This is a genomic window from bacterium (assembly GCA_026414725.1).
Lineage (GTDB): Bacteria > Ratteibacteria > UBA8468 > B48-G9 > JAFGKM01 > JAAYXZ01.
On record JAOAIL010000001.1, the window covers coordinates 57,672 to 230,656 of the forward strand.

The 172,985-nt window shown below is 36.0% G+C and carries 168 protein-coding genes, 6 tRNA genes, 1 rRNA gene and 1 pseudogene (1 of these 176 only partly in view); 96 read left to right on the forward strand and 80 right to left on the reverse strand.

The genetic code is table 11. The features are described 5' to 3' along the window. The 4 genes in view from fmt to N3D17_00320 are tightly spaced (at most 2 nt apart) and all read left to right on the forward strand, a layout consistent with a single transcriptional unit that may run on beyond the window. Nucleotides 1-805, forward strand: the 3' portion of a protein-coding gene (gene fmt, locus N3D17_00305; protein ID MCX8081836.1) for a methionyl-tRNA formyltransferase. It extends 125 nt beyond the left edge of the window; only the last 805 of its 930 coding nucleotides appear in the window; its start codon lies off the left edge, out of view; it ends in the stop codon at nucleotides 803-805. A gap of 2 nt (nucleotides 806-807) precedes the next feature. Next, nucleotides 808-1,917: a glycosyltransferase family 9 protein gene (locus N3D17_00310; protein ID MCX8081837.1), complete on the forward strand. Its 1,110-nt coding sequence runs from the start codon at nucleotides 808-810 to the stop codon at nucleotides 1,915-1,917. Beyond that, the gene (locus N3D17_00315) at nucleotides 1,910-2,629 is read left to right on the forward strand and encodes a polyprenol monophosphomannose synthase (protein ID MCX8081838.1); all 720 of its coding nucleotides are present in this window, start codon (nucleotides 1,910-1,912) and stop codon (nucleotides 2,627-2,629) included. The genes N3D17_00310 and N3D17_00315 overlap by 8 nt, the downstream gene beginning before the upstream one ends. Then, nucleotides 2,610-6,080 carry a glycosyltransferase family 39 protein gene (locus N3D17_00320; GenBank protein MCX8081839.1) on the forward strand — a complete coding sequence of 1,157 codons (3,471 nt, stop codon included), beginning with the start codon at nucleotides 2,610-2,612 and terminating at the stop codon, nucleotides 6,078-6,080. The genes N3D17_00315 and N3D17_00320 overlap by 20 nt, the downstream gene beginning before the upstream one ends. 47 nt (nucleotides 6,081-6,127) lie before the next feature. Here N3D17_00320 and argS read toward each other — a convergent pair whose 3' ends face one another. Then, nucleotides 6,128-7,741: an arginine--tRNA ligase gene (gene argS / locus N3D17_00325; GenBank protein MCX8081840.1), complete on the reverse strand. Its 1,614-nt coding sequence runs from the start codon at nucleotides 7,739-7,741 to the stop codon at nucleotides 6,128-6,130. Continuing rightward, complete coding sequence (gene rbfA / locus N3D17_00330; protein ID MCX8081841.1) at nucleotides 7,713-8,081, reverse strand: 30S ribosome-binding factor RbfA; 369 nt, start codon at nucleotides 8,079-8,081, stop codon at nucleotides 7,713-7,715. The genes argS and rbfA overlap by 29 nt, the downstream gene beginning before the upstream one ends. Nucleotides 8,082-8,392: 311 nt before the next feature. Here rbfA and N3D17_00335 point away from each other — a divergent pair, with 311 nt between their 5' ends. From N3D17_00335 to rimO, 3 genes are read left to right on the forward strand one after another with little or no spacing between them, the layout of a single operon-like run. Beyond that, nucleotides 8,393-10,564 (forward strand): DNA translocase FtsK, encoded by a 2,172-nt coding sequence (locus N3D17_00335; protein ID MCX8081842.1) that lies wholly within the window; start codon nucleotides 8,393-8,395, stop codon nucleotides 10,562-10,564. After that, nucleotides 10,539-10,946, forward strand: coding sequence for a helix-turn-helix domain-containing protein (locus tag N3D17_00340; GenBank protein ID MCX8081843.1), 408 nt, complete (start codon nucleotides 10,539-10,541; stop codon nucleotides 10,944-10,946). Before N3D17_00335 ends, N3D17_00340 begins: the two co-directional genes overlap by 26 nt. After that, nucleotides 10,943-12,241, forward strand: a complete 1,299-nt coding sequence (rimO, locus tag N3D17_00345; protein ID MCX8081844.1) for a 30S ribosomal protein S12 methylthiotransferase RimO — start codon at nucleotides 10,943-10,945, stop codon at nucleotides 12,239-12,241. The genes N3D17_00340 and rimO overlap by 4 nt, the downstream gene beginning before the upstream one ends. 185 nt (nucleotides 12,242-12,426) lie before the next feature. On the opposite strand, the gene N3D17_00350 is transcribed toward rimO, so the two are convergent. Further along, nucleotides 12,427-13,383 (reverse strand): AEC family transporter, encoded by a 957-nt coding sequence (locus N3D17_00350; GenBank protein ID MCX8081845.1) that lies wholly within the window; start codon nucleotides 13,381-13,383, stop codon nucleotides 12,427-12,429. Nucleotides 13,384-13,447: 64 nt separating this feature from the next. Here N3D17_00350 and N3D17_00355 point away from each other — a divergent pair, with 64 nt between their 5' ends. From N3D17_00355 to N3D17_00425, 15 genes are all read left to right on the forward strand, one after another. Then, nucleotides 13,448-13,825 carry a response regulator gene (locus N3D17_00355; protein MCX8081846.1) on the forward strand — a complete coding sequence of 126 codons (378 nt, stop codon included), beginning with the start codon at nucleotides 13,448-13,450 and terminating at the stop codon, nucleotides 13,823-13,825. Nucleotides 13,826-13,827: 2 nt separating this feature from the next. Then, complete coding sequence (locus N3D17_00360) at nucleotides 13,828-14,799, forward strand: 50S ribosome-binding GTPase (protein ID MCX8081847.1); 972 nt, start codon at nucleotides 13,828-13,830, stop codon at nucleotides 14,797-14,799. Nucleotides 14,800-14,890: 91 nt separating this feature from the next. Next, nucleotides 14,891-15,238: a 30S ribosomal protein S6 gene (gene rpsF, locus N3D17_00365; protein ID MCX8081848.1), complete on the forward strand. Its 348-nt coding sequence runs from the start codon at nucleotides 14,891-14,893 to the stop codon at nucleotides 15,236-15,238. Then, the gene (locus tag N3D17_00370; GenBank protein ID MCX8081849.1) at nucleotides 15,219-15,632 is read left to right on the forward strand and encodes a single-stranded DNA-binding protein; all 414 of its coding nucleotides are present in this window, start codon (nucleotides 15,219-15,221) and stop codon (nucleotides 15,630-15,632) included. Before rpsF ends, N3D17_00370 begins: the two co-directional genes overlap by 20 nt. Further along, nucleotides 15,610-15,828 (forward strand): 30S ribosomal protein S18, encoded by a 219-nt coding sequence (gene rpsR / locus N3D17_00375; GenBank protein ID MCX8081850.1) that lies wholly within the window; start codon nucleotides 15,610-15,612, stop codon nucleotides 15,826-15,828. The genes N3D17_00370 and rpsR overlap by 23 nt, the downstream gene beginning before the upstream one ends. Nucleotides 15,829-15,837: 9 nt before the next feature. Then, nucleotides 15,838-16,287, forward strand: a complete 450-nt coding sequence (rplI, locus tag N3D17_00380) for a 50S ribosomal protein L9 (GenBank protein ID MCX8081851.1) — start codon at nucleotides 15,838-15,840, stop codon at nucleotides 16,285-16,287. 1 nt (nucleotide 16,288) lies between these two features. After that, entirely contained in the window at nucleotides 16,289-17,641 is a 1,353-nt protein-coding gene (gene dnaB / locus N3D17_00385; GenBank protein MCX8081852.1) for a replicative DNA helicase, read from the forward strand. A gap of 2 nt (nucleotides 17,642-17,643) precedes the next feature. Continuing rightward, entirely contained in the window at nucleotides 17,644-18,417 is a 774-nt protein-coding gene (locus N3D17_00390) for an ABC transporter permease (protein MCX8081853.1), read from the forward strand. Between the two features lie 18 nt (nucleotides 18,418-18,435). Then, entirely contained in the window at nucleotides 18,436-19,188 is a 753-nt protein-coding gene (locus tag N3D17_00395; protein ID MCX8081854.1) for an ATP-binding cassette domain-containing protein, read from the forward strand. Then, entirely contained in the window at nucleotides 19,175-20,260 is a 1,086-nt protein-coding gene (locus tag N3D17_00400) for an MlaD family protein (GenBank protein MCX8081855.1), read from the forward strand. Before N3D17_00395 ends, N3D17_00400 begins: the two co-directional genes overlap by 14 nt. Then, nucleotides 20,260-21,615, forward strand: a complete 1,356-nt coding sequence (radA, locus tag N3D17_00405) for a DNA repair protein RadA (protein MCX8081856.1) — start codon at nucleotides 20,260-20,262, stop codon at nucleotides 21,613-21,615. Before N3D17_00400 ends, radA begins: the two co-directional genes overlap by 1 nt. 106 nt (nucleotides 21,616-21,721) lie before the next feature. Next, complete coding sequence (locus N3D17_00410) at nucleotides 21,722-22,690, forward strand: PIN domain-containing protein (protein MCX8081857.1); 969 nt, start codon at nucleotides 21,722-21,724, stop codon at nucleotides 22,688-22,690. After that, nucleotides 22,687-23,370, forward strand: a complete 684-nt coding sequence (ispD, locus tag N3D17_00415) for a 2-C-methyl-D-erythritol 4-phosphate cytidylyltransferase (protein ID MCX8081858.1) — start codon at nucleotides 22,687-22,689, stop codon at nucleotides 23,368-23,370. Before N3D17_00410 ends, ispD begins: the two co-directional genes overlap by 4 nt. Next, nucleotides 23,342-24,532: a bifunctional glutamate N-acetyltransferase/amino-acid acetyltransferase ArgJ gene (argJ, locus tag N3D17_00420; protein MCX8081859.1), complete on the forward strand. Its 1,191-nt coding sequence runs from the start codon at nucleotides 23,342-23,344 to the stop codon at nucleotides 24,530-24,532. The genes ispD and argJ overlap by 29 nt, the downstream gene beginning before the upstream one ends. Nucleotides 24,533-24,536: 4 nt before the next feature. Further along, entirely contained in the window at nucleotides 24,537-26,474 is a 1,938-nt protein-coding gene (locus tag N3D17_00425) for a hypothetical protein (protein MCX8081860.1), read from the forward strand. Nucleotides 26,475-26,516: 42 nt separating this feature from the next. Here the strand turns inward: N3D17_00425 and N3D17_00430 are convergent, their stop codons facing one another. Then, the gene (locus N3D17_00430; GenBank protein MCX8081861.1) at nucleotides 26,517-28,838 is read right to left on the reverse strand and encodes a family 78 glycoside hydrolase catalytic domain; all 2,322 of its coding nucleotides are present in this window, start codon (nucleotides 28,836-28,838) and stop codon (nucleotides 26,517-26,519) included. Between the two features lie 97 nt (nucleotides 28,839-28,935). Here N3D17_00430 and tyrS point away from each other — a divergent pair, with 97 nt between their 5' ends. Genes tyrS through ruvX form a run of 4 tightly spaced genes read left to right on the forward strand, consistent with a single transcriptional unit; the run spans nucleotide 28,936 to nucleotide 32,055 of the window. Continuing rightward, nucleotides 28,936-30,129 (forward strand): tyrosine--tRNA ligase, encoded by a 1,194-nt coding sequence (gene tyrS / locus N3D17_00435; GenBank protein MCX8081862.1) that lies wholly within the window; start codon nucleotides 28,936-28,938, stop codon nucleotides 30,127-30,129. A 3-nt stretch (nucleotides 30,130-30,132) separates the two neighbouring features. Then, nucleotides 30,133-30,789 carry a class II aldolase/adducin family protein gene (locus N3D17_00440; protein MCX8081863.1) on the forward strand — a complete coding sequence of 219 codons (657 nt, stop codon included), beginning with the start codon at nucleotides 30,133-30,135 and terminating at the stop codon, nucleotides 30,787-30,789. Further along, nucleotides 30,786-31,625, forward strand: coding sequence for a dihydropteroate synthase (gene folP, locus N3D17_00445; GenBank protein ID MCX8081864.1), 840 nt, complete (start codon nucleotides 30,786-30,788; stop codon nucleotides 31,623-31,625). Before N3D17_00440 ends, folP begins: the two co-directional genes overlap by 4 nt. Nucleotides 31,626-31,629: 4 nt before the next feature. After that, entirely contained in the window at nucleotides 31,630-32,055 is a 426-nt protein-coding gene (gene ruvX / locus N3D17_00450; protein MCX8081865.1) for a Holliday junction resolvase RuvX, read from the forward strand. A gap of 3 nt (nucleotides 32,056-32,058) precedes the next feature. Here the strand turns inward: ruvX and N3D17_00455 are convergent, their stop codons facing one another. From N3D17_00455 to N3D17_00470, 4 genes are all read right to left on the reverse strand, one after another. Continuing rightward, nucleotides 32,059-33,222, reverse strand: a complete 1,164-nt coding sequence (locus N3D17_00455) for an NADP-dependent malic enzyme (GenBank protein MCX8081866.1) — start codon at nucleotides 33,220-33,222, stop codon at nucleotides 32,059-32,061. 67 nt (nucleotides 33,223-33,289) lie between these two features. Continuing rightward, complete coding sequence (locus N3D17_00460) at nucleotides 33,290-35,365, reverse strand: sodium-translocating pyrophosphatase (protein MCX8081867.1); 2,076 nt, start codon at nucleotides 35,363-35,365, stop codon at nucleotides 33,290-33,292. 15 nt (nucleotides 35,366-35,380) lie between these two features. Beyond that, nucleotides 35,381-35,944, reverse strand: a complete 564-nt coding sequence (gene pth, locus N3D17_00465; GenBank protein ID MCX8081868.1) for an aminoacyl-tRNA hydrolase — start codon at nucleotides 35,942-35,944, stop codon at nucleotides 35,381-35,383. Beyond that, nucleotides 35,941-36,642 (reverse strand): 50S ribosomal protein L25/general stress protein Ctc, encoded by a 702-nt coding sequence (locus N3D17_00470; GenBank protein ID MCX8081869.1) that lies wholly within the window; start codon nucleotides 36,640-36,642, stop codon nucleotides 35,941-35,943. Before N3D17_00470 ends, pth begins: the two co-directional genes overlap by 4 nt. 344 nt (nucleotides 36,643-36,986) lie before the next feature. Between N3D17_00470 and N3D17_00475 the strand changes: the two genes are divergently transcribed. Together N3D17_00475 and rsfS are read left to right on the forward strand one after the other, a co-directional pair. After that, nucleotides 36,987-38,468 (forward strand): hypothetical protein, encoded by a 1,482-nt coding sequence (locus tag N3D17_00475; protein ID MCX8081870.1) that lies wholly within the window; start codon nucleotides 36,987-36,989, stop codon nucleotides 38,466-38,468. Nucleotides 38,469-38,488: 20 nt separating this feature from the next. Continuing rightward, the gene (gene rsfS / locus N3D17_00480; protein ID MCX8081871.1) at nucleotides 38,489-38,809 is read left to right on the forward strand and encodes a ribosome silencing factor; all 321 of its coding nucleotides are present in this window, start codon (nucleotides 38,489-38,491) and stop codon (nucleotides 38,807-38,809) included. A 5-nt stretch (nucleotides 38,810-38,814) separates the two neighbouring features. Here the strand turns inward: rsfS and N3D17_00485 are convergent, their stop codons facing one another. Next, nucleotides 38,815-39,246 (reverse strand): methyl-accepting chemotaxis protein, encoded by a 432-nt coding sequence (locus tag N3D17_00485; protein ID MCX8081872.1) that lies wholly within the window; start codon nucleotides 39,244-39,246, stop codon nucleotides 38,815-38,817. Between the two features lie 8 nt (nucleotides 39,247-39,254). Beyond that, complete coding sequence (locus N3D17_00490; protein ID MCX8081873.1) at nucleotides 39,255-39,980, reverse strand: type II secretion system protein GspG; 726 nt, start codon at nucleotides 39,978-39,980, stop codon at nucleotides 39,255-39,257. Between the two features lie 76 nt (nucleotides 39,981-40,056). Here N3D17_00490 and N3D17_00495 point away from each other — a divergent pair, with 76 nt between their 5' ends. The 5 genes from N3D17_00495 (at nucleotide 40,057) to N3D17_00515 (ending at nucleotide 44,717) form a co-directional block, all read left to right on the forward strand. Next, on the forward strand, nucleotides 40,057-41,412 hold the full coding sequence (locus tag N3D17_00495) for a phosphomannomutase/phosphoglucomutase (GenBank protein MCX8081874.1): 1,356 nt from the start codon (nucleotides 40,057-40,059) through the stop codon (nucleotides 41,410-41,412). 37 nt (nucleotides 41,413-41,449) lie between these two features. After that, nucleotides 41,450-41,653, forward strand: a complete 204-nt coding sequence (locus N3D17_00500) for a hypothetical protein (GenBank protein ID MCX8081875.1) — start codon at nucleotides 41,450-41,452, stop codon at nucleotides 41,651-41,653. A gap of 14 nt (nucleotides 41,654-41,667) precedes the next feature. Further along, nucleotides 41,668-42,138, forward strand: coding sequence for a TlpA family protein disulfide reductase (locus N3D17_00505; GenBank protein ID MCX8081876.1), 471 nt, complete (start codon nucleotides 41,668-41,670; stop codon nucleotides 42,136-42,138). Then, complete coding sequence (locus tag N3D17_00510; GenBank protein MCX8081877.1) at nucleotides 42,135-43,799, forward strand: GspE/PulE family protein; 1,665 nt, start codon at nucleotides 42,135-42,137, stop codon at nucleotides 43,797-43,799. Before N3D17_00505 ends, N3D17_00510 begins: the two co-directional genes overlap by 4 nt. 72 nt (nucleotides 43,800-43,871) lie before the next feature. Next, nucleotides 43,872-44,717: a CehA/McbA family metallohydrolase gene (locus N3D17_00515; GenBank protein MCX8081878.1), complete on the forward strand. Its 846-nt coding sequence runs from the start codon at nucleotides 43,872-43,874 to the stop codon at nucleotides 44,715-44,717. On the opposite strand, the gene N3D17_00520 is transcribed toward N3D17_00515, so the two are convergent. Then, complete coding sequence (locus N3D17_00520) at nucleotides 44,695-45,510, reverse strand: sugar phosphate isomerase/epimerase (GenBank protein MCX8081879.1); 816 nt, start codon at nucleotides 45,508-45,510, stop codon at nucleotides 44,695-44,697. The genes N3D17_00515 and N3D17_00520 overlap by 23 nt on opposite strands. Before the next feature lie 82 nt (nucleotides 45,511-45,592). Here N3D17_00520 and N3D17_00525 point away from each other — a divergent pair, with 82 nt between their 5' ends. From N3D17_00525 to speB, 3 genes are read left to right on the forward strand one after another with little or no spacing between them, the layout of a single operon-like run. Continuing rightward, nucleotides 45,593-46,627 (forward strand): radical SAM protein, encoded by a 1,035-nt coding sequence (locus N3D17_00525; GenBank protein ID MCX8081880.1) that lies wholly within the window; start codon nucleotides 45,593-45,595, stop codon nucleotides 46,625-46,627. After that, a complete protein-coding gene (locus tag N3D17_00530) occupies nucleotides 46,617-47,162 on the forward strand; it encodes an arginine decarboxylase, pyruvoyl-dependent (protein ID MCX8081881.1) in 546 nt (181 codons plus the stop codon). The genes N3D17_00525 and N3D17_00530 overlap by 11 nt, the downstream gene beginning before the upstream one ends. Nucleotides 47,163-47,177: 15 nt before the next feature. Beyond that, nucleotides 47,178-48,053 carry an agmatinase gene (gene speB, locus N3D17_00535; GenBank protein MCX8081882.1) on the forward strand — a complete coding sequence of 292 codons (876 nt, stop codon included), beginning with the start codon at nucleotides 47,178-47,180 and terminating at the stop codon, nucleotides 48,051-48,053. Here speB and N3D17_00540 read toward each other — a convergent pair. From N3D17_00540 to N3D17_00580, 9 genes and pseudogenes are all read right to left on the reverse strand, one after another. Next, the gene (locus N3D17_00540; GenBank protein ID MCX8081883.1) at nucleotides 48,050-48,370 is read right to left on the reverse strand and encodes a hypothetical protein; all 321 of its coding nucleotides are present in this window, start codon (nucleotides 48,368-48,370) and stop codon (nucleotides 48,050-48,052) included. The genes speB and N3D17_00540 overlap by 4 nt on opposite strands. A 1-nt stretch (nucleotide 48,371) precedes the next feature. Then, nucleotides 48,372-49,718, reverse strand: coding sequence for an ATP-binding protein (locus N3D17_00545; protein MCX8081884.1), 1,347 nt, complete (start codon nucleotides 49,716-49,718; stop codon nucleotides 48,372-48,374). Further along, complete coding sequence (locus tag N3D17_00550) at nucleotides 49,712-50,449, reverse strand: inositol monophosphatase (protein MCX8081885.1); 738 nt, start codon at nucleotides 50,447-50,449, stop codon at nucleotides 49,712-49,714. The genes N3D17_00545 and N3D17_00550 overlap by 7 nt, the downstream gene beginning before the upstream one ends. Nucleotides 50,450-50,554: 105 nt before the next feature. Further along, nucleotides 50,555-51,922, reverse strand: a complete 1,368-nt coding sequence (locus tag N3D17_00555; protein MCX8081886.1) for a trimethylamine methyltransferase family protein — start codon at nucleotides 51,920-51,922, stop codon at nucleotides 50,555-50,557. A gap of 74 nt (nucleotides 51,923-51,996) precedes the next feature. Next, on the reverse strand, nucleotides 51,997-52,818 hold the full coding sequence (locus tag N3D17_00560) for a DUF1559 domain-containing protein (GenBank protein MCX8081887.1): 822 nt from the start codon (nucleotides 52,816-52,818) through the stop codon (nucleotides 51,997-51,999). Between the two features lie 12 nt (nucleotides 52,819-52,830). After that, nucleotides 52,831-55,782, reverse strand: a complete 2,952-nt coding sequence (locus N3D17_00565; protein MCX8081888.1) for a hypothetical protein — start codon at nucleotides 55,780-55,782, stop codon at nucleotides 52,831-52,833. A gap of 29 nt (nucleotides 55,783-55,811) precedes the next feature. Then, a complete protein-coding gene (locus tag N3D17_00570; GenBank protein ID MCX8081889.1) occupies nucleotides 55,812-56,525 on the reverse strand; it encodes a DUF1559 domain-containing protein in 714 nt (237 codons plus the stop codon). Continuing rightward, a pseudogene (locus N3D17_00575) lies at nucleotides 56,499-56,585 on the reverse strand (prepilin-type N-terminal cleavage/methylation domain-containing protein). The gene N3D17_00570 and the pseudogene N3D17_00575 overlap by 27 nt, the downstream one beginning before the upstream one ends. Before the next feature lie 24 nt (nucleotides 56,586-56,609). After that, nucleotides 56,610-57,617 (reverse strand): LacI family transcriptional regulator, encoded by a 1,008-nt coding sequence (locus tag N3D17_00580; protein ID MCX8081890.1) that lies wholly within the window; start codon nucleotides 57,615-57,617, stop codon nucleotides 56,610-56,612. A gap of 236 nt (nucleotides 57,618-57,853) precedes the next feature. On the opposite strand from N3D17_00580, the gene N3D17_00585 reads away from it, so the two are divergent. The 3 genes from N3D17_00585 to N3D17_00595 all read left to right on the forward strand — a co-directional run bounded on the left by N3D17_00585 (nucleotide 57,854) and on the right by N3D17_00595 (nucleotide 62,905). Next, on the forward strand, nucleotides 57,854-59,011 hold the full coding sequence (locus N3D17_00585; protein MCX8081891.1) for a DUF1343 domain-containing protein: 1,158 nt from the start codon (nucleotides 57,854-57,856) through the stop codon (nucleotides 59,009-59,011). Then, complete coding sequence (locus tag N3D17_00590) at nucleotides 58,977-61,493, forward strand: non-lysosomal glucosylceramidase (GenBank protein MCX8081892.1); 2,517 nt, start codon at nucleotides 58,977-58,979, stop codon at nucleotides 61,491-61,493. The genes N3D17_00585 and N3D17_00590 overlap by 35 nt, the downstream gene beginning before the upstream one ends. Continuing rightward, nucleotides 61,490-62,905, forward strand: a complete 1,416-nt coding sequence (locus N3D17_00595; GenBank protein ID MCX8081893.1) for a DUF4139 domain-containing protein — start codon at nucleotides 61,490-61,492, stop codon at nucleotides 62,903-62,905. Before N3D17_00590 ends, N3D17_00595 begins: the two co-directional genes overlap by 4 nt. Before the next feature lie 18 nt (nucleotides 62,906-62,923). Here N3D17_00595 and N3D17_00600 read toward each other — a convergent pair whose 3' ends face one another. The 15 genes from N3D17_00600 to dapF all read right to left on the reverse strand — a co-directional run bounded on the left by N3D17_00600 (nucleotide 62,924) and on the right by dapF (nucleotide 77,353). Continuing rightward, nucleotides 62,924-63,835, reverse strand: coding sequence for a Gfo/Idh/MocA family oxidoreductase (locus N3D17_00600; GenBank protein MCX8081894.1), 912 nt, complete (start codon nucleotides 63,833-63,835; stop codon nucleotides 62,924-62,926). Beyond that, on the reverse strand, nucleotides 63,823-64,902 hold the full coding sequence (gene ispG, locus N3D17_00605; GenBank protein MCX8081895.1) for a flavodoxin-dependent (E)-4-hydroxy-3-methylbut-2-enyl-diphosphate synthase: 1,080 nt from the start codon (nucleotides 64,900-64,902) through the stop codon (nucleotides 63,823-63,825). Before ispG ends, N3D17_00600 begins: the two co-directional genes overlap by 13 nt. Before the next feature lie 33 nt (nucleotides 64,903-64,935). Continuing rightward, nucleotides 64,936-66,030: an RIP metalloprotease RseP gene (gene rseP, locus N3D17_00610; protein MCX8081896.1), complete on the reverse strand. Its 1,095-nt coding sequence runs from the start codon at nucleotides 66,028-66,030 to the stop codon at nucleotides 64,936-64,938. After that, nucleotides 66,027-67,163, reverse strand: a complete 1,137-nt coding sequence (dxr, locus tag N3D17_00615) for a 1-deoxy-D-xylulose-5-phosphate reductoisomerase (GenBank protein ID MCX8081897.1) — start codon at nucleotides 67,161-67,163, stop codon at nucleotides 66,027-66,029. Before dxr ends, rseP begins: the two co-directional genes overlap by 4 nt. Next, complete coding sequence (locus N3D17_00620; protein ID MCX8081898.1) at nucleotides 67,160-67,861, reverse strand: isoprenyl transferase; 702 nt, start codon at nucleotides 67,859-67,861, stop codon at nucleotides 67,160-67,162. Before N3D17_00620 ends, dxr begins: the two co-directional genes overlap by 4 nt. Further along, a complete protein-coding gene (gene lptB / locus N3D17_00625; protein MCX8081899.1) occupies nucleotides 67,858-68,574 on the reverse strand; it encodes an LPS export ABC transporter ATP-binding protein in 717 nt (238 codons plus the stop codon). The genes N3D17_00620 and lptB overlap by 4 nt, the downstream gene beginning before the upstream one ends. A 13-nt stretch (nucleotides 68,575-68,587) precedes the next feature. After that, complete coding sequence (gene ruvB / locus N3D17_00630) at nucleotides 68,588-69,610, reverse strand: Holliday junction branch migration DNA helicase RuvB (GenBank protein ID MCX8081900.1); 1,023 nt, start codon at nucleotides 69,608-69,610, stop codon at nucleotides 68,588-68,590. A gap of 14 nt (nucleotides 69,611-69,624) precedes the next feature. After that, complete coding sequence (gene ruvA, locus N3D17_00635) at nucleotides 69,625-70,212, reverse strand: Holliday junction branch migration protein RuvA (GenBank protein ID MCX8081901.1); 588 nt, start codon at nucleotides 70,210-70,212, stop codon at nucleotides 69,625-69,627. Beyond that, a complete protein-coding gene (gene ruvC / locus N3D17_00640; protein ID MCX8081902.1) occupies nucleotides 70,190-70,714 on the reverse strand; it encodes a crossover junction endodeoxyribonuclease RuvC in 525 nt (174 codons plus the stop codon). The genes ruvA and ruvC overlap by 23 nt, the downstream gene beginning before the upstream one ends. Then, complete coding sequence (locus N3D17_00645; GenBank protein MCX8081903.1) at nucleotides 70,698-71,447, reverse strand: YebC/PmpR family DNA-binding transcriptional regulator; 750 nt, start codon at nucleotides 71,445-71,447, stop codon at nucleotides 70,698-70,700. Before N3D17_00645 ends, ruvC begins: the two co-directional genes overlap by 17 nt. A gap of 10 nt (nucleotides 71,448-71,457) precedes the next feature. Then, the gene (locus tag N3D17_00650; protein ID MCX8081904.1) at nucleotides 71,458-71,985 is read right to left on the reverse strand and encodes a bifunctional nuclease family protein; all 528 of its coding nucleotides are present in this window, start codon (nucleotides 71,983-71,985) and stop codon (nucleotides 71,458-71,460) included. Next, on the reverse strand, nucleotides 71,985-74,000 hold the full coding sequence (gene fusA, locus N3D17_00655) for an elongation factor G (protein MCX8081905.1): 2,016 nt from the start codon (nucleotides 73,998-74,000) through the stop codon (nucleotides 71,985-71,987). The genes N3D17_00650 and fusA overlap by 1 nt, the downstream gene beginning before the upstream one ends. An 84-nt stretch (nucleotides 74,001-74,084) precedes the next feature. Next, nucleotides 74,085-74,200: ribosomal RNA gene (gene rrf / locus N3D17_00660) — 5S ribosomal RNA — on the reverse strand. Nucleotides 74,201-74,344: 144 nt separating this feature from the next. Then, nucleotides 74,345-76,534 carry a ComEC family competence protein gene (locus N3D17_00665; protein ID MCX8081906.1) on the reverse strand — a complete coding sequence of 730 codons (2,190 nt, stop codon included), beginning with the start codon at nucleotides 76,532-76,534 and terminating at the stop codon, nucleotides 74,345-74,347. 24 nt (nucleotides 76,535-76,558) lie between these two features. Next, entirely contained in the window at nucleotides 76,559-77,353 is a 795-nt protein-coding gene (dapF, locus tag N3D17_00670) for a diaminopimelate epimerase (GenBank protein ID MCX8081907.1), read from the reverse strand. Nucleotides 77,354-77,449: 96 nt separating this feature from the next. Here dapF and N3D17_00675 point away from each other — a divergent pair, with 96 nt between their 5' ends. From N3D17_00675 to N3D17_00775, 21 genes are all read left to right on the forward strand, one after another. Next, nucleotides 77,450-77,725, forward strand: coding sequence for a hypothetical protein (locus N3D17_00675; GenBank protein ID MCX8081908.1), 276 nt, complete (start codon nucleotides 77,450-77,452; stop codon nucleotides 77,723-77,725). Nucleotides 77,726-77,737: 12 nt separating this feature from the next. Beyond that, the gene (locus N3D17_00680; protein ID MCX8081909.1) at nucleotides 77,738-77,923 is read left to right on the forward strand and encodes a hypothetical protein; all 186 of its coding nucleotides are present in this window, start codon (nucleotides 77,738-77,740) and stop codon (nucleotides 77,921-77,923) included. Between the two features lie 3 nt (nucleotides 77,924-77,926). Continuing rightward, entirely contained in the window at nucleotides 77,927-78,523 is a 597-nt protein-coding gene (locus tag N3D17_00685) for a 1-acyl-sn-glycerol-3-phosphate acyltransferase (protein MCX8081910.1), read from the forward strand. Further along, a complete protein-coding gene (gene ispH, locus N3D17_00690) occupies nucleotides 78,520-79,365 on the forward strand; it encodes a 4-hydroxy-3-methylbut-2-enyl diphosphate reductase (protein MCX8081911.1) in 846 nt (281 codons plus the stop codon). The genes N3D17_00685 and ispH overlap by 4 nt, the downstream gene beginning before the upstream one ends. Nucleotides 79,366-79,369: 4 nt before the next feature. Continuing rightward, on the forward strand, nucleotides 79,370-80,737 hold the full coding sequence (locus tag N3D17_00695; GenBank protein MCX8081912.1) for a 30S ribosomal protein S1: 1,368 nt from the start codon (nucleotides 79,370-79,372) through the stop codon (nucleotides 80,735-80,737). After that, nucleotides 80,715-81,509: a glucosamine-6-phosphate deaminase gene (nagB, locus tag N3D17_00700; GenBank protein ID MCX8081913.1), complete on the forward strand. Its 795-nt coding sequence runs from the start codon at nucleotides 80,715-80,717 to the stop codon at nucleotides 81,507-81,509. Before N3D17_00695 ends, nagB begins: the two co-directional genes overlap by 23 nt. A gap of 2 nt (nucleotides 81,510-81,511) precedes the next feature. Then, a complete protein-coding gene (gene pta, locus N3D17_00705) occupies nucleotides 81,512-82,483 on the forward strand; it encodes a phosphate acetyltransferase (protein ID MCX8081914.1) in 972 nt (323 codons plus the stop codon). Nucleotides 82,484-82,591: 108 nt separating this feature from the next. Continuing rightward, nucleotides 82,592-83,131 carry a phosphopantothenoylcysteine decarboxylase gene (locus tag N3D17_00710; GenBank protein MCX8081915.1) on the forward strand — a complete coding sequence of 180 codons (540 nt, stop codon included), beginning with the start codon at nucleotides 82,592-82,594 and terminating at the stop codon, nucleotides 83,129-83,131. A gap of 1 nt (nucleotide 83,132) precedes the next feature. Then, nucleotides 83,133-84,488: an aspartate aminotransferase family protein gene (locus N3D17_00715; GenBank protein MCX8081916.1), complete on the forward strand. Its 1,356-nt coding sequence runs from the start codon at nucleotides 83,133-83,135 to the stop codon at nucleotides 84,486-84,488. Then, a complete protein-coding gene (locus tag N3D17_00720; protein MCX8081917.1) occupies nucleotides 84,485-85,717 on the forward strand; it encodes an ArgE/DapE family deacylase in 1,233 nt (410 codons plus the stop codon). Before N3D17_00715 ends, N3D17_00720 begins: the two co-directional genes overlap by 4 nt. 187 nt (nucleotides 85,718-85,904) lie before the next feature. Beyond that, nucleotides 85,905-86,066 carry a YHS domain-containing protein gene (locus N3D17_00725; GenBank protein MCX8081918.1) on the forward strand — a complete coding sequence of 54 codons (162 nt, stop codon included), beginning with the start codon at nucleotides 85,905-85,907 and terminating at the stop codon, nucleotides 86,064-86,066. After that, entirely contained in the window at nucleotides 86,066-86,611 is a 546-nt protein-coding gene (locus tag N3D17_00730; protein ID MCX8081919.1) for a 3'-5' exonuclease, read from the forward strand. Before N3D17_00725 ends, N3D17_00730 begins: the two co-directional genes overlap by 1 nt. A gap of 223 nt (nucleotides 86,612-86,834) precedes the next feature. Then, nucleotides 86,835-87,044, forward strand: a complete 210-nt coding sequence (locus N3D17_00735) for a cold shock domain-containing protein (GenBank protein ID MCX8081920.1) — start codon at nucleotides 86,835-86,837, stop codon at nucleotides 87,042-87,044. Nucleotides 87,045-87,188: 144 nt separating this feature from the next. Next, the gene (locus N3D17_00740) at nucleotides 87,189-88,865 is read left to right on the forward strand and encodes a tetratricopeptide repeat protein (protein MCX8081921.1); all 1,677 of its coding nucleotides are present in this window, start codon (nucleotides 87,189-87,191) and stop codon (nucleotides 88,863-88,865) included. Beyond that, on the forward strand, nucleotides 88,862-90,271 hold the full coding sequence (locus N3D17_00745) for a hypothetical protein (protein MCX8081922.1): 1,410 nt from the start codon (nucleotides 88,862-88,864) through the stop codon (nucleotides 90,269-90,271). The genes N3D17_00740 and N3D17_00745 overlap by 4 nt, the downstream gene beginning before the upstream one ends. Before the next feature lie 16 nt (nucleotides 90,272-90,287). Further along, nucleotides 90,288-90,920 carry a MotA/TolQ/ExbB proton channel family protein gene (locus N3D17_00750; GenBank protein MCX8081923.1) on the forward strand — a complete coding sequence of 211 codons (633 nt, stop codon included), beginning with the start codon at nucleotides 90,288-90,290 and terminating at the stop codon, nucleotides 90,918-90,920. A 1-nt stretch (nucleotide 90,921) separates the two neighbouring features. Next, nucleotides 90,922-91,326 (forward strand): biopolymer transporter ExbD, encoded by a 405-nt coding sequence (locus N3D17_00755; GenBank protein MCX8081924.1) that lies wholly within the window; start codon nucleotides 90,922-90,924, stop codon nucleotides 91,324-91,326. Between the two features lie 2 nt (nucleotides 91,327-91,328). Beyond that, on the forward strand, nucleotides 91,329-92,021 hold the full coding sequence (locus tag N3D17_00760) for a TonB family protein (protein MCX8081925.1): 693 nt from the start codon (nucleotides 91,329-91,331) through the stop codon (nucleotides 92,019-92,021). Beyond that, a complete protein-coding gene (locus N3D17_00765) occupies nucleotides 92,018-92,269 on the forward strand; it encodes a hypothetical protein (GenBank protein ID MCX8081926.1) in 252 nt (83 codons plus the stop codon). The genes N3D17_00760 and N3D17_00765 overlap by 4 nt, the downstream gene beginning before the upstream one ends. 22 nt (nucleotides 92,270-92,291) lie before the next feature. Beyond that, nucleotides 92,292-92,498, forward strand: a complete 207-nt coding sequence (locus N3D17_00770) for a winged helix-turn-helix domain-containing protein (protein ID MCX8081927.1) — start codon at nucleotides 92,292-92,294, stop codon at nucleotides 92,496-92,498. Nucleotides 92,499-92,559: 61 nt separating this feature from the next. Continuing rightward, nucleotides 92,560-92,633, forward strand: a tRNA-Gln gene (locus tag N3D17_00775). A gap of 18 nt (nucleotides 92,634-92,651) precedes the next feature. Here the strand turns inward: N3D17_00775 and N3D17_00780 are convergent. Genes N3D17_00780 through N3D17_00790 form a run of 3 tightly spaced genes read right to left on the reverse strand, consistent with a single transcriptional unit; the run spans nucleotide 92,652 to nucleotide 93,722 of the window. Continuing rightward, a complete protein-coding gene (locus N3D17_00780; GenBank protein MCX8081928.1) occupies nucleotides 92,652-92,816 on the reverse strand; it encodes a hypothetical protein in 165 nt (54 codons plus the stop codon). Nucleotides 92,817-92,838: 22 nt separating this feature from the next. Then, nucleotides 92,839-93,603 (reverse strand): M55 family metallopeptidase, encoded by a 765-nt coding sequence (locus N3D17_00785; GenBank protein MCX8081929.1) that lies wholly within the window; start codon nucleotides 93,601-93,603, stop codon nucleotides 92,839-92,841. Next, nucleotides 93,600-93,722: a hypothetical protein gene (locus N3D17_00790; protein MCX8081930.1), complete on the reverse strand. Its 123-nt coding sequence runs from the start codon at nucleotides 93,720-93,722 to the stop codon at nucleotides 93,600-93,602. Before N3D17_00790 ends, N3D17_00785 begins: the two co-directional genes overlap by 4 nt. Before the next feature lie 132 nt (nucleotides 93,723-93,854). On the opposite strand from N3D17_00790, the gene N3D17_00795 reads away from it, so the two are divergent. After that, nucleotides 93,855-95,822 (forward strand): acetylxylan esterase, encoded by a 1,968-nt coding sequence (locus N3D17_00795; protein ID MCX8081931.1) that lies wholly within the window; start codon nucleotides 93,855-93,857, stop codon nucleotides 95,820-95,822. After that, nucleotides 95,804-96,319, forward strand: coding sequence for an SIS domain-containing protein (locus N3D17_00800; GenBank protein ID MCX8081932.1), 516 nt, complete (start codon nucleotides 95,804-95,806; stop codon nucleotides 96,317-96,319). The genes N3D17_00795 and N3D17_00800 overlap by 19 nt, the downstream gene beginning before the upstream one ends. Nucleotides 96,320-96,321: 2 nt before the next feature. Here the strand turns inward: N3D17_00800 and N3D17_00805 are convergent, their stop codons facing one another. Both N3D17_00805 and N3D17_00810 read right to left on the reverse strand, forming a co-directional pair. Then, nucleotides 96,322-96,993, reverse strand: coding sequence for a class II aldolase/adducin family protein (locus tag N3D17_00805; protein MCX8081933.1), 672 nt, complete (start codon nucleotides 96,991-96,993; stop codon nucleotides 96,322-96,324). Next, nucleotides 96,990-98,663, reverse strand: coding sequence for a ribulokinase (locus tag N3D17_00810; protein MCX8081934.1), 1,674 nt, complete (start codon nucleotides 98,661-98,663; stop codon nucleotides 96,990-96,992). Before N3D17_00810 ends, N3D17_00805 begins: the two co-directional genes overlap by 4 nt. A 59-nt stretch (nucleotides 98,664-98,722) precedes the next feature. Between N3D17_00810 and N3D17_00815 the strand changes: the two genes are divergently transcribed. The 11 genes from N3D17_00815 to mgtA all read left to right on the forward strand — a co-directional run bounded on the left by N3D17_00815 (nucleotide 98,723) and on the right by mgtA (nucleotide 108,356). Further along, nucleotides 98,723-99,388, forward strand: a complete 666-nt coding sequence (locus tag N3D17_00815) for a YggS family pyridoxal phosphate-dependent enzyme (protein ID MCX8081935.1) — start codon at nucleotides 98,723-98,725, stop codon at nucleotides 99,386-99,388. Beyond that, entirely contained in the window at nucleotides 99,385-100,179 is a 795-nt protein-coding gene (locus N3D17_00820; protein MCX8081936.1) for a sugar phosphate isomerase/epimerase, read from the forward strand. The genes N3D17_00815 and N3D17_00820 overlap by 4 nt, the downstream gene beginning before the upstream one ends. A 2-nt stretch (nucleotides 100,180-100,181) precedes the next feature. After that, nucleotides 100,182-100,375: transfer RNA gene (locus tag N3D17_00825), tRNA-Ser, on the forward strand. A gap of 60 nt (nucleotides 100,376-100,435) precedes the next feature. Next, nucleotides 100,436-100,521: transfer RNA gene (locus N3D17_00830), tRNA-Ser, on the forward strand. 36 nt (nucleotides 100,522-100,557) lie between these two features. Continuing rightward, on the forward strand, nucleotides 100,558-101,541 hold the full coding sequence (locus N3D17_00835) for a deoxyhypusine synthase family protein (protein MCX8081937.1): 984 nt from the start codon (nucleotides 100,558-100,560) through the stop codon (nucleotides 101,539-101,541). Between the two features lie 178 nt (nucleotides 101,542-101,719). Further along, nucleotides 101,720-101,793, forward strand: a tRNA-Arg gene (locus N3D17_00840). Between the two features lie 247 nt (nucleotides 101,794-102,040). Continuing rightward, nucleotides 102,041-102,808 (forward strand): lipoate--protein ligase family protein, encoded by a 768-nt coding sequence (locus tag N3D17_00845; GenBank protein MCX8081938.1) that lies wholly within the window; start codon nucleotides 102,041-102,043, stop codon nucleotides 102,806-102,808. Nucleotides 102,809-102,938: 130 nt separating this feature from the next. After that, nucleotides 102,939-104,201, forward strand: a complete 1,263-nt coding sequence (locus N3D17_00850) for a putative sugar nucleotidyl transferase (protein MCX8081939.1) — start codon at nucleotides 102,939-102,941, stop codon at nucleotides 104,199-104,201. A 10-nt stretch (nucleotides 104,202-104,211) separates the two neighbouring features. Beyond that, nucleotides 104,212-104,466: an acyl carrier protein gene (gene acpP / locus N3D17_00855; protein MCX8081940.1), complete on the forward strand. Its 255-nt coding sequence runs from the start codon at nucleotides 104,212-104,214 to the stop codon at nucleotides 104,464-104,466. Further along, complete coding sequence (locus N3D17_00860; protein MCX8081941.1) at nucleotides 104,463-105,662, forward strand: acetate kinase; 1,200 nt, start codon at nucleotides 104,463-104,465, stop codon at nucleotides 105,660-105,662. The genes acpP and N3D17_00860 overlap by 4 nt, the downstream gene beginning before the upstream one ends. Before the next feature lie 123 nt (nucleotides 105,663-105,785). After that, nucleotides 105,786-108,356 (forward strand): magnesium-translocating P-type ATPase, encoded by a 2,571-nt coding sequence (gene mgtA, locus N3D17_00865; protein ID MCX8081942.1) that lies wholly within the window; start codon nucleotides 105,786-105,788, stop codon nucleotides 108,354-108,356. Nucleotides 108,357-108,442: 86 nt separating this feature from the next. Here the strand turns inward: mgtA and acpS are convergent, their stop codons facing one another. After that, a complete protein-coding gene (gene acpS, locus N3D17_00870; GenBank protein MCX8081943.1) occupies nucleotides 108,443-108,796 on the reverse strand; it encodes a holo-ACP synthase in 354 nt (117 codons plus the stop codon). Between the two features lie 271 nt (nucleotides 108,797-109,067). Here acpS and N3D17_00875 point away from each other — a divergent pair, with 271 nt between their 5' ends. The 4 genes from N3D17_00875 to N3D17_00890 all read left to right on the forward strand — a co-directional run bounded on the left by N3D17_00875 (nucleotide 109,068) and on the right by N3D17_00890 (nucleotide 113,221). Then, entirely contained in the window at nucleotides 109,068-109,970 is a 903-nt protein-coding gene (locus N3D17_00875) for a glycosidase (protein MCX8081944.1), read from the forward strand. A gap of 177 nt (nucleotides 109,971-110,147) precedes the next feature. Continuing rightward, a complete protein-coding gene (locus N3D17_00880; protein ID MCX8081945.1) occupies nucleotides 110,148-111,152 on the forward strand; it encodes a GDSL-type esterase/lipase family protein in 1,005 nt (334 codons plus the stop codon). Next, nucleotides 111,149-111,451 carry a hypothetical protein gene (locus tag N3D17_00885; GenBank protein MCX8081946.1) on the forward strand — a complete coding sequence of 101 codons (303 nt, stop codon included), beginning with the start codon at nucleotides 111,149-111,151 and terminating at the stop codon, nucleotides 111,449-111,451. Before N3D17_00880 ends, N3D17_00885 begins: the two co-directional genes overlap by 4 nt. A gap of 3 nt (nucleotides 111,452-111,454) precedes the next feature. Continuing rightward, the gene (locus tag N3D17_00890; protein MCX8081947.1) at nucleotides 111,455-113,221 is read left to right on the forward strand and encodes a V-type ATP synthase subunit A; all 1,767 of its coding nucleotides are present in this window, start codon (nucleotides 111,455-111,457) and stop codon (nucleotides 113,219-113,221) included. Here N3D17_00890 and hypF read toward each other — a convergent pair. The 23 genes from hypF to N3D17_01005 form a co-directional block, all read right to left on the reverse strand. Next, nucleotides 113,190-115,496: a carbamoyltransferase HypF gene (gene hypF / locus N3D17_00895; GenBank protein MCX8081948.1), complete on the reverse strand. Its 2,307-nt coding sequence runs from the start codon at nucleotides 115,494-115,496 to the stop codon at nucleotides 113,190-113,192. The two genes, N3D17_00890 and hypF, sit on opposite strands and share 32 nt — an antisense overlap. A gap of 34 nt (nucleotides 115,497-115,530) precedes the next feature. Next, nucleotides 115,531-115,902, reverse strand: a complete 372-nt coding sequence (locus N3D17_00900) for a cyclophilin-like fold protein (GenBank protein ID MCX8081949.1) — start codon at nucleotides 115,900-115,902, stop codon at nucleotides 115,531-115,533. A gap of 4 nt (nucleotides 115,903-115,906) precedes the next feature. Further along, on the reverse strand, nucleotides 115,907-117,160 hold the full coding sequence (locus N3D17_00905; protein MCX8081950.1) for an ATP-binding protein: 1,254 nt from the start codon (nucleotides 117,158-117,160) through the stop codon (nucleotides 115,907-115,909). 136 nt (nucleotides 117,161-117,296) lie between these two features. Beyond that, complete coding sequence (hypB, locus tag N3D17_00910; protein MCX8081951.1) at nucleotides 117,297-118,433, reverse strand: hydrogenase nickel incorporation protein HypB; 1,137 nt, start codon at nucleotides 118,431-118,433, stop codon at nucleotides 117,297-117,299. Nucleotides 118,434-118,494: 61 nt separating this feature from the next. Next, entirely contained in the window at nucleotides 118,495-118,758 is a 264-nt protein-coding gene (locus N3D17_00915; protein MCX8081952.1) for a hydrogenase maturation nickel metallochaperone HypA, read from the reverse strand. 55 nt (nucleotides 118,759-118,813) lie between these two features. Next, nucleotides 118,814-119,167, reverse strand: coding sequence for a monovalent cation/H(+) antiporter subunit G (gene mnhG / locus N3D17_00920; protein ID MCX8081953.1), 354 nt, complete (start codon nucleotides 119,165-119,167; stop codon nucleotides 118,814-118,816). Further along, nucleotides 119,160-119,414: a monovalent cation/H+ antiporter complex subunit F gene (locus tag N3D17_00925; GenBank protein ID MCX8081954.1), complete on the reverse strand. Its 255-nt coding sequence runs from the start codon at nucleotides 119,412-119,414 to the stop codon at nucleotides 119,160-119,162. Before N3D17_00925 ends, mnhG begins: the two co-directional genes overlap by 8 nt. Next, nucleotides 119,411-119,896 (reverse strand): Na+/H+ antiporter subunit E, encoded by a 486-nt coding sequence (locus tag N3D17_00930; GenBank protein ID MCX8081955.1) that lies wholly within the window; start codon nucleotides 119,894-119,896, stop codon nucleotides 119,411-119,413. Before N3D17_00930 ends, N3D17_00925 begins: the two co-directional genes overlap by 4 nt. Beyond that, complete coding sequence (locus N3D17_00935) at nucleotides 119,893-120,513, reverse strand: proton-conducting transporter membrane subunit (GenBank protein ID MCX8081956.1); 621 nt, start codon at nucleotides 120,511-120,513, stop codon at nucleotides 119,893-119,895. Before N3D17_00935 ends, N3D17_00930 begins: the two co-directional genes overlap by 4 nt. Further along, entirely contained in the window at nucleotides 120,489-121,379 is an 891-nt protein-coding gene (locus N3D17_00940; protein MCX8081957.1) for a proton-conducting transporter membrane subunit, read from the reverse strand. Before N3D17_00940 ends, N3D17_00935 begins: the two co-directional genes overlap by 25 nt. Next, nucleotides 121,376-121,726 (reverse strand): NADH-quinone oxidoreductase subunit K, encoded by a 351-nt coding sequence (locus tag N3D17_00945; GenBank protein ID MCX8081958.1) that lies wholly within the window; start codon nucleotides 121,724-121,726, stop codon nucleotides 121,376-121,378. The genes N3D17_00940 and N3D17_00945 overlap by 4 nt, the downstream gene beginning before the upstream one ends. After that, complete coding sequence (locus N3D17_00950) at nucleotides 121,723-122,199, reverse strand: cation:proton antiporter (protein MCX8081959.1); 477 nt, start codon at nucleotides 122,197-122,199, stop codon at nucleotides 121,723-121,725. Before N3D17_00950 ends, N3D17_00945 begins: the two co-directional genes overlap by 4 nt. Next, nucleotides 122,189-122,722 carry a DUF4040 domain-containing protein gene (locus N3D17_00955; GenBank protein MCX8081960.1) on the reverse strand — a complete coding sequence of 178 codons (534 nt, stop codon included), beginning with the start codon at nucleotides 122,720-122,722 and terminating at the stop codon, nucleotides 122,189-122,191. Before N3D17_00955 ends, N3D17_00950 begins: the two co-directional genes overlap by 11 nt. Further along, nucleotides 122,719-124,545 carry a proton-conducting transporter membrane subunit gene (locus N3D17_00960; GenBank protein MCX8081961.1) on the reverse strand — a complete coding sequence of 609 codons (1,827 nt, stop codon included), beginning with the start codon at nucleotides 124,543-124,545 and terminating at the stop codon, nucleotides 122,719-122,721. Before N3D17_00960 ends, N3D17_00955 begins: the two co-directional genes overlap by 4 nt. Before the next feature lie 10 nt (nucleotides 124,546-124,555). Continuing rightward, the gene (locus N3D17_00965) at nucleotides 124,556-125,923 is read right to left on the reverse strand and encodes a proton-conducting transporter membrane subunit (GenBank protein ID MCX8081962.1); all 1,368 of its coding nucleotides are present in this window, start codon (nucleotides 125,921-125,923) and stop codon (nucleotides 124,556-124,558) included. A gap of 5 nt (nucleotides 125,924-125,928) precedes the next feature. Then, nucleotides 125,929-126,546 carry a 4Fe-4S dicluster domain-containing protein gene (locus N3D17_00970; protein MCX8081963.1) on the reverse strand — a complete coding sequence of 206 codons (618 nt, stop codon included), beginning with the start codon at nucleotides 126,544-126,546 and terminating at the stop codon, nucleotides 125,929-125,931. 2 nt (nucleotides 126,547-126,548) lie between these two features. Next, entirely contained in the window at nucleotides 126,549-127,742 is a 1,194-nt protein-coding gene (locus N3D17_00975; protein MCX8081964.1) for a nickel-dependent hydrogenase large subunit, read from the reverse strand. Next, nucleotides 127,732-128,169: an NADH-quinone oxidoreductase subunit C gene (locus tag N3D17_00980; GenBank protein ID MCX8081965.1), complete on the reverse strand. Its 438-nt coding sequence runs from the start codon at nucleotides 128,167-128,169 to the stop codon at nucleotides 127,732-127,734. Before N3D17_00980 ends, N3D17_00975 begins: the two co-directional genes overlap by 11 nt. After that, the gene (locus N3D17_00985) at nucleotides 128,166-128,582 is read right to left on the reverse strand and encodes an NADH-quinone oxidoreductase subunit B family protein (GenBank protein ID MCX8081966.1); all 417 of its coding nucleotides are present in this window, start codon (nucleotides 128,580-128,582) and stop codon (nucleotides 128,166-128,168) included. Before N3D17_00985 ends, N3D17_00980 begins: the two co-directional genes overlap by 4 nt. 68 nt (nucleotides 128,583-128,650) lie before the next feature. Then, nucleotides 128,651-129,580: an NADH-quinone oxidoreductase subunit H gene (locus N3D17_00990; protein ID MCX8081967.1), complete on the reverse strand. Its 930-nt coding sequence runs from the start codon at nucleotides 129,578-129,580 to the stop codon at nucleotides 128,651-128,653. Further along, the gene (locus N3D17_00995) at nucleotides 129,577-130,068 is read right to left on the reverse strand and encodes a hypothetical protein (GenBank protein ID MCX8081968.1); all 492 of its coding nucleotides are present in this window, start codon (nucleotides 130,066-130,068) and stop codon (nucleotides 129,577-129,579) included. The genes N3D17_00990 and N3D17_00995 overlap by 4 nt, the downstream gene beginning before the upstream one ends. 10 nt (nucleotides 130,069-130,078) lie before the next feature. After that, on the reverse strand, nucleotides 130,079-130,909 hold the full coding sequence (locus tag N3D17_01000) for an FAD/NAD(P)-binding protein (GenBank protein MCX8081969.1): 831 nt from the start codon (nucleotides 130,907-130,909) through the stop codon (nucleotides 130,079-130,081). A 7-nt stretch (nucleotides 130,910-130,916) separates the two neighbouring features. After that, on the reverse strand, nucleotides 130,917-131,924 hold the full coding sequence (locus tag N3D17_01005; GenBank protein ID MCX8081970.1) for a 4Fe-4S dicluster domain-containing protein: 1,008 nt from the start codon (nucleotides 131,922-131,924) through the stop codon (nucleotides 130,917-130,919). A 169-nt stretch (nucleotides 131,925-132,093) separates the two neighbouring features. On the opposite strand from N3D17_01005, the gene N3D17_01010 reads away from it, so the two are divergent. Together N3D17_01010 and N3D17_01015 are read left to right on the forward strand one after the other, a co-directional pair. Next, on the forward strand, nucleotides 132,094-133,278 hold the full coding sequence (locus N3D17_01010; protein MCX8081971.1) for an aminotransferase class I/II-fold pyridoxal phosphate-dependent enzyme: 1,185 nt from the start codon (nucleotides 132,094-132,096) through the stop codon (nucleotides 133,276-133,278). Between the two features lie 209 nt (nucleotides 133,279-133,487). After that, on the forward strand, nucleotides 133,488-133,706 hold the full coding sequence (locus N3D17_01015; protein MCX8081972.1) for a hypothetical protein: 219 nt from the start codon (nucleotides 133,488-133,490) through the stop codon (nucleotides 133,704-133,706). Here the strand turns inward: N3D17_01015 and N3D17_01020 are convergent. The 8 genes from N3D17_01020 to N3D17_01055 form a co-directional block, all read right to left on the reverse strand. Further along, the gene (locus tag N3D17_01020) at nucleotides 133,688-134,584 is read right to left on the reverse strand and encodes a lysophospholipid acyltransferase family protein (GenBank protein MCX8081973.1); all 897 of its coding nucleotides are present in this window, start codon (nucleotides 134,582-134,584) and stop codon (nucleotides 133,688-133,690) included. The two genes, N3D17_01015 and N3D17_01020, sit on opposite strands and share 19 nt — an antisense overlap. Before the next feature lie 14 nt (nucleotides 134,585-134,598). Next, nucleotides 134,599-135,192: a recombination mediator RecR gene (gene recR / locus N3D17_01025; GenBank protein ID MCX8081974.1), complete on the reverse strand. Its 594-nt coding sequence runs from the start codon at nucleotides 135,190-135,192 to the stop codon at nucleotides 134,599-134,601. Nucleotides 135,193-135,197: 5 nt separating this feature from the next. After that, nucleotides 135,198-135,488 (reverse strand): YbaB/EbfC family nucleoid-associated protein, encoded by a 291-nt coding sequence (locus tag N3D17_01030; GenBank protein MCX8081975.1) that lies wholly within the window; start codon nucleotides 135,486-135,488, stop codon nucleotides 135,198-135,200. Next, nucleotides 135,488-137,062 carry a DNA polymerase III subunit gamma/tau gene (dnaX, locus tag N3D17_01035; GenBank protein MCX8081976.1) on the reverse strand — a complete coding sequence of 525 codons (1,575 nt, stop codon included), beginning with the start codon at nucleotides 137,060-137,062 and terminating at the stop codon, nucleotides 135,488-135,490. The genes N3D17_01030 and dnaX overlap by 1 nt, the downstream gene beginning before the upstream one ends. A gap of 39 nt (nucleotides 137,063-137,101) precedes the next feature. Next, nucleotides 137,102-138,136: a hypothetical protein gene (locus N3D17_01040; GenBank protein MCX8081977.1), complete on the reverse strand. Its 1,035-nt coding sequence runs from the start codon at nucleotides 138,134-138,136 to the stop codon at nucleotides 137,102-137,104. Nucleotides 138,137-138,164: 28 nt separating this feature from the next. Next, complete coding sequence (locus N3D17_01045) at nucleotides 138,165-140,015, reverse strand: SLBB domain-containing protein (GenBank protein MCX8081978.1); 1,851 nt, start codon at nucleotides 140,013-140,015, stop codon at nucleotides 138,165-138,167. 108 nt (nucleotides 140,016-140,123) lie between these two features. Beyond that, nucleotides 140,124-140,195 (reverse strand) — tRNA-Ile (locus N3D17_01050). 63 nt (nucleotides 140,196-140,258) lie between these two features. After that, a complete protein-coding gene (locus tag N3D17_01055; protein MCX8081979.1) occupies nucleotides 140,259-140,936 on the reverse strand; it encodes a hypothetical protein in 678 nt (225 codons plus the stop codon). Nucleotides 140,937-141,252: 316 nt separating this feature from the next. Between N3D17_01055 and N3D17_01060 the strand changes: the two genes are divergently transcribed. Both N3D17_01060 and N3D17_01065 read left to right on the forward strand, forming a co-directional pair. Continuing rightward, the gene (locus N3D17_01060; protein ID MCX8081980.1) at nucleotides 141,253-141,732 is read left to right on the forward strand and encodes a tryptophan-rich sensory protein; all 480 of its coding nucleotides are present in this window, start codon (nucleotides 141,253-141,255) and stop codon (nucleotides 141,730-141,732) included. 10 nt (nucleotides 141,733-141,742) lie between these two features. Further along, on the forward strand, nucleotides 141,743-142,360 hold the full coding sequence (locus tag N3D17_01065; protein MCX8081981.1) for a M15 family metallopeptidase: 618 nt from the start codon (nucleotides 141,743-141,745) through the stop codon (nucleotides 142,358-142,360). A gap of 7 nt (nucleotides 142,361-142,367) precedes the next feature. Here N3D17_01065 and N3D17_01070 read toward each other — a convergent pair whose 3' ends face one another. Both N3D17_01070 and N3D17_01075 read right to left on the reverse strand, forming a co-directional pair. Then, nucleotides 142,368-142,790, reverse strand: coding sequence for a hypothetical protein (locus N3D17_01070; protein MCX8081982.1), 423 nt, complete (start codon nucleotides 142,788-142,790; stop codon nucleotides 142,368-142,370). Nucleotide 142,791: 1 nt separating this feature from the next. Continuing rightward, nucleotides 142,792-143,943, reverse strand: coding sequence for an iron-containing alcohol dehydrogenase (locus N3D17_01075; protein MCX8081983.1), 1,152 nt, complete (start codon nucleotides 143,941-143,943; stop codon nucleotides 142,792-142,794). Between the two features lie 41 nt (nucleotides 143,944-143,984). Between N3D17_01075 and N3D17_01080 the strand changes: the two genes are divergently transcribed. After that, nucleotides 143,985-144,905 carry a hypothetical protein gene (locus N3D17_01080; protein MCX8081984.1) on the forward strand — a complete coding sequence of 307 codons (921 nt, stop codon included), beginning with the start codon at nucleotides 143,985-143,987 and terminating at the stop codon, nucleotides 144,903-144,905. Here the strand turns inward: N3D17_01080 and N3D17_01085 are convergent. Then, nucleotides 144,891-145,712, reverse strand: coding sequence for an AraC family transcriptional regulator (locus tag N3D17_01085; GenBank protein MCX8081985.1), 822 nt, complete (start codon nucleotides 145,710-145,712; stop codon nucleotides 144,891-144,893). The two genes, N3D17_01080 and N3D17_01085, sit on opposite strands and share 15 nt — an antisense overlap. 126 nt (nucleotides 145,713-145,838) lie before the next feature. Between N3D17_01085 and N3D17_01090 the strand changes: the two genes are divergently transcribed. Genes N3D17_01090 through N3D17_01105 form a run of 4 tightly spaced genes read left to right on the forward strand, consistent with a single transcriptional unit; the run spans nucleotide 145,839 to nucleotide 150,513 of the window. After that, on the forward strand, nucleotides 145,839-147,173 hold the full coding sequence (locus tag N3D17_01090; GenBank protein ID MCX8081986.1) for a DegT/DnrJ/EryC1/StrS family aminotransferase: 1,335 nt from the start codon (nucleotides 145,839-145,841) through the stop codon (nucleotides 147,171-147,173). A 12-nt stretch (nucleotides 147,174-147,185) separates the two neighbouring features. Then, nucleotides 147,186-148,436: a DegT/DnrJ/EryC1/StrS family aminotransferase gene (locus N3D17_01095; GenBank protein MCX8081987.1), complete on the forward strand. Its 1,251-nt coding sequence runs from the start codon at nucleotides 147,186-147,188 to the stop codon at nucleotides 148,434-148,436. Beyond that, nucleotides 148,433-149,290, forward strand: a complete 858-nt coding sequence (locus tag N3D17_01100; GenBank protein ID MCX8081988.1) for an amidohydrolase family protein — start codon at nucleotides 148,433-148,435, stop codon at nucleotides 149,288-149,290. Before N3D17_01095 ends, N3D17_01100 begins: the two co-directional genes overlap by 4 nt. Before the next feature lie 14 nt (nucleotides 149,291-149,304). After that, nucleotides 149,305-150,513, forward strand: coding sequence for a Glu/Leu/Phe/Val dehydrogenase (locus N3D17_01105; protein MCX8081989.1), 1,209 nt, complete (start codon nucleotides 149,305-149,307; stop codon nucleotides 150,511-150,513). Between the two features lie 56 nt (nucleotides 150,514-150,569). Here N3D17_01105 and N3D17_01110 read toward each other — a convergent pair whose 3' ends face one another. Further along, nucleotides 150,570-151,967 (reverse strand): insulinase family protein, encoded by a 1,398-nt coding sequence (locus N3D17_01110; protein MCX8081990.1) that lies wholly within the window; start codon nucleotides 151,965-151,967, stop codon nucleotides 150,570-150,572. Further along, nucleotides 151,964-153,529 (reverse strand): insulinase family protein, encoded by a 1,566-nt coding sequence (locus N3D17_01115; GenBank protein ID MCX8081991.1) that lies wholly within the window; start codon nucleotides 153,527-153,529, stop codon nucleotides 151,964-151,966. The genes N3D17_01110 and N3D17_01115 overlap by 4 nt, the downstream gene beginning before the upstream one ends. 254 nt (nucleotides 153,530-153,783) lie before the next feature. Here N3D17_01115 and N3D17_01120 point away from each other — a divergent pair, with 254 nt between their 5' ends. The 4 genes from N3D17_01120 to N3D17_01135 all read left to right on the forward strand — a co-directional run bounded on the left by N3D17_01120 (nucleotide 153,784) and on the right by N3D17_01135 (nucleotide 159,664). Continuing rightward, complete coding sequence (locus tag N3D17_01120; GenBank protein MCX8081992.1) at nucleotides 153,784-154,677, forward strand: hydrolase; 894 nt, start codon at nucleotides 153,784-153,786, stop codon at nucleotides 154,675-154,677. 70 nt (nucleotides 154,678-154,747) lie between these two features. Continuing rightward, entirely contained in the window at nucleotides 154,748-157,855 is a 3,108-nt protein-coding gene (locus N3D17_01125; protein MCX8081993.1) for a sialate O-acetylesterase, read from the forward strand. Between the two features lies 1 nt (nucleotide 157,856). Then, the gene (wecB, locus tag N3D17_01130; protein MCX8081994.1) at nucleotides 157,857-158,945 is read left to right on the forward strand and encodes a UDP-N-acetylglucosamine 2-epimerase (non-hydrolyzing); all 1,089 of its coding nucleotides are present in this window, start codon (nucleotides 157,857-157,859) and stop codon (nucleotides 158,943-158,945) included. Further along, on the forward strand, nucleotides 158,942-159,664 hold the full coding sequence (locus N3D17_01135; protein MCX8081995.1) for a hypothetical protein: 723 nt from the start codon (nucleotides 158,942-158,944) through the stop codon (nucleotides 159,662-159,664). Before wecB ends, N3D17_01135 begins: the two co-directional genes overlap by 4 nt. A gap of 5 nt (nucleotides 159,665-159,669) precedes the next feature. Here the strand turns inward: N3D17_01135 and N3D17_01140 are convergent, their stop codons facing one another. Continuing rightward, nucleotides 159,670-161,658 carry a glycosyltransferase gene (locus N3D17_01140; protein ID MCX8081996.1) on the reverse strand — a complete coding sequence of 663 codons (1,989 nt, stop codon included), beginning with the start codon at nucleotides 161,656-161,658 and terminating at the stop codon, nucleotides 159,670-159,672. A 15-nt stretch (nucleotides 161,659-161,673) separates the two neighbouring features. After that, entirely contained in the window at nucleotides 161,674-164,157 is a 2,484-nt protein-coding gene (locus tag N3D17_01145) for a cellulose biosynthesis cyclic di-GMP-binding regulatory protein BcsB (protein MCX8081997.1), read from the reverse strand. A gap of 180 nt (nucleotides 164,158-164,337) precedes the next feature. Between N3D17_01145 and N3D17_01150 the strand changes: the two genes are divergently transcribed. The 6 genes from N3D17_01150 to N3D17_01175 all read left to right on the forward strand — a co-directional run bounded on the left by N3D17_01150 (nucleotide 164,338) and on the right by N3D17_01175 (nucleotide 172,586). Continuing rightward, nucleotides 164,338-165,186, forward strand: a complete 849-nt coding sequence (locus N3D17_01150; GenBank protein MCX8081998.1) for a glycine--tRNA ligase subunit alpha — start codon at nucleotides 164,338-164,340, stop codon at nucleotides 165,184-165,186. 36 nt (nucleotides 165,187-165,222) lie between these two features. Continuing rightward, nucleotides 165,223-165,304, forward strand: a tRNA-Leu gene (locus N3D17_01155). A gap of 188 nt (nucleotides 165,305-165,492) precedes the next feature. Beyond that, complete coding sequence (locus N3D17_01160; protein MCX8081999.1) at nucleotides 165,493-165,669, forward strand: hypothetical protein; 177 nt, start codon at nucleotides 165,493-165,495, stop codon at nucleotides 165,667-165,669. Next, nucleotides 165,666-166,199, forward strand: a complete 534-nt coding sequence (locus tag N3D17_01165) for a hypothetical protein (protein ID MCX8082000.1) — start codon at nucleotides 165,666-165,668, stop codon at nucleotides 166,197-166,199. The genes N3D17_01160 and N3D17_01165 overlap by 4 nt, the downstream gene beginning before the upstream one ends. Beyond that, nucleotides 166,192-170,574: a M28 family peptidase gene (locus tag N3D17_01170; GenBank protein MCX8082001.1), complete on the forward strand. Its 4,383-nt coding sequence runs from the start codon at nucleotides 166,192-166,194 to the stop codon at nucleotides 170,572-170,574. Before N3D17_01165 ends, N3D17_01170 begins: the two co-directional genes overlap by 8 nt. A gap of 14 nt (nucleotides 170,575-170,588) precedes the next feature. Next, nucleotides 170,589-172,586: an OPT/YSL family transporter gene (locus N3D17_01175; GenBank protein ID MCX8082002.1), complete on the forward strand. Its 1,998-nt coding sequence runs from the start codon at nucleotides 170,589-170,591 to the stop codon at nucleotides 172,584-172,586. A gap of 23 nt (nucleotides 172,587-172,609) precedes the next feature. On the opposite strand, the gene N3D17_01180 is transcribed toward N3D17_01175, so the two are convergent. Then, on the reverse strand, nucleotides 172,610-172,985 hold a 376-nt coding region (locus tag N3D17_01180), incomplete at its 5' end, for an MBL fold metallo-hydrolase (GenBank protein MCX8082003.1).

A 172,985-nucleotide genomic window follows, 5' to 3' on the forward strand; every position in this document is an offset into this window, starting at 1 on the left:
TTCTTCTACACCGATAAAAGTATGGGCTTTAAATAACAATATACCTGTATATCAACCAGAGAACATATCAGACACAACATTTATAAAGACCCTAAAAGATATTTCTCCTGACTTTATTGTCCTCATCTCTTATGGCAAAATACTCCCTGAAGAAATTATAAAGATACCTTCCGCTGGAGCAATTAATGTCCATCCTTCACTATTACCTAAATATAGAGGTGCTGCCCCTATGGAATGGGCACTCATAAATGGAGAAAAAGAAACAGGTATAACTGTCATAACAATAAAAGACCGTGTGGATACAGGGGAAATTATAAAACAGGAAAGGACTTCTATTTATGAAACAGATGACATATTTTCATTAAGAAGACGGCTTTCAGAGATTGCACCTTCACTTCTGCTTGAAAGTATTACAGATATAAAAAATGGGATAAAACCATTACCACAGCAAGGTATCTCTACATACGCAAGACGGCTTAAAAAAGAAGATGGGCTTATCCAATGGAAGAAATCTGCTACAGAGGTGTATAATCTCATAAGAGGTGTAAAAGAATGGCCTGGTGCCTATACATATCTGAATGGTAAATATATTAAAATATACGGAGCATTACCTGTATCAGAAAAAAAAGATGGACAGCCAGGGGAGATAGTAGATATTAACCATTCAAATATATACGTTGCCTGTGGTAAAGGTATACTCAAGATTAACGAATTACAGATGGAAGGGAAAAAAAAGATGTCTGCTACAGAATTTATAAATGGATATAGGTTAAAAACAGGTATGACTTTTTCAAAAAATAGATAAGTATGAAGATAAATATAAGACAGTACTGTGGATTTTTTAAACCGGATACACCGTGTATATATCATAAAAATGATAGATGTATATGTTCAGAATGCTTGAATTTTAGAAAAATTAAAGGAACTATACTTATTATAAAGAAGGATGCAGCAGGAGATGTTTTAAGAACCACTTCATTGCTTGAGCCACTTAAGGAAAAATTTTCTGGATATAAAATTATATGGCTGGTGGCAAATAAAAACAGAGAAGTACTGGAAGGGAATCCTTATATTGATGAGATATGGACAGATACTACAGAATTTCTTCAGGCAATATCTTTCTTCCATTTTGATATGGTTATAAACCTTGACCTTTCTCCAGATAGTTTAATCACTGCTGGTAGTGCCAATACAGAGTTATTCTGTGGATTTAGATATAGAAAAAACTGGGATATTGAATGTTCAAACCAAACAGCAGAAGAGTGGTTTCTTTTAAGTCATAATGATGATATGAAGAAAAAGAACAGGAAAACATATCAGCAGTTTATTACAGAAATAACAGAACTTGATAATTATGGTGAGATTATTGTTCCACTTGAAAAGTCATCCATTAAAAAGGCAGAAGCATTCGTAAAAAAGCACAAACTGACAGGAAAAAAGATTGTAGGTATAAATACTGGTAGTGGTTCCAGATGGATTACAAAAAGATGGCCTGAAAAACATCTTATAAAACTTATTGGACTACTTACAGGAGAAAAATACACTGTACTTTTATTTGGTGGTACTGAAGAAAAAGATATTATTGAAAAACTTATGAAGAAAAGTAATCCATATCTTATAAACACTGGTTATAATAATACCATTCCTGACTTTTTTGCACTCCTTAATCTTTGTGATGTGGTAGTAAGTGCAGATACCCTTGCCATGCATGCAGCAACAGGACTGAAGAAAAAAGTTGTAGCACTTTTTGGTCCCACATCCCCATATGAGATAGCAGATTATGGTAGAATAAAAAAAATTATTACACCTCTGGATTGTTTCTGTTGTTATAGAAAGAAATGTGATATAAGTCCATCCTGTATGGATATGATAAAACCAGAAGAAGTGCTTTCTGTAATAGAACAACACTATGGATAAAAAATCTATAGCAATAGTACTCCCTACCTATAATGAGAAGGACAATATTGTTTCTCTGATAGAAGAGATATTGAAATTACAACTTAATATACAGGTCATACTTGTAGACGATAATTCTCCTGATGGAACAGCAGATACTGTAAGAAAGGTATTTATAGATAACCCTCGTGTTTCTGTATATGTAAGAACAGAGAAAAAAGGTAGAGGACTTGCTGGAATATATGGTTTTAAAGAAGCACTGAAGACAAATGCAGAGATTATAGGTGAGATGGATGCTGATTTTTCACATCATCCTTCATTTATCCCATCTATGGTAGAGAAGATAGAGTACTGTGATGTGGTAATTGGTTCAAGATATATAAAAGGTGGAAAAGATACACAAAGGGGTAGTTTAAGAAAGATTATAAGTAAAATAAGCCATCTCTATATAAAAACTATTCTTGGAATTAAACTATCAGACCCAACCTCCGGATTCAGATTTTTTAAAAGAGATATCCTTGAAAAAATCATTGGTAAACTTTCAGCAGATGACCCTTTTATAATAACTGAGGTTTTGTTTTATCTTAAAAAATATAATGCCCGCATATGTGAAGTACCAATAGTATTCCATCAGCGAAAGGCAGGGAAATCAAAACTAAAACCATATATACTTTTTAAATATCTCTTAAAGGTATTACTTTTAAGAATGGGGTATGGAAGAAAAAAAATATAGCAGGTATACATTTATACTTATAGGACTTACAACACTGATACGGTTGTATCTTGCATACACTATAGGACTTGGTGTTGATGAAGCACACTATATTCAGTATGCACTTCAACCTGCCCTTTCCTATTATGACCACCCTCCAATGGTAGGTTATCTGATAAGGTTCTTTATAATCACTATAGGGAAATCACTTATTACTGTCAGAATGCCTGCAATCATTGCAGGAACTGGAACTGCACTCATGCTATTTTACACAGGGAAACTACTTTATGGAACAAAAGCGGGGTTCTGGACAGTGGTTATATTCAACTGTATTCCTTTATTTTCCTCTATTGGAGGGATTGCCATTGTCCCTGAAACAATACTTTCTCTCTTCTGGCTTATTATACTATTTCTGATGTGGCAGATATATCTTACAGGGAAACACTATCTATGGTATCTTACAGGAATTATTGCAGGACTCTCTCTCCTGACAAAATACACTGCATTTGTAATCTATCCTTCTATCCTCCTTTTCATCTTAACCGTTCCTTCAATGAGAAGATGGATGAGAAAGAAAGAACCGTATATTGGATTTTTAATAAGTACAATAATGTTCATACCTGTTATTATATGGAACTATGAAAACTACTGGGCGTCATTTATATTTCAATTCAGCCATGGACTCGGTGAGAAAAGATTTTTCAATATAGAGATGTTTTTGAAAAACATCGGTGCACAGGCAGGGGTGTTTTCTCCTTTCATCTTCTTCTTTCTCGTTTATGTCATCATTATTACAGTCAGACAGGCAGTAAAAAAAGATGTTAAAGCACTACTTCTTACTTCATTCTCATTACCTGTTATTCTTCTCTTTACATATTCTGGTATGTCCAATGAAGTCCTTCCCCACTGGCTTGCTGTTGGTTATCTCACAATTCTACCTGCAGCAGGAGAAATCGGCAAAACACTTTTTTCCAGTCCCTCAAAGAAAATAGCAAGATATTTCTTAATTGTTTCCCTTGTTACAGGAGGAATACTGACAATTCTCATACCAGTTCAGATAATATCTCGTCCTTTTAACCTTTCACAGGATATAGACATATCACAGGATATTACCGGGTGGAAAGACCTTGCCAGAAGAATAAAAGAGATAAAGATAGAAGAAAAGGGAAAGGACTTTTTTGTATTTACACATAAATTCTATATAGCAAGCCAGCTTGCATACTATCTGGAACCAGAAGTTCCGGTATACTGTTTGAGTAAAAGGATAGACCAGTATGACTTCTGGCAATATTCAGAAAACCTGAAGGTATCTCTGTTTAAAAGAAATGGGATTTTTTTCTGCGATGACCATTTTAAAACAGAACCAGGAAAGTTTTATGTATTCCAGAAAATTGAAGGTCCGGAAGTACTCCCTGTTTATCAACACAAAAGATTTGTAAAAAACTTCTATATATACAGGTGCTATAATTTTGACACAGAAAAAACAAACCCATCTTTCCTTCAATCCATAAATTTTATTCAAAGAAATTTTAAAGAAAATGTAAAACGATGGAATGAAAGATATTTTTTCTTTATCAATCATTATGCCTGTAAAAATAAATTTGTTGATACATTTTTCTTATCTTTAACCTATATAGGATCAGGTTTTATCCTTATACCTCTTATTGTGTTGATTGCCATTTTGAAAAAAAAGAAACAATCAGTAAGATATATCTTTATCTTTCTAATTTCACTTATTATTGGTGGTATTATAGTTCACATACTGAAAGAGATATTTAATATACCGCGCCCACTCGGATATTTCGGTAAAGAGTTTGTAAATGTACTGGGGCCACCTCTAAAAAAGGGCTCATTCCCATCAGGACACAGTCAGACCGCATTTACAGGAGTTCTTCTACTTTCATACCTTATGCCTGAATGGAGTATCCTTTTCCTGATATTAGGAATATTTATAAGTATATCACGATGTTTTGTAGGTGCACACTTTCCTCTTGATATTATAGGTGGCTTTGTTGTAGCAGTCATTTCATTTTTTACAGCGATGACTCTATTTGAAAAAAGATTTATACTGAAAGAATTATATATTAAACACAGAATAGCAATAAAAACCGCGATATATCTTATGTTGTTCCTTTATTTTCTCTTTTTTATCATCCCTTACCAGAAATATCCTGTATATACGGACACACAGAATATTGCAAAAGATATAAGAATTATAAAACCACTTGCTGTAAGGATATTTACTCCTTTTACTGATTTCCCCTTATACTTTATAAACATCCCTTATCCAAAAGGGCAAATTCTTTCATGGTTCATATGGCTTTCTTTTATATGGATAATATATACAGTACTGTTTTTGAGAGAAACACTTAAAATAAAAATACTTAAAATTCTAAGAGGAATGTTTATAATCCTCCTTTCACTATGTCTATTAACTATTTATGGAATATTCCTACCTGTTCAAAGATATAAACTTATTCCCAAGAGTTCTGATACTATTCTCTTAGACCTGCACTCTCATACAATATATTCCCATGATGGTATTGTCACACCTGCTTATAACCTTCAATGGCACAATAATTATGGATTTAACTGCTGGGCAATCACAGAACATAAAGATGGAAGTATCTCATCAATTTTACAGGAAGAAATAATAAGAAGAAATAATCTACCCAATAGTGTTATTCCAGCACAGGAGATAAGTTTCAAAGGGGTCTATCTCAATCTCTTAGGGATTGAGAATGATATTAACCCTAAAGAGTTTAATAACCTGAAAGAATTGATAGATAAAGTTCACAGTTATGGTGGTGTAGTTATAGTTCCACATATATGGGCAGATAAGAAAATGAAATTTTCTCTTAAGGAAATAGCAGATGCAGGTGTGGATGGATTTGAGGTAGCAGGAATTTCTTCTGTCCCGTTAACATATAAGAAACAGAAAGAGATTATAGAACTGTGCAGAAATAGAGGTCTTGTGATGGTAGGTGGAACAAACTGGCATGGGTGGAATAATATCTGCACTGTATGGACATCACTAAAGACAGAGAACTGGAACCAGTTAAGTACTCAGGAAAGAAGAAAGGCCGTAATAGCAGCAATAAGAAAAAGGGAAGGAGAAAGGTTCAGAGTAATGACATATTATTACAGTTATATACCTGAAGATATTATCTTTACACCTTTCAGATGGACTTTTTCTTACATCTCTTCCCTTGATAAAAACCAGAGGGGCTCATGGATATTCTGGACTGTTTTACTCTATCTTTCTTTTGCATTTGTAAAAAATAGAAGACGAGTAATCACAATAATCTGGTTTCTAATTACCATCCTCCTTTTCTTAAAATCTCTTTACTTTTTTGAATTATGGAATGAAGTAAAAATTTTTAATGACATACTTCCTGATTTAAGTAAAGGGTTAATTCTAATATCTCTAATTACATTACTGTTAGGCATTACAAATATCAAACGAAGATAGGATAATCCCGATGGATATTATAATTACATCGTAAAAAATCATCTTTACTACATCCGTTCAGGAAGAGATATATTAAGTAGATTTAACGAAAGTGAAAAAACAGAGAGCAGTGCCCGTATAAGAATAATCCGTGCAGAAGAGATGTTTTTATCTTCTCCTACAACCCTGTGTTTGTGATAATAAGAGTGAAACAATTTTGCAATATCAAGAAGATATTCAGCAAGAAGATGTACACCATAACTGTTAACAACCGCTTCTATTGTATCAGGGAATTTAGCAATATATTTCATAAGAGATATCTCTTCTATTTCTTTCAAAAGAGATAGGTCTGTACTATAAACATCAATCCCTTTTTCTTTTGCAAACTCCAGTATGTGTTTCATCCGGACATATGCATACTGGAGATAATAAACAGGGTTTTCTGTGGACTGTTTTTTTGCAAGTTCTAAGTCAAAGTCCAGATGGCTCTCTGCCTTTCTGAAGATAAAGAAAAACTTGGAAGCATCAGGACCCACTTCATCCATCAGTTGTTTAAGAGATATAAACTGCCCTTTTCTTGTAGACATAGAAAGTTTTTCTCTACCTCTGTAGAGTGTTGTCAGTTGAACAATAATACACCTCAGATTTTCAGGATTAAAACCCAGTGTTTCAACCACTGCCTTCAAACGGGGGATATATCCATGATGGTCAGGACCCACAATATTTATCAAGGTATCATAACCTCTGTCTATTTTATTCTTATGGTAGGCAATATCAGATGCAAGATAAGTATAAGAACCATCACTCTTCACCACTACCCTATCCTTTTCATCTCCGTACATACTGCTTTTGAACCACTTCGAACCTTCTGCAGGATATATAAACCCTTTAGATTCAAAGTCCTTAAGTAGTTTGTCCACATTACCATTTTTGAAAAAATCAACCTCACTTATCCAGTTATCAAAACTCACTCCAAATCTTCTTAAATCATTTTTTATATCTTCAAGGATATAATCAGCAGCAAATCTGTCAAACTCAATGTTTTCATCCGGGACTTTTTTTGCAATATCTATAAGGTAATCACCTTCATATCCTCCTTCAGGTATAGAACAATCAATCCCTTTTAGTTGTAGATACCTTGCTTTAAGGGACTCCCCGAGCAGTCTAATCTGTCTGCCTGCATTGTTGATATAATATTCTTTTGTAACTTCATAGCCCGCATATTTAAGAACCCTTGAGAGTGCTTCACCAAAAGCCGCCTGCCTTCCGTGTGCAATGGTAAGAGGCCCTGTAGGATTGGCACTTACAAACTCAATAAGAACCTTTTTGTTTAAAGGGGCTGGTTTTAGAGACGAAGTGTCTCCACTGGATATTTCAGAGATAAGGCCGAGATAAAAATCCTCACTCAAAAAAAAATTCAAAAAACCATTCCTGACATCTATCCTTTTTATAAATGGGAGATTAAGTGTAAGTATCTTTTCTTTTATATATTCTGCTGCATCCTTTGGAGAGGGAAATCTATCTTTTACCCTGAATGCAATATTTGTATAAAATTCTCCAAATTCTTCTTTAAGTGTCGGCAATACAACAACATCTTTTCCTTCTATTCCTATAAGTTTCGGGTCATCCTTAAACACTTCCTCTATAAGTTCTTTAATCCGTTCCTTCGCTGTCTTTTTCATCCTGTTCCCTTCTTATCTCTGCCAGTAATTCTTCAATCCTGAACTCTTTTCTCTCATCATATACAAACTCTATCTTTGGAGCACGTTTTATTACAAGTTGAGTTGCAAGTTTATGCTGGATATAAGGGGTGGAATGGATAAGCCCGTTTAATGAACGGTTCTTCTCCTCATCACTGCCCATTATACTCACCCCTATCTTTGCATACTTTAAATCAGATGTAATATCAACATATGTAATGGTGAAAAATCCAATATCAGGGTCTGATATGTGCCGCCTTATAATTTCCTCCACCTCTTTCCTTACAAGGTGTTCCAGTTTCTTCTGTCTTCTCTCTTTAATTTTCCCCTCCTTTTACAGAACTTTATGTGGATTTTTTCAGTACTTATAATTCTCATTCAATACCTTGTTATATCCTTTCTTAAGTTGCTTTCTACATATTTTGTCTATCTCTTCTATTTCAGATTTTTTGAATTTAGATTTTAGAAGATTGAAAAAACAAATTCATTTATATAACCTTCTCTTAAGAGATTACTGATAATCTGACATTTTGTTCTTTTTCTCATTTTATAGAATTTATTATACCATAAAGGGGAGAGAAAAAGGATAGTAAAAACTTGCGTTTAAGTGGTATTGGTGGTAAATTAAAATCAATGGAACAGATAGAAAAAAAGACACTTGAGCGGTGGATAGAAGGATTTATTATCTTTGCGGTATCTATATACCTTTTCTTCTGCTTGATTTCTTTTTCTCCCTTTGACCCTACATTTGGTTTTGCCAGAACTGGTTCTCCTGTAAATACATCTGTGGAGAACTTTGGAGGTAAATTTGGTTCATATCTTACAGGACTGCTCTTTTATCTCTTCGGGCAGGTATCCTACCTCTTTGTCATATTACTGCTTCTTCTCGGATATAATATCGTATGGGGAGAAAAACTCGGACTGTGGAGAAAAATTATAAGCAGTTTAGGTTTAATCCTAACCCTTTCTATCTTTCTGTCTGTCCGTAATGGATACAGTGCATCTGGAGGGATATTAGGGCTTTTAATTGGACCTCCTTTACAGGACTATTTCGGTAAAAATGGTATATATATGATACTCATCCTTACCGGATTGGGTTCTTTATATGCCGGGTATAAGATATTTATTGCTCCCTTCAAAGAGATATTTGACTATTACCGTGAAGTCCGCAGAGAAAGGATACCTATACCAGAACCATTACCTGAAGAAAAAGAAGAAAGAAAACCGAGAGAGAGAAAGACGAGGAAACCGGTTGTGGTTGAAAAAGTAGTTGAAGAAGTAGAAAATAAGAAGGTAGATGTTGCAGTTAAAGAGGAAAAAGAGAAATCCCCTCCCCCTGCAAAAACACCATCCAGACCTGTCAGGATAGGTGATTACAAACTTCCACCACTTGACCTTCTAAAATCAGCGACACCTGCTCAGCAGGAAACAGAAGAAGACCTTGAAAGATATGCCCAGGTAATAGAGGAGACATTACTGGAGTTTGGTATAGAAGGAGAGGTAGTGGAAATCAATCAGGGTCCGAGGGTTACTATGTATGAGGTACAGTTAGCACCTGGTATTCCCATACAGAAGGTTCATAGTATACAGGATAATATCGCTATGAACCTTAAAACCACCACAATAAGGGTTGTGGCACCTTTGCCCAATAAGTCCACCGTAGGAATAGAGGTCCCTAATAGAGAGATTTCTATTGTCGCACTGAGAGAGATACTGTCAAGTAAGGAATTCCAGAAAAGTTCATCCAAACTTACAATTGCTATAGGAAAGAACATTATGGGGAAGCCCGTTATTACCGATATGAAACTTCTTCCTCATATACTTATAGCAGGAGCGACTGGTTCTGGAAAAACTGTATGTATAAACTCTTTTATAACATCTATACTCTTTAAGGCAGGTCCGGATGAAGTAAAATTTATAATGATAGACCCGAAGATGGTAGAACTTATCTGTTATAACGGACTTCCTCATCTTCTCTGTCCTGTCATTGTAGATATTAAAGATGCGGTTAATACACTTAAGTGGCTTATCGGAGAGATGACCAGAAGGTATAAACTTTTTTCAGATGTCAGAGTCCGTAATATAGAGATATATAACAGTTTGAAAGATGTAGACCAACTTCCATATATAGTGGTTGTGATAGATGAACTCGCTGACCTTATGATGATAGCGAGAAATGAAATAGAAAACAGTATTATACGACTGGCACAATTATCAAGAGCTGCAGGTATTCATCTTATACTGGCAACACAGAGACCTTCTGTAAATGTTATTACAGGTGTTATTAAAGCAAATCTTCCCTCCAGAATCTCTTTCCAGGTTACTTCAAAATTTGATTCACGGACAATTCTTGACAGGATAGGTGCAGAGAAACTTCTCGGTAGAGGAGACCTGCTCTTTATTCCACCCGGTAGTTCATCCCTTATGAGAATCCAAGGATGTCTGGTAAGTGATGAGGAGATTGAGCGAGTATGTAATTTTATAAAGGCACAGAAGACCCCTGAATACCAGATGGAAATTGTGGAAGGGAAACATGGAGAGGAACAGACAGAAATTCCATCCCTTTCAATTTCAGGAGAAAGCGATGAAGAATCCCTATATCAGGAAGCAAAAAGGATTGTCCTTACAACAAAAATTGCTTCTATCTCAATGTTACAGAGAAGGTTGAAAATCGGTTTTAACAAAGCAGCGAGGTTTATTGAGAGGATGGAAGAGGAAGGTATCGTCGGTCCTTACAGGGAAGGTAAACCGAGAAGGGTAATTGTCCCTGGAGAACTTGATGAGGGAGAATATACCGATAAATGAAGTCATTAGAGAAAAACGGATAAAAGAAGGGATTAAACTGGAAGAGGTTTTTGATGAAACACACATCCCTATAAAATTTCTCCGTATGATAGAGGATGGCAACTGGGAAAAATTCCCAAGTCAGTTACATATGAAAGGGTTTATACGACTGTACGGTAAATATATGGATATTCCGGCAGCAGTAATTGAAGAAGGTATAAATAAAATAACTGAAACAAAAAGAGATAATGAACAGCAAAAAGATAACCAAGATAAAGAAGAAATCAGTGAAGAAAAGAGGGAACTTGCAGAAATTCCTGCCAGATATCTTTGTCTATTGTTTTTCCTTATCATCCTCTTTGTATTCATATATTTTTTAACACTCTATTTTCTACCAGAATGAAACAGAAAATATGTCTAATAACCCTCGGCTGTCCCAAAAATCTTGTTGATTCTGAAACTATCCTTGCCTTACTCGGACAGGAAAACTATATCCTAACTGATATGGATGAGGCAGATATCATTATAGTTAACACCTGCGGCTTTATAAAAGATGCGATAGATGAGTCCTTAACAGTTATCAAAGACCTGTGCAGAAGAAAAAAGAGAGGACAGAAGGTTGTTGTTTATGGATGTCTTGTTAATAGATATGGGAATAATTTCCCACATATAAAGGGTATAAATATGCTGGTTGAAGGTGTCAACCCCATCTATCTGGTAAGAGCAATAAAGGAAGAGACAAAAAAGAAATTTATTATTGGTGATTGTTCCAGTATTGGAAATCACCCTCGTTTTATATCTACCTTTCCCTATGCATATATTAAAATCTCTGATGGTTGTGATAACCTGTGCAGTTATTGTATTATCCCTGAAATCAGGGGGCATCTGAGAAGTAGAAAGATAGGAGATATTATAAAAGAAGCAGAAAATCTGGAAGCGATGGGGATAAAAGAGGTTATCATTGTATCTCAAGATACAGGGAATTATGGCAGAGACATTGAGGGAAGATGCATTCTTGATAAACTTCTGTTACAACTATGTAGATATAATTTTCACTGGATAAGGGTTATGTATATCCATCCTGCCCATATCAATGAGAAGATCATTGAAGTAATGGCAACTAACAGAAATATCTGTAGGTATCTTGACATTCCGCTACAGCATATCCACCCTGATATATTGAAAAAGATGAATAGACCCATTATTGACTATAACAGAGTTATTGATTTTATAAGAAAAGCCATTCCAGAAATTAAAATCAGAACAACATTTATTGTGGGGTTCCCTGGAGAGAAAGAAGAGCATTTTAAAATGCTTGTTGACTTTGTTAGAGAAAAAGAATTTGACCGACTTGGTGTATTCAGATATTCAAGGGAAGGGGGGACACCTGCATATAATTTAAAATATCAGGTTGATGATGAGATAAAAAAGGAAAGGGAAAGGATTATTATGGAAATCCAGAGGAAGATATCCCGCAGAAAACTTGAGAAATTCCTCGGGAAAACAATAGATGTGCTTATTGAAAGTAAGGAAGGAGATTACTTTATAGGTAGAACAGAATTTGATGCTCCTGATATAGACGGAACAGTATATATAAGGTCAAAAGATATAGTTAAAAGTGGTGATATATGTAAGATTAAAATAATATCTTCTGATGATTATGACCTGTATGGAAAATTACTGAAAAAGAATAATTAAAAATAATTCTACATACGTAATTGAGTTTCTCCTGCAATAGTGAGGAACTCCTATCCATATGAGGGGAGAATATATAGGTGGGGTGAAAAGTACAGAAAAGGTCTCATAATTCCCCTCTCCTTTCAATGTAGAGGCATCTTAAGTATTACCTTTTATAATTTCTTATGCTCTTCTTTTCTAAATTTTTATTTTAGAAGAATCGTCAGCCACAGAGGAATTGTGATAAGAGAGAAAAGGTGTGTGGTAAAAACAGAAGAAGCAGCGAACTCAGTATCTGAGTTGTATACCTCACTCAATACAACACTCGCTATAGCAGAAGGCATTACAGCAACAATAAAAAGTATATTTTTTGCTTCCTGAGTAAAAGGTAAAAGATAAAGTATAATAGAAGATATTGCAGGAATAATTAAAAGACGGAGGGATATAATATAACCTTGAATGGTTGTAATAAGATGATGGGATTTTAGGTCTGCCATTCTACTACCTGCGATAAACATAGCAACAGGAATGGCTCCTTTACCAAAAATATCAACAGCAGAAAAGAAAGATACTCCTATTTCTTTTATAATTAATGGACAGGCATAAAGAAAATTACACATATCCCTTAATACTATTGCTATTACTGATAAAATAATTGCTATAACGGGAACACTCAAAAATTTTTTTATGCTATCTTTACGAAACTTATTACCTGTAAGGCCAAAAATCCCTATTGTCCAGACAGAAAGTTCTGAACCGAGTGTGGAGAATATAAGGTATGCGACTCCTGTATTTCCATACAGCATAAGGGCTATAGGAAGAGGAAGAAAGGAATAATTGTTTATGGTACACTGGAAGAGAAACTGTCCTTTCTCCTTCTCGTCTTTGAAAGTAATAATCCTTGAAAATATATTCCCTGTAATATAACCTGTTGTCATTATTATAAGTGTTCCCAATGGTAATACCCAGTTCTCGGCCAGTCCATTAAGGGAAAAATTGTTTACCAGATATGAAAAGATAAGTGCAGGATAGAAGAAGTTTGTAGTAATACGTGACATCTGACTGGCTGTCTCTTTTGCAAGCATATTTAATCTTCTTGCCAGAACCCCTACTCCTATCATTCCGAATATCGCCAGTATCCGTATAAAAAGTTTTAGAAACATAGCATTTATTATACTCTAAATTTGCTTGTTTTACATATTAAAACAAATAGTGTAAAATAATAATATGGAAGAGAAACTTAAAAAAATATTGATTATTGAAGATGAGCCAGATAATCTCAAAGTTCTTTCTATGGCACTTAAATCATCAGGTTATATTGTATTTGGGGCAACTAACGGAGAAGATGGACTTGAGATATTCAGGGAAGAGAAACCGGACCTCGTTATATTAGATGTAGTAATGCCTGTTATGGATGGATGGGAGGTTTTAAGAAGGATAAAGTCCGGATTAAGAAGCAGGCGTGTTCCTGTAATAATGCTTACAGCAAAAAATGCTGACCAGGATAAAATAAAGGGCTATGAGTTTGGTGCTGATTTCTATGTAACTAAACCGTATAATATAAAAAAACTTCTCCCTGTCATTAGGGATATGTTAAGCAAGTAAAAATGCCTGTAAATCTACCCCCACAATACCATCAGAAAGAAGCAGAGTTGAAAACCGCTAAGACATTAGAGGAAAAGATCTCTATCCTTGAGGAACTTCTTGCCATAATGCCCAAGCATAAGTCATCAGAAAAACTTCAGGCACTCCTACGGACAAAAATAGCAAAATATAGGAAAGAACTTGAAAAAAAACCGCAGACAGCAAAAAAACAGACAGTACCTGTTATTATAAAAGAAGGAGCAGGACAGATTGTTCTCTGTGGACCACCAAATTCAGGTAAATCCACACTTCTTTCAGTATTAACAAAAGCAAAACCAGAGATAGCGGACTATCCTTTTACTACTAAAATACCTACCCCCGGGATGATGAAGTATGAGGATATAAATATACAACTGGTAGACACACCATCCCTTTCCTCACAACTTTCAGAGAACTGGCTCGGAGACATCTTAAGAAAAGCGGATGGACTTATATTCCTTTTTGACCTTTCCTCTGACTCTCTGATTGAAGATATGGATGACTCTTTGAAGACACTTGAAAGGTTTCGTATCAAAGAGGAAGGTAGTTTCATTTTTAACAAGAATATTATATGGATAGGTAATAAGGTAGATGTCCCAGCATCTAAAGATATAAGAGAGATATTCAAAGAACTTTATGGAGAAAAAATAAAGAACAACTTTATTGAAATATCTGCAAAGGAAGGTACAAATATTGAGATATTACCAGAACTGACTTTCAAACTTTTAAATATCATACGGGTATATACAAAAATACCTGGAAAACCACCAGATACAGAAAATCCTTATACTTTGAAAAATGGCTCACTTGTAATAGAACTTGCGGAACTTATCCACAAAGACATTGCTAAAAATTTTAAGTATGCACGGCTATGGAGAAAAGGAGAAGATAAGGTTATTATTGCAGGCAGGGACTTTAAACTTGAAGACAGGGATATTATAGAGGTGCATATATAAAAGGTTATATAGCGTTGACTTTTTTTAGATAAGATATATAATAATAAGGCAAAATAAAAACTGGATTTAAAAACTATTATAAGAGGTGGATATGGAAAGGAAATATGAAGGGTGTTTTCTTTTAAGGGCTAATTTAGAGGATGATGTAAGGGAGAAAGAAATATCTTTTATAGAAGGACAGATATCATCTAACGGAGGGGAGATAGTTAAAAAAGAACTCTGGGGCAAAAAATATCTTGCCTATCCTATCAAAAAGGAGACAGAGGCATTTTATTACATCGTATATTTTAAAACATCTCCAGGTTCCATTTCTTCAATATCAGAAGGGCTTAGAAGAAGAGAAAATATCATCCGTTATCTATTCCTTCAGAGGAAGAGATTCCCTGATATGGAAAAAGAACAAAAAGGGGAATATATAAATGCCAGGACCAACACTTAATAAGGTTTTTCTTATTGGACGGTTAACGAGAGACCCTGAATTGAGATATACTACATCAGGACAGGCAGTTGCATCTGTAAGGATGGCTGTAAATCGTGAATATGTATCAAAAGAAGAGGGAAAGAAAGAAGATACATGTTTTATAAATCTTGTTATATGGGGCAAAAGGGCTGAGGTATGGGCTGAATATCTAAAAAAAGGAAGTTTGATATTTGTTGAAGGACGTCTCCAGTACAGACAGTGGGAGACCCAGGAAAGTGAGAAAAGGTCTACAGTTGAGGTGATAGTGGAAGATTTCCAGTTTTTAGATAAACCACCTGCCGGGATAACAGAAGCAAAAGAAGAAGGTACTGAAAAGGAGGAAATAGAAGATGGCAGTGAAGAAAAAATCTAAGGTATGCCAGTTCTGCAAAACAGGGACTAATGAGATTGACTATAAAGATACAGGTACTGTCAGAAGATATACCAGCCCGAGAGGGAAAATTTTACCTCCCAAGATTACAGGAGTATGTGCTAAACATCAGAGGGCTCTTGCGAGAGCAATAAAAAGGGCACGTTATGTAGGACTTTTACCTTTTGTAAAAGTTTGAGATTTTGTTATGAAAGTTATATTTATAAAAGACCTGCCTGATATAGGGAAGAAAGGTGAGATAAAAGATGTAAAGCCCGGATATGCAAGGAACTTCCTTATACCGAAAGGGATTGCCATAGAAGCAACTCCTGAAAATATCAGCCAGTTAGAAAAACAGGAACAACAACTTGTTTCAAAAAAGAATAAAGCACTTTCAAGAGCAAAAGAGATAAAAAAGGTGTTACAGGAAGGTTCAATAACAATTGCAGCAAAAGCAGGACAGGATGAGAAACTTTTCGGTGCTATCACCCCAGAAGATATAGCAGAATCTATTCTTAAGCAGAAAAATATTGAAATTGATAAACATCATATCTTGCTTGAACAACCCATTAAAAAATTAGGGATATACAAAGTATCTGTAAGAACAGGAGAGAATATAACTGCAGAAGTTAAAGTATGGGTTGTCAGAGAGAAGTAATATGCCTAAAAAGAATAACCAGCAGATAATTCTCAACGGTAAAGTACCTCCTCAAAGTATTGAGTCAGAAAGGGCAGCACTGGGTTGTATGCTGCTCAGTGAAGCAGCGAGAATGGAAGCATTTGAGGTACTTAAAGAGGAGTTTTTTTATAGTGAAGCACACCGGAAGATATTTTCTGCAATCCGTACACTCTTTGAGAAGAATGAAAAATGCGACCTCATCACTGTAACAAACCAGTTAACACAACAGGGAGTTATTGACGACATTGGTGGAGTTGAGTATCTCAGTGAAATAGTTGAACTTGTTCCAACAGCAGCCAATATTGATGAATATATAAATATAATACGAGATAAATATCTATTGAGAACTATTATTGAGAATGCAACTTCTATTATATCTGAAGCATTCTCTGAACCAGAAGAAGTAGATTCTTTTCTTGATAAGGTAGAAGCAACGATATTTGATATCGGGGAGAAAAAAACAAGAAGGACTGTCTTTTCGCTTAAGGAACTGGTCAAGGAGAACATTGACCTTATAGAAAAAATACACGGAAGACAGGGATTTGTTACAGGTATTCCTACTGGATTTACAGACCTTGATAAGTTAACGACTGGCTTTCATCCTTCTGAATTTATCATCATTGCTTCAAGACCTTCTATAGGGAAGACCGCTTTTGCCTGTAATATAGCACTAAATCTTAATGCAGGTACCACAAGATTTCCCATAATTATTTTTAGTTTAGAGATGAGTAATGAACAGATTGTTCAGAGGATGTTATGTTGTGAAGCAAAGATTGACCAGCAAAAATTAAGACATGGGATGCTTTCTGATGAAGATATAGGAAGATTACTTCAGGCAGGAGGTCATTTAGAACAAACCCCTATATTTATAGATGACACCCCTTCTCTAACCACTTTTGAATTAAGAGCACGTGCGAGGCGGATGAAAGCAAGAGAGAATATTCAGTTAATCATAGTGGACTACCTACAACTTATGAGAGGTAATAAAAGAGCGGAGAACAGACAACAGGAAATAAGTGAAATATCTGCTTCACTGAAGGCACTTGCAAAGGAATTGAATGTACCTGTGGTTGCTTTATCTCAGCTAAATAGGTCACCGGAACAAAGAGGGGATAAACGACCTGAACTTTCAGACCTCAGAGAAAGTGGATCTCTTGAACAGGATGCAGACCTTGTTCTACTTCTACACAGAGAAAGAGATAAGGAAAATAGAACCCTATCAAACCTTACAGAGGTAATAATAGCAAAGCAGAGGAATGGTCCTACTGCTACAATTTCTTTGACCTTCAGGGAAGGATTTACCAGATTTGAGAATTACAGTCCGAGAGAATAACAATGTTAACACTGGTAAAGAAGGCAGGATATGCTGTTTTAGGTTATATCTCCTATTTCGGTTCTCTTACAATACTAACTTTTGATGCTATAAGAAAAATGTTTTCTGCAAAGAAGAGTGAAAACATATTCAAGCATATAGACAGCATAGGTATCAATTCCTTACCCCTCGTTGCCATTATATCTATTTTTACAGGTATGGTACTTGTAATGGAGACCGCATATACACTTAAAAGATTTGGAGCAGAGATTTACTCAGGGGGAATTGTTTCTATATCAATGATAAGAGAACTTGGTCCTGTATTTGTTGCAATTATTATGGCAGGCAGGGTTGGTGGAGCCATAGCAGCAGAGATAGGGACGATGAAAATTACAGAACAGATAGATGCTATGGAAATTCTTGCAATAGACCCTGTATCTTACCTTGTCAGTCCACGACTTCTCGCTGGGATTATTTCACTCCCTTCTCTTTTCCTTATAAGTTTCTTTCTTGCAATAGCAGGAGCAGCAATTATAGGGATATTAATTGTTAATATCCCTTCTGGAATGTTTTTTTATCAGACATTCAGATTTATTGGAATAAGAGACCTTATGGTCGGACTTATAAAGTCCATTGTATTTGCTTTTGTTGTAATAGGAGTGGCTTCTCATGAGGGTTTAAGGGCAGGTGGAGGAGCAGTAGGGGTTGGAAAAGCAGCAACCATATCTGTGGTTATCTCTTTTTTCCTTATCATACTCTGGAATCTGATATTAACTGGATTCTTCTATTTCATATGATATCTGGATGAACTTTTTATGGAAAATATTATAAGTTTAAAGAATGTAAGGGTAAGATTGAACAGTTCAGATGTTCTTAAAGGACTTAATCTTGATGTAAAACAGGGGGAGTCCCTCGTAATAGTAGGTAGTTCTGGATGTGGAAAGACAGTCCTCTTAAAAACCATACTCGGACTTATCCCTGTAATAGAAGGAGACATATACCTTTTCGGCGAAAAATTAAATGGAGCAACAAAAAGCAAAATAATGGATTTGAGAAGGAGGGTAGGTATGGTCTTTCAAAGTTCTGCTCTCTTTGATTCTCTTACAGTATGGGAAAATGTCGGATTTTATTATCTCAATCATACCGATATGAAAGAACAGGATGTACGGACACTTGCAGTAGATATTTTAAAAGAGGTAGAGATGGATGACTTCAGTGACTTTTTACCAGAGCAATTAAGCGGTGGGATGAAAAAAAGGGTATCTATTGCACGAGCACTTATCTCAAAACCAGAGATAGTTTTTTATGATGAGCCCACAACAGGGCTTGACCCTATCATGGCAGAAAGTATAACAAAACTTATAATGGATATGCATAAAAAGTTTAAGACAACAAATATAACAGTCACCCATGATATAAAACTTGCATATCTAATATCCGACAGGATTGCTCTGATTAATAACGGCACCATAGAGGAGATAGGGACATTTGAAGAGTTAAAATATAAAAGTAAGAATCCACTTATAAGGAGTTTTTTAGTTATGGAGGTTAATAATGAAAAGAGATAAACTTTCTCTTGAACTACGTGTAGGGATATTTGTTGTTATTACAATACTTTTAGCAGGTATATTTATTGTAACACAGGCAACCACAGCAAAATACAGGGGATATGAAATAGGAATAATGTTTGACTATGTTGGAGGTCTTGAAAGTGGTTCTCCTGTCAGGGTAAGTGGTGTGAGGGTAGGAGAAGTAAAACAGATAGAAATCCTTTATGAAGCACAGCCAAAGGTTCTAGCGAAAGTAAAAATCAGGTCGGATATAAAAATCAGTACCGGTAGTAAAATTACCATCCAGACGCTCGGGCTTATTGGAGAAAAATATATTGAAATAACCCCTTCCGCTGAGAAGAAATATATCCAGCCGGGTGAAATAGTAGAAGGGGAAAATCCTCTTACTATGGAAAAACTTATAGAGGCAGGACAGAATATGATTATAGGACTCAACGGTATTCTTACAGATATAGATAGTATAACCGGAGATGAAACATTCAGAAATAATATAAAATCAGTTGTTGCTGACGCATCATCTACGATTAAAAAAGTGGATATCCTTATGACAAACCTTACTGAGACAAGTGAGAAAGTAAACAGAATTGTAACTGCCAATGCTTCTAAAATAGAAGAGTTAATAAACAATACAAACGAGTTTATGGCTTCAGGTAAGACAACAATGGATGAAATTAAAAAATTCGCATCAGCAGGACAACAGGCAGCAGAATCATTTGAAGATATACAAAAAGCCGCTACTTCATTTGACAAACTATCCAGAGATTTACAGGAATTCTTGTGGAAAATCCAAAATGAAGGAGCATTTGCCCGTCTGATGAAAGAAGAAGAGATTGTTGACCAGTTAAAGTATGAACTACAACTTTTATCCGATGCGACATTGAGGTTTACAGAAGCATCTGGCAGAATAAGTGAAGCAACTATTAGTCTTAATAATATCATCTCAGATGTAGAAAAAGGTAAAGGGACAGCAGGAAAATTATTACGGGATGAAGAATTGTATAATAATCTGAATGATTTTGTAAAGGACATAAAGGCACATCCCTGGAAACTCTTTATAAGAAGAAAATAATGAAAAAAGAAACAAAAGTTATCTTTTCATGTTCAGAATGTGGATACCAGTCAGTAAGATGGCTGGGGAGATGTCCTGATTGTGGCGGATGGAATACATTTATAGAAGAAACCCTGAGGAAGAAAAAAACAGGTATTATTTCCACAACTTCTTCTCCTGAGAAAATAACAGAGATAAAGTCCGAATATTTTTCAAGAACACAAACAGGCATAAAAGAGTTTGACAGAGTAACAGGAGGCGGTATTGTATCTGGTAGTTTAATCCTTTTAGCAGGAGAGCCCGGTGTCGGCAAGTCCACTCTGCTTCTGAGTATTGCAGGCAGAATTGCATCCACAGGGAAAAAAGTTCTATATATAAGTGCAGAAGAGTCCAAAAACCAGGTAAAGATGCGGGCAGAACGACTGGGAACATTATCGGAAAATCTATATCTCCTTTCTACAACAGAGATGCCATCAATAAAACACAGTATAGACCTTTTAAACCCTGATTTCATTATAGTGGACTCCGTACAGACCGTCTTTGACCCGGAAATTCCTGCAATCCCCGGTTCTGTAAGTCAGGTTAGAGAAATTACATCATTTTTCCTCAGCCGTGCGAAAGAAAGTAGTTGTTCCATTTTTCTTGTGGGACATATTACAAAGGAAGGAATAATAGCAGGGCCAAAGGTCCTTGAACATATAGTAGATGTTGTCTTAAGTTTTGAAGGAGAGATAAAATCAAACTTAAGGATTTTAAGAGCAACAAAAAACAGGTTCGGTTCCACTATGGAAATAGGTGTCTTTTCTATGGAAGAAACAGGACTTACAGAGATACCTGAAGCATCTGCTATCTTTCTTCCTGATTCTAAAAAAACACTTCCTGGTGCTGTTATCTTTCCCTCACAGGAAGGCTCCAGAACAATACTTGTTGAGATACAGTGTCTGGTTACACCCTCTTATTATGGAGTTCCAAAAAGGTCTGTTACAGGGCTGGACTATAACAGGATATCTATGATTACAGCAGTTATTGAGAAAAAGTTGAAGTTCAATCTCGGTACCTATGATGTATTTTTTAACACAGGTGGCGGACTTAAAGTTACAGAACCAGCGGTTGACCTTGCTGTTGCATTATCCTGTATATCGTCTATAAAAGATACGCCCCCAATGGAAAAGTGTGTGGTGATAGGAGAAATTGCACTTACAGGAGAGATAAGACCTGTAGGGCAGATATATAACAGGTTAAGAGAAGCATTACGTTTAGGATACAGCAAAGCAATAATACCAGAAGGGAATTTAAAAGATACAAAGGATATATCCCTCCAGATATATTCTGTAATGTGGCTGAAAGATGCAGTTCAGATATTCCTTTCTCTATAAAATTTAAATTATGTAAAAAGTATTTACCTTTTTCTCCTTCTGATATAAAATAATAGAGATAACTTAACCTGTAGTTTTTACTTTATGACTTTGAAAGGAGAAAAAAATGGGTGTATATATTATCCGTGGATTTTTCATACTATTGAGTACACTGACAGGATATTACATTATTCCTAATGCAAGACTTGTAGGATCCCTTACAGGATTTTTAGGTTCTCTTTTTATTGTAGTTATTGAGATATTTATTGAGAAGATCCCTCTAAAAAAACTTTTACTTGCAATAGGTGGTTTAGTTTTTGGTCTTATAACAGCCATACTACTGGCAGGTTTTTTTCTCCTTATCCCTGTTGAAGACCCAAAAACAATCATATATATAAGATTTGCTCTCTATTTTGCTTTTACTTATCTCGGTATAATGATAGGACTTAAAGGAGTTGAAGAATTAGGTTTTATTTTCCCTTTTTTGAGAGGGGTTAAAGAACAGGAACGTCTTTTAGTGGTTGATACAAGCGTTCTTATTGATGGCCGTATATACGAACTTGCCAAGGGTGGATTCCTTGACTATATCATAATAATTCCTAAGTTTGTAGTAGAAGAACTTCAGGGACTTGCAGATAGTTCAAGTGATATGAAGAGACAACGTGGAAAGAGAGGACTTGAGGTACTACAAAAACTCAGAAAGGATGAACAGTTAGATGTGAAGATATATGATGCTGAATACTCGGATATTGAAGCGGTTGATGCAAAGATTGTGAAACTTGCAACAGATGTAGGCGCTAAAATACTTACCAATGATTCTAATCTTGCAAAGATAGCAGAGGTTCAAAATATAGAAGTACTCAATCTTAATATGCTTGCAACACTTATGAGGCCTAAACTTATGAGTGGTGAAGAGATACCCCTTAAAATAATAAAAGAAGGAAAAGAAGCCGGACAGGGTGTTGGATACTTAGAAGATGGAACAATGGTAGTTGTTGAAGATGGAGTAAGGTTTTTAGGCAGAACTATAGATGTAATTATTGACAGTGCTATACAGACATCTACAGGAAGGATTATCTTTGCCAAATTAAAATGATATCCGTTATAATCGCTGGAGGAGGAAAAGGTAATCGGCTTGGAGGTATCCCGAAGGCATTTTTGAAAATTGGGCAGAAACAACTTCTTTATTATTCCATTGAAAAATTTTATGAAAAAGTATGTGAAATTGTATTAGTCCTTCCTTATGGATATGTTGAAAAGTGGAACAGAAAATTAAAAAATATCTATAAAAATATAGAAGTTATCTCCGGGGGGGAACACAGGCAGGACTCTGTTAATGAAGGAATAAAAGCACTTAAAAAAAAAGATGGGATTATAATAATACATGATGTGGCCAGGCCATTTTTCTCTGATAATCTTCTTAACCGATTGATAAAAAGCGCTAAAAAATATGGCGCAGCAGTACCTTATATAGAGACACAGGATACCTTAAAGGAAAGGGATGGAACTTTTGTTAAACACACCCTTGACAGAGAAAACATCGTATCCATTCAGACACCTCAGGTATTTAAAGCAGAAATTATCATAAATGCCTATAAAGAAGCATATAAAGAGCATTTTTATGCAACTGATGATGCAACACTTGTTGAGCGATCAGGAGTGAAGGTATATCTTGTAAAAGGGGAGAGAGAAAACATAAAGATAACTTATCCAATAGATATTAATATAGCAAAGGAGATACTGAAAAATGGGAAAAGGAGGAATAGCATACCCTGATGGTTTTTCTGCATCTGCTGTCTATTGTGGAATAAAAGATGAGAGGAAAGAAGACCTATCCCTTATATTCTCAGAATCCCCCTGTATAGCAGCAGGTACATTCACTACAAATCAGTTCAAATCATACAGTTTGCTCTGGACACTAAAACATATAAAAAATCCAGTCCATGCTGTGCTTGTAAACAGTGGTAATGCCAATACCTGTAATGGAGAGGAAAATTATAAACATACAGAACTTATAGTACATAAAATAGCAGACCTTCTAAAAATAAAACCACATTCAGTTCTTACAGGTTCAACAGGTACCATCGGAAAACCCCTGCCCTATGAAAAAATTATCTCTGCGCTTCCAGAACTTGTAAAGACCTTAAGTCCTGAAAACCATACACTTGCTGCAAGAGGAATAATGACTACAGATAAGATTACAAAGGAATTTCAGATTGACACAGGGATTAAAGGAAAGTATAAAAATGTCTATATAGGAGGTATGGCTAAAGGTGCAGGAATGATAAACCCATGTATGGCAACAATGCTCTCTTTTATTACTACAGATGCTGTAATTGAAAGAAATGTATTACAAAATGTTATAAAAGAAGCAGTTGAAGAATCATTCAATATGGTTAATGTGGATAATGATACAAGTACCAATGATATGGTTATATGTCTTGCCAATGGAAAGGCAAAAAATAAAAGAATTGAAAGTGGTTCAGATGAGTATAAGAAATTTTTATCATCGCTTAAAATACTATGTACAGAACTTGCAAAGATGATTGCTTCTGATGGAGAAGGGGCAACGAAACTTATAGAAGTGGTAGTTAAAGGTGGCTGGTGTCTAAAAGATGCAAGAAGGGTAGCGAAAAGGATTGCAGGTTCAAATCTGTTTAAATCCGCTGTTTATGGTGCTTATCCAAACTGGGGAAGGATTCTCGCTGCTGCTGGTTCTGTAAATGCAAAGATGGATATAAAAAAGGCAGAGGTATCTATATGTGGAGTTAAGGTCTACAACGGAAATCCTGTGAAATATGATGAAGAGAATCTTCATAGATTAATGGAACATTCAGATAAGATAAATGTTGAGGTAGATATTAAAAAAGGGCTGTTTTCTGCTACTGCGTGGGGATGTGACCTTACAGAGGACTATGTAAAGATAAATAAGGAGTAAACAAGTGATAGCAAGAATGAAAAAGTTCTACCTTTTTTTCACAGAAGACCCATCCACTTTTTTGAAAGAACTTCAAAAGGAAGGATGCGCTGAGATAAATAAATTACCGGATATATTTGGTTTTGAAAATATCGTCTTATATAAAGATATAGAAGAAACCTTACGTAAAGTTGAATTTCTTAAAGATACCTTAAAGAAGGTTGAAGGGAAGGCATTTTCAGGAAAAATCGTCATAAACAAAAAAGAAGAAGAAAATATAATTAGAGAAATGGCTCTGGATGACATATATACAAAATTCTTACAGATATCAAAAGAGATTGAGAGAAGGAAGAAAACAGGAGAAAAAATATCAACTATAAAGAAAGAGTTAATGTTGATAAAAGATATTACTGTTGTCCCCTACTCTCTTTTTTCAATGAAACATTTTTCTTTTTGCTTGTTCCATCTCCCGCGGAAAAAACAAAAATTTCCTGAGAGTATAGATGGTTTTAAGGTTGAAAAGATATCAGAAGATAAAGAAAAAGCACTTTTTCTGATAGTTTTTCCTATAGAAAAACATTCTGAAATAGTAAAGCATATAGAAGAAATAAAAGGTGTTATCCTGAAAATAAAACGATGGAGCCGACTCCCTTCAGAAATCTTGAAAAAGATGGAGACAATAGAAGAGAAGAACAGAAGGTTAATAGTAAATCTGGAAAATCAGTTAAAAGAAATATCCTCTTTAAAATATAAAATCATTGTATTTTATGATTATGTGTATTCATTTTCTCATTACATAAAAGTATCACGGAATACAGGAATATCCAAATTTGTAAAGGGAGTATGGGGATGGGTAAAAGAAAATGATATTCCACTTATAGAAGGATTAATACATAAATACCTTCCTGATGGATATCTTTATATATCAGACCCTGATAAAGAAGATGAAGTACCCATAGCATTTGAAAATGCACCTGTGATAGAACCATTTGAAGTAGTAACAGACCTTTACGGTAAGCCGATTTATAAAAATATAGACCCCACACCACATCTTTCTATATTTTTTCTTCTATCATTTGCTTTTTGTATAACAGATGCTGCTTATGGTATTATTCTTCTTTTATTATCTATTATATTCATAAAAAAGTTCAGATATACACCAGCAATTATAAAATTCTTTCGGCTTATCCTTTATAGCAGTATAGCCACGATATTTATGGGGGCTATTACAGGCAGTTGGTTTGGAGATATACTGTCACGATTACCTCATAATTTTTTCCTTGTGAAAACTCTTAACAAAATGGTTATTCTGAATCCCCTTGAAGGTGGAAACAAAACATTCCTTTTTCTCGGATGGGCACTTATATTAGGATATATACAGATATTATGGGGACTTTATCTCAACCTTTTGAATTCTATAAGACAGTTTGGGATTAAGAAATCAGGAGAACCATTTATACTTCTTACAATACAGATACTTGTTGCTCTGTTAATAATCTCTTTTGTCATATCAATGAAAGAACTTATACTTCCTCTCTCATTACTTCTTACAATCTCTTTTATATTTCTGATGATACTGAAAGGTATTACACAGAAGGGCTTTATGCGGATATTCTGGGCTTTTTATGGTGCTTACAATGTAATAGCAAGCAATTTACTCGGAGATGTTTTAAGTTACAGCCGTCTTTTCGGACTCGGTCTTACCACAGCGGTATTAGGACTTGTGGTAAATGAAATGGTTTTTATGTCAAAAGGGATTCCCTTTATCGGTTATCTCATTGCTTTTATCCTATTCATATTCGGACATTTAGCAAATTTAGGAATTAATCTTTTAGGTGGATATGTACATACAAGCCGCCTGCAATATCTAGAATTTTTTACAAAATTTTTTGAAGGTGGGGGAAGACCTTTTTCTCCTTTAAAAGAAATCAGACAGTACACCTATATTAAGAAGGATTCATAACAACACAGTAATAAAAAAGAGTTCTGGTGTGTTTTAGTAAGTTCATAAAATTTTTATATCAGGCCTTGTTTCAATCTTTCTCTTGTCTTTTTCTATCTCTACTATGATATCCCCTGACAGAGTAGGAATATACAATTTTGCAAAGTTAATATATGTTAAGAATGAATACTTTTTCATTACATTCCAGTTATAACTTACAGGTCTTACTCCTCCTATAATTTCAATAAAGTGAACTATCGGATGGGCACTCCATGCATGACAGAGAGATGTCACACCGGGGTCAGGATTCCACATCTCCCAGCAGGTCGTTGCACCACTGTCTAACATTTTTCCCCATCTACTTTTTATAAAGTCCATTATCTGTTTTTCATATCCACCTACTTTTTTAAGCGCCTCTATCACATAATAATAAAAGAAAGGAGATGCCTCAATAATGTTAGGATGTGTAAGTGGTTTTTGCCTCATTGGAGGAAGTAAAATTTCTTCCGCCCATAACCTGTGATATTTTCTATTAATATCTAAAAGTATTGCCAAGCTATGTGTATGCTGACTTATCTTTTTTATTGGTATATTTTGGATAGTATCATATCCATCCCAGAAACATTTTTTATTATTATTCCAGAAGACCTTTTTAACTCTTTTTTCTATTTTTTCTGCCATTATCAGATATCTGTTTGCTTTTTCAGGTTTTTTCAGAATATTTGATATGGTAGCCATAGTCCTTAAAGTAGAAAGATACATAAGATTAAACAGACAGGAAAACCCATCTTTATACAAAGGAGCCCAGTCAAGAAAAACCCAGTATTCAGGCATCTTCCCCAGTAGATAATTCTTTTCTATATAACTGTTAAAAAATCCCATTGCTTTTTCTATCCTGTCATACTGTTCTTTCATCAACGACTTATCTCCGGTATATCTGTAATAATCAAAATGTGTCTGTATCCAGGTCATTGTAAAATCAGGTAAAATACATCCTACTGCTATTGTAGGAAAATGTCCATAGGTAAGCCCATTTGATATCTGAGATTGTCCTGCCTGTCTTATACCTCTTCTGAAAAGACGCATATCACCACCCAATCCATAGTATGTATTTACTGCCTGAACCCTCGCATCTCCCCACCATTGCGCCTGTTCTCTCCATGGACAATCAATATATGCATCTAAACTACAGCATATCTGTGTTCTTATACACATATCCCATATCTGGTTTAACCACTCATCTGATGTTTTAAATATTGCTTTCTTCTCAAATGGATAAGAAACCTCTCTAATATATACTCTTTTAATCTTCAATGGCTTATTTACATTTCTTACAGTCAGAGAAAGATATCTGAAACCATGGATATAGAATGTCTCAAATATCTGCTTCCCTTTCCTTAAAATATATCTATCTGAAATGGAAACTTTAGAGCCGGTTTGAGTATCTTTTATACACAGATGTCCCTCTTCATTAAGTAATTCCGCAGTTGTAAAATCTATTACTTCTCCACCTATACCCTCCACCTCTACTCCTAAAAAACCTACTACTTCAACACCTGCATCAAATATTATGTTTATATGTTTATCTGAAGGGAATGGTAAAATCATCGTATAGGTATCATCTTCTCTTAACATATTTGCAATGTTTTTTATTTTTGAACAATCCCTGCACTCTGTTTTTATTTCTTCAAGATAGACAGAAGTAATATTTCGCATGTTTTCCCAGTATTTATAATTTCTACCATAGAAAAAATTAAGAACTTCTCTAAATCCCATTTTTTCTTCTTTCAAAAGAGGTATCCCTCTTTCTTCAAAATTTAACCATGGTAAACATCCTGCCATTCTATATTTTGGGCTATTCCATCCATCTTTTCCCTCATTTATATTTGCAGACGACTTCCAATCACTTTCAGTCATTCTGGCATCAAAACATTCCTGATAACCCATCTGGGTTGACCTTCTTATCATATCCTGTTTATGCCCGAATGACTTCTTAACCAACCATCCATTATCTGGACAGGTACTTATATCAACTTCTCCTATCTTTCCTTCAACAATTAATCCTCCTGCACCACCGTATATTGACTGAAAAGTCCCATGTCCGCATTGATGAACAATTATTGCAATAAAATTCTTACCCTTCTTAAGATATTTTGAAATCTCTACTATATCAACAGGATAATTTTCAGGATAACCCCTCGCTGGACCATAACAGACATATTCCTCGTTAATATAAAGCTTATACCTTGTATCTGCTGTTATTTTTATCTCTACAGGATGTTCAGGAATATCATTAAGAATAAATTCCTTTCTGGCAAGCATATATACATTCACATCATCATATCCATAGTGATCATACCATATCCATCTTGCATTTTGAAACATCTTCCTCCTCCATTTTATAACGTTATAATTATACAACTTCCAGAATTTATATGATAGATGATTTCTGGTATAATAAAAAGACCTATGAAAGGATACTATGAAAGAGATAGAAAAACAACTACAGATTATAAAAAGGAATGCGGTGGAAGTAATTGAGGAGGATGAATTAAGAAACAAACTGAAAAACTCCCTTGTTAAAAATATTCCTTTAAGGATAAAATACGGAATTGACCCCACTGCTCCTGAAATACATATTGGACATACCGTCCCTATCAGTAAATTGAAGGATTTTCAGGATTTAGGGCATAAGATATTATTTTTAATAGGTGACTTCACTGCAAGAATAGGAGACCCTACAGGAAGAAAAGAAACCAGGCCTATACTTTCAGAAGAACAGATTAAAAATAATCTTTCAAGATACAAAGAACAGGTAGGAAAAATATTAGACCTTTCAAAGACAGAGTTCGTATATAACTCCCACTGGCTCGCTAAACTTACACTGGAAGAAATTGTTAAACTTACTTCTATCTTCACTATTGCCCAGATACTTGAAAGGGAAGACTTTTCTCAGAGATATAAATCAAATAAACCCATATTTTTCCACGAATTTTTATATCCTCTCCTTCAGGGATATGACTCTTATGTACTAAAAGCAGATGTGGAAATAGGTGCTACGGAACAGAAGTTTAACCTGCTTGCAGGAAGGACAATACAGGAAGCACTGGGACAGGAAAAACAGATTATAATTACAATGCCTATATTACGTGGAACAGATGGTAAACTAAAAATGAGCAAAACATACAACAACCATATACCAATAGAAACATCACCGGATGATATGTTTGGGAAGGTAATGTCTATTCCTGATGACTTAATGGAAGAGTATTTTTATCTATTAACCTCTATTGACGTTGATGTATTCAAGGAACTCATAAAAGATAATCCCAGACAGGCAAAGGGATTACTTGCAAAAGAAATTGTAAAAAGATTTTTTGATGAAAAAACTGCTAAGGAGGCAGAAGCAGAGTTTGATAGGATATTTAAAGAAAAACAGACACCTGATGAGATACCTGAATTTTTTATAGATAAAGAAGAGATATCTATTTTAGACCTTCTTTTTAACTCAGGGCTCCTACCTTCAAAAACAGAGGCAAGAAGGATGATAACACAGAAAGCAGTGAAACTTGACAATGATGTAATAGATGACCCTTATGCAAAAATTTCTGTAAAGGATGGACAGGTATTAAAGGTAGGTAAAAGAAGATTTCTACGTATTAAGGTAAAGGAGTAAAGTATGGAAGAGATACGAAAACTTCTTACTATTTATGGCAAAAAAATTGTAGAAAAAGGACTTGTAGCAGGACCTGGTGGAAATATCAGTGCAAGAGAAGGTAATTATGTCTTCCTTTCTCCGAGTGGTTTTTTTCTTGATGAAATAGATGAAAAAGAATGGGTAAAGGTGGATATACAAACCGGCAAAATTTTTGGGAATTTAAGACCGACCTGTGAGATATCAATGCATCTCGGAATATATATGGAAAGGGAAGATGTAAAGGCAGTGTTCCATACACACCCACCCATTACCACAGGACTTATATCTGCAGATGTAAAGTTTAAACCTGTATTTCCTGACTATGTAGCCTTATTTGGAAGATATGTACCTGTTATTGAGTATGTTGTTCCTGGTGGAGAAGCAATAAGGAAGGCAGTGGTAAGTAAAATAAAGGCTTGTAATGTGGTACTCCTTAAAAATCATGGTGCTGTATGTATTGGTACTACACTGAAAGAAGCATTTGCAAGAAGCTGGCTACTTGAAGATACAGCAAAAACAATACTTGCAGGTAAAATTGCTGGTTCCCTCAGATATCTTAACCTTAAAGAAATTGAAGGTATAGAAAATTTAGAGGCAGAGGATTATAGAAAAGCATTGTTAAAAAAAGATATGAGATGAAGCACATCTGGAAGATAAAAAATAAAACATTAGAGATAAAGAATTTCCTTATAATGGGGATATTGAATACATCGCCTGATTCATTTTATAGTGATTCAAGTTATCCTGATGTTATGTCTGCTTTAAAAAGAGCGAAGGAAATGATAGAAGAAGGTGCGGATATTATAGATATAGGTGGACAGTCAACGAGACCTGGAAGTAAAGAGATACCTGTAGAAGAAGAGATAACCAGAACAGTCCCTGTGATAAGAGAACTTTCTAAAGAAACAGATATACTTATATCCTGTGACACATATAAAGCAAAAGTTGCAGAGATGGCACTTGAAGCAGGTGCATCTATTATAAATGATATTTCTGCCTTTTCAATAGACACTAAACTTTTTAATATAATAAAAGATACTGATTGTGGTTATGTAGTTATGCATATGAAAGGTACCCCTGAGGATATGCAGGTTAATCCATTTTATGAGGATGTGTTCTCCGAAGTATTTCAATTCTTGAAAGAAAAACTAAAGTTAATAGAAAAAGAAGGGATTGATATTGAAAGGATTGTGATTGACCCCGGGATTGGATTCGGTAAAAGGTTTGAAGACAATCTCACACTCCTGAAAAATATAGAGAAATTTAATGAACTTGGTAGACCTGTTCTTTTAGGAACTTCAAGAAAGTCATTTATAGGTAAGATATTAAATAATATCTCCCCAGAGTACCGACTTGAGGGCTCTCTTGCCTCTGCAGTAGTAGGATATATTAAAGGTGTAAAGATATTCAGGGTCCATGATGTAAAAGAAACCAGACGAGCCCTTGAAGTTGTTGATGCTATAGAAAGAGGATAAAAAGATGAGGATATTGTGCCTGGATGTAGGTGAGAAACGGGTAGGAGTTGCGATAAGTGATGAGACAAAAACACTTGCGAGAGGGCTTGGTAGAATTGAACGTGGTGAAAAAGAAGTGGAAAGGATAAAGGAACTTATAATAAAGTATGAAATTGAAAGTATTGTATATGGACTTCCACTAAGGATGGATGGTTCTATAAGCAGTCAAACAGAAAGAACCATTGCCTTTATAGAAAAACTTAAAAAAGAAATTGAAATCCCTTTCATTCCCTTTGATGAGAGATTAAGCACACAGCAGGCAGAAACAATTCTCATTGAGGCGGACTTAAGCAGGAGGAAAAGAAAAAAATTCATAGATAAACTATCCGCACAGATAATACTTCAGAATTACCTTGATTCGTTGAAAAAAGATGTAATGGAAGAGATGTAGTAATTACTTATCTTCTGTCCATGTAGAAGCAACATTTTCGGCTACTTTTTTTGCTACATTCTTATCCAGTGCAGAAGGGATTATATATTCAGGAGAGAGTTTATTCTCAGGGATATAGTTAGCAATGGCATGACTTGCTGATATTTTCATCTTCTCCGTAATCTTTTTTGCTCTTACATCAAATACACCTCTAAAAATACCAGGAAAAGCGAGAAGATTGTTTATCTGGTTTTCCATATCACTTCTTCCTGTTCCCACAATAAATGCTCCTGCCTTTTTTGCTTTTTCAGGCATAATCTCAGGAACAGGGTTAGACATAGCAAAAACAATAGCCCCTTTATTCATTATTCTTATCATATCCTCACTTACTGTATCAGGTCCTGAAACACCAATAAAAACATCTGCATCTTTCATCGCATCAGCGAGTGTTCCTAACTTTGATGGTAGAAGATATCTTATTATCTCTTCCTTTGCAAAGTTCATATTTTCTTTTCTATCCTTACATATGATACCGCTTCTATCACACAACAACATCTTTCTCGCGCCAGCATAATAAAGGAATTTCACTATAGCTATTCCTGCTGCACCGGCACCGTTTATCACAATTTTTATATCTTCCATCTTTTTATTGACAAGTTTAAGGGCATTGATAAGAGCAGCAAGTACAACTACAGCGGTACCATGCTGGTCATCGTGAAAAACAGGAATAGGAAGTGTTTCTATAAGCCGTTTTTCTATTTCAAAACATCGGGGGGCAGAAATGTCCTCAAGATTTATACCTCCAAAGGTAGGAGATATTAATGTAACTGTATTTACTATCTCATCTGTATCCTGACTGGATATACATACAGGAATAGCATCAACCTCACCAAACTCCTTAAAAAGTATTGCCTTACCTTCCATGACAGGTAGCGCTGCCTCTGCACCTATATTACCAAGTCCCAATACCGCACTACCGTCAGTAACCACAGCGACAGTATTCCATTTTGAGGTATATTCATAAACGAGTGACTTGTCTTTATTTATCTCCCTGCATGGCTCTGCAACTCCCGGAGTATATGCAAGGGAAAGGTCTTTCTTGTCTTTCAATGGGACTTTTGATTTTATCTCTATCTTCCCTTTTGCTCTTTTATGTAGTTTGAGTGAATCAGAATATACATCTGTCATTTTACTCGTCCTTTTATTCTACACCGTTCCCCTCTCCCCAAAAAGGAGAGAGGGGAAAGTATATCCGTTACTTAAAAATTGTTGTATGCAGAATAAACGAAGCAAATACAATTGCCACTATGGACATAAGTTTTATAAGGATATTCAGTGAAGGACCTGCTGTATCCTTGAATGGGTCACCTACTGTATCACCTGTAACAGCTGCCTTATGTGCATCTGTTCCTTTACCTCCAAAATTTCCTTTCTCTATATATTTCTTTGCATTATCCCATGATGCTCCTGCATTTGCCATCATAACCGCGAGGACAAATCCACCTGCCATTGCTCCCACCAGTAAACCCATCAATGCTTCAGTACCCAGTAAAAGACCCACTACTACTGGAAGTATTATAGTAATAATTGCTGGCTTAAGCATCTCCTTCTGTGCTGATTTTGTACAGATATCTACTGCCCTCGCATAGTCAGGTTTCACCTTACCATCCATAAGTCCTGCTATCTCTCTGAATTGTCTCCTTACCTCCTCTACGATATCCTGTGCTGTCCTGCCCACTGCCTTTAATGCCATAGAAGAGAAAGACATAGGATACATTACCCCAATGAAAATACCAGAAAGAAGACGAACATTCATTACAGAAAGGTCCATATTACCACCGAGCATAACAATCTGTTCCTTAAAAGCAGCAATAAGCGCAAGTGTGGTAAGCGCAGCAGAACCGATAGCAAAACCCTTACCTGTTGCTGCAGTAGTATTTCCGAGTGCATCAAGTTCATCTGTCCTCTGTCTAACAAAAGGTGGCTGGTGAGACATCTCTGCATTACCTCCTGCATTATCTGCTACTGGACCGTATGAATCAGTTGCAAGCGTTATACCCAGTGTACTTAAAAGTCCTACTCCCGCAAGTCCTATTCCATAAAGTCCCATTGTAGGTTGATAAAGTCCGCCAGCGAACATATAGGCACCTATAGTAGCAAGAACAATTACTAATATCGGAACAGAAGTTGAATACATACCATTAGCAATTCCCTCTATCATAACAGTAGCATGCCCTGTAAGTGATGCCTTTGCTACATCTCTCGTTGGTTGATAACTATCTGATGTATAGTACTCAGAGAAAAAACCAATAAGCAGTCCTGCTATAACACCACATATAACAGAACCATATATTCCTTTATATTCAGGGCCAAGTATCATAGTAATTGCAAAATAAGAAGTAATTATTACAATTCCTGCCGCAATGTATATCCCCTTCCTTAATGCCATCAACAGACCTGCCTGTGTTGCATCCTCTTTAACACTAACAAAGAAAGAGCCAATAATGGAAGCAAATATACCGAGTGCTGCTATAGCGAGAGGAAGAGAGATTCCATAATATCCTAATCCAGCAGAGACCGAAAGTGCCATTGTAGCAAGTATTGAACCCACATATGACTCATAAAGGTCTGCTCCCATTCCTGCTATATCTCCAACATTATCTCCAACATTATCAGCAATAACGGCAGGATTTCTCGGGTCATCTTCTGGAATTCCAACTTCAACCTTACCTATTAAATCAGCACCAACATCCGCTCCTTTCGTATATATACCCCCTCCTACCCTGGCAAAAAGTGCTTGTGCACTTGCACCCATTCCAAAACATACCATTGTAGCGGCAATATAGTTAAGGTCTGGATGTAACCATCTTACAATACTATATCCCACACTGATAAAAAACAGGGCAAGCCCTACTACAATCAAACCCATAACAAGCCCTGAGGAAAACGCTAATCTTAGTGCTTCATTAAGTGAATTTTTTGCTGCATTAGTTGTTCTGGCTGATGAATTTGTTGCAATAGTCATTCCTATATAACCACTTAAAGCAGAGAAAAAACCACCTGCCAGAAAAGCAAATGGGACAAAGATATTAGTGTATCCAAATCCTGTAAGAACAAGAAGGATTACAAAAACGATACTAAAAAATATCCCTACCCCTTTATACTGCCTTATAAGATATGCCCTCGCTCCTATTCTTATTGCCTGGGCAATCTCTATCATTTCAGGTGTTCCCTCTGACTTCTTCATAATGCTTTTTACAAGAATACCTGTGAAAGCAATCGCTACGAGTGAACTAATCAAAGCAAAAACCTGCATTCCTATTCCTTCCATTTCCTTTTCCTCCTTTCAAGAAACATTATATAGAGACATTGCCTTTTCAATTCCACTTCTAACAATCTCCTCTATTGCTAATACTGCTTTTTCAAGTGATTGCTCAATCAATGGTTTCTCTTCCTGTAGAAAAGGAGATAGCACATAATCAACATACGACACATCTAAATTCTCCTTCCCTATTCCTATTCTAACACGGATAAAATCCCTGCTTCCTAACTCATTTACAACGGAAAGTACGCCTTTATGACCGCCAGGTCCCTTTCCAGTGGTTATCTTTATCTTCCCTAACTGAACATCAAGTTCATCATGTATTATTATATAGTCCTTCATTTCTCCATTAAATCTTTCAAAGACCTTTTTCACTGCTATCCCACTTTCATTCATAAATGTCTTTGGTTTTATAAGGATAACAGGAACTGATATTATACTGCTTTCCCATCCTCTATAATAATGTGTTTTAATAACTTTTGAAGGATAATACTTTTTTCTCAATAAGTCAATAACTTTAAATCCAATGTTATGTCTTGTATTCCCGTATCCAATTTTTGCATTACCAAGTCCAATTATTATCTTCACTCTTTCTCTGCTTTTTCTCTCGCTTCTTTCTCTCTTCTTCTCTCTTCTGCTTCCTTCTGTGTAATTACTTCTGGCTCTGTAGGCACTTCAGAGACAACTGCTTCAGCACCTTCTTCCACCTCTATCTTTTCTGCTTTTGGTGCAAGAACTGTAACCACAACCTTTTCAGGGTCATCAACTAAAGAAACACCTTCAGGTAAAACAATATCTTTAACTAAAATAGCATGCCCTATATCAAGGTTTGATACATCAACCTCTATTAATGCAGGAATCCTATCAGGTAGTGCCTGAACCTGCAATTCTCTCAATTCCTGTTCAAGAATACCTCCTTTTTCTATCCCCGGAGATTCTCCAACAAGATGCACAGGAATTCCCATTCTTACTGAATGGTCCATACTAATCCTGTAAAAATCAAGATGCAGAATATCTCCACGTATCGGGTCTGTCTGGATATCCTTAAGTATGGTCTTCACTGTCTCCTTTTTCTTCCCTTTCTTAATCACGATATCAGCCATTACATTATGTGACTCCAGTTTCCTTATAATATCCTCTGCACTCTTTTTTTCAACTTTAAGGGGTATCGGTTCATAACCAGGTCCATAAAGAACCGCTGGTATAAAACCACCTGCTCTAAGTTTTCTCGCAACTCCCTTTCCTATTCCCTCTCTCTCTTCTGCTGTAAATTGTATCTTGTCCATAAAAAGTCCTCCCTCTTTTTTATGCTTATTCTATTGATTTTAAGATTTTATAATTTTATCATATCAGAAAAAAATATCAAAAAAGTAGATAGGGGATTCTATAAAGGTAAAAAATCTTATAGTTTTACTTCAAGTCCTGTAATAGCAATAAGGACTGGTGAAAATGTGTAGGTGTTTTCTGAACAGAATTCTATACTCTTTATTATTTATAGGGTCCCATATTTGTCCCATTTTAGGAAAGTTAGATTTATATTACTCAGATGGAAAAAATCTCATAGTTCTGTGATATATAACTTTTCTTTTTTACACACTTTCTAAATGAATGTGGTATAATATATACCCAAATGAGAAAAGTTATACCCCATATAAAAAAAACTTATATTGTTTTCAGAATTAAACCTGTAGAGATCGGGTTTACACCAGAAAAAATATGGTGTCCCAGTCCATCCAACGACCATCGGACAGAACCGTATGATATACCCTGTAAGATAGTAATTGGAAATAGAATAACCTCACAAACAGGTGCTAAATTTACTCCATTACCTTTTTCAGTAGCACTAATAGGTAAGGATAAAAAAGTACTTTTATATATTAAAGCGAAAAAAGGTTGGCACCTCTGGAACTTTGTAGAATTTAAAGCAACCTCTTCATCAATAGAAGTATCTGTAGACCTTGAAGGACATACCAATCCAGCAAAAGCATTAAAAAATATCTCTCTCTTTATCTCTCCAGAATGTAATGGAGAAAACCCAATGCAGATGTTGTCAAAAGCAACAGAAATTTTATATCCACAGGTGGTAAAAAATAAAAGAAATATCCCTGATTGGTGGTTAATGCCTATCTACTGTGGCTGGGGAGACCAGGTAGCAACCTCTCTGTTTATGGAAGGACCCGGACCAGAAACACGGGCACTGGCTTATTGTACACAAGGACTTTATGAAAAATGGATATCAAAACTTGAAGAAGCAGGGATTCCCATCGGAATTGTTATTATTGATGCGGGATGGTCACCTGCAGGGACACTGGAGCCCTATAAAAATCAATGGCCTGACCTGAGGGGTTTTATAGAAAGGCAACATAAAAAAAACAGAAAAGTACTTTTATGGTTTGCTACCTTTCTCTATGAAGGACTTCCGGATAAATGGTGTATATTTGCAGGGAAGACAAAATTGGTTGCAGACCCTACAAATCAGGAATACAGACACTTTCTTAAAAAACAGATATTCCGGCTTATATCTTCTGATAAAGGGTGTTTTGATGCAGACGGTTTTAAAATAGACCAGCTTTCTTATGTGCCTTCTGAAAGAAGTTTAAGGAGTGGTGAACAATGTGGTAGGACTTATCTACTTAAAAAATTTAAAGGAGACCTTAAAATAAAAGGAAAGGGATGGGGATGTGAACTTTTATATCAACTTCAGAAAGATATATATACTACTGCTAAAAAAGCAAAACCAGATGCTTTAATTAACAGCAGTACAGTACACCCTTATTTTTATGACACTTTTGATATGGTCCGACTTCATGATACAGGAACCCTTCCTGAAGGAACTGTTTTAGAAGCAATGAAAGCGCGTGCAGACCTCGCAAGAGCAGTATTACCTTATCATCCTGTTGATACTGATAATTGGGTTTATGGGAACTATGAAAAGTGGCTGGAGTATACAATGAACAGTTATAAGATAGGTATCCCCTGTATATTCTATTCAGAAAGATTTGTTTTATCCTTCACAAAAAATCCTACTACCTGTGAAATACCTGAAATAGACCTGAAGAAAATAGTATCTATATGGGAAAGATATATAGATAATCTTAAAAAAATGAAGTAAAATTATAACAGGAGAAAAATGTGAAAACATCTATTGAGAATAAGCTGAAAAAGATTGTATCTATACTGGAAGACAAAAAAGCAGAAGATATAAAAGTCCTTTTTGTAGGGAAGCAGACCTGGATTACTGACTATTTTGTAATTGCATCTGGAAACTCTCCTGTACACACGAAAACACTTGCAGAGGCACTCCTGTATGGAATAGAAGAACACCCTATCTCTATAGACGGACTAAAAAGAGGCAGGTGGGTGCTCATTGACTATGGTGAGGTAATTATCCATATATTTCTACCTGAAGCAAGGTTATATTACAAACTTGAGAGGTTATGGGCAGAAGTTTAATAGCATTAATTTATATTCTGTTTTTCTATCAGTTTATTGAGTGCATCAGCGAGTGATTTGAAAAAATCCTTTTTCCTCAATCTTATGGGCTCAACCTTTTTACCTTCAGCTATCTCTCTAATAGTTCTTTCAATCCTGAAGATAGGACCTGCTATCCTGTGGAGATAAAAGATACCAAAAACAAAGGCAAATAAGAGAATCACAACCAGCATTAAACCAACACGACTAAGTATTAAAAAATTGATACTCTTTACCAGTTCATATGCATTAGCCATCCCACCCTGTGCATCAAGTTCATTCAGTATAGTATTGAAAGTAAGATAGTATGTCCCCACTCCAGCAATAATAATACCTATAAGTAGAAGATATATTATAATACCGGAATATATAAACTGAAGTGGCTTATTTATCAAGTATTTCCTTCTTCTAATTTTCATTTTTCACCTCACTGAAAGTTAGGATACTTTTCAGAATGCCAGACAATATCCTCGTCTACTCCTTTCCCCCCTTCTTTTCTATCTCTTCCATAACTACCTAATAAAAAATACTCTTTGGTTGGAAAATATCCATAAATATATACGAGGAAATAACTCGTTGGTTGACTTGCAAGCCATGCCTCCATATAGTTAGTTCCATCTTTAATATTAACCTGTCTTTCATATATCTGAGGATGGGGAGGTTTGGCACAAAAATCTTTATGAGAAAAAATTGTAGTGCCATTGACACAGACATATGCTGAAGCAACACCATAATTTTCAATTTTCATAGTTGCTGTCTGTGATGTTGCTTCAAAATTAAAATAATATGAAAATGGTTTACCTGTTCCCCTAATAAAAGGTGGAGAACCAAAAACATTTGTCAAAGGTATTTTATAAAAATATGGTGTCTTCCATGGATCAATCGGTATGGACACGCTATAAGGTCCATGCCAGCCCTTTTCCATCCCTGAAGGTGGAGATTTAGATAGTATATCAGAAAGAACTACAGGATATAAACCAGTATCATCTTTTATTGTCTGAAGTATCTGAGCAAGTTGTGCAATCTGTGTCTTTGCACTTACAACCCTTGCTTTATGGAGAATTAGTGAAACCATCTTTAACGATATTGCAGCTACTATTATAACTATGGTAACCGCTATAATCAGTTCGGTAAGAGTAAATCCTTTCTTCATTACTTTTCCTCTATTTATTTTACCTTTTATAATGTAGTATTGTCAATTTAAACAAATATGATGTATAATTTTTCCTATGGGAAAAATAAATAGAAATATATTCAGAGAATATGACATAAGAGGAATTTATGAGAAAGACCTAAAAGGAGATATTCCATATCTTTTAGGAAGAGGATTTGGAACCATTGTAATGAAAAATGGTAAAAGAAATATATGTGTTGCAGGTGATAATAGAATTACTACGCCTGGACTAAAAGAAAGGTTGGTTTCAGGACTGCTTGACTCTGGATGTGATGTAACAGATACAGGAATAGTACCTACCCCTGTTTTATACTTTGCTGTTCATAATTATCAATTTGACGCAGGAGTTATGGTTACTGCAAGTCATAATCCACCTGAATTTAATGGCTTCAAGATGGTTATAGGAAATAAAAGTTTATATGGTCAGGAAATACAGGAAGTCGCAGATATTATTGAAAAAAATGATTTCACAGGTGGTAAGGGACAATATAACCTGAAGGATGCGACAGATGATTATATAAAATTTATGGTAAAAAATTTCCATTTCAACAGGAAGTTAAAAATAGCAGTTGATACTGGTAATGGAACAGCAGGTCCTCTAATCGTCAAACTCTTTAAGAAATTAGATATTGATATACTACCACTTTATACTGATAGCGACCCTACTTTCCCACACCATCTTCCTGACCCTTTAGTTCCTGAAAATCTACAGGACCTGATAAAAACAGTAAAAGAGAATAATATTGATGCTGGTTTTGGATATGATGGAGATGGAGACCGTCTCGGTGTTGTAGATGAGAAAGGCAATATACTCTGGGGAGACCAGTTGCTAATCATATATGCAAGAGATATATTAAAACGTTTACCAGGTTCTAAAATTATATTTGATGTAAAATGCAGTAAAACGCTGGAAGAAGAAATAATAAAAGCAGGTGGTATCCCCTTGATGTGGAAAACAGGACATTCTCTCATAGAGAACAAGATGCATATAGAAAAAGCACCTCTTGCAGGAGAACTTTCAGGACATTTATATTTTGCAGATGAGTATTTTGGATATGATGATGCTATATATTCTTCGCTACGATTACTTAAAATAATGGATGAGACAGGCAAAAATCCCTCTGAATTACTTGCAGGAATTAAAAAATACCATTCAACACCTGAGATACGAATTACAGTCCCTGATGAGAAAAAATTTGCTGTTGTTGAAAAACTTAAGACATTCTTCTCCTCTCAGGGATATAAAATTTCCGATATAGATGGTGTAAAGGTCTTCCTTTCTGATGGATGGGCACTTGTAAGGGCTTCAAATACACAGCCAGCACTTGTTATCCGTGTGGAAGCGGAAACATATGAAGCGCTGGAAAATATTAAAGAGAACTTTCTGAAAGTTATCAGAAGTTCTATATAAAAAATAAAAACGTGATAAAAAAAGGAGGTGAGCCCTTATGAAGTGTCCTTTACGTCTCAGACCTCAAAAAAGACCATTAGGAGAAGCAACCTTTGGTGTTCCTGAATTCATTGAGGACTTTGATTTATGCCTTGAGGAAAATTGTGCGTGGTGGGACATGGATAAAAAGTGCTGTGCTGTTATACATCTATGTGCTATAAAAGAGAACCTGACTGTTTTGGCTGAAGATAAAAAACAATAAATCTGGAGGTAATTATGAAAAATATACTTATATCTGTCCTTATGGTATTTTTACTTCTATCCTGTTCAAAAGCAGAAATAATAAAAGCACCGGATTTTACACTGAAGGATATTAATGGAAAATCAGTAAAACTCTCTGATTATAAAAACAAGGTTATAATACTTAACTTCTGGGCAACGTGGTGTCCACCATGTATAGGAGAAATACCTGACTTTGTTAAATTTTACAGTGTCTATAAAAGCAAAGGAGTTGAGATAATCGGAATTGCAGTATCTTCAACTGTAGATGATGTAAAAAGTATGATAAAAGAGAAAAATATAAATTACACAGTATGTCTATCTGATAGAGATATTGAAACACTCTACGGAGGAATAAGGGCTGTTCCTACAACCTTTATTATAAATAAACAGGGTAATATCTATAAGAAAAAAATTGGTGCTATATCAGAAAAAGAACTGGAAGAAATAGTAAAAAACCTTCTATGAAAAGAGATGAAATTATAAAGATTCTAATTGATAAAGAAGGGTTGAAGAGTGACCAGATTGAAATGGTTGTCAATGAAAAAGAAAAAACAGGATCTCCCTTTGGCTATCTTCTTGTGAAGTTTGGACTCATAACAGCAGACCAGTGGTATAACTTCGTCCTGAAAGAACTCAAAATAGTCCCTCTTAATATATCAGGGATGGAGATTGACAAAGAGGTGCTTACATCCCTTCCGGAATTTACCTGTAAGAAATATAGAACCATCCCTGTTTATAAAGGAGGAAGAAAACTTATATGCGGTATGGTTGACCCTTCAGATGAAGATGTAATAGAAGAATTAAAAAAGATCTCTTCTATGGAGGTAGAACCACGTCTGGTCAGAGATGCAGATGTGAAAGTTGCCCTTGAAAAATATCTAACACAGGGAAGTTTAAAGGTAATATCCCCTGTTGAAAAGATTGAGTCAGCGGGGAAGGTCTTCAAACCATCAGGTATTACGGAAATCAGTGAAGCATCTGCAGTAGAAGCAGTAGAGGATATGATAAAAAAAGCAACTGAATTGAAGGCAACCGATATTCATATAGAGATTGAGGAAGAGGGAGTAAAGCTTAGGTATAGAATCAATGGGTTACTTTATGAGTTTCCTCCACCACCACTTGAACTTTATCCTGCTATTGTCTCTCATATAAAAGTACTTTCATCTCTTGATATAGCAGAGAAAAGAATTCCTCAGGATGGTTACTTCAAAATGAAACTTTCAGGGATAGATGTAGACCTGAGGATATCAACCTTTCCTACAATCTTTGGAGAAATGGTTGCTATGAGGGTATTGAACAAAAAGAATATTGTTTCAGGACTTGAACAACTTGGTTTTCTACCGCAGACACTACATAGCTGGAGAACACTTCTTGAGGAGCCATATGGACTTTTACTTGTTACAGGACCTACAGGAAGTGGAAAAACAACAACATTATATTCTTCTCTGAATGAACTGGACAGTATCCATAAAAAAATAATTACTGTGGAAGACCCTGTTGAGTATCACATCCAGAATGTTGACCAGACACAGATTAATCCAAAGGCAGGACTTACATTTGCTACTGCATTGCGCTCTATTTTGAGACAGGACCCTGATATAGTGATGATAGGAGAAATAAGAGACAGAGAAACAGCAGAAATTGCTCTGCGTGCTGCACAAACAGGACAACTTGTATTCTCAACACTTCACACAAACACTGCTCCTGCTGCCCCTGTACGGCTGATAGATATGGGTATTGAACCATATCTTATTTCATCTTCACTTATAGGAGTACTAAACCAACGTCTGGTAAGGAGTATATGCCACAACTGTAAAGAGAGATATAAACCATTAAAAGAGGAATTGATACAGATAGGAATTCCTCAGGAGAATGCAGAATACCTTTTCAGGGGAAAAGGATGTCATCTATGTAATGGAACCGGATTTGGAGGGAGAACAGGTATATTTGAACTTATGGTTATGAATGAGGAACTAAGAAGAGAAATAATGATAAACCCAGAGGTATCAAGAATAACTGAAATTGCAAGAAAGTCAGGTATGAAATCACTCCGTGAAGATGGAATAATAAAAGTACTTGATGGGGTAACCACTATCTCAGAGGTCCTTTATTCCACTAAGAAATAAATGTATAAATAAAGTATTTGCAGAAAAGTAAAGTTGATAGTAAATTACAAAATACGTGAAAGGAGTTTTGCTATGGAGATTATTAATCCTTTTGAAGGTAAAGGGAATTGGTATAAAGGTAACCTGCATACACATACAAATATCTCTGACGGGAAATATACAGCAGAAGAAATATGTGAACTTTACAGTAAAAAGGGTTATCAATTCATTGCAATTACAGACCACAACATAATAAGCAAAGAAATACAACATAAAAATATGCTTGTAATGAGAGGGGTAGAATTACATCCCGAAGGATTTCATATCGTAGGCATAGAAGTGAAAAATGGATTCGCTTCGGAAGAAACCACAATACAGAAGGTTATAGATATGTTGAAAGAAAATTCATCATTGGTAATTATTGCACATCCCTACTGGAGTGGAAAGACATCTTCAGACCTTTTACAACTGAATGGATATACAGGGATTGAGGTATATAACAATGTCTGTCACCATCTTATAGGGAAAGGATATTCCAGTATACATCTTGATGAAGTTTTACAGACAGGAAAAAAGATATTCGGTTTTGCTGTTGATGATAGTCATTCGGAGGAACATATCGGTAGCGGTTTTATAATGGTACGGAGTAGCAGATGTGATAAAGAAGATATCGCTCTTTCCATCAAAAAAGGGCATTTTTATTCTTCCACAGGTGTTTCGATAAAGAATATCTCATTGGAAGATAACATTATCTCTGTAGAATGTGACCCTGCTGAATATATTGACTTTATAGGATATAACTCACTTGGAAAGAGATTCTCTGGAAAAGATATTAGATATGCAGAGTATCAAATTAAAGGGAATGAAATATATATCAGAATAGAAATAACTGATAGATATGGAAAAAAAGCATGGACTAATCCTGTTGTTTTTCTGTAAATGCCTTTTTCCATACTTTAAGCAACGATCCCCCAAGTAATCTTACCACTATCTCTGACGGGATTGTTAATAACTCCCTGTCAGGTATCTCCGGAGAGACAGGTCCATCATAACCAACATCTGCAAGTGTATTAAGAAATACAGGAATATTAATAATACCTGTTTCCCCTGGCATATATCTTCCTTTCTTTTCAGATGATATGTCCCCAACCAACACATATACTATATCTTCTTTTGAGACCTTTTTTAATTCTCCAATCTCACCACCTGAAAGATACCATTGTCTCGCAGAGAGAACAAATCCAGCATTACCTGTTTTTATCTTATTACACAGTCGCGTAATCTCCACCGGTAAAAAATGTTTATGGTGTTCAAAATATATACCTATTTTACATCCATAATCATTGAGAATCTTTGCTACAGAATAAAGACGTTCAATATAGAAACTGATATTGTCTTTCAATAGTTTACTACTACCTAATTCTATATAAGTTACTGCTCTGAATGCTTCCAGATAGGAAGCGTTTCTTGCATAATTTTCAAGTTTTTCAATACCTTTATCGTAAATTCTCTGTTCACTATCTAAAGAAAATGGAAGTTTCCATATACCTGCTTTTAGATTAAAAGAGTCAAACATTCCTTTAACATATGCAGGAGAATGTTCTTTTATAAGAATGGATATTTCCTCTATATTAATTTCAACCCCTTGAAAACTACCAATTGTAGCAAGTCGTAATTTCTCTCGTATCCCTGTATCCTTATCAAAAACATCTGCTGGAAGAGTTCTAAACATACGTTTCTCCTTATGTTTCTTAAACTTTCCGTTTTGACTTATTATTTTTAACTTTTTACTTATTATAATATAATCTATCAAAATGGAAAACACTTTTCATATACAATGGCACATAACAGACAGATGTAACTTACGATGTCTTCATTGCTATCAGGATAGTTTTTCTTCAAAGAGTGAGTTACCTCTATCTTCTCTTGAAAAAATTTTTTCAAATATGGTGGATTTTGTAGAAAAGAGAAGACAGAAACTTGTAATTGATATAACGGGTGGTGAACCATTTCTCTATAATGATTGGGCCACTTTAGTTTCACTAATATATAAACATCCTCAAGTGAAAAAAACAGGGATAATAACTAATGGATTTTTTCTCAATGAAAGAAATATAAAGTTACTTGAAAACTTTAAGAACCTTACACTAAAAATATCAGCAGAAGGAATGAATAAACAAATATTTGAATTGTTTAGAGGGAAAGGTACATACGACGAGTTTTTATATATATGCGAACATCTAAAAAATGCTCTGCCTAAAGAAAAGATATTGATGTTTACATTGACAAAAGAAAATGTAAAAAATGTTCCATATCTGTTTGATTTTATTAAGGATTATAATTTCAGTGCCTTTGTTCTTGAAAGATTCATTCCATGGGGGAGAGGAAGAAAAATTTTAGAGTCAATTATTTCATTGCCTGATTGGCTTTATATAATCAATGTTCTATGTGAGATATGTAAGGTAGAAAAAGATATGGATTCTCTTTTACCCTACAGGGGCTTTATGGTCAAATTGGATAATAAGGGTAAATATAATCTTTTTGGAGCACCCTGTATTATAGGAATTGACGGGATAGCTGTGATGCCTGATGGCAGTGTTTATCCCTGTAGAAGATTTCCTGTCAATATAGGCAATTTATTACAGAATAAACTTGAAGATATATGGGAAAAATCTGACGTTCTTGAAAAATTGAGAATTTATCCCTTGAAAGGTAAATGTAAAAATTGTAAAATTACACACTGCCGTGGTTGTAGGGCGCTGGCTTATAGTATAACAGGAGACTTTATGGAAGAAGACATAATGTGTCCATTAACAAAAGGGGGATGGGAAAATGGATATGATGCCTAAAAAGGTCTTTCTGACCAAAGGAGTGGGGAAGCATAAGGAAAAGTTAACAAGTTTTGAGCTTGCATTAAGGGATGCAGGGATAGCACAGTTTAATCTTGTTTCTATCTCAAGTATATTCCCGCCACACTGTAAACTTATATCAAAGCAAGCAGGACTGGCACAACTTAAAGCAGGACAGGTTGTATATACGGTCTTGAGCAGAAATGCCACCAATGAACCACACCGTCTTATCACTGCATCGGTAGGTATTGCTATACCGAAAGAAAGGTCACATTATGGTTATCTCTCTGAACATGAGGGTTTTGGAGAGACAGAAGATAAAGCTGGTGATTATGCAGAAGACCTCGCTGCAACAATGCTTGCTACAATACTCGGAATTGAGTTTGACCCTGACTCTTCTTATGATAAGAAAAAAGAAATCTGGAGAATGTCCAACAGAATAGTTAAAACAACAAATATTACACAGTCAGCAGTGGGAGATAAAAATGGACTGTGGACAACTGTTATAGCAGCTGCTGTGTTTATTATGGAATGACTTTTTATTAAGACAATGATTGAGATAAAGCACAACTTTTTAGGGGTTCCTGATATCCCATTAAAAAAAACAAAATTTGTAATACTTCCTGTTCCTTTTGAAGCAACAACTTCCTGTCAGACAGGGACAAAAGAAGGTCCATCCAGTATCATTTATTCATCCAATTATGTAGAACTTTATGACGAAGAATTAGATTGTGAACCATATACAGCGGGAGTAAAAACGCTTCTACCTATTGAACCATTCTATAAAAGTTTGAAAACAATGGTATCAAGAATTGAAAAGAAAACATCCTTTTATATCAATAAAAGAAAATTTGTCATAGGGCTTGGTGGAGAACATACAATCTCACTCGGATTTGTAAATGCATATCTGAAACATTTCTCTGATATAAAAGTCCTTTCTCTTGATGCACATGCAGACCTTAGAGAGGAATATCAGGGCACAGAACTCAGTCATGCCTGTGTGATGAGAAGAATTTCAGAACTGGGAGTTCCTGTTTTTTCTGCTGGTGTAAGAAGTATCAGTATAGAAGAAAAGAACTTCCTGAATAAGAATGGAAATGTAAAGGTATTATTTGCTCATCAGATGCATAGGAAAAAATGGAGTGATATTTTAAATAAAATGCTTCCTTCTGGAAATTATTATCTTACCTTTGATGTGGACTTTTTTGACCCATCAATTATCCCAGACACAGGAACACCTGAACCGGGTGGATTTTTATGGTATGAAACAATGGAGTTTTTAAGAACTTTCATCCAGAGGGAAGACATTAACCTCGTCGGATTTGATACAGTTGAACTTTCTCCTTCAAAACACTTTACTCCCTCATCCTTTCTTGTGGCAAAACTGATATATAGAATAATTGGATTTATTACATGTAAAGATTAAGACACCTTACTGCCTGGAGAAACATCCCTGTCTGTTGTAAGTATAGAGAATTTATCATTATTCAGTGTAGCAAGCAACATCCCTTTACTTTCAATACCCTTTATTACCTTTGGCTCAAGGTTAACAAGAACAACTACATTTTTACCGAGCAGTTGCTCTTTTGCATACCAGAGTTTTATCCCTGCAATTAGTTTCCTTGTTTCATCTCCCAAATCTACTGTAAGAAGATACAGTTTATCCGCACCTGCTACATCCTCAACATCTAAAACCTTCCCTATTCTTATATCCATCTCCTTAAACTGCTCAAATTTTATCATTTCATCCTCCTTTTCTCTTCACCGGTATCCTTATTGTAAATACTGTACCTTTACCCACTTTTGACTTTACGTTAATATCACCATTATGCTCTTTTACTACTTTCTGTACAACTGCTAATCCAAATCCAGTACCTCTGTTTCCTTTTGTAGAATAGAAGATATCAAATATTCTGTCTAAATTTTCTTCAGGTATACCACATCCATTATCTTCAACAACAACTTCTACAATATTCCTATCCGGAAGAAAAGATGTCTTTATTTTTATTATTCCTGTTAATTCTTTTACTGCATCAACAGCATTATCTATAAGATTTATAAGCATCCTTTCTATCCTTGAAGGGTCAATATATATCTCAGGGATATTCTTATCCAGATGTTCTATAACTCTTACTTTTTTTTCTTTCAATCTATCGCCCATAAGATAGATAGTATCTTTTATAATTTTATTTATATCTGCTGGAACAAGTTCTATTTCCCTCTCTCTTGAATAGTCCACCATAGAAAGCATAAGATTTTTCATTCTCTCATAACTGCTTTTGAGAACATTCCTTCCTTCTTTCAACATATCTGTATTACTGCTTTCTATCGCTATATCTATAAGTTCAACTCCGTTTTCAAGATTTGTAAGGATATTTTTTATATCATGTGAAAGACCACCTATGGTCTCTCCTATAGTTACAAGACGCTGGTTTTTAATAATATTATTAACCAGTTTCATATTACTAATAGCAAAACTTATCACCACAGTTCCTGAAATAACCAGTGTGCTTTCTTTTGAGTTAAATGTATCTTTCCCCTTCCTCCCAACTACTACAGCACCAAATCTTTCTCTCGTTGTTCTTAAAGGTGCTGCTATTATTGAAAAATATCTTCCATCCAATTTTGTTTTTTCTTTTAATATGCTCTCTCCTTTTCTAAAACACTCATATCCTATATCCTTAACAAGTCCCGGATTGAACTCCTTTTCAGAAGGATAGTGGTATGCCAGATGAAATGACTTTTTATCTGCGCCACAGAGAAAAACTTCTACAAAATATGGAGATATAAAATCTCTTATCTTATTACCTAACATCTGGACAAGTGTTACTTCATTCTCAACCTGTGCCATTTTCTCAGAAAGATGTTGCATAAACATCATCTCTGTAAAAAATGCTAAAGCCCCCTGTTCAACATCCTTCATTTCATCAAGAAGTATATTGACAAAGTCATCTATCTCCGGATTCTCTTTTTTATCCACTGCTATCTCTTCTATCTTTCTCATTAGAAAGTTAAATCCATCTATAAGTCCTGTCACTGGTTTAACAAGAACTTCAACAGTTCCTTTTATTGTTTTTAACGGCTTTACCATATACACTCCATTTTTATAAGACCATTTGATACAAAAAAGAAGTTTTTGTTGTCTCTGGTATATTCTTTATATTCTCCTCCTGCTTCCTGCAGGATAATTTTACCTGCTGATACATCCCATATGTTAAGTCCTACCTCAAAAAATAAGTCCGTCCTGCCTGATGCAACATAACATATATCCAGGGCTGCAGAACCCATCATCCTTACCTTCTTCACCTTATCAGCAATGTTGCAGAAAATTTTCAGTCCTGCTTCTATCTCTTCTCTCCCTTTCATTAAACCAAAACTTAATATAACATCTTTCATCCCTTCCGTTTTACTTACCTCAATTTTCCTCCCATTCAAAAAAGAACCTTTGTCTTTATACCCTGTAAACAACTCATCCCTGCAAAAATCATAGACAACACCAAAACCATCATCTTCCTTGATACAGGCAATAGAAACACAGCAGTGTGGAATTCCTCTATAATAATTAACTGTCCCATCTAAAGGGTCAATAATCCATATATATCCAGACCTGCCCCTTTCCTCTCCTTTTTCTTCTGATATATACCCATCCTCTGGAAAACTTTTTTCAATCCTATCAAGAATTATCCTTTCACTTTCCACATCCTGCTTTAGTTTTACATCATATTGAGTTATACTGGAGAGTTCTCCTCTGCCAAATTCTTTTCTTAATAAATATCCTGCCTCTTTAGCCATCTTTTTTGCTAATTCAAATCTTTCCTCCATTTATCCTCCATTAAATAAATAATTATACCCGAAATTACTATAATTACATAGAAATTCTATAGATTGGTCAGTTTTGAAAATACTAAAGGCAGGATTATTATCTACCTATCTTTTATGGATTATTTTCAAAAGTTGTCGTTCTTCATCTTCTGTAAGTTCGTTTATATCCTGTGCATTTTCCATTATAGTATGGTATATCTCTTTTGCCTTATCTATATCTACCCTTTTTCCTGCTTCAGCCCAGTTATTAAACATCTCCCTGCTCCATAAGGACGGTTCCCACATCTCTTTCCTGAAATATTGAGCGGTATGGAGATGATTAATAAACAGACCTCCTGGTCCAACCTCTTTTATAACCTCAAACCCTATCGTCTCTCCACTCACTTCACTTCCTTTTATAATTCTTTTAAGTGCTCCTACAAGTTCATTATCCAATATCATCTGTATGGGAGAATATACCTGGTCAAGAGAAAGTAATCCTGCATCAAGTAGTGTATCCGCACCTGAAAGTATTGCAGATAAGGTGGTCATCGTCTTCTGGCAACCTGCTTCCCAGCAGGGCACTTTCGCGTCCGCTAATCCTGTCTGGACATTACATCCCACACCATAATACCTCGCCATAGAAGATATCAATAAATTTCCTAGTACTATCTCAGGTCTACTATAAGGTCTTATCATCGTGCGCATATCAACAACAGATATCATCGCTCCGAGATATAAACGTTCTACTCCGTAACATGCTTTTATAATAAGTCCTATTGCTATCTCTTCTGCAATATTAATTGCAACTAAACCTGGTACGGTTACAGGAGCAGATAGACCTGCCGTTGTCATATGTGTAATATAAAGTGGATATCCTTTCTGCCACCACCAGGCAAATTGTTCTGCTTCCTCTTTGCTTATCTTTAAAGGAGACATCATAAATATTCCTCCATTAAAGACCTCATGAGGTTTCTTTCCTTTCATCTCCGCATATGCGCAATATAACTCTTCTAAGTGTTCTGCTGATTCAAAGGGATAAAGAATACCTGAAGGAGAAAGACCATATTTCCAGCAATAAAAACGTTCATATAACGGTGCCAGATCAGGGGAAGGCGACCAGGGATATCCAGTAAGAAAACATTCTGTTATCTCTGGAAGATGTTTTGCAAGTTTAAAGTAGGGCTCAAGATGAGAACTATCCAGTGGAACAAATTCATTATTATCAGGATTAATATACCAGCCAGGACCAAAAACTCCACATCTTCCCCAAAAATTAGATCTGCGGGTATCCCAGTTTTCTTTTGGAACATGGGAAAGAAACTCTTCTACCATTTTTTCAGGGAAATAAACACGCATATTCTTTTTATCTACTCTTGCTCCTATCCCTGAAAGTGCATCAAGAATATTTTCATTTCCAATTTCAATGCCAACTTCTGATAATATCTTAAGAATTTCTCTATGAAGGTCTTCACAATCTTTTAATGTAAACATAAAAATATCTCCTTTTATACAAGAATGGGGGAGATTTTTTCTCCCCCATTAATCATTATTAAAAAACATCTCTCTTATCTGCAGTCAAATGTAAATCCGTTCTCGTCAGTAACATACATACTCGTATCACCATAAAGGGTATTTTTATTTTTAACCAGTTGGGCATGTCCATCTACAAACAGAACATTCACACCACCTGAATGTCTCGCAGGATATGAATATCTCCAGAAATACTCTCTTCCTGCGTTCAAAACATCTCCGGGATAGTCAAGAGTTGTTTGAAAACCTGGTAAGTTATACCATTCAAAAAGCAGGACAACTTTACTCTGGTCCCCTTTTACTCTCGCTAACTTTACCACCCTATCAGGTCTTTCAGCATCTACCAAGAAACGGTTTGCATAATAACTACAGGATGCTGGAGCAGTGTTTATATACCATGATTTTGCACGTTCACTGGGACATCTGAAAGGAGTGGATTTTGCCACCATAAATTCGTAATACTCTTGAAGTGTAGAGAACTCTTTCTGTGTTTTTCCTCTTACATATTTTTCTATGGATAAAGCCCAGTTACCAGGTCTCATATTAAGAATAGGTCCCCATGTATATGAAGGAAAATATTCTTCATTATCCTGCATATACATCATAAAACCAAGTCCTAACTGCTTAAGATTATTCAAACACGTTGCCTGTCTTGCCCTCTCCCTCGCCTGAGATAATGCCGGTAGCAACATCGCTGCAAGAATAGCAATGATTGCTACCACTACCAATAACTCTATAAGCGTAAATCCCTTCCTTCTCATCTCACACCTCCATTTTCTGTTATCTATTCTAAACAGGGGATAACAGAGAGTACTGTCTGCCAGTGCCCCTGATAAATTGAATTTCCTTCTTTTCATATATTTATACACTCACATATTATCTACAACATAAAAAGGGAAACGTCCTACACACAACATTACCTGTCCTTTAAGCTCCATTCCACTCATTGAGACAGGGTTAGGACAATATCCTCCAAACATATCATAGACAGCGGTCTTACCAGACACATCAAGAAGCAGCTCATGTGGTGCATCTGTATTACTCCAGACCACCCTTATCCTTGAACCATCTTTCTTTTTAAAATAGAATATCCAGAATGTCGGTCTTTCAATCCATACACTTGTATCTACCTGTTTTTCCCATTTTACAAACTCAGCATCTTCAAGGAAGTGTGTCATTACCGCATATGTTATCAAAGGTGCACAGGGACTTCTATCATACTCTAAAAATGTTTTATCTGCTCTTACTTCCCAGGAGGATTCCTGTGTAGCGAAAAGCCAGTAGAATGTTTTTTCTACGCCTGCTGCCCACTCTGTAACATACTGCCTTACTATACCTGCTGCAGCGTCAAGTGATGTCATAGGAGGAGTTCCTTGTTCTCTCGGAAGTGGAGGATGGGTCCTGAACTCTTTCGTTATCTCTGCCTGTGTAATATGACACTCTGTATTCCACACAGGCATCTTTTTACCAGTGGTTTCCATAGCATCTGTCACCCTTTCAATACAGTTCACCCAGTTTTGTTTTGGACCTAAAAATCCCATCTCTTCTCCTGTATTCCTTAAATATCCTTTCGGTGACCAGGATGCCCAGTGGAAAGCAACTATGTCCATATAATTACTACCACTCTGGATTAAAGGAGGTAATGCGCCTGGATTTGTTACTACACCACCTACTACCTTTGCTTCTGGTTTTGTTGTTTTTACTATTTCATAAGTGGGCTTTAGTATATTTATATATTTTGTAACCCAGTCCTCCCCTTCTTTTAATGGTAGATAACCAGGATGGTTTGGTTCATTCCATACAGCCCAGTGTTTAATTTCTGGATAATAGCCACTTACCACTTTCTGGACATACTCCTTCCATTCTTTCCAGTTTGTAAAGTCAGATGGGATATTCGTATTAGGCCAGGGACCTCCATAATTCTTACTACCAGGTTCAGTAGCCCAGTAAGGGGGGTCTGTCAGTGTCCCTACTAAATGAAATCCCATATCCCTGAATTTTTTTATCTCTTCATTATAGAATTTCCATTCTCCTTTAAGAGGTTCTGTACATTCCCACCTGGTAAAAAGTGGAGGTAAACAGAACACCCACCTTATACCTATCTTTCTGGCAAGTTCCATTATAAATGGTCTGTTCTCCATCTCACACCCAAACCTGCTATCCCATGCATCCTCTGGCTTTTTCCCTAAATCCCGATTTGGGATGACACCAAAAAGGAATTCTTCAACATAACTGGTACCCTTCTCTCCTTTTACCTGCGCTAAAACTCTGTAGTGTCCAGTAGATATCCCTTTCAGGTCAACCTGCTTTTCTATAGTAATGCCCGCAATAATATCTAATGGAATCTCACCTTTTCTAACAACTTCCCCCCATCCATTCTCTATCTGATAAATAATAGAACCTTTAAGTGTCTGAGGACTATATACCTTAAAAACAAGGTTATTGTTTCCATTAACAAAAAATACTCTGTCAGAAATATTCGTCTCTATACCGATATCTATCGTTTCTTCTGATGCCTTTATGTATTCCCCTTTTTTTGATAGCCTGAAATTGTCAAACATAAAAGCCATCTCTCTGTTATCTTCATTACTACCTAAAATTTGTACTGCAACTGCTGATATATCTTCTGGAATAGTTATCTTTAAAGATACACTTTGCCATTTTTCTGATGGTTCAATATTCTTTAAAAGTAAAACATTATTACTTGTCTTATCTGCACGAACTAAAGATACACCTACAGGCCTTTTACTCTTTACATAGCCAGTCAGTTCATATTCACCACTGGTTATTGCATATGCCCTGCTAAATAAACGGAAATATGACTCACCCGGCATGACCAGTTTTAATATATGACTACCATCAGGTGCAGTATCATCCTTCTCTATAGTGGGTTGAGAATCTATAAACATTACCTTTATATCTCTCTCATATCCACCACGCCCTCCACCACGGGTATAACACCCCCAACCCTGTATTCCTACTTCAAAACTGCCATTGTGAAGAATATTACTAAGTACTTCTTTCTTATCTCCTTCCTTCTCTTTTACTATACCAGATATCTCTACAGGTAATTTATCGCTTTGGAATACCTGAATACGTTCTATGTATATATAATCATTGGAATAGCCGGAATCCATTCTTAAAAATAAAGCATTACATCTATCTATTTTCTGGTTCAAATCTACAGATGTAAGTACTGATATCTCCCCTTCTTTCTTCTCTTCGCATAGATAAGAAATTCCTGTTTCAGTATCAGTTACTATCTTCCACCTCTTCCATTTACCTCTTTCTATCGTAATATAGTTATCTGGTGTAAAAAGGATTGTCCCTTCTTTCTCCTGCCTCTTAATATGCCATGCCTCATGACCTATTTCATTCCAGTTACCAGGATTAACATATAACAATGCTATTTCAAATGGTGCAGAAGGGTCTATGTATATGTCCATCTCCGTAGTTATATATCTTTTCGTCGCCGGTTCGGTGGAAATAATAAAACTATAATTATTCGCTTCTGTAGACCGTTCACTAATCCTTAATGCTCTTCGCCTATTATCCTGATTCCATGGTGAAAGTGGATATTTTGATACAATATCATAGTTGGCTCCAGCATTAGGTATTACCCATCTAAAAGGAAGATTGGGAATGATACTTTTAACATCTCCTTCATACCCTTCACCACTGCTAAAATCAAGATTGAGTAAACACTCTTTATCTTCTTCCATTTTAAAAGCCCCATTACTCATAACCGCCTTGCAGGAAATACAACACAACACCAGTATAAACATGCATATTACAAACTGAACATTTACCTTTTTCCCCATTCTCATATCTCCTTTAATTCTAAATATTATTAATTACGTTCAAAAGTAAACCCATTTTCATCAGTAGTAGCATAAAAATTAGGGTCTGTAGAATTCATATATTTATTTTTTACCCACTGAGCATGTCCATCTACAAATAGAACATTCATACCACTGGAATGTCTGGGTGGGTACATCTCCCCGGGGCCCTTCCAGAAACAATTCACACCAGCACGTGCAATATCTTTACTCTGTTCATCTCTCCGTAAACCCCATTCATATAAAAGAACTACTTTTGAATTGTCTTTCCTTACCTCTGATAGACGACGATTCCTGTTAGGACCCCAGTCGGGTGTCAATAATAATCGGTTTCCCCAGTAACTGCAGGATGCCTTATCCTCAGTAACCCATGTAGAAAAAGCGATTTCTTTAGGACATCTAAATGGATTAGACCGCGCTGTCATAAACCTCTCTACAAGTATATATTTATGCAGAGAAACACCTATATCACTATCAAAATCCGTCCAGGTCTTTCCTCTTACATATCTCTCTATTGCCCATGCCCAGTTGTTGGGTTTTACATTATACTGGTAAATATTCACAAGGTCATTCGGGTCTGATGATTGTAATGGGAAATACTCTCCGTTATCCTGTAGATACATCATAAAACCAAGTCCTAACTGCTTAAGATTATTCAAACACGTTGCCTGTCTTGCCCTCTCCCTCGCCTGTGAAAGTGCTGGTAGTAATATCGCAGCAAGAATAGCAATGATTGCTACCACTACCAGAAGTTCTATTAGGGTAAACCCGCTTCTTCTTTCCATTTCCCTTCCTCTCTTTCAATCTTATTATTTAACTTTTACAGGGCCTGTAGAGTTCCTTATTATCAATTCTGGAGTGAATATAATCTTCTGATTGTTTCTCTTTTCACTTTGTTCTATCATTTCAAATAAAACTTCTGCTGACTTCTGTCCTATCATGAAGGTTTGCTGTCCAACGGTTGTTAAAGGGATATCAAAGAAAGAGAGTAATTCTATGTTATCATAACCTACAATAGAAACATCCTCTGGAACTTTTTTACCTGCTTCCCTGAGTACCTTCATAACATTCAATGCTATACTATCACTCCAACACAATATACCTGTTGGAGGGTTTTCCATATTTATCAGGGAAATCACGTTCTTTTTCAAAATATCTTTTTCTGTATTTCCCCAGAATGTATAGTCCTTCCTATATGGGATTCCATATTTTTCAAGTGTATATCTGTATCCATTCAACATATTGATATCAGAAGGTATATTAGGAGAATTGCCAAAATAAGCAATATTCTTATGTCCGAGAGAGATGAGATGCTCTGTCGCCATCCGCATACCCTCATAATCATCCTCACCTACATATACACAGTCCAGCCCATCTATCATTTCACTCATCAGTACCAACGGAACGTCTACGTTTTTAAGGAGCGCTTTAACCTCTGAACTGTTAGAAGAAGATGTTACTATAAGCCCATCTACTTTTCTCGCAATCAATCTTTTTACATTACTTATCTCATCATCTTTACCTTCGCTGAAACAACTTATAAGTGTATAGTGGTTTTTAAAACAGATATACTGGATACCTCTAAGTCGGTCCATATGGGATGGATTATCAAAAAAAGATGTTAAGAATCCTATTGTAGCGGTCTTCTTACTGACAAGTGAGCGCGCCATCAGGTTGGGTATATAACCCATCTCCTTTGCTACCCTTTTTACTCTCTCCTTTGTATGTTTTGAAATGTCAGGACTGTCATTTAATGCCTTTGATACAGTTCCTACAGATATCCCCAGTTTCTTTGCAATGTCTTTTACTGTAATCATTTTAAACGTTTTCTTTGTCTTGTAAAAAAATAGCATATTTATTAAATTTTGTCAAGTACTTAAACGTATTCTTAAATAGAGATTCTTAAATAGAGATATTTTTCAGATAATGAATTCCGATTAAAATAAAATTGTGGTAATATAAATAACAGGTTAAAATTATGAAGAAAATATCATTTTACTCTGCACGATATCATCTTTTTATTCTCTTCTTTATTCTGTTATCTGGAATCTGCATGAGCGGAGAAATATCTGTAAAATTGGGAGTAGATATTCTATCTCATACACTTCTTCAAGGGAAAAAGGTTGGACTTATTACGAACCAGACAGGTATGGACAGTAACCTTATCCCATCTGTAGAAATAATCTCTCGGCTGCCTGATGTGAAACTTGTTGCACTCTTTGGTCCTGAACATGGATTTAAAGGTGGCAGGATGGGAATCATCACAGGGGAAGGAGAAGAGAAAGGCATAAAGGTATTCAGTTTATATGGTGCCACGAGAAGACCCACAGCAGAGATGTTAAAAGGGATTGATGTCCTTATCTTTGATATACAGGATGTTGGAGCACGCTCATACACCTATATCTCTACAATGAGATACTGTATGGAAGAGGTAGCAAAGAATAATATCCAGTTTGTAGTACTTGACAGACCAAATCCACTGGGTGGGTTGCTTGTAGATGGACCAGTACTGGATATGAATTTTGAATCATTTGTGGGGTCTGCTCCAATACCATATGTCCATGGAATGACTGTGGGAGAGATTGCTCTATTTCTTAATAAAGAACTTAATATAAATTGCAACCTTACTGTGATAAAAATGGAGGGATGGAAAAGAGAGATGCTATGGGAAGATACAGGACTCATATGGATACCTACATCCCCTCACATCCCTGAACCTGATACTCCCTTCTTCTACCCTATCACTGGTATCCTCGGAGAATTAGGATTAGTAAATGTGGGGGTGGGATATACCCTTCCCTTCAAACTGGTTGGTGCACCATGGATTGATGCAGAAAAGATAACATCTTATCTGAACAACAAAAAACTTTCAGGTGTATATTTCCAGACATTTCATTTCACTCCTTTTTATGGACTTTACAACGGGCAGGAGTGCAACGGCTTTAGGATTATTATCACCGACAAAAGGAAATATAAACCAGTGGAGATATGCTATCACATAATAGAAGCACTGTTGAAACTATATCCTGAAAAGTTTAATTTTTCTGCTGCCTCTCCTTCTAATATAGATATGTTTGATAAGGTCAATGGAAGTGATAAAATAAGGAAACTGGTCCAGAGAGGAGCAAAGGCAGAAGAGATTGTTAATTCATATCAGTCATCTTTAAAGGAGTTTATTGAAAAGAGAAAAAAGTATCTGTTATATAACTGATATGTCTGTAATAAAAAAGAAAGGGAAAGGGACGATATATACGGGTAAAAACCGTAACTATATTGCATTTCCTATGGGAGGGATTGGTGCAGGAACAATATGTTTGGAAGGAAATGGTGGCTTTACACATATATCTTTAAGACATAAACCAGAGTTATTCAATCAACCACTTATGTTTTCTGCCTTCTGTGTTAAAAACCACCCTGAGACAGCGAGGGTACTTGAAGGAGAAATACCGGAATGGAAGGTATATGGTATACCAGGAGGAGGTAGTGGACTGACAGGGACTATCTACGGACTACCGAGATGTTTTACAGAAGAATTTACAGCAAGATTCCCTTTTGCCACAGTAAAACTTGCGTATCCAGAACTGCCGATGAAGGTTGAGATTACCGGGTGGAGCCCTTTCATACCGTTAGATGAAGATCTGTCTCTTCCTGTTTGTGCACTTGAATATACCTTTATAAATAAAGGTAAAAAATCAATTGAAGGAGTTTATTCATTCCATTCAAAAAACTTTCTTGCAACTGAAACAAAGAAGTGTGGGGTTAAGGAATTGAACAATAAGGGCTTTATTCTCTATCAGGATGGAACTGATGAAAAGCCATATGATGAAGGTAGTTTCTGTGCTATGGTTTTAGAAGAAAATGCAGGTATAAACTGCAGGTGGTTCAGGGTTGGTAATTTTGACCTTACAACTATTCTCTGGAGAGAGATAGAACTATCCCGCGTTATCTCCAATCCACCATTCAAACAGGATGAACAAGCCAGTCCTGGAGCGAGTATATATGTATCTGTCAAAATCCCTGCTGGTGGTAAAAAGACAATAAAAATTCTTCTCTGCTGGTATGTTCCGAATAGCAACATTAAGACAGGAGATGACGATACAAAAGGATATTACAAACCCTGGTATGCAGGTAGATTCAATAATATTCAGGAGGTAGCCAGATACTGGGCAGAAAATTATAATGGATTAAAGGAAGAGACAGAAAAATTTACAGAGTGTTTTTACAGTTCATCCATACCGGCAGAAATCATTGATGCTGNATCTGCGAACCTTTCCATACTTAAATCTCCAACAGTCCTGCGACAGATAGATGGCCGGCTCTGGTGCTGGGAAGGATGCAGTGATACATACGGTTGCTGTCCTGGCTCCTGTACCCATGTCTGGAACTATGCACAGGCAATCCCACACCTTTTTCCATCACTTGAAAGGACACTTAGAGAAACAGAATTTAATGAGATGCAGGACGAACAAGGACATCAGGAATTTCGTGCATGGCTCCCTATCCGTCCATCTGTCCACAGATTCCATCCTGCAGCGGATGGACAACTGGGTGGTATTATAAAAGTTTACAGGGATTGGAGAATAAGTGGTAATACCCGATGGCTGAAAAGTATATGGGAAAAGGTAAAGAAAAGTTTAGATTACTGTATAGAGACATGGGACCCTGAACATAAAGGGATATTAGAAGAACCGCATCATAACACCTATGATATTGAGTTCTGGGGACCTGATGGTATGTGTTGCAGTATTTATCTCGGTGCACTTAAATCTGCATCTCTTATAGCGGAAGCGCTGGGTGAAGATATCCCACTTTACCGCAAACTTTATAAAAAGGGTAGAAGATACTTAGAAAAACATCTTTTCAATGGAGAATATTTTTATCAGGATATCAGATGGAAAGGACTGAAAACAGAAGACCCCACAGAAAAAAAATACACAGAAGACAGAGAAGCAATTAAGAACCTCTATGAAAAAACAAGATATGCAGGGCTCTGTCCTGCATGGTTGGATGAGGTAATGGAGGTTATAAAAAAAGAGGGACCGAGTAAACAGTATGGAAAGGGATGCCTTGCAGATGGTGTTTTAGGAGCGTGGCTGGCAGAGGTGTGTGGAATAGGTGAAATACTGGATAATAAAAAAGTTAAAAGACATCTGCTCTCTGTATTCAAATACAACTTCAAAAAATCACTTATAGACCATATTAATCCACAGAGACCTGGATATGCTATTGGAAATGATGGTGGACTGCTTCTCTGCACCTGGCCCAAAGGAGGAAAATTAACATTTCCTTTTCCTTATTCTAATGAGGTATGGACGGGTATTGAATATCAGGTGGCTTCACACCTTATGATATTTGGAAGGGTAAAAGAAGGACTGGAGATTGTCAGGACAGCAAGAAAAAGATATGATGGGACAAAAAGAAATCCATTTGATGAGTATGAATGCGGGCACTGGTATGGAAGGGCTCTCTCTTCCTATGGACTGCTTCAGGGGCTAACAGGTATCCGCTATGATGCTGTAGAAAAGATACTTTATATCAACCCTTCTATAAAAGGGAACTTTTCCTGTTTCTTCTGCACATCTACAGGATATGGACTCGCAGGTGTAAAGGATAAAAAACCATTTGTCAAGGTGTGTTCAGGAGAAATAGAGATAAAAAGGATTGAATACAAAAAATATGGAGGTGGAAGATGAAAAGAAAGATGGTTTTTGTAGTAATGGTGTTGCTTCTGTGTATATCGCTTACTGGATTTGCCCAGGAGATGAAGAGAAAGGATGTAAGTTTAACTGTATACAACCAGAACTTTGCGCTCGTAAGGGATGTAAGGAGTATCAATCTAAAAGAAGGGAAGAGTGAAATACGGTTTGTTGATATTGCAGGCAATATTGAGCCAGCGAGTGTCCATTTTAAGTCCATCACAGCACCTGATAAGTGCGGGATACTGGAACAGAACTTTGAATATGACCTTGTAAGTGCAGACAAACTCCTTTCAAAGTATGTTGATAAGGTAATAAGTGTAATATCTCAGGATGATGTCAGGTATACCGGATACCTTGCCAGTTATGATGGAAGCCAGATTGTACTTGTGGAAGATAAGGAAAAAGGACCTGTCTTTATGATAAACAGAGAAAATGTAAGGGATATTGAATTCCCACAACTACCTGAAGGACTGATAACAAAGCCAACACTTGTATGGTCTATCGTAAATAATAAGCCAGGTACACACGATGTTGAGGTAAGTTATATTACAGGTGGAATCAACTGGGTGGCTGACTATGTGGCTGCTGTATCTGATGATGAAAAGTCCATATCACTTACCGGCTGGGTAACAATTGATAATAGAAGTGGAACTGACTACGAAAATGCCTCACTGAAACTTGTTGCGGGGGATGTTTTCAGGGTTCAGAGGAGAGAAGGAATTGTTAGTGATATGGTGATGAAGGCGGCTGCTATTCCCTCCGCTGAGCAGTTTGAAGAAAGACAACTGTTTGAATACCACCTTTACGAACTCCAGAGAAAGACCACACTTAAAAACAATCAGACAAAACAGATAAGTTTACTTACCGCTCCAAAGGTATCTGTAAATAAGGTATATACCTACAGCGGTGCGTTATACAGTTGGTACTACTATGACAACTGGCAGGGACTTCAATGTAATAAAAAGGTGGGAGTAAATATAGAATTCAAAAACAGTAAGGAAAATGGACTTGGTATACCTTTACCAAAAGGGACAGTAAAGGTCTATAAGGCGGATATAGATAAGTCATTACAATTCATCGGAGAAAACCAGATAGACCACACCCCAAAGGATGAAAAGATATCACTTTATTTAGGTAATGCCTTTGATATTGTGGGAGAAAGAAAGGTTACAGACCACAAAAAGTTAGCGGTAAATCTGTATCGGGATTCTTATGAGATTATTTTAAGAAACCACAAAAAAGAGCCAGTGGTGGTAAAAGTAATAGAAAGGCAATGGGGTGACTGGAAGGTTGTACAGTCAAGCCATGAGTATAAAAAAGAGGATGCTACAACCCTTACATTTGAAGTAAATATACCTGCTGACGGAGAAACAAAGATAACCTATACTGCTGAATACAGGTTTTAATCTATTTTATCTCTCTCTTCACCTGATAGATGAGAGTAGTACCTCTTTACCTTTCTTTTCACTCAGAAGTGCTGCCTGCATAAACTGCATTATCTCAAGAGTTTCTTCCAGAGGGACAGGACTCTTACCTGTCTGGAAGAAAGGTATGATCTCCTTAAGCAACTGTGAATAAAATGGTACTTCAGGGGAATGAGTAACCTGTTCTACCTTCTTTTCTCCAAATACCCTCGCCCCATAAGAATGCGGTCCTTTCCTTGTTCCCCTTACTGTTCCTATCCTGCCGTCCTCCCATTCACCAACAACAAAATGTGCACCTTCTGTATATTTTGAAAAGAGTTTCTTACAGCCAGTTCCCATAAAGGTATAAAGAATTTCCACACCATGTACCCCATACCAGAATAATCCAGGATTTGTGGGCTCCATTGTTGCAGCACTAAATGCATCACATCCGAGGATATTTCCAATTTCAGGGTTTTTTCTTACCCTGCTTATGTTGTAGTCAAATCTTAAAGAAGAGGAAGAAAAAACAGGGCAGTTGTACTTTTTTGCCAGTTCCACAATCTTTTTTGCCTCTTTGAAACTTGCTGCCAGTGGTTTATCTATAAAAAGTGGCTTTCCTGCTTTTATAACAGGGGTTGCCTCCTTTAAGTGCCTTCTTCCATCAACACTTTCAAGAAGTATAGCATCAACCTCCTTCAACAATTCCTTTATGGATGATACTATCTTTATACCCCACTTCTCAACCATCTCTTTCTTAAAACCCTCCACCCTACTATAACTTGCCTCAAGATCAGGACTGAATGAAGGATAACCGGCAACAACCTTGCCACCTGAAACATGATATGGGTCATTTTCATCATTCAGTAATCTCGTAAACGCAGGCACATGTGATGTATCAAACCCGATAATTCCAATTTTCAACTCTTCCATTTCTCTCCTTTCGTTAACAATATCCTGATTTCTGTCAACATCTTTTCTACAATTGTTTTTTCTGAATAGGTACTTATTATAACACCTTTTTTAAATAAAGCAAATCTTCCTCTCCCTCCTGCTATTCCTATATCTGCCTGTTTCGCCTCTCCAGGTCCGTTGACACTGCATCCCATTACTGCTATTTTCAAGTCCTTTACTCTTGGATATTTTTCTTCAAGCGCCTTTATTTCTTTTTCAACTTTCCTCAAGACATCTTTTAAGTTCACCTGGGTTCTACCGCAGGTAGGGCAGGATATAATCTCTGATTCAAATCTTCTTAAACCGGCTGACTGGAGTATTGCTTTACCTATCTCTATTTCTTTATATGATGGCTCTGTAAGAGAAACACGTATTGTATCTCCTATCCCTTCAAGTAATAATACCCCTATGCCTAAAACGGACTTACTAAATGCAAGGGCACCCCTTCCTGCTTCTGTAATACCTAAATGTAAAGGATAGTCCACGAGTTCAGATATTTTTCTATAACAGGCAACTGTTTCTTTCACTGAAGGCGTCTTTAGAGAGATAACAGTATTATGGAAGTCCATATCCTCAATAAGTTTTAATGTATCCAGAGCAGAAGATACCATGCTTTTTACAAGATTACTTCCTATCTTCACAGAACCAGAGTTTATACCTATCCGAATGGCTATACCTTTTTCTTTTGCTACTTTCACTATCTCTTTTATATCCCTTTGAAGCATATTCCCAGGGTTTATCCGTATCTTATCCGCACCATTTTCTATAGCAAGAAAAGCAAGTTTTTTATGGTAATGTATATCTGCTACCAGAGGAATATTTATCTTGTCTTTAAGAACCTTCAGCCCTTTTATATCTTCCTCGTTAAGGACCGCTACTCTTATAATCTCTGCCCCTGCCCTTATCATCCTTTTTGCTTCAGTTATCAAACTGTTTATATCTGCTGTGCTGCATTTTGTCATCCCCTGAACAGATATAGGTGCATTACCTCCTATATATACATTACCTACCTTTACCTTTTTTGTCTTCCTTTTTATCTCTTTCATTTCTCTATCTATCTACCAATACTTTACTTATATCTACTTTTTTCCTACTGCCTCTTCCAGTACTCTTAATATATCATTGTATGTTACATATAGAGCAAGGCATATTATCAATATAAGTCCTATGTACCCGGACCATTCTAAAAATTTTTTTGAAGGACGTCTTCTCATAATCCGTTCACCTGCAAGCCCTGCAAGATGTCCACCATCCAGTAAAGGAAATGGCATCATATTAACTATACCTAAATTTATACTGATGAACGCAATGAAGTATAAAAACCTGCCTATCCCCCCTTTTGCAACTTCTGCACCCCACTTTGCAATACCTACAGGACCTGAAAGTTGTTTTGGAGATGCCTGTCTTGTAATAAGCATCTTGATTGCTATAAAGATACTATGAAGCATCTTCAAGAATTCCTTTGATGCTCTGATAACCGCTTCACCTGGTCCATATCTCTCTGTCTTTTCCATAGGAGAGATACCGAGTATATACATTGGCTTACCAGTTGAGATACTACTGCCTTCTTTATAAAGAGCTGGCATAACCTTTATTTCCATTATTTCATTATTTCTTTTAATAGTGAGTTCAACAGGGGTAGCAGGAGACGTATCTGACGTATCTATTGTCTTACGGATATTTACTAAAACATCAAACCATTCTTTACATTCAATTCCATTTACCTTGAGTATCTCATCACCAACTTTAAGTCCTGATGTCTCTGCAGGCATACCTTCCACAAAAGAACCAATTTTTGTTCCATCATAACCAGGAACTCCTATGATAAAAACAGGTATCAGTAGTAAAAATGCAAGAACTAGATTAAAAAAAGAGCCAGCAACTATCACCTGACTCCTATGTCCGGGACTTTTTCCCATATACTCCCACTTCTCATATACCTCCTTGTTAAAACTGTCCTCTTCACCTGCTAACTTTACAAATCCGCCAAAAGGAAGAAGTGAAAGTTGATACACCGTATCACCTCTTTTAACAGAAAATATCCGTGGTCCAAAACCGAGCGAGAATTTTTCAACACGGATACCTACCTTCTTTGCCACAAGGAAATGTCCTGCTTCATGAACAAGTATAATAACAGAAAAAAGTACTAAAATAGATATAGCAGAAATTATCATATTTTATCTCCTGCGAGTTCTTTTGTTTTCTCCTTTGCCCATATATGAATCTTAAACAATTCTTTTAATGAAATATTTTTACTGTATGTGTGTATATCAACAACCTTTTTCACAAGAGGAAGTATCTCTCTAAATTTAATACTACCTTTAAGAAACAAAGACACCGCTTCTTCATTAGCACTGTTAAGCACAACAGGGAAAGACCCTTTTTTCTCTATTGCCTGAAGCGCAAGTGTGAACCACATCTCTTTTCTATCAACAGGATAGAAATGTAGAAGTCCATTTCTGCCAAAGTCAATATGTTGCCAGCATGAGTTCTTCCTGTAAGGATAATTAAGAACAAAACTTATTGGAAACTTCATATCAGGTACAGAAAATATACCTTTGACTGTCCCATCTATTAATTCTACCATTCCATGGACAATTGCCTCAGGATGTATAAGAACTTCTATCTTATCGGATGACAGGTTAAATAGGTGATGTGCTTCAATAACCTCAAAGGCCTTATTCATCATTGTAGCAGAATCAACAGTTATCTTTTTCCCCATCTTCCATACAGGATGTGCAAGGACGTCTTCAAGAGATTCATCCTTGTTTCTCTGTTTCCCATAAAAAGGTCCGCCTGACGCAGTAAGATACACCCTGTATATATCTTTTTCTTTCACTCCTTTAAGTGCCTGAAAAAGTGCGTTATGTTCACTGTCCACAGGTAGAATCTCTACTCTATACTTTTTTGCTAATGAGATTATCATATCACCTGCAACAACAAGGACTTCCTTTGTAGCAAGCCCTATGGTCTTTTTCTCCTTGATGGCTGATATAATTGCTTTCAGGGTTTTTATTCCCGGTATAGCACAGATGATAATGTCTGCTTTTTTAAGTGTTGTTATTTCTTCAATCCCCTCTTCTCCATATAAAAATTTGATGTTTTTAAACCTTTTTTCAAAAGAGATATCTCTTTTTTCCGTATAAACATAAAGTGGTGAAAATTCTTCAATCTGGTCAACAAGTATATCTCTGTTTGTCTGACAGGCAAGTCCAATAACCCTAAATCTATCTCTGGATTGTCTTATAACCTCAAGGGTATTCTGTCCTATTGTTCCTGTACTGCCGAGTATAACGATATTTTTCATACTGACACTCCACCAAAACGTCTCTGTCTTCTCTGGTAATCAAAAAGTGCTTTCAAGAAGTCATTTTCCGTAAAGTCAGGCCAGAGAACAGGAGTAAAATAAAGTTCTGCATATGCCGACTGCCATAATAGAAAATTACTCATTCTTTTTTCACCGGATGTCCTTATAATAAGGTCAGGCGAAGGGATACCTGCTGTATAAAGATTTTTTTCTATCATCTCCTCTGTAATATCTTTCTCCTCCGAAGAAACACACTTCCTCACTGCATCTACTATCTCCTGCCTGCTACCATAATTTATGGCAAATATAAGGTTCAGACCTGTATTCTTATGGGTCTTTTTTTCAATATATAACATCGTTTTTATGAGTTTTTCTGGTAATTGCTCCCTTTTACCTATAAAATATACCCTTACATTATTTTTATGGAGTTTTTCTCCTTCAGCTCTTAATCTTTCTTCCATAAGATGGAAAAGGAACTTTACTTCTTCAGGTGGACGTTTCCAGTTCTCTGTTGAGAAAGAATAGAGTGTAAGATATTTAACTCCGTAATTACTCGCTGCCTTAACTATTCTTCTTACTGCTTTCAGTCCTTCCCTATGTCCTGCAATCCTCGGCAATCCCCTTTTCTTCGCCCATCTACCATTACCATCCATAATAACTGCAATGTGGGATGGTACTACTTTTATTTTATTTTTCATATCTCAAATTTCTCTCCAAAATATATCTTTCTTGAATCAGGATGTGAAAGTATCTGTTCTGGAGTACCTTCTATAAGGATTTCTCCTTTGTGTATAAGGTATGCTCTGTCTGTAATTTTCAGTGCATCTCTAACATTATGGTCTGTGAGAAGTACACCTATATTTTCCTTTTTTAATTCAACAATGGTATCCTGAAGTTCATATACGGTCTTTGGGTCTATTCCTGAAAACGGTTCATCAAGAAGGAAAAATTTAGGATTGAGAGTAAGACATCTTCCTATCTCAAGTCGTCTCTTCTCTCCACCTGAAAGGGTTCCTGCAATATGTTTCCTGAAATCCAACAGTCCTACCTTTGCCAGATACTTATGGCATATCTCTTCCATCTCGTTTCTGTCCTTATAATATTCCTCAAGGATGATATATATATTTTCTTCCACTGTGAGTTTATTGAATAAAGAGATTTCCTGCGGTAGATATAAAAGCCCTTCCCTCGCCCTTTTCCATACAGGTAATCCTGATATATCTTTATCCTGTAGAAAAATTTTCCCATTATCAGGATTTATAAAACCAACTATCATTTCAAATGTTGTGGTTTTCCCTGCCCCATTAGGACCTAAAAGTCCAACAATCTCACCCTTCTCTACATTTATAGAGATATTCCTGACTGCTTCCTTTCTTCCAAATTTTTTTTGCAGATTTATCGCTTTAAGCATTTTTCAGAATTTTTCAGAATAGATTGGTACCACCTTCCTCATGAAATACTATACCGAGATGTTTGTAAGCAAGGGGGGTAACAACCCTTCCCTGTGACGTCTTCTTTATAAAACCTTTCCTTACCAGAAAACTCTCATATACCTCCTCAATGGTATCTGTCTCTTCTCCAACTGCTATAGATAAACTTTTCAGTCCTACAGGTCCCCCACCAAACTTTGTTATAATAACTTCAAGAATTTTCTTGTCCATCTCATCAAGTCCTTCTTCATCAACATCCATTTTATCAAGTGCATGTCTGGCAATATTTTTGTCTATTACACCTGTCCCTTTTACCTGAGCATAGTCCCTAATTCGTCTGAGAAGACGATTTGCAACCCGAGGGGTTCCTCTTGCCCTTTTCGCTATCTCCTCTGCACCTTCTTCTGTTATCTCTATTTTTATCAGTCCTGCTGCTCTTTTCACTATTGATTTAAGTTCATCTGTTGTATAGTAATCCAGCCGATGCATTATACCAAACCTGTTTCTTAAAGGAGATGTAAGTAGCCCTATCCTCGTTGTTGCACCTACAAGTGTAAATTTTTTCAGAGGAATTTTTACAGACCTTGCCTTAGGACCTTCTCCTATAACAATATCTATACAGAACTCTTCCATTCCACTATAAAGATATTCTTCTATCGTCCTCGGCAACCGATGTATCTCATCTATAAAAAGTACATCCCCTTCCTCAAGGTTTGTAAGTATTCCTGCAAGGTCTCCTGCCCTCTCTATTACAGGACCTGATGTTGCTCTGATATTCACACCCATCTCATTGGCTATAATATAAGCAAGGGTTGTTTTCCCTATTCCCGGTGGACCATGGAATAAAACATGGTCAAGTACATCTTCTCTCTCTTTAGCCGCTTTTATGAAAACCTCAAGGTTTTCTTTTACCTTATCCTGTCCAACGAATTCTGAAAACCTTAATGGTCTTAAAGCACTCTCATACTTTTTATCCTCATTAACTGCAACAGGAGATGTTATTCTTTCTTTTTCCATAACAATAAAGTCCTTTATGTCCTCTTTAATGCTTCTTTTATTACTTCCTCTATACTCAATCTTTTCTCTGTCTCTTTTATAATCCTTCCTACAACACTCACAGCATCCTTTCTCTTATATCCCAGTACAATAAGTGCCTCCACCGCTCCTGTAAATACCTCCATCTCTGTCTTCTCTTCTTTACCCGGCAGAACAGGAAGTTTTTCTATTTTTTGCTTTAGTTCAACAATCAGACGTTCTCCTGTCTTTTTACCAACGCCAGGGACCTCTGTAAATACAGCAATATCTTCAGACAGTATTGCCTGATATAATTGTTCTGTTGTAAGCCCTGAAAGGATTCTTAAAGCCACTCTGGGACCTACACCTGGTACAGAAATAAGCATAAGGAATGCATCCCTTTCCTTTTCTGTAGCAAATCCGTATAGTTGAATTTCTTCTTCCCTTATAATCTGATATGTAAAAAGTCGTAAATTTTCTCCCTGTTCTCCTATGGTGCGCGATGTTTCAAGTGAAACACTCACTATATATCCCACACCATTATTATCTAATACCACACTGGTCGGTGATTTAGAAATCAGTTTACCTTGAATATAATAAATCATATTCTTTCCTTCTCTGTAGATATGCAACAGCAACTGCTACAGCATCACTCTCGTCAGTGTTGTTAAATTTTGTATAACCTGTTATATGTTCTAACATAAACTGGACCTGTTGTTTCGTTGCTATTCCGTTACCCGTAAGACATTCTTTCACTTCTGCAGGTGGTATCAAATGAAATGGAATGCCCTTCCTCGCAGAAGAGGCAATAATAAGACCTGTTATCTGTCCGATTTTTAAAGCAATACGGGCATTTTTACCAACATATATCTCTTCAATCACAACCATATCGGGTAAAAATCTATCAAGGATTTTATCAATATTCTCTATAAGATTTATAAGTTTCTGGTAATAAGGGAGAGACATATTTGAAATTATTATTCCTGTAGATACTACTTTAACATCCTTACCTTTGTTTTCAATAAGACCGTAACCCACCCGGTTAACAGCAGGATCAAACCCCAATATCTTCTCTGTCATCTTATCATTATTATGAAGAGACCGCATTTACTATCTCATCGGGTATGTCAAAATTTGCATAGGCACCCTGCACATCATCATGGTCTTCAAGTGCTTCAAGAAGTTTCAATACCTGTTCTGCGGTTTTACCTTCCACTCTTACAGTATTTTTGGGTACAAATGTAATAGTTGCATCATTTATCTGTATATTTCTGTCACTAAGTGCTTTCTTCACACTATCAAAATTTTCAGATGGGGTGGTAATCTCATAAATATCTCCTTCGGTCTTCATATCTTCTGCTCCTGCCTCAAGTATAATTTCAAGAAGTTCATCCTCTTTTGCTTTATCTTTGCTTACAGAAATCACCCCTTTTCTTTCAAATATCCAGGAGACACTTCCCGCACCACCCAAATTACCATTGTGTTTGGAAAATATGGACCTTATCTCTGATGCACTTCTATTTTTGTTGTCGGTTAATACTTCCACATATACAGCCACACCTCCTGGGGCATAACCCTCATAGGTAACCTGTTCTAACTGTACACCACCCTCTTCTCCAAGTCCTTTCTTAATTGCACGCTGGATATTATCATTAGGCATATTAAAACTTTTTGCCTTATCAATTACCATCCTCAACCTCGGGTTGGTATCAGGATTACCTCCCCCTGTCTTTGCTGCCATCATTATCTCTCTAATGAGTTTGGTAAACATCTTACCGCGCTTGGCGTCTGTCGCCATCTTCTTATGCTTGATACTGTGCCACTTTGAATGTCCTGACATAAAAACCTCCTTACTCTTTTTTTAGTTTTTCCCAGAACTCTTTTGCACTTACATTCTCAATGAACTTCCTGAACTCTTCTGCTTCTTTCTTAGTTATGGGCTTATCAAGCTTATTTGCTCTGATAAACTTTTTCCCTTCATATGCCTTTACTATTTCTATATCTGTAAGAAGGGCTTCATCAACAAATATTGATGCTTTAAACCTTAACGCAAGTGCAATACCATCACTGGGTCTACAGTCAATATCCTTTATCTCACTCTCTTTTTTCAATATCAGCCGTGCATAATATATACTCTTTTTTAATGTATATATCTCCATACGGAATAGTTCCCAACCAAAATCTACTATAATATTTTTCATCAGGTCATGTGTAAGTGGTCTGGGAAAAGATGCTTCTTCTATAGCAACAAGGATGGACTGTGCCTCAAATATCCCTACAACAATTGGTAATACTTTCCCTTTTGCACTCTTTAATATAACAACTGGCGAGTAATCAACAAGATTAAAGATAATACCTTCAATCTCTACCTTTTCCATTATTGTTTCGCTTCCCTTTCTCTTTTTCTCTCTTCTATTATTTTTGTTGCTATATGGTTAGGGACCTCTTCATAATGTGAAAATGCCATTGTATATGTTCCACTTCCACTTGTTATTGACCTTAACTCATTGGTATAGTTTGACATCTCTGCAAGTGGCACCTGTGCTTTTATTGTACTGGCTTTACCTGTAGAAATCATATCAAGAACCCTGCCTCTTTTTGCATTAATGGTACCTATGATATCTCCAACAAATTCCTGTGGTATACGGACTTCTACATTAACGATTGGTTCAAGAAGTACAGGATTTGCCTGCTGCAATGCCTTCTGTAAAGCAAGACTTCCGGCTATCTGAAAAGCAATATCAGAGGAATCAACTGTGTGGTATGTGCCATCGTAAAGACGAACACGGATATCAACCACAGGGTATTGAGCAAGAACTCCTTTTTTCATCGCTTCTTTTATCCCTTTCTCTACTGAAGGGATAAATTGTCTCGGTATAGCACCTCCGAAAATCTCATCCACAAATTCAAAACCAGTACCTCTCGGAAGTGGTTCTACCTTAATAAAACAGTGTCCATACTGCCCTCTTCCTCCTGTCTGTTTCTTATGTTTCCCTTCGGCATCTGCAGTAGTTGTTATTGTCTCCTTATATGCAATTTTAGGTATCCCTTTTTCTACCTCAACACCAAACTTCTCTTTAAATTTATTCACTACTATATCTATATGAAGGTCTCCCATACCTGATATGATTGTCTCTCCTGTCTCTTCATCTCTGAAAACCTTGATGGTCGGGTCTTCCTCTACAATTCTTCCTATTGCATTACCTAACTTATCTTCAGTCCCTTTCACCTTTGGTTTTATAGAATAAGATACAGCCCCTTCAGGTACAGGATAAACAGGTATCTTAACAGGGTTTGACGGTTCACAGAAACTATCAAATGCCTGAGCACTTGAGAGTTTCGCTACTGCAACTACATCCCCAGGATATGCTTCAGACACTGGTTCCTGTTTCTTACCCTGAACCCTTAATAATTGTCCTACCCGTTCTTTTGTATTTTTCGTTATATTAAAAAACTGAGAGTTTGACCTGAGTATCCCAGAAAAGACCCTGAGATAAGAAAGTTTTCCTGCAAACGGGTCCAGTATGGTCTTTACAACGATTCCTGTTAGAGGTCCATCTTCTTTCCTTTCAATCAAACCTTCCTGCTCATTCTGCAATACTTTTATAGGAGGCATCTCAGTAGAAGATGGTAAATACTTAAAAAGGAAAGAAATAAATGATTCTATCCCTATCTGACTTATAGATGCCCCAGAAAATACAGGAACAAGTTTCCTCTCAGTAAGTCCCTTTTTTATATATGTGGCTATATCTTCTGAAAATATGTCTGCTCCTTCAAGATATCTTTCCATTAATGCATCATCCAGTTCAGCAATTACATCCATCGCTTGCTGGAAATATCCCTGTAAAATAGTGTCTTCTCCACTTTTCTTATCAAGAATGTTAGCCACTCCTTTTATCTGCCCATCTTGATATAAAGGGACTGTAATAGGAAGAAGATTTTTCCCTAAAAAAGATGTTAATTCTTTCCATATACCTTCAAAAGAAACATCAGGGGTATCCAGTTTATTTATAAAGATAATTGTGGGCTTTCCCTTTTCTCTTAGCATCTCCCATAACTTTTCAACACCGGTGCTTATTCCTTCGCTGGCAGATATAACGAGCACCGCTATATCACAACCCTCCAGTCCTGAAATCTGTTCCCCTATAAAGTCCATATAGCCGGGTGTATCAAGAATATAAAGAATATCATTACCTTTCTTTATATAACCGACTGAAAGGTTAATACCCATCTGTCTTTCTATCTCTTCTTTATCATAATCCATTGTAGTGGAAGTTCCATTAACACCACCAAATTTTTCTATCATTCCCGTGCTGTAAAGCATCGCTTCTACTAACAATGTCTTCCCTGATTTGTTTGGTCCAAATATACCTATGTTATAAACCTTCCCCATTTTTCCTCCAATCAAAAATTAAAAGTTTTATCTGTGATAATTTTATTATATCAGATTTTTAATTGATATGGAAATAAAAAATGTCTCTGGCAACACCTACTCTCCCACATCCTTGCAGATGCAGTACCATCGGCGCTGAAAGGCTTAACGGCCGTGTTCGGGATGGGAACGGGTGTTACCCTTTCGCCGTGGTTGCCAGAGACGTATACATTATACCCTTAAAAAAATACCCTGTCAAGATTAAAATTTACCGTTAATATTTTAAAGTATTTTTGCCCATAAAATTAATATATCTTTTACACCTGTATCGGTTGTTGATAATCTCTTTATCTCTTAATTATTTCCTACGGTAGAATAATTTTTTGATAGTAATAATTAGTACTAATTGACCTGTTGTTAAATATAATCTTAACAGCAGATTGGTTGAGATAAAAAGAGTTATTTCTTAGAGCAAGTAGCCGGTCAAACTTTTTATATTGCTGTGGGAGAATAAGATAATCATATCTTACGGAAGAAAGTTTTTTCATTACACCCTTTGTCTTTTTTACATCTTCAAAATATGCAACTTTTATATTTTCCCCTCTAATCTTTTCCGCGATATACTCCCCAACATAAGGTGCAATAAGGATAGCATTCCCTTTTTCTTTGATAACATATGTTAGCATTCCATTTTCTTCCCCTATAAATTCTACTTCAAATTCTCTTAAAGAAATATCTTCCCCTTCAGACAGGAATTTAAAAAGATAAGGATATGTGTTGTAATAATATATTTTCAGATAAGGATAAGCAAATGCTTTTTTAATTCCCTCAGGTTCATATACTTTTATATTAAATTGCTTTTTAAGTGTATTGAACGTTGCAGTATGATTAAAAGAAGAGGTTGTGTAAAAAAGTGTAATATTATCAACGTTATATTTTTTAAGTAAGGGAATAACTGTTTCTTCTAACTCACTGGTCTTATAGTGGTCCGCAAGAAAACATACAGAGTCGTTTCCCTCCAGATAAACAACAGAAGGTCTGGTAAGGGATAGAAAATAAATAACTCCTTTTTCCTGTTTACCTTTATGTAAAAGATTTAAAGTTAATGATATAAAAATAATTGAAATAAGTCCTGCTGTAATTTCCTTTTTTCTCGGTGAATATAGAAGCAGTAAGAAAAATATATAGAAAGTAATAATCAATGGTATTGAAAATGATATAACTACAGGTGGTGATATAGAAGCAGAGAGTGTAATACCCCTGATAAAAAATGTTAAAAGAAAACGCAATATATAGAAAAATAAAGGGATGATAAAAGAAACAAAGGAAATAATGAGAATAATACCTGCAAGTGGAACAAAGAATATATTATTTATCAATCCTGCAGGATAGAAGTATCCAAAATGGTAAAGTAAAATTGGAATTACTGATATCTGTGCAGATAAACTGGTAAGGATAATACTTTTTAGATAGTTTCTTTCAGTAAGTTTGAATCTTTTCCAGAAAAGAACTATACCGAGTGTTGCGAGGAAAGAGAGATGGAATGAAACATCATAGATATTGTACGGATTGATAACCAGAAGAAAAAAAGCAGCCGCTATAATAGAACTTATAATATCTATGTCCCTTTCAATCAATTCCCCTAAAAAGAAAAGGGAAACCATAAGAACAGCCCTTAAAACAGGAACCTTGAAACCTGTAAGACATGCATAGAACCATAAAAAGAAAAGGGCAAGAGAAGGGAATAGTTTAGGATGTCTATTATTCACTTCTGCAAATGGTATAAATATAATTTTAAGAAAGAGAAGTATAAATACGATATGTAATCCTGAAATGACAAGTAAATGGTACGTCCCGCTTTTTATTCCTGCTTCTCTAAGAAACTCTGGAATATGTTCACTCCCTATGGTAATTGTTTTAAGAAGTTCTTTCTCTTCGGGAAAGTATAAAAATACCGAATCAATTTTTTTTATGATTGCCAGCCGTATCTTATAGAGAGATAACAGAAAATTTCTTTTTTCTTTAACAAAAATGTTATCCGCCTTACCTTCAAGATAAATGCCTTTTCTTTGTAAATATCTACTGTAGTCAAACCCTCCAGGATTTAAAGGAAGTGGAATCTGCTGGAGTACGAGGTTGTTCATTGATAGATATGAACCCGGAAGATAGTAAAAGTGTTTAATATCCTTTACCTTCAGCAGAATCCTGCCTGATACCCTGTATTGTATGCCAGACATTTCTATTACATCCATATCTACAACATACTCTGTGGAAAATGGGTAAGTCCTTGAAGAAATAATCATCCCTTCTGCTTTATCTATACAGTTACATTTGTAGTTAAGAATATGATGAGAAGGAACCTGTATGTGAATGTATGTGGTAATATAACCGGTAATAATTCCGAGGGAAAAAAATAAAATCCGTCTATTTTTCAGTATAAAAATAAACGGTATTGCAAAAAGTATATATATGATTTGCCAGGGAATAGAATGTAGGGTAAGAAATATACCTGCAATAAGTCCTGTAAAAATAATGATAAGTGATAAAGATACCATAACGACTATACCCAGTAAATTGTGCTATTCTTCCAGCCACGTTCCTTTAAAAGAGGTAAGGATATTTCCTTCAAGATAGACCTCTGTAAGTTCCTTATTGAAATAAACAGTAAGTATCTCCCCTGACCTTGATATTACCTTTACTGGAGGTTTTACCTTACCTTTGAGAAAACCTGCTATAGCACCTGCCACACTCCCCGTTCCACATGATAGTGTTTCTGCCTCTACTCCCCTTTCATATGTCCTTATTTTTACTGTATCTTTTCCTGATATCTCTATCCAGTCAACATTTGTTCCCTTCGGCTTAAAAAGTTTGTGGTGTCTTATCAAAGGTCCTTCTCTTTCTATATCTACATTTTCTATGTTCTCTGTAAATATTATTGTATGCGGCACCCCTGAATTTATAAAACACCCTGTTACCACCTTTTTACCGAGAGGGATTCTTATATCTATTTCTGGTTTTTCTATAATTTTTATCTGTGCCTTTACACTTTTCCCATTTACACTTCCATTAAGAATGCCCGCACCTGTCTCCACCTTAAGATAACTTTTCTTTACAATACCCTGTCTTACTGCAAATAACATTATGCATCTAAGTCCATTACCACACATCTCTGCCTCACTGCCATCAGGATTAAAAATTCTCATCCGGATATCAGCAACATCTGACTTTTCAATAAGAAGCATCCCATCTGCACCTATTCCAAATTTTCTATTGCAGAGTTTTATAGCGAAATTTACCCTGTTTTTAATTATTCCTTTTCTGTTGTCTATCACCACAAAATCATTTCCTGAACCCGCCATTTTAAAAAATTCCATCTTTTCATCCTCCTTAATCAAATTTTCATATTCTAACTTCTCTGTTAAAGGGTTGTCAAAAAGGATAGTTTGCGGTAAACTGATAGAAGGGTAAAAATGTTAGACGGAGAAAAAGAAAGATACTTCAATAAGAAGGTTGTTCTTGATACCTCTACAAAATGGGTATATATAGGGACATTGAAGGAAGAAGACAACACTTTTTTCGTATTAGAGAATGCAGATGCCTTTGATGTATCAGATACATCCTTGAGTAAACATGAATATCTAATGATGGTAAAAAAAGATGGAATAGCACCTAACAGAAGAAAAGTTTATGTATTTAAGAGAATCGTAACAGGTATAACTCTTATAGAGGATATACTTACGAAATAAGTTAAAAATATAATGAAAGAATACGGTAGTGCAATACTTTTAGGACTTCTGTCAGGACTGGTATTATATTCTGTTATTGGCTGGATGTTTACAAAGCAAAGTCCAGTGGGCAGGAAATATCTAATACAGGTTGTATTTTTTCTTGTTATACTCATTCTGTCATTAATACTAATAATCCCGGGAGGTATTCTGCAATAGGTTATGAGTAGTTTTATATATTTATGCGCTAAAATTTTGGGTACCATCCTTTTTAAACTCTTTTTCTGTATAGAGGTTAGAGGAAAGGAAAATCTAAAAGATATAGGCAACTCCTGCATTATTGCCTCAAATCACCAGAGTTATTTAGACCCGCTTATATTAGGACTTGCTTTCCCCCGTCGTTTAAAGTATTTTTCTAAGAGAGATATGTTTTCTATTCCATTTCTTTCTTTTTTAATAAAACACTTGGGCGCAATCCCGATAGACAGGGATGAGATGTCTTCTATGACGATGAGGCAGGGTATAAATGTATTAAAGAAGGGTAACTGGCTTGTAATATTTCCTGAAGGAACAAGAAGTAAAACTATGGAACTTTTAGAACCAAAAGAAGGTATAGGATTTCTACATTATAAAACAGGCATCCCAATAATCCCTGTTTACATCTCTGGTTCAGGAAAGGCACTACCTGTTGATGCCAAATGTATAAGAATTACAAAAATAAAGGTATCTATAGGGAAAAAGATACAAATAGAGGGAAAGGATTATAAATATATAGCAGAAAAGGTTATGGATGCAATAAAAGAATTAAAAAAGCAATGAAAAAAATTTTAGTTGCAAAGAATATAGGATTTTGTTTCGGAGTTAGACGGACAGTGGAGATGGCAGAAAGATTACTTAAACAATATGGAGATGTTTACAGTATTGGAGATATTGTCCACAACCCACTGGTAATGGAAGAACTAAAATCAAATGGGCTTAAGGTTGTAAAATCGTATAAAGAAATAAAAGGAAAGAGGTTTATTGTCCGTTCCCATGGAATAGGGCCAGATACGTTTAAGTATCTCCAGACAAAAGGAGTAAATATCTTTGATGCCACCTGTCCTTCCGTAAAGAAAATCCAGTCTCTGATAAAAACACTGGACAATCAGAAATATTTCATTATAATAATAGGGGATGCAAAACATCCAGAAGTAATAGGACTGAGAAATTACGGACGGCACACTCTGATTTTTAGTAACAGTGGATTTCCGAAAAAAATAAAGAAATTAGAAAAAGTGGCTGTAATAGGACAGACCACCCTTTCTTTTGATGATTATCTAAGAAAGGTAAGATATCTTAAAGAACAAGAAATTGCTAAAGAGTATGTTATATATAATACTATATGCAAGGTAACAGGAGAGAGACAGAAAGAGGCAATAGACATAAGTAGAAATGTGGATTTAGTGTTGGTTCTCGGTGGAAAGCATAGTTCTAATACAGCAAAACTTTATGAAACAGTTAAAATGCACAATAGAAATGTTTTTTATATTGAAAAAATGGATGATATCTATAGTGTTAACCTTTCATGTGTTAACTCTGTAGGTCTTGTATCAGGGACATCAACCTCTGATGGTTTTATAGAAGAGGTTAAAAAATATATAAAAGAAATAATGGAGGTGTAGGGTAATGGTAGAAAAAATTGATGTAGGAAAATTATTAGAAGAAAAGATAGCCGGTTTTAAACCGGGCTCACTCATTAAAGGCAGAGTTGTGAGGATATTAGATGAGGAGGTGATAATAGATATAGGGTATAAATCAGAAGGCAGTGTATTGAAAGAAGAATTTAAGGGAGATGAGGTTCATGAGGGAGATGAGGTTGATGTTGTTGTAGAATCACTTGACCCTGATGAACACGGTTTTGTCCCCTTATCAAAAGAAAAAGCAGATGTGATTCTTAACTGGGAAAAAATTGAAAGATGTTCTGAGACAGGAGAGTGGATAGAAGGGACGGTTTTCAGAAGTGTTAAAGGTGGATACAGGGTGGATATTGGAGTTATTGCATTCTTACCTTCTTCTCAGGCAGATATAAATCCTTTAATAAATCCATCCTCTCTGGTTGGTATGAGGTCTAAGTTTAAAATCATTAATCTTGACTCTATGAGGAAAAATGTTGTTGTTTCAAGACGAAAATATCTTGAGGAAGAGAGAGAAGAAAAAAAGAAAGAGTATTTTGACAATGTCCATGAGGGACAACTGGTTACAGGTACCGTCAGGAATATAGTGGACTATGGTGCTTTTATAGAACTGGATTATGGTATTGTTGGACTTCTCCACATCAATGATATGAGCTGGGGAAGAATTAGTCATCCTTCCCAGATGTTGAGCACAGGTCAACAGGTAGAGGTTGTGGTTTTAGATGTGGATAAGGAAAGACAGGTTCTATCCTTTGGTCTTAAACAGAAAACACCAAATCCATGGGATAACATTGAAGAGAAATATCCTGTGGGCTCTATAGTTGAAGGTAAGATAGTCAATATAACTGACTATGGTGCATTTATCAAAATAGAAGAAGGTATAGAAGGACTCTTACATATATCAGAACTTTCATGGACAGGAAGGATTAAAAAACCGTCAGATGTCGTTGCAATGGGAGACACTGTCACAGTTCAGGTAATAGATATAAAGAAAGATGAGCAGAAGATTTCCTTCAGTTTGAAGAGTTTAGAACCAAACCCCTGGCCTGATATAGCGAAGAAGTATCCGGTTGGCAGTATAGTAAAAGGTAGGGTGTATAACATTACTGATTTTGGTGCATTTGTTGAACTGGAGCCAGGGATAGATGGACTTCTGCATATTTCTAATCTTGGAGATGCATCTGTTAAACATCCATCGGAGGTTTTAAGAAAAGGACAGAAGATAGATGTAATGGTTCTTGAGATAGACCCTGATAACAAAAAAATCTCATTAGGAATTAAGCAGATAGAAGATGTACGTGATAGTAGAAAGGACGAGGAAATCAAAGGAGGAGATGATGAGAGTACTGATAGTAAATAACTATGAAGAGATGTCAAAAAAGGCAGCAGACATAGTTGCAGAGATTGTAAGAAAGAAACCGAAATGTGTCCTCGGGCTTGCAACAGGCAGTACCCCTGAAGGGTTATATGCAGAACTTGTAAGGCAACACAAAAAAGACGGACTGGACTTTTCAAAGGTTACTACATTTAACCTTGATGAGTATTATGGATTATCGGGAGATCATCCTCAGAGTTACCGCTATTTTATGAATGAGAAACTTTTCAATGGAATAAATATAAAGAAAAAAAACACATTTGTACCTGATGGGACAGTTCCAGTTAAAAAGATAGAAAAATTTTGTAAAGAATATGAAGAAAAGATAAAGAAAGCAGGCGGTATAGACCTTCAGGTGCTTGGCATTGGAGGAGATGGACATATCGCCTTCAATGAACCGGGTTCATCTCTTTCTTCAAGAACACGGTTGGTTGCTCTGAATGAACAAACAATAAAAGACAATTCAAGGTTTTTCAAAAGTATTGACGAAGTTCCAAAGTATGCTCTTACAATGGGAATTGGTACTATCCTTGAAGCAAAAGAACTTTTGTTTCTCGCAAATGGTGAAAAAAAAGCAGAGGTTGTGGCGAAAGCACTTGAAGGGCCTGTAACATCCTCTATTACCGCTTCTGCTTTACAACTACATCAAAAGGTAACAGTTATTATAGATGAGGCAGCAGCATCCCGATTAAGCAGAATTTCTTTCTATAAATTTGTAGCAGAGGCAGAAAAAACAATCGGGATGGCTCTATTTTAAAAATGGGACTTAAAGAGATTTTTATTGAAAAAGCAAAAAGGTCTTGTAAGAAGATTGTACTGCCGGAAGGGACAGATGAAAGAATCCAGAGGGCAGCAGAGATACTAAAAAAGGAAAATATTGCAACACCTGTTCTTATAGGCAAAGAAAAGGAGATAATATCTCTCGCATCTCAACAGGGGATAGATATCTCTGATGTGGAAGTTATAGACCCGATAACATATCCTTATCTCCCTGAACTCGTATCTCATTACTCGGAGACAAGAAAGGTCAAACAGAGTATTGCAGAGCGGATACTTAAAAAAGACCTTGTTTTTGGCGGTATGCTACTTGCCACAGGTAAGGTAGATGGTATGGTAGCAGGGGCTGCCAGTACCACAGCAAGTGTAATACAGGCATCCGCACTCACTGTAGGTTATGCTAAAGGAATATCAACACCTTCCAGTTTTTTTATTATGGAACTCACTGATGGCAGAGTCCTTTTTTATGCTGATTGTGCGGTGAATATAGACCCTTCTGCACAGCAGTTAGCAGAGATAGCGATCTCCACCTCCCGCAGTTTCATAAAAATAATGGGGCAGCAATGTAAAACAGCACTTCTTTCATTTTCCACTAAAGGTTCTGCTTCCCATCCCTTTGTAGACAAGGTGCAAAATGCGGTTGGTCTTGCGAGAGAAATCGCAGATAAAGATATACTTATAGATGGAGAATTTCAGGGTGATACAGCACTTGTTGAAGCAGTTGCGAAAAAGAAATTAAAAGAACCTTCACCTGTAGCAGGACAGGCAAATGTTCTTATATTCCCTGATATTGATGCAGGCAATATCGCTTATAAACTTACACAATACCTTGCCGGTGCATCTGCATTTGGTCCTGTACTTCAGGGGTTTGCAAAGCCGGTAAGTGACCTTTCAAGAGGGGCAAAAACAGAAGATATAGTAATAATTTCTGCTATAGTTTGCTGTCTGGGATAAATAAAAGCAGCAAGATTAAAAAATCAGTAAATTCTGTGCATTGAAAAGATTTTTAAAAGTGTTTTATAGTTTTGTTTCTTGGATTTAGAGTTTCTCAAGGGGGTTTTTATGAATAAGAACATCGTCATCGGTGTCTCTGGTTCTATTGCTGCCTATAAGAGTGCAGAAATTATAAGGGAATTAAAAAAGAAAGGATGGGATGTTCAAGTAATTCTTACTAAAGAAGCAACACATTTTATAACTCCTCTTACACTTTCTGTTCTATCAGGTAGACCTGTATATACAGAGATGTTTGAGATAGAAAATTTTGAAGAAGACCATATATCTGTATCTGAATTTGCTGATATTATACTGGTTGCACCGGCAACAGCAAATATTATAGGTAAGGTTGCATCCGGTATCTGTGATGACCTTTTAACCTGTGTAATATCTGCTTTCAAAGGACCTGTTGTTTTTGCTCCTGCAATGAATGAAAATATGTGGTTGAACTCTATAACACAGGAAAATGTTGAAAAACTTAAAAAATATGGTTATCATTTTATTCCACCTGAAAAAGGACTTCTGGCATCAGGGAAAGAGGGAATAGGACGGTTAGCCGATATTAAAAAGATAATATCTTTTATAGAAGAAAAGGTAAAGGAGAGGTAAAATGGGCAAAAGTTATCCACTTATACCTAAGAAAGTCCCTTATATAGAAACAAAGTACAGAAGGATAAAGACAGAAATACCTGTACCAGAATCAATCCCGGTACTTGAAAAACTAAGAACCTATGAACCAATTTCAATGAGTGGTCAACCACTCGTTGTCTGGGACCATGCGGAAGGGATGAATGTCTATGATAATTATGGCAATAAGTGGCTTGATTTTAGTTCTGGAGTTCTTGTTACTAACGCAGGACATTCTGCCCCTGAAGTCCTTTCTGAAATAAAAAGAATGTTAGAAAAACCCTTACTTCATAACTACTGTTTCCCTTCTGAAATAAGAGCAGAACTTGTAGAAAAAATTGCTTCTGTATCTCCTGAACCACTAAAAAAGGTTTTTTTACTCACCACAGGTGCTGAAGCAGTTGAGTGTGCCTTTAAACTCGCAAGAACATATGGGAAAAAGAAGAATAAAAAAGTAGTAATATCCTATGAAGGTTCTTTCCATGGAAGAACACTTGGGGCTCAGATGCTCGGTGGATTAACTGGTTTAAAAGAATGGATAGTTAACCCTGACCCTGATATACATCACATGCCATTTCCAGGAGAACCGAGATGCAAAGATAGAAGTTTTGACTTTTTTGAGAAGAGATTGAAAAAGTTAAATATAAATCCTAAGGATGTATGTGCTGTTATATCAGAGACATATCAGGGCGTAAGTGGTGCACTTATGCCTGTGGAGTATGCTCAAAAACTCAGGAAGTGGTGTGATGAACATGGTGTACTCCTAATATTTGACGAAATCCAGGCCGGATTTGGAAGGACAGGAAAGATGTTCGGGTTCATGCACTACGGGATACTTCCAGATATATTCTGCTTGGGTAAAGGAATAAGCAGTTCACTTCCCATATCAGCGGTTGTTGGGAAAAAAGAATATATGGACCTTTATGAACCAGGGACAATGACAAGTACCCATACAGGGAGCCCACTGTGCTGTGCTGCTGCACTCGGTAGCATAAAAACAGTAGAAAGATATAAACTTGTAGAAAATGCTGAAAAAATGGGAAGAGTATTTGAGGAAGAACTTACAAGGATATATGAAAAATTTGACTGTGTTCAGTTTTTATGTGGAAAAGGACTTGTATGGGGACTACAGATAGGTAAAAAAGGGACTGAAACGCCTGACCCTAATACTGCTTTTGAAATTGTTGGCAGATGTGTAGAAAAAGGGCTATTGCTTTTTGCTCCTGTAGGACTTGGAGGTGGCACAATAAAGATAAATCCACCTCTCATTATCAATGAGGAAGCAATAAGAGAAGGATGTTCTGTAATTACGGAAGCAATAGAAGAGGTAACAGGATGAATATAAAACAGGCAGTTGAAAAAAATTTAAAAGAATCAGTAGATTTCCTTAAAGAACTTATAAAAATTCCGAGTATATCTGGAGAAAGAGAAGAACAGGCACAGGAGTTTATAAAAGATAAGTTTAACCAGTTTGGAAAAGTTAACCTTATCCCTGTTCCAGAAGATATCAAGAAAGACCCGGAATATACTTTAGCAGAAAAAGAACTGGATTACTCAAAAAGGAAAAACCTTATCCTTGAACTTCCATCATCAGGTGAAGGAAGGTCTCTTATTCTTAATTCACATATAGATGTGGTTCCTGCAAAGACATGGGATGATGCTTTTTCTCCTGTAGAAAAAGATGGTTTTATATATGGTAGAGGTGCCTGTGATGCAAAAGGACAGATTGCTGCAATATATCTTACATTGCTTACATTGAAAGAGATTGGAGTAAATCTTAAAGGGAATCTTATTGCTCAGTCAGTAATAGAGGAAGAGGTAGGTGGTAATGGAGCACTTGCGCTTATCAGACAGGGTTATAAGGCAGATGGTGTTATAGTTCTTGAAGCAACAGGTTTGAATATATGCCCTGCAAACCGTGGTGCTGTCTGGTATCGTCTGGAAATTAAAGGTAAAAGTGTTCATATGGGCAGAATTACAGAAGGGGTGAATGCCATTGAGAAAACATGCCATTTGATGCACCGTATGAAAGAGTACGAAAGACGATTGATAGAAGAGAGTAAAAATGTCCCTCTCTTTGAAAAATATAAACAACCGGTACAGGTAAATTTTGGTACTATAAGAGGAGATGGTTGGCCATCTATGGTATGCGGTTATGTTGTCCTTGAAGGAGGTGTGGGATTTTTACCTAATAAGGACCTTGCAACAATAAAGAAGGAACTAAAAAGAGTTATAGAAGATTGCGGTGACCACTGGATTATAAATAACTATAATCTCTCATTTCCTAAACTACACAATGATGCTTATGCTATACCCCCAGACCACCCGCTCGTGGAGATAATGAGAAAATCAGCAATAGATTCAGGAACTATACCTGATGTGGAGGGTTTTATAGCCAGTTGTGATGCACGTCTTTTTAATAAAGTGGGGAATATGCCGGTAGTTGTTTTTGGTCCGGGGAAACTTGAGGATGCCCACTCAGACACAGAGAAGATAAAAATAGAAGAGATAAAGACAGCAGCAGAGATTCTTACATTAACAGTAATTAACTGGTGTAATAACTCATAGTTAATATAGCAATTTTATGAAAATTTACCATTGAGACAACTCAGATTGTAAATTTCATATCCCGCTTATTATTCAAATATTTCTTAATTATGAGAAAAACTCACTTCAAAGAGATTATTTCTGAGAAACTGCGGTGGTTGAATTATAGAAAAAGAAATGGTAAAATTTCCTTAAAAAGGAAGGTACTATGGCTATAAAAAAATATAAAGATGTGGTATGCAGAATGTGGTTGAAGAAAGAAACAAAAAATAAGGTGGATAAAGACGGAAAAACATATTATTTCTGCAGTCCTGCCTGTAAAGAGAAGTTTGAGAAGGACACAGAAAAATATCTTAAACTCGTTGGATAATGAAAGAAATACCTGAACTTGTCGTTCTTGATGTTGAAACCACAGGTCTTGACCCTGTTGAAGGTAGAATAGTAGAGATTGCATTGATAAGAATAAAAGAAGGCAATGTTGTAGAAAAATTTGTCACTTTATTAAATCCTGAAGTAAAAATCCCTCCTGAGGTCTCTTTCATACATGGTATAAAAGATGAGCAAATTAAAGATGCTCCACTCTTCAGAGATATTGCAGAAAAGGTCCTTGAGATTATAAATGGGAGAACAATCCTTGTCCATAATGCGGACTTTGATATACCATTTTTAAAAAAAGAACTGAATCTATGTGGATTGGACCTTTCAGAAATAAAAGTTATTGATACTCTAGCAATAGCGAGGAACTATTTCTGTTTTCCTAAAAATTCTTTATCTACAATAGCACTATATTATGAAATTGATATATCTGGTTATCATAGAGCTGAAGCAGATGCGATGATTACATATAAGGTTTACTGCAAACTTATAGAGGAACTTAATAGAAAAAATAAATTTGACAAAAATATACAGGTGTGAAAAAATAGGTTGTTGGCAGGACATAGATGAAACAGATTTATTTTATAGTAAGAGGAGTAATAAAGAGATTTTACGAACCCCCCATAATGGATTTCTATTCAGATGGGCAATACCTTAAATCTGTTTAAAATATATGGTCTCATTTATTACCCCCTGTCTACAGGAAGTCCTGGAAAGTAAGACTTTCTGTATATTCAGGGGTTGAAGAAAGGAGGGACGAAGGATGGCGAAGGAAAGAGGTAAAGTGAAGTGGTTCAATAATGCCAAGGGATATGGTTTTATTGAACGAGAAGGCGGAAAAGAAGATGTCTTTGTTCACTATTCCGCTATAGTCGGAGAAGGATACCGCACTCTTCAGGAAGGTGATACTGTAGAGTTTGAAGTTGTATCCAGTGACAAAGGACTTCAGGCATCAAAAGTAACAAAGGTATAAATCCATACCAATCCGGATATAACCTGGCATAGATGCCATTCCTGTATAGATTGAGAATCGTACAGTAAAAGAGGGGGAGGGTTTTACCCTTCCCCTCTATCTCCCTGCTGTGTAAAACCTTGCAGGGAATGAATAAGGAATCAGATGAATAGAAAATGGACAAGTGGGTGGATACTTGTTGCTTGTTTTGTTATTTCTAAGGTTTCTCTTTTATGTGCAGTGGATAATATCTCCGGACGACTAAAGATGGCATATGAAGCACATAAAAGAGGTATGTATTCACTATCAAACTCTCAGATAGATAAATATCTTAAAGAAAACCCGTCACCTCCTGATGTTGACTATGCCCACCTTCTGTATGGTGTTAATCTTTTATATCTTGAAGAGGTAGATAAGGCAATAGATAAATTGAATATCATTGTAAAGAAAAGACCAGAATCTGAATTTCTAAAAGATGCTATGACATATCTTGTTCTGGCATATCTTAAAAAAACAGATATAGCATCTGCTATTTCATTATATTCCGAATATAAAAATAGATTCTCTTCTGATGATTCTCTCGAAAATCAGATAGCACAGGTAGTACTCTCAACAGCAGTAACATTGTTTAAAAAGGGTGATATTAAAAAAAGTAGAGAATTTTTCAGTATTATATCTAAACTAAACATATCTAAATACATGCCTGAAGCACTATATTATGAAGGATTGACCTACTATCAAGAAAATGATTTTGACAAGGCAATAGAGCTTTTCAAAAAAGCATCAGAGATGTCACAAACAGAACAAGAACAGAAAGAAATTCTGGCAGATATTTATCTGAAATTGGGGGACTGTTTTTTAAATAAAAAGGATTATTCTGCAGCAGAACATTATTTCAACAGGGTATGTGATGAATTTCCTGATACTATATACAGTAGTTGGGCATCTTTCCAGATGTCTATTATTGAAAAGAGAAAGGGGAACCTTGAAAAAGCTGTATCTCTGCTGGAAGGAATAAGAAGTAGTGAAGAAGATATTCAATTCAAAGTACTTTCTGAACTGGCGAATGTAAAAATGTTACAGGAAAAATGGGAAGAGTCAGAGACATACCTTAAAGAGATAACGGAGCTAAAACCAGAAGATAAAAACCTATCTGATATTTATATTAAACTGGGCTTTGTAAACTTCAATATGGGTGAATATGAAGAATCTATAATCTACTTTAAAAAAGTCCTTGAAATATCTTCAGATAGTAAAGCAAAAGAAGATGCATACTTCTGGCTTGGCTATACATATTATATAAAGAATCTATTTGATGACTCTCAGAAAGTATGGGAAAAACTACGAATAGAATTTCCTGATAGCAGGTATATTCACGAGATATTATTTTTCACTGGAAAAAGATACTATGAGTCAGGGAGATATACTGAAGCAGACAGATATTTTTCAGAACTTATTACAAAATTTCCTGAAAGTTCCTTCTATGAAACCACAATTGAAATGCTTATAGACAGTAAGATACAACAGGGGAAACTAAATGAGGCACTTCAACTGTGTGATGAATTTCTTAAAAAAGGGAAAAACGAGACAATATCTTTTCTCTATGGTAAAACACTTTTCCTTCTGAAGGACTTCAAAAAAGCAAAATCTATTTTAGAAAAACTGCAGAGTGTTAAACCCTCAGAAAAGGTAGAAGCAACATATTATCTTGCCAATATATATGAAAAACAAGGGGAGATAGACAAAGCACAGGAAAAATATCTGGAGATCATCACATTCTTTACTGACTTTCCTGAATGGGTAAGGTATGCAGAAGAAAACCTTAAACGTCTTAAAAAATGAAAATAAGTGCCATTTTATTATTCATTTGTGTAATGGTATTCAATGGATTCTCTCAGGAGATAAAACTACCAGAAGAACAGATTACAGGAGAAGATATCCGATTTGAGAAGACCAGGTTATTTCCTTTTCCTGTCCCGCAATTTAACATAATAATTCCTGAATTACGCAAACCGGTGAAGAATGATGAGATATATAGGTCTGGTGAAGGTTATCTCTCTTTATTCCTCGGAAGTAATACAACTTTTGGCAATACCTTATATTATCATTCATCAGATAATAAAGAAGCAGGATACCACCTCAATATAGGAAATATTATTTCAGAAGGAACCAGAGATAACAATCAAAGGAAAAAAGTAGAGATTGATTTTCAGAGAATAGTTGCTTGTAATGAACTTTCATTGAAACTTATATCAGGAGATATGGAACTCCCTGGACCTGAGGGACATCCTTTTTCTAATATACAAAGGTCTTTTTTTTCATTCCATACCGATTATACATCTATGAAAAGTCATTATATTACTCCTTCTATCAAACAGCACCTTTACATAATAGACAACAGAGATATAAATTTTACGACACTAAACTTTTCATTAGACAGGAATTATTCTACATGGGAGACAGGAATAGAAAGGTATGATGTATTTAATAATGATTTTTCATCCACATCCTTTTATCAATCCATATATAAAATACAGGATAATCTTTCTCTGGGAGGTACTCTGAAAATAATAGAAAGATACGGAGTTAGATTTCTCCCTTCATTCAGATACAATCTAAGCGAATATATTACTTTAAAAATTAGTGGTACATACCAGATACCCGACCTTTATAAAGATATATTATCCGAAGAATATAAAGAAATAACAAACTATAACTTTGCTCCTGAAGAGGAGTATAGAGTATCCATTGCATTTCATAAAAGATTCAAAGATGGTTATATATACCTTGACATCTCCCCTTCTTACAGGGATAATTTCTACGGATGGGCGGATATTGATAAAAATGGCCTTTTTGAACCATACCCGCAGAATTACTGGCAGACAGCTATTAATCTTGAACTACAATATTCTTTAGCAGATTGTATAAAATGGTTCTTAAAAGGCGAGAAAAGATTTATATCAGAAGATTTAGATTATTATCCTGAAGAAACGCTTAATACAGGACTGATATTAAAGTATGGACCTTTTTCATTCAGTCCCTATATCTCTTATACAGGGGAAAGGAGATTTTCAGGCAAGAAATCCGGGAGTGTTCCTGTGGTGAATGCAGAAATACTCTTCCAAAAAGGAACTTCTATGGAATGGGGAGTATCAGTATATAATATTACAGACAGAGAATATTCCATAGTTCCAGGATATCCTGCTGAAGGAATAAATCTAATGTCATTTATAAAAATTTTCTTTTAGACCAGTGGAGGGATAAATGAGCTTATGGAATCTTATTGTAAAGGGTGGAGTAATAATGCTACCCATATTGCTTGCTGGTGTAATAACATTGGCAATCGTTATTGAACGACTTTTATCGCTTAAAAACGCTGAAATAGACAACGAAAAATTTATAAAAGAGATAGAGGAACTTCTGAAAAGGAGAAAGATAAGAGATGCCTTACAATTATGCGAAGAGCAAAATAAACCGGTTCCGAGAGTATTAAAAGCAGGGCTTTTGAAATCGGATAGAAGTAGAGAAGAAATCAAAGAAGCAATAGATGATGCAGCAAACCATGAAATACCTGTACTTGAAAAATATCTGGGAATTATTGCTACCATTGCAACTATTGCTCCTCTGCTCGGGCTTCTCGGTACTGTAACAGGAATGATAAAGGCATTCATGGTTATAGAAGCAAAAGGTGGGCTTGTAAATCCTGGAGAACTTGCAGGGGGTATATGGGAGGCACTTGTAACGACTGTTGCAGGGCTTACTGTTGCTATACCTGCTTATCTGGCGTATAACTATTTTGTAAGCAGGGTAAACAATATAATCCTTCAGATGGAAAAAAGTGCTACACGGCTGATAGATATTCTCTTCTTTTTGAAGTCAGAAGAGGAGGAAGCATAATATGAAATTTCCGAGGCACTATTCAATCATAAAAGGAGAACTTAACATAGCACCACTGATAGATGTTGTATTTCTTCAACTCATATATTTTATGTTGACATCAAGTTTTATTATGCAACCCGGGATAAAAATCAATCTACCTCAAGCAACAACTTCTGAAACAGTAACTGAAAAAGAAATTATCATAAGTATAACAAAAGAAGGTGGTATCTTTTACAGAGAAACTCCTTTAAGTATAGAACAGTTAGAAAATGTCCTGAAAAATACCTTAGCGGTCAATAAAGATAGGATTCTTATCATAAAAGGAGATAGAAAAGCAGAACACGGAATTGTTGTAAAGGTTATGGATATAGCAAGAAGAACAGGAATTAATAAAATCGTTATAGGAACTCTACCTGAAATATAAAAATGGTATGGAAACAGAACCTTTTATTGAAAGCATTTGTTATAAGTTTATTGATACATATCGGTGGAATCTCTATTTTTTCACTTATACTACCCGTATCAATAAGAGAAATAGAACCTGTGGAAGTTTCCCTTCTCCCTACAAGTAACATCCCATCTCCAGAAAAGACATACGTGGTGAAAAATATCTCTCCTGAAATTCCAAAGGTCTCACCGAAAACAGAAAAAATAGCAATAGAAAAGATTAGAAAGGACATTTTAAAATTCTCATCGGAGGAAACCATAGGGGCATCAAGGATTATTACACCTCCAGAGATACTCTCTACAAGATTTGAACTCCCTGATGTCAAGATGCCTGACATAATACCATTCGGTAAGACAGACACCTATTCAGAAAATAGGGCTTCCATATCAGATGTTGAAATAGAAGGTCCTGCCGGAAACAGGTCGCTCATCTACAAAGAACCAGTTGAATATCCAGAATGGGCAATTGAGAAAGCACTGGAGGGTAATATAAGAATTAAATTCTGGGTTGCCCCTGATGGTAAAATTATTCTTACAAATCTCATTACATCTTCCGGCTATCCTGAACTTGACCTCTATGCAGAACAGAAATTTAGAAAATGGTTATTTGAACCAATACAGACAGATAAACAAGCATGGGGTTTAATAACATTTAGATTTTACTTAAAATGATTAAGATAGAGATTAATCTGGCGGTATCTATTTATCTGACTGTCAGTATTTTCATCTTGTTATTGTGGATTTTATTTGAATATAGGAAAGATAACAAAGAAAAAGCAAGAAGGTATGATACCCTTTGGCAGTGTCCCATATGTTTTTATACATATATTGACAGCAGGTCTGAGAATATCTCCAGATGTCCAAAGTGTAGCACTCTTCACAGCAGGGAAGAAAAAGTGTACAATATAAAAGGAGATTAACCTTTCTCTGAAAGGAGATGTTATGATAACAGAAATTGGAATAGTTGCGGGTGAAGTATGGCAGTATCTTGAAAAATATAATGAGGCATCTCTTTCTCAGATAGCGAGGGCAATAAAAAGAGAAAGAGACCTTGTAATGTTAAGTTTAGGGTGGTTAGGAAGGGAAGGACATATTCTGATTACAAAAGAAGGCGATGAATATATAATAACCTTCCGTAAAAAAGAATAGTATTTCAAAATTCCTAAACTTTATAAATTTTTAGAGATTTGGAGTTATCTTTTTTCTTAAATGGGGGATCGTCTAATGGTAGGACACGAGACTCTGGATCTCGGCGTCTAGGTTCAAATCCTAGTCCCCCAGCCAATTTTATAAACAAAGAGTTTAAGAGAGTTTTCTCTGCCTATTTTGTAAAAGGAGGATGATATCTTTTTCTATTCCTAACTCATCATATCTTTTTAACAATTGGTCTGGCGTTGAATATGTCGCTTTTCCTTTTCTTAAGAATGTTTGATATTTTCTTTCATGTACATGGATATCTATAAACATCTCTTTCCTTATCTATTTTTAACTACCACTTTATTATATCAAGTGCTGAATCAATCAAAAACTCCTTTTCTATAAAGTATGGATTTTCTAACTTTTTCCCCTCAGAATCCATTCTTCTTACAACCAACTTTACAGGAAGTTTTATCTTATATGGCTTAAGTTCCGGGATTAACTTCACTGCCTTTTTAGCCCCTTCCTTTAACATCTCTCGCGTCTCTTCTGGAGGTATTAAAACAGCTGATTCTCTACTTATACCCTTCTTTACTGCTACACAGGGTAGATTTTCTCCCAATGTTGCCTTCGCTTCCTTACATGCTGCTTCGTCTCCTGAAACGAGTATAACAGGAACATTATAGTGTCCCGCAATTACAGCGCACTGATAGATTTCACCTCTTTCTATCCCATCATAAAAGTACTTTGCCTCTGTAATATGATTCTGTGTATGGTGTAATAAACCATCTTGAGTCCCATTCATTGAGTGATATCCCAGCAGAATAAAACCATCAAATGACTCATCCAGACCATATAAAGGACATGGACGAGGAACACCTGTAATATAGCGTACACCCGGGACCATCAGTTCTGGTATAAAGTTATTCCCTCCATTATGACCATCAAGGACATATATCTCTTTAACACCTGCATCTTTAAGTCCTTCTACTACAGCAGATATATCTCCCATTAGAAGTTTCATCGCTTCTTTAAATTCTGGTGCTCCTTTCATTGTCTGTTCCCATTTAAAAATCCCTGTAGCACCCTCTAAATCTGTACATATATATATTTTCATTTTATCCCTCCTCTTTCATTTTTCTCGCAATGTCTAACAAGAAAATAGAGTTGATAGAAGTCAATACCGCTATCAATAATAAGATATTCATCAAGTGCAAAATAATAATTATTCCTCATCACCCATCCTTCTTTATTTTTAATAATTATACATCTTGTTTTTATAAAGAAAAGTATTATTTCTTGTTATTTTAGTGTCAAAATCTGCTCTTGAAGTTTTCTCTCTATCTTCTTTATGATAAAATTTTTACTATGGAGCATAATAAGCAAATAAAAAATACATATGGACATATGGTAACGGACTATTATGTGGCTGTATTACGAGAGATATATAAAGAAAGAGCAAAGAAACTTAAATCTATAAAAACAAGGAAAGATGCAGAAAAATATCAGGAATATGTCCGGTCTGCAATCAAAAAGGCATTTCCTTTACCTGAAACCAAGACACCATTGACCCCCAGAATCACAGGAGTACTGGAAAAACCTGGGTATAAGATAGAAAAGATTATTTTTGAAAGTAGAAAGAAATTTTTTGTAACAGGAAACCTTTATATACCTAACAATCTCAAGAGGGAAGCACCTGCGGTTCTGGTTTCCTGTGGACATGAGACAAAAGGGAAAGCATATCCTCTGTATCAGCAGGTCTGTATCCGTCTGGTAAAGTCCGGTTTTGTTGTCTTTATATATGACCCTATCAGTCAGGGTGAGAGAGACCAGTACTATGATACTTTTGATGAGCAACATCCTTTGAGGACTAATTGTTGTTATGCACACAATATGCTTGGGAAACAATTAGAACTGGTTGGAGATTTTTTTGGTGCCTGGCGTGTATGGGATGGTATCAGGGCACTTGACTATCTCCTTTCAAGAAGTGAAGTAGACCATAAAAAAATAGGACTTACCGGTTGTTCTGGTGGGGGAACACTCACCACCTGGCTCTGGGCACTTGATGACAGATTTACTTTTGCTGCACCTTCCTGTTTTATTACAACATTTCTTGCAAACATGGAAAACGAACTCCCCTCTGATAATGAACAGTGTCCACCAGGAATTATTGCTGCAGGACTTGAACAGTCGGACTTTTTTATAGCAAAGGCACCAAAGCCAGTAATTTTACTCGGGCAGAAATATGACTTCTTTGATATCAGGGGATTTAGAGAAGCATATTCAGATATTAGAAGATTTTACCGTATATACAGAGCAGAAGATAATATAAGAGTGTTTATTGGAGAGAACCTCCATGGTTATTCCCCAGACCACCAGAAAGAGATGGTAAAGTTTTTCTGCAGGTATACAGGGACGAAGCCATACACAGAAGATGTCTCTTACACTGTTGAACAGATAGAAAATCTTTGGGCAACAAGAAAGGGACAGGTTATATCAGAAGGGTCAAAACCCGCATATGAGATAATTGCAGAAATATCAAAGGAAATAACCCGGAAAAAAAGGGACCGTTCATTTCAGCAAATTTCATCCACAGTGAAAAAGATATTGAATATTAGTATTTCTAAAGCAGTTCCCTATTATAGAATCCTCCGACCTTTTTATTCCGAAAAAGGTGATTATGTTATCTCCAGATATGCAATAGAAACAGAAAAAAATATCTCTGTAATCCTATATAAGAAGGCAAGAGATACTTCTAAGGCTTTTGTCCTTGAACCAGAAAAAAATATTTCTCTTTATATCCCTCATATAAGTGCATTACAGGATATTGAAGAAGACCCATTAGCACTTTCTCTGTTCTCTGAAGGGGACATTTATTCTATTGATGTCCGTGGTATAGGTGTATCTATGCCAGATACTCCTGATGACTTTTTACACCCATATGGATATAACTATCTGCTAAAGTCATATGCACTTATGTTAGGAAAGCCCTATTTAGGTCAGCGGATATATGATATCCTCTCTGCATTTAACCTTCTTAAAAGTAAAGGTGTAAAGGAGATATCTCTTTATGGAAGGGGACAGGGTTCCATCATAGCACTCTTTATTGCTATTCTTTGTAAAGATATAAAAAAAGTAGTAATAAAAAATTATCCACCCTCTTTTTATGAATGGACACAGGTTCCTTCATTTCTCTGGCCTGATGCAAATGTCCCGCCATCCATCCTTAAATATATAGATATCCCTGAATTGATAAAAACACTGGAGGGTAAGATAGAACTTATAGAGCCATGGGGACCTGATATGGGAGCAAGTCAATGGAAGATAAAATACTGAAGGAGATCGTAGATACAGTAAAAGGGATAGAAAAAGAGAATTATACACTTATAATTTCTATTATTAAAAAAGCAAAAAGGGTATTTGTTGTAGGGACAGGAAGAAGTGGACTGATAGGAAGATGTTTTGCAACTCGCCTTAGACATATCAATATCGAAAGTTATGTTACAGGGGAGACCATCTGTCCGCCAATAAGAAAAGGAGACCTGCTTGTTGCTATATCATCTTCAGGAACTAAAAAAACTGTTGCAGCCATAACAGAGATAGCAAAAGAGTCCGGAGCAAAGATACTTGTTATTACATCTGAAAAAAATAGCCCTCTAACAGAATTGGCTGACCATATAGTTCTCATACCTGCAAAAAACTCTATTCAGTTTGGTGGTTCACTTTTTGAACAGGTAGTATCTATATTCCTTGACATCTCTCTGGAAAAATTCAGAAAACAGGAAGGGATTTCTTACAGCAATATGGTTAAGAGACATACCAATTTAGAGTAGAATCACTTCTGTCCATAGCGAGAAGAGTGGTACCTGCTATACCACTTTTCAATCTCTTTCTTACAGAGAGGCATAATCTTTTTACCTGTCAATTTCCTGCCCAGTAATGCATAATAAGAAACCTCTGCACAATATTCAGCCATAAGGGCATAAAATGCGCTCTTTGAAGGTGTCTCTCCAAAAGTAAAAAGTCCATGTTTACCAAGAATTATGGCATTACAGCCGGTCTTTTTGTATACCTTTAGCAGCTCTACCCCTATATTATCTCCTGTGTTATCCACATACCTGCTTACAGGTATCTCGCTTCCAAAGACATCCGCATGTGCTGTTGTTAAAACAGGAACAGGTATTCCAAGTATAGCAAAGACAGTGATAAACTTAGAGTGGGTATGACAGACCCCGCAGATATCTTTCAGGTTTTTATAGAGAAATAGATGATGCGGGGTATCCACAGATGGTTTAAGCCCCTTTTTATCTACTGTATTTCCTGCCATATCAACCCTGACTATCATATGTTCACAAAGTTTTTCATATGAAACACCGCTGGGCTTTATATATATCATCCCTTCTTTTCTATCTGCCCCGCTTACATTCCCCTGACTGCCATATACAAGACCATTCTTCCACAAAAATATATTTGATTCCCATACCTCTTTTCTTAAATCCTTATTCATCCTATTCCCTTCCTTATCTCAAGAAGTTCCTTCATCACATAGTAGAGATTTTTTCCTGTCTCTTTTGTGCCGAAAACATCATGGAGGTCTCTGTATATACCATAAAGCCGGTCATAAACCATCTTGTTTTTCATGCATGGACTATAAATCTCATCTTTGTATCTGCATATCCTTTTCTGTGCCTCTTCCACACTCTCAAATCCTCCTTTTTCTTTTCCAGCAGCAATAGCCCCAAACATCGCAGCTCCTGAAGCACATGTCTGTGATGACTCTGCTATCTTAAGAGTTCTTCCTGTAATATCTGCATATATCTGCATTAGAAGCGGGTTTTTATCAGGGATACCACCGGTTGCAACTATCTCATTTATTTCCACTCCGTACTCCTCCATCCGCTCAATTATTACCCTCGCACCAAAGCCAGTTGCCTCTATAAGTGTTCTGTATATCTCTTCAGGTCTGGTATTTAATGTCAGCCCGAGTATAAGTCCTGTAAGTTTCTGGTCCACAAGGACATTACGGTTTCCATTGTGCCAGTCAAGTACAACAAGCCCTGTCTCACCAGGTTTAAGTTTTCCTGCAAGTGTAGCATAATATCTATGTGGGTCTTTAACTGTAGGAGGCGCAAACTTTTTAACAAACCAGTTAAATATATCACCCACAGCGGACTGTCCTGCTTCAATTCCGATATAGCCAGGGATAATGGAGTGAGGAACTATCCCACATATTCCAGGAATATCTCTTATCTTCTTATCCATTGGTGCCACTGTCATATCACAGGAAGAGGTTCCTATCACCTTTACCAAATCCCCTGGACCTACCCCTGCACCCACAGCACCCATATGGGCGTCAAAGGCACCCACACTTACAGGGATACCCTGTTGAAGCCCTGTCTTCTTTGCCCAGTTAGGACATAGATAGCCAGCAATCTCACCCGCAGGATATGCCTTCTGATACAGTTTGTTCCTTATCCCCTTAAACCTTTCATCTACCCTGCACAAAAACTCCTCATCAGGAAGACCACCCCATTCCTCACTATACATTGCTTTATGCCCTGCTGCACATATGCTTCTTATAACTTCAGAAGGGCTCCTCTTACCGCTTAAAATTGCCGGGATATAATCACAGAGTTCTACAAATGACGCCATCTTATTAAATACATTTGGGTCTGTTCTTATCAGATGGAGCAGTTTTGAAAAGAACCATTCTGATGAATATACTCCCCCTATCTTTGAAAGATACTCAGGCCTTTCTTTCCTCGCAATCTCTGTTATCTCCTCTGCTTCATCTGCACCTGTATGGTCTTTCCAGAGGTATGCCATCGCATTTTTGTTGTTTTTAAATTCCTTATGAAAGGAAAGGGGGACCATCTCCTCATCCACAGGCATAGGGGTACTACCTGTTGTATCCACACCAATCCCTATAATCTTTTCAGGTCTGAAGATTTTATCCCTTTTTGCCTTCCTTACAACATCCTTTATCACCTTTTCCATACATATGTGGTAGTCATAAGGGTTCTGTCTGGCAAGGTGCGGGTCTTTTTCATCAAGTATAATACCTTCTGTTCCTGATGGATAATTACAGACCGCCTCTGCTATCTCAATACCATTTTCAAGGTCAAGGATTATAGCCCTTACAGAATTTGTCCCGAAGTCCAGTCCTAATGAGTACATACCTCCTCCTCTTTCTACTTTTACCTACTCATTATATAATAACTGTGGAGATTCTTGCAATGGAAAGCATAAAAGAAAATGTGAAGAGAATCCTTGCTGAGATACCTGAAGGAGTGGTTCTTGTTGCTGCTACAAAAGGAAGAAGTATAGAAGAAATAAATGAAGCAATTGATTCAGGTATAAAAGTTATCGGTGAGAATTATGTCCAGGAGGCAGAAGAAAAATTTAAGGAGATAGGGAAGTCAGTCCAGTGGCACTTCATAGGACACCTTCAGAGAAATAAGGTGAAAAAAGCACTGGACATCTTTGATTGCATAGAAACACTTGATAATATCAATTTAGCAAAAGAGATAGATAAATATGCAGGGAAAAAAGGAATTATATTTCCAGTGTTAATCGAAGTGAATAGCGCACGAGAACCACAGAAGTCAGGGATTTTACCTGAGGAGGTAGAAAGATTTATCAGTGAGATATCTGAATTGAAAAATATAAAAGTTGAAGGGTTGATGACGATGGGACCAATGGTTGAAAAACCTGAGGATATAAGACCTTATTTCTGTTTAACAAAAACAATTTTTTATAAACTTAAAGAAAAGAAATTTCCCAATGTAGAGATGAAATATCTCTCTATGGGTATGAGCGGTACATGGAAGATAGCCATAAAAGAGGGAGCAAATATAATACGTATCGGAAGTGCTATCTTTGGACAGAGGAGAAAATTATGAAATTTGCGTTTATGAGTTTTACCACACCTGATAAGACATTGAAAGAGATGCTGGATATTGCAAAAAAGTATGGATATGATGGAATTGAACCGAGAGCACAACAGGGACACAGACATGGTGTAGAACTTGAAGCAACGGTTGAAGAAAGGAACAAAATTAAAAAAACTTTTGAAGATGAAAGGATTGAATGTGCCTGTATTGCTACTTCTATACATTACTGTTTCACTGATGATGAAAAAAGAGAAAAAGAAATAGAACTTACAAAAAGGTTTATTGACCTTGCTGTGGATATTGGATGTAAAAGAATCAGGGTTTTTGGTGGTATGCCTGACAAAACCATCTCTTATGAGGAAGCAATAAAGATTGTTGGGGATGCACTTTCAAAAGTCAAGGAATATGCAGAAATAAACAGGGTCTATGTGTGCCTTGAGACCCATGATTTTTTCTCTCTACCTGATATTGCCGCATCTGCAGTAAAGATGGCAGGCAGCCCTTTTATAAGGATTAACTGGGATATTATGCATCCTTTTACAAAATTAAGAACTATTGAGGAGGCATTTGAAGAACTTAAAGGGCTGATTGAACACTGTCATGTACATGATGGTACTTATGATAAGGCGAGGATTCCAAAATTAGCATTGATGGGACAGGGAGAGATACCCTATAATATAGCAGTCCGACTTCTAAAAAACTCTGGATACAATGGCTATCTTTCTGGTGAGTATATCAACGCCTGGCCACCAGAGGTAGTTCTTCCCCATGATATTGAAGTCCTTAAGAGTTATATGTAGATGGAGAGGTGGCTGAGTGGACGAAAGCGGCCGACTCGAAATCGGCTGTGCCTTTATGGCACCGCAGGCTGAAATACAACGTATTTCTGGATTTCAGGGGAGCGAAGTAAGAAATTGCGATGAGTAAGAGCAATTTCAGCGGGTGGCCGACCCCGAGCGTATCGGGAGCGAGGGGCGCCGAATCCTGCCCTCTGGTTGCGTTAGCAACCAGTCCTGCTTTTTATTTAGTAGAATATATTATGAGCACCTTAATTCTGGAGAGGTGGCTGAGTGGACGAAAGCGGCCGACTCGAAATCGGCTGTGCCTTTATGGCACCGCAGGTTCGAATCCTGCCCTCTCCGTTTAAAATATGTTATAATTTAGTAAAGGAGGTTATTATGGCCAGGCAGGAATACCTTTACGTCAAAAATTTTATTAAATACAACTTTCGCCATTTTAATGCTGCTGTTGTGGTATCTGCATCTGAAGCATATGTCCAACACCTGAAAGAAGGTGGTAAGATGATGATAACTATTGCAGGCGCAATGAGCACAGCAGAGTTAGGACTGACACTTGCAGAGATGATAAGGGAAGAAAAAGTTCATGCTATTACCTGCACAGGAGCAAACCTTGAAGAAGATATATATAACCTCGTTGCACATAACTATTATGTTATGGTTCCTAACTGGAGAGACCTTTCTCCAGATGAAGAGGAAAAACTGCTCCAGCGACAACTAAACAGAGTAACAGATACCTGTATTCCTGAAGAAGAAGCGATGAGACGATTGGAAAAGGCAGTAATAAAATACTGGAAGAAAGCAGAGGAAGAAGGGAAAAGGTACTTCCCGTATGAGTATATGTATCAGGTTATTAGAAGCGGCGACCTTGAAAAATATTACCAGATTGACCCGAAGGACTCCTGGGTAGTTGCTGCCTGTGAAAAAAACATACCTATATTTGTTCCGGGGTGGGAGGACTCTACATTAGGCAACATGTTTGTGGCTCAGGTAAAGAAAAAAGAGATAAAAGAGATATCTATTGTGAAATCAGGGCTTGAAACAATGGACTTTCTTATTGACTGGTATTTAGCAAACTCAAAAGATACAAGTATTGGATTTTTTCAGATAGGAGGAGGTATTGCAGGGGACTTCCCTATATGTGTTGTCCCTCTCATCAGGCAGGATATGAAGAAACAATGTAAACTCTGGGGATATTTCTGCCAGATATCTGACAGTACCACATCTTATGGTTCTTACAGTGGTGCTATCCCGAACGAAAAGATTACATGGGAAAAGTTAGGGGTAGATACACCTAAATTCATCATTGAAAGTGATGCTACAATAGTAGCCCCTCTTATGTTTGCTTACATACTCGCTGAGTGATATTCCTTCCATAAAGGTATGATTATTATAAGAAGATGCTTTCTTTTCTCTATTAAGAAAAATTCTATTCTGGAAACAGATGAGGAACAACGAATTCCTTGAATTTTAATGAGTGTTCAATATATAATATAGGGCAGAGAAATAATGCTGAATAATTAAAATTTTAATTTTATTATTTGCCCCTGTAGCTCAGAAGGACAGAGCAGCGGTTTCCTAAACCGCGTGTCGCCCGTTCGAGTCGGGCCAGGGGTACTAAAATATTAACAGATGAGTATATTCACAGATTGGTAGATTTTGTATAAACAGATAAAAGGGCGACGAAAAGGGTTTCAGGGGAAAGGTAACGTTCCCCTGAGTTTGTTATGGGGGGAGAACTATATCAGGAAGGGGGGTGAGAACCCCCCTCCTGAGATTATCGCCCGTTCGAGTCGGGCCAGGGGTACTAAATATTGATATGTATAATCTTCAAATTTCCTAATTTTCTAAATTTAAGGGATCTATGAAAAAATGGCGACTTATTATATCTGGTGTTATGTCTCCGGAAGAAAATATGGGGGTTGATTATGCTTTATGGCAATCAACATCTTCAGGAGAAAGTACTCCTGTAATCCGTTTTTATCAGTGGAATCCTCCTGCTGTATCCGTTGGATATAATCAAAGTACTAATGATTTAATAAACACAGAATTCTGTAGTACCCATAATATCCCTATTGTAAAGAGGCCTACTGGTGGAAGTGCCATATTCCATGATATAGAACTCACCTACTCTTTCTGTGGAAATGTAAAAAATCACTACTCTTTTGGTATGCCTTTATCTTCATATATAACTGTATGCGAGGGCATTATAAAGGGACTGGAATATCTTGGTATCAAGGCAGAGATACGTGGTTTTTCAGAAGGAAAAGAACCATCCTACACAACGAGAGACTGTTTTTCTCTCTCTTCAAGACATGATATTGTGGTGGAAGGGAGGAAAATTGTCGGCTCTGCACAGAGGAGAAATAAAAATGCTTTTTTACAGCATGGTTCAATACTGATTGATATAAACAGAGAGTTATGGGATGCTATATTTATTGAGAAAGTTGACTTTTTAAAAATAATATCTCTGAAAGAATTATTCAAAAAGAGTATATCCATTGAGATGCTTATTAAAAATATAATAATGGGCTTTGAAGATATATTTGGAGTACATTTTTTAGAAGGAGCCCTAACAGAAAAAGAGAGAAACAGAATAGGAGAGTGGAAGAGTTACCAGAAAGCAGGATAAGAATTTTCTAAATTCCGTAATCTCATAATAGTTATATATACATTGATTGATAAAACTTTTAGTTTTATAATAAGAAATATTTAATTAACACAATTGAAATAAAAAAAAGTATATAGAAAGGGGAGAAAAAATGAAGGTATTAATCTATGAAGATGAAAAATGGAGAGACCTTTTACCGATTACATTTATTAAAGCAGTATTTGAAATCAGATGTGGGTACGACACTCTCATTGATAAAATTATGTCTGTTTTGACTGAAAGTGAAAAAGGATTCTGGGTCAGGGATTATATTAAGGACCTTATAGGGAGAAAATATAATCTACCTGTTAATAACACATCATTCCTACAGGACGATATACTCTTTGTAAATGGAAGATGGTTACCATCCTCAGAGGATAAGATAGTTATTTCAGAAGAAAAGATTGTAAAAAGTAAAGACAATATAATCTATGGTCTGCTCAAAAAAGAAACAATCCATAAGTTCTGGAATGGTGATATTACGAAATTTTTCCATGACATTAAAAGCAGCGTAAAGGTAGAGGAAAAACAGACACGATGTATTAATTATCCATGGGACCTGATTATATATAACCCTGGCATGTTGAAAGAGGATTTCAAAAGATATGGAAAACAGGGGATAGAAGGTATATTCCATAAGGAAGCAGTTATAGTAGGAGATGAAAAAGCAGTTTATATTGCAGAAGGAGCGAAAATACATCCTTTTGTTGTTCTTGATACTACACACGGTCCTATCTATATAGATAAAGGTGCAGAGATATTTCCTTCCGCAAGGATAGAAGGTCCCTGTTACATAGGAAAAGAAACACAGATTATGCCCGGTGCAAATATAAGAGAAGGTAATAGTTTTGGAGAGGTATGCAGGATAGGTGGTGAGGTGGAAGAATCCATATTCTATTCATATTCCAATAAGTACCATGATGGGTTTATAGGACACAGTTATATAGGAGAATTTGTTAATCTCGGTGCACTGACAACCAATAGTGATTTAAAAAATGACTACAGTAATGTCTGTGTTTACCTTAATGGAAAGCCATTTGATACATGTAGTTTGAAAGTTGGTTCTTTTATTGGGGACCACACAAAGACAAGCATTGGCACACTTTTTAATACAGGGACCATCGCAGGTTTGATGTGTAATATCACAGCAGGCGGGATACTACCAAAGTATTTCCCTTCTTTTACATGGTATGTCAATAACAAGTTTATGAAGGGCTATGGTCTGGATATGATGATATGTACTGCAAGAACAGTAATGCAAAGAAGAAAAAGAGAGTGGTTGAAAGAAGAAGAAGATACCATAAGGACTGTATATGAGATTACAGAAGAAGAGAGAAAAGAAGCCATAAAGAAAAGCAGAAAAACAAGTAGATAAGGAGGTTAAGATGGACTATAAAGAGATAGAAGCGAGAGTAAAAAAGGTTATCTCTGAAGTTTTAGGGGTAGATGAGGAAGGAATAACTCCTGAAAGCAGATTTGTTGAGGATTTAGGAGCTGAAAGTGTTCAAAGTTTGGAACTGGTGGCTGCCTTTGAGGATGAGTTTGACATAGAGATGGAAGAAGATGCAGCACTCCAAGTTAAGACCGTGGGAAAGGCAGTGGAATTTATACAGAGACACCTAAATGGGAAGGGAAGATGAAAATACTTGTAATAAACTGTGGCAGTTCCTCAGTAAAATTTAAGGTCTTTGAGATGCCGGAAGAGGAACTGGTTGCAGAAGGCAATGTTGAAAAAATAGGAGAAGAGATTGCATTGTTCTCATATACAAAGGGGCAACAACAATTATTTTACAGAAAATCAGTAGATGTAAAAACGCACACTGCTGCTCTCTCTCTTATTGCAAGTACATTGGGAGATAAAGAAATTGGAGTTATAAATGATGTAAAAGAAATTAAAGGAGTAGGACACCGAGTTGTCCATGGAGGTGAGGGCTTTGACAGAAGCGTTCTCATTACAGATGAGGTTATAAAAAAGATAGAAGAATACCAGACCCTTGCACCACTCCATAATCCACATAACCTATCAGGTATCAGGGCCTCTATGAAATTTTTCCCAGACAGTTTACAGGTTGCTGCTTTTGATACTGCATTCCACACCACCATCCCCCCTGTTGCATATCTTTATGCTATACCCTATGAGTTTTATGAGAAATACAGGATAAGAAGATATGGATTTCATGGGACTTCTCATAGATATGTAGCAAGACGTGCCGCTGAACTTCTGGGAAAAGGGAAGTATGATGTGAATGTTATTACATGCCATCTGGGTAATGGTTGCAGTATTACAGCAGTGAGAAATGGACATTCTGTGGATACGAGTATGGGATTGACACCGCTTGAAGGACTTGTAATGGGAACACGGTCAGGAGATATTGACCCCGGTGTAATATTCCATCTTATTGACTCACTGGGTTTGAGTGCAAAAGAGGTCAATGATCTTCTGAACAAGAAAAGCGGACTTTTAGGTCTTTCAGGTATCTCCAATGATTTCAGGAACCTTCTTTCTAAAATGGAAGAAGATAGGGTTTTACTTGCTATAGATATTTACAGTTATAGAATCAAAAAATATATCGGAATGTATATGGCTGTGTTAGGCAGAGTGGACGCCATTGTTTTTACTGGGGGTGCAGGAGAGAATGTTCCTCATATAAGAGAGAGGGCACTTTCAGGACTTGAAAACTTTGGGATTATCCTTGACAGTGAGAGGAATTATAAAGCATTCGCAAAGGAAGAGAAAATCAGTGCAGAAAATTCTAAGGTAAAGGTCTTTGTTATTCCCACCAATGAAGAACTCCGTATTGCCTTTGACACATACCAGCTGGTAAGTCAGAAGTAAAAAACTATTATTACATCTTTTTACTATTCACTCCATCCCTTTATCTTTTTCTATCAGTTTCATCTGTGGTAATATAAAAAATGTTGTGCGCGGGTGGAATCTCTTTATTAAGAAAGGTTGCATATGAGGTTAAATTTGAACAATAATGGTAAAAAACAAGTATTAAGTTTTGATTACATTGGATGCCCCCTGGAGATTCTTTTCAAGGAACTTAGTACCTCGGCAGAGGGCTTAAATGACTCTCAGGCTAAAGAGAGGATTGAACAATATGGTTATAACGAACCTGCACGGAGAAAAAAACGGACAATTATCTTTGAAATTTTCTCTAAGTTTTTAAATCCTCTTGTTATAGTACTTCTTATCATCGCAGGTTTTTCTATTATTCTCGGTGAGAAAATAAGTGCCATTCTGGTAATTGCTATGGCATTGATAAGTGTCTTACTTTCCTTTATACAAGAGCATCGCGCAAGCAGGGAAGTTGAAAAACTGATAGAGATGGTACGTACAACTGCAACAGTTTATCGTAATGGCAAACCTCGTGAGATCAACATCAGGGAAATTGTACCAGGAGATATTGTAGAACTTTCTGCTGGTGATATGATACCAGCAGATTTAAGGATTATTTCAGCTAAGGACTTGTTTATAAATCAGGCATCTCTTACAGGAGAATCTTTTGCTGTTGAAAAAACAGTGGAAGTACCTCTCTCCTCTAAACGTTCTCCTACAGATTTAACCAACATTGCTTTCATGGGCTCAAGTGTAGTGAGTGGGACAGGGCTTGGTATTGTTCTTAAAACAGGCCTTTCTACTCAGTTCGGGGAAATTTCACGTAAACTGACTACCATAACAGCAACAAGCAGTTTTGACAAGGGTATTCGTAAATTTACATGGTTGATGATTCGCTTCATGATAATACTGGTGCTTGTAATTTTCAGCATAAATGCTTTGAATAAAGGTAATATCCTGGAATCTTTCTTATTCGCCCTTTCAGTTGCTGTAGGACTTACTCCAGAAATGCTTCCTATGCTTGTAGCAATCAATCTTTCTAAAGGTGCTATTGTAATGTCAAAAAAAGGTGTCATTATCAAACGTCTTAATGCTATTCAAAACTTCGGTGCGATGGATGTCCTTTGTACTGATAAGACGGGCACCCTGACTATAAATAAAATTGTCCTTGAACATCACTGTGATATAGTGGGGAAAGAGGACGATGATGTATTACGGTTCGCTTATATAAATAGTTATTATCAGACAGGTCTCAAAAATATCTTGGATCGGGCAGTAATCAAACATGAAAAATTATTAGTCAAGCAATATAAAAAAGTTGACGAGGTTCCATTTGACTTCTCCCGTAAAATCATGTCTGTAGTTATTGAGAACGATAGTAAACACAGAATTATTGTTAAAGGGGCTCCGGAGGAAATATACAAGCGATGTACCAAATTTGAAATTGATGGTGAGATTCTTGAATTAGGAGAAGGAAATCTAATTCTTACTGAATTAAAAACACAATATGATAACCTCAGTGCAGAGGGTTTTCGTGTTTTAGCTATAGCCTATAAGGATTTTGAACAACCCAAAGATAAATATACTACAGATGACGAACATGATTTGATTCTTAAAGGATACATTGCTTTTCTTGACCCACCAAAACCATCTGCTAGAAAAACCATAGAAACATTGAAGAATCTTGGTATAGATTTTAAGGTTTTAACCGGTGATAATGAATTAGTTACTAAAAAAATATGTCTTGAGGTAGGACTCAATATTAAAGGTTGTACTACAGGCGAACAGATAGAAAAAATGAGTGAAGAGGATTTGCGAGAGTTAGTAAAAAAAACAACTGTCTTTGCCAGACTTTCTCCTCTCCAGAAAGAGCGGATTATTCATGCTTTGCACGATAATAAACACATTGTTGGTTATATTGGCGATGGCATCAATGACGCTCCAGCACTAAAAACTGCTGATGTGGGAATTTCAGTTAATAATGCGGTGGATATAGCAAAAGAATCAGCGGATATTATTCTTTTAAAGAAAAGTCTTCTGGTGCTTACTGATGGAGTTATAGAAGGGAGAAAGACATTTGGCAATATTCTAAAATATATAAAGATGGGCGCAAGCTCAAATTTTGGAAATATGATAAGTATGACAGGGGCGAGCGTATTTCTCCCTTTCCTTCCCATGCTCCCTATACAGATATTACTTAATAACCTACTCTATGATATTTCACAGATAGCCATACCATCAGATGAGATAGATAAAGAATATTTGATAAAGACAAGGCCATGGAATGTTGAATACATCAAGAAATTTATGCTGTTTATCGGACCTGTAAGCTCTCTTTTTGATTTTGTAACATTCGGGGTCTTATGGTTTGTTTTTAAAGCGCATCAACCATTATTTAATACGGGATGGTTTTTAGAATCTCTTTGTACACAAACACTTGTTATTCATATAATTCGTACAGGGAAAGTTCCTTTTGTGGAAAGTAAACCGAGTCCATTTTTAATTTTTACATCCATCTATATAGTTACAATAGGACTGATATTACCATTTATCCCGCTTGGAAAATACTTTGGTTTTGTCCAGCCCCCACCGACATATTTTATTGCTTTAATAGTTATCGTCGCTTTTTACTTATTTACAGTACAACAGGTAAAAATGTGGTTTATTAAAAGACATGGATATGAATAAAATATATTTCCGTTATCTATTTAACATTATTGAGATTAAAGAACTATCTTTTCCGGCTATAGTGCAACAACATAATAAGACAAATCTCAAAATTGAATAAAAATCGCAGTGGTTATAATATTTTTACTTCTCTTTAAAAAATTAAGGGTAAGCCCTTGAATATCTTCTTTTTCTTTCAACAGAGGGATTGGTTTCCCTTTCTTCCATATAATCTCAATGTCCTTAAAGTAAAATTCTTTCTGTTTCTCATCGGGTAGCGCCTTCCAGATGGCTTCTTTAAAAGAGAATGAGACAGCCATGTAGAAATGACTATTTATTTCAGGGAGGTGCTCCAGTTCTCTTCTGGTATATATCCTTCTTATAAATCTCTCTCCATATCTTTTTACTACCATTTCAAACCTTTCTATATCTACAATATCAATACCTGTTGTTATCTCCACTTTTCTTCTCCTTGAAAAACTTTTCTTTTCATTGTAAATTTTATGGAATATTTTGGCAACTTTAAACCACTTTTTAAGAAAAAGATGACACATACACATAAAAGAATAAATTGCTGGAAACAAAAGATAGGTATTATGTAGAATCCAGAAAATGCTATCTGGATTTGACAAATCTTATACTTGTGAGATAATATCAGGCAATTCGTTAATCAGAAATAGTTATTTTTTTGTTATAGGGTAAAATATAAACTTAAAATTATGGGAGGGGATGATGGATACTGTATATTTAACAAGATATAAAAACAATCCGATACTGAGGATTAATAAAAATAATAACTGGGAATGTACCCAGGTCTGCAATCCTGGGGTGGAAATTTATAAAGGTAAGGTCTATATCCTTTACAGGGCAGGAGGCACTGATATGATGACGAGTGCTTCAGGATGGCCTGTCTCAAGATTGGGACTTGCTGTTTCAGAGGATGGTTTTAATGTCATTTATAGAACTCCAGAACCTGTATTAAAACCAGAAGATGAGGAGTGGACAGATATTGAGGGAATAGAAGACCCGAGGATAAGTAAAATAGGTGACAAATACTACATCATTTATGTAATTGTAGGATTCAGATGGGATAGAATTGCTCTCGCGACTACCACTGATTTCAAAAATTTTCGCAGGCATGGTGTTATAATGAAGGACATAGCACAAAGAACAAGTGCTTTATTCCCTGAAAAGTTTGACAATCAATTTATTCTGGTTCACAGGATGGTCCCGTCAATCTGGTTTTCAAAAACAGAAGATTTCAAAAAATTCACTTCTTCCAAAATAATTTTAACACCTGACACTTTGCCATGGAGTGAGAAAAAGATAGGGGTAGCAGGACCACCTATCAGGATAGGAGATAAATGGGTTATGTTTTTCCACGGAGTTGATAGACATAACACATATAGAGTAGGAATATGCTGGTTAGATGGTAAAAACCCTTATAAAGTTATAAGAATTCAAAAAGAACCAGTTCTTGAACCTGAAGCGGACAACGAAAGAAATGGGTTTACTCCGAATGTGGTGTATCCCTGTGGTAATATAGAGAAAAATGGGAATATACTTGTTTATTATGGTGCAGGTGATAAGGATATTGGTGTAGCGTATATAGAAAAAGAAAAACTTGAATTTTAGCGAGAGAAGAAAAAACAAATCTTACATTTGGGGAAAAACAGAAATAGTTATAATACTTTTTCAAACCTTTCTCAATATTAATCATCTTTCTTTACTTTCTCCTTGAAAAACTTTTCTTTTCATTGTAAATTGTATAGGATATTTTGGCAATTTTAACAGCATAAGGAAGGAGAAAAAATGATTTATAAAGGAGTGTATCTGCATAATGTGGCGGAACTGCTTAAAACAGAAGATGGGATTATGTTAACAAGGATACCTGATAGTTTAAGAATGTCTTTAAGTACATGGATACAGACAAGAGCGATAAGGCCGGCAGGTGTTGAACTACGGTTTAATTTGAAAAGTAATTCTGCGAGAATTATCCTGAAATCACAGGAAGAGGGTATCTTTGTTAGTGAGGTATACCAGGGAAACTTTCTTGTGAAGTATTGCTATATAAGTAACAATGATTCTGAAATTGTGATATCCCTTCCCCAAAATATAGAGCAACTTAAAGAGATATCAAAAAAGAAGAAATTGCCTTTTGATGCAGGACTTACAAGGATAATTCTCCCCTGGGGACCAACCTGTGTAATTAAAGATATTGAAGGGGAATTTGAGCCACCCATGAAAGAACAACTTCCAGCAATAAGATACCTTGCCTATGGCTCTTCCATTACACAGGGGGAAAGTGCTATAAATCCTTCAGGTACATATGCAATGAAAACAGCATATCTTCTTGGATTGGACCTGATAAACTTAGGATTTGGTAGTGGTGCCCGCTGTGAGAAAGAGATGGCTGACTATATTGCAGGTAGAAATGACTGGGCCTTTGCCACACTGGAGATGGGGATAAATATGTTCTATGATGTCATGAGTGTTTCTGAATTCAGAAAAAGGGTGGAGTATTTTGTCCCCACGATAGTAAAAGCACACCCTGATAAGTATGTGTTCTGTATTGATATGTTTACCTTTAATTTAGGACGTAAAGGAGAGAAAAAAAGACAGAAGGAATACAGAGATATAGTTAAGGAAGTTGCCACGGCAATGAATTCGGAGAAAGTAATCCACATTGATGGAAGAAAGCTTTTAAAGTCATGGTCTGGACTGTGTAGGGACCTCGTCCATCCTTCACCGGCAGGGATGGAAGAGATAGCGAGGAATCTGTCAGGGATAATAAAGAGATATATAAAGTATAAATGAGAAAAGAAACAAAAATTGCCTTTATAGGAGAAGAAGGAAGTATTGAATTTTTTAAATTATTCGGTGCAGATATTTTCTCTGCCAATAGTAAGAATGAAGCACTTACAATAATAGAAAATCTCAATCGTTCTGAATATGGTGTTATATTCATTACAGAGGAGGTTTTTGACAGAGACCTTTTTAATAGATATGTAATAGAGAAAAAAGTTATTGTTATCCCTTCATTGAAATCAAATGAAGGAAAGGGCTATCAGATAGTGGAAGAACTTATTAAAAAAGCAACAGGAATGAAAGGATGAAAAATGGAGGATAAAGGAAAGATTGTAAAGGTGAGTGGACCACTTGTTCAGGCAGAAGGGATGAAGAGTGCAAGGATGTATGATGTTGTAAGAGTGGGGGAAGAAAAACTTATAGGAGAGATAATACGGATAGAAGGTAATACTGTTTCTATTCAAGTATATGAAGAAACAGAAGGATTAAAGGTGGGTGACCCTGTATTTGGTACGGGAGAACCATTAATGGTAGAACTCGGACCCGGTCTTTTATCAAATATATTTGATGGAATTCAAAGGCCCCTATCAAGATTAGAAACTACAGGGGATTTCATCCTTAAGGGTGTCCAGATACCTGCATTAGACAGGGAGAAAAAATGGATGTTTAAACCGATAGTAAAGAAAGGAGATTTTGTTTCAGAAGGAGATATTATAGGGGAGGTTCAAGAAACAGGGATTATTGTCCATAAAATCCTTGTACCATATGGTTTTAATGGAGAAATTATTGATATAAAAGAAGGAGATTTTACTGTAGAAGAAGAGATAGGAAGAATAAGAACAGAAGAGGGGAAAAATGTTCCCCTTTATCTTATGCAGAGATGGCCTGTTCGTGCCAAAAGGGCTGTGAGAGAAAAAAGACCTCCAGTTGAACCACTCGTTACAGGACAGAGAGTAATAGATACTCTTTTCCCTGTAGCAAAAGGTGGGACCGCATGTATTCCTGGTCCATTTGGCTCTGGCAAAACAGTGGTATTGCATCAAATAGCCAAGTGGGCAGATGCACAGGTGGTTGTGTATATCGGCTGTGGAGAAAGAGGAAATGAGATGGCAGATGTCCTTATAGAGTTCCCTGAATTGCAAGACCCTCAAAGTGGAAGACCTCTTATGGAGAGGACAGTTCTTATTGCGAATACATCTAATATGCCTGTTGCTGCAAGAGAAGCATCTATTTATACAGGTATAACAATTGCAGAGTATTTCAGGGATATGGGTTATTCTGTTGCACTTATGGCTGACTCTACAAGCAGGTGGGCAGAGGCACTGAGAGAGATATCAGGACGACTTGAGGAAATGCCTGGCGAGGAAGGATATCCTGCCTATTTAGGAACATCTGTTGCCTCTTTTTATGAAAGGGCAGGAAGATGTCTATGTCTCGGCAACAGAGAAGGTACTCTTTCCGTAATAGGTGCTGTCAGTCCACCCGGAGGAGACCTTACAGACCCTGTGGTACAGATGACACTGAAAGTAGTAAAGGTATTCTGGGGACTGGATGACCGGCTTGCTTACCAGAGGCACTTCCCTGCAATAAACTGGCTTACAAGTTATTCCCTGTATATAGAAAATCTTAAGAAATATTCTGAAAATAATATAGCATCGGATTTTACTTCTATCAGACAGACAGCACTTTCTATACTTGAAAAGGAAGCAGAACTTTTAGAGATAGTCCGACTTGTAGGTATGGAGACACTTTCTGCACAGGACCGTCTTATCCTTGAAACCGCCAGAAGCATCAGGGAGGACTTTCTACACCAGAGTGCATTTGATGAAAGGGATGCATATACAACACTAAAGAAACAATACAGGATGTTAAAAACTATCATACTCTTCTACCAGTATGCATCACAGGCAATTGAAAAAGGAATATCCATAGAAAAAATTCATAATCTTCATATCAGAGAAAATATCGTAAAGATGAGATATATAGCCCACTCAAAAGTAGAAGAAGAGTTTGGTAAATTAGAAACAAATATAAAAGAAGCATTCCCTACTCTCGGTATTGAGAGTAAAGTGCTATAACTGACTGACCTGCGGAGATACATCCATCATTTGTTGGAAGGTTATGGTGGCAGAAGACAGAAAAATTGTTTTCTTGCAATTCCTTCCATACAATATCAAGTAAAAGTTTGTTCTGAAATACACCTCCTGAAAGAACCACTCTATATATCCCTCTTTCTTCTTTTATTCGTTTGCATATCCTGGTAATTATTGCTGATATAGTTCTGTGGAACTTATATGAGATTTTTTCCGTAGATATACCACTTTTTATATCATCTACAATGCTTTTTATTAAAGGCAACAGGTCTATTATTAAACTACTCTCTTCTCTTATTCCATATTTATAGGGTTTCCCCTCTGTCTTTTTTGCTATCATTTCAAGTTCTATTGCTGGCTGTGCTTCATAGGTAATGTTTTCACTTATACCAAGTATTGAAGAAACCCCATCAAAAAGACGTCCCATACTTGAGACAGGTACACAGTTTATATCTTTCTTAAACATATCCAGTATGAATTCTGTCTTACTTCTATATCTTTCAATAAATGGGATTTTAAGATTGAAAATTTCATTACCAAAGGTTTTGTACAGCAAAGACAGCCCTATCCTCCAGACCTCCTTAATTGCCTTCTCTCCACCTGGAAGTGTTATATAGTCAAGGTAAGCATACCGCTCATAAGTTCTATAGTCAGCAATTAAAAACTCTGCCCCTCTTATATCCCCTTTTTCTCCATAACCAGTTCCGTCCAGCGCAACACCTATAACCTTTTCATTCTTAAGATTATTATCAAGCATACAAGAAGCAATATGTGCGTGGTGATGCTGAATACCTATGGTCTTCAACCCATTTCTTTTAGCCATATCCAGTGCAAACTTTGTAGGTAGATAGTCAGGATGAAGGTCATGGGCAACTATTTCCGGAGAAAAACCAAAAATTCTTACAAAGTGTTCAAATGTTTCATAATAAAAATTCAGTGTCTCTGCATCTTCCTGATTACCTGTATGCTGACTTAAAATAATACTATTATCTCTACCAAAAGCAAATGTATTCTTCTCTTCTGCTCCTGCAGCAAAGACCTCTTTTTTGAAAGAAATAGCTGTTTTTATCATATCAGGTGTATATCCCCGTGCCTTTCTTATCATATATATGTTTTTATCAGGGGCAACCCTCACCACAGAATCATCACATCCGGTCTTTATAGGACGGTTGTTTGTAAGGATATAGTCAGAAATATAAGTAAGTTTTTCCATTTCTTTTTTGTTATCCTTGAAGATAATCGGGCTATCCGCAATATTGGCACTGGTAGCAACAACTACATCAGGGCAGTTAAAGAAAAATAGGAGGTGGTGGACAGGTGTATAAGGAAGAAAAAATCCTAAATATCTGTTAGAAGGGGCTATTTCTTCTGGAAGAGTACAATTCTCTTTTTTCTTTAAAAGAACTATGGGACTTTGCCACGAAACTAATAACTTTTTTTCTACACTACTTATAAAGCAGTATTGTTTTGCTGTTTTTATATCCTTTGCCATAAGAGCAAAAGGCTTATCTCCCCTGTTTTTTATTTCTCTTAATCTATTTACTATCTTGCTATTTTTTGCATCACAGATAAGATGATATCCCCCTGTCCCTTTTACCGCAACAATGTATCCTTTGTTTATAAGTTCTGCGGACCTTTTTATTGCTTCTATACCTTTTGCCAGAATCTCATCTTTAATTAAAAAAACATCAGGACCACAGACAAAACAGCAATCCGGCTGTGCATGAAACCTTCTATCAGCAGGGTTATTATATTCTTTTAGACATTCAGGACACATCTTAAATATCTTCATAGTTGTATTTTCTCTGTCATAGGGAAGTTTTTCTGTAATGGTAAACCGTGGTCCACAATTTGTGCAGTTGATAAAAGGAAACAGATATCTCCTGTCTTCAGGATTAAATAACTCTTTCAGACATTCATTACATATAGCAATATCAGGAGAAAGTTCAATTTTTATCTTTTCTGATGTATATCTACTTCCAATTATTCTGAATGTCTTTTCACTATTGATAGGATTTGTGTATATGACAGAGATTTTGTTAATATGTGCGCGAACCGGTGGGTTTCTCTTTATCTTTTCAATAAATTTTTCTATATTCTTTATAAAACCTTCTACTTCTATATATAACCCATCTGCAGTATTACATACAAAACCAGTCAACCTGTTCTCAACAGCATACTTGAAGACAGAAGGTCTGAATCCAACCCCCTGAACCCTGCCTTCAATAAAAACCTTTACCCTTCTTTTCAGGAGTGCCATTTCTCTCACATATCAAGGACGGAAGGTATTATCCTTAATCCTTCTCTATAATGACCTTTTCACCTGAGCGAACCTTATTCAGTTCATTAAGGTCAGAAGTTATTTTCCCTACAACTTCAACAGAACTTGCAGGTATGGGCTTTTCTCCCTTACTTATAGGTGTTGGACCGAAGAAAAGGCACATACATCTTCCTTCTGGCCAGTATGCAATATCACCTTTTTCTACCTCTTCCACTGGCTCATCAATTCCACTTGCTACAGGTATCTCAAAGTATATCTCCTTTCCCCATAGCCGTGCCTTTGAGGTAAATGGAAGTGCATTATAAATCTTCTCTGCCAGACCCGTATCTTTCATTATGCCTTTTACCACAATACTGCCTGCCTTTATCAGTATCTTCTTTTCCATCATCTCACTCCTGTAAAAGATACTTCCACAGAGGAAGATATTTTATTTCCCCTTTTATCCCGAACCACTCAACCTCTTTCTCTCCTTCATACTCATCAGTGATTATCAAAAGGTCATTACACTTCAATTCCTTGCTCGCCCTGATAAGTGCCCTCTCCTTTAATTCCACCACTTTTACATCTTTTAGATTATAACATACCTGAATAAGTTGAATAATCTCTGTACCGGACTTAAGAACAAAATCCACCTCCTGCCGTAGAGGATGCTTCCAGTAATATACATTGGCTCCACCGTTCATTTCGTTCTTCTTAAGTTTCACTGCAACAGCATTTTCACAAAGGAATTCTGTATCTTTATTGGTATGTCCTACAAAATGTATAAATCCATTATCTATACAGTATATCTTTTTGTTTGAACTTAATTTCTCTTCCATTTTGGGTGAAAATCTGTGGATACGGAAGAATATAAATGACTCCTCAAGGTAGTTCAGATACTTTTCTACTGTATGCACACTCTTACATTTTGTTATTCTGCTTAATGTGTTATATGAAAATTCTCTACTTACGTTTGAAAGGAGGAAAAAAGCAAGATTTTCTACAGCAGGAATAAGCCGTATTTTAAATCTTCTAACAATGTCCTTATAGATAATGGAATTAAATAATGTTGATAGATATTCTTTATGGTCTATATTTTTTATAAGTGGTTCAGGGTATCCACCATGTCTTAAATACTCATAAAGTTTTCCCCTTATTTCCTGTGTGGTAAGTTCTTTATTCTCCAACTTGAGAAATTCATTAAAGGAGAAGGGAAATATCGTCACAGATATATGCCTACCAGTAAGATGAGGAGATAGTTCACTGCTTAAGAGTTTAGAGTTGCTGCCTGTGATAACAAGGTTATATCCCTGTCTCTGAAGACGGTTGACAAATAATTCCCATTTAGGAAGGTTCTGTATTTCATCAAAAAGAACAAATTTCGGATTGTTATAGACAGAGTTTACAGCAGTTAATATTGCATCATAGTCCTTTATATCTATCAGTTTCTCATCATCAAAGTTTACATATCCAAAACTACCTGTACTGAAAAGGAGATTAAATCCGAGAAATGATTTACCTGCCCTTCTTGGTCCTGTAATCACCTTGATAAGGTCATTGGCAAGCAACCCTTTAAGCCGTTGTACCTCATCTCTTTCAATAAACCTTTCACATTTTCTTTTCTCTATTTCCCTTTTCTGCAATATCAGTGTATCTTTTATCATCGTTAATTTTATATATCATAGTGCACAAAATTTATAATTTTTTTGTATTAAATATACTATGATTATAAGATTCTGTCAAATTTTTGTATGGGAAGGATAAGAACAGGGGAATATTTAAAACTATTTTTCCTCCTTATTATCTACATAGTTCACAGGAAATATAATTTATAATTTTCCTTATAGCATCTTCAACTTCAATGGACAACTCTTCAGAAAGGGTTATTTTTTTAGGCTGTATACCTATAACTTTACAGTTTGCACCTATTTCTCTATGTATATGTTTTAAAATCAATGTAAGAGAGATACTGTGTGTGGATGGTGTTGTCTCTTCTATCTGGTCATACTCAATCACCTTTATCTCTCCTGGTTTTCCTCCAAAATCCACAGCATCTATAACAACCACTGTATTAGGTCTGAATTTTTCAATAACACCTATATAGTTCTCCACAGAACTCCCTGCATCAATAATTTTTACATCCTTCCTTTTTATTATCTTTGTAAGTTTTTCTGTAACAATAGAACCAGCGCCATCATCCGCTTTCAGGCGGTCTCCCATCCCAATAATAACAATTCTCCCTTCCCATGTGAGTGATATTGTTTCCGGTTGCTCAATAATCCGATTTAAAGTAAAATCAGATAGTGTTTTTATCCAGTCAGAAATCCCTTCTCCTGTCCTTATTGAAAGAGGTATGAGTTTAGCAGATGATATATCTTTAAGATACTTTTTGAATACACTTAAATTAAAATCTGTATGTGGCATAAGGTCTATCTTGTTAAGAATACATACATCTGCTCTCTTAAACATTAGGGGATACTTCAGTGGTTTATCTTCTCCTTCCGACACACTTGATACCACCACATTTAAAGATGTACCTATATCAAATTCAGCAGGGCACACTAAGTTTCCTACATTTTCTATAAACACAATATCTGTTTCTTTAAGAGAAATTTGTGTAAATCCTTTTTTTACCATAAAAGCATCCAGATGACAAGCACCACCTGTGTTTATCTGTACTACAGGGATATCTAATCTCGCTATCCTTTCCGCATCAATACACCCTTTTATATCCCCTTCTATTACACTGAATGAGAATCTGCTTTTCAGTTCGGATATGGTCTTTTCAAGCAAGGAGGTTTTTCCGGAACCAGGGGAACCCATAACATTAACAGCAAATGTACCGCTTTCATTTAATAATATACGGTTTTCTTCTGCAATTCTCTCATTCTCTTCAAATATGCTTGTACCTACCTCTATTATTTTTATTTCTTTCATTTTATATATTATAAACAACAATTAATTTTTTTGTTAATTATATATCTTTAAAAAAACACCTTCAAACATTTTCTTCTATCTCCACATTCTCCAGTATAAATTCTTTAGAGGATGGGTTTTCACTCCTCCTTATATATATTTTTACATTTTTATAAAAGGGGTTATCCTTTGTAAGGGCATGGAAAGTAAAGTTTATATTTTCTTCATCTATGCAACTTAAAGGATTAACAGTAAGGTTTATTCTATGGAATGCAGAGATATTTCGCTCTTTTCTAATTTTTTCAAGAATCTCTAAAATTTTTTGGCTTATAGATAATTCATGCATAAACAAAAACTTCTCCTCTTTTTCCCCTTTTCCCTCGTAGAGAGGGTATGGAGGGTTATTCTTTATCAATATCTATAGTAGGTCTTGGTTTTGCAGGATATATCTTCTCATCACCAGGTTTTTCCCATATCTTGATACCTGATATATCTGCTGCCCTCGCGAGTGCATGTGCTGCAGTAGGTGAGTTTAAAAATAGAAATACAAGACATATAAGTGCTTTCATCCCTATAGCAGAAAATCCGGTTTTTATTATAGTAGCTAAAAGGACACTCCCTGTACCGAGTGTTACACACTTTGTAGCTGCCTGTAGACGACAGTATACATCAGGCATCCTTAAAAGTCCGATACATCCGAGAAGGACAAAACATAATCCAATAGCCATAACTATATAGAAAAGAATATCAATCATCTAAATTCCTCCCTTCTAAGAACTTTGCAAGTGTGATAGTACTTACAAATCCTATAATAGACCAGGCAATGGCTATACTCATATACCACTCTGAACCGGTTGCAAGAGAAAGGAACACACAGAATATAATTATAATAATACCGAGTATATCAATAGCCACCATTCTATCTGCTGCTCTCGGACCTCTAAATACTCTATAGACACATATAGATACACATAAAGCAAGAAAAGCGAATACAAGAATCATTCAAATACCTCCTTCAATATCTTCTGGGCCTTTCCACATATTAACTCTTCTGCCTTTATAGGATCTGTCGTTTCAACATATATCCAGTGGACATATAAAAACTCTTCATCTATATCCATAGTAAATGTTCCAGGAGCAAGCGTTATGGAATTTGCCAGTATAATCCTTCCAAGTGGTGATTTAAGATATAATGGTATCTTTACAACACCTGGCTTGATAGGAGGTCCCGGACTTAAGATACGATATGCCATAATAAAGTTTGCCTTTATCATCTGCCAGATAAATACAAAGATGAACTTTACAAAAGCAAAATATCGTCTTATCTGGAATGTATGTTCAGGATGATATGGAAATTCTCTTCCATAAAGAAGTGTGACGAAAAGAGAAACCAGAATACCTGCAATATAATTACCTGGTTCATTGCTCCATGTTAAAATCTTCCATATACCAAACAAAAGTATAAAAACAATAAGGTAGTTCATCTGTTCTCTCCTATTTTAATATCCATATAGGAAAAACTCTCCATAACAGATACAGACCTATCCAGTGTTTTTTCTCTTATACCAGGAATAAGTAATATCCCTGATATAAATACCAGTATTGCAAGAACTACCATAGGGAAAAGAAGTGTTTTTGGTGCTTCTTGTTTTATTGGCTCTTCAACTCTGTTGTAATAAACATTCCTCTGTAATTTAAGGAAATACCCCAGAGTAATAATAGATACAACAATACATAAAACCGCTATTCCTGGATAACCTGCCTGCACTGCTGCAATTATTATGATAAGTTTACTCCAGAAATTACCCATAGGAGGTACACCTGCAATACCTAACATTCCTGTACTCCCTAAAAGTGTTGTTACAGGCATCTTATCATTCAGTCCTTTTAATTGTTCCATATCTGTAGAACCTGTAACATATTCAATAGCTCCTATATTTAAGAAAAGAAGTGCCTTTGAGAATGCATGTGCAATAAAATGCATAAGTACACCCAGATTCCCCAGATATCCGCCTATACCCAATCCTATAGCACAGTATCCAATCTGACTTATGGTTGAGTATGCATAAAGTCGTTTTATATTTCGCTGTCCATATGCCATAAGTCCTCCGAAAACCATTGACAATATTCCGAATAGTAAAAGCAACAGATTCTTATCTGAGGCAATATTATAAATATATTGTTGGTAATCCGTATGAGCACATAAAGTCCTATAACTTTTATGAACATACCTGAAAGTATGGCAGAAATAGGTGCAGGTGCCATAGAATGTGCATCAGGTAACCATGTATGAAAAGGTACAAGAGCGGCCTTAAGCGCAAAACCAGATAAGAGAAGTCCTGCAAGGAACCAGAGATGTGAGGTAGAAAGCCCTGCGGTCTCAGACATAAATGTTGCTATGTTAAGTGTCCCTGTAAATCCGTAGATAAGTGCAATAGCAAAAAGTATCATTGTAGAAGCAATAAAACTCATGACCGTATATTTCATTGATGCCTCAAGTTCCTCTGCTCTAAGTCCAAAAGCTACAAGAATAAAGGATGCAATTGATGCAATTTCAAAGAAGACATATATGTTGAATATATCCATACTGATAAGCACACCATTCATACCTGCAAGCATAATCAGAAAAATAATATAAAAATAGGATGTCTCTGTATATTTCCTTATATAAACAAACGAGTATATCATTATAAGAAGGGCAATAAAATTTGTCATTATAATGAATAAAGAAGAAAGAGGGTCAACCATAAGAACTATGCCTAATGGTTTTTCCCAGCCACCTACAAAATATACAATTCTTCCATTGGTAAATACATCTATACCAAAAATTATTGATGTTATAGTAGCAAGTAAGACAAAAGATATCGCTACTATCCCGGCGGACTTTTCATCTTTCCTTAAAAGTAGAGATATGAGAAATCCAGCCCCCAAATATATTGCCACAGGAAGAATAATAAGATTGTTCATCCTTTCAATCTCCTTATCTTATCCATATCAAAAGTTTCATATTTTTCAAAAAGCCGTATGGCAAGTGCTGCAAGAAATGCAACAAATGCAAGGTCTATGACAATTGATGTAAGAACAAGTGCCTGTGGTAATGGGTCCACCGCTTTTTCTAAAAAAGTGTTGACCGTCATATTTTCTGTAAGGATAGGCGCAATCCCATCCCATTTATAACCTAAAAGTACAAATATAATATTGGTAGCATACCCAACAATATTTATTCCTACAATAATTTTTATGATGTTTTTCTTTGCAATAATTCCATAAAGTCCTGTAAAAAACATCAGGGCAACAAGTATATAGACAATCATTTTTCTTCCTCCATACTCTGTTTATATTTAATCCCTTCATCTGTTCTTATTAACCGTGCCATAGAAAGAATTGCTATGGCAACAAATAGTGCGGAAGCAACCTTCAGACCTATCATTATATTACTGATTATAATTGTTCCTGCACTCCATAGTTTGAACATATTCCCTTTAGGAAGCAGGTTATAGAAAAATACACCTCCTGCCAGTCCAGATATAGCAACTGCAAGAAAACCCAATGCACCTGCACTGTCAAGGGATTTTGTAACATTTATAGGTAAGAATCTGAAAACATATTCCTTTCCAAAGGCAAGAAGAAGCAGAACAACTCCACCTGTGAGAACTACTCCACCTGAAAAGCCACCGCCTGGTGTAATATGCCCATAGAGGACAAGAGACAATCCATAAAGAACTATAAAAGGAAATACAATTCTCGCTATACCCTGAACAATCTCACTCATTCCATTATTTTTCATCCTTCCTCCCCTTTACCCTTAAGAGCACTACAACCCCTGCTATCGCTGTAAATATAACGGTTGCCTCTCCTAATGTATCATATCCTCTAAAGTCCAGCACTATCGCAGTTACAGTATTAGGTGCCTTCAGAAGAGAAGGAGATGCCTTTAGATATTCTGCCCCCATAGTGATTACCGGCTGTCCAAAAGGTCTGACAACCTCGGTTCCATGGATCATAAAAACAAACAGGAATAATGCCAGAACTATCAGAGTTACCACCCCGTACAATCCAGATGTGGACATATCTGCTCTCGTTTCACGCCTTATTGTAGAAAGGAGTATAATCAAAGCCACTATCTCTACAAAAACCTGAACAATTGCTATATCAGGTGCTCCCAAAAGTAAAAACAGAATACTTAATATAAGTCCCGCAGTTCCCATAGAAACAACAGACGATGTCAAACTCCTTGCTACAATAGATATAACACACCCCACTGTCATAAGAAGCATCAACACAATTAAAAGTGGTGTATTAAGCATCATCTTCTTATAACCTCCATTATAATTATAAGCCCTGCAAAAAACCATACAAGATACTTTGCTAAAAGTCCATTCTGTAATAACTTTAGCCGTTCAACCCATAGATTTAAAAATAAACTTCCTCTGTTATATATAAAATCAACTGCCATTACAGCGATATTGATAAAAAACTTCCCAGCATTAGGCAGTAATTTCAGAAAATTCTGGTATATATCAAGCAATCCCATGGTATCAAGTGTATAAAATTTTTTAAGAGGTGTTATTTCTTTAACCGTCCCATAGAAGTGCGCTCCATCAAAAGCAGTTATCTTATCAGAAATAACCTCGCCCCCTACAAATACCTCTGTCCTTCTCACCTGTTTAATCCATCTCCTACCTACGACAAATAACAAAGCAAGGATGATGATTGCCAGCACTCCATAATAAGAAGCCATCTGTATGAGATTAATATTTAGCATTACATATTCACCTATAGCAGGGAATAAAAACTTCTCTGTCACAAATCCAGGATATAAACCAAAAAGTAAACACCCAATAGCAAGTAATATCATAGGTATATTCATAAAAGGACTACCCTCTAATTTTTCTCCTGTTATCTCTTTTTTCCTTACACCCATAAAGGAGTCATTAATAACCTTTACAAAAGATGCAAGTGTTAACACACTTCCTAAAAGTGCTGCAATGAATGCAAATGTAGAAATAGGATTGTTCTTTATTAGAAGTGCCTGATATATAATCCACTTTGATACAAAACCATTAAAAGGTGGTATCCCTGATATTGAAAATGCTGCAACTGTCATTACCATAAATGTAACTGGTAGTTTCCTGAATAATCCGCCATAATCCTCTAAATTCCTTGAACCAGTTGCTTTTATAAGTACCCCCGCACCGAGGAAGAGTAAACTTTTGAATATAGCGTGGTTGATTGTGTGATAAAGAGCTCCGACAAGTCCTATCTGGGTTCCACAGGCAATACCGAGAAAGATATATCCAATCTGACTGATACTATGATATGCAAGAAGTCGTTTTATATCATGCTGGATAAGTGCTAAAAAAACACCTCCCAAAAGTGTAAAGATACCGAGAAGCAACATTACTGTCTCCCATCCGATAGACCATGATGGTTTGAATATAACAAAGTAAAAGCGTATCAGTGCATATATCCCTGTTTTACTCATTGCACCAGAAAACAATGCAGATATAGGTGTTTGAGCAGAAGTATATGCATCAGGAAGCCATGAGTTAAGCAGGAATATCCCCACTTTGACACCTGTCCCTAAAAGGATAGAAAAGAAAAATATATGTTTCCATAAAAGATTTTCTTCTAATAGCCATATTCCTAATATCCCGAAAAGTAGAAATATACTTCCTACACCTGTCATAATAATATATTTAAGAGAAGCACTTCTTGCCTCATCTGTATCAGCGAAAAGTACAAGAAAGAAACTTGCTATTGTCATTATTTCCCAGTATATATACAGAGCAATGAGTGAATGGGAAAGTACTACACCCAACATACCCCCGAGAAAGAGGAATAACAACCCATCATATACAAAGTTTACTTCCGAATTGTACCACTGAGAAAAAGATACACTGCACAATCCTATGAAAGAAATAAGTATTGCGAATAAGAGTCCGAGTTTCTCTCCACTGGAAAGAATGTCATAGTTTACATACATTGAATAGAAACATGAAAACAGCACTGCCAGAACCCCAAGGAGAGATACCCACTTCCTTATATTCCTTCCTGCCCCCTGAATAAGCAGATGAACGAAAGCAATCCCGAAGCTTATAACAACCGGAAGAAACCATATGTTTACATTCAACTTTCTCCTCCTATCTTATCACCAGCATAATACCGAATAATAATGAAATAGTTGCTAAAATTACCACAGAGACAACCATAAAGGGAAATCCTTTCCCTGTTGTATCTACTTCTTTTACATCCCCCATAAATACATACCTGAATAAACGAACCATATAAAGAAGGGTTAGTGCTGATGTAAGTATTGCAATAAGCCCATAGAATATATGTCTCTTTATAAGCATACCTGTTATTGCCTCAAGTTTTCCATAAAAACCAGGTAATGGTGGAATACCTGCAACAGAAAACATACTGAAGATAAAAGCATATGTAACAAGCGGTGATTTTTTCATCAACCCTCCCATCTGCCTTATATCTTTTGTCCCAAATAGTTTTTCTGTAATTCCTGCACATAGAAATAGACATCCCTTACCCAGTGCATGTGCTACATAAAATATAACAATTCCACGAGTAGCAATAGGATTAAACATCATAAGCCCTGCTATCATAAATCCTAACTGGCTTACTGTGGAAAAAGCAAGAATTTTTTTAATATCTGTCTCTCTTAAAGCAATAATACCCGCAGCAACACTGCTGAATAGAGCAAGATATCCTGCCCATATAACATTTCCAGATACAGTAAGCGTTGCCCCGAAAATCCGCGCTAGTCCATATACTCCTATCTTAACAAGTACTGCTGCGTGAAGGAATGATGTAACAGGTGTTGGGGCTACAGAGGCATCAGGAAGCCATGTATGGAAGGGGAAAGTGGCTGACTTTGTTAGAATCCCTAAAAATATTAGTGCAAAGACAAAAGGAGGTATCTCCTGCCCTATTATCTGAGAAATACTTAGAGAACCAGTAGTTATGTAAACATATACAAATCCCAGAAGCATAAAACCAGCTCCTGCACTGGTAATAAGGAATGCTTTATCTGCCTTAAGGAGATGTTCATCTTTCCTGTAGAAACCAATAAGTTTCCACGAGCAAAGCCCCGCAAGTTCCCAGAAAAGATAAAGGGAGATGAGATTATCAGAAAATACCACCCCCATCATACTCCCCACAAAAACAAGTCCCCAGAAAGAAAATTTTTGCTGTTCAGAATGATCTTCTTTAGCAAAATACCCCATTGCAAACAAATATATAAATATCCCTATAAAAACAGAAGTCGCTCCAAATATAAAACTTAAAGGGTCGGCAATAAAAAAGATGTTTTCTACTGGATAATATAAGAACCTTGTAGAAAATACAGTATTAGCAATATTACCTAATAGAAACATCTGTATCAGGAGGAAAATAAAACCTGCTTTAATAGAAAACGATGCAGGTATAACCTCCACTAAAACCGCTGATAGAAATGGAACTATAAGTATCCACAACAAGATATTATTCGGTACCATAATATTTATTTTCCCTTTTTCTCATCACTTATAAACGCAAGCCGTCTACATTTGGGACAGACAACTTTTAATAAATCTGTCCTCTGTATAGGTGGAATAACTTTTTCTTCAAAATCAGTTTTTATATTAAACATCTCCATAAGTTGCATAAGAAGAACTGGCTGTGCAAATCCTAAATTCCCGAGTTTTTTTAATACCCATTGAAGATGTTTTTCAGTACCTATAACCGTTCTGCAGTGTATACATGTGATAAGTTTATGTTCCACAGAATCAAGTGTATCCTGTTCATTAAAATATGCAATATCAAATTTTGTTGTAAGTTTAATCCCCTCACCTGTGATGCAATTTCTTTCACACTCCCTACAGAATATACATCTTGATGGATACTGTATCAATACTCTTTTAGCAATACCATTTTCCAAAGTATCTTTCATATCAATTGCTTTTGCAGGACATACCTGAAAGCATGCCCCACAACCCACACAGATATCCTTATTATATTCTGGTTTTCCCCTGTATCTTAAAGGAGGTGTATGCGGTTTATAAGGAAAGTCGGTTGTATATGGCTTTGATAATATTCCTTTAACCGCCTCTTTCAGTTCTCTTATCTTGGGTTTCTTCATATTTATATCTCTCTTTTAATCTTTTCTGTCTTCTCTATAGATTTCTTTAAAAGATAATCAAAGTCGTAAAGTTTTCTTCTATTTTCTGCCTCATAGACAGCCACCCTTTCCGTACAACAATAACAGGGGTCAACACCTGCTAAAATTATCGCTACATCTGCTATGGTCTGTCCTATACAACTTGCTTTAAACGTAGGTATATTGGTATAACTCGGTGCTCTTATTTTATGTCTCACAGGTCTATTTGTCCCATCACTTCTAACATAGTGAAAACATTCTCCCCTCGGTGCCTCATGGCGTCCTATACCTTCTCCTTCAGGTATACTCCTTACCTCTGCCTGTATCTCTCCTTTTTTCCCTTCAATTGCATCAAGACACTGCTCTATTATTTTTATTGATTCAAAACTTTCTAACAACCTAACCACTGCTTTGTCAAATACATCACCATTCTCTGTAGTAATTATTTTCCAATCAACAAGTTGATATGCAGCATATGGGTCATCCTTTCTTATATCTATTGCAACACCACTTGCCCTTGCAATAGGACCTACTGCACCAAATGCCTTTATATGTTCTTTTGTAAGAACACCTACCCCTTTAAGCCGTGCTGCGAGAACAGGGTCATCCAGAACTGCACCTGTAAGCATCTCTAACTGTCCTTTGAGTTCAGAAAGTACCTTTCTCAGTTTAGGAATATCTTCATTCTCTATATCTCGGCGTACTCCACCAATTTTGAACATTGCATAATGATTTCTGTTTCCTGTTATTATTTCAAACATATCAAGTACCGGTTCCCTGTATTTCCATGCCCACATAAACACGGTATTATATCCGAGGAAGTGCCCAGCCAGTCCTACCCAGAGCAGATGACTGTGAAGTCGTTCAAGTTCTCCTATAACACTTCTTATATACCTTGCTCTTTCAGGCACTGTTATCCCGAGAAGGTCCTCCACTGCATTACAGTATGCAAACGGATGCGATGTGGAACATATACCACATATTCTTTCAACCAAAAATGTTACCTGGTCCCAGTGTTTACTTTCTGAAAGCTTTTCTATTCCACGGTGGTTATAGCCCGCCTGCCATTCTACATCCACAACTTTTTCTCCATCACAATAAAGAGCAAAAAACTCTGGTTCTTCAAGAAGTGGATGATACGGACCTATTGGAACTATCACTTTTCTTTTATGTTCCATAGTTTTCTTTCCTTAATGGATAATTTCCTTTCTCCCAGTCATCTCTTAAGAGGAAATGTTTAATATCAGGATGTCCTGTAAAGTTTATCCCTAAAAGTTCCCACATCTCACGTTCAATGTAAGAGATACCTGGAATAATATCAATAAGTGTTTCTATTTCTGGTTTTTCCTTATCAAGATACACCCTTAAAGAAACAATAATACCTTCTTTATCAAGACCGAAATGATAGAGAATCTCAAAACTGTCAAAATTTTCTATTCCTGATGCGATAATATATCTTGCATCAATATCTTTAAAGATAATTCTTGCACACTCCTTGATATCTTTTCTGTCAACTGTAATATAAATCCGCTGGTTTTTATGGATATTTATATCTTTAATCCTATTCCCGAGTTTTTCTTTCAACATTCCTGTTATATCTCTCATTTCAGTTTCTCCAGAACCTTTACTATACCTGCAATCATTGCCTCTGGTTTTGGTGGACACCCTGGTATATAAACATCTACAGGTATAAGTTTATCAATAGGACCTCCCATCTGATATCCATCTCTAAAGATACCGCCTGTACAGGCACATGCCCCTATAGCTACAACAATACAGGGTTTTGCTGTTTGTTTATACACTTCTCTTAACCTTTCAACACATTTTTTATTCACTATCCCTGTACACAAAAGAACATCTGCATGTCTCGGACTTCCTACGAGTACAATACCAAACCTTTCAATATCAAACCTCGGTGTGAGACAGTCAAGGATTTCTATATCACAGTTATTACATGACCCACCTGACACATGATAAACCCATAGTGATTTTTTTAATGCCTTCGTTTTTATATTCATATCTTTATCTCTCCTGCATTCTATTTTCCTCTCTCCATACAAGAAGGAAAGGGAGAGGATGAAATTTTTCACCACCCTGTCATTGCCAGAAATATCCCCGCTATTCCTAATAAGGTAAACCATCCCCAGAAAAGCCGTAGTGTCTGGTCTATCCTTAACCGGGGATTGGTATTCTTAATAAGTATAAAAAGAATAAGTATAATAACATATTTAAGTATTCCTGTTATAATACCTGCAATGGAACTAAAACTTATTCCTCCTAAATATAAAGATATAAGAAATAACGGACCGGTAATAATCAGTATTGCCTTTGTAAGTTTATATAATCCCAGTAGTATACCTGAATACTCAATAAGTGCCCCACCTGCCAACTCTCCCTCTGCCTCCGCAAGGTCAAAAGGTACCAACCCTAACTTCCCCTGTAATGCAAAAACCCCTATGATAAAGCCAACAATTCCAGAAGGAGAATCAAGTATTATCCCGCTATGCTGTTGAAACTGGATTATATTACCGAGTGAAGTTGTTAAACCACTTTTTATAGATGAAATAACCAATCCACAAACAAAAGGAAGTTCGTATCCCATAAGTAATTTCATCTCCCTGCTTATTCCTACTGCCGCTAAGACATTACCTGAGGCACTCCCACCGAGTATGATTGAAAGAGAAGGTATGGTAAGCAGATAAAGAATAAGTATAGCATCCGTAGGGAAACCTGCATTTGTCTTAAATATCATTATTAAAATTGCTCCTGCTGTTGTGGTAGCTATTAATCCGAGTACCGGTGCTGTAATAAACATAAAGATATTTGCTTTTTCTGGTATCAGAACCTCTTTACCTGCAAGTTTTACAAAATCAGCAAAGTTTTGGTACCATGGAGGACCTATACGAAACTGTAGCCGTGCTGTAACTTTTCTATCCAGCCACATAGCCATAAATCCCAATATACCAAAGGATATTAAAACCCCTATAAAGTATAGAAGTATGGATAAATTACTCATTTTTTTATTCCGTATGTATCCAGCCAATTGAAGACCTTTACAACTATATGCTCTCCAATTTGATATATATTGGTTTTATCCTTAATATCTCTTTCATCTAAATAACTTATGGCACCACTTTTACAGGTTTTTACACAGAGAGGTTCTTCTCCTTCTTTCAACCGCCCGATACAAACATCACACCTGCTTACAAGATATGGTATCAGTTCTTGTAATATCGTTCCGAAAGGACAGGCAAGTGAACAGGTCTTACAGGATACACAAATGATATTTGAACGTTTTACCCTGCCTTCCTCTCTTTTTAATGCACCTGTCGGACAACTATTCACACAGGGATAGTCCTCACATCTTCTGCATGCAAAAAGGAATGCAATCTCTTCTCTTAAAGCAGATATTCCTCTATTTTCTGGATGCATCTTATAACTGCATCTTATACCTTCATCCTGAAGAGTCAGAAATTTATCATAATCAATAAAGAGCTTCTTCATAACTTTAACCTCATGCCCATATATTGGGCTCATCCTTTATCTGGTCATAGGTAAATACAGGACCATCTTTACATACAAACAAATCTCCTATAAGACAGTGTCTGCAATGTCCTACAGCACAATACATCTTCCTTTCCATAGAAAGATATATCTGTGTATCTTTATATCCAATCTCTAAAAGTTTCAATGTGGTAAACTTCATCATTATAGGAGGACCACAAACAACAGCCACAGAATTTTTTATATCAATATCAAGCCCGTCAAGTGTCTTTGTTACAACTCCTTCTCCGTATTTCCATGCTTCATCCTTCTTATCCACAGTTATCCTGAAAGATAAAGGGTGTTTCTCACAGAGTTTTTGCCATTTATCAAATATCATATCTTTATATATATAATCAGCAGGTGTTTTCGCTCCACAACAGAAAACAATTCTTCTATAATTGGTAATGGTCTCTACTAAAGCAAAAAAGAGCGACCGTATGGGAGCAAGTCCTACTCCCCCACCAACCAACAACACTTCCTTACCATTATAAACATCCAGAGGATAGGGCTTCCCATAAGGACCACGGACACCTACTATATCACCTTTTTTAAGATTATGTATTGCATCTGTTACCCTTCCTGTCCTCATTACTGTAAACTCAAGTTTTTCTCTATCATAAGGAGATGAAGAAGGAGTAAAGGGTGCTTCACCTATACCTGGAACTGTAAGAGATGCAAACTGCCCGGCAAGGAAAGAAAATTCTTCCTCAGGTTTCAGGACAACTGTCTTTATAGTAGGAGATTCAGTAATAACATCCCTTACTTCACACCTTATAGGTCTGTAAATATTTTTATCCATTTTATACCTACTGTCGCTCCCTCAATACTTCTGTAATAACCTTCCTTTTATCAATTTTTCCTGCACATCCAACAATACATCTTCCACAACCGGTACATCCGGTTATTCCATAATTTTCCACCATATACCAGTACTTACATAACAGACGGTTTGCATATCTATCCTGAAGCGTTGGTCTGGGAGAATCACCTGCTGCCATTCTTGCATATCCAGGAAAGAGACAACTGTCCCATACTTTAACCTTCCTGTCCTCTTCCTGTGTTCCTGTATCTTCAAGTAAAAAGCATACACATGAGGGACAGTTGTTTGTACAACTTCCACACTGAACACAATTTTCTATATCTTTTGGTCTTCTCCATAACTCCGTCTGGTATGCCCCTTTGAATTTTTCCTTAACCCCTTCAAAATAAAAATCCCTGTTGGACTCCTTAATTATCTCTACTGTTTTCTTTCTATTCTGTTCCCTTTTATTTATCTGTTCCTTAGTTGCCTGAAAAAATTTCTGGTCTCCACCTATAAAAGAACACCCTTTATCAGAACCAATATCTACAAGCAGACCCTCTTCAAGAAAAGATATATTCAAGTCAAATACATCTTCAGGATAAGGATGTGTCCCTATAAGTTCACAGAAACAGGTAGGATAAGGAGAAAGACAGTCAGAACCTATAATAAGAACTTTCTCTCTTCTATTAGTATAGTTAGGGTCTCTGTAGTCCCCTTCCATGAAAATCTTATCCAGTATCTTTAACCCATTTATATCACAGGCAGTAACACCCATAATAACAATCTCCGGTATCTGATACACCTCAGGGACAACCCTCTCTTTGAAAGGGGTGAAAAACAGTTTAAGTGGTTCAACAGTCCTTACCCTGTTATATATAATATCAATATCTGGAGCAACCTTTTTATAAAATAGTTTCTTTTCATATTCAAAAGGGGCAAAAATAGAAATTATTTCTGCTTTCCCTTTTATAAAACTATCCCAATCCTTTTTGGTTATATATAATGTCTCCATTTGTGATTATATTCACAAAGTCATCCAAAAAAATTTGTAATAGATTAAGACCAATTTTTATAGTTGTCAAATTTTTTTAATGGGGTAATCATACCAGATAAAAATACTTCTGTCAAAAAATTTTTAAATAGTTGATTTTAGTTAATAAGACAGATATAATAATTAAACTATGATTATAAAAAATATAGAATCAAAGAGAATAAAGAATCTTCCTGTATATATATTTCAAGACATCAATACGAGAAAGTTGAAGTTAAGAAGGGAAGGTAGAGATATTATTGACCTCGGAATGGGAAATCCTGATAGACCCACACCAAAACCAGTTATTGATAAACTCATAGAGGTTGCTAAAGATAAAAAAGCTCACAGGTACAGTGCATCAAAGGGGATACCTCATCTCAGAAGAGAAATATGCAACTGGTACAATAAAAGATTTGGAGTGAAACTTGACCCTGATGAAGAAGCGGTTGTATGTATAGGTTCCAAAGAAGGAATCAGTCATCTTGCACTTGCGGTATTTGACCGTGGGGATATAGTCCTTGTTCCCAATCCTACATATCCCAGCCATCTATACAGTGTTATTATTGCTGGTGCGAAAATTAAAGATATGCCTCTTATAAAGGGAAATAATTTCATTCCCATACTTTCTGATTCTCTGGTTAAAGGTAAAAAACCAAAGGCAATGATTGTAAGTTATCCTAATAATCCAACAGCACAAGTAACCGAGATTGAGTTTTTTAGAGAAGTGGTGAGGTTTGCGAAAAAACATAATATATTTGTTATACATGATATTGCCTATTCTGAACTGTGTTTTGATGGATATAAAGCACCAAGTTTCCTTCAGGTAGAAGGTGCAAAGGATATCGGTATTGAGTTTTATTCACTTTCTAAAACATATAATATGGCTGGCTGGCGTGTGGGATTTGCTGTAGGGAATAAACATATTATTGGAGCGCTTACCAAACTTAAAAGTTATTATGACTATGGAATCTTTACTCCTGTTCAGGTTGCTGCTATTTCTGCTCTGAAGCTTGAGCAGAGATATATTGATGAGGTTGTTGACACTTATAGAAAAAGGAGAGATGTTCTTGTAGATGGTCTGAACAGGGTGGGATGGAAGGTTGAGAAACCAAAAGCAACGATGTATGTATGGGCTGAAATACCTGAAAAGTTCAAAGATATGGGGTCTGTAAAATTCTCATTATATCTTTTAGAAAAAGCAGATGTTGCTGTCTCTCCTGGAGCAGGCTTTGGCAAGTATGGTGAGGGTTTTGTAAGAATTGCACTCGTTGAAAATGAACAGAGGATAAGGCAGGCGATCAGGTCTATAAAACGGCTCTTTAACAACGTATAAAATCTATTGACATAGGGAGATAAATAAGGTAATATATAAATAGAAAGAGAAAATGTTCTTTGATAATTGAAGTTCCAATAAATAGATTATAGCCATTCTTATTATCTTTTCTAAAAAGAGAATTCTGTAATAATTTATAATAGAGGTATTTTTCTTATCAAAAGGGACTCCTGTTATCTTTATTATTTCCCTGAAAGGAGGTGAGAAAGGTGAACCACCATATCCATCTGACTTTTTTGAACGATACTATGATTGAGAAACTCTATGAATTAAGGAAAAGAGGTAAGAGATTGAAAGAATTAGATTATAGTCATAATAGTGAAGATGATGAGGTTCTACCGGTCAATCCAAACGATTATGAGGAACGGCTTGATAAGGGATTTAAAATGTTTGAGATGGCTCAGAGAGGTTATCCTGAAGATGAATGACCGGAGTCCCTTATTGGAGTGAAGTTTAACCACTGGTCAGGATAGTCCATAATAACCTTTTCCATTACCTCTGCACCTTTAGAAACGAGAAAGTCAATCTTCTCTTCCTCTGTAAAAGAAGAAGGGGGAGTGGGTATTTTATTAAAAAAGAACCTGTAATGTCTTCCTTCTCTTACGAGAAATCCTGTAACAAGTGGTGTTTTTGTTTTTACCGAAAGTGTTGCAGGACCACGTGGTATTACAGTATCAACACCCAAAAACTTTATACTCATCCCTTTTTCCGTAAAAACCCTGTCTCCAAGTACTGCAAGGACCCTGTTCTCTCTCAATGTTCTTAAAAGTTTTTTAGGATTTTCTCCTGTTAAAATTACTTCAAGGCCCCTTGAGTTTCTAATTTCCTTACATATCTTTGTAACAGAAGAATTAATGTATGGAATTGCAACTGCTGTAACCTTATATCCAAGTATAGAAGCAATAACACCTGATAATTCCCAGTTGCCTATATGGGCTGTGAGTGCAATTACTCCATTACCTCCTTTCAAATACTCATCAAGAAATTCTATATTTTCAATCTTTACTTTCTTTTCAACATATCTTTTGTTCCATCTCGGGATATAAAAGAAATCAGCCAGATATATTCCAAAATTATAAAAAGCATTTTTGACAAGACGATTTAATTCCTTCTCTGTATAAGATATTCCTGTTATCTGTTTTCTATATTCAAGTATAATCCTTATATTATCTTTAACTATCTTTCTTGTATCTTTCTGAATTATATACCTGAACTCTGCGTTTCTTCTTGCAATCCAGTACAGAATGGGAAGGGGAAAATACCTTCCCATAAATACCATTACTTTATAAATCAGGGTGTAATACATATAAGTTAAGTAAACTACAGTATTTTTCTATATTCTATTGCCTTTTTGAGTGTCTGGGTACCTACATACTCTATCTCAGAACCGACAGGAAGTCCATATGCCAGTCGTGAGTGTTTTATACCCATACCCTTAAGTATATCAGAAATGTAAGAAGCAGTATTTTCTCCTTCAGGTGTTGGATTTGTGGCAATGATAACCTCTTCTATCGGTTCACTCTTAAGCCGTTCTATGAGTTGTGGTATGGTAAGTTTTTCAGGAGGTATTCTGTCCAGAGGAGCGATATTACCTCCAAGTACATGGTACCTTCCCCTAAAACCGGTCTTTTCTATGAGTATAAGGTCCTTCACTTCTTCTACAACACATAAAGTTCTCTCCCTTTTCTCATCTCGACATATCTTACATATCTCATCTTCGGAAAGATTAAAACACTTTTTACACAGATAGATATCTTTTTTAACAGAGACAAAATTTTCTGCGAGAGACAGAACATCCTTCTCTTCTTCTGTAAGGATATAGTGGACAATCCTTTCTGCGCTTCTCGGTCCTATCCCTGGAAGTTTTACAAGTTTTTCTATAAGTTTTTCTACCTTTTCTGGATAATAACCCATTTTTATTAAAACCCTAATGTTGATTTCATCTCAGAACTTATTATCTTTTCTATCTCTCTCTGTGCTGATGTAAATGTATTCTTCAGAAGTTTCTCAAGATATCCCTTGTTTTCTGGTTTCATTATATCAGGAGATATATCAATAGAGATTAACTCCATCTTACCATTAATAACAAGTTTAATCTCCCCTTTGGGTGAAGAGACCTCCACTGTTTTTGAACGTAAAATCCGTTCAAACTGTGCTGCCTGTTGTTTCAACTGCCCTATCTGTTTTAAACTGTCAAATATATTCACCATTATTCCTCCTCCCTATTTATTATCTCTCCGTTAAAAAAATCCACTATCTTTTTAATATCTCCGTTATCCAAAGGTGATTCCTCATTACTCTCACTTAGTAAACTTATCTTTATATCTTTTATTCCTGTTATCCTTGAAATAATATCCTCAATGGTTTTTATATTACGGGGTTTGTTTTCAATAAGTGATTTGTGAAATTCATATTTTTTGGTAAATTTGATAAACAGAGTATGGTCTTTGAATTTTATCGGGGTGCCTTCTCTTAATGCTGCTTCCAGTGTAGGCCTTACTTTTTTAATTTCTAACAAGATATTTCTCCATTGAGATAATATCTCTTCCTCACTCCTTACCATCTTTTCCTCTTTGACTGAATTATTAGAAATTGGTTTCTCTTCCTTATTGTCTGAAATAAAGATGTTTTCTTCCTTTACAATGGATTGTTCCTGAGATAATAACTCTGTATCTTTTTTCTCAAATTTATTATGAGACAGAGGATTTTTTTTACCGAGTATATGAGTCAATTTTATAAGAAGTATTTCGGAGAGAACAACAGGGATATTCTCCATATGGAGACGGTTTTTATATTCAATCGCAGTAGAGGTTGCATCTAAAAGTGTATCTGTATCAACCTCATTATAGGCAAGATAAAGCCCTTTATCTTCTTTTCCAGATAAAGATTCACCTATCCTTTCAAGTAAGATGTCCTTAAACTTTTTTATAATTCTTTCAAGTATAACAGCAGGGTCTTTACCTTCTGAAAGAAGGGTATGAAAAAGAGATAAAAGTTTTTTCACATCTTTTTCTCTCATCAGAATCAGTATTTCCTCTATACTTCTTTCTTCAACAAGTCCAAGAAACTCTCTTATACTATGGGAGGATATATTTTTGTCTTCAGCATTCACAATAAGCTGGTCAAGGATACTAAGAGCATCCCTCATAGAACCACCTGAAAACTCATAAATTTCTTTTAGGGCTTCCTTTTCTATTGCAAATCCTTCTTTTTCACATATATAATTTAACCGTTCTATAAGTTCTTCAAGGTTGAATGGTTTGAAATTAAACCTCTGACATCTGGATATAATTGTAGAAGGTACCTTCTCAGGAGTTGTAGTTGCAAGAAAAAATTTTATATATTCAGGAGGTTCTTCCAGTGTCTTCAAAAGTGCGTTCCATGCAGGTTCAGTGAGCATATGAACCTCATCAATAATATATATTTTAAATCTTGCATTTGAAGGTGTGAGATTCACATTTTCCCGTAAACTCCTTATCTCATCTATCCCCCTGTTTGAAGCTGCATCTATCTCAAGAACATCCATAGAACTCCCTGCTGTGATGGTACGACATATTTCACACTTATCGCAGGGACTAATAGTAGGACCTTTTTCACAGTTCAGTGATTTAGCAAAAACCCGTGCTACAGATGTCTTCCCTGTACCTCTTGGACCTGTAAATAGATATGCATGGGCAGTCCTTTCTTCTTTTATGGCTTTTTTCAATGCGTCTGTAATGTGTTTCTGCCCCCATACCTCATCAAAATTTTTAGGTCTATACTTCCTTGCGAGAACAAGATACATATTAACCTCTACATAAAAAAGTAAAATGTTAATTTTTACTTATATACTTCCTAAATACCTTAAAAGGTCAAGGAAAAATATTATAATCGCCAGTACTCCAGAGACAAGTCCCTGGATAAACAACAGTAGTTTCACATCTGGTCTATATATCTTATGGGGAACCACGGCATAATCAAGAACCTGAACAACAGGAGTATCACGTGCCTCATTAATCTTCGCCTCTTCTAATTTTGCTGTAAGGAATTTATAGACCTCTTCCTGTGTTTTAAGTTCCCTTAAGAGTCGTGTCAGTTCATCTTCTGAATACAACAATTTTGAGAGGGTGCTTTCAAGATTCTGTATCTCTTTCTTTAAAAGGACCATCTCAAGACAATCATCTTTAAGTATCTCTTTCTTTCTCTGAAGTTCAAGCTTTTTACTGACAAGTTCTTCCATAATTTTACCTGCCATCTGGGTTACCTGATTCAGTTCCTTATCCGCTACAAGTTTCTCTCTGTCTTTTATACCTGCAAGTTTTTCTTCAAGTATTTTTATATTGTTTTCTGTTTCTTTTAACCGGCTTTCTATGAAAATTCTGTCCTGTTTTGCAGTAGTAATACTGATTGCTTTTATTGTTTCATCTAACCTCTGGATGAAAAAATTTGCTATATCAGCAGCTCTTTCTGGCTTTCTATCTACAACGGTTATTTCAATTACCTTTTCTTTTGTAAGAGAAATACTTGTAAGTTTATCAAACTTCTCTCTCGCACGGTCAATACTACTAACATTATAGGCATCAGTAAGATTGAATTTTTCTATAATAGCATCCTTCATACTCCTGCTATTAAGAATTGAAAAGAAAAGTTCAGTATTTGTCCTCAACTGTGATAACATCTTTTCAGAAATTTCAGAACTGCCTGTTTCTATCTTTAATTCTCTTTCAGGTGGCTGAAGAATACTCGCATTTGCTTTATAATACTTAGGGTAAATCCAGTATATAAAAGACACCAGCATAAATGTAATAACATAAAAAGCAAGCACAAACTTTATATGTACAAGTGGACTTTTCCTCTTTTTATTATTTGTTTTTTCCATCTTTATCTACAATCTTGCCATCTGCTGGTTAATACACAGAAAGTCCTAAACTTAAATGATAGAACATCTGGATAATATCTCTTAAAACAGTCCTTTTTCGTTCTTTTACCTCAAACGGTATTACTATCGTATCTCCTGGCTCTATATTTGAAGTGTTATAACTCGCTGTACCATTTACCTTTGCTATGAATATACCATTCCTGTCAGCATTCTTTGTATACCCACCTGCCTGATGAATATAATTATCCAATTTATATCTCTTATTAAAGAGCACATTTGTAGGAAGATTTACCTCTCCTATTACCGCTACGGATACAGGTGCAACAGGTACATATATAAAATCACCATCCTCCAATGTAATATCATATTCGCTTTTCCCTTCAAGCAGTGCCTTTTCATCCTTAATGTCTAAAGGTATCCTTCCCTTAACTTCCATATTTTTCATTTCTTGAAGGTATAACTGTACCTGTTCAATAAGCTGTTTATCATATGAACTTTCAGCCCTTTCATATTCTTTTCTTAACATCTCTTCTTTCTCTTTTATAAATGAGGCAACCTGTCTTTCTTTCTCTGCTCTTATGGTTTCACGTAGAAATACAATACCTGGTAGATAAGCATACTTTGTAAACCCACCTACTCTTTTTATAAGGTCACTGAACCTATCACCCCTCATAATAACATATTCTCCAGGATATTTTACCTGACCATATATGGTAATTTTCTTCTCTATCCGCTCCTGTGAATAGATGAGAATTTTATCCATAGGAAATAGATTAATATCATATTCTTTTTCACCTTTAAAAATCTTTTCAGGATAAATAGATATAACCTTCTTTGAACCATCCTCTTCAGTCCTTACAATTTCTGCTTTTTCTTTCAGTGCATATGGTAAAAATTCATCTTCTTTTAATATATCACTCACCTTCATCCCACTTTTCCATCCATAATTACCTGGTCGTTTTATAGCCCCTTGAAGAGCAACAATATAAAAAAGATTATCAGGAAGAGAAGGAAGGATAACGAGGTCATGACTTTCTAATGTAAAAGTTCCTATACTTGACGGGTCAACATCTATAAGAACCCTACCTTTTTCTTTATCTATCCTTTCAACCTGTAGCCGTGAAAAATCAGCATTAGGAAGTACTCCACCTGCCAGTTTAATAATCTCTTCTATTGTTGAAACTTCCTTAAACTCATAAATAGCCGGTCTTTTTACTGCTCCCGTTATACCAGCAAGTGATTCTGCGAGAGGAACAAAAATGATATCCCCTTGAGAAAACTGTATGTCAGGGGGGTTTTCTCCTGATATAAAAAGTGGATAAAGGTCATATTCAAGAGAAGTACCATCCTTCCTTTTTATTACCCTTATCTTTCTTAAACTTCCATTATCTTTTGGGCCTCCTGCTAATGCAAGTAATTCAAAAATACTGGTTATGGGGGTAATTATATAACTGCCTGGTTTTTCTACCTCTCCTAAAACAAAAACCTCCTGTTTTCTTATAGCCCCTGTAGTAACAGAGACAAAAACGTTTTTATATCTTTCCGAGATTTTTCTCTGGATGATGTTTTTTGCTTCTCCTAAAGTCTTTCCATCAATGTATATCTTGCCTATTCCTGGAATGAATATAGACCCTTCATTATCAATCCGTTTTCTATATTCCTCCTCTACAGCACCCCATATAGTAATTACTAACTCATCATCCAGCCCAAGGATATAACTTTCTGGAATATAGAATCCCGTCTGTTTTATATCCCCCTGTATAGAAGAGAAAACTTTTACACTGAAAAAATCCAGGTCTCTATATTGAGGGATTGTATTATCCTGTCCCTGTATAAGAGATATGAAAAATATATTTAAAAATAATATGATTTTTTTCACCTTTTTAACTCCAGATACTTCATCTTTCTTACTCTATCACTTAAAAAAAATAAGTCAAGTATGACTTAAAAAAGAAAAAATGAGGGGTCAAACCAATCAGGTTTATATTGGGCGCACGTGGATTCGAACCACGAACCCCCGCGTTATCAGCACGGTGCTCTGCCCTTGAGCTATGCGCCCCTTCTGTTAACATAAAAACATAGATCCTGAAATTTTAAATATAAAAGATATACTTTTTATCTATTATTCCTTTGGTGTTACATCATCTTTTCTATTCAAAAAATCTTCAAGATACTTCTTTATAATATCTTTTGCACCCAAAGCAAAAGCGAGTGCAAGTCCAAAAGCAACTGCTGCAAGAACAATAATAAATACGTTCCCTATAAACTCTGCTGCTATCCCTAACTGCTGGAGTGCTATTACAGTACCAAACACAACAATGGCAACCTGTGTAAGTTTACCCAGTACAGCTGCTTTTTGAATACCGATATTTCCTGCTGATGTACGAACAATTCCGCTGAAGAAGTTACCGAGAAATATAGAAAATAGAAATATAAGAAGCCCTAAAATGAATTTAGGAATAAAAGCCAGCAGTCCATCTACCACAGAACTCGGTATGTCTATACCGGCAAAACTTACCGCAATAAATATAACCACAAGCATCGTAATCCAATACACAGCAATCCCTATAAGTTCTGAGACCTCTTTTGTTATATTACCTTTCTCTAACATTGTCTTTAATCCTGCATCTTCTGAAAGTTTATCTACCTGCAGAAATTTAAATAAATTTGTAACAAGCAACTTTATAAATTTCGCTACTATCCAGCCAATAATAAACACAACGAGCGCACCTAATACAATAGAAACACCATTCCAGAATCTCTGTGCTACCTCTGTGACGGGTGCAAATCCGCCTCGCATCTTTCCCTCCTTTGCTCCATTTAAGAGCACAACCATCTACTCTGTTTATTTTACCACTTTTCCCATACAAGAATCAACCTCAACTGTCTATTATAACAAAAAGTTTCTTTTTACCTCTTACTTGTTCTAATAAGATATAAAGAAGTTTTCTTTTTTATTGTACTTTTACATATCTTTGAGTTGCTTATTTGAAATATAAAAAGTATACTATCTATCAGAGGCAGAGGGGGAATCTAATCAGCAAAGTAGTCCATACCCTACGATAAAAGTAAATTAGAGCCTGTAATTTCTGATTTCAGGGAGGTTCTAATTGAATATGCAATATAAAAAACCGTTAAAATTTGTAGTATCTATAAGTATTTCTCTGATAGCAGGGATGATTGGGTCTATATTTACTTCTACATCTGTAGACACCTGGTACAGGACTCTCAAAAAACCAATTTTTAATCCCCCTGATTGGGTCTTTGCGCCTGTCTGGACTTTTCTGTATATCATTATAGGATTTTCTCTTTTTCTTGTCTGTAGTGATGAAGGAACCAGTTATAAAACAAAGAATACATCATTAACCTTTTTCTCATTACAACTTTTATTTAATATTCTCTGGTCTCTTTTATTTTTTGGTATGAAAAATCCACTACTGGCTTTTGTTGATATAATACTTCTCTGGAGCTCAATTATTCTTACTATGATATTCTTCAAAAAAATCTCCTTAATTGCATTTGTTCTTTTCATTCCATATATTTTATGGGTAACATTTGCTATTTTTTTAAATTATGCAATTCTTGTTATGAACTAAGGACGAAATAATGAAAGTTTGCAATGTTGTACTTATAATTTTACTTCTTGTCTTTAACTGTCTATCTCAGAATACAAAACTTGTTAATGTAAAGAATGTTATCCCTGATATTGTCTTGGACATAAGATATGCTACATCAAAAAATTTTACAGGAAAGGTTCTATATCCTTCTGCTGACTGTTTTTTAGCAGAAGAGGTTGCAGTTGCACTAAAAAAAGTTCAGGAAGACCTGAAAGAACAGGGATATTGCCTGAAAATCTTTGATGGATACAGACCTGTCTGTGTTCAAAAAGAGATGTGGAAGGCATTTCCAGATAGAAGGTATGTGACAAATCCTGAAAAAGGTTCCATTCATAACAAAGGATATGCTGTGGACGTTTCAATTGTATCTCTTAATGGCTCTTCAGTTTTGATGCCTACGGACTTTGATGAGTTTACTGCAGAGGCACATAGTGATTATAAAAACCTCCCACCAGATGCAATTAAACACAGAGATATTCTGAAAAAGACAATGATGAAACATGGCTTTCTTCCAATAAAGACAGAGTGGTGGCACTTTAATTATAAGGGATATAAAGACAAACCAGTTTTAGATATTTCTTTTGAGGTATTACGTAATAAAAAATAGAAGAATTCTATGGTAGTAATCCTTCTATAGCAAAGACAGTTCCTTCAGGCGCAACAGAAATTCCTGTTTCTTTTACTAAAACATCCTCTTTCAGAACATTCATATTTGCATCAAGGTAAATAATCTTTATATCTTTTATCACATAACCATATCCCTGGTTCTGATTTGTAAATACAGTCCCTCCTGTTATATTCGGAAATATAATAATGGTTTTTTCAAAATCCTTTTCTTTTGCTCCTGCAAATCCCTGATGGGCATACTTTGGCTCTGTAGCAATAAGAATCCGTACATCCTTAAACTTTATCTGTGGCCATTGACTGAATGGTATGAGTTTTTTCTGATTCTGTTTTATAATCCCTGCACTAAAGATAGCAAGAGTTCCTGTGAATAGTAATATCGCACATAATATAAAAATGCTTCTTTTTTTCATATCAGAATGCCAACTGGTAAATTTTTATAATATCTTCAGCAGTGATGGGTTTTGGGTTATTTTCTATAGGAACCGCAACCTTCATAGCATCTTGTGCAAGTGAAGAAAATGTTTCAGGAGAAATTCCTAACTCTTTCAGCCGTGGTATCTTAAATTTTTCAAGCATATTTTTTATCTCTGATATTAATATCTCTACCTTTTCTTTATCATTCTTTTTTGAATCTCCATAGATGTAATCATAAATCCGTCCAAGTTTTAGAGTAATTTCAGGCAGGTCAAACTCAAGAACATAGGGCAGAATGAGTCCATTCCCTATTCCATGGGGAACACCAAATACTCCACCTAATGGATAAGATATTGAATGGACTGCTGTAACCCCTGCATTGGCAAGCCCAACACCAGCAAGAAAACTTCCATAGAGCATAGATTCTCTACTTTTTATATCAGAGCCGTTCTCATAAGCAGAAGGAAGGGATTCCCATATGAGTTTTACTGCAGATAGAGCCACCGCCTCTGTAAGAAAGTTTGCCCTTCTGGATATGAAACTTTCCATTGCATGACAGAGTGCATCCAGTCCTGTGGAAGCGGTTATTTCCGGTGGAACTGTGAGTGTAAGTAATGGGTCAAGTATAGCAACTTCTGGATACAGATACTTACTGTTTATTCCACCTTTTTTCTTTTCATCCTTTCTGATAAATACAGCAGTAAATGTAACCTCACTTCCTGTACCTGCTGTTGTGGGAACCATTATCTTGGGAAGTCCTGGACCTGGTACCTTATCAAGCCCCTGATAGTCCCGGACACTACCACCATTGGTAATGAGAACTGCTGCTGCCTTTGCAGTATCAAGTGTGCTTCCACCACCTATTCCACAAACAATGTCACAGTTTTCATTTCTACCGAGTAAGGCACATTCATCACCTGTTTCTGTTGATGGTTCTCCTGATATACTATCAAAGATAATAGAGTCAATAGAGTTTTCTTTAAGGTGTTTTTTTATTTTTTCAAAGTTCGCTGTCTTTGAAAAATTTTTATCAGTAACAAGTAATAGTTTTTTACCACCAATGGACTTTATCACATCAGGAAGTTGTAAGATAGAATTCTCTCCGTAAATTACTTCTGGTTTGCACAAAAAGGTAAATTTCTTTATCATAGTGAAATATAAAAGCATAAAGAAAGGGGTGTGTCAATAATTTGGAAAAATTGAAGAAAGAGATAAAGGAGTATGCCCTAAAAAGTGGATTTGTAGGATGCGGTATAACAGGAACGGAGAATTTTTATGAGTATGTGGAGGTGTTAGATAACCTCATAAGTGAATTCCCTGAAACAGGACCCCTTTATAAGCCGATGTATAACCGTGCATTTATAAAAGAGAGATTCCCATGGGCAAAATCAATAATTGTTTGTATCAGATTTTATGGTAAATATAAAATTCCTGAACAGGTGAAGGGTTATATAGCAAGAAATTACCTTTTTGACTGCCGTGTCCCGCAAAACCCTGACTATGTGATGGTAAAAAATTTTACTGAGTGGTTAAAAAGTAAAGGGATGAGGGTGAGAAAGGGTGGAGTGCCTGACCGACTGGTTGCCTATAAGACAGGACTTGTTTCCATAGGTAGAAACTCTTTTGCGTATGCAGGAAAATATGGCTCATGGATCAATATTATTACATATCTTGTGGATGCAGAACTTGAACCTGACCTCTCATCAGATAAAAAAATCTGTCCGACCGATTGTACAAGATGTATAGATGCCTGTCCAACAGGAGCAATAGTTAAACCATATAAAGTAAGGATGGATAAATGTATTGCCTATCTTACATATGGTGCAGAACCTCCGATAAAAAAAGAACTTGAAGATAAAATGGGAAGATGGCTTTACGGATGTGATATATGTCAGGAGGTCTGCCCATTAAATAAAGATGCATGGGAAGAAAAGGAAGAATTACCGTACCTTGAAAAGATATCCAGTTTGCTTACACCAGAAGCACTTATAAATATGGATATGGAGATATATAAAAATATCATTTATCCGCTTTTTTATTATATCCCGCCTGAAGATATAGAAAGATGGCACATAAATGCTGAGCGGGTATTGCAATTATCTTCTGAGTGAAATCCTGCGATAGTTGGAAGGGGTCATCCCTGTGATTTTTTTGAAAGTCCTGTTAAAAATTGTAAAGTCAGTAAATCCGACCTTTCCTGCCACTGTATATACCTTTTTTTCAGGATGCTCTGTTAATAGTTTTTTTGCCTCCATAATTCTTCTCTGAAAGATATATTGTTTTAATGGCATACCTGTCTCATTTTTAAAAAGATGTGAAAGATAACTTTCAGAAATAAAAAATTTTTTTGCAATATCTGACAGGGATATATCTTCTGTAAAATGTCCTTCTATATAGTTCATTATACTTTCTACCCGGGGATTATGTCTCGGAACAGGATTCTTCTTTGATGAACACCTTTTAAGAAGAGATATCAGTGCCATTGTTTCATAATGAACAATCTCTTCCCAGTTCATCTCTTTTGTTGCTACCTCTACTGATATATTTCTAAAGATAATCTCTACGAGAGTTGCCTCTCTCTCACCTAATCGTATAATATGTGGAGATGTCTCTATAATCTTTTTAATCTCTCTGTTTATAAAGGAAGGAGAGAAAAAAAGAGTCCCTTTTTCTATATGGACAGGTGGGTTAAAAGGTATAAATCTGTGTATCTCCCCACTTTTAATAACAACAAAATTGTTATGTGTAAACTTATATTTTCTATTTTCTATAAAATAATACCCTGTGCCTCTTTTGATATAGTGTATTTCATATTCCTTGTGATATGCAAGATTTCCTGAAGATGAAAAATGCCTCTGCCATATACACTGTACAGGATAGTTTTTTAATATATTTTCCTGTAATAGCACTTTTTCCATTTCGGTCTTATTTTATATCAGCCGTATTCTTTCTGCAAGACAAGATTTAATACTAAAATAGCAGGAAATACTATTGTTGAACTGGTCATAAAAAGTATAATAAATTAAGAATAAGAAAGAGATATTATGAAAAACACATTGGCACTTTATGGTGGGGAGAAGACAATCAAGAACAATCCGAGGGATATATTTGACTGGCCTATTACGAACAAGGAAATGGAAGAGGCAGTAATAGATGTTTTAAGAAAAAGGAATATGTCAGGGACAGATATTACAAAGGAGTTTGAGCAGAAATTTGCTGAGTGGCATGGTATGAAGTATGGACTGGGCTGTAATACAGGAACTTCTGCACTACACTGTGCATTTTTTGGGGTAGGTATTGGTAAAGGAGATGAGGTTATCTGTCCTTCTATTACCTACTGGGCTTCCTGCCTGCAGGTCTTTTCTCTCGGTGCAACTGTTGTTTTTGCTGATGTTGAGCCGGATACACTCTGTATAGACCCCGATGATATTGAAAAAAGGATTACAGGAAGGACAAAGGCAATAGTTGTGGTACATTACTGTAGTAGACCTGCTGATATGGATAGGATTATGAAGATAGCAAAAAAGTATAACCTGAAAGTAATAGAGGATGTTTCCCATGCCCATGGTGCACTTTACAAAGGGAAATTGGTAGGAACATTCGGAGATGTATCAGGTTTTTCCTGTATGACAGGTAAATCATTTGCAATTGGTGAGGCAGGTATTATGCTTACCAATAACAGAGAGATATATGAACGGGCAATAACCTTTGGACACTATGAGAGACATAATGAACTTACAATTGGCTACCTTAAAGAAGGTACAGGACTTCCATGGGGTGGTTATAAATACAGGATGCATCAGATGTCATCTGCGGTGGGACTGGTTCAACTTAAAAAGTATTCTTCAGAGATGGCAGAGATTGATAAAGCAATGAACTACTTCTGGGATTTACTTGAAGGTGTTCCTGGTATAAAATCACCGAGACCGCCTAAAAACTCAGGAACAACTATGGGTGGCTGGTATAACTCCCTCGCTATATATAAAAGTGAAGAACTCGGGGGTCTTTCTATATCAAGGTTCTGTGAGGCATTAAGGGCAGAGGGGATGAATGTTTACCCTGGGTGTAATAAAGCACTCCATCATCACCCACTTTTCAATACCATAGATGTTTATAAGGATGGAAAGCCAACGAGAATAGCAAATTCTCCAGAAGATATAAGGAATAAAGGAGGTGGATTACCAATAAGTGAAGGAGTTCAAAGGAGAGTGTTTGTTGTCCCATGGTTTAAAAAGTATTATCCTGAAATTATAAAGGAATATGCTGATGCAATAAAGAAGGTTGTGAAGAATTATAAGGAATTACTTGTGGATGACCGGGGGGACCCTGAAGATATGGGAAGATGGATGCTTTCTGTAAGAGCGGTGACAGGGAGATAAAAAGGAGGTATTATGAAATCAATGGAAAAACTTGCCATAGAAGGTGGAAAACCTGTAAGAAGAGGTGGGATGCCACCGAGGATAATGTTTGACGAGAAAGAAAAAAAAGCAGGACTTAGAGTTATTGAAAAGTGTATTAAAGGAAATCAGGCACTGGATAGATATGGCGGTATTGAGGTTGAGGCATATGAAAAAGAATTTGCAGAATATTTTGGAGTAAAATTTGCAACAGCAGTAAGTTCAGGAACTGCGGCAGTTCACTCAGCAATAGGAGCATTACAACTTGAACCAGGGAGTGAGATAATTACCACACCTATCACAGACCCTGGTACTGTTTCTCCTATAATCTTCCAGCAGTGCATCCCTGTATTTGCAGACGTAGAGTATGAGACACTTAATATTTCTCCATCTTCCATAGAAAAAAATATTACAGAAAAGACAAAAGCAGTAATAGTAGTTCATCTTGCAGGTACTCCAGCAAAGATAGATGAGATATTAGAGATTGCTAAAAAATATAATTTATATGTGATTGAGGACTGTGCCCAAGCGCATGGTGTTAAATATAAAGGGAAATATGTGGGTACATTTGGAGATATGGGAGTATTCAGTTTAATGAGTGGTAAACATACTACAAGTGGAGGACAGGGAGGAATGGTAATTACTGATAATGAAGAATTTTACTGGAATGCAAAGCGGTTCGCTGATAGGGGAAAGCCATTCAACTCTGATGAACCCACAAATTTATTTGCAGGGCTTAACTACAGGATGACAGAACTTGAAGCAGCAATAGGGAGAGAACAGTTGAAGAAATTAAAGAAGATTCAGAAAAAGAGGGTTTGGATATATGAGGAACTGAAAAATGGCTTTGAAGCAAAACTTTCATCTTTCAGGTTATGGAGGATATATCCTTTGTCTGAACCAAATCCATGGTTCTGTTTTGTAGTGGTAGACAGGACAAAAATAAATGCAGATAAAAATGAAATAGCAAAGGCATTATCTGCAGAAGGAATACCTGTTGGTGCGCACTATGTTATTCCAATGTATCAACAGAAATGGATAAGAGAAAGAAATACATTTGGTACATCACATCTTCCCTGGAGTTTATATGGAGCAAGAGAAATAAGATATGAAGGAAGTTGTCCTGACGCAGAAAGTGCATTAGCAGACCATATGACACTTTATATCCATGAGTGCTGGGGAAGGAAAGAAATAAATGATACAATAAAGGCGTTTGTGAAAGTGGAAAGGAAATATAAGAAATGATAATAGACATCCATACACATATACTTACCACCTGGGGCGAAGAACCGTTTACAGAACAGCACCTTATAAAGAGGATGGAAGAACTTGGGATAGACAGGTTTGTTATTTTACCTATCATTGGACCTGAAGGACATTATATTCCATTTGGTCCCGATGATGTGGTAGATGTTTATAAGAGATATCCTGAAAAAGTAATTCCTTTCTGTAATATAGACCCGCGGGCAGGTGGTAATAGCCCAGAGACGGATTTTTCCTTTTTGATTGACAGATATAAAAAGGCGGGTTGTAAGGGGGTTGGAGAACTTACTGCTAATATGTATATTGATGACCCGAGATGTATAAATCTTTTCAGGCATTGTGGTAAGGCAGGATTTCCTGTGCTTTTCCACCTTTACAGTAAGATAGGTGGCAATTATGGACTTGTGGATGATATCCATCTTCCGAGGATGGAAAAGGTATTGAAGAAATGTCCTGAAACGATATTCATAGGTCATGCGATGGCTTTCTGGTCTGAGATAAGTGCAGAGGTTTCTGAGGAGACACGGAGTGGATATCCTAAAGGGAAAATAAAAGCACCGGGACGGCTACAGAAACTTCTAAAAAAATATCCTAATCTTTATGCTGACCTTTCAGCAGGCAGTGGTTTTAATGCTATAACGAGGGACCCTGCATATGGATATAAATTTTTAAAGGAGTTCAATAAAAAACTTCTTTTTGGTACTGACCTCTGCCACATAGGACAGGAGACCCCTATTGTGGGCTATTTCAAAAAACTTAAAGAAGAGCATATACTTACCGATGAAGAGTATGATAATATAATGTATAGAAATGCAGAAAAAGTTTTAAAACTTTAAAAAGGAGAAAAGATATGGCACTCATTCCTCTCGGTAAAATGAAAAATATAATGAATATACCAAAACCAGCAGAGGTATTACTTACAAAATCAGAGAAGGAGATAAAATTTTCTCTTAATCTTAAAACCGCAGATGATATTATATGTTATGACGCTTTTGTTGTATACCATAATGTAGTTATGGGACCTGCAAAAGGTGGGGTTAGATTTTCACCTCGTGTTTCACTTGAGGAGACAAGAAAACTTGCGGAGATAATGACATACAAAAATGCACTGATGGGGCTTCCTTTTGGCGGTGGAAAGTCAGGTATCCAGTTTGACCCATATAAGGTGGATGACTTCACGAGGATAGCCATTGTTAAAGAGTATGTCCATATGATAAGAGAAGAACTATATACAGGAGCATATATACCTGCACCTGATATGGGCAGTACCCCTTATGATATGGCAGTGATATACGGAGAGACACATATCCCTGAATCAGTAACAGGTAAACCGGTAATAGTGGGCGGGCTTCCTGGACGGCTACAGGCAACAGGAAGAGGTGTTTCATATGCGGTAAAACTTGGATGCGAGAAACTTTTGAAGATGTCATTAAAGGATGCGAAGGTAGTAATTCAGGGGTTTGGTAATGTGGGTAGATGGACTGCTTATTTTTTAAATGAGATGGGTGCAAAAATTATAGCAGTTCAGGATATAGGAGGGGCCATATATAATAACAGAGGGCTTGATATAGATGAATTATTTAAATACTGTCCAACAAGTAAAGATACAGTTAAGGGATTTCCTGAAGCAGAGGATATATCCCCTGATGATTTCTTTTCCTTGAAGTGTGATGCATTTGTGCCTGCAGCACTGGAAAGTGTTATAACAGAAAATACAGCACCAGAACTTAATACAAAAATGGTTGTAGAAGGGGCAAATGACCCTACTACAGAAGAAGGGGAAAATATCCTTCTAAACAGAGATATTATAGTCCTTCCGGACTTCTTTGCCAACAGCGGTGGTGTGATTGCTTCCTATATAGAGTGGAGGAATGCAAAGTCAGGCAACCAGACATCAGAGGAAGAGGTATATGAAATTATAGACAGCAAGATAGAAAATACATTCTTTCAGGCACTGAAAAAGAAAGAAGAATTGAAATGTAAAAGTTTAAGGGAGGCATTTTTTGCGCTCGCACTTAATTCCCTGATTGAAGCAATGCGTGCCCGTTTATGGATTTAGATAATATCACCTCCATCAAGGACTTGTTAATGCCTCCAGTAGAGGAAAGTGGTATTTTACTTTATATTTATAACTTGTGTGTCAGGTGGAAGTGCTTTCTCAAAACTTTCTGGATTTCCCACAACAAGGACTGTTAATCTTTCAGGAAAGAGATACTTTTCAGCAACTCTTTTAATATCTTCTTCCGAGACACTCTTCACTGCTTCAATAAGTTTTTCTGGATAGTCATAAGGGTAGCCATAATACTCATAAGTAAGAAGGCGATTTATTATCTCATCCTTTGTATCAGACCAGAATACCTCACTGTTGATAATCCCTTCCTTTGCTACATCCAGTTCCTCTTTATTTATCCCTTCTTTAATCCTTGTTATCTCTTCTTTCATCAATTGTACTGCTTCCATAGTTCTGTCTGTCCGTGTCTGTGTCCTGGCGATGAAAAGTCCTGGTCTATCAAATTCTCCAGCAAAGACAGCCCATACCTCATATGCTAGTCCTTTTTCCTGTCTTAATATCCTTGAAAATCTTGAGTTCCATCCAGCCCCGAGAGCCCTGCTTAAGACAATAGCAGCAGGATAATCCGGATTATTTCTTTGCAGTCCGATGTGTCCCATAACTATTACTGACTGTGTTGCATCTTCTTTTTTTATAACATTAAAAGAGCCATCTTGTGGAAATTCAACAGGTGGTTTCTCTTTTTGAGATGGTTTTTCTTTCTGCCACCTTCCTAAAGACCGTTTTACCATTTCCATCATTTCTGTTGTCTTAAAATCACCCCATATCCCGAGAATAATGCCTTCAGGATAAACAGATTGGTTGTAAAAGTCCATTATATCCTGACGTGTAATATTATCTATTGTTTCATATTCTGGAATTCTTCCGTAGGGAGTGTCCTTTCCGTATATAAGTCGTTTTAATTCTCTGTCTGCTATCTCTGATATCTCATCATTTCTTCTGCTTATCTCTGTTTTCTTTCTTATTTTTGCAAGTTCAATCTTTTTAGGTTCAAAGGATGGAGTGGTGAGAATATCTTTAAAGGTATTGAAAACAGAGAAAAAGTTTTTTCTGTGGCAATAACCTTCAACCCACCCAGTATCAACCCCAATACCAGTGGAGATAACCGCGCCTATGTTTTCAAGAAATATGTCAATCTCATCACCTGTCCTTTCTCCTGCTCCACCTGTCCTCATTACTTCAAATGTTATCTCTCCAAGTCCTGTTTTTTCTACTGGTTCATATATCTTTCCTGTTCTTATCAGTACCTTGAAGTTTATCAATGGGAGTGAGTGGTCTTCCATAAGAAAGATTGTAATACCATTGTCCAGTTTTTCTTTTACAAAGGATGGTTTTTCCATCTTTTTAATTTCAGAGAAGTCAATCTTTTCATATGGTTTTTGTGAGATAGTTACACATCCGGTAAGAAATACTGAAAAGAATATTACAAATCTTTTTTTCATTTTTTCTCCACAGTACCAACAACCCTTCTTTCTGTATCAATATATCTTTCCATCGCTCTGTTTATATCATCACTAGAGACCTTCTCAGTGTTTTCAATATATCTAAAAAGATTCCTCCAGTCCCCTGTAAGGACATAATAGTGTCCGAGTTCTTCTGCAAGTCCCCTCCTGTGTTTTAATTCTGTGAGAACTTCCATAGATAACCGTGCCTTTGCCCCTTCTAGTTCCTTTTCTGTTATACCTTCCTTTTTTATCTTTTCCATCTCTTCCAGAATAACATTTTCCACTTCACTGTTTGTCCTTCCTTTTGCTGGGATTGCCCAGATATAAAAAAGCGAAGGGTACTTACTACTTCTACACCAAACACCTACAGATACAGCAATTTTTTCTTCTTTTACCAATCTTTTATACAACCGTGATGTTCTTCCCCCACCGAGGATTTCTGCAAGGACATCTAAAGTATATATATCTGGATGGTTTACATCTGGTATCTGGAAGGCAGTAATGAAGATGGGCTCACTGTCCATATTTACAGTTATTCTTCTTATTCCTTCTAACGGTGGCTCAGATGGAATATCTCTTTCCGGTTTTTTACCGGAGGGAATCTTTCCAAAATATTTTTCAACCAGAGAAATTATTTCACCTTTTTCTATATCTCCTGCGATTACCACTGTGATATTTGAAGGTACATAGTGCCTTTTATAAAAATTCCTTACTTTTTCTCTTGTCATTCTCTCCAGGTCTTCTCTGTATCCAATTACAGGATTTCTGTAAGGATGTACTGTAAAGGCGGTCTTATGAAACTCTTCCATCAGTTTTCCCCATGGTGAGTTTTCAGTCCTCATCATTCTTTCTTCCTTCACAATATCCAGCTCCTCATAAAAACTTCTGAATACAGGGTTAAATAACCGGTCTGATTCAAGCAGTGCCCATAACTCTACCTTATTTGAAGGTAGGTCCACCCAGTAAACAGTGATATCAGTGCTTGTATAGGCATTGGGACCTTCTGCACCATGCTTATCAAGAATCTTACCAAACTCATTGGGTTCTCCTAAGGCAGATGCCTTCTCTTTCAATTTATTGAATTTCTCCTGCAGTATCTTAATTCTTTCTTCTTCCTTTCCTCTCCCTTGAGGGGAAAGGGTACGGGTGAGGGTGAGACATTTATCGTGTTTTCCACCCCCACCTAATTCCTCCCCCCTCATATGGGGAGAGGAGACGGTTGAGGATGAAAGAGTTAATATCTTTTCATATAACCTGTCCATCTCCTCAAGCAATCTCTTTTCTTTTTTCCAGTTTTTTGTCCCAACTTTTTCTGTTCCATTAAATGCGAGGTGTTCAATAATATGACTGATTCCTGTCTCTCCTTCTTTTTCATCCACACTTCCTGTATCCACGCAGACAACAAAAGAGACAACAGGTGCTGTATGGTCTTCAAGTAAAATAAAGCGCATACCATTTGAAAGGGTATATTCGCTTATTCTATTTTCATAATCAGAAAATGAAAAAGCAAAACAAAATGAAGTGATAATAAAAAAAAGAGAGAAATTTCTTTTATTCATAAGAATAATTATAATATATATAAAAAGGAGCAACAATCTATAGAAGAATTCTTGTAATATGGAGTGTTTTTATTTCAATAATTTGTAGGTCAGTAATAGGATCTTCAGACAGTCCTGTTTACAATAGAACTATCTCTTATACTGGCAAGAATTATCCTTTTGTTTTAACACGGGACATTATAAAAAATTCACTTCCCAATAAAATAAAAAGTGGGAACATCCATCCTTTATTTAGAGGAAGTGAGAAAGATATTTTGAAAGAAGTTAAAATACTCGGTTTAAACTGTGTTTCTGTTCCTGTTCTGGTTGAAGCCAAAAACTTAAAAAGTTCGAGGATGAGAATAAGTTATTTGTCAAAAATACGAGCAATAAAAATAATCAGAGCCCTTAAAAAAGAAGGTATTAAGTTTATTATAGAACCATATCCCTGGATAGGTAAAGGATATTACGAAGAGATTAAATGGGACCCGGCAGATAAAGAAAAATGGTTTGCTAACTGGAAAAAGGTTTTATTAGATATTAGCAGAAGTATTGCTATTCCATATAATGCTTATGCAATAGTTACTGCATCAAACTATATAAATATGGAAAATGGATATGATAAAGAATGGATAGACATTTTTAATTCTTTAAGGAACCTTAAAAACTTCAATTCTCTAATTACATACAAAACAAACTTCTGGGTTACTGCTATCTGGGATAAAGAAACAAAAACCGCTTATACTAATAAATTAAACAATTCCTTGTTCAGTGAAATAGATTTTATCTCAATCGCATTTTATTTTGAATTAAACAATAAAGAAAAAATTCCTTCTGTTGAAACATTAAAAAAAGATTTAAGATGTGTGAGTAAATTTAATAGATGTCAGGATGTTTATAAAGAAATAGAGAATTTTTATTACAGGCATAAAAAACCAGTATTTTTTGGAGAGTTAGGTGCACCCAGAAGGGTATATGCTGCCTCAGAACCATGGAACTGTGAACCACATATATATGCGGAAGTTGAAACTGCAGAATTTTCTGAAGAAGCACAGGCAAATTATTTTAGGGCAGTTCTTGAAACATTTCAGGATAAGGACTGGTTTTATGGTGCAAGTATATTTGCAATAGGTATGCCTTCTTCAAGTTATAGTACTGTTGGAAAGTGATTTATATTAGAATAAATTGATTGGAAATGCCAAGTAAATTATAATATATAAATAATGATGAGGATAAAAATTGAATAAAATTCTAACATCTATATTCCTAATTTATCTTATCCATTCCCATACGGCTATTTCTAATCCCGAATTAAAACCTATCTTTTATGAGACATTTGGAGACAAGAGACTTATCAACAATAATATATATGACAGAAATAAAAGAAAAATCTGGCTATCCGACCGTGTGGATAAACCAGGAGAAGTAGTAGATTTGTTAAACCATATTACAAAAAATGGTTCCCTTATGTTCGGTGGTTATAAAAAAAGTCAGACACTTAAGTTATCTCCTGATGCTGTAAATTTTCCCTTTAATTTCGCCCTTACATTTCAAATAAAACTACATAGTATGGGCAATGCATGGGTAACTGCTAATCCTTTTGAGGTTAGACCTTTACTTTCAGTAGTTCCGAGAAGAGATAAATATTCTTATTACGAAGTAAGATATTATCTTGAGAATGTAAAAGAAGATGGGCATATATTCAATCTCTTTAGATGTAAGTGGGATATTGTTAAGGTTGTTAATAATGAAACAGAAATAATGGCTGGCGGATACTTCAGATTGTATGAGAATATCTGGAACGATATAGAATTGATTATCTCAAATGATAGTGAGGGTTTTGTAAACATCTCTTTATATATTGAAAGCCCTTTAGACCCGATAGAAAAAAGAAAACCATTCTTATATGTAAAGGATACACAACCAAACCGTATCTTAAATGGTATCCCTGAATTATCTTTTACAATGGATGAGCACCAAACTGTATTTAATAACACACCTATAATTGAACTTGATAATATTAAAATTTACGATAATGTTCAATATCAGAAGATTGAACGGATAAAAAATAAGAATAATGCAATAGACCTTACATCCTTTAAAAATGAGAAAAACTTCTCTTACTATAGATATCTTGCCAATAAAGGAATTATCACAGAAGAGATGGTTAACACTTACAGGAAGGATACACCAGTTCAAATGAAACATTTTATCGATTTACTTTTACGTGCAAATAATATTGAAAACTTCTGGATAGATATAAATGAAAAAGAGATACAGGATATAGCAATTAAAATAGGAACTATCTCCAGAGGAAACTTTAACTCTCTGAATAAAGAAATAACAAATTATGAAGCATCTTATATTATATATAAATTTAAGGGGAACCCCAACATAGATAGGGATTATAAAAAATTGATTAGAGATAAAATACCAGAACCTTATGTAAATCCAGTTAATTATGTATTTCAAAACAATATAATAAATTTTAATCCTGATGATATTCATCCAGAAAAAATATCTTTTGGAGAAGCAGTTGATATTATTATCAGAATTCTGGACCCAACATATCAACCTTTTAACTATGAACTTAAGGTTCCTCATATTATAGGAGATAATGTTATTTTTCAGAGAGATAAGCCAATTCCCATCTGGGGACTTGGCTTTAATGGGGAAAAGATAAAGGTGGTCTTTAAAAAACAGGTAAAAGAGACAAAGGTTGAAAATGGAAAATGGTATTTAGAACTTGAACCTGAAGAAGCAGGGGGTCCTTATACTCTTACTATACAGGGAATTAAAAACAAGATTGTTAAGAAGAATATTTACATTGGAGAAGTTTTTCTAATTGCCGGACAGTCAAACGCAGAGTTTCTTTTAAAGAATAGTTTTGATTATGAAGAGACAATAAATAATCTTTTAGACCAGATAGAGAAAAAAAGATTGATTTTAAGATTATATAAACAGCAGTTAATTCTCGGATTAACACCTAATTTTACTACAAAAGGATACTGGTATTCAGCCAATAGATACCATCTATTATATTCCTCCGCTGTTGGAACTTTCTTTGTTGAAAAACTGCTTCAGATCAACCCATATTTAAAAGGGGTGCCTGTCGGTATAGTAAATCTAACATTTGGAGGGAGTACGATAGAACTTTTCATGCCGGACTTTCCTGTATGGATGCCTTATACTCAAAGACAGCATAATAATCCTGTTGTATCTGGATACTGGAATGGTTATATGAAAGCAATTGCTCCAACAAAATTCAGAGCTGTAATTTTTTATCAAGGAGAAAACAGTGTCCATCTTAGATACCTCTATGAACGATTATTGAGACATTTTATAGAAGCAATAAGACGAGAATTCAAAGATAAATCCCTCCCCTTTATACTTGTTCAACTGACAGGTTATGGAGAGAGTTATCTTGATGGAGACACCTGGCCTATTATAAGAGAGATTCAGTACAGAACTGCTAAAACAATGAATAATGTTTATATTATAACTGCTACTGACTTATCCGAAGAGGATATATGGGAAATCCATCCTCGTATAAAAAAACCCATAGGAATTCGTCTGGCATATAAAGTTATGGAAGCAATTTATGGAAAAGATATGGGATTTAGAAGTCCTGAGATGAAAAATTTTCAGATTTCTGGAGATAAAGTTAAGGTATATTTTGATTATGTAAAAGGCAAACTAAATTTTAAGGAAAAGAATACAGGATGTTTTGAAGTACTTGATGAGAATGGAAAATGGTACAAAGCAACAGGAATAAATCTGGGTAGGGATTTTGTTGAAATATGGAATGACAATATTAAACATCCGTTAGGTGCGAGATATGCATATTTCAATTATCCTAAAATGATTCTATATGACGATAACCAGATGCCTGTGTTCCCTTTTAATACAACAATAAATTTAGATAGGGAAAGTGTTGGTGTTACGGACAACTTTCATATTTTTCTACCTTATCATGGACTGAGTGACTTTGATGCAGTTTTAAATCTTACGAGAAACAAGATATTCAGAACAGTCAAAGTAAGAGATATTAATAATCTGGAATTATTCTACTCTATTCCAGGGCAGTCCAGTGGAGATGAGATTATGGTATTTTCCAGAAAGGGTAGCAGGAAGTTAGAACAAGGCAGTACAGAGAAGATATTAAAGATAAAGAACCATCATCTAAAAGTTGGAGACAGGGTAAGAAATGTAAACAGACAATATATAGATTCAGGTGTTATTGAGGTTATAGATGATAATACTGTATTAATTGAAGGTATTAACGGACAGGAAGAAGGGGATGAAATTGAAATCTATATATTGAGATATAAAGATAAAGCAGGATAAAATGAAAATAATAGCAATAGTTGTAGGAACAAGGCCAGAAATAATTAAACTTGCACCTGTTATAAAGTATTGTAGACAGATAAGATTCCCTTTTTATCTAATTCATACAGGACAGCACTATTCGGAAAATATGGATGCGGTTTTTTTCAAACAAATGAAGTTACCTAAACCGGATTTTTACCTTGGAGTAGGTTCAGGAACACATGGACAACAGACAGGCAGGATAATGGTTAAAATAGAAAAAATTTTATTACAGAAACGACCTTTTGCTATAATGGTTCAGGGAGATACAAATACAGTTCTTGCCACTTCACTTGTTGCTTCAAAATTATATATTAGAATATCTCATGTTGAAGCAGGACTGAGGAGTTATGACAAGAGTATGCCGGAGGAGATAAACAGAGTAGTATCTGACCATCTTTCATACTATCTCTTTCCTCCTACAGAAAGAGCAAAGAAGAATCTTTATAAAGAGGGTATAAATAACAATGTCTTTGTAACAGGAAATACTATTGTTGAGGCACTATCTGAAAACCTGAAATATGCTGAAAAGATTGAAGCATCTATCTTAAAGAATTACCGATTAGAAAAAAATAAATATATACTTCTCACCCTGCATAGACAGGAGAATGTTGACAATAAGAATCGCCTTAAAGAAGTCCTCTCTGGAATAAATGCAGTTAAAAAAATTACAGGTATGCAGATTCTTTTTCCTGCCCATCCCCGTACGGTAAAAATGATAAAACAATTCGGTTTTGTTAAGGATATAGAAACAACTAAAATTATAGAACCTGTTGGTTATTTTGAATTTCTTGCTTTAGAAAAGAATGCAAGAATTATTCTTACAGATTCAGGTGGCATACAGGAAGAGTCCTGTATACTTAAGATTCCCTGTGTTACTTTAAGGGAAAATACAGAAAGGCCTGAAACACTTGATGTGGGAAGTAATATACTTGCTGGCTGGAAAAAAGAGAATATAATTTCCAGTTCTGAAAAAATGCTTAATAAAAAAGACGGATGGGAAAATCCTTTTGGAGATGGAACTGCGAGCATAAAAATAATGGAGATAATTAAAAAGGAGGCGCTATGAGATTATATAAAGTTTTATTTTTAGTAATTGTTTTGTTATCCTGTAAAAGGACATTACTTTCAGAGCCTAGATTTTTTACAGAGTTTTATGGTGATACTGCCTATTCAGGACTTATAGGTTTTTCTTCCTATCTTAATTTTAAAGCAGGTGTATCTTTTAACCAGATGGACTACTATGGATTTGCTACCTATGACTGGGCAGATACTACAGGAACAGACCTCCCTTTCCAGTATCGTTTTCAAGGTCTTACTGCAGGTCTTGAAGCTCGTTATAGATTCCCTGGAGATGCTGTGCGGTTTTTTATTGGATATGGCTTTGGGTTGACAGACGATGTATCAGGAGAAGATGATTTCAGAACCGGGCTTACTGGATATAAACATTTTGAAAGAGATAGACACTTCAGCGATATCTACGGAGAACTTACCTGGCATAGCAGAGCAGAAGATGCTTTTTTGAATTTAAGATACAGACCCGGATACACTTTATTTCGGAATGAAACAAGCAGGTTGTGGACATATATACCATTTCAATTACTTGCTTCCGGTAAAGGAGACATAGGCACAGAAAACAGGATTGAAACAGGTATAGGCCTGGGATATATTATGCTAAATGGTAAAGCATCATTAAATTTAGAAATGCGAGCAGGCCATTCATTTTCAGGAACCATAGATGATGAAAACTATTTTAATCCAGTTATTATTATAAGTGTTGGATTTTAAAATAACTAATCTGTTGTTGAAATTGTATTATATTTCTCTTCAAGGTATTTTGACTGGCTAAACAGTTTCTCCCGAGTTGAAGACATAGATTTATCACTAAGTTGTGGTAACAATCGGTAAAAAGCCCACTCATTTTGTTCAAGTGTTTTAACCAGTACATCTTTTGCATATTTATCATCACTGTCCATTACAGCTTTTAATACATCCTTAAGAAAATTTGACCGAATGATCACTTTGGCAGCATTTGACCTGACAATCCATTCACGGTCAAAAAGCAATTGTTTTACAAAAGGTATAAGTTCTTTACACTTTAGTTTGGAAAACATTTTGGCTGCCAGAATTTTTACCTGAATATTTGAAGCATCAAGTAATTTTTGCATAATTGTCAGCATTTGCTTATGTTCATAAGGAGAACAGGTATGCTTGAGTTTATCAAATCCTTCAATAATTTTGGATGTATCTTCTGTCTCTAATAATTTTATAAAATCAGTACAAGTTATAGCACTTTCTGCGGATACTTTATTAATCCCTGATTCATCCATATCAACAGGATTTATGCCTGCCCCTTCATAATGTTCTGTCTTTTCCCATTTTACTGTAGGTTCACTAAAAGTTTTAAGAAATATCAATAAAGCACGGAAGGAAGCAAAACCATTTATGATATTTCCCAAAAACAATCTGGGAATAGAAAGCAACCCCGGTCCTATTCCGTAAATTATGGTAACAAATATAACCCGCTGTATTATCCTTATAGACATAAAAAATGTAGCTATTATAATAAATGTAAAAAGTGGAGTTCCTTTATGGAAGATAGGTTCCCATTTAAAAGGAAGTATTCCTTTCTGTCCTGCGAAATATATCAGAACATACATAAGAACAATATATCCAAGAATATTTGCAGTAAAAGAAACGAGTCCTTTCCGATCTTTTATAAAATTTTCTTTAACTGCCAGAGAGCCCTTCCACTTACTTTGCCGCCACTCTTGAAGTGATATCCCAACTATCCACCTCGTTTTTTGTTTAACAGACCTCCAGAAATCAGATGGAAAATATGACCAGTTGGATATGAAAAACTCCCTTTGGAATAATGGTTTATACCAGGGTGACTTATCATCAGCCAGTATTACATTAACAAATACAGAAGTCATCCCTGCATCTCTCGCTGCTTTTGCAGTACTATAGTCCTCTGTAAGTGTATTTTCGTTAAAAATTTGTCCTTTTCTAATTTTATCCAGATGGTTAAATAATCGTCTGGAAAATCCGGTACCAACACCTGCATAAGGAACAAATCCCTGCATCCTTTCACGCACTATTATATCCTTCATATGATTTTCAGCAAATTCATCAGCATATACCCAGTGAACCCATTTGAACCATTGGGTAGGCAGTGGAAGTATTGGCAATTGAACTGCATCCACTCTTGGAATAAGATAATTATAAAGAAGAAAAGAATACGGATGAACATAGTCCTCTGCATCATGTAATACAATTATTTCAAAAAATATGTTGTGCTGTTTCTCATATTCTTTCAATGCACTGTATATATGATTTAAACAATCTGCCTTATTGGTAGGTCCTGGACGTGATGTTACCACTTTTATTATCTGTGGGAAGTTATCTACAAGTTTATCAACTGCCTCCTGTGTTTCCCGGTCATTTGGATATGTACCCACAAAAATAAAATAGTTACGATATTCTACCCTTTCAATAATATTTGTTAACATCTTATCAACCACACCTGCTTCTTTCCATGCAGGAACGAAAACAGCTATCATCTGCTGTTCACGAAGTTTCATCCTCGCTAAAGATAATCGCTCTCTACCTTTGAATTTCCTGCGTCTTACAATCCTCCATGTATAACCCCATATATCATAAATAAAGTCCTGTATACCACTAAATACATAGATAGTTACGACAATCCAAGTTAAACAAATAAAAAAGTTACGCCATAGTATTAAAAGGTCTACCTTTGATATATAGAAATATGGCAACATATTTTTGTTTCTCCGTTATACCTGTTGTTCCCTTTCCTCCGGTTGTTTCTTATTCTTGTTTTTAGGTTTTATAAGCAGGCGGATAGTAGTATATATCAGCAGAATAATCAGGAGTATAACAACAATGGTTATAAGGAGCATGGGAATTGTGTAACGACTGTTTTCTTCTTCTATTTCCTTTCTTAACGTCCATTCATCTACAATTGGGAATGAATGTATTTTATTTAAGGAAGTTATAAAAACTATACCTCCTGAAAATCTATCCAGCATTTTTTTATTTGTCAACACTTGATTAAACAAATATAAAGACGCTTCATTTCCTAATATACTGTACAAAACACCTTTTTCATCAAAAGGAGAAATACTCGCCTGAACTATTACTTTATTTTCTATGGGAGAATAATTAAGCGGTAATGTCTTATTCTTTAACTCATAATGGTTAGGCAAAGGTAAAATGTGCATACTCTGTTTTACTTTTTCAGGCAGTTTTTCAACATCTACCGGGTTACTTATTAAGATAATACTCTCCTTACTAAAATTTTCAGTTGCAGGACTATCTCCCATATACACATTCCATTTTATAGGTGCTCTATTTATCTGTCCTGCCCTCGCTGCTATAGTTGCAGCAGTGCTTAACTGCCCTTCTGAAGGATTTGAAGGAAGCCAGATATTTACTATTTGTGGTGATATTGACAGGGACTTTTTAAGATATGGAAAATATTCCAGATAGGGGTACCCTTTAACCCTTCCAGGTTTTAACTGCAGATAAGATGTATCATCTATTACTGTCCATGCTATCTCTTCATATTTCTTCCCGCAGTCCGCACTTCCTATATCATGATAAACATCAATCTTTACAAGCCATGCATTTCTGGTAAGTTGGTTTAGAGGAATTCTTATAAGTAATGTACCATTATCTCTGTTTTTCTCTGTAAGTTTAACACTGCCAGCAAATATGCCATTAATTGATACAGATAATATAGACCTTTCAGGTCTTAATGCATCAGAGTGGCGAAAACGAAGATATAAATAGGACTCTTTTCCGAGAGAAGATAAGACCGGACGATTAACAATGAACTGTGCCCTTTGATGAAAAGCACCAGAAAGCACAATATCAGAAATCCCAATTTCATAAAAATATACTCTACTATATGTGTCTTTGGGCTCATCAAACTTAAAATCAGGTACTAATGATACTTCCATATATTCAAAATTTGATGTTGAAGGCATACCTGTCATAAGGGATTTAACTGCTTTATTGAATCCGGAACTGTTATCCCCTGAGATATAAAGTCGGGCAAAATTTCTATTATCATAGTTAATTAAAATGTTTTTGATAAATCCTTTACCTATACCAGTAGAACCCGATGTTAATTCTACACCTGCAAAATATATTTGATTACCTTCTACCCTATCTTTTAACCCCTTTTGAACTTTTATATTTAAGGGTATTGATGGATTTTTATATCCCCAGTAACTTGCCAGTTCCAGAAGTAATGATAGGTCCTCTTTACTAAAATTTTCTTTTACTATCCATTCAGCATTTACAGGACTCTTTAACATTTTATCAAGATAAGGGAATGGATATAGAGAAAGAGGGAGTTTTGTTACAGGCAGGCGTGTTATAACCATACAGGACTCTGGCTCCCATCTGAACCAGTTTGCGCTGTTTTCTGAGTCCGCACACAATTCTCTGCTTGAACGATGCCTGGAGACAAGTTTAACTTCGTTAAACCCTGTTTTTAAAAACTTTACTGGCAGATCAACCTTCCATAAAACTGGCAGTGGCTGTTTTGTTTCTGAGGGAAAACGTCTACTTGCTACAGGAATATCATTAAGAAATACAGTTATTGCACCTTCTCCGGGAATTAATGTTTCTGAATAAGAATAGTATAAAGAAAGATAGAAAGGACTTGTAAATTGTAAGCCATCTGGAAGTTCAAACCATAACGAATATGTATTAACAGGGGTAACGAAAATCTTCTCATCTTCAAATACAGGAATTGAATAAGAAATAGTTCTATCAAAATTTACCTGGAACATATCCTGTCTTTCAGAAATTTCCTTGATATCTTCCTTTACTGCAGATTTCTGTTCTTTACTTATTTTTGTTTGTGCTTCAGTTTTTACTATCTCTGAGAGATGAGAATAAACAATCCTTTCGGGTATGTAATAAACACTTTTTATAAGGGCTTGCGGATATAATGGTTTTATCTCTCCAAGGACTTTATCCGCCTCTTTTATTTCTCTGTATAACCCTGCCCTTACAGTATAAACATTAGATATTTTCTCTACACGTACCTGGCTTATACCTTTATCCTTAAGGATATCTGCTATCTTTATTGCTTTTCCCTTTTCTGCTTCAGAAAAAGAACCCACTTGAATACTGAAATATTCCTTCTGATCTCCAGTTGCTAATGTTTGGGTAGAAACAGGTGAAATTTCCAAAATTAACAAAATTGCAATAAATGAATATACCATCTTTTTCAGAAATATCATAAAACCTCCTTTATTCTTTTATCATAAGTTTATTATAGAATTGATAAAGGGTCAATCCAATCTTCTTATAAGTTAAAGATTAAATGTCGTAATTTAAGATTTGCTTTATTCTATCTGTGAAACAAATTGTTGCGAGAGAAAAAATAATATCATATAATTTTAGTTATGAAAAAAGGAATAATAACATTTCAGGATGTATGGAGAGGTCTTGAAGGATACTGGATAAAGAAAGGTTGTCTGCTCTGGCATCCTTATAATGTTGAAGTTGGTGCAGGTACACTTAACCCTGCCACTTTCTTTGGTATCCTTGGAGATAAAGAATGGAATGTTGTATATCTTGAGCCATCAGCAAGACCTGCTGATGGAAGGTATGGAGATAACCCTGTTCGTCTCTATCTCCACCATCAAATTCAGGTAATAATGAAACCACCGCCTCCGAGAATACAGGAGATATATCTTGAGAGTTTAGAAACAATAGGGATAGCCACAGCAGAACATGACATAAGATTTATTGAGGATAACTGGGAAGCACCTACACTTGGTGCATGGGGGGTTGGCTGGGAGGTCTGGCTGGATGGCCTGGAAATTACACAATTTACATATATGCAGCAAGCAGGGGGTTTTGACCTTTCTCCTACTTCTGTTGAAATAACCTATGGGCTGGACCGTATTGTAAATTTTATCCAGAAGAAGAAAAATGTATATGAATTGTACTGGAACAGGAATGTTCTATATGGCGAGATGCACAGAGATAGAGAAAAGGACTATTCTACTTACAGTTTTGACAAGGCAGATATATCCTTGTTTTTTGAGATGTTTGATAGATTTGAAAAAGAAGCTGATAAACTATTAAAAGAAGAGATACTGTACCCTGCTTATGACTATGTACTTAAACTATCCCATATATTTAACATACTTGATGCAAGGAAAGCAATAAGTGTAAGTGAACGAGTAAGATATATTGGCAGGGTAAGAAAATTAGCAAGGTTCTGTGCAGAACTTTACTTAAAACGGAAAAGTAAAGTATAATTTTAGAGTTCAGGATTTAGAATTTTATTTATATTTGCCGGGATGGTGGAACTGGCAGACACGTACGTTTGAGGGGCGTATGGCGTAAGCCGTGGGGGTTCAAATCCCCCTCCCGGCATTGCAATCTTCTTTGAGAGGGATTTGAAAAGGGTGCAGGGGAAAGGTATCGTTCCCCTGCGCTTGTTATGGGGGGAGAACTACATCAGGAAGGGGGGTGAGAACCCCCCTCCTGAGATAAAATCCCCCTCCCGGCATTGCAATCTTCTTTGGCGGAATAGATAAGTTATTTAACTGTAATTTTTACTAATGGAAAAAACACCTTTGTGGGAAGATGTAATAATCATTATTTCTATCTTTACTTTGTGGCCTACCATATTACATAGAGAAACATTATTATCAAAAATTATTATGGTTTTAACCCTTACGATTCTTATCTGGATACTTATAAGACGGCTAAAAAGAATGGATAATATTACAAAATGAAACTGCTTTTATATAAATTTTATTTTTCTTTCATTATTATTGTTCTTGCCGGAGGGTGTTCTGTAAGCTCTGATATCTCTTCAGGACAGAAACTTATAAAAGAAGGAGATATATATTTTTCAAAGGGAGAGATTGATAAAGCCATTGGTTTATGGACTGAAGGACTTAAATATAAACAGAGGGCTGAATTATACGAGAAGATAGTTATGGCTTATATTATGAAAAATCAGATACCTGATGCAGAAAAATGGGTATTAGAAGGGTTGACTTATTTCCCTGATAATGTTAATCTTTTTTTTGACCTTGCACTTATAAGTTTCCATAATAATGACTTTAAGAAGGCAAGGATGGCTATAGATATGGTGTTAAGAAAGAATGAATATTATCGGAATGCGCATCTTCTTAAAGGGATGATGTATGAAAAAGAAAATAATCTCTCTGCTGCGAAAAGAGAGTATATCAATGAAGTGAATATAAATCCTGGGTCAACAGAGGCATGGAAAAAATTAAGGGAGTTAAGAGATGAATAAAAAACTTCTTTATCTACCTGCTATCTTTTTTCTTTTCTTTCAGTCCTTATTATATCCCGAAGGTCTTGAGGAATATATAAAGTTTTTTTCTTCTTTATCTTCCCGTATACCCGGTTCAGAAGGACATAGACAGTCAGCGGATTTTATAGAGAAGAAATTCAAAGAAGCAGGGTTACAAAAGGTAAAAAGAGAGACATTCAAAACATCTGTCCCCGTTGAAAAATACGCATATATTACTGTTGATAATAAAAAGATAGATATCCATTGCCTCTGGCCAAATCTCGTAAGGACATCCACAGTCCCACCGGAAGGCATAAAGGGAAAACTTATATATGGTGGTAATGGAGATATCAGAAATTTAACCGGTAAGGATATAGAGGGCAATATAATTGTCCTTGATTTTGACTCAGGAACAAAATGGCAGACACTTGCTATGTTAGGTGCTAAAGCATTCATTTTTACAGAAACAGGCGATATAACAAGAATTCAGGCAGAAAAGAAATTTGTAGGGATTCCTGTAGATATACCGAGATTCTATGCAGGGAAAAACAGTCAGGCAATCATTGAATTATCAAAGAAGGAAAAAGAGGTCTGCTTATTTGCAAGGATGGACTGGGAAAATGTTTCTGACTGTAACATATATGGTTATATTGAAGGTAGAGATAAAAAACTAAAAGAGGATATTATTATACTACAGGCATATTATGATAGTATTAGTGTTGTGCCTTCTCTCGCAAATGGGGCATCTTCTGCTTCAGGGATAGCAACTCTCCTGGATATTCTGGATTACTTCAGTGCAAATCCACCGGCAAGAACAATCGTTTTTCTTGCAACATCATCACATTTTCAAACAATGAATGGAATAGACAATTTTGTCCAGAGGCATTTGAGGCAGGAACCCTTGTTTAGAAAAAAAATACCCAAAGAAGACATTATAAATGTAAAACTCTTTATAGGGTTTGACCTTTCAGATGGTTCAGACAGTTTAGGAATCTGGCATAACTCCTATGATTTTTATAGTCAGAGAGTATTTGCTCCTTATGGTAGAAAATTTATGGAGTATGCAGACAGGATTAGCAGGAATCTCGGGTATAATCCAGAGAGAGCACTGGTAAACGGAATAAGCCCTGAAAGAGGAATTATATGGCAGACATTCCTTCCTGAAAAGATACGGACAGATGGAGGACTTGTATTATCTTCAGGTAATCCAGCACTTTCTTTTGTTACTGTTAATGATGGTAGATGGAGAATTGATACACCTGCGGATACTTATGAAAGACTTAATATCAACAATATAATGAGGCAGGCAAGATTTCTAAAAGAGATTCTTAGAATTGCCATCAATGACCCAGAATTCTTCCCTGAGATTGAGTTTGGAACAATAAAAGACAACCTGTATACCCTGAATGCAAAAATAGTAACTTTTGACCCTACCAAAAGTTTTGTACCGAGTGAACCAGTAGTTGGAGCAGTAGTAATACCGAGAATCCATTATAAAGTATCTTTTGAAAAAACGTCCATGGGGGTAAGAAATATCCCTGTAGGAATTACAGATGAAAATGGTAAGGTAGTATTTTCTTGTCTTGGTCCAGGAGATACATTAACATTATCTGCTTTTTATATGGATTCAAATACAGGCGAGATTATTCTTTCTCCTGACCTCGGCGTGGGAGGAGCAGGACAATATCCGGTTTTACTTACAATGGATTATAAAGAAAAGGACTGGATGATAGTTCTCTTTGAATCAAAACCTATCTCCCTTACAGACCTTATAGACCCGCAATACCTTGTTCAACTGGATAAGATAGAAGTGCTTGATATGGCAAATAGTGTTCCGAGCGAATATGGATATTTTCTGCAATATCCTGAGTATGTACCTTTTAAGTGGAGTTCTTATTCTGAACCATTAGGATGTGTTTTTGCAAGAGCACATATGAAGGTTAAAATACTTGGACAGGCAGGTCCTCTCGGGAAGAGATTACTACTTTTGAATTCAGAAACAGGAAACAAAGAAAGGGCTGAAGGGCTTGGATTTGAGGTAGACAAGACATCTTTCATCTATAACACTCCTTATCAGGCAGCAAAAGATATGATTATCCTTGATACATACAGGAGAGAAAATTTTGAAAAGTTCGGTATAAAGAATGAACGTCTCGCAGAACTACAGAAAGAATCCAGAAGGCTGTTATCACTTGCAGAAGAAGCAAAAAATAAAAAAGAATGGTATGAATTTTTAAAGTATTCAAGACAATCACAGGCATTAGAATCACGTGCCTATCCTGATGTTAAAAATACTGCTAACGATGTTGTAAAAGGGGTTATATTCTACTTTTTACTACTTCTTCCTTTTGCATTCTTTGGAGAACGTCTTTTATTCAATTTTATAAAACTTGAAAAAAGGATTGCAGGGACATTCGGTATTTTTATCGTTATATACTGGATTATGCGGATGGTACACCCTGCTTTCAAACTGACAAATGCTCCTGAAGTAATCCTGCTTTCATTTATAGTGCTTGCTTTATCGCTTATAGTACTTTCATTAGTTGCTTCAAAATTTGAAGAACAGATGAAACAGTTAAAGATGGAGACAGCAAAGGTGTACGAAACAGATGTTGGCAGGATTACAGCAACAGCTACGGCATTTTCTCTGGGTGTTGCGAATATGAAAAGGAGACCTATAAGAACAATGCTCACTGCTATAACATTAGTCCTTCTAACATTTACAGTACTTTCATTTACCTCCATAAAGTCATATATGAAATATAACCAGATAGTAAAGCCATACAGGCCTGTATATAATGGAATTTTACTCAGAGACCGTTCCTGGTCTCCTCTTATGGATTTAGCACTGGACTATACAGAAGATGAATTTTCAGATAAAGGTATTATTGCACCGAGGGCATGGTTTGTTCTTGATGAATTGGGTAACAGGAGTGCCATTGAAATAAAATATATGGAAAATACTACTACTCTGTCAGGGCTTCTCGGACTTTCTCCGAATGAGGTTCTTCCTGTTAAAACATCCATAGAAAAAGGAGAATGGTTCAATGATATTTATGAAAGGTCTGTTTTATTATCAAAAAAGGCAGTGAGAGACCTACGACTTACGGATTCAGATATAGGGAAAGCAAGGATATGGATATATGGGAAGGACTTTGTTTTTAAAGGGATATTTGATGAAAAGGTTTTAAATGATATAAAGGACCTTGATGATGAACGGATTACTCCCGCTGATTTTTCAGTCCTACCAGAAAGAGAACTGTCGAAGATAAAAATGGAAAAGACAGCAAAGGTATTTACATCTCAAGCAAAATTAGAATCGTTCATCCACATGGAAGCAGAAAATATCGCAATACTTCCTTTTGGTACACTTATGAATACGAAAGGGACACTCCATTCTATCGCGGTAAAGTTTAATAATAATGTAGATGGCAAAGAATCTGTGGAAAGTTTTATATCAAAACTCGCTGTTATACTTTTTGCTGGACTTGGAGAAAAAACATATGTATATAGCAGTATGGGACTTACATCTTTTTCCGGTATAAGCAATCTGATTATTCCCATACTTATTGCTGCCCTTATAGTCCTTAATACTATGCTCGGTTCGGTGTATGAAAGAATTAGAGAAATCGGCACTTATAGTGCAGTAGGACTTGCTCCTGTACATATCTCTTCTCTTTTCCTTGCAGAATCCATGGTATATGCTGTAATGGGTTCTGTTGCCGGGTATCTCTTAGGACAGGTGGTTGTTAAAATCCTTATGGTAACAGGGTTGTTGAAAGGACTGGTGCTGAACTATTCTTCTCTGTCGGCTGTTTTTGCCACTATCATTATATTTATTACCGTAATGCTCTCAACCCTTTATCCTGCTAGAAAAGCAGCACAGATGGCTGTGCCTGATGTTACGAGGAAATGGATATTACCTGAACCAAAGGGTGATAACTGGGAATTTGAGTTCCCATTTACAGTTGCAGAGGTTGAAGTTCTCGGATTAGCAACATTTCTTACTGATTACTTCAACTCTTATCAGGATGTTTCTTTAGGTAATTTCTATACAAATGGTGCCATACTTAATTATGAAAAACTACCAACAGGTAAAAATAAATATATTATAGAAACGAATATATGGCTGGCTCCCTTTGACTTAGGAGTAAGTCAGCATCTTGCAGTGATAATGGAACCTATGGGACAATATGAATTTTTCACTATAAATATGATGATGAAGAGAACAAGTGGAGAGTCAACTGACTGGAAACGTCTTAACAGAAGATTCCTTGATGGTATAAGAAAACAGTTCCTTATCTGGAGAACAGTAAGTGGCGATGTTAAAAGGAACTATACAAGACAGGGGAAGCAACTTTTAAAACTTGAATAACAAAGGAAGGAATAATGGCAGAAGAAAAGATAGAAAAAACAATGTCTTTTGAACCAGAGAAAATAGAAGAGTTTCAGGAAGGGTTTAATATCAGAACTATTATTGCAGCCCTTTTTATCGGTTTTATCATGTTGCCTGGGGCAATATATTTAGGACTTATTACAGGAGGTGGAATTTCAGGGGCTGCACAATGGGTCACCGTGATACTCCTCGTTGAGATAGCCAAAAGGTCTTTTGTTGAATTAAAAAAGCAGGAGGTATATATAATCTATATACTTGCTGCATCCCTCGTAAGTACAGGACTTGTATTTGGAACAGTAGGACTTACACTTCAGGGTGGGGCATTCAGTGACATGATATGGAAACAGTATCTTATACAATCACCTTATGCACAGTCATTTAAATTACATAAGTATATGCCTTCCTGGGCAGTACCCCCTGCAGGTTCAGAAGCAATTTTAAAAAGGACATTTCTACATAGGGCATGGGCAATTCCCATACTTTTACTGATAATCCACAATGTTCTTTTCAGAATCAATAAATTCACCCTCGGTTATACTGTTTTTCGTATTACAAGCGATAGAGAAAAATTACCATTCCCTATGGCTCCTGTTGCATCTGAAGGTGCTATTGCTCTTGCAGAAGTAAGTGGGAAGAAAGAGACATGGAGATGGAGGGTATTCAGTATATCAGCAATGATAGGGGTTATATTTGGTGCTTTTTATGTCGTTATACCAACAATAACAGGACTGCTTATGACAAAACCATTCCAGCTTTTACCTATACCATGGGTGGACTTTACACCAAAAATGGGAGATATAGTCCCTTCATCTATGCTCGGATTTATGACAGAGTTAGGAGTTGTTCTTACTGGTTTTGTCTTACCATTCTGGGTGGTTACTGGTTCTTTTATCGGCTCTATACTTGCAAAAACAGTAGGCAATCCAATACTCTATAAGGCAGGCATTATAAAAAACTGGCAGCCGGGTATGACTGCTATACCTGCCAATGTAGCAACTAATCTTGACTTCTGGATTAATGCAACTATTGCAGGTGGTATTGTAGTCGCTATTATTGGTATAGGAACTATTGTAAGGATTTTCTTAAAAAGGAAAAAAGAAGCCAGCGAAAACGAGAAAATAGCAGAAAAATTACCTGAAGGAAGAGGAGATTATCCTGTATGGATAGCCATAACAATATGGGCTTTATCTACTATTATCTATATCATTATATGTAAAATTCTTGTTCCTAAATTCCCTATAATGTTTTTTATATTTTTTGGTTTTATCCTTACCCCTTTCCTTACATATACCTCTGCGAGAATGTTTGGTATTACTGGTGTTGCAGGTGGTATATCCTTTCCGATGGTAAGGGAAGGGACTTTTATATTAAGTGGATATAAAGGTGTAGATATATGGTTTGCTCCTCTACCCTATTTTAACCATGGATGGGTTGCTCAGGAATTTAAGCAACTTGAACTTACCAGGACAAAATTTACCTCCTGGTATAAAGCAGAGTTTACATCCCTCGTTATTATGCTATTCTGCAGTTTCTTATTCTGGTCAATTATATGGAAGATGTCTCCAATACCATCTTCAACCTATCCCTATGTACAGAAGATGTGGCCTATGGATGCTATGTTCCAGGCACTATGGGCTACAAGCACTGTGGAAGGGGGTAGAAGATGGATGATAGAGGCAATAAAATTCAAGTATATACTTAATTCTTCTCTTATTGGCTTCGCCCTCTACTTTATAATCCTGTTTTTAAAGGCACCCATAAGTTTATTTTATGGAATTGTTGGAGGGATATCTATACTGCCGCACATGGCACTTCCTATGTTTGTGGGAGCATTACTCGGTAGATTCTATTTTTCTAAAAAGGTTGGACCTAACTGGAAAAGATATACCCCCATAATACTTGCAGGATATTCCTGCGGTATGGGATTGGTAGGTATGGTTTCAATTGCGGTTGCACTTATAGCAAAGACCATCTTCCAGATAATATTTTAAATAATCTTACTATTCATCTACTGTTAGAGTTCATATTCAGAAAGGTAGTCAGGGACAATAATTTCACTCTCTGGTCTTTTCTTCTTTAACAGTTCAGAAAATTGATAAGATGCTTCTTCTTCACCATGTATAACAAAAATTTTCTCAGGGGCCTTGATAAAACCATCTATCCATCTTAAAAGTTCTGTTTTACCTGCATGTGCAGAGAAACCATTAATATCCTTAATAGTTGCCTTTACAGGGTAGTCCTTTCCGAGAATTCTTACTTTTTCTGGTTTTTCAAGTATTTCTCTTCCGAGTGTACCTTTTGCTTGATAGCCAACAAAAACAATAGTTGATTCTTCTCTCGCTATGTTTGTTATAAGATGATGCTTTATTCTACCACCTGTACACATACCC

Bases quoted from the DNA above. Each gene is read 5' to 3' on its own strand.
- N3D17_00310 (MCX8081837.1), top strand. From the start codon at position 808: ATGAAGATAAATATAAGACAGTACTGTGGATTTTTTAAACCGGATACA.
- N3D17_00315 (MCX8081838.1), top strand. From the start codon at position 1,910: ATGGATAAAAAATCTATAGCAATAGTACTCCCTACCTATAATGAGAAG.
- N3D17_00320 (MCX8081839.1), top strand. From the start codon at position 2,610: ATGGAAGAAAAAAAATATAGCAGGTATACATTTATACTTATAGGACTT.
- argS (MCX8081840.1), bottom strand. From the start codon at position 7,741: ATGAAAAAGACAGCGAAGGAACGGATTAAAGAACTTATAGAGGAAGTG.
- N3D17_00335 (MCX8081842.1), top strand. From the start codon at position 8,393: ATGGAACAGATAGAAAAAAAGACACTTGAGCGGTGGATAGAAGGATTT.
- N3D17_00340 (MCX8081843.1), top strand. From the start codon at position 10,539: ATGAGGGAGAATATACCGATAAATGAAGTCATTAGAGAAAAACGGATA.
- rimO (MCX8081844.1), top strand. From the start codon at position 10,943: ATGAAACAGAAAATATGTCTAATAACCCTCGGCTGTCCCAAAAATCTT.
- N3D17_00350 (MCX8081845.1), bottom strand. From the start codon at position 13,383: ATGTTTCTAAAACTTTTTATACGGATACTGGCGATATTCGGAATGATA.
- N3D17_00355 (MCX8081846.1), top strand. From the start codon at position 13,448: ATGGAAGAGAAACTTAAAAAAATATTGATTATTGAAGATGAGCCAGAT.
- N3D17_00360 (MCX8081847.1), top strand. From the start codon at position 13,828: ATGCCTGTAAATCTACCCCCACAATACCATCAGAAAGAAGCAGAGTTG.
- rpsF (MCX8081848.1), top strand. From the start codon at position 14,891: ATGGAAAGGAAATATGAAGGGTGTTTTCTTTTAAGGGCTAATTTAGAG.
- N3D17_00370 (MCX8081849.1), top strand. From the start codon at position 15,219: ATGCCAGGACCAACACTTAATAAGGTTTTTCTTATTGGACGGTTAACG.
- rpsR (MCX8081850.1), top strand. From the start codon at position 15,610: ATGGCAGTGAAGAAAAAATCTAAGGTATGCCAGTTCTGCAAAACAGGG.
- rplI (MCX8081851.1), top strand. From the start codon at position 15,838: ATGAAAGTTATATTTATAAAAGACCTGCCTGATATAGGGAAGAAAGGT.
- dnaB (MCX8081852.1), top strand. From the start codon at position 16,289: ATGCCTAAAAAGAATAACCAGCAGATAATTCTCAACGGTAAAGTACCT.
- N3D17_00390 (MCX8081853.1), top strand. From the start codon at position 17,644: ATGTTAACACTGGTAAAGAAGGCAGGATATGCTGTTTTAGGTTATATC.
- N3D17_00395 (MCX8081854.1), top strand. From the start codon at position 18,436: ATGGAAAATATTATAAGTTTAAAGAATGTAAGGGTAAGATTGAACAGT.
- N3D17_00400 (MCX8081855.1), top strand. From the start codon at position 19,175: ATGAAAAGAGATAAACTTTCTCTTGAACTACGTGTAGGGATATTTGTT.
- radA (MCX8081856.1), top strand. From the start codon at position 20,260: ATGAAAAAAGAAACAAAAGTTATCTTTTCATGTTCAGAATGTGGATAC.
- N3D17_00410 (MCX8081857.1), top strand. From the start codon at position 21,722: ATGGGTGTATATATTATCCGTGGATTTTTCATACTATTGAGTACACTG.
- ispD (MCX8081858.1), top strand. From the start codon at position 22,687: ATGATATCCGTTATAATCGCTGGAGGAGGAAAAGGTAATCGGCTTGGA.
- argJ (MCX8081859.1), top strand. From the start codon at position 23,342: ATGGGAAAAGGAGGAATAGCATACCCTGATGGTTTTTCTGCATCTGCT.
- N3D17_00430 (MCX8081861.1), bottom strand. From the start codon at position 28,838: ATGTTTCAAAATGCAAGATGGATATGGTATGATCACTATGGATATGAT.
- tyrS (MCX8081862.1), top strand. From the start codon at position 28,936: ATGAAAGAGATAGAAAAACAACTACAGATTATAAAAAGGAATGCGGTG.
- N3D17_00440 (MCX8081863.1), top strand. From the start codon at position 30,133: ATGGAAGAGATACGAAAACTTCTTACTATTTATGGCAAAAAAATTGTA.
- folP (MCX8081864.1), top strand. From the start codon at position 30,786: ATGAAGCACATCTGGAAGATAAAAAATAAAACATTAGAGATAAAGAAT.
- ruvX (MCX8081865.1), top strand. From the start codon at position 31,630: ATGAGGATATTGTGCCTGGATGTAGGTGAGAAACGGGTAGGAGTTGCG.
- N3D17_00455 (MCX8081866.1), bottom strand. From the start codon at position 33,222: ATGACAGATGTATATTCTGATTCACTCAAACTACATAAAAGAGCAAAA.
- N3D17_00460 (MCX8081867.1), bottom strand. From the start codon at position 35,365: ATGGAAGGAATAGGAATGCAGGTTTTTGCTTTGATTAGTTCACTCGTA.
- N3D17_00470 (MCX8081869.1), bottom strand. From the start codon at position 36,642: ATGGACAAGATACAATTTACAGCAGAAGAGAGAGAGGGAATAGGAAAG.
- N3D17_00475 (MCX8081870.1), top strand. From the start codon at position 36,987: ATGAGAAAAGTTATACCCCATATAAAAAAAACTTATATTGTTTTCAGA.
- N3D17_00485 (MCX8081872.1), bottom strand. From the start codon at position 39,246: ATGAAAATTAGAAGAAGGAAATACTTGATAAATAAGCCACTTCAGTTT.
- N3D17_00490 (MCX8081873.1), bottom strand. From the start codon at position 39,980: ATGAAGAAAGGATTTACTCTTACCGAACTGATTATAGCGGTTACCATA.
- N3D17_00495 (MCX8081874.1), top strand. From the start codon at position 40,057: ATGGGAAAAATAAATAGAAATATATTCAGAGAATATGACATAAGAGGA.
- N3D17_00500 (MCX8081875.1), top strand. From the start codon at position 41,450: ATGAAGTGTCCTTTACGTCTCAGACCTCAAAAAAGACCATTAGGAGAA.
- N3D17_00505 (MCX8081876.1), top strand. From the start codon at position 41,668: ATGAAAAATATACTTATATCTGTCCTTATGGTATTTTTACTTCTATCC.
- N3D17_00510 (MCX8081877.1), top strand. From the start codon at position 42,135: ATGAAAAGAGATGAAATTATAAAGATTCTAATTGATAAAGAAGGGTTG.
- N3D17_00515 (MCX8081878.1), top strand. From the start codon at position 43,872: ATGGAGATTATTAATCCTTTTGAAGGTAAAGGGAATTGGTATAAAGGT.
- N3D17_00520 (MCX8081879.1), bottom strand. From the start codon at position 45,510: ATGTTTAGAACTCTTCCAGCAGATGTTTTTGATAAGGATACAGGGATA.
- N3D17_00525 (MCX8081880.1), top strand. From the start codon at position 45,593: ATGGAAAACACTTTTCATATACAATGGCACATAACAGACAGATGTAAC.
- N3D17_00530 (MCX8081881.1), top strand. From the start codon at position 46,617: ATGATGCCTAAAAAGGTCTTTCTGACCAAAGGAGTGGGGAAGCATAAG.
- speB (MCX8081882.1), top strand. From the start codon at position 47,178: ATGATTGAGATAAAGCACAACTTTTTAGGGGTTCCTGATATCCCATTA.
- N3D17_00540 (MCX8081883.1), bottom strand. From the start codon at position 48,370: ATGATAAAATTTGAGCAGTTTAAGGAGATGGATATAAGAATAGGGAAG.
- N3D17_00545 (MCX8081884.1), bottom strand. From the start codon at position 49,718: ATGGTAAAGCCGTTAAAAACAATAAAAGGAACTGTTGAAGTTCTTGTT.
- N3D17_00550 (MCX8081885.1), bottom strand. From the start codon at position 50,449: ATGGAGGAAAGATTTGAATTAGCAAAAAAGATGGCTAAAGAGGCAGGA.
- N3D17_00555 (MCX8081886.1), bottom strand. From the start codon at position 51,922: ATGTTTACATTAAAAGATTGTGAAGACCTTCATAGAGAAATTCTTAAG.
- N3D17_00560 (MCX8081887.1), bottom strand. From the start codon at position 52,818: ATGAAAAGAAGGAAATTCAATTTATCAGGGGCACTGGCAGACAGTACT.
- N3D17_00565 (MCX8081888.1), bottom strand. From the start codon at position 55,782: ATGGGGAAAAAGGTAAATGTTCAGTTTGTAATATGCATGTTTATACTG.
- N3D17_00580 (MCX8081890.1), bottom strand. From the start codon at position 57,617: ATGATTACAGTAAAAGACATTGCAAAGAAACTGGGGATATCTGTAGGA.
- N3D17_00585 (MCX8081891.1), top strand. From the start codon at position 57,854: ATGAGCGGAGAAATATCTGTAAAATTGGGAGTAGATATTCTATCTCAT.
- N3D17_00595 (MCX8081893.1), top strand. From the start codon at position 61,490: ATGAAAAGAAAGATGGTTTTTGTAGTAATGGTGTTGCTTCTGTGTATA.
- N3D17_00600 (MCX8081894.1), bottom strand. From the start codon at position 63,835: ATGGAAGAGTTGAAAATTGGAATTATCGGGTTTGATACATCACATGTG.
- ispG (MCX8081895.1), bottom strand. From the start codon at position 64,902: ATGAAAGAGATAAAAAGGAAGACAAAAAAGGTAAAGGTAGGTAATGTA.
- rseP (MCX8081896.1), bottom strand. From the start codon at position 66,030: ATGATAATTTCTGCTATATCTATTTTAGTACTTTTTTCTGTTATTATA.
- dxr (MCX8081897.1), bottom strand. From the start codon at position 67,163: ATGAAAAATATCGTTATACTCGGCAGTACAGGAACAATAGGACAGAAT.
- N3D17_00620 (MCX8081898.1), bottom strand. From the start codon at position 67,861: ATGAAAAATAAAATAAAAGTAGTACCATCCCACATTGCAGTTATTATG.
- lptB (MCX8081899.1), bottom strand. From the start codon at position 68,574: ATGCTTAAAGCGATAAATCTGCAAAAAAAATTTGGAAGAAAGGAAGCA.
- ruvB (MCX8081900.1), bottom strand. From the start codon at position 69,610: ATGGAAAAAGAAAGAATAACATCTCCTGTTGCAGTTAATGAGGATAAA.
- ruvA (MCX8081901.1), bottom strand. From the start codon at position 70,212: ATGATTTATTATATTCAAGGTAAACTGATTTCTAAATCACCGACCAGT.
- ruvC (MCX8081902.1), bottom strand. From the start codon at position 70,714: ATGCGGTCTCTTCATAATAATGATAAGATGACAGAGAAGATATTGGGG.
- N3D17_00645 (MCX8081903.1), bottom strand. From the start codon at position 71,447: ATGTCAGGACATTCAAAGTGGCACAGTATCAAGCATAAGAAGATGGCG.
- N3D17_00650 (MCX8081904.1), bottom strand. From the start codon at position 71,985: ATGGAAAAGGTAGAGATTGAAGGTATTATCTTTAATCTTGTTGATTAC.
- fusA (MCX8081905.1), bottom strand. From the start codon at position 74,000: ATGGGGAAGGTTTATAACATAGGTATATTTGGACCAAACAAATCAGGG.
- N3D17_00665 (MCX8081906.1), bottom strand. From the start codon at position 76,534: ATGGTATCTTTATCACTTATCATTATTTTTACAGGACTTATTGCAGGT.
- dapF (MCX8081907.1), bottom strand. From the start codon at position 77,353: ATGGAATTTTTTAAAATGGCGGGTTCAGGAAATGATTTTGTGGTGATA.
- N3D17_00675 (MCX8081908.1), top strand. From the start codon at position 77,450: ATGTTAGACGGAGAAAAAGAAAGATACTTCAATAAGAAGGTTGTTCTT.
- N3D17_00680 (MCX8081909.1), top strand. From the start codon at position 77,738: ATGAAAGAATACGGTAGTGCAATACTTTTAGGACTTCTGTCAGGACTG.
- N3D17_00685 (MCX8081910.1), top strand. From the start codon at position 77,927: ATGAGTAGTTTTATATATTTATGCGCTAAAATTTTGGGTACCATCCTT.
- ispH (MCX8081911.1), top strand. From the start codon at position 78,520: ATGAAAAAAATTTTAGTTGCAAAGAATATAGGATTTTGTTTCGGAGTT.
- N3D17_00695 (MCX8081912.1), top strand. From the start codon at position 79,370: ATGGTAGAAAAAATTGATGTAGGAAAATTATTAGAAGAAAAGATAGCC.
- nagB (MCX8081913.1), top strand. From the start codon at position 80,715: ATGAGAGTACTGATAGTAAATAACTATGAAGAGATGTCAAAAAAGGCA.
- pta (MCX8081914.1), top strand. From the start codon at position 81,512: ATGGGACTTAAAGAGATTTTTATTGAAAAAGCAAAAAGGTCTTGTAAG.
- N3D17_00710 (MCX8081915.1), top strand. From the start codon at position 82,592: ATGAATAAGAACATCGTCATCGGTGTCTCTGGTTCTATTGCTGCCTAT.
- N3D17_00715 (MCX8081916.1), top strand. From the start codon at position 83,133: ATGGGCAAAAGTTATCCACTTATACCTAAGAAAGTCCCTTATATAGAA.
- N3D17_00720 (MCX8081917.1), top strand. From the start codon at position 84,485: ATGAATATAAAACAGGCAGTTGAAAAAAATTTAAAAGAATCAGTAGAT.
- N3D17_00725 (MCX8081918.1), top strand. From the start codon at position 85,905: ATGGCTATAAAAAAATATAAAGATGTGGTATGCAGAATGTGGTTGAAG.
- N3D17_00730 (MCX8081919.1), top strand. From the start codon at position 86,066: ATGAAAGAAATACCTGAACTTGTCGTTCTTGATGTTGAAACCACAGGT.
- N3D17_00735 (MCX8081920.1), top strand. From the start codon at position 86,835: ATGGCGAAGGAAAGAGGTAAAGTGAAGTGGTTCAATAATGCCAAGGGA.
- N3D17_00740 (MCX8081921.1), top strand. From the start codon at position 87,189: ATGAATAGAAAATGGACAAGTGGGTGGATACTTGTTGCTTGTTTTGTT.
- N3D17_00745 (MCX8081922.1), top strand. From the start codon at position 88,862: ATGAAAATAAGTGCCATTTTATTATTCATTTGTGTAATGGTATTCAAT.
- N3D17_00750 (MCX8081923.1), top strand. From the start codon at position 90,288: ATGAGCTTATGGAATCTTATTGTAAAGGGTGGAGTAATAATGCTACCC.
- N3D17_00755 (MCX8081924.1), top strand. From the start codon at position 90,922: ATGAAATTTCCGAGGCACTATTCAATCATAAAAGGAGAACTTAACATA.
- N3D17_00760 (MCX8081925.1), top strand. From the start codon at position 91,329: ATGGTATGGAAACAGAACCTTTTATTGAAAGCATTTGTTATAAGTTTA.
- N3D17_00765 (MCX8081926.1), top strand. From the start codon at position 92,018: ATGATTAAGATAGAGATTAATCTGGCGGTATCTATTTATCTGACTGTC.
- N3D17_00770 (MCX8081927.1), top strand. From the start codon at position 92,292: ATGATAACAGAAATTGGAATAGTTGCGGGTGAAGTATGGCAGTATCTT.
- N3D17_00780 (MCX8081928.1), bottom strand. From the start codon at position 92,816: ATGTTTATAGATATCCATGTACATGAAAGAAAATATCAAACATTCTTA.
- N3D17_00785 (MCX8081929.1), bottom strand. From the start codon at position 93,603: ATGAAAATATATATATGTACAGATTTAGAGGGTGCTACAGGGATTTTT.
- N3D17_00790 (MCX8081930.1), bottom strand. From the start codon at position 93,722: ATGAGGAATAATTATTATTTTGCACTTGATGAATATCTTATTATTGAT.
- N3D17_00795 (MCX8081931.1), top strand. From the start codon at position 93,855: ATGGAGCATAATAAGCAAATAAAAAATACATATGGACATATGGTAACG.
- N3D17_00800 (MCX8081932.1), top strand. From the start codon at position 95,804: ATGGAAGATAAAATACTGAAGGAGATCGTAGATACAGTAAAAGGGATA.
- N3D17_00805 (MCX8081933.1), bottom strand. From the start codon at position 96,993: ATGAATAAGGATTTAAGAAAAGAGGTATGGGAATCAAATATATTTTTG.
- N3D17_00810 (MCX8081934.1), bottom strand. From the start codon at position 98,663: ATGTACTCATTAGGACTGGACTTCGGGACAAATTCTGTAAGGGCTATA.
- N3D17_00815 (MCX8081935.1), top strand. From the start codon at position 98,723: ATGGAAAGCATAAAAGAAAATGTGAAGAGAATCCTTGCTGAGATACCT.
- N3D17_00820 (MCX8081936.1), top strand. From the start codon at position 99,385: ATGAAATTTGCGTTTATGAGTTTTACCACACCTGATAAGACATTGAAA.
- N3D17_00835 (MCX8081937.1), top strand. From the start codon at position 100,558: ATGGCCAGGCAGGAATACCTTTACGTCAAAAATTTTATTAAATACAAC.
- N3D17_00845 (MCX8081938.1), top strand. From the start codon at position 102,041: ATGAAAAAATGGCGACTTATTATATCTGGTGTTATGTCTCCGGAAGAA.
- N3D17_00850 (MCX8081939.1), top strand. From the start codon at position 102,939: ATGAAGGTATTAATCTATGAAGATGAAAAATGGAGAGACCTTTTACCG.
- acpP (MCX8081940.1), top strand. From the start codon at position 104,212: ATGGACTATAAAGAGATAGAAGCGAGAGTAAAAAAGGTTATCTCTGAA.
- N3D17_00860 (MCX8081941.1), top strand. From the start codon at position 104,463: ATGAAAATACTTGTAATAAACTGTGGCAGTTCCTCAGTAAAATTTAAG.
- mgtA (MCX8081942.1), top strand. From the start codon at position 105,786: ATGAGGTTAAATTTGAACAATAATGGTAAAAAACAAGTATTAAGTTTT.
- N3D17_00875 (MCX8081944.1), top strand. From the start codon at position 109,068: ATGGATACTGTATATTTAACAAGATATAAAAACAATCCGATACTGAGG.
- N3D17_00880 (MCX8081945.1), top strand. From the start codon at position 110,148: ATGATTTATAAAGGAGTGTATCTGCATAATGTGGCGGAACTGCTTAAA.
- N3D17_00885 (MCX8081946.1), top strand. From the start codon at position 111,149: ATGAGAAAAGAAACAAAAATTGCCTTTATAGGAGAAGAAGGAAGTATT.
- N3D17_00890 (MCX8081947.1), top strand. From the start codon at position 111,455: ATGGAGGATAAAGGAAAGATTGTAAAGGTGAGTGGACCACTTGTTCAG.
- hypF (MCX8081948.1), bottom strand. From the start codon at position 115,496: ATGGCACTCCTGAAAAGAAGGGTAAAGGTTTTTATTGAAGGCAGGGTT.
- N3D17_00900 (MCX8081949.1), bottom strand. From the start codon at position 115,902: ATGGAAAAGAAGATACTGATAAAGGCAGGCAGTATTGTGGTAAAAGGC.
- N3D17_00905 (MCX8081950.1), bottom strand. From the start codon at position 117,160: ATGATAAAAGATACACTGATATTGCAGAAAAGGGAAATAGAGAAAAGA.
- hypB (MCX8081951.1), bottom strand. From the start codon at position 118,433: ATGAAAGAAATAAAAATAATAGAGGTAGGTACAAGCATATTTGAAGAG.
- N3D17_00915 (MCX8081952.1), bottom strand. From the start codon at position 118,758: ATGCATGAATTATCTATAAGCCAAAAAATTTTAGAGATTCTTGAAAAA.
- mnhG (MCX8081953.1), bottom strand. From the start codon at position 119,167: ATGATTGATATTCTTTTCTATATAGTTATGGCTATTGGATTATGTTTT.
- N3D17_00925 (MCX8081954.1), bottom strand. From the start codon at position 119,414: ATGATTCTTGTATTCGCTTTTCTTGCTTTATGTGTATCTATATGTGTC.
- N3D17_00930 (MCX8081955.1), bottom strand. From the start codon at position 119,896: ATGAACTACCTTATTGTTTTTATACTTTTGTTTGGTATATGGAAGATT.
- N3D17_00935 (MCX8081956.1), bottom strand. From the start codon at position 120,513: ATGGCATATGGACAGCGAAATATAAAACGACTTTATGCATACTCAACC.
- N3D17_00940 (MCX8081957.1), bottom strand. From the start codon at position 121,379: ATGAACAATCTTATTATTCTTCCTGTGGCAATATATTTGGGGGCTGGA.
- N3D17_00945 (MCX8081958.1), bottom strand. From the start codon at position 121,726: ATGATTGTCTATATACTTGTTGCCCTGATGTTTTTTACAGGACTTTAT.
- N3D17_00950 (MCX8081959.1), bottom strand. From the start codon at position 122,199: ATGAAAAATAATGGAATGAGTGAGATTGTTCAGGGTATAGCGAGAATT.
- N3D17_00955 (MCX8081960.1), bottom strand. From the start codon at position 122,722: ATGATGCTTAATACACCACTTTTAATTGTGTTGATGCTTCTTATGACA.
- N3D17_00965 (MCX8081962.1), bottom strand. From the start codon at position 125,923: ATGGTACCGAATAATATCTTGTTGTGGATACTTATAGTTCCATTTCTA.
- N3D17_00970 (MCX8081963.1), bottom strand. From the start codon at position 126,546: ATGAAGAAACCCAAGATAAGAGAACTGAAAGAGGCGGTTAAAGGAATA.
- N3D17_00975 (MCX8081964.1), bottom strand. From the start codon at position 127,742: ATGGAACATAAAAGAAAAGTGATAGTTCCAATAGGTCCGTATCATCCA.
- N3D17_00980 (MCX8081965.1), bottom strand. From the start codon at position 128,169: ATGAGAGATATAACAGGAATGTTGAAAGAAAAACTCGGGAATAGGATT.
- N3D17_00985 (MCX8081966.1), bottom strand. From the start codon at position 128,582: ATGAATATAAAAACGAAGGCATTAAAAAAATCACTATGGGTTTATCAT.
- N3D17_00990 (MCX8081967.1), bottom strand. From the start codon at position 129,580: ATGAGTAATTTATCCATACTTCTATACTTTATAGGGGTTTTAATATCC.
- N3D17_00995 (MCX8081968.1), bottom strand. From the start codon at position 130,068: ATGAAGAAGCTCTTTATTGATTATGATAAATTTCTGACTCTTCAGGAT.
- N3D17_01000 (MCX8081969.1), bottom strand. From the start codon at position 130,909: ATGGATAAAAATATTTACAGACCTATAAGGTGTGAAGTAAGGGATGTT.
- N3D17_01005 (MCX8081970.1), bottom strand. From the start codon at position 131,924: ATGGAGACATTATATATAACCAAAAAGGATTGGGATAGTTTTATAAAA.
- N3D17_01010 (MCX8081971.1), top strand. From the start codon at position 132,094: ATGATTATAAAAAATATAGAATCAAAGAGAATAAAGAATCTTCCTGTA.
- N3D17_01020 (MCX8081973.1), bottom strand. From the start codon at position 134,584: ATGTATTACACCCTGATTTATAAAGTAATGGTATTTATGGGAAGGTAT.
- recR (MCX8081974.1), bottom strand. From the start codon at position 135,192: ATGGGTTATTATCCAGAAAAGGTAGAAAAACTTATAGAAAAACTTGTA.
- N3D17_01030 (MCX8081975.1), bottom strand. From the start codon at position 135,488: ATGGTGAATATATTTGACAGTTTAAAACAGATAGGGCAGTTGAAACAA.
- dnaX (MCX8081976.1), bottom strand. From the start codon at position 137,062: ATGTATCTTGTTCTCGCAAGGAAGTATAGACCTAAAAATTTTGATGAG.
- N3D17_01040 (MCX8081977.1), bottom strand. From the start codon at position 138,136: ATGGAAAAAACAAATAATAAAAAGAGGAAAAGTCCACTTGTACATATA.
- N3D17_01055 (MCX8081979.1), bottom strand. From the start codon at position 140,936: ATGCGAGGCGGATTTGCACCCGTCACAGAGGTAGCACAGAGATTCTGG.
- N3D17_01060 (MCX8081980.1), top strand. From the start codon at position 141,253: ATGCAATATAAAAAACCGTTAAAATTTGTAGTATCTATAAGTATTTCT.
- N3D17_01065 (MCX8081981.1), top strand. From the start codon at position 141,743: ATGAAAGTTTGCAATGTTGTACTTATAATTTTACTTCTTGTCTTTAAC.
- N3D17_01070 (MCX8081982.1), bottom strand. From the start codon at position 142,790: ATGAAAAAAAGAAGCATTTTTATATTATGTGCGATATTACTATTCACA.
- N3D17_01075 (MCX8081983.1), bottom strand. From the start codon at position 143,943: ATGATAAAGAAATTTACCTTTTTGTGCAAACCAGAAGTAATTTACGGA.
- N3D17_01085 (MCX8081985.1), bottom strand. From the start codon at position 145,712: ATGGAAAAAGTGCTATTACAGGAAAATATATTAAAAAACTATCCTGTA.
- N3D17_01090 (MCX8081986.1), top strand. From the start codon at position 145,839: ATGAAAAACACATTGGCACTTTATGGTGGGGAGAAGACAATCAAGAAC.
- N3D17_01095 (MCX8081987.1), top strand. From the start codon at position 147,186: ATGAAATCAATGGAAAAACTTGCCATAGAAGGTGGAAAACCTGTAAGA.
- N3D17_01100 (MCX8081988.1), top strand. From the start codon at position 148,433: ATGATAATAGACATCCATACACATATACTTACCACCTGGGGCGAAGAA.
- N3D17_01105 (MCX8081989.1), top strand. From the start codon at position 149,305: ATGGCACTCATTCCTCTCGGTAAAATGAAAAATATAATGAATATACCA.
- N3D17_01110 (MCX8081990.1), bottom strand. From the start codon at position 151,967: ATGAAAAAAAGATTTGTAATATTCTTTTCAGTATTTCTTACCGGATGT.
- N3D17_01115 (MCX8081991.1), bottom strand. From the start codon at position 153,529: ATGAATAAAAGAAATTTCTCTCTTTTTTTTATTATCACTTCATTTTGT.
- wecB (MCX8081994.1), top strand. From the start codon at position 157,857: ATGAAAATAATAGCAATAGTTGTAGGAACAAGGCCAGAAATAATTAAA.
- N3D17_01135 (MCX8081995.1), top strand. From the start codon at position 158,942: ATGAGATTATATAAAGTTTTATTTTTAGTAATTGTTTTGTTATCCTGT.
- N3D17_01140 (MCX8081996.1), bottom strand. From the start codon at position 161,658: ATGTTGCCATATTTCTATATATCAAAGGTAGACCTTTTAATACTATGG.
- N3D17_01145 (MCX8081997.1), bottom strand. From the start codon at position 164,157: ATGATATTTCTGAAAAAGATGGTATATTCATTTATTGCAATTTTGTTA.
- N3D17_01160 (MCX8081999.1), top strand. From the start codon at position 165,493: ATGGAAAAAACACCTTTGTGGGAAGATGTAATAATCATTATTTCTATC.
- N3D17_01165 (MCX8082000.1), top strand. From the start codon at position 165,666: ATGAAACTGCTTTTATATAAATTTTATTTTTCTTTCATTATTATTGTT.
- N3D17_01170 (MCX8082001.1), top strand. From the start codon at position 166,192: ATGAATAAAAAACTTCTTTATCTACCTGCTATCTTTTTTCTTTTCTTT.
- N3D17_01175 (MCX8082002.1), top strand. From the start codon at position 170,589: ATGGCAGAAGAAAAGATAGAAAAAACAATGTCTTTTGAACCAGAGAAA.